At 68.2% G+C, this 165599-nt stretch carries 154 protein-coding genes and 2 pseudogenes (1 of these 156 only partly in view); 93 read left to right on the top strand and 63 right to left on the bottom strand.

The window, feature by feature from the left end:
- Positions 1–313 precede the first annotated feature (313 nt).
- The 3 genes from AC07PZ_RS05075 to AC07PZ_RS05065 all read right to left on the bottom strand — a co-directional run bounded on the left by AC07PZ_RS05075 (position 314) and on the right by AC07PZ_RS05065 (position 5256).
- Positions 314–2947 (bottom strand): DEAD/DEAH box helicase, encoded by a 2634-nt coding sequence (locus tag AC07PZ_RS05075; protein WP_495293924.1) that lies wholly within the window; start codon positions 2945–2947, stop codon positions 314–316.
- Positions 2944–3948 (bottom strand): HamA C-terminal domain-containing protein, encoded by a 1005-nt coding sequence (locus AC07PZ_RS05070; RefSeq protein WP_495293923.1) that lies wholly within the window; start codon positions 3946–3948, stop codon positions 2944–2946. Before AC07PZ_RS05070 ends, AC07PZ_RS05075 begins: the two co-directional genes overlap by 4 nt.
- Before the next feature lie 396 nt (positions 3949–4344).
- On the bottom strand, positions 4345–5256 hold the full coding sequence (locus AC07PZ_RS05065; RefSeq protein ID WP_495293922.1) for a LysR substrate-binding domain-containing protein: 912 nt from the start codon (positions 5254–5256) through the stop codon (positions 4345–4347).
- A 109-nt stretch (positions 5257–5365) separates the two neighbouring features.
- Between AC07PZ_RS05065 and AC07PZ_RS05060 the strand changes: the two genes are divergently transcribed.
- Together AC07PZ_RS05060 and AC07PZ_RS05055 are read left to right on the top strand one after the other, a co-directional pair.
- Entirely contained in the window at positions 5366–6439 is a 1074-nt protein-coding gene (locus AC07PZ_RS05060; RefSeq protein WP_495293921.1) for a tartrate dehydrogenase, read from the top strand.
- A gap of 86 nt (positions 6440–6525) precedes the next feature.
- A complete protein-coding gene (locus AC07PZ_RS05055) occupies positions 6526–7518 on the top strand; it encodes a Bug family tripartite tricarboxylate transporter substrate binding protein (RefSeq protein WP_495293920.1) in 993 nt (330 codons plus the stop codon).
- 9 nt (positions 7519–7527) lie between these two features.
- On the opposite strand, the gene AC07PZ_RS05050 is transcribed toward AC07PZ_RS05055, so the two are convergent.
- Positions 7528–8418 (bottom strand): LysR family transcriptional regulator, encoded by an 891-nt coding sequence (locus AC07PZ_RS05050; RefSeq protein WP_495293919.1) that lies wholly within the window; start codon positions 8416–8418, stop codon positions 7528–7530.
- 175 nt (positions 8419–8593) lie between these two features.
- Between AC07PZ_RS05050 and AC07PZ_RS05045 the strand changes: the two genes are divergently transcribed.
- The 3 genes from AC07PZ_RS05045 to AC07PZ_RS05035 are packed head-to-tail and all read left to right on the top strand — an operon-like array spanning position 8594 to position 12349.
- Positions 8594–9586, top strand: a complete 993-nt coding sequence (locus AC07PZ_RS05045; protein WP_495293918.1) for a tripartite tricarboxylate transporter substrate binding protein — start codon at positions 8594–8596, stop codon at positions 9584–9586.
- Between the two features lie 55 nt (positions 9587–9641).
- Entirely contained in the window at positions 9642–11063 is a 1422-nt protein-coding gene (locus tag AC07PZ_RS05040; RefSeq protein ID WP_495293917.1) for an FAD-dependent oxidoreductase, read from the top strand.
- Positions 11064–11077: 14 nt separating this feature from the next.
- Positions 11078–12349 (top strand): pyridoxal-phosphate-dependent aminotransferase family protein, encoded by a 1272-nt coding sequence (locus tag AC07PZ_RS05035; protein ID WP_495293916.1) that lies wholly within the window; start codon positions 11078–11080, stop codon positions 12347–12349.
- On the opposite strand, the gene AC07PZ_RS05030 is transcribed toward AC07PZ_RS05035, so the two are convergent.
- Positions 12264–14030: an ATP-binding response regulator gene (locus AC07PZ_RS05030; RefSeq protein WP_495293915.1), complete on the bottom strand. Its 1767-nt coding sequence runs from the start codon at positions 14028–14030 to the stop codon at positions 12264–12266. The two genes, AC07PZ_RS05035 and AC07PZ_RS05030, sit on opposite strands and share 86 nt — an antisense overlap.
- A 267-nt stretch (positions 14031–14297) precedes the next feature.
- On the opposite strand from AC07PZ_RS05030, the gene AC07PZ_RS05025 reads away from it, so the two are divergent.
- On the top strand, positions 14298–14570 hold the full coding sequence (locus tag AC07PZ_RS05025; protein WP_495293914.1) for a type II toxin-antitoxin system Y4mF family antitoxin: 273 nt from the start codon (positions 14298–14300) through the stop codon (positions 14568–14570).
- The gene (locus AC07PZ_RS05020; protein ID WP_495293913.1) at positions 14570–15823 is read left to right on the top strand and encodes a type II toxin-antitoxin system HipA family toxin; all 1254 of its coding nucleotides are present in this window, start codon (positions 14570–14572) and stop codon (positions 15821–15823) included. The genes AC07PZ_RS05025 and AC07PZ_RS05020 overlap by 1 nt, the downstream gene beginning before the upstream one ends.
- Before the next feature lie 13 nt (positions 15824–15836).
- On the opposite strand, the gene AC07PZ_RS05015 is transcribed toward AC07PZ_RS05020, so the two are convergent.
- Positions 15837–17066, bottom strand: a complete 1230-nt coding sequence (locus AC07PZ_RS05015) for an acyl-CoA dehydrogenase family protein (protein WP_495293912.1) — start codon at positions 17064–17066, stop codon at positions 15837–15839.
- A 220-nt stretch (positions 17067–17286) separates the two neighbouring features.
- Between AC07PZ_RS05015 and AC07PZ_RS05010 the strand changes: the two genes are divergently transcribed.
- The 10 genes from AC07PZ_RS05010 (at position 17287) to AC07PZ_RS04965 (ending at position 27350) form a co-directional block, all read left to right on the top strand.
- Positions 17287–18033: a tetratricopeptide repeat protein gene (locus tag AC07PZ_RS05010; RefSeq protein WP_495293911.1), complete on the top strand. Its 747-nt coding sequence runs from the start codon at positions 17287–17289 to the stop codon at positions 18031–18033.
- A gap of 63 nt (positions 18034–18096) precedes the next feature.
- Entirely contained in the window at positions 18097–18729 is a 633-nt protein-coding gene (locus AC07PZ_RS05005; protein WP_495293910.1) for a GntR family transcriptional regulator, read from the top strand.
- Positions 18730–18783: 54 nt separating this feature from the next.
- Positions 18784–19329 (top strand): DUF4256 domain-containing protein, encoded by a 546-nt coding sequence (locus AC07PZ_RS05000; protein ID WP_495293909.1) that lies wholly within the window; start codon positions 18784–18786, stop codon positions 19327–19329.
- A gap of 295 nt (positions 19330–19624) precedes the next feature.
- On the top strand, positions 19625–20845 hold the full coding sequence (locus AC07PZ_RS04995; RefSeq protein WP_495293908.1) for an FAS1-like dehydratase domain-containing protein: 1221 nt from the start codon (positions 19625–19627) through the stop codon (positions 20843–20845).
- A gap of 53 nt (positions 20846–20898) precedes the next feature.
- Positions 20899–22092 (top strand): CaiB/BaiF CoA transferase family protein, encoded by a 1194-nt coding sequence (locus tag AC07PZ_RS04990; protein ID WP_495293907.1) that lies wholly within the window; start codon positions 20899–20901, stop codon positions 22090–22092.
- Positions 22089–23315 carry a CaiB/BaiF CoA transferase family protein gene (locus tag AC07PZ_RS04985; protein ID WP_495293906.1) on the top strand — a complete coding sequence of 409 codons (1227 nt, stop codon included), beginning with the start codon at positions 22089–22091 and terminating at the stop codon, positions 23313–23315. Before AC07PZ_RS04990 ends, AC07PZ_RS04985 begins: the two co-directional genes overlap by 4 nt.
- Before the next feature lie 49 nt (positions 23316–23364).
- Positions 23365–24663, top strand: coding sequence for a CaiB/BaiF CoA transferase family protein (locus tag AC07PZ_RS04980; RefSeq protein WP_495293905.1), 1299 nt, complete (start codon positions 23365–23367; stop codon positions 24661–24663).
- Positions 24664–24742: 79 nt separating this feature from the next.
- On the top strand, positions 24743–25714 hold the full coding sequence (locus AC07PZ_RS04975) for a tripartite tricarboxylate transporter substrate binding protein (RefSeq protein WP_495293904.1): 972 nt from the start codon (positions 24743–24745) through the stop codon (positions 25712–25714).
- Positions 25715–25773: 59 nt separating this feature from the next.
- Positions 25774–26736, top strand: coding sequence for a Bug family tripartite tricarboxylate transporter substrate binding protein (locus tag AC07PZ_RS04970; RefSeq protein ID WP_495293903.1), 963 nt, complete (start codon positions 25774–25776; stop codon positions 26734–26736).
- Positions 26737–26762: 26 nt separating this feature from the next.
- The gene (locus AC07PZ_RS04965) at positions 26763–27350 is read left to right on the top strand and encodes a cysteine hydrolase family protein (protein ID WP_495293902.1); all 588 of its coding nucleotides are present in this window, start codon (positions 26763–26765) and stop codon (positions 27348–27350) included.
- A 120-nt stretch (positions 27351–27470) separates the two neighbouring features.
- Here the strand turns inward: AC07PZ_RS04965 and AC07PZ_RS04960 are convergent, their stop codons facing one another.
- On the bottom strand, positions 27471–29135 hold the full coding sequence (locus AC07PZ_RS04960) for a flavin-containing monooxygenase (protein ID WP_495293901.1): 1665 nt from the start codon (positions 29133–29135) through the stop codon (positions 27471–27473).
- Between AC07PZ_RS04960 and AC07PZ_RS04955 the strand changes: the two genes are divergently transcribed.
- Entirely contained in the window at positions 29134–29346 is a 213-nt protein-coding gene (locus AC07PZ_RS04955) for a hypothetical protein (RefSeq protein WP_495293900.1), read from the top strand. The genes AC07PZ_RS04960 and AC07PZ_RS04955 overlap by 2 nt on opposite strands.
- Positions 29346–30635 carry an MFS transporter gene (locus tag AC07PZ_RS04950; RefSeq protein ID WP_495293899.1) on the top strand — a complete coding sequence of 430 codons (1290 nt, stop codon included), beginning with the start codon at positions 29346–29348 and terminating at the stop codon, positions 30633–30635. Before AC07PZ_RS04955 ends, AC07PZ_RS04950 begins: the two co-directional genes overlap by 1 nt.
- On the opposite strand, the gene AC07PZ_RS04945 is transcribed toward AC07PZ_RS04950, so the two are convergent.
- Together AC07PZ_RS04945 and AC07PZ_RS04940 are read right to left on the bottom strand one after the other, a co-directional pair.
- A complete protein-coding gene (locus tag AC07PZ_RS04945; protein WP_495293898.1) occupies positions 30628–31191 on the bottom strand; it encodes a YdeI/OmpD-associated family protein in 564 nt (187 codons plus the stop codon). The two genes, AC07PZ_RS04950 and AC07PZ_RS04945, sit on opposite strands and share 8 nt — an antisense overlap.
- Positions 31188–32108, bottom strand: a complete 921-nt coding sequence (locus tag AC07PZ_RS04940; protein ID WP_495293897.1) for a LysR family transcriptional regulator — start codon at positions 32106–32108, stop codon at positions 31188–31190. Before AC07PZ_RS04940 ends, AC07PZ_RS04945 begins: the two co-directional genes overlap by 4 nt.
- A gap of 101 nt (positions 32109–32209) precedes the next feature.
- On the opposite strand from AC07PZ_RS04940, the gene AC07PZ_RS04935 reads away from it, so the two are divergent.
- Positions 32210–33214, top strand: coding sequence for a zinc-dependent alcohol dehydrogenase family protein (locus tag AC07PZ_RS04935; RefSeq protein WP_495293896.1), 1005 nt, complete (start codon positions 32210–32212; stop codon positions 33212–33214).
- A 234-nt stretch (positions 33215–33448) separates the two neighbouring features.
- On the top strand, positions 33449–35569 hold the full coding sequence (locus AC07PZ_RS04930) for a YadA family autotransporter adhesin (RefSeq protein WP_495293895.1): 2121 nt from the start codon (positions 33449–33451) through the stop codon (positions 35567–35569).
- 26 nt (positions 35570–35595) lie between these two features.
- Here the strand turns inward: AC07PZ_RS04930 and AC07PZ_RS04925 are convergent, their stop codons facing one another.
- The 16 genes from AC07PZ_RS04925 to AC07PZ_RS04850 all read right to left on the bottom strand — a co-directional run bounded on the left by AC07PZ_RS04925 (position 35596) and on the right by AC07PZ_RS04850 (position 50872).
- Positions 35596–36522, bottom strand: a complete 927-nt coding sequence (locus AC07PZ_RS04925; RefSeq protein ID WP_495293894.1) for an SMP-30/gluconolactonase/LRE family protein — start codon at positions 36520–36522, stop codon at positions 35596–35598.
- Between the two features lie 24 nt (positions 36523–36546).
- Positions 36547–37299 carry an ABC transporter ATP-binding protein gene (locus AC07PZ_RS04920; RefSeq protein ID WP_495293893.1) on the bottom strand — a complete coding sequence of 251 codons (753 nt, stop codon included), beginning with the start codon at positions 37297–37299 and terminating at the stop codon, positions 36547–36549.
- A complete protein-coding gene (locus AC07PZ_RS04915) occupies positions 37292–38089 on the bottom strand; it encodes an ABC transporter ATP-binding protein (protein ID WP_495293892.1) in 798 nt (265 codons plus the stop codon). Before AC07PZ_RS04915 ends, AC07PZ_RS04920 begins: the two co-directional genes overlap by 8 nt.
- Positions 38086–39078: a branched-chain amino acid ABC transporter permease gene (locus AC07PZ_RS04910; RefSeq protein WP_495293891.1), complete on the bottom strand. Its 993-nt coding sequence runs from the start codon at positions 39076–39078 to the stop codon at positions 38086–38088. Before AC07PZ_RS04910 ends, AC07PZ_RS04915 begins: the two co-directional genes overlap by 4 nt.
- The gene (locus AC07PZ_RS04905; protein WP_495293890.1) at positions 39071–39967 is read right to left on the bottom strand and encodes a branched-chain amino acid ABC transporter permease; all 897 of its coding nucleotides are present in this window, start codon (positions 39965–39967) and stop codon (positions 39071–39073) included. The genes AC07PZ_RS04910 and AC07PZ_RS04905 overlap by 8 nt, the downstream gene beginning before the upstream one ends.
- Positions 39968–39969: 2 nt before the next feature.
- On the bottom strand, positions 39970–40863 hold the full coding sequence (locus AC07PZ_RS04900) for an NAD(P)-dependent oxidoreductase (protein WP_495293889.1): 894 nt from the start codon (positions 40861–40863) through the stop codon (positions 39970–39972).
- Position 40864: 1 nt separating this feature from the next.
- A complete protein-coding gene (locus tag AC07PZ_RS04895) occupies positions 40865–41614 on the bottom strand; it encodes an SDR family NAD(P)-dependent oxidoreductase (protein WP_495293888.1) in 750 nt (249 codons plus the stop codon).
- A gap of 53 nt (positions 41615–41667) precedes the next feature.
- Positions 41668–42492: an HpcH/HpaI aldolase/citrate lyase family protein gene (locus AC07PZ_RS04890; protein WP_495293887.1), complete on the bottom strand. Its 825-nt coding sequence runs from the start codon at positions 42490–42492 to the stop codon at positions 41668–41670.
- A gap of 2 nt (positions 42493–42494) precedes the next feature.
- Positions 42495–43373 (bottom strand): HTD2 family dehydratase, encoded by an 879-nt coding sequence (locus AC07PZ_RS04885; RefSeq protein WP_495293886.1) that lies wholly within the window; start codon positions 43371–43373, stop codon positions 42495–42497.
- Positions 43373–44599, bottom strand: coding sequence for an ABC transporter substrate-binding protein (locus tag AC07PZ_RS04880; protein ID WP_495293885.1), 1227 nt, complete (start codon positions 44597–44599; stop codon positions 43373–43375). Before AC07PZ_RS04880 ends, AC07PZ_RS04885 begins: the two co-directional genes overlap by 1 nt.
- A 257-nt stretch (positions 44600–44856) precedes the next feature.
- Positions 44857–45687, bottom strand: coding sequence for an enoyl-CoA hydratase/isomerase family protein (locus AC07PZ_RS04875; protein WP_495293884.1), 831 nt, complete (start codon positions 45685–45687; stop codon positions 44857–44859).
- 9 nt (positions 45688–45696) lie between these two features.
- Positions 45697–46926: a CaiB/BaiF CoA transferase family protein gene (locus AC07PZ_RS04870; protein ID WP_495293883.1), complete on the bottom strand. Its 1230-nt coding sequence runs from the start codon at positions 46924–46926 to the stop codon at positions 45697–45699.
- On the bottom strand, positions 46923–47882 hold the full coding sequence (locus AC07PZ_RS04865) for an acyl-CoA dehydrogenase family protein (protein WP_495293882.1): 960 nt from the start codon (positions 47880–47882) through the stop codon (positions 46923–46925). The genes AC07PZ_RS04870 and AC07PZ_RS04865 overlap by 4 nt, the downstream gene beginning before the upstream one ends.
- Positions 47879–49030: an acyl-CoA dehydrogenase family protein gene (locus tag AC07PZ_RS04860; RefSeq protein ID WP_495293881.1), complete on the bottom strand. Its 1152-nt coding sequence runs from the start codon at positions 49028–49030 to the stop codon at positions 47879–47881. The genes AC07PZ_RS04865 and AC07PZ_RS04860 overlap by 4 nt, the downstream gene beginning before the upstream one ends.
- 4 nt (positions 49031–49034) lie before the next feature.
- Positions 49035–49874 carry an SDR family NAD(P)-dependent oxidoreductase gene (locus AC07PZ_RS04855; RefSeq protein ID WP_495293880.1) on the bottom strand — a complete coding sequence of 280 codons (840 nt, stop codon included), beginning with the start codon at positions 49872–49874 and terminating at the stop codon, positions 49035–49037.
- On the bottom strand, positions 49871–50872 hold the full coding sequence (locus AC07PZ_RS04850; protein ID WP_495293879.1) for a Bug family tripartite tricarboxylate transporter substrate binding protein: 1002 nt from the start codon (positions 50870–50872) through the stop codon (positions 49871–49873). The genes AC07PZ_RS04855 and AC07PZ_RS04850 overlap by 4 nt, the downstream gene beginning before the upstream one ends.
- 180 nt (positions 50873–51052) lie before the next feature.
- Between AC07PZ_RS04850 and AC07PZ_RS04845 the strand changes: the two genes are divergently transcribed.
- The 4 genes from AC07PZ_RS04845 (at position 51053) to AC07PZ_RS04830 (ending at position 54900) form a co-directional block, all read left to right on the top strand.
- A complete protein-coding gene (locus AC07PZ_RS04845; protein ID WP_495293878.1) occupies positions 51053–51853 on the top strand; it encodes an IclR family transcriptional regulator in 801 nt (266 codons plus the stop codon).
- A gap of 152 nt (positions 51854–52005) precedes the next feature.
- A complete protein-coding gene (locus tag AC07PZ_RS04840) occupies positions 52006–52884 on the top strand; it encodes an amidohydrolase family protein (protein WP_495293877.1) in 879 nt (292 codons plus the stop codon).
- Between the two features lie 82 nt (positions 52885–52966).
- Complete coding sequence (locus tag AC07PZ_RS04835; RefSeq protein ID WP_495293876.1) at positions 52967–53800, top strand: IclR family transcriptional regulator; 834 nt, start codon at positions 52967–52969, stop codon at positions 53798–53800.
- Positions 53801–53847: 47 nt separating this feature from the next.
- Positions 53848–54900, top strand: a complete 1053-nt coding sequence (locus AC07PZ_RS04830) for a ketopantoate reductase family protein (protein WP_495293875.1) — start codon at positions 53848–53850, stop codon at positions 54898–54900.
- An 89-nt stretch (positions 54901–54989) separates the two neighbouring features.
- On the opposite strand, the gene AC07PZ_RS04825 is transcribed toward AC07PZ_RS04830, so the two are convergent.
- Entirely contained in the window at positions 54990–55979 is a 990-nt protein-coding gene (locus AC07PZ_RS04825; RefSeq protein ID WP_495293874.1) for a Bug family tripartite tricarboxylate transporter substrate binding protein, read from the bottom strand.
- Positions 55980–56456: 477 nt separating this feature from the next.
- Between AC07PZ_RS04825 and AC07PZ_RS04820 the strand changes: the two genes are divergently transcribed.
- From AC07PZ_RS04820 to AC07PZ_RS04700, 25 genes are all read left to right on the top strand, one after another.
- A complete protein-coding gene (locus AC07PZ_RS04820) occupies positions 56457–56672 on the top strand; it encodes an RHS repeat domain-containing protein (protein WP_495293873.1) in 216 nt (71 codons plus the stop codon).
- A 37-nt stretch (positions 56673–56709) separates the two neighbouring features.
- Positions 56710–57843, top strand: a complete 1134-nt coding sequence (locus AC07PZ_RS04815; RefSeq protein WP_495293872.1) for a transglutaminase domain-containing protein — start codon at positions 56710–56712, stop codon at positions 57841–57843.
- A 105-nt stretch (positions 57844–57948) separates the two neighbouring features.
- Positions 57949–63009 (top strand): RHS repeat-associated core domain-containing protein, encoded by a 5061-nt coding sequence (locus AC07PZ_RS04810; protein ID WP_495293871.1) that lies wholly within the window; start codon positions 57949–57951, stop codon positions 63007–63009.
- The gene (locus AC07PZ_RS04805) at positions 62987–63520 is read left to right on the top strand and encodes a hypothetical protein (protein ID WP_495293870.1); all 534 of its coding nucleotides are present in this window, start codon (positions 62987–62989) and stop codon (positions 63518–63520) included. Before AC07PZ_RS04810 ends, AC07PZ_RS04805 begins: the two co-directional genes overlap by 23 nt.
- A gap of 580 nt (positions 63521–64100) precedes the next feature.
- Positions 64101–64394: a hypothetical protein gene (locus tag AC07PZ_RS04800; protein ID WP_495293869.1), complete on the top strand. Its 294-nt coding sequence runs from the start codon at positions 64101–64103 to the stop codon at positions 64392–64394.
- A 274-nt stretch (positions 64395–64668) separates the two neighbouring features.
- Positions 64669–65115 carry a type II secretion system major pseudopilin GspG gene (gene gspG / locus AC07PZ_RS04795; RefSeq protein ID WP_495293868.1) on the top strand — a complete coding sequence of 149 codons (447 nt, stop codon included), beginning with the start codon at positions 64669–64671 and terminating at the stop codon, positions 65113–65115.
- Between the two features lie 35 nt (positions 65116–65150).
- Entirely contained in the window at positions 65151–66353 is a 1203-nt protein-coding gene (locus AC07PZ_RS04790; RefSeq protein WP_495293867.1) for a type II secretion system F family protein, read from the top strand.
- Positions 66354–66358: 5 nt separating this feature from the next.
- Complete coding sequence (locus AC07PZ_RS04785) at positions 66359–68002, top strand: GspE/PulE family protein (RefSeq protein ID WP_495293866.1); 1644 nt, start codon at positions 66359–66361, stop codon at positions 68000–68002.
- 4 nt (positions 68003–68006) lie between these two features.
- Positions 68007–68774: a hypothetical protein gene (locus AC07PZ_RS04780; protein WP_495293865.1), complete on the top strand. Its 768-nt coding sequence runs from the start codon at positions 68007–68009 to the stop codon at positions 68772–68774.
- A 56-nt stretch (positions 68775–68830) separates the two neighbouring features.
- The gene (locus AC07PZ_RS04775; protein ID WP_495293864.1) at positions 68831–69307 is read left to right on the top strand and encodes a hypothetical protein; all 477 of its coding nucleotides are present in this window, start codon (positions 68831–68833) and stop codon (positions 69305–69307) included.
- Complete coding sequence (locus AC07PZ_RS04770; RefSeq protein ID WP_495293863.1) at positions 69304–69921, top strand: hypothetical protein; 618 nt, start codon at positions 69304–69306, stop codon at positions 69919–69921. The genes AC07PZ_RS04775 and AC07PZ_RS04770 overlap by 4 nt, the downstream gene beginning before the upstream one ends.
- Complete coding sequence (locus tag AC07PZ_RS04765) at positions 69918–70439, top strand: hypothetical protein (RefSeq protein WP_495293862.1); 522 nt, start codon at positions 69918–69920, stop codon at positions 70437–70439. The genes AC07PZ_RS04770 and AC07PZ_RS04765 overlap by 4 nt, the downstream gene beginning before the upstream one ends.
- Before the next feature lie 13 nt (positions 70440–70452).
- The gene (locus AC07PZ_RS04760; protein WP_495293861.1) at positions 70453–72180 is read left to right on the top strand and encodes a secretin GspD/PilQ domain-containing protein; all 1728 of its coding nucleotides are present in this window, start codon (positions 70453–70455) and stop codon (positions 72178–72180) included.
- On the top strand, positions 72177–72650 hold the full coding sequence (locus AC07PZ_RS04755) for a type II secretion system protein (RefSeq protein ID WP_495293860.1): 474 nt from the start codon (positions 72177–72179) through the stop codon (positions 72648–72650). The genes AC07PZ_RS04760 and AC07PZ_RS04755 overlap by 4 nt, the downstream gene beginning before the upstream one ends.
- A gap of 5 nt (positions 72651–72655) precedes the next feature.
- The gene (locus AC07PZ_RS04750; RefSeq protein ID WP_495293859.1) at positions 72656–73033 is read left to right on the top strand and encodes a type II secretion system protein; all 378 of its coding nucleotides are present in this window, start codon (positions 72656–72658) and stop codon (positions 73031–73033) included.
- 52 nt (positions 73034–73085) lie between these two features.
- Entirely contained in the window at positions 73086–73505 is a 420-nt protein-coding gene (locus AC07PZ_RS04745; protein ID WP_495293858.1) for a type II secretion system protein, read from the top strand.
- A 180-nt stretch (positions 73506–73685) separates the two neighbouring features.
- Positions 73686–74543 carry an IclR family transcriptional regulator gene (locus tag AC07PZ_RS04740; RefSeq protein ID WP_495293857.1) on the top strand — a complete coding sequence of 286 codons (858 nt, stop codon included), beginning with the start codon at positions 73686–73688 and terminating at the stop codon, positions 74541–74543.
- A gap of 84 nt (positions 74544–74627) precedes the next feature.
- Positions 74628–75896, top strand: coding sequence for an alpha-hydroxy acid oxidase (locus AC07PZ_RS04735; RefSeq protein WP_495293856.1), 1269 nt, complete (start codon positions 74628–74630; stop codon positions 75894–75896).
- 10 nt (positions 75897–75906) lie between these two features.
- Positions 75907–76875 (top strand): Bug family tripartite tricarboxylate transporter substrate binding protein, encoded by a 969-nt coding sequence (locus AC07PZ_RS04730; protein ID WP_495293855.1) that lies wholly within the window; start codon positions 75907–75909, stop codon positions 76873–76875.
- Positions 76876–76945: 70 nt separating this feature from the next.
- A complete protein-coding gene (locus tag AC07PZ_RS04725; protein ID WP_495293854.1) occupies positions 76946–77839 on the top strand; it encodes a TauD/TfdA dioxygenase family protein in 894 nt (297 codons plus the stop codon).
- Positions 77840–77861: 22 nt separating this feature from the next.
- Positions 77862–78569 (top strand): 4-carboxy-4-hydroxy-2-oxoadipate aldolase/oxaloacetate decarboxylase, encoded by a 708-nt coding sequence (locus AC07PZ_RS04720; RefSeq protein WP_495293853.1) that lies wholly within the window; start codon positions 77862–77864, stop codon positions 78567–78569.
- 57 nt (positions 78570–78626) lie between these two features.
- The gene (gene dctP / locus AC07PZ_RS04715) at positions 78627–79631 is read left to right on the top strand and encodes a TRAP transporter substrate-binding protein DctP (protein WP_495293852.1); all 1005 of its coding nucleotides are present in this window, start codon (positions 78627–78629) and stop codon (positions 79629–79631) included.
- A 2-nt stretch (positions 79632–79633) separates the two neighbouring features.
- A complete protein-coding gene (locus AC07PZ_RS04710) occupies positions 79634–80212 on the top strand; it encodes a TRAP transporter small permease (protein WP_495293851.1) in 579 nt (192 codons plus the stop codon).
- Entirely contained in the window at positions 80209–81510 is a 1302-nt protein-coding gene (locus AC07PZ_RS04705) for a TRAP transporter large permease (protein ID WP_495293850.1), read from the top strand. Before AC07PZ_RS04710 ends, AC07PZ_RS04705 begins: the two co-directional genes overlap by 4 nt.
- 23 nt (positions 81511–81533) lie before the next feature.
- Complete coding sequence (locus tag AC07PZ_RS04700) at positions 81534–82454, top strand: SMP-30/gluconolactonase/LRE family protein (protein ID WP_495293849.1); 921 nt, start codon at positions 81534–81536, stop codon at positions 82452–82454.
- Positions 82455–82467: 13 nt separating this feature from the next.
- Here the strand turns inward: AC07PZ_RS04700 and AC07PZ_RS04695 are convergent, their stop codons facing one another.
- Positions 82468–83766: a solute carrier family 23 protein gene (locus AC07PZ_RS04695; RefSeq protein WP_495293848.1), complete on the bottom strand. Its 1299-nt coding sequence runs from the start codon at positions 83764–83766 to the stop codon at positions 82468–82470.
- Positions 83767–83894: 128 nt separating this feature from the next.
- On the opposite strand from AC07PZ_RS04695, the gene AC07PZ_RS04690 reads away from it, so the two are divergent.
- Together AC07PZ_RS04690 and AC07PZ_RS04685 are read left to right on the top strand one after the other, a co-directional pair.
- Entirely contained in the window at positions 83895–85040 is a 1146-nt protein-coding gene (locus AC07PZ_RS04690) for an acyl-CoA dehydrogenase family protein (RefSeq protein ID WP_495293847.1), read from the top strand.
- Positions 85041–85084: 44 nt separating this feature from the next.
- The gene (locus AC07PZ_RS04685) at positions 85085–85312 is read left to right on the top strand and encodes a DUF7661 family protein (protein WP_495293953.1); all 228 of its coding nucleotides are present in this window, start codon (positions 85085–85087) and stop codon (positions 85310–85312) included.
- 16 nt (positions 85313–85328) lie between these two features.
- On the opposite strand, the gene AC07PZ_RS04680 is transcribed toward AC07PZ_RS04685, so the two are convergent.
- The gene (locus AC07PZ_RS04680) at positions 85329–86246 is read right to left on the bottom strand and encodes a LysR family transcriptional regulator (protein WP_495293846.1); all 918 of its coding nucleotides are present in this window, start codon (positions 86244–86246) and stop codon (positions 85329–85331) included.
- Positions 86247–86405: 159 nt separating this feature from the next.
- Here AC07PZ_RS04680 and AC07PZ_RS04675 point away from each other — a divergent pair, with 159 nt between their 5' ends.
- Positions 86406–87284, top strand: coding sequence for an aldo/keto reductase family oxidoreductase (locus AC07PZ_RS04675; RefSeq protein WP_495293845.1), 879 nt, complete (start codon positions 86406–86408; stop codon positions 87282–87284).
- 63 nt (positions 87285–87347) lie between these two features.
- Here the strand turns inward: AC07PZ_RS04675 and AC07PZ_RS04670 are convergent, their stop codons facing one another.
- From AC07PZ_RS04670 to AC07PZ_RS04645, 6 genes are all read right to left on the bottom strand, one after another.
- Entirely contained in the window at positions 87348–88361 is a 1014-nt protein-coding gene (locus tag AC07PZ_RS04670) for an HpcH/HpaI aldolase/citrate lyase family protein (RefSeq protein ID WP_495293844.1), read from the bottom strand.
- 13 nt (positions 88362–88374) lie between these two features.
- Positions 88375–89628 carry a CaiB/BaiF CoA transferase family protein gene (locus AC07PZ_RS04665; RefSeq protein ID WP_495293843.1) on the bottom strand — a complete coding sequence of 418 codons (1254 nt, stop codon included), beginning with the start codon at positions 89626–89628 and terminating at the stop codon, positions 88375–88377.
- On the bottom strand, positions 89625–90614 hold the full coding sequence (locus AC07PZ_RS04660) for an HpcH/HpaI aldolase/citrate lyase family protein (protein WP_495293842.1): 990 nt from the start codon (positions 90612–90614) through the stop codon (positions 89625–89627). The genes AC07PZ_RS04665 and AC07PZ_RS04660 overlap by 4 nt, the downstream gene beginning before the upstream one ends.
- Before the next feature lie 67 nt (positions 90615–90681).
- Positions 90682–91668 (bottom strand): Bug family tripartite tricarboxylate transporter substrate binding protein, encoded by a 987-nt coding sequence (locus AC07PZ_RS04655; protein WP_495293841.1) that lies wholly within the window; start codon positions 91666–91668, stop codon positions 90682–90684.
- An 80-nt stretch (positions 91669–91748) separates the two neighbouring features.
- Positions 91749–92255 (bottom strand): flavin reductase family protein, encoded by a 507-nt coding sequence (locus AC07PZ_RS04650; RefSeq protein WP_495293840.1) that lies wholly within the window; start codon positions 92253–92255, stop codon positions 91749–91751.
- Between the two features lie 14 nt (positions 92256–92269).
- Positions 92270–93634 (bottom strand): LLM class flavin-dependent oxidoreductase, encoded by a 1365-nt coding sequence (locus tag AC07PZ_RS04645; RefSeq protein ID WP_495293839.1) that lies wholly within the window; start codon positions 93632–93634, stop codon positions 92270–92272.
- 177 nt (positions 93635–93811) lie between these two features.
- Here AC07PZ_RS04645 and AC07PZ_RS04640 point away from each other — a divergent pair, with 177 nt between their 5' ends.
- A complete protein-coding gene (locus AC07PZ_RS04640) occupies positions 93812–94699 on the top strand; it encodes a LysR family transcriptional regulator (RefSeq protein WP_495293838.1) in 888 nt (295 codons plus the stop codon).
- A gap of 65 nt (positions 94700–94764) precedes the next feature.
- On the opposite strand, the gene AC07PZ_RS04635 is transcribed toward AC07PZ_RS04640, so the two are convergent.
- Positions 94765–95067 carry a hypothetical protein gene (locus AC07PZ_RS04635; protein WP_495293837.1) on the bottom strand — a complete coding sequence of 101 codons (303 nt, stop codon included), beginning with the start codon at positions 95065–95067 and terminating at the stop codon, positions 94765–94767.
- Positions 95068–95351: 284 nt separating this feature from the next.
- On the opposite strand from AC07PZ_RS04635, the gene AC07PZ_RS04630 reads away from it, so the two are divergent.
- Positions 95352–95717 (top strand): RcnB family protein, encoded by a 366-nt coding sequence (locus AC07PZ_RS04630; protein WP_495293836.1) that lies wholly within the window; start codon positions 95352–95354, stop codon positions 95715–95717.
- A gap of 546 nt (positions 95718–96263) precedes the next feature.
- Positions 96264–99833 (top strand): indolepyruvate ferredoxin oxidoreductase family protein, encoded by a 3570-nt coding sequence (locus AC07PZ_RS04625; RefSeq protein ID WP_495293835.1) that lies wholly within the window; start codon positions 96264–96266, stop codon positions 99831–99833.
- Positions 99834–99842: 9 nt separating this feature from the next.
- On the opposite strand, the gene AC07PZ_RS04620 is transcribed toward AC07PZ_RS04625, so the two are convergent.
- The 4 genes from AC07PZ_RS04620 to AC07PZ_RS04605 are packed head-to-tail and all read right to left on the bottom strand — an operon-like array spanning position 99843 to position 103981.
- The gene (locus AC07PZ_RS04620; protein WP_495293834.1) at positions 99843–100547 is read right to left on the bottom strand and encodes a DUF2894 domain-containing protein; all 705 of its coding nucleotides are present in this window, start codon (positions 100545–100547) and stop codon (positions 99843–99845) included.
- On the bottom strand, positions 100540–101187 hold the full coding sequence (locus AC07PZ_RS04615; RefSeq protein WP_495293833.1) for an OmpA family protein: 648 nt from the start codon (positions 101185–101187) through the stop codon (positions 100540–100542). Before AC07PZ_RS04615 ends, AC07PZ_RS04620 begins: the two co-directional genes overlap by 8 nt.
- Entirely contained in the window at positions 101187–103277 is a 2091-nt protein-coding gene (locus AC07PZ_RS04610) for a DUF802 domain-containing protein (RefSeq protein WP_495293832.1), read from the bottom strand. Before AC07PZ_RS04610 ends, AC07PZ_RS04615 begins: the two co-directional genes overlap by 1 nt.
- A complete protein-coding gene (locus tag AC07PZ_RS04605; RefSeq protein ID WP_495293831.1) occupies positions 103274–103981 on the bottom strand; it encodes a DUF3348 domain-containing protein in 708 nt (235 codons plus the stop codon). Before AC07PZ_RS04605 ends, AC07PZ_RS04610 begins: the two co-directional genes overlap by 4 nt.
- A gap of 161 nt (positions 103982–104142) precedes the next feature.
- Here AC07PZ_RS04605 and AC07PZ_RS04600 point away from each other — a divergent pair, with 161 nt between their 5' ends.
- A complete protein-coding gene (locus AC07PZ_RS04600) occupies positions 104143–104580 on the top strand; it encodes a PaaI family thioesterase (protein ID WP_495293830.1) in 438 nt (145 codons plus the stop codon).
- 30 nt (positions 104581–104610) lie between these two features.
- Here AC07PZ_RS04600 and AC07PZ_RS04595 read toward each other — a convergent pair whose 3' ends face one another.
- Positions 104611–105972, bottom strand: a complete 1362-nt coding sequence (locus AC07PZ_RS04595) for an NUDIX hydrolase (protein ID WP_495293829.1) — start codon at positions 105970–105972, stop codon at positions 104611–104613.
- Positions 105973–106081: 109 nt separating this feature from the next.
- Here AC07PZ_RS04595 and AC07PZ_RS04590 point away from each other — a divergent pair, with 109 nt between their 5' ends.
- Positions 106082–106546: a CYTH domain-containing protein gene (locus AC07PZ_RS04590; RefSeq protein ID WP_495293828.1), complete on the top strand. Its 465-nt coding sequence runs from the start codon at positions 106082–106084 to the stop codon at positions 106544–106546.
- Here the strand turns inward: AC07PZ_RS04590 and AC07PZ_RS04585 are convergent.
- From AC07PZ_RS04585 to AC07PZ_RS04575, 3 genes are all read right to left on the bottom strand, one after another.
- Positions 106498–106707 carry a hypothetical protein gene (locus AC07PZ_RS04585; RefSeq protein WP_495293827.1) on the bottom strand — a complete coding sequence of 70 codons (210 nt, stop codon included), beginning with the start codon at positions 106705–106707 and terminating at the stop codon, positions 106498–106500. The genes AC07PZ_RS04590 and AC07PZ_RS04585 overlap by 49 nt on opposite strands.
- A gap of 141 nt (positions 106708–106848) precedes the next feature.
- Positions 106849–108129: a phospholipase D-like domain-containing protein gene (locus tag AC07PZ_RS04580; protein ID WP_495293826.1), complete on the bottom strand. Its 1281-nt coding sequence runs from the start codon at positions 108127–108129 to the stop codon at positions 106849–106851.
- A 93-nt stretch (positions 108130–108222) separates the two neighbouring features.
- Positions 108223–108414: a hypothetical protein gene (locus tag AC07PZ_RS04575; RefSeq protein WP_495293825.1), complete on the bottom strand. Its 192-nt coding sequence runs from the start codon at positions 108412–108414 to the stop codon at positions 108223–108225.
- Here AC07PZ_RS04575 and AC07PZ_RS04570 point away from each other — a divergent pair.
- The 6 genes from AC07PZ_RS04570 to AC07PZ_RS04545 are packed head-to-tail and all read left to right on the top strand — an operon-like array spanning position 108407 to position 113932.
- Entirely contained in the window at positions 108407–109252 is an 846-nt protein-coding gene (locus tag AC07PZ_RS04570; protein WP_495293824.1) for an STAS domain-containing protein, read from the top strand. The genes AC07PZ_RS04575 and AC07PZ_RS04570 overlap by 8 nt on opposite strands.
- Positions 109253–109256: 4 nt before the next feature.
- Positions 109257–109631, top strand: coding sequence for an STAS domain-containing protein (locus AC07PZ_RS04565; protein ID WP_495293823.1), 375 nt, complete (start codon positions 109257–109259; stop codon positions 109629–109631).
- Positions 109621–110025: an anti-sigma regulatory factor gene (locus tag AC07PZ_RS04560; RefSeq protein WP_495293822.1), complete on the top strand. Its 405-nt coding sequence runs from the start codon at positions 109621–109623 to the stop codon at positions 110023–110025. The genes AC07PZ_RS04565 and AC07PZ_RS04560 overlap by 11 nt, the downstream gene beginning before the upstream one ends.
- Positions 110016–111035 carry an ATP-binding protein gene (locus AC07PZ_RS04555; RefSeq protein WP_495293821.1) on the top strand — a complete coding sequence of 340 codons (1020 nt, stop codon included), beginning with the start codon at positions 110016–110018 and terminating at the stop codon, positions 111033–111035. Before AC07PZ_RS04560 ends, AC07PZ_RS04555 begins: the two co-directional genes overlap by 10 nt.
- A gap of 3 nt (positions 111036–111038) precedes the next feature.
- Positions 111039–111953, top strand: coding sequence for a sensor histidine kinase (locus AC07PZ_RS04550; RefSeq protein ID WP_495293820.1), 915 nt, complete (start codon positions 111039–111041; stop codon positions 111951–111953).
- Between the two features lie 2 nt (positions 111954–111955).
- Positions 111956–113932: a hybrid sensor histidine kinase/response regulator gene (locus tag AC07PZ_RS04545; protein WP_495293819.1), complete on the top strand. Its 1977-nt coding sequence runs from the start codon at positions 111956–111958 to the stop codon at positions 113930–113932.
- Here the strand turns inward: AC07PZ_RS04545 and AC07PZ_RS04540 are convergent.
- Positions 113910–116714, bottom strand: a complete 2805-nt coding sequence (locus AC07PZ_RS04540; RefSeq protein WP_495293818.1) for an ATP-binding protein — start codon at positions 116712–116714, stop codon at positions 113910–113912. The genes AC07PZ_RS04545 and AC07PZ_RS04540 overlap by 23 nt on opposite strands.
- Positions 116715–116856: 142 nt before the next feature.
- On the bottom strand, positions 116857–118755 hold the full coding sequence (locus AC07PZ_RS04535) for a sigma-54-dependent Fis family transcriptional regulator (protein WP_495293817.1): 1899 nt from the start codon (positions 118753–118755) through the stop codon (positions 116857–116859).
- 227 nt (positions 118756–118982) lie between these two features.
- Between AC07PZ_RS04535 and adh the strand changes: the two genes are divergently transcribed.
- Positions 118983–120503 (top strand): aldehyde dehydrogenase, encoded by a 1521-nt coding sequence (adh, locus tag AC07PZ_RS04530; protein ID WP_495293816.1) that lies wholly within the window; start codon positions 118983–118985, stop codon positions 120501–120503.
- Positions 120504–120508: 5 nt separating this feature from the next.
- Positions 120509–120883: a DUF779 domain-containing protein gene (locus AC07PZ_RS04525; protein WP_495293815.1), complete on the top strand. Its 375-nt coding sequence runs from the start codon at positions 120509–120511 to the stop codon at positions 120881–120883.
- Here the strand turns inward: AC07PZ_RS04525 and AC07PZ_RS04520 are convergent.
- Both AC07PZ_RS04520 and AC07PZ_RS04515 read right to left on the bottom strand, forming a co-directional pair.
- Positions 120880–123285, bottom strand: coding sequence for an LPS-assembly protein LptD (locus AC07PZ_RS04520; protein WP_495293814.1), 2406 nt, complete (start codon positions 123283–123285; stop codon positions 120880–120882). The genes AC07PZ_RS04525 and AC07PZ_RS04520 overlap by 4 nt on opposite strands.
- A gap of 59 nt (positions 123286–123344) precedes the next feature.
- The gene (locus AC07PZ_RS04515; protein WP_495293813.1) at positions 123345–124412 is read right to left on the bottom strand and encodes a LacI family DNA-binding transcriptional regulator; all 1068 of its coding nucleotides are present in this window, start codon (positions 124410–124412) and stop codon (positions 123345–123347) included.
- 70 nt (positions 124413–124482) lie between these two features.
- Between AC07PZ_RS04515 and AC07PZ_RS04510 the strand changes: the two genes are divergently transcribed.
- From AC07PZ_RS04510 to tsaC, 7 genes and pseudogenes are all read left to right on the top strand, one after another.
- A complete protein-coding gene (locus tag AC07PZ_RS04510) occupies positions 124483–125313 on the top strand; it encodes an SDR family NAD(P)-dependent oxidoreductase (protein WP_495293812.1) in 831 nt (276 codons plus the stop codon).
- Positions 125314–125397: 84 nt separating this feature from the next.
- The gene (locus tag AC07PZ_RS04505) at positions 125398–126381 is read left to right on the top strand and encodes a Bug family tripartite tricarboxylate transporter substrate binding protein (protein WP_495293811.1); all 984 of its coding nucleotides are present in this window, start codon (positions 125398–125400) and stop codon (positions 126379–126381) included.
- Positions 126382–126406: 25 nt separating this feature from the next.
- Complete coding sequence (locus tag AC07PZ_RS04500) at positions 126407–127939, top strand: class I adenylate-forming enzyme family protein (protein WP_495293810.1); 1533 nt, start codon at positions 126407–126409, stop codon at positions 127937–127939.
- Positions 127936–128673 carry an SDR family oxidoreductase gene (locus tag AC07PZ_RS04495; RefSeq protein WP_495293809.1) on the top strand — a complete coding sequence of 246 codons (738 nt, stop codon included), beginning with the start codon at positions 127936–127938 and terminating at the stop codon, positions 128671–128673. Before AC07PZ_RS04500 ends, AC07PZ_RS04495 begins: the two co-directional genes overlap by 4 nt.
- Positions 128674–128683: 10 nt before the next feature.
- A complete protein-coding gene (locus AC07PZ_RS04490; RefSeq protein ID WP_495293808.1) occupies positions 128684–129469 on the top strand; it encodes a citryl-CoA lyase in 786 nt (261 codons plus the stop codon).
- A 55-nt stretch (positions 129470–129524) separates the two neighbouring features.
- Positions 129525–129878: pseudogene (gene arsC, locus AC07PZ_RS04485) on the top strand (arsenate reductase (glutaredoxin)); the annotation flags it as partial.
- A 48-nt stretch (positions 129879–129926) separates the two neighbouring features.
- Complete coding sequence (gene tsaC / locus AC07PZ_RS04480; RefSeq protein WP_495293807.1) at positions 129927–130484, top strand: L-threonylcarbamoyladenylate synthase type 1 TsaC; 558 nt, start codon at positions 129927–129929, stop codon at positions 130482–130484.
- A gap of 32 nt (positions 130485–130516) precedes the next feature.
- Here tsaC and AC07PZ_RS04475 read toward each other — a convergent pair whose 3' ends face one another.
- The 8 genes from AC07PZ_RS04475 to AC07PZ_RS04440 form a co-directional block, all read right to left on the bottom strand.
- The gene (locus tag AC07PZ_RS04475) at positions 130517–132022 is read right to left on the bottom strand and encodes an amidohydrolase family protein (protein ID WP_495293806.1); all 1506 of its coding nucleotides are present in this window, start codon (positions 132020–132022) and stop codon (positions 130517–130519) included.
- Positions 132019–132657, bottom strand: a complete 639-nt coding sequence (locus tag AC07PZ_RS04470) for an aspartate/glutamate racemase family protein (RefSeq protein ID WP_495293805.1) — start codon at positions 132655–132657, stop codon at positions 132019–132021. The genes AC07PZ_RS04475 and AC07PZ_RS04470 overlap by 4 nt, the downstream gene beginning before the upstream one ends.
- The gene (locus tag AC07PZ_RS04465; RefSeq protein ID WP_495293804.1) at positions 132654–133376 is read right to left on the bottom strand and encodes a GntR family transcriptional regulator; all 723 of its coding nucleotides are present in this window, start codon (positions 133374–133376) and stop codon (positions 132654–132656) included. The genes AC07PZ_RS04470 and AC07PZ_RS04465 overlap by 4 nt, the downstream gene beginning before the upstream one ends.
- Before the next feature lie 18 nt (positions 133377–133394).
- Entirely contained in the window at positions 133395–134324 is a 930-nt protein-coding gene (locus tag AC07PZ_RS04460; protein ID WP_495293803.1) for a polysaccharide deacetylase family protein, read from the bottom strand.
- 5 nt (positions 134325–134329) lie between these two features.
- Positions 134330–135130, bottom strand: coding sequence for an ABC transporter permease (locus AC07PZ_RS04455; RefSeq protein WP_495293802.1), 801 nt, complete (start codon positions 135128–135130; stop codon positions 134330–134332).
- A gap of 61 nt (positions 135131–135191) precedes the next feature.
- Entirely contained in the window at positions 135192–136082 is an 891-nt protein-coding gene (locus AC07PZ_RS04450; protein WP_495293801.1) for an ABC transporter permease, read from the bottom strand.
- A gap of 33 nt (positions 136083–136115) precedes the next feature.
- Positions 136116–137228: an ABC transporter ATP-binding protein gene (locus tag AC07PZ_RS04445; RefSeq protein ID WP_495293800.1), complete on the bottom strand. Its 1113-nt coding sequence runs from the start codon at positions 137226–137228 to the stop codon at positions 136116–136118.
- Positions 137225–138277 carry an extracellular solute-binding protein gene (locus tag AC07PZ_RS04440; protein ID WP_495293799.1) on the bottom strand — a complete coding sequence of 351 codons (1053 nt, stop codon included), beginning with the start codon at positions 138275–138277 and terminating at the stop codon, positions 137225–137227. Before AC07PZ_RS04440 ends, AC07PZ_RS04445 begins: the two co-directional genes overlap by 4 nt.
- Positions 138278–138547: 270 nt before the next feature.
- On the opposite strand from AC07PZ_RS04440, the gene AC07PZ_RS04435 reads away from it, so the two are divergent.
- On the top strand, positions 138548–139261 hold the full coding sequence (locus tag AC07PZ_RS04435; RefSeq protein ID WP_495293798.1) for a nitroreductase: 714 nt from the start codon (positions 138548–138550) through the stop codon (positions 139259–139261).
- A 51-nt stretch (positions 139262–139312) separates the two neighbouring features.
- Here AC07PZ_RS04435 and AC07PZ_RS04430 read toward each other — a convergent pair whose 3' ends face one another.
- The 6 genes from AC07PZ_RS04430 to AC07PZ_RS04405 all read right to left on the bottom strand — a co-directional run bounded on the left by AC07PZ_RS04430 (position 139313) and on the right by AC07PZ_RS04405 (position 146769).
- Positions 139313–139639 (bottom strand): hypothetical protein, encoded by a 327-nt coding sequence (locus AC07PZ_RS04430; RefSeq protein WP_495293797.1) that lies wholly within the window; start codon positions 139637–139639, stop codon positions 139313–139315.
- Positions 139640–139798: 159 nt separating this feature from the next.
- Complete coding sequence (locus tag AC07PZ_RS04425; protein WP_495293796.1) at positions 139799–140590, bottom strand: ABC transporter permease; 792 nt, start codon at positions 140588–140590, stop codon at positions 139799–139801.
- Positions 140587–141204 carry an ABC transporter ATP-binding protein gene (locus AC07PZ_RS04420; protein ID WP_495293795.1) on the bottom strand — a complete coding sequence of 206 codons (618 nt, stop codon included), beginning with the start codon at positions 141202–141204 and terminating at the stop codon, positions 140587–140589. Before AC07PZ_RS04420 ends, AC07PZ_RS04425 begins: the two co-directional genes overlap by 4 nt.
- Positions 141201–144278, bottom strand: coding sequence for an efflux RND transporter permease subunit (locus AC07PZ_RS04415; protein ID WP_495293794.1), 3078 nt, complete (start codon positions 144276–144278; stop codon positions 141201–141203). The genes AC07PZ_RS04420 and AC07PZ_RS04415 overlap by 4 nt, the downstream gene beginning before the upstream one ends.
- Complete coding sequence (locus AC07PZ_RS04410) at positions 144275–145384, bottom strand: efflux RND transporter periplasmic adaptor subunit (protein ID WP_495293793.1); 1110 nt, start codon at positions 145382–145384, stop codon at positions 144275–144277. The genes AC07PZ_RS04415 and AC07PZ_RS04410 overlap by 4 nt, the downstream gene beginning before the upstream one ends.
- Positions 145381–146769: a TolC family protein gene (locus AC07PZ_RS04405; RefSeq protein ID WP_495293792.1), complete on the bottom strand. Its 1389-nt coding sequence runs from the start codon at positions 146767–146769 to the stop codon at positions 145381–145383. The genes AC07PZ_RS04410 and AC07PZ_RS04405 overlap by 4 nt, the downstream gene beginning before the upstream one ends.
- 117 nt (positions 146770–146886) lie before the next feature.
- Here AC07PZ_RS04405 and AC07PZ_RS04400 point away from each other — a divergent pair, with 117 nt between their 5' ends.
- Genes AC07PZ_RS04400 through AC07PZ_RS04390 form a run of 3 tightly spaced genes read left to right on the top strand, consistent with a single transcriptional unit; the run spans position 146887 to position 149510 of the window.
- Positions 146887–147477 carry a phosphatase PAP2 family protein gene (locus AC07PZ_RS04400; protein ID WP_495293791.1) on the top strand — a complete coding sequence of 197 codons (591 nt, stop codon included), beginning with the start codon at positions 146887–146889 and terminating at the stop codon, positions 147475–147477.
- Between the two features lie 12 nt (positions 147478–147489).
- A complete protein-coding gene (locus AC07PZ_RS04395) occupies positions 147490–148146 on the top strand; it encodes a response regulator (RefSeq protein WP_495293790.1) in 657 nt (218 codons plus the stop codon).
- A gap of 2 nt (positions 148147–148148) precedes the next feature.
- Entirely contained in the window at positions 148149–149510 is a 1362-nt protein-coding gene (locus AC07PZ_RS04390) for a sensor histidine kinase (protein ID WP_495293789.1), read from the top strand.
- 10 nt (positions 149511–149520) lie between these two features.
- Here the strand turns inward: AC07PZ_RS04390 and AC07PZ_RS04385 are convergent, their stop codons facing one another.
- Positions 149521–150135, bottom strand: a complete 615-nt coding sequence (locus AC07PZ_RS04385) for a TetR/AcrR family transcriptional regulator (protein WP_495293788.1) — start codon at positions 150133–150135, stop codon at positions 149521–149523.
- A 242-nt stretch (positions 150136–150377) separates the two neighbouring features.
- Between AC07PZ_RS04385 and AC07PZ_RS04380 the strand changes: the two genes are divergently transcribed.
- The 10 genes and pseudogenes from AC07PZ_RS04380 (at position 150378) to AC07PZ_RS04335 (ending at position 159795) form a co-directional block, all read left to right on the top strand.
- A complete protein-coding gene (locus AC07PZ_RS04380; RefSeq protein ID WP_495293787.1) occupies positions 150378–151595 on the top strand; it encodes an acyl-CoA dehydrogenase family protein in 1218 nt (405 codons plus the stop codon).
- Positions 151592–152665 (top strand): acyl-CoA dehydrogenase family protein, encoded by a 1074-nt coding sequence (locus AC07PZ_RS04375; RefSeq protein ID WP_495293786.1) that lies wholly within the window; start codon positions 151592–151594, stop codon positions 152663–152665. The genes AC07PZ_RS04380 and AC07PZ_RS04375 overlap by 4 nt, the downstream gene beginning before the upstream one ends.
- Before the next feature lie 10 nt (positions 152666–152675).
- The gene (locus AC07PZ_RS04370; RefSeq protein ID WP_495293785.1) at positions 152676–153470 is read left to right on the top strand and encodes an enoyl-CoA hydratase/isomerase family protein; all 795 of its coding nucleotides are present in this window, start codon (positions 152676–152678) and stop codon (positions 153468–153470) included.
- A 55-nt stretch (positions 153471–153525) separates the two neighbouring features.
- Entirely contained in the window at positions 153526–154779 is a 1254-nt protein-coding gene (locus AC07PZ_RS04365; RefSeq protein ID WP_495293784.1) for an ABC transporter substrate-binding protein, read from the top strand.
- Between the two features lie 19 nt (positions 154780–154798).
- A complete protein-coding gene (locus AC07PZ_RS04360; RefSeq protein WP_495293783.1) occupies positions 154799–155686 on the top strand; it encodes a branched-chain amino acid ABC transporter permease in 888 nt (295 codons plus the stop codon).
- Complete coding sequence (locus AC07PZ_RS04355; RefSeq protein ID WP_495293782.1) at positions 155686–156663, top strand: branched-chain amino acid ABC transporter permease; 978 nt, start codon at positions 155686–155688, stop codon at positions 156661–156663. The genes AC07PZ_RS04360 and AC07PZ_RS04355 overlap by 1 nt, the downstream gene beginning before the upstream one ends.
- A gap of 68 nt (positions 156664–156731) precedes the next feature.
- Positions 156732–157181: pseudogene (locus AC07PZ_RS04350) on the top strand (ATP-binding cassette domain-containing protein); the annotation flags it as partial.
- 15 nt (positions 157182–157196) lie between these two features.
- Positions 157197–157427: an ABC transporter ATP-binding protein C-terminal domain-containing protein gene (locus AC07PZ_RS04345; protein ID WP_495293952.1), complete on the top strand. Its 231-nt coding sequence runs from the start codon at positions 157197–157199 to the stop codon at positions 157425–157427.
- Positions 157420–158124, top strand: a complete 705-nt coding sequence (locus AC07PZ_RS04340) for an ABC transporter ATP-binding protein (protein ID WP_495293781.1) — start codon at positions 157420–157422, stop codon at positions 158122–158124. Before AC07PZ_RS04345 ends, AC07PZ_RS04340 begins: the two co-directional genes overlap by 8 nt.
- A gap of 24 nt (positions 158125–158148) precedes the next feature.
- Positions 158149–159795: an AMP-binding protein gene (locus tag AC07PZ_RS04335; protein ID WP_495293780.1), complete on the top strand. Its 1647-nt coding sequence runs from the start codon at positions 158149–158151 to the stop codon at positions 159793–159795.
- 25 nt (positions 159796–159820) lie between these two features.
- Here the strand turns inward: AC07PZ_RS04335 and AC07PZ_RS04330 are convergent, their stop codons facing one another.
- Positions 159821–160636, bottom strand: coding sequence for an AraC family transcriptional regulator (locus AC07PZ_RS04330; RefSeq protein WP_495293779.1), 816 nt, complete (start codon positions 160634–160636; stop codon positions 159821–159823).
- A gap of 218 nt (positions 160637–160854) precedes the next feature.
- Between AC07PZ_RS04330 and AC07PZ_RS04325 the strand changes: the two genes are divergently transcribed.
- The 6 genes from AC07PZ_RS04325 to AC07PZ_RS04300 all read left to right on the top strand — a co-directional run.
- The gene (locus AC07PZ_RS04325; RefSeq protein ID WP_495293778.1) at positions 160855–161607 is read left to right on the top strand and encodes an SDR family NAD(P)-dependent oxidoreductase; all 753 of its coding nucleotides are present in this window, start codon (positions 160855–160857) and stop codon (positions 161605–161607) included.
- A gap of 16 nt (positions 161608–161623) precedes the next feature.
- Positions 161624–162031, top strand: coding sequence for a VOC family protein (locus tag AC07PZ_RS04320; RefSeq protein ID WP_495293777.1), 408 nt, complete (start codon positions 161624–161626; stop codon positions 162029–162031).
- 174 nt (positions 162032–162205) lie between these two features.
- Positions 162206–163228, top strand: a complete 1023-nt coding sequence (locus tag AC07PZ_RS04315; protein WP_495293776.1) for an LLM class flavin-dependent oxidoreductase — start codon at positions 162206–162208, stop codon at positions 163226–163228.
- A gap of 210 nt (positions 163229–163438) precedes the next feature.
- Positions 163439–164737, top strand: a complete 1299-nt coding sequence (locus AC07PZ_RS04310; protein ID WP_495293775.1) for a lytic murein transglycosylase — start codon at positions 163439–163441, stop codon at positions 164735–164737.
- Positions 164738–164754: 17 nt separating this feature from the next.
- The gene (locus tag AC07PZ_RS04305) at positions 164755–165282 is read left to right on the top strand and encodes an MOSC domain-containing protein (RefSeq protein WP_495293774.1); all 528 of its coding nucleotides are present in this window, start codon (positions 164755–164757) and stop codon (positions 165280–165282) included.
- Positions 165283–165381: 99 nt separating this feature from the next.
- Positions 165382–165599, top strand: partial view of a GntR family transcriptional regulator gene (locus AC07PZ_RS04300; protein WP_495293773.1) — the start only. 505 nt of this gene lie beyond the right edge of the window; 218 of the gene's 723 nt are visible here — the first part of the coding sequence; it begins with the start codon at positions 165382–165384; its stop codon lies off the right edge, out of view.

Below are 165599 nucleotides of genomic sequence, written 5' to 3'. Positions count from 1 at the left end.
GTGTCCGGTATTTCATCTGCAACACTCCTTCTGCCTAAGCAGTGGTTAGTGTGTTGCATCGACCGGTTGAATCCGCCACTGATTGCAGTCGATCATTCCATATCGGGGACTGTCGAAAGAAAGCTGACTTTGGCCTGCCGCGTAGTCGGGCATCTACAGGCCTGCAAGTGCAGCTTTGCTTCGCATGAGATTGGTGGAAGACGGGCACGCCTAACGCAGATGTGGAGGCACTTTGGCTGTAGCGCGGCCTTCCTTTTACGGCAGGGCATTGTTACGGCGTAAGAAAACGGTTCCGGGGCAATTGACGGCTGAATCAGGGCTCCGTTGCCGGCGCGAACTTCGTCTCATCCACAAGGCCGAGCCGGCGCAACTCGGCCAGGATGACAGGGCCTAGCGTAGTTTTTGTAGGGTCGATTTCAGTCAGTAACTGCCTTGCGCCGGCCGCGGTCAGGGTTTCGCCGTGTTGCGCAAGAGCCTCAAGTGCTGCGGCTGCGATTCGCGAAAGCCCCAGCTCCACGTAGGCGGTCCCAGCTTCAGTGGACACTCCCAGTTCAAGAGCAATTGCAAACGGATAGACGTTCGCCACCAGGGCCTCGTTTCCCGTGACGCGCAGCGCAAGGAGCAAGACGTCCCGATAAGCCTTGCCGAGCTGCACAAATTGAAATCGCACGACATCCTCAATGAGCGAGAACGCTTCGTAGATATGTTGGTTGATGTTCTTAGGCTTTGGCGCTTCCTTCCCTTCAGCTTTGGCTGCAGTCGCCTTTCGCTCTTCTGTCCTTGTGCGGCGCTCGGCCCACAGTTTCAGCATCACGGGATAGGGCATGCCTTTCATCCACCAGAGTGCCAATGGAGCGGCGAGCATTCCGAACTTCATCGACTTGCCAGTCACCTGCTCGACCATACGACCGAGAATTTTCTCGTAGTGCCCGTTGGGTGCATCGGCCGGCGGTACGGGGATTAGCTCCAGGACAGCGCCCTCACTAATTTTGGTTATCAGAAAGTCGTACAGTTTGCGCAGCCCGAACGGGTCAATTGTCCAGTTCTCCGCCAAAATGTCGTCCGGCAGACCGATGCTCGCATAGGCGCGTTCCGCAGCGTCCACCAATTCATCGACAACCGCGCCGTCTGATGTCGGCAGCACGCGGGCGAGGTAGGGCTTAAGGTCCCTGCGTGCAGCATGTGCCACCAGCAGACCGGCACAGGCGCGAATGCGAAACGTCTCTGGTTTGCTGACTTGCTCTGCTGGCAGCACACCTTCGCGCAACGCCTGAGCAACAATCGCTCCATGGTTGACAAGAGTCTCAGCGAGGGCTGGCTTAACTCGGAACGGCACGAACTGGTCCATCGGCTTTGTGTCCCACTCCTCATAGTTGAGGAGGAACACGTTGCCGACGATGTCGTTATTGAGCCTGCCGGCCCGGCCGGCGAAGTTCCAGAGCAATGCTGGATCCAATGGCTTGCCTGCACCCCGAGTAGGTGTGTCGATGAAAACGTTGCGGGCAGGGAGGTTGACCCCTTGAGCAAGAGTCGTGGTGCAGACTAAGTACTTGACGCCGCCTTGGTCTCGCTTGAATGAGGTCTCTATCGCTTCGCGCAGCAGGCTCGGCATGCGCCCGTAGTGGTATGCGACGCCGTGCCGCACCATGTCTGCTAATTGGTACTCAGGATGGACGTGCTCTTGGATAAACACTGACAATTCTTCCAGCGACCCATCTTTCAGCTCGCCGTTTTTGGATTTCAGAAGGGTTGCGAGCAGCGCCGCAGTCTTTTCGGCCTCCCGGGCGCCGGTCTCGTAGAGGAGTGACCCTCCATTGCCGCTCATTTCGACAGCTACGTTGGCGAGACGGCTGGCTTTGTTTGCAAGGGACCGCTCGACCCGTACGTTGCCCATCGGCATCCGAATGCCGTCTCGCCCCATTAAGGCAATGTTCAACTCAAAGTGCTTGCGCCTGACCTTGCTGAGAACAATGCGGTTCTGCTGAACCGGCGACAGCCTAGTTGAAAGGGGTACCAGGTCAGTGACGCCAAAAGACCGCGCTAAGGCCGGCATCCCTTCAGCGCCAGGTGCTAGCAAGATGACCTTGGTTGTCGATGAGCGCTGCGCGATCCTTTCCAGGCAATCCTGAAGAATCATTCCTCGCGTGTCGTCAGCGATGTTCTGAGCCTCGTCGACGACCACGATGTCGAAAGACATTTTGTCCGGCGCCACTGAGAGAAGACTGCTCAGTCGTTCTTGGGTAAGCACGAAGATTTGCTTTGGCCGCTCGAGCTGGTCAATAGATGGAACCGCTGAAATCCTGATATTGGACTGCCCGCTGAATCGGGCGTGGAGCTTGTTCTGGACTTCTGACAGCAAGGCGCGCGTCGGCGTTAAGTACACCGCCGTGAAGTATTCGCTGCTCTCGGCCTGTCGGCAAATGTGTTCGAGCACCAGAAAGGATTTGCCAGCCGACGTCGGCGCGGTGATGACTTGGGCAGCCTTTGCTGGCAGGCTCTGCCAGACCCTGCGCTGATATGCAGTAAGTGCGCGAGTCTCCGTTCCAATCTGGACACTGCTGGCTCGCTCGGAAATCCGTCGATTGACAAGCCCAAGCAAGGTCTCATCGCCCTTGCCGATGTGCTGCTCAGCGAACTTCAGGCTAGGAAAATTTCCCAGCTCGCCCAGTAGGCCAAGCGCGCGCTCACGCGCCTTTCCATCCTCGGTGACCAGCAGCGACTGGATGGCAATTTCTTGAGCTTGACGGTGCAGGGTTTCTTCTTCTGTTTGAACGAAAACTTCGGCACAGTACAAAAGCTTAGCGAGGTCGTCGGCGCTTACATCCTTGGTCTCAGGAGCCTTCTCTAGCGTCTTGGCAACGCCTGCCGCCTGCAGACCGGCCAGCAGTGTCCAGTACTTGTCATTGCTTGTGAAACGCTGTGACAGCTCAAGGGCAAACGAGCTCATGGCTGGCCCTTCTTGGGCACATACCCCATGGCGCCGTAGAACAGCTCACGCACTTCATCCGCGTCAGGGACGACGACGAAGTAGACAAGGCATTTATTAGGGTCAGCACCGTGGTCGGTGAGGTGCTTCAAGGTAGCTTTCTGGTGATGTTCAAGTTCCTGCTTATAAATAGCGGAAAGCTCCTTCTCATGAAAACCAGGTTGCTGCTGGTTGTTCACTGGCGGAAGACCCTTGAACAGCTTGTCGTCCGAGTAAAGCACCACACCCACGTAGCGCTCGCGTTTGGGAACATCGTCGGCCGACGCCATGACGTCGAAGTAACGCAAAGCGACCTTGCGGCTCTCCTCATCCAGTGTGTCTAGGTTGCCCAAGTCCCTGACGATGGAATACTCGCGGCGATATTGCTTTTTGTTGGATGTGAATTCCGCAACCGACTCCGCGAAGTCTGCGGCACCACCGTTGGCGGTTTTGCTTAGCTTCGACTCCAAGAAATAGATCACCAGCCAGCCGCTCTCGACGGTTGCATGAATGCCGTCGAGGCCATGCACAGGCATGTTGTTATTGGTCTTCAAGGACATCTTGGCGGCAAGCTGTGCCGCGCCAAGCTGCTCAATGGCGATGCAGTAGGCAAGGACCTCGCCCACCTCGCTTGAGCGGTGGGGGTACTTTTCGTTGAATTCAAGGAAAGCATCGCGTGTCGCATCCGCGATTGAGAGCGAAACGCTCATGTCGCCATGTGGAAGGGCGGCCTGCTCAGCGTCGAACTCAAGCCGTCGCTTTCGAGATAGGGCGTAGTTTGCCGTTCGGCTCCAGAGGTATCTAACGAAGCTTTGTACGTTCGCCAAATTCTCTTGAAGCCGCACGTGCATGAGGCTGGTCGCGGGTTGCGATGGATCTACGGAGGCAGTCGCTAAGGCGACATGCTTAGAAAGCTGGACATCATCTTTGAGCGTGACTAGTTGTCGTTCGAGCTTTTCCAACCCTACTTTGGACTGTCCCATCCCGTGATCCCTTTCCTTATGACGAGGCTTCTTCCTTGACACGGATTGTTACGCAGAACTCTCCGCAGGTGGTCGTTGCGTTTGGCCGGCGCCGATGTCCGCCTTATCAGGGCGTTACATCAAAGGGCCAGGCTAACCGGGTCATGGTCCGCCGCCCGCGGGCAGGCGGGCGGGCGTGACCTCCCTCACCACGGCTGAGTGTCGGCTTGATGCCGCCTAACTTAAGTTCGCCGTAATGCCGCGGCCGACTGCAACCGCTGCAAAGCAGACATGGATATCTCCTGGATCGCCCGCAAACAAGCAGTGACCGTAGCGCGTTCATAGGCTACAGAAAAACGTCTTATTCGCCATAGCACATTGATGGTATTCGGAGGAGTTCTCCCCCTGCATTCAGCCCTACCTCACCCCCAACACTCCAGCCGCAAACTCCACAAACCCCCTGACCCGCGTAGCCCCCTGATGCCTCTGCGGATAAACCGCATAAATATCCGCATCCGGCGTCTGAAACTGCGGCATCACCTGCACCAGCCGCCCGTTGCGCAAGTACCGCTCGATGTCCCACTCAGCGCGCATCAGAATCCCGTGCCCCTCCAACGCCCAATTCACCGCAATCTCCCCATCGTTGGTCGTCAGGTTCCCGCGCGTCTTCACCGTCAACGTCTCGGTCTTCGCCCCGCGCCCGCTGGTGAGTCGCCACACGCCATAAGCCTCTTCCCCCTGACGAATCCCGATGCAGTTGTGCCGCACCAATTCACCCGGCGCTTTCGGTACGCCGAACTTCGCCAGATAAGCCGGTGACGCGCACAGCAGCCGTCGATTCGCCGCCAACCGCCGCGCGACGGCCCGCGAGTCCGGTGGCGCGCCGAAGCGGATGCAGACGTCGTACGCGTCGTCCGTCATCGGCGGCGGATTCACCGACAACTGCAGTTGCACTTCCACCTCCGGGTACTTGCGCACGAACTTCGACAGCATCGGCGCGACGTGGCTGCGGCCAAACCCCAGCGTCGCGTTAACGCGCAGCAAGCCCTTCGGCACCGCCTTGCCCGCACCAAGCACCTCTGCCATGCCGTCGATCTCGGCCAGGATGCGGCGGGCGTGTTCCAGGTACAGCTCGCCTTCGGGCGTGAGGCCCATGCGCCGCGTCGTGCGGGTGACGAGCACCACGCCCAGCCGCGACTCCATCAGCGCCAGCCGCTTGCTGACCGCGGGCGTGGTCACACCCAGTTCACGCGCTGCTGCGCTCAGGCTGCCGGCGCTTGCGAGCGCGGAGAAAAAGCCGAGATCGGCCGGTTGGATTCCGTGGACCATCGCATCCTCACTGTTGAAATGAAGTGAACAATGGCTTCACTCTAGCGCCGATTCCAAGCCCGGATGGTTTCTAAAGTGGTGGCATTCCCGACCACCGACTGAGACCTTCATGAAGACATACAAGATCGCGACCATCCCCGGCGACGGCATCGGCAAGGAAGTGATTCCCGCAGGTCGCGAGTTGCTGGAAGCATTGGCCGCGACCAGCAATTCCTTCTGCTTCGCGTTCGAAGACTTCGACTGGGGCGGCGACTACTACCGCGCCCACGGCGTGATGATGCCGAACGACGGCCTGGACGCATTGCGCGACAAGGACGCGATCTTGTTCGGCTCCGCAGGCGACCCGCACATCCCCGACCACGTCACGTTGTGGGGCCTGCGGCTGAAGATTTGCCAGGGCTTCGACCAGTACGCCAACGTGCGCCCGACGCGCATCCTGCCGGGCATCGACGCGCCGCTGAAGCGCTGTGGCCCGAAGGATCTCGACTGGGTCATCGTCCGCGAGAACTCCGAAGGCGAATACGCGGGCGTTGGCGGCCGCGTGCACCAGGGCCATCCGATCGAAGCAGCGACCGACGTGTCGATGATGACCCGCGCGGGCGTGGAGCGGATCATGCGTTTCGCGTTCAAGCTCGCCGCGTCGCGGCCCCGCAAGCTGCTGACCGTCGTGACCAAGAGCAATGCGCAGCGCCACGCGATGGTGATGTGGGACGAGATCGCGGTGCAGATCAGCAAGGAGTTTCCGGCGGTGACCTGGGACAAGGAACTGGTCGACGCAGCCACCGCGCGCATGGTCAACCGTCCGGCGACGCTCGACACCATCGTCGCGACCAACCTGCATGCCGACATCCTCAGCGACCTGGCCGCAGCGCTCGCGGGCAGCCTGGGCATCGCACCCACCGGCAACATCGATCCGGAGCGCCGCTACCCGTCGATGTTCGAACCGATCCATGGCTCGGCCTTCGACATCATGGGCAAGGGGCTGGCCAACCCGGTCGGCACTTTCTGGTCGGTGGTGATGCTGCTCGAGCACCTCGGCGAGCACGAAGCCGCCGCACGCGTGATGCAGGCCATCGAGACCGTGACGGCCGACCCGTCGCTGCACACGCGCGACTTGGGCGGCAAGGCTGGTACCGCGGACGTGACGAAGGCCGTGTGCGGCCAGCTCACGTCGGCCGCGTAGCGCCAGACCAGCCCGCGACAAGCCAACCGGGCGCCAGACCCGGCCATCGCACCCGACAGAGATACCAACAACAGCAGGAGACATTCATGAAGCATCACTTCGGCATCGCCACCCGGACGGTCGTCGCGCTGGGCATCGGCGTCGCGTCGTCGCTCGCGTTCACGCTGGCCGCCGCCGACACGTGGCCGAGCCGGCCGATCAGCCTGGTCGTGCCGTTCCCCGCGGGTGGCACGACCGACGTGCTCGCTCGTGCGCTGGCCGACGATCTGTCGAAGAGCCTGGGCCAACCGGTGATCGTCGAGAGCAAGCCGGGTGCCGGCGCGACGCTGGGCGCGGACTATGTCGTCAAGGCGAAGGGCGATGGCTACACGCTGCTGATGGGTGCGGTGCATCACACCATCGCCACCAGCGTCTACAAGAAGCTGCCTTACGACTTCCAGAAGGACCTGGCGCCGATCACGACCGTGGCGATGGTCCCCAACGTGCTGGTCGTCAACCCGGCGCGCACGCCGGCCCGGTCGGTGGCCGAGCTCGTGGCGTTCGCCAGGTCCTCATCGGTCGAGCTGGCCTATGGCTCGAACGGCAACGGCACCGCGCAGCATTTGATCGGCACCCAGTTCCAGGCCAGCACCGGCGTGCGGCTGCTGCATGTGCCGTACAAGGGCAGCGGCCCGTTGACCACCGACCTGCTCGGCGGACAGGTCGCGATGTCCTTCGACACCGTCACGCCGGTGCTGCAGCACATCAAGGGCGGCAAGCTGCGCGCGCTGGCGGTGACCACGGCGCGCCGGTCGTCGGCCCTGCCCGACGTGCCGACGCTGCAGGAGGCCGGGCTCAAGGGCTTCGACATCGGCACCTGGTTCGGCGTGCTCGCGCCCGCGTCGACACCGAAGGAAGTCATCGCGCGCCTCAGCAGCGAGATGACCCGCATCATCCGGTCGCCCGAGTTCGCGCAGCGCATGAGCGCGATCGGCGCCGACCCGATCGGCGACAGCCCGGCCGAGATGGCGGCGCGCATCCAGGACGAGACGCTCAAGTTCGCGAAGCTGGTGAAGGACGGCGGCGTGACGGTCGACTGAGCCTGGGCTTCAGCCCAGCGCCTCCCGCCATACCGAATCGAAGGCCCGGCAGAAGGCCTCGTGGATGACCGACATCGGCCGGTACCGGTCGCGGATGATCCGCACCTCCAGCCGTTCGCTGCTGCGGAATGGGCGTATCGCGAGTCCGCTGAACGATTGCCCCGCAACGGCCGCCTGGTCGACCACCGCGACCCCGGTGCCGGCCTGCGCGAACCAGCAGGCGGTCGTGGCGGAGCGGACCTCGATGTCGAGGTCCAGGCCCGCGCCCCACCGGCCATAGGCGCGCTGCAGGCTGCCGCCGTAGGGCGTGCTGGCCGGTGAGGTGATCACGCGGTGGCCGATCAGGTCGGCCGGCCGCAGAGAGGCCTTGGCCGCGAGCGGATGGTCGTCGCGCATCGCGCAGGCGAGGGCGCACTGGTAGCTCTTGACCGTGACCAGGTTCGGATGGTCGTTCGGCAGCAGGCCGACCGCGAGGTCGATCGATCGCTCGAGCAGCGCGTCGACCATGATCGGCGCGACCAGCACCTCGACGCGGCTCTTCAGGTGCGGATACGTCTCGTACAGCTGCGCGAGTGCGCGGGGTGCGAGCCAGGGCGCGATGCTGGCCGACACCGCCAGGCGCAGCGTGCCGGTCTCCGGCTGCGCCAGGCTGCGCGTCACGTCGCGCACGCGGTCGACGCCGCGCCACAGCGCCTCGATCTCCTGATAGAGCTGCTGCGCCTCGGGCGTGGGCACCAGCCGGCCCTTCACGCGCTCGAACAGCGTCAGCCCGGTCTGCCGTGCCGCATGAGCCAGCAGCTTGCTGACGGCGGGTTGCGACACGTGCAGCAGCTCGGCCGCGCCGTTGACGCCGCCGGTGAGCATGACTGCCCGAAACACTTCCATGTGGCGCAGGTTCATCGCCGGTTCCTTCAGGTGGTGTGGATGGCATGGCAGCGCGTGCCGGGGACGCGTGCCAGGGACATAACCAAAGGTTAAATGATGCCCGTGTCTTTTCATTTGCCGCGAGGGCGGCGCGCCAGAACAATGGCCGCAGAGACGCAAGAGCCGTCCACCCGCATCACGGAGACAAGACATGAGCATTCCAACATCCCAGGGCCTGACGCGCCGTTGCGTCCTCCAGGCGGCGACGGCAGCAGCGGCCATCGCCGCCACGCCGGTGCTGCGCGCGCAGGGCTTTCCGTCGCGGCCGGTGCGGCTGATCGTGCCGCAGTCGGCCGGTGGCGCCGCCGACCGGCTGGCGCGCACCATCGCGCAGCGGCTCGAAGCGATGTGGAAGCAACCCGTGACGGTGGAGAACAAACCCGGCGGCGGCGTCGTGATCGGCACCCTTGCCACGGCGCGCGCCGTGCCCGACGGCTACACCGTCGGCCTGCTCGGCAGCTCGCTCAGCATCAATGCCGTGCAGCGCAAGGACCTGCCCTACGACACGCTGAAAGACCTGCAGCCGATCGCGCGCATCGGCTACTACACGATGGCGCTGATGGCCAGCGCCAACTTTCCGGCCAGCGACATGCGCGAGCTGATCGCGCTGGCGAAGAAGCAGCCGGGCGCGATCTCGTTCGCATCGAACGGCATCGGCACCTCGGCGCAGCTGGCGGGCGAGCTGCTCAACCACATGGCGGGCATCGAGCTGCAGCATGTGCCCTACAACGGCGCGGCCAAGATGTACACCGACATGGTCGGCAAGCAGGTGCCGATCGGCTTCTCGGTCGCGAGTTCGGCAGAGACCTTCATCAGGTCGGGCCAGCTCAAGGTGCTGGGCGTGACGAGCAAGGAGCGCAGCGCGCTGCATCGCGACTGGCCTGCGATTGCAGAGACCGTGCCCGGCTTCGACGTCGTCAACTGGGCCGGCTTCATGGCACCGGCCGGCCTGCCGCCGGACATTGCCGGAAAGCTGTCGACCGACATCCTGAGCTCGCTGTCCGCCCCCGAGGTCGCGAAGGCCATGGCCGAGATGGGCATCGATGTCCTGCCCCAGGGCCCCGATGCGTTCAAGGCCTTCATCCAGAGCGAGATCACGCGCTTCGCCACGGTGACGAAGCCGCTCGGCGCGCCGGTCAACTGAGTCCCCGCACCGCAACCCCGGCGCCATCGCAACCTCCTTTCATCCTGGCAACCTCATGACCGACATCGACACTTCTTCCAGCTACGCCTATGCCAAACGCATCCCGGTGGACGACACCTACGACCTGGTGGTCGCAGGTGGCGGGCCGGCCGGCACGGCGGCTGCCGTCTGCGCCGCGCGCCTGGGCCTGCGCACCTTGCTGGTCGAAGCCACGGGCTGCCTTGGCGGCATGGGCACCTCGGGCCTGGTAGCGTCGTTCGGGCCGGTGTCCGACGGCGAGCGCATGCTGGTGGGCGGCTTCATGAAGGAGCTGCTCGGCACCATGTGGGCGCAGAAGGCCTTCGGCCCGCCGGTGGTGCCGGAGTTCCTGAATTCGCAGCTCAACCGCTGGGTGCCTTTCAAGCCCGAGCACCTGAAGCGCATCCTGGACGACTTCGCGGTCGCGGCCGGCGTGGAGCTGCGCTTCTTCACCCGCGTGATCGACGTCGAGGTGCGTGACGGCCGCATCGACGGCGTGGTGCTGAGCAACGTCGAGGGCCTGCGCTACGTGAAGGCCAAGACCTTCGTCGATGCGACGGGCGACGCCGCGCTGGCGGCGCTGGCCGGTGCCGAATGCAAGGTCGTGCTGCGCGATACCGACACGGTGGCACCCAGCACGCTGTGCTCGCTGTACGGCGGCATGGACTGGAACGACCCGGCCTATGGCAACGACTGGCGCGGACTCGATGCGGTCAAGCAGCGCACCAAGACCACGCTGCTGGCGCAGGCCATCGACGACGGCCACTTCACGCAGGAAGACCGCTTCATGCCCGGCATGAACAAGATCGGCGATGCCACGGCCACGCTGAACGGCGGCCATGTGTTCAACCTCGATCCGCTGTCGATCCGCAGCCTGTCCGACGGCATGGTGTTCGGCCGCAAGCTGGCGGTCGAATACCTGGAGTTCTATCGGAAGTACGTGCCCGGCTGCGCCGACCTGGAGCTGGTGACGACCGCGCCCGTGATGGGCGTGCGCGATTCGCGCCGCATCGTCGGCGAGTTCGAGCTGGGCATCGAGGACTTCCGCAACCGGCGGCAGTTCGCGGACCAGATCGCGGTCTACAACCGGCCGACCGACGTGCATCCGACGAACACGTCGCGCGAGGAATACGAGCGCTTCCTGCGGGACTTCGACGGCAAGGACAACCTCGGCCACGGCGGCTGCGTCGGCATTCCTTACAGCATCCTGGTGCCGCGTGGGTCGCAGAACCTCTGGGTCGCCGGCCGCTGCCATTCGAGCGACACCAAGGTGCATGGCTCGATCCGGGCGCAATCGGCGGCCTACATGATGGGCGAGGCTGTCGGTACGGCGGCGGCGCAGTCGGTGGCGACCGGGCAGCCGGCCTGCGATCTCGACACCCAGGTGCTGGTCGAGCGCCTGCGCGAGGCCGGCGCCTACTTGCCGCAGCAGACCTTGTCGCGCACGATGACGCGCTGACCGGAGCCGCTTGCATGCCAACACTAAACCAACACACCTCGGGCCGTCACTTCCTGCAGATTCCGGGGCCGAGCCCGGTGCCCGACCGCATCCTGCGCGCCATCAGCTATCCGACCATCGACCATCGCGGCCCCGAATTCGGTGTGCTGGGGCTCAAGGTGCTGCGGGGCCTGGGCGAGGTCTTTCGAACCCGCCATCCGGTCGTGGTCTATCCGGCTTCCGGCACCGGCGCGTGGGAGGCGGCGCTGTGCAACACGCTGAGCCCCGGCGACCACGTGCTGATGTACGAGACCGGCCATTTCGCGTCGCTCTGGCAGAAGCTCGCCGCCCGGCTCGGGCTCGAGACCGAGGTCATCGGCTGGAAGGGCACCGACGCGCAGCTGCCGCAGGCGGCCGGCTGGCGGCATGGCGTCGATGCCGCGCTGATCGAGGCGCGCCTGCGGCAGGACGGCGCCCATCGCATCCGTGCCGTGTGCGTGGTCCACAACGAGACCTCCACCGGCGTCACGTCGGACATCGCCGCCGTGCGGCGCGCGATCGATGCGGCCGGCCATCCGGCCTTGCTGCTGGTCGACAGCATCTCCGGGCTCGCGAGCGCGGACTATCGGCATGACGAATGGGGTGTCGACGTGACGGTCAGCGGGTCGCAGAAAGGCCTGATGCTGCCGCCGGGCCTGAGCTTCAACGCGGTGTCGCCGAAGGCGCTCGAGGCGTCGAAGCGCGCCCGGCTGCCGCGCGCCTTCTGGGCCTGGGACGAGATCATCCCGATGAACCAGTCCGGCTATTGGCCCTACACGCCGAGCACCAACCTGCTGTATGGCCTGAGCGAGTCGCTCGACATGCTGCTCGGCGAAGGGCTGAACAAGGTGTTCGCGCGCCACCAGCGCTGGGCGGCGGGCGTGCGTGCCGCTGCCGATGCGTGGGGCCTGCCGATCCAGTGCGCAGACCCGGCGGTGTATTCGCCGGTACTGACGGGTGTCATCACGCCCGAAGGCGTCGATGCGGATGCGTTGCGGCAGCTGATCCACACGCGCTTCGACCTGTCGCTCGGCACCGGCCTGGGCAAGCTCAAGGGCCGCATGTTCCGGATGGGCCACCTCGGCGACAGCAACGACCTGACGCTGGTGGCCATGGTGGCCGGCGTGGAGATGGGGCTCGGGCTGGCAGGCATTGCAACGGCGGGCAGCGGCGTCGCGGCGATCATGGCGCACTTCGCGCAACCTGCGGCGCAGCCTGCACCAGCCGCAGCAGTTCCTCCCGCAGCAGCGAGGGCGACAACGGCTTGATGGCCACGGCGATCCCGCGTTCGGTGGCCTGGGTTCTGACGTCCATCCGCATGTCGCCGGTCATCAGCAGCGCGGGCAGCGCTGGTCGGTCGAAGCGGATCCGGACGGCGTCGATGGCCTCGATGCCATTCGCCCTGGCCTGCAGGTGCATGTCGGAAATGACGGCGTCCGGCACGGCCGTGGCGTCGAGGCGGCCCAGGGCCTCGTCGGCCGTGCGCCCGCCGACGGCCCGGAAGCCCCAGATGTTCACCAGCGTCTCCAGCGCATGCAGCACCTGGGCGTCGTCTTCGATCAGCAGCACGATGCGGTCGGTCGTCGACGGATGCAGTGCCGATCTGGCGGGCGACGCTGCATCGCTGGCTGCTTCGTGTAGCGAGTGCGGTGCGCGCTGCATCGCGATTTCGAAGGTCGACCCCGCGCCTTGTCTGGACCGCACCGTCAGCACGTGGCCCAGGCGTTCCGCGGCGCGGCGCACGATCGACAGCCCGAGTCCGGCGCTGCCACTGTCGGGCTCCACCGGGTCGGACAGCCTGACGTAGGCGCCGAAGATGAGGTCGAGCTCGTCGTCGGAGATGCCGATGCCCGTGTCGTGGACGGTGACGACCAGCTCGTCTCCACGCACTTCGCTCGTGACCGTGACACCGCCTTCCGCCGTGTAGCGAATGGCGTTGGAGATCAGGTTGAGCAGGATGCGCCGCAGCAGCTTCGCGTCCGAATGGACGCTGAACGGCGCCTGCGCAGGCATCGACAGGAACAACCCCTTGCGGATGGCGATGGGTTGCAGGCTCCTGTCCAGCTGGTCGAGCAGCGGCTGCAGGGGCACCACCTCCGGCACCGCGACATAGTCGCTGCGGTCGAGGGTGTTGAGGTCCATCAGCTCGTGCAGCATCTCGCTCAGCATGGTGGAGATGTCCTCCAGCCGGTCGAAGCGTTCGCGCAGCAACGACGGAGCGTCGAACTCGTCGAGTTGCGCGACCGTCAGGCCGAGTGCGTGAACGGGCTGGCGCAGGTCGTGACTCGCCGTGGCGAACAGCCAGCTCCGCGCCGTCGCGCTTTCCTGCAGCGTCAGGTTCTTCTGCTGGAGTTCGCGCGCCAGTGCCTCGTTGCTTGCGAGCAGTTCCCAGCCGCGATGCAGAAGGGTGTGGTGGTTCCAGCACAGGAAGCAGTTGAGGGCCCAGGCCACGAACAGGATGGTGGTGCGCCACGGGTCGCCGGAGAACCACCACCAGGCGGCGACGAAGGGAAGAATGGCAAGGCTGATGAGCAGCAGCAGAGGCTTCAGCAAGGCCGCCACATAGGTCGATGAAGCGGCGCAGATGAAGAAGACCAGCCCGGTCAGGCCGATGCGCGCGTCGGGCGTGAGGTTGGGAAACGCCAGGACGGCGAGGCTCCCCATGATCAGCCCGTGGCCCACCGCGGACCCGGTCACGAAGCCGTTCCAGAAGCGCAGGTTGCGGGTGCGGTCGTCCTCGGTGCCCTGGTGGTAGAGCTTCGTTGCGACCGTTCGCACGGTGATGTGCAGGAGGTAGATGCAGACCCACGCGATCAGCGTGAGGCGCGGCATGGCTCGCCAGATCAGCAAGGTGAATGCGGCCACCAGGATCAGATAGCTCGGGACGAAGCGCTTTCCGCTGGTCATGACCGCGGCGACTTCCAGGGCGCGGGTCCGGTTTGTCTTCAAGGGTGTGGCTTCTTCGGTGGTTAGCATGGATTGCTGTCCCGGATGCTCTGCCGGAATTATTGTTCAGCATCCGTGTTTTGGGTGATGGCATGCGCGCCCTAGTTCATCCGGATTCGACACAGACCGTGCTTTCAGGTGAAATTACCGAACGGTAATGTGTTGGCCAGCTTCGTCCATGATCCTGAAGAAATTACTGAACGGTAATTTGGCGTTGACCTTCGCGTCCCTGGAGTGATAAATTACCTTTCGGTAACTTGAAAGGTTGACATGGCTGCATCCGCATCGTCGCGCCAGATCGGCGACGGGGACCTTCCCCTGGTGATTCGCTCCGCGGTGGAAATGGGCGCGGTCGTGCGTGCGCAGCGCCAGGCTTCGGGGCTGCGCCAGGTCGATCTGGCAGGCATCGGCAACACGGGCAATCGCCTGATCGTCGACATCGAGAAAGGCAAGCCGACCGTGCAACTGCAGAAGGTGCTCGACGTGCTGGACCTGCTGGGGCTCGAGCTGGTGGCCCGGCACAAGGCGTCGACCGCGCTGTGATGCAGCGCGCGACGGCACTGGACGTCTTCTATGGCGCCGAACGCATCGGCACGGTTCACGACACCTCGCCGCTGAGCTTCGTCTACGCGCAGGCCTGGCTGGAACGCCGGGACGCGTTCTCCCTTTCCGTGATCGACCTTCGTGGCGGGCCGATCGAATCCCCGGAGGTGCACGCGTTCTTCGAGAACCTGCTGCCGGAAGGCGACCTGCGCATCTATCTGTCCGAACAGCGCAAGGCCTCCACGCTGTTCTCGCTGCTGCTCGAGGTGGCGGGCGACACCGCCGGCGCCTTCACCCTGCTGCCGCAAGGCCAGCTGCCCGAGCCTCCTGCGTATGAGCCGACGACATGGGCGCTGCTCGCCCGAACCATCCGGACCCGGTCGGCCGCCGCGATCCAGATCGGCGGGGACAACACCCGGATCTCTCTCGCAGGTGCGCAGGACAAGGCCTCCGTGGCCATCTTCGACGGCATCACGCCGCTGCTGCCGAAAGGGTCGGCGCCATCCACCCACATCCTCAAGCCGGACATCCGCCGCCTGGACAAGGTGCGCGAGTCGGCGGCCAACGAGGCCATCGTCATGCGGGCGGCGGCCCGTTGCGGGCTGCCGACCGCCGAGGTCTTCTACGAACCCCTGACCGGCGCCTGCATCGTCAAGCGCTTCGATCGGCTGCTGCGCGACGACGGCACGCTGGATCGCCTGGTCCAGTACGACTTCTGCCAGATCGCGGGACTCGGGTCCGAGCGCAAGTACGAGAAGGAAGGCGGCCCCGGCGTGGCGCAGTGCGCGCAGATCATCCGCCGCTACAGCGCCCGGTCGGCGCTCGACCTGCAGGCCTTCGCGCAGTGGATCTTCTTCAACATCTACGTGGGCAACAACGACAGCCACGCGAAGAACCTCTCGATCTACCAGCGCGCGGGTGAAGGAGTTCGGCTCACGCCGTTCTACGACCTGATGTGCACCCGCATCTATCCCGGCCTGTCGCGGGAGTTCGCCTTCGACATCGGCGGCCGGGTTCTGCCTGGCGAGATCGGCGCGGAACAGGTGCGGGGCCTGGCCGTGCAACTGGGCATGGGCGCCAGGTACCTGCAGTCCGTGGCGCTGTCGCTCGCCGCGCGCGTCCCGGACGCGATCGACCAGGCCACGCGCGAGATCTACCCCGAACTCGGCAAGAGCGGCCAGAGCTTTGCCGACAAGCTGGCCATGAAGGTGAAGTCGATGACCCGGCAGGCGGCGCGCCGCATCGAGGGTTAGCCCTTCGGCGTCGCTACGCTTCGCCGACCGACCAGTAGAACGTCGGCTCCTTCCCGTTCAGCGCATGCTCGCCGACCACGCGCGCCTTGTAGATCGTCGGGTTGTGCGACGCCAGCGTGCGCGCGTTGCGCCAGTGGCGGTCGAGCCGCAGATCTTCCTGCAGCGCCGATGCGCCGCCGACGTCGAACAGCCGGGTCGCAGCGCCCAGCACCGCGTCCGGAACGCCGACCTGCGCCCTCATCATCCGCAGCTCGACGTCGACCAGCAGTGCGTTCGGCACCGGTTCGCCGCGCACGCGCAGGCGGTCGATGTCGCCGAGCCCGCGTGCGACCGCCTGCACGGCCGATGCGCCGATGAAGGCCGCGCTGGCCAGCTGGCCGATGACCTGCTGCACCAGCGGATCTTCGCGCGGCGACGTGCCGCTGCCGAAGCTGTAGACGCGCTTGCGCTTCTGCACGAAGGCGACCGCGTCGCGTTCGATCGCACGCGCAATGCCGGCCAGCGTCGCCAGATGCACGAGCTGGAAGAAGGCGGTCATCGAGGTCGGGCCGGCGCGGCCGCTGGAAAGAACCTGGTCGTCGTGCACCTGCACGTTGCGAAAGCGCGTGGTGCCCGACGCGCTCAGCCGCTGGCCGAAGCCGCGCCAGTCGTCGAGCCGTTCCACGCCGGCCGCATCGGTGGGCACGAGCACCAGGACGCGTTCGCTGGTGCCGGAACTGCCCGGCAGCTCGCGTTCGGCGGCAACGCCGACCCAGTCGGCGTACAGCGTGCCGGTGCTGTAGAACTTGTCGCCTTCCAGCACCCAGCCGTCGCCTTCACGGTACAGCCGGGTCTTGAGCTTGCCGATCGCGACGTCGCCGATCTCGGTGGTGGCGTTGCCGTAGATCACGCCGTCGGCGGCGAGCTTGAGCCAGCGATGGTGCTGCGTGCCGTCGACCTCGCTGAACAGCCGCTCGATGAAGCCGAAGTGGGAGCGCAGGATCTGCGGCAGGTTCGAATCGGCCTCGGCCAGCTCGACCAGCAGATCGAAGAACTGCTCGAACGATGCGCCGAGTCCGCCGAGAGACGTCGGCACGCGCACTGCGCCGAAGCCGGATTCGCTGAGCCAGCGCACGGGATCGTGGGCGAGTTCGCGGTGCTGCTCGCGATGGACCGCGGTGTCGGCGATGCGCTGGAAGACGGGACGGAAGCGCTCGGCGAGCTGCGCGTCGGTGGGGGAGGGAGTGGGGGTCGGATCTGGCATGTCGCTTCAGGGGAAGGCGCGCGTCGTCCGGGTGCCGGATCGGGCCGCGCAGGCGATCGTCGATCGCGGGTCTGCGATTGTGCGAAGGGCCTTGCCGAAAGCGAACGACCGTTTGGTTGCTACCAAATAAGCGGAATATCTATGGAGCGCCCCGAGCGGGCGAGCCGGCGCTTTCGCGGTCCCGGTCGGCCGGCTGGCGGGCGACCTATCATCCCGCCCCATGCAGCCCACCCTCAAAGACACCGCCCTCGCCATTTCCGCCATGACCCGCCAGGAGTGGGACGACATCCTGACCGGCGATCCGGCCGTTGCGGCCCGATGGCTCGAATCCGCCGCATCGCTGGACGTGCCGGACGCGCAGGCGGTGCTGGCGCAGTGGTATCTCGAAGGCCGTGGCGTGGCGGTCGACCAGGTCGCCGCCTTCAAGTGGTTCGAACGGGCCGCGCGCCATGTGCATCCGATGGCGATGAACATGCTGGGGCGCTGCCACGAGCACGGCTGGGGCGTGGCCCCCGACGCGGCGGAAGCGGCACGCTGGTTCACGCGGGCTGCCGAGGCCGGGCAGGCGTGGGGCATGTACAACCTCGCGAACCTGCTGGCCACCGGCCGTGGCGTGGCGCAAGACCACGCGCAGGCGCTGGCCTGGTACCGCCATGCCGCCGACCGCGGGCATGCACGCTCGATGAACATGGTCGGGCGCTATCTGGAAGACGGCCTGACGGTCGAGCGCGATCCGGCGGCTGCGCTGGCGTTGTATCGGCAATCGGCCGAAGCCGGCGACTTTCGCGGCCAGTTCAGCTATGCCACGCGGCTGGCCGAGGCCGGCGAGGTCGAAGCGTCGATCGCGTGGTTCCGCCGGATCCCGCAGACCGCGACACCGGCGTTCCTGCAGCGCGTGGTCGACGCGCTCGCCGCCTCGTCGCTGCCCGCGTTGCGCCAGCTCGCGGGTGAACTCGGCGCCCCTTAGGCAAAAGAACGCATCGTGCACAGTATGCTCGGCGCTACGACAGCCCCCGAGAGCACGAGAAGCATGGACCACCGAACCAAGGAAGAGAAGGTCGCCGACCTTCTGCGCGAAGGCATCATTTCCGGCAAGTACCCGCGGGGCTCGCGGCTGAAGCAGGCCGAGATCGCGCAGCAGATGAACCTGAGCATCACGCCGGTCCGGGAGGCGCTCAAGCTGCTGGCGGCCGAAGGCTACGTCACCGGCGAGTCGCACCGCGGCTCGCGCGTCGTGCCCTTCGACCCGGAGGCGTCGAGCGAAATCCTGAGCCTGCGCATGACGCTGGAGGCCCAGTTGGTGCGCGGCGCGATGGAGAAGGTCACGTCGGACGACATCGCCGAACTGCGCACGCTGGCCAACGAGTTCGAGGCCGCCATCAAGGCCGGCGACCGTGGCGCGGCGCGCGGCCTCAACTACCGGCTGCACCGGCGCATGTACGACATCGCCAACCTGCCGCAGACGCTGCACTTCGTGCAGATCCTCTGGGCACGCTATCCCTTCGACCTGATCAACGCAATCGACGGCCGAGGCCAGGAGGCCGCGGAAGAGCACACCGAGATCCTCGCCGCGCTGATCGAGGGCGACCTGTCGTCGGCCATGCTGTCGATGCGCAAGCACATCGAGTCGGGCTGGCGCGCGCTGAACGCCGATCTCAAATAATCCAAGCTACACGGCGCCGATGTCCGGCGTCGAGACGAAGACGGGGTACCTGTCATGAATACGACCGTGCACGAAGGCTTCATCGATACGTTGAAGCTGCGATTCGCCCAGAACATGCACCGGCACGAAGAGGCCGAGTGGCGCGCCGTCCACGAGCGCTTGCGGGGCAGCCCCGACAAGTTGAAGTCGCTCTTCGACATGGAGCGGACGGGTGGGGAGCCCGACGTGATCGATGCGGCGGACGACAGCGGCGCCTACCTTTTCTGCGACTGTGTCGCGGAGAGCCCCCAGGGGCGCCGAAGCCTGTGCTACGACGCGGAGGCCTTGCGTGCACGCAAGGAGAACAAGCCCACGGGCAGCGCCATCGACATGGCCGCGGCCATGGGCGTCTCGCTGTTGACGGAAGCGCAATACCGCCGGCTCCAGCAGTTCGGGACGTTCGACGCGAAGACGTCGAGCTGGCTGGCGACGCCTTCCGACATCAGGGCGCTCGGCGGTGCCCTGTTTGGCGACAGGCGTTACGACAAGGTCTTCGTCTATCACAACGGAGTCCAGTCCTACTACGCGGCACGCGGCTTCAGGGGCTCGCTCCGCGTTTGAGCTCGCGCGGAGGCGTGGACGCGCCTCATCCGCTGCCCGACGCGCCCGGGCATTCCCTCAAACAATGCATCATTTGTCGGATCAGCGCCACGATCCGAGGCGCTGAGGCGCGCCGAAAACCTGCCATCTCATAGGGAAGCGTGCCCGGCTCAGGGTAAACCATCGGATTGACTTCATCGAATGGATAATGCATTGTGCATACCTGTCGCGTGAACACACGGCCAGGTGCTTCCAGAACACCGCCGAAAGCTGCGCGTCCGTATCCATTGAAGCAGTGCCAACCACAGGAGTCCGCATGAGTACCGTTACCGAGATCGAGAAAGAAGTCGCCCAGGAGGGATACCGCCCCGCCGAAGGCACGATCACCGATGAGGCGATCGCCGACGCGAAGGCCATGATCGGCCTGCAGCTCCGCCCCGAAGGCCCGTACCTGCAGGACGCCACGTCCGACACGCTGCGCAACTGGTGCAACGGCATCGGCGACCTGAACCCGCTGTACCGCGATCCGGGCTATGCCGGCAAGACGCGCTTCGGTTCGCAGGTCGGCCACCCGATGTTCCCGATGGCCTTCGGCTGGCTGGGCCGCACCCGCTGGGGCCTGCCGGGCGTGCATGGCTTCTATGCCGGCAACGACTGGGAGCTGTTCCGCCATGTGCGTCCGGGCGACCGCATCAGCGCCGTCGAACGCGTGGTCGGCGTCGAGGTGAAGGAGAGCAAGTTCTCCGGCCGCCTGGTGCTGCAGTACGTCGAGGCCTGCTACTACAACCAGCGCAGCGAACTCGTCGCGCGCGGCCTGGGCACCTGCACCCGGCACGAGCGCAAGCAGGCCCGCGAGACCGGCAAGTACAAGGACATCTCGCAGCACGAATACAGCAGCGAGGAGCACGACCGCATCGACCGCGCGGTGCTCGACGAGCCGAACAACATCCGCGGTGCCAACGTGCGCTACTGGGAAGACGTGGAGATCGGCGAGGAACTGCCGCCGATCGCGCGCGGCCCGCTGTCGCTGATGGACACGATGGGCTTCCTGGTCGGCTGCGGCCGCGGCCACACGCATGGCGTGGTGCTGCAGGCGGCGGTCAAGCACCCGGGCCATTTCTTCCGCAACCCGGAAGCGGGTGGCGGCGTGGAATACACCGGCATCGGTCACCACCGCGAATCGGTCGCCAAGGAAGTCGGCGTGCCCGGCACCTACGACTACGGCCCGCAGCGTTCGTCGTGGATGTGCACGCTGGTCACCAACTGGATGGGCGACGCCGGCTTCCTGAAGCGCGTGCGCACCGAGATGCGCCGCTTCAACATCGTCGGCGACACCACCTGGTGCAAGGGCAAGGTCGTGCGCAAGTACGTGAAGGACGGCTACGCGCTGGTCGACATCGAACTCGGCGCCGAGAACCAGCGCGGCGAAGTGACGACGCCCGGCATCGCGACCGTGGCGCTGCCGTCGCGCAACGTGCAACTGCCGGCTTTCGTCGACGGTGCCGCGCTGGACCTCGAACTGCCGGTCGTGCGCTGAGCGGCGCGATCCGACCACCTGACGATCCAAGACCAGAAGAGGGCCTCGCGCACATGTCACCAGCCGCAGCCAATGCCCCGCTTGCCGGCATCCGCGTCCTCGAGCGTTCGCGCGGGGTGGCGGGCGCCTATGCGGGGCGACTTCTCTCGACGCTCGGCGCCGAGACGATCCTGCTCGAGGACCACGACGGCTCGCCGCTGCGGCGCGAGCCGCCGATGCTGCAGGCCGGACGGGGCATCAGCGCCGTCTTCGCCTACCTGGCCGCGGGCAAGCGCAGCCTGCGCTGCGACCCGCGGCATGCGGCGGACCGGCGCCTGCTCGACCGGCAGCTGGCGCAGGCCGACATCCTGATCGACGACACGCCGCTGGCCGAACGCGCGGCCTGCGGGCTCGACGCGGACATGCTGGCGGCGCGCCATCCGCGACTCATCCATGCCTCGGTGCTGCCCTTCGGGGCCAGCGGCGCCAAGGCCGGATGGAAGGGCGAGGAAGTCAACCTGCAACATGCCGGCGGCGAGGGCTACCTGCTGCCGAACGGGCTGTCGAACGAGCTCTTCCCCGAGCGTCCGCCACTGAAGATCTACGGCCACTTCGCGGCCTACCAGGGCGGCGTCGCGACCGCGCTGTCGGCGCTCACGGCGTTGTGGGCACGCGAGGCCGCGGGCGGCCAGTGCGTCGACGTCGGCGTGCAGGACGCGCTGGCGGCGGTCGGTGCCTTCGCACTGCAGCGGCTCGGCGACGGATCGCTGGAGCACCGGACCACCCGGCGCTTCCGCTACGGCGGCGTGTTCGAGGCAAGCGACGGCTTCGTCGAGTTCCTGATGCTGGAAGACCGGCAGTGGGACGCCTTCGTCGAACTGCTGGGCCGGCCGGCCTGGGCACTGGTGCCCGCACTGTCGGACCCGCTGGAGCGCAGCCGGCGCGGCGACGACATCAACACGCAGATCCGCGCCTGGGCCCGGACCCAGGCGGTGGACGACATGGTGGCGCGGGCGCAGTCGCTCGGCGTGCCCGCCGCCAAATACCGCGACCCGGCCGAGGTGCTGCATGGCGCGCACGAACGCGCCCGGGAGCTGTTCACGCGCGTCGCGTTGCCGGACGGCACCGATGCCGAAGTGCTGGTGGCGCCGTTCCAGTTCCGCTGCACGCCACTGCAGGTCGGTTCGGGCGTGCCCGCGCTGGGCGAATACAACGAGGAAGACGACGGCGCGCCGGTGGCGACCGCCGTGGTGGAGGAGAGCCTGTGAGCGACGCACGACCGCCTTCGGAGCGCCCCGCCAGTCCGCTGGCCGGCGTCCGCATCGCGGACTTCACGATCCATGCGGCCGGGCCGTTCTGCACCCACATGCTCAGCCAGCTGGGCGCCGAGTGCATCAAGATCGAAAGCCGTTCGCGGCCCGACGCCTTCCGCAAACCGCATGCGGTGTACGGCCGGATGGAGGCCGCGACCTTCGACCAGGTGTCGTCCAACAAGCTGTCGGTGCGGCTGAACCTGAAAGACGCCGAAGGCGTGGCGCTCGCGCGCCGCATCGTCGCGCAGTCCGACGTGGCGGCCGAGAGCTTCCGGCCCGGCGTGATGCGCCGGCTCGGCCTGGACTTCGACGCGCTCTGCGCGGTCAAGCCCGACATCGTGATGCTGTCGCTGTCCGCGTCCGGCCAGACCGGGCCCGACTCGCACTTCGCGGGCTATGCGCCGCTGTTCGGTGCCTGGGGCGGCCTGGGCTGGATGACCGGCTACAGCGACGGCCCGCCGGTCGAGATGCGGCACGTCATGGACCACACCGCGGGCCTGCATGCTGCGCTGGCCGTGGTGGCCGCGCTGCATCAACGGCGGCGCACCGGCCGGCCGCAGCACGTCGACCTGGCGGCGCGCGAAGTCGCTTCGGCGATGGTGGGCGACGCGCTGGTGCAGGCCTCGCTCGGCGAGCAGCCGGCGCGGCCGGGCAACGGCCATGCGGGCATGTCGCCGCACGGCGTCTTCGCGACCGCCGAGCCCGACCGCTGGCTCACGCTGGCGGTGCGCACCGATGCCGAATGGCAGGCGCTGGCCACGCTGCTCGGCCATCCGGCGCATGCGACCGATCCGCGCTTCGCGCAGGCGGCCGATCGGCTGGCGCGCTGGCAGGAGGTCGACGCGCTGGTCGGCGGCTGGCTGGCGTCGGTCGATGCCGACGACATCAGCGTGCGGCTGCAGGCCGAAGGGGTGGCGGCGCATGTGTCGTGGACCATCGCGGACCTGGCGGCGGACGGCCACCTGCGTGCGCGCGGCGCGGTCACGCAGGTCGAGGCGGCCGGCATTCCGTCGCGTGCGGCCGTCGGTGCGCTGGCGCGCTTCTCGGCCACGCCCGACGTCGGCATCCGGCGCCTCACGCCGGCCCTCGGACAGGACGAGGACTACGTGTTCGGCGAACTGCTGGGCATGTCGTCGAGCACGCGGCGCGCGCTGGAGGCGCGCGAGGTCATCTACTGAGGCGGCGGCACCCACGCCGACGCCCGTTCGTTCATCAGGAGACAACGTCTTGCAAACCAGTTCACTCGCGGGCTGCCGCGTCATCGAGCTCGGCACCATGCTGGCCGCGCCCTTTGCGGCCCACATCCTCGGGCAGCTCGGCGCCGAGGTCATCAAGGTCGAGCCGCCGGCCGGCGACCCGACGCGCAGCCTGGTGCGCGGCGGCCCGAGCGGCACCTTCATCGCCTACAGCTTCGGCAAGAAGAGCGTCTGCATCGACCTCTACAGCGCCGAGGGCTACGAGGCCTTCCGCGCGCTGCTGGCCACCGCCGACGTGCTGATCCACAACCTGTCGCCGGGCTCGGCGCGCCGCCTGAAGGTGACGCGCGAGGAATGCCAGGCGATCCGGCCCGGTCTCGTGTATTGCCACATCCGCGGCTACGGTCCCGGCCCGCTGGAGAACGAGCTCGCGTCGAACCCGGTGGCGGAAGCGTCCACCGGTGTGATGGAGGCCAACGTGGTCAACGGCCGGCCGAGCCGGCTCGGCCCGTCGTACCACGACCAGTTCGCGGGCGCCTATGCGGCGATCGGCATCCTGTCGTCGCTGATGCAGCAGCGCACGCAGACGGCGAAGACCGCGAAGACGGCGCAGCAGCCTGGCGAAACGCCGGCCGCGAGCGACTACGTCGAGATCGGCCTGTACGAGACCGGCTTGCACGTGGCCGCGCGCGACCTGGCCGGTGTGCAGCTGAAGACGCAGATCTTCGGCCGGCCCGAGCGCGAGCCCAACGGCGAGTTCAGCATGCCGGGCTACGGCGCCTACCGCACCGCGGACGGCCGCTGGATCTACCTGCTGATGCTCAACGACGGCCATTGGGCGAAGTTCTGCGACGTGCTCGCGCTGCCGCAGGCGGCGGACGATTCGCTCAAGACCCTGCGGCTGCGCAAGAAGCGCTTCGGCGAGGTCGAGTCGATCGTGAAGGGCGCGATCGGCGCGCTGCCGTACGCGCAGCTCGCCGATCGCTTCGGCCAGGCCGGCTTCGGTTTCACCGAGGTCATGCCGATCGAGACGGTGCTGACCAACCCGCAGGCCCAGGTGCCCGGCAAGCTGGCGAGCTTCGGGCTCGACGGGCTGAGCTTCGACGTGCCGGTGTTTCCGCACGACCTGACAGAGCCGCCGGCGCCGTCCGAGCCGCCACCGCGCCTGGGCGAACACACCGCCGCCGTGCTCGGCGCAACCGGCATCGCGCCGGCCCGCTATGCCCAGTTGCTGGCGGCTGGCGCGGTGCAGGAAGACACGCGCACCGGCCCGTTGTGGGCGCCTGCCGTGGCCGAGACGCGGCCACTGGCGGCCCAGGCGCCGGCCTGAACGCCCGCGCCTTCGACGGGGTCTGCCGCGGGCCCGGGACGTTCACGCGGCATGGACGACAACAAGAATGGAGACAGGCATGAACAGACTCGTGAAGGGGCTTGCCGCGCTGGCATGGCTCGGGGCGGCCGCCTGCGCCGCGGCGGCGGGCTTTCCCGAGCGCCCGATCCGGCTGATCGTCGGCTTCACGCCGGGCGGCGGCGCCGACTATGTGGCGCGCCAGGTCGCCAAGGAACTGGGGGATGCGTTCGGCCAGGGCGTGGTGGTCGACAACAAGCCGGGCGCCAACGGCATCATCGCGGCCAGCGAAGTGGCGCGCGCGCCGGCCGATGGCTACACGCTGCTGCTGGGCGTCACGGCCACGCAGTCGATCAATCCGAACCTCTATCCGAAGCTGCCCTACGACCCGTTGCGCGACTTCACGCCGGTGACCGACGTCGGCTTCACGCCGCTGGTGCTGGTGGTCAATCCGAAGCTGCCCACGAAGTCGGTGCCCGAGTTCATCGACTACGTGAAGCAGCACAACGGGCCGGTGAGCTACGCGTCGGCCGGCAACGGCAACATCACGCACATGGCGGCCGAGCTGTTCGTGCAGTCCAGTGGCGCCAGCCAGCTGTCGCACGTGCCGTACAAGGGCAGCAGCCAGGCCATCACCGACCTGCTGGGCGGGCAGGTGGCGGCGTACTTCGACACGCTGCCCTCGTCGATGCCTTTCATCCAGAGCGGCCAGCTCCGTGCCCTGGGCCTGACCAGCGCCACGCGCTCCAGCGCGCTGCCGCAACTGCCGACGATCCAGGAGTCGGGCGTGCCGGGCTACGAAGCGACCGCCTGGTTCGGCCTGTTCGGCCCCGCGAAGATGCCGCCCGATGTCACGCGCAAGCTTTACGAGGCGCTGCGCACGGCATTCAATCGGCCCGAGGCGCGCAGCGCCATGGCCGGCCGCGGCATCGAACTGGTGGTGGACGAACCAGCCCACTTCGGCGAGATGCTGCGCGAGGACGTGGAGCGCTGGAAGCGCGTGACGACCAACGCCGGCATCTCGCTGCAATAGGCGGGCGGCGCGCCTCGGACATCCGCAAGAACGGCAAGAACGACAGGAGACACAGAACCATGCAAAGAATCCGACGGCTGCTGCTCGCAGCCTGCCTGGGTGCGGCCAGCCTGACCGGCTGGGCGCAGGACTATCCACAGCGGCCGGTGCGCATCATCGTGGCCTACCCGGCGGGGCAGGCGGTCGATGTGCTGACCCGCTATGTCGCCGAAGAGCTCAACCGGTCCACCGGCGGCAACTTCTTCATCGACAACCGCGTCGGCGCCGGCGGCAACATCGGCACCGCCGATGCGGCGCGCGCCCAGCCCGACGGCTACACGCTGGTGATGGGCTCCAACGGCACGCATGCGATGAACCCGTTCCTGTATGCGTCGACCGGCTTCGACGCCGCGAAGGACTTCGAGCCGATCATCCTGGTCGGCACCTTCCCGATGGTGCTGGTGGCGCCCGCGTCGTCGCCGCTGCAGGACCTGCGCGCCGTGCTGGCCGCCGTCAAGCAGAACCCCAAGGCCGCCGACGTGGCGCTGCCCAGCACCACTGCGCGGCTGGTGCTCGAGCTGATGCGCAGCGGCACGCAGTCGGAACTCTTCGGGGTGCCCTACAAGGGCTCGGCCGCGGCGGCCACCGACGTGATCGGCGGCCAGCTGCCCTTGCTGATCGACACGGTGAGCGCGGTGCGTCCCTTCATCGCGACCGGCAAGCTGCGCCCCCTGGCCGTCAGTTCGGCCAAGGAGTCGACGCTGCTGCCCGGCGTCCCCAGCATGCGCGAGCAAGGCATCGCGGGCGTGGACGTGGTGGCGTGGGACGGCCTCTACGCACCGCGCGGCACGCCCGCCACGGTCATCCGCAAGCTCAACGAGACCGTGGCCCGGATCCTCGCCAAACCCGAGGCGCGCCGCAAGCTGGCCGAGATGGGCTTCGAGGCCGGCGGCGGCACGCCCGAACAGTTCGGCGCCTTCACCCTGGCCGAGCAGAAGCGCTGGGGGCCGCTGATCGCCCAGGCCGGGCTGCGCGCCGAATGAGACCGACTTTTTCTTCTGGAGATGCAATGACCGACAGCCACGCGATCTATCTGGTCCTGGACATGGAGAACGACCTGGTCCATGCCGACGGCCCCAACGGCCAGGGCGCCTACGGCGAGCAGGTGCGCCAGCGCGACATCCTCGCGAACACGCGCCGCGCGCTCGACAAGGCACGTGCGGCGGGCCTGCGCGTGGGCTATGTGCGCGTGGGCTTCTCCCCGGACTATGCCGAGTGCCCGCCGAACTCGCCGATCTTCGGCGGCGCCAAGGCCAAGGGCATCTTCAAGCTCGGCACCTGGGGCACCGAGGTGCATCCGGACATCGCGCCGCAGCCGGGCGACTTCGACATCGTGAAGCACCGCGTGAGCCCGTTCTACAGCACGCAGCTCGAGGCGATCCTGCGCGGGCGCGACGTGCGCCGCATCTATTGCTCGGGCATCTCGACCAACGCGGTGGTGCAGGCCGCGGTGCGCGACGGGCACGACCGCGACTTCGAGATGGTGGTGCTGGAGGACTGCTGCTGCGCGCTGAGCGCGGAAGAGCACGCGGCAGCGATGTCGAACCTGCAGCGCTTCTGCCGCGTGACCACGTCGCGCGACGTTCGCTTCGACTGACGGCCGGGGCGACAGGCATGTGCCGCATGGGACGACGGCTCTCGCGACGCCTGCGGGTGTTCCTCAAGCGGTACGCGAACCTGGTCGGGCAACTGCAGTTGCCCACCCTCTGACTCCGACCTACGCCGCGACGGCTTCCTTCGCGTGCTCGAACGCGAAGCTCTGGTAGCCGTTCTGGATGGCCGCCGCGGCGTGTTCGCGGTAGCGCATGAAGCCGCCCGTGAAGAGCGTCAGCCCCTGCGGCTTGTCCTTCACGTTGGCGCCGACGTACCAGGTCTTGGCCTTCAGCAGCAGCGAGCGCTGCGACAGCGTGTAGACCAGGTCCATCCAGTCCTGCTCGGCCTTCGCGGTCGGCTCGATGGTCGCGAGGCCGTTCTTCTCCATGTGCACCATGGCGGCCGCGATCCAGTCGACGTCGTGCTCGCTGATGCGGATGATGTTGGCGAGCGCGGCCGGGCCGTTCGGGCCGGTCGTCATGAACAGGTTGGGGAAGCCTTCCATCATCAGGCCCAGGTGGGAGCGCGCGCCTTCCTTCCACTTGTCGTTGACCGTGCGGCCACCGCGGCCGATTACGTCGAAGGCCAGCAGCGCGCCGGTCAGCCCGTCGTAGCCGGTGGCGAGGATCAGCATGTCGAGTTCGATCTCGCCCGACTGCGTGCGCACGCCCTTCTCGGTGATCTCGAGGATCGGATCGGTCGTGCAGTCGACCAGGTGGACGTTCGGCCGGTTGTAGGTCTCGTAGTAGCTCGAATCGAGGCAGGGCCGGCGCGCGAAGATCGGGTAGCCGCGCGGCTTCAGCTTCTCGGCGGTCGCCGGGTCGTTCACGACCTCGTCGATCTTGCCGCGCACGAATTCGGCGACGTGCTCGTTGGCCTCCTCGTTGACCAGCAGGTCCGAGAAGGTGCCGAGCATCGCGATGCCGCCGTTCTTCCAGGAGTCTTCGAGCAACTGGCGGCGCTGCTTCGGCGTCACGCTGTAGAAGGCACGGGTCGACTGCGGGCGCACGCCGCCGACCGCGCTGTTGCGGGCCGCCTCGCGGATGCCGGGGTAGTGGCGCTTGACCTCGGCCACGTACTCCGGCTCCAACGCCTCGTTGCGCATCGGCATCGTGAAGCTCGGCGTGCGCTGGTAGACGAACAGCTCGCCGGCTTCCTTGCCGACTTCCTGCACGATCTGGATGCCGGTCGACCCGGTGCCGATCACGCCCACGCGCTGGCCTTCGAAGCTCACGGATTCATGCGGCCAGCGGGCCGCGCGCAGCAGCCGGCCCTTGTAGCGTTCGAGGCCGGGGATCTCCGGGTCCTTCGGCACCGACAGCGGGCCGGTGGCCATGACGCAGTAGGTCGCCTCGTAGCGGTCGCCCTTGTCGGTCGTCACGGTCCACAGCTGGCGCTCCTCGTCCCAGACGGCGCTGGTCACGCGGGTGTTGAACTGGATGCTCCTGCGCAGGTCGAGCCGGTCGGCCACGAAGTTGATGTAGCGCAGCAGCTCGGGCTGCGCCGCGTACTGTTCCGACCAGGTCCATTCCTGCTCGATCTCGGGAGAGAACGAGAAGCTGTAGTCGATGCTCGGCAGGTCGACGCGGGCGCCCGGATAGCGGTTCCAGTACCAGACGCCGCCGACGTTGCTGCCGGCCTCGAACCCCTGGATCTTCAGTCCCATCTCGCGGAACTTGTAGACCGCGTACATGCCGCCGAAGCCGGCACCGACGATGACCACGTCCAGCCGCGTGACGCCTGCGTCCGACGCACGGGCGGGATGGTCCTTGAGAATCTCTGCTGTCATGTTTGTCTCCTTGCTTGATCTGTCCGCGCTGTCCGGACCCGCACCGCCGGTCATCGATCGTGCCGTGCGCCGTCCCCATCAGGCGGGGCTTCGTGATTTGAATAATGCCTGCCGGCCGGTAAGTCATCAAGAAATGCCCATGCGTGATGGCCAACATCACATCCATGATTTCCGCCGGCTTGCCGGGACTTCCACCACTCGGGCTTCGTGATGCCGCATCCCTTCGTCGATCTGCTGCGCGAACGCCGCATCGCTTTCCTCTGGGCCGGCCTGGCCCTGTCGGGTGTCGGCAGCGAGCTGAGCCGCATCGCCGTGCTGTGGCTGGCCATCGGCATCGCGGGCCCGGGCGCGAGCCTGTTGCCAATGGCGCAGAGCGCGGTGGTGCTGGCGGTCAGCCTGGGTGCCGGGCTGTTCGCCGACCGCTTCTCGCCGCGCAAGGTGATGATCGGCAGCGACGTGCTGTCGGCGCTGGTCGCCATCCTGCCGGTCGTCCTGGCCGGCGTGTTCGGGCTCACCTTCGCCAGCCTCGTCGTCGCCGCCATGTGCCTCGCGGCATTGAGCGCGCTGTTCCAGCCGGCATTGCTGTCCAGCATTCCGGAGGTCGCGGGCACGCGCGAACGCATCCAGGGCCTGAACGCGCTGTTCGATGCGACGACCCGCCTGTCGCGGCTGGCCGGCCCTTTCGTGGCGGGCCTGCTCGCGACGGTGCTGCCCGTGCTGCATTTCCTGAGCGTGAATGCGGTGGGCTTTCTCGCGTCCGCATCGGCGATCGTCGCGATGGGCGCCTGGGGCCAGCGGCGGCCGACGTCCGTGCAGGCGTCGCATGCAGCGTCGGTCCTGCAGCGGTTGACGCGCGGCTTCGGCGTCATGCAGACACATCGCGACGTCCGGCTGCTGCTGCTGGCCAACACCGCCGTGCTGGGCGCATGGACGGTCGGCGTCAGCCTCGGCCTGCCCTTCCTCGTCGCAGAGGTCGGGCTGTCGGGATTCGGCTTGAGCGGGCTCGGTGCGGTCGCGGCGCTGGTCGCGGCCTACGGTGCCGGCGACTTCCTGTCCAACTTCGGAGTGGCGGGCCATCGGCCGGCGCGGCTCGGCCGCTTCATGTTCAACGGCTATGTGCTGCTGGGCGCCGGGCTGGCCCTGGTGCCGGTGCCGCTCTGGCTGCTGCCGCAGGCGGGCTGGCTGCCATCGATGATGGCCATGGCCTTCGCGTCCGGGCTGGGCGGGCCGATGTTCTTCATCCCGATGATGACCTTCCTGCAGACCCGGCTCGACGGCGTCGATCTCGTCAGCGTGATCCGGCTCCGGCTGGCCCTGACGGCTGCGGCCATGATGCTCGGGGCAGGGTTGGCGTCATGGCTGTTCGGCCGGTTCGGCGCGCCGTGCACGGTCGTGATGGCCGGTGTGGCGATCGCGGGCGTCGGCGTGTGGGGCAGCCTGCGCTGCGCAGACCTCGGCCCGGATGCCGGCCCGGCGTCCGATGGCGCGCGATCTACCTGAGCCGCTGGCCCGCGGCGCAGGCTTCGAGCAGCTTGTCGAGCCGTGCGGCGCGCGTTTCGGGCTTCTTCGCGCCGTTCACCCAGTGCTGCATCACCTTCCGGTAGCCAGGCGGCGTGCCGAGAAAGAACGTCCAGGCCGCCTTGTGGCGCTTGAAGGTGCGCAGGTCGGCCGGGGAGAATTCGGCGGCTTCCGCCTGCTCGTGCGAATACACCGCCGAGCGGGCCGCCGTGCGTTTGGCGAACGCGCTGGCGCCCGTCGGCGTCATGCGCCCTTGCGCCTGCAGCCGCGCGACCTTGGCGATGTTGATGGCGCTCCAGATGGACGTCGGCTTGCGCGGCGTGAAGCGGATCGAATAGGTGTCGTCGTCGATCCGCTTGCGGACGCCGTCGATCCAGCCGAAGCACAGCGCCTCGTCGACCGATTCCGACCAGGACATGCTCGGCTGTCCGGAGCCGACCTTGTGGAAGCCGACGAGCAGTTCCGTGGCGTCGCCGGCGTGGGCTTCGAGCCACTGGCGGAACGCCTCGGCGTTGGCGAAGAAGGTCGGACGGGTCATGCGAGAAGCAGCGGCAGCCGCTCGGCCAGCAGATCGATGACCACGCGCGTCTTCAGCGGAAGCGCACGCGCCTGCGGCCACACGGCGCTCAGCGCGTAGCCGAAGGGCTGCGGTTCCTCGAACACGCGCACCAGGCTGCCGGACGCCACGGCGTCGGCGACCAGCCAGGTCGGCAGACGCGCCATGCCCATCCCGCGGCTGGCCGCCATGGCCGACACCTCGAGGCTGTCGCAGCTGAATTCGAAGCGTGTGTGCGCCACGAAATCGACGGTCTGCCCGGCCGCACCGTTGAAGCGCCAGGGTTGCGGATCGTTCTCGCGCGCATAGCCGACGAACCGGTGCGCCGAGGCTTCGTCGCGCAACGCGTCGACGTTCTCGATCCGGCCATGCACCGCCAGATAGTCCGGCGACGCATAGACGCCCATCCACTGGTGGCCGAGTGGCCGTGCCGCCAGCGCCGCGCTGTCGCCGAGCGCGCCGCTGCGCACGGCCAGGTCGATGCCTTCGTCCACGATGTCGATGCGCCGGTCGCTGAGGGACACGTCGAACCGGAGCTGCGGATGCCGCTGCGCCAGGTCCAGCAACAGCGGCGCGACGCAGGCCCGGCCGATCAGCACGGGCATGGTGATGCGCACGCGTCCGGTTGGCGTCTGGCGGCCGGCCTCGACCGCCGCATCGGCCGCGTCGAGTTCGGCCAGCGCACGGCGGCAGCGCTCGTAATAGGCATGGCCGTCTTCCGTGAGGCTCTGGCTGCGGGTGGTGCGATGGAACAGCCGCGTGCCCAGTCGCTCCTCCAGCCGCGCCACGCTCTTGCCGACGGCCGAGCGCGTGAGCCGCAGCCGCTGCGCCGCCAGCGCGAAATTGCCGGATTCGACAGCCGCGACGAAGGCTTCGATGCCGTTGAGTCGTTCACTCATTGGTGCGTTTGGGGCGCCATTTCAGCGAATGAAAGGCGCCACTGCGGTCGTGAAGGAATCAATAGCATGGCGTATCTCTTTCTTCTACGCAAGGACACGACATGACCGACATTCTTCGCCGCTGGCAGATCAGCGATTTCGGCCGCCAGCATCTGCAACAGGTCGAACTGCCCGTGCCGCAACCCGGACCGGGCCAGATCCTGGTGCGCGTCGAGGCGGCCTCGCTGAACTATCGCGATCTCATGCTGACCGACAACCGCTATGGCTGGACACCGCAATTTCCCTTCGTGCCGGGCTCCGACCTGGCCGGCACCGTGGCCGCGGTCGGCGCCGGCGTCACGCGCTGGAAGGGCGGCGAGCGGGTGATCAGCACCTTCGTCGCCGGCTGGCTCGACGGCGCAGCGCCACCCGAGGCGATGGCGTTGGGCGGCCCGGGGCCGGGCGCGCTCGCATCGCATGTGCTGCTCGACGCGCAATGGGCGGTGGCTGCGCCCACCACGTTGAATGCCGCGCAGGCGAGCACGCTGCCGTGCGCCGCGCTCACCGCGTGGTTCTCGCTCGTCGAGACGGGCGGGCTGCACGCGGGCCAGACCGTGCTGATCCACGGCACCGGCGGCGTTGCGCTGTTCGGGCTGCAGTTCGCGCGGCTGCACGGCGCCCAGGCGATCGTGGTGTCGGGCGGTGCGGACAAGCGCGAGCGCGCACTGGCGCTCGGCGCCGCGCATGTGCTCGCGCGCGATTCCGACTGGCCGGCCGAAGTACGCCGCCTCACCGGCGGGCGCGGCGCGGAACGGATCCTGGAGACGGTCGGCGGCCCCAACCTCGGCCGTTCGCTGGAGGCGCTGGCACAGGGCGGGCATCTGGCGGTGATCGGCGTGATCGAAGGCCGGGAGATGAGCGGCTCGGCCTTCCATGCGATCCGCAGCCGCGGGACGGTCCAGGGCATCAGCGTCGGCCATCGGCGCGCACTCGACGAGATGGTGCGTGCCATCGACATGAATGCGCTGCAGCCCGTGATCGCGGCGGAGTATGGCGCCGACGCGGTGCCCGCCGCCTTCGCACATCTGGAGCGCGGCGCCTTCGGCAAGGTCGTGGTGCGGTTTTGAAGGGCAGTCGGGCCCGACGAAATTGTGGGATGAATTAATTAGCTCACGATGAGGGGAATTCAATTGAAAGTGAATTGAAAGGAATTTGTACTTTAATGAAAAGGTACCCACCGTCAATAAACAATTCAAGAAAGAATCGCGAATTGATCGAGTTCTGTAAACAATAGGACAAACCCGGTCAATGGGCAGGCCGTATTTGCCAAGAATGATTATTCAATCATTCATGCCTATTCCATGACTCAAATCTCCACGACGACCCGGCGTTTTGCCCGGCAGTTTCCTTTTTCTCTTCGTCGCAATGCGGTCGCCGTGGGGGCCGCGTTGCTCCTGGCGGGCGCTGCGCCCTCCTTTGCGCAGGGCGTCGCGCTGGGCAACGGCGGAGACGGCGGCAGCTATCCGGGCTTCGGTAGCATCGGTGGTGTTGGCGGCACGCCGGGCAATTCGGGCGGTGCGTCCACCGGCTATGCCCCCGGCTACGTGGGTGGCGCACCAGGCCAAGGCGCGCCGGGCGGTTATCTCGCTTCGGGCGGTGGCGGCGGTACCGTGATCGGCCCGAACGGATCGATCGGCATCGGCAGCGGTGCGGATGGCGGCTACATCTCCGGCTACTCCACCGGTGGTGGCGGTGGCGGCGCCGCAGCGCTCGTGCCTGGCGCGACAGCCATCGGCGGCGGCGGTGGTGGCGGGCCGGGCCAGACGCCAGGCGGCGCCGGCGCGACCGCCACCCAATCGGGTGCGACGGCCATCGGCAGCGGAGGCTCCGGTATATGGGTGAATGCATACGCAGCAGGCGGCAACGGTGCCGCCGCCACCGGACTGGCCAGCACGGCCATCGGTGCCGGTGCCGATGGAACGGCGGTCCATCCCGGCGGTTCCGACGGTGCGGCGGCATCAGGTAACTACTCGACCGCGATCGGCGGTTCGAATGCCCTCGGCATCAGTGCCCAGGCCAAGGGCACGAACACCGTGTCGCTGGGCAATGGCGCCTACACCGGTGCCGACAGCGGCAGCGCGTCGAACGGCACGGCGCTCGGCGCCAACAGCCGGGTCGAGGACTACGCCACCAACGCCGTGGCCCTCGGGCAGGGCTCGATCGCCAATGCGGCCAACACCGTGTCGGTCGGCTCGGTCGGTGCGACGCGGACCATCGTCAACCTCGGCGCCGGCAACGTGGCGGCGGGCAGCACCGACGCCGTCAACGGCGACCAGCTCAACACGACCAACCTCGCGGTTTCGGCGGCCCAGCAATCGGCCAACACCGCCGACCAGAAGGCCGTGGCGGCGCAGAGCACGGCCAATACGGCAAGGACCGAAGCCGCCGCGGCGCAGCGCACCGCGAACACGGCAAGAAGGGCGGCCGCTGCGGCCCAGGGCACGGCCAACACGGCGAGGACGGAGGCCGCCACTGCCCAAGGTACGGCGAACACCGCGCTCGCCCTGGGCCAGAACTCGGCACAGTATTCGCCGGACGGCCAGACGCTCGTCCTCAACGCCAACAGCGGCACCGGCACCACCATCGCCAATGTCGCCGACGGCCAGTCGGCCACGGATGCCGCGAACGTCGGGCAGGTGCGCACGGCGCAGACCACCGCCATCGGCACCTCCAATGCGTTCACCGTGCAGCAGGTGGCCAGCCTCCAGGCGATCATGAACCAGGCGTTCGAGACCGGTCTTTGCCGTGCGAACAGCACCGGCGGCGTGGCCTGTGGTGGCGCCGCGGCAAACGGCAACGGCTCCACGGCCATCGGTACCAACGCCCAGGCGTCCGGCGACAATACGACCGCGCTCGGCAACGGCGCCGAAGCGACGTACGCCGGCTCGGTCGCCATCGGTGCAGGCGCCAAGGCGCTGGCCGACCCGACCACGGCCATCGGCAACAACGCCGTCGCGACCGGCAACAACGCGGTGGCACTCGGTGCCAACACGCTCGCGAGCGGTTCGAATTCCGTCGCGCTGGGGCAGGGGTCCGTCGCGTCCCGCGACAACAGCGTGTCGGTGGGCGACGCCGCCACGGGCCTGACGCGCAGCATCACCAACGTCGCGCCGGGCACGCTCGGCACCGACGCCGTCAACCTGAACCAGCTCCAGCAGGCCGTGAACACGCTTTCGTCCGAGTCGCGCACCTTCGCCGCCAAGGGCGTGGCCGCGGCGATGGCGATTCCGTCGATGCCCGCGCTCGCACCCGGCCAGAAGTGGGCCGGCGCCGCCGTCGGCAACTACGCCGGCGAATCAGCCATCGGCCTCGCCTTCGGCTATCAGCTCAACCCGAACCTGAACCTCGGCGTGGGCGTGTCCGCCGCCGCGGGCAGCGGCAGCAAGGTCGGTACGCGCGTCCAGGCCGGCTACGCGTGGTGATGGCCGATGGCGGCCTGACGGCCTGATCAGAACGCCAGCGCTAATCCTGGCCGTGGCCAGTCCACGGCCAGCAGGTTGCCGTAGCCGGACAGCGTGATGTACGCCGTCCGGCGTTCCGGCCCGCCGAAGCAGATGTTGGTGCAGTAGCCCTCGGGCGCGGCGCGGAACTCCAGCCATTCGCCGGCTGGCGAGAACACGCTGATGCCGCCGCGCACCAGCGTCGCGACACAGACGTTGCCGCCTTCCTCCAGCGCCATCGAATCGAAGCGCTGGAAGCCCTGCATGCCGTGCACCAGCCGGCCGCCGTTGGGCGACGGCCAGGGCTCCATGCCCAGCTTGCCGGGACCGAGGATCGGGTAGGACCACAGGCGGCTCGTCTCGGTCTCGCTCACGTACAGCGTGCCGCCGTCCGGCGAGATGCCGACGCCGTTCGGCGTGATGACGGGGAAGGCCGCCTGCACGATGGCGCTGCCATCGGCACGCGCATGGAACACGGCGCCGCGGTCCATGTTGCGGTCGCGCGTCTTGCCATGGTCGGTGAACCAGAAATCGCCCTGGGCGTCGAACACGATGTCGTTCGGCCCGCGCAGCTGGATGTCGCCGCAATGCGTGTAGAGCGTGGTTACCGCGCCGGTGCGCAGGTCGACCTTCTGGATCGAGCCGCCCTGGTAGTCGAGCGCCGCGCCGGTCGGCCGCGAGAAGCCGTCGTCGGTGCGCCAGGCGAAGCCGCCGTTGTTGCAGACGTAGCAGCAGCCGTCCGGTCCCATGGCCGCGCCGTTCGGTCCGCCGCCGAGTTCGGCGACCACCTCGACCGCGCCGTCCGGCGCGATGCGCTTGAGCCGGCCGCCGGCGATCTCCACCACCAGCACGCTGCCGTCGGGCAGCGCGATCGGGCCTTCGGGAAAGGCGAGTCCGGACGCGACGATGCGTCCCTGCAGTTGCATGCTCTTCATGGTCTGGATGTCTCCTCGTGTCGGTCAGGCGATGGCCGCGGCCTGTGGTGCCGCATGCGCGCCCAGGTAGGCGCTGGTGGCGCGTTCGCGGGCACCGCCGCTGCGCATCTCGTCGCCGGTGAATTCGCCCGTGATCTCGCCGTGCCGCATGAACCACGCATGGTCGGCCAGCCGCGCCGCCATCGGGAAGCTCTGCTCCACCAGCAGCGCCGACAGCGACTGCTCGCGCTGGATGGCGGCGAGCCGCTCGAACACGCGCACCACCAGTTGCGGCGCCAGGCCCAGGGACGGCTCGTCGAGCAGCAGCAGCCGCGGGCCCGACATCAGCGCGCGGCCGATGGCCAGCATCTGCTGCTCGCCGCCGCTCATCAGCCCAGCCGGGCTGTGCAGGCGGCTCGCGATCTCGGGGAAGAAGGCCAGCACCATGTCGCGCCGCGTCGTGCGTTCGCGGCCGCTGGCGAAGTAGCCGCCGAGCAGCAGGTTCTCGGCGACGCTCAGGTCGGGCACGATCTCGCGGCCTTCGGGCACGTAGACGATGCCGGCGCGGTAGCGGCGCCGGTTGTCCCAGCGGCTGATGTCCTGGCCGTCGAAACGGATCGCGCCGCCGGCCGGCGCCAGCCCGGCGATCGCCTTCAGCGTGCTCGACTTGCCTGCGCCGTTGGCACCCAGCAGCGCCGACACGCCGGCGCGTGCAACGGAAAGATCGGCGCCGTGCAGCGCCACGGTCGCGCCGTAGCGCACCGACAGGCCCTGGGTGGACAGCAGTGCGTCAAACATCCTCGTCTCCCAGATAGACGCGCACGACCTCGGGGTTGGCGCGGATGTCGGCCGGCGTGCCGTGCGCCAGCATGCGGCCGGCGCTCAGCACGTGGATGGTGTCGCAGATGCCCATGATCAGGTCCATGTCGTGTTCCACCACCAGCAGCACCAGGTCGGGCTGGCGCAGCCGCAACAGCACCGCCGCAAGCTCGGCGGTCTCGGCGGAATTCAAGCCGGCGGCGGGTTCGTCCAGCAGCAGCACCTGCGGCTTGCCGACGATGGCACGCGCGATCTCCACCAGCCGCAGCATGCCGGGCGGCAGTTCGGCCGGCAGCGCGTCGGCCGCCTTGCCGGCGCCCACCCGGTCCAGGGCCTGGCGCGCGAGTTCGCGATGTGCCTCGCGCTCGGCGCCGGCGGCCGGAAATGGCAGGAAGGCCGACAGCCAGCCGGCGCGCGCATGGCGCTGCATGCCGGCCATCACGTTCTCCACGCAACTGAGTTCCGGGCACAGCGCGACGTGCTGGAAGCTGCGCGCAAAGCCGAGCATCGCGCGCCGGTTGGGCGGCAGGTGGCCGACGGCGGTACCGCCCAGGCGGATGCGCCCTTCCTGCGGCAGGTAGAGGCCGGTCAGGCAGTTGAAGAAGCTCGTCTTGCCCGCGCCGTTGGGCCCGATCAGCCCGGTGATGCGGCCGGGCTCGAAGGTCGCGTTCAGCCCCTCGAGTACGTGGATGCCGCCGAAGCGCAGCGACAGGCCTTCGACATGCAGCGGTGCCGGCGTCGGCACCGCGGTGGCCACCGCGGCGCTCATGGCTTGCCCCGCCCGAGCCAGCCCGGCAGCACGTTGGCCGCGAGCACGGTCAGCAGCAGCGCCGCGCCGTAGAGGATCGGCACCCAGGCGCCGGCACTCGCGAAGACCAGCGGCACCGCGGTGAGGAAGAGCGCACCGACCAGCCCGGCGAAGGCGGTGAGCACATAGAGGCTGACCACCGATCCGACGAGCAGGAAGATCGAGGTCCAGAGCGTGAAGCTGCTCGGGCCGACCGTCGAGGTGCTGAAGGCCAGCATCGCACCGGCGATGCCGGCGATACCGCCGCTGGCGGCCATGGCGCAGACGCGGGCGCTGCTGCGCGACAGGCCGAACGATTCGGCCGCATGCACCGACGTGCGCATCAGCAGCAGGCCGATGCCCTGGCGCGAACGCCGGAACAGGTGCAGCGCCGCGCCGACGCCGCACAGCACGGCCAGCGGCACGTAATAGCGCTGCAGTCCGGCGGGCATGGCCGGCAGCGTGTCGAGCTTCACGTTCAGGCCCTCGAAGCCGCCGGTCCAGGCCGAGAAGTGCAGCAGCACTTCGGGCAGCGCGAGCGCCAGCGCCATCGTGACCACCGCCAGGTAGATGCCCGACAGCCGGCGCGAGGGCCAGGCGAAGGCCGCCGCCAGCGCCGCGCCCACCAGCGCCGCCAGGGGCAGGCTGGCCAGCACCGGCCAGTGCAGGTGCCGTTCGAGCAGGGCGGCGGTGTAGGCGCCGGCCGCGACGAACACGCCATGGCCGAGCGACACCTCGCCCGAATAGCGCACCAGGAAGCTCACCGACAGCACGGCGATCGCATTGGCGAAGCACACGCCCAGCGCATAGGTCCAGAAGCCACCGGTGAGCGCGGGCACGACCAGCAGCACGAGCAGCGCCAGCACGTTGGCCGCGCGCTGCCAGGGGATCTGGCGCGCGGGCTTCTCGGCGGCCCGTGGCGCCTCGTTGGCGGCTGCGCGGGGCAGCGAGAGGGATGTGGTTTCAGGCACGGCTGATGGCACTCCGGGACAAGAGGCCCTGCGGACGCAGGATGAGCAGGGCGAGCATCGACACCAGCAGGAAGCTGTTGTTGAATTCCGCCGCGACGTAGAAGGACAGCAGGTTGGTCAGGATGCCGATGAAGATGCCGCCCAGCACGGCACCCGGCAGGCTGGTGAAGCCGCCGATCACCGCCGCCGCGAAGGCCTGCAGCATGAAGGAGCTCACGGTGGTGGACGACAGGAAGGTCGTCGGCACGATCAGCAGCGCGCTGACCACGCCCAGCAGCGCCGCCGCGGCCCACGACATCGCGTGCAGCTGGCGCAGGCTCAGTCCGCACACGCGCGACGCGAACGGGTTGGCGGCCACCGCGCGGAACGCCACGCCGACGCGCGTGCGGTCGATCACCAGGTAGAGCGTGCCGATCAGCAGCGCGGTCGCGCCGAGCACGCACACGTCGTAGGCGGTCACGCGCACCGGTCCCCACTGCGCCGACCAGCGCGGCAGCGGCAAATCGAGGTTGACCACGTCGGAGCCGAAGACCAGCTGCGTCGCGCCCTGAATGATCAGCCCGACGCCCAGCGTCGCGATCGTGCTGGTCAGGTCGGAGCGGAACACCAGCGGCGCGATCAGCACATAGGCGACCAGCGCCAGCAGCGCGAGCAGCCCGAGCGAGCACAGCACGGCCACGCCCCAGGGCAGCTGCGCCAGCCCGCCGCCGGCCAGGCCGAACACCAGGAAGGCCGACAGGCCCGCCATGTTGCCGTGCGCGAAGTTTACGACGCGCGAGCTCTTGTAGATGAGCACGATGCCCATCGCGCCCAGCGCATACAGGCAGCCGCTGACGGTGCCTGTCCACAGCAGGGCCAGCAGGTCGGAGAGCCAGGAGGTGGTCTGCATGGTCAGTCTGGGATGCCGATGCCCTGATCGATCAGGTCGATCACCACCGGGAAGTAGCGACCCGAGAAGCCTCGCGTCGACGCGGCCTCGTAGTAGCGCTTGGCGAGCTCCGCCACGCGCGCGGGCACGCGCATCTCGTCGGCCAGCGCGAGCACGTACGAGATGTCCTTGACCATGTACTCCGGCGGAAAGGCGCGGTCCGGGAACTCGCGCGGCAGCATGGCCTTGCGGCCGTGGTTGCGCAGCACGAAGCTGTCGCCGGAGCCCTTGGACACCGCGTCGAGCAGCACCGCCGGCTTCACGCCCGCGCGTTCGCTGACCACCATCATCTCGGCCAGCGCGACCACGTGTTCGGCGACCAGTGCGTTGTTGACCAGCTTCACGACCTGGCCGCAGCCGACCTCGCCGCAGTGCGTGACGTCGGTGCCCATGTAGCGCAGTACAGGCTCGATGCGCGCGAACAGCGCCGCGTCGGCGCCGACCATGATGCTGAGCTCGCCGCGCTGTGCGGCCTCGCGGGTGCGCGCCACCGGCGCATCGGCGAAGGCGATGTCGTGCGCGGCCAGCTCGGCGGCGATGGCGCGCGCGCCGGCCACCGACGTGGTGCTGAGATCGACGATGACCTGCGGCCGGCGCGGCTGCACGGCCAGGCCGTTGTCGCCGCAGCAGACCTGCCGCACCTGCGCGTCGCCGGGCAGCGAGAGGCAGACGATGTCGGCGCGGGCCGCGACCTCGGCCACCGAGGCCGCGAGCACGGCGGGCGTGCCTTCGAGGAAGGACGCGGCGGCGGGGTTGGCGTCGTAGGCGATCACCGGGCCGTCGTGTTTCAGCGCGATGTTGCGGCACATGCCGCTGCCCATGACGCCCAGGCCGATGAATCCAATGGTCGTGCTCATCTCAATCCATCCACATGCCGCCGCTGACATCCAGCGAGGTACCCGTGATCCAGTTCGATGCGGGCGAGCACAGGAACAGCGCCGCCTGCGCGATGTCGTCGGCATTGCCCCAGCGGCCCAGCGGCACGCCGGTCGCGGCCGAGGCGGCCGGTGCCTGGTTGTTGGTGACCTTCGCCCACATGGCGGTCTCGACCGGCCCGGGTGCGAGGGTGTTGGCATACACGCCGTGCGGCGCGCCGGCCTTGGCGATCCAGCGCATCAGGCCGTGCACCGCCGACTTGGCCGACACGTAGGCCGGTCCCGAGGCGACGCCGCCGTTCTTCGCCGCGATCGAGCCGCAGGCCAGGATCTTGCCGAAGCCGCGCTCCACCATCTGCGGAAACAGCTTGCGCGTCGGGTTGACCACGCCGCGCACGTTCACGTCGAAGATGCTGTCCCATTCCTCGTCGGTGCTGTCGCCCAGCGGCGTGCGCGAGATGGTGCCGGCGCACAGCACCAGGATGTCGATCGGGCCATGCGTGTGCGTCACCTGCTCGACCACCGCATCGGTCTCGTCGCGCGAGGTCACGTCGTAGCGCAGATAGGCGACGCCGGGGCCGACGTCGGCGTGCTCGGCGATGTCGGTCGCCACCACGCGCGCGCCCGCGGCTGCGAAATTGGTGGCGATGGCGCGGCCCATGCCGCCGGTGCCACCGGTGATGAGGACGGTGCGCCCTTCCAGTGTGGACGGACCGCTCAGATGCAATGCCATGGTGTGTCTCCTTGATAGGTTGAAAAGGGTGGTGCGGAGGCCGTGCGCGAGCGCTAGCCGGCCTCGGCCAGAATGCGGCGCGCCCGTTCGATCACGGGGCGGTCGATCATCTTTCCGTCGAGCGCGACGGCGGCGCCTGCGCTGGCGGCGGCGGCGTCGAGCACGCGGCGCGCCCAGTCGCAGTCCTGCGGCGAGGGGCGGAAGGCGAGGTTCACGGCGTCGACCTGCCGCGGGTGGATGCAGAGCTTGCCGCCGAAGCCCCAGCGCTTCGATTGCTGCGCGTGGCGCGCGATGACTTCGGCGTCGGTCAGCTCCAGGCTCACGCCGTCGATGGGTGCGGGCTTGCCGGCCAGGCGCGACTCCAGCACCAGCGCGGCGCGCACTGCGGCGAGCGTGTCGTCGCCATCGGCCAGGCCCGAGTCGAGCGCGAAATCGATGTTGCCGAACGCCAGGCGCACGGTCGGGCCGGTCGCGAGGATCTGGCGCGCGCTCGCCCAGCCGGCGACGGTCTCGACCAAAGCCACCAGCTCGGCACGCGGCACTTCGGCCACGACGGCGGCCATCACATCGGCATCGGCCTTCGGCACCATCAGGCCGGCGGCGGCGAAGTCCTCGAGCATGCGCAGGTCGTCCTGGAACCAGGGCGTGTCGCAGCCGTTGATGCGGACCATCGCGGGTGCGCCGCTCTGCAGCCATGCCAGCGCCGCGGCGCGCGCCGCCGGCTTGTTGTCCGGTGCGACGGCGTCCTCGAGGTCGATGATGATGCGATCGGCACCGCTGGCCGCGGCCTTGGCGAAGCGCTCGGGCCGGTCGCCCGGCACGAAGAGATAGCTCTTGCCCACGCGGGCCTGCGTGGATCCGGCGGAGGTGCTGGACATGCTCATGCCAGTGTCGCGTTCGCCGTCATCGCCAGGCCGCCCGCGGGGCTGCGCGCCCACAGCTTGAGCGTGCCGTCGGCCTGCGTGCCGGCCTGCAGCGTGAAGGGCGCGTCGACGTGCAGCGGCATCGCGCCGCGGAAGTCGAAGGCCGCCAGCCGGCTGCCGGGTCGGCAGCTCAGTGCGAAGTCCTGCAGCAGCGTCGCGGTCAGCGGGCCATGTACCACGAGTGCCGGGTAGCCTTCCACCTCGCGCGCATAGGGCGCGTCGTAGTGGATGCGATGGCCGTTGAAGGTCAGCGCCGAATAGCGGAACAGCAGTGTGGTGTCGGGCGCGATCTCGCGCTGCCATTCGGCGTCTGCGGGAGCGGGCTCGGGCGTCGGTGCCGCGCTGCCCGGCGCGGGCGCCTCGCGGTAGACGATGTCCTGCTCTTCCACGATGCAGTCGCGGCCGTCGCAACGCACCGTGTGACCGACCGTCACGAACCACAGCTGGCCGCGCCGGCCGGTCTTGTTCTCGACCTTGAGGATGCGGCTGGTGCGCGTGGCCGTCGCGCCGACCGGCACGTCCGCGAGATAGCGCAGCCGGCTGCCGGCCCACATGCGGCGCGGTAGCGCGATCGGCGGCAGGAAGCCGCCGCGCTTCGGATGGCCGTCATCGCCCAGCCCGCTGCGGCGCACAACCGGATTGAAGAAGAGCCACTGCCAGCCCGGCGGCAGCGCGTCGCCTTCGGCGGGCGACTGCGCCAGGTCCAGCGTCGCGGCCATGGCGGCAACGTGCGCGGCGTCGATGCGCTGCGTGTGCTGCTCTTCCCGGCCGATCCAGGCTGAAAAGTCCTCGGCGCCGGCAACGGCCGGCACAGTGGTGGAGTCGATGACGCTCATCAGGTGAGCGCCGCGTTGAAGACCGAGGCCGGGTACGGCCGGAAGTCCTGCACCAGCTTGAAGCCGTCGCCGCTGGCCTGCAGGATCGCCTCCTGCCGCGCGCCGCGGTGGTCGCCCGACTTGAAGCTCACCTGCTTGGCGCCGCCGACGGTGGCGTTGTTCATGGTCTCCATCACCGCCACCAGGTTCTCGCGGGTGAGCGGCTTGCCGCTGGCCAGCAGCATGCGGAAGCCCGCGACGAACAGCGCCGCGTTGCTCCAGCCGTTGAGGCCGAAGACGCCGATCGGGTCGTTCGGGTAGTACTTCGCCACGGCCGTGCGGTAGGCGGCCACGTCGGGCTCGTCGGAGCTCACCGGCAGCAGCCACGACGAGAAGTAGGTGCCTTCCAGCAACGGCCCCGCGAGCTTCTGCGTGATCGGGTCGGCCGTGAAGAAGGGCGCCATCCACTTGGCCTGCACGCCCAGCCGCTCGGCCGACTTGAGCGCCGCGGCCAGGTTGGCGTTGGAGCCGAACACCACCACCACCTGCGCGCGCGCATTGCCGATGCGGCGCATGTGCGCCGAGAAGTCGGTGCTGCGCACCTCGAACGGAATCGACTCGACCGCGCTCAGCCCGACGGACTTCATGTACGTGTCGAAGCCGCGCAGGGCCGAGCGGCCGAGCTCGTCGTTCTCCCACAGCAGCGCGATGCGGTCGTGCTTGAGCACGTTGCGCGCAAAGTCGACGTTGGATGCGGCCGACCAGCCGTAGTCGGGCAGCAGCGGGAACACCAGCTTCTCGCCGAACAGCGCGGGCGAGCCGCCGATCGGGCCGAGCATCGGCAGGCCGACTTCACGGGCATAGGGAATGACCGCCACGTTCTGCGCCGTGCCGACCGACGCCACCAGCGAGAACACCTTGTCTTCCTCGACCAGGCGGCGGGTGACGGCCACGCTGCGGGCTGGCTCGTAGCCGTCGTCGTAGGTGACGAAGCGGATCTTCCAGCCGTCCATGGCGCCGGTCTCGGACACATGGCGCAGGCAGGCATCGGCCGCGTGCGTCAGCGTGGCGTAGAACGGCACCGGGCCGGTGACGGGCGTGAAGGCGCCGACGGTGACCGTGCGGCTGGCGCGGTCGATGCCGGGTTCAGCGGCTTGGGCAGGCTGGGCGTGGAGGTGGAAGCTGGCGACGCTGGTCGCCGCAGCGGCGCCGGCGGCTTTCAGCAGGATTCTTCGGGTGGTTGGCATGGTCGATGTCCTTTACCGTTGGTGCGAATCTCGAATTAAGAATGCATCATGCATCTCGTGATTCGCACGTGAAACTCGGGACAACCCTAGATGAAGGGTCTTCCATGGCCGAGGAGGCGCAATCTCAAAGCGTGAAACAGCGCATGGAATGCATAAAAGAATGCATTGTTTGAGAAACCCAACCGCTTGACGGCCGTCCACTGTCCCTTCGGAGGGGGCTGCGCCGGCCCCGGCCTCCCGGCCACCCGATCCGATGTCTATGGAGACTCGCGCCGCGGCCAGGCAAAGGCCGGCGTCACCTTGGCCGCGATGCGGGCCGATGCATTCCGCACGTATTCGCTCGACAGCGCGATGCCCTGCGCCGACGCCTCGAGTTCCAGCATGGTCTGCAGGTCGCTCTGCAGCGATGCGTTCAGCGCCCGCTTGGTGGCCGACAGCGCGAGCGGCGACGCGCCGCCGAAGCTCAGCGCCACGCGCCGTGCGCGCTCGTGCAGCGCCGATGGCGGCAGCACCTCCATCGCGATGCCCATCGCGAGCGCTTCGTCGGCACCGATCTCGCGGCCCGACAGCATCAGTTCCTTGGCGCGCTGCAAGCCGACGATCCGCGGCAAGGTGAAGAGGGCGCCGCAGTCCGGCACCAGCCCGACCCGCTGGAAGGCCATGCACAGGCGCGCGCGCGTGCTGAGCAGCACGATGTCGGCCAGCAGCAGCAGGCTGAAGCCGGCGCCGTAGGCCACGCCGTCGACCGCGGCGACCAGCGGCCGGTCGAGCTGATGCAGCTCGGTCGTCAGCCGGCGGAAGCGCTCCAGCGTGCTGCGCCCCTGTTCGGCCGTGCGCGGGCCGGCCGACGCCGTCACGCGCACGTCGCCGCCGGCGCAGAAGGCTTCGCCGGCGCCGCGCAGCAGCACGGCGCGCACCGACGCATCGGCGCGGATGCGGCCGAGCGCATCGACGATGTCATCCACCAGGCCGGCGTCGAGCGCGTTCAGCGATTTCGGCCGGTTCAGCACCAGCGTCGCCACGCCGTCCTCCACCGAGAAGAGCAGGCTCCGATCGCTGTGCGCTGCGGGTGTGGACGGCGCGTCCATGGTCCGGCCTTAGACGATCCCGCGTTCCCGCAGCGCGCGGATGGCGGACGCATCGCGCCCGAGCACGCCACCCAGCACCTCGTCGGTGTGCTGCCCCAGCAGCGGCGGCGCTGCCGGCTCGGGCGGCGCGATGCCGGTGAAGCGGATCGGACTCGCGCACAAGGTCACGGTGCCGGCGGTCGGGTGCGGCATCTCGATCGCCATGCCGCGGTGCTGCACCTGCGGGTTCGCGAAGACCTCGGGGTAGGTGTTGATCGGGCCGGACGGAATGCCGGCCGCCTCCAGCGCGGCGAGCAGCTCGGCCGCCTGCCACTGCGCGGTCAGCGCGTTGAAGACGGCGGTCAGTTCGCCGCGATGTTCGAGGCGCCGCGCGTTGGTGACGAAGCGCGGGTCGTCGCCGAGTTCGGGGTGGCGCAACACCTCGCAGAAGGTGCGGTACTGCGCTTCGGTGCCGCAGATCACGATGATCCCGCGGTCGGCGCAGGCGAAGGCCTGCGAGGGCAGGCCGCCGTTGCCCTGCGTGCCGCGGCGCGGTGGCACCGAACCGGTCGCGAGGTAGGTGGTCACGTAGTGCGACTGCGCGGCGATGGTGCAGTCCAGCAGCGCGATGTCGATGTGCTGGCCTTCGCCCGACGAGGTGTCGCGCTCGTACAGCGCGGCCACGATGGCCGACACCGCGTACTGGCCGGCCATGAAGTCCGCCAGGCTCGGACCGGTCTTCATCGGGCCGCCGCCGGGCTCGCCGTCGGGCAGGCCGGTCACGCTCATCATTCCGCTCATCGCCTGGAACACGGTGTCGTAGCCGGGCAGCTTGCTGTACGGGCCGTCCTGGCCGAAGCCGGTGACCGAGCAGTACACCAGGCGCGGATTGAGCTCGCGCAGCGACGCGTAGTCGAGGCCGTAGCGCTTCAGGTCGCCGACCTTGAAGTTCTCGATCAGCACGTCGGCGCGCGCGGCCAGTTCGCGGATCAGCGCCTGCCCTTCCGCGTTCGCCATGTCGATGGTGATGGAGCGCTTGTTGCGGTTGGCGCAGAGGTACATCGGCGACTCGCGCGTGTCCTGGCCGTCGAGATCCTTCAGGAAGGGCGGGCCCCAGCGGCGCGCTTCGTCGCCGCGTCCCGGCCGCTCGACCTTGATGACGTCGGCGCCGAGGTCGGCCAGCGATTGGGCCGCGAGCGGCGCGGCCAGGATGCGGCCGAGGTCGAGCACCTGGATGCCCTGCAGTGGAAGTCGTTTCATTGCGGCAGCTCCGCTTGGGTGTCTTCTGTGTGAATGGGCCATGCAGCGTCGGCGAGCTGCGAGAAATGCGCGGCGGCGCCGTCGGGTTCGGTGCGCAGCAGCTTGCTGCGGTAGGTCCAGCGGTGCAGCGGATGCTCCAGCGTGAGCCCCATCGCGCCCATGAACTGGTGCAGGTCGTAGGCCACCTTCGTCGCGATGTCCTGCGCGAAGCCGGCGGCCATGGCGGCGTCGGCTTCGGTGGCGGTGCTGGCGGCGCGGTAGACCAGCCAGCGGGCGCTCTCGACCGATGCGGCGCAGGCCGCGAGCCGGTGCTGCACGGCCTGGAAGGCGCCGAGGGGGCGGCCGAACTGGCGGCGGTCCTTCACATGGTCGAGCACGCTGTCGAGGCCGGCAGACAGGCAGCCGACCAGTTCGGCCGCGTTGCCCAGGCGCCAGAGGCGCTGCAGGGTCGCGGCGTCCGCATCGGCCGTACTGGCCACCGAGGTCCATGCCAGCGCGGACGGATCGCGCAGCAGGCCCATCGGATAGGCGAACACGCTGTCGATCGGCACCACGGCGCCGGCGTCGAGCGGCGCCACGTCCACGCGGCCCGCGCGCAGGCGGATCAGCGTGCGGGCGACGGGCGCGAAGCGGATCGGCCGGTCGAGCCGCTCGCCGGCCAGCGCGAACGGGCCGGGCCGGCCGGGGCAGGCCAGCGGCGCGATGAAGGTCGACGCGACCATCTCCAGGCACAGCGGCAGCCGGCACAGTTCCATCACCATCGCGGCCGCCGCGACGGGGCCGAGCTCGTCGATCGCCAGGCAGTCGAAGAAGCCGGCGTCGGCGATCTGCTGCTGCAGGGCGGTGGCGTACTCGAAGCGGACGGGTGCGGTGGGCAGGCGCGTGAGCTCGCGCGCCACCATCTTGCGCACGGCGTCGAGCAGCGCCTCGTGGTCTTCGGTGGGCTGGAAGTTCATGCGCGGGGCTCCCGGGGCAGTCCGAGGTAGTCGGTGGCGACCAGGTTCAGCTGAATCTCGGCCGCGCCCGAGGCGATGCCGGCGGCGATCGCGCGCTCGTGGTGCGACAGGTGCAGCGGGAAGGCGTGGCCGGTGAAGGTGTCGCCGAGAAAGTCGAGGCCGAAGTCGGCGACCGCGTGGTCGGCGGCGACCACGGCCACGCGCGCCAGGCTCGCGTCGGCACTCGGCGGCAGCCCGCGCGAGCGCTGGTCGACCACGCGGTAGACCAGCATGCGCGCCGCCTCGCAGGCCGCCAGCGCGGCGCCGGCGCGCGAGCGCACGACCGGGCTGTCGAACTCGCCCAGCGCCTGCAGCCGCCGCACCATCTGGTCGAGCACGCGGCGCGAGAACGCATAGCGCGCGATGCCCACGCGCTCGTTGGCCAGCGCGTAGCCGATGATCGGCCAGGCCTGCCCTTCCTCGCCGAGCCGCGTGCTACGCGGCACCCGCACGTTGTCGAAGAACACCTCGTGGATGTCGCCGTCGCCGATCAGCGAGGGGATCGATCGCACGTGGATGCCGGGCGTGTCCATCGGCACCAGCAGGATCGCGATGCCGCCCTTGCCGGGGCCACCGGTGCGCGCCAGCAGGAAGCAGTGCTGCGCCAGGCCTGCATAGGAAGTCCAGACCTTGGAGCCGTTGATGACGTAGTCGTCGCCCACGGTCTCGGCGCGCGTGCGCAGCGAGGCCAGGTCCGATCCGGCCGATGGCTCCGAGAAGCCCTGGCACCAGACCATGCGGCCCGCGGCCATCTCGGGCAGATAGCGCTGCTGCTGCTCGGGCGTGCCGAAGCGGATGATCGTCATGCCGATGAAGTTGACGTTCATGTACTGCGGGCCGCGCGGCTCGCCGGCCGCCCACAGTTCCTCGCCGATGATGAAGTGCTCCCACGGCGGCGCGGCCCGTCCGCCGTGCGCCACCGGCCAGTGCGGCACCAGCAGGCCCTGCGCCGCGAGCTTCGGGCAGAAGTCGAGCGAGAACGCGGTCTGCTCCTTCGATCCGGGGCCGTGGCGGCACAGGTCTTCCCAGTCCGGAGGCAGTTCGTCGCGCAGCAGCGTGCGCACCCTGGCCCGCAGCGCATCCTGCTCGGGCGACCATTCGAAATTCACGTGTTCACTCCTGGCGCTGTGCGTCCATGGGGCCGATGTGCCGGTTGACCTGCCGCATGTAGCTGACGTAGCCCATCGGCACCGGGCTGCCGCCGTGCACCGCGATCACGGCGCCGCTGGTCCAGGCCGAGGCGTCCGACACCAGGTACGCGCACAGCGGGCCGACGTCGTCGGGCTGGCCGATGCGCTGCAGCGGCACCAGTTCGGTCTGGTGGCGGATGCGCGCCTCGGTGTTGAGCGTGGTGGCGAGTTCGTCCGTCATCACCACGCCCGGTGCCACGGCGTTCACGCGGATGCCGAGATGGCCCCATTCGGCCGCCATGGTCAGCGTGAGGTTCTCCACGCCGGCCTTGGCCGCGCCGTAGTGGCCGGTGCGCGGGTTGGCATGCGACGCGCTGCGCGACGTGATGTTGACGATGGCGCCGCCGCCCTTCATCGCGCGGGCCGCGGCCTGCGCCGCGAAGAAGGTCCACTTGAGGTTCAGGTCGACCACGCGGTCCCACTGGTCCTCGCGGATGTCGATCAGCGCGCCGACGTCCCCGGCGCGCGCACTGCCCGCGTTGTTGACCCAGCCGTCGATGCGGCCGAAGCGTGCGAGCGCCTGCTCGACCACGCGCGCCGTGTCTTCGCTGCGCGTCAGGTCGGCCTGCACGGCCAGCACCTGTGCGCCTTCCGCCGCGAGCTGCGTCCGGGCCTGGTCCAGCGCGTCGGCCGAGCGGCCGGTGATCACCACCTGCGCACCGCAGCGTGCCATCGCCAGGCTGATGCCCAGGCCGATGCCCTTGGCGCCGCCCGTGACGACGACGGTCTTGCCCGCGAGCGAGAACATGCCGGCCGCGTTCATTCGGGCTTGTAGCCGATCTGGCGGGCCGAGCGCGCCCACATGTCCTGTTCCATGCGGATCTGCTCGGACTGCCCGGACGGCGGCCCGCCCACCGGCACCACCGACGCCTGCACCAGGCGCCCGCGGATGTCGGCGTCCTTCAGCACTTCGTTGTAGGCCGCGTTGAGCTTGGCGACGATCGGGTCGGGCGTGCCGGCCGGCACCCAGATGCCGTAGGACACCGCGAAGATCAGGTCGTTGATGCCCATGTCGGACAGCGTCGGCACCTCGGGCAGCGAGGGCGAGTGCTCCTGGCCGCCATGCAGCAGCGGCCGGACCTTGCCGTCCTTGATCATCGGCAGGTAGTTGAACGGCACGTCGATCGTCATCTGGATCTCGTTGCTGATCAGCGCCGTGAGCACCTGGCCGGCGCCCTTGTACGGCACCGCCGTCGCGTCGAAGCCCAGCTTGGACTTGAGCATCTCGTTGCTCAGCACCATGCTGCCGGCGGTGTACGAGTAGTTCAGCTTGCCGGGGTTCTGCTTGGCGTACTTGACGAACTCGTCCATGTTCTTCGCGGGCACGCTGCTGTTGACCATGAAGGTCATGCCGCCGCGCGCCAGGCAGATCACCGGCTTGAGCTGTCTCTGGATGTCGAACTTCAGGTCCTTCAGCAGCACCGGCGTGAGGCTGCCGCCGCCCAGGAAGATCATGGTGTAGCCGTCGGGTGCGGCGGCGGCGGTGTATTCGGCGCCGATCAGCGCGGCGGCGCCGGGGCGGTTTTCCACGAACACCGGCTGCTTGAGCACCGCGCCCAGCTTTTCCGCGAAGGAACGCGCCATCGCATCGGAGCCGCCGGCGCCGAAGGGCACGACCATCTTGATCGGGCGGTTGGGGAAGTCGTTGGCCTGCGCGAAGGCCGGCTGCACGCCCGCCGCGGCCAGCGCCAGCGCCGTGGCGGCGAAGCGGGCCAGCCAGGTGCGGCGCCGTGCGGGCGCCTGGAATCGGTCGATGTCCATGTCTCTCTTCTCCTTGTCGGAAGTCTTGTCGATCAGTCCAATATATGGACTGGTGTTTGTCTCTGTTCGGAATGACTGTGCGCACTGTAGAGTCCCCCGGTCGCCCTGTCTTCGCCGCTAGGGGAAAGCACAGGCCGACCATTCCAGAATGTGGTCAAACGGGCAACAGGGGAACAAGAGATGGTGAAGACTTCGTCGCCGGCCGCCACGCCGGCCGGCCCGCGCGCGGGTGACGGCACGCAGGTGCTGCGCCGGGCCGCGGCCATCCTGCGCAGCGTGGCGCAGGCGGGTGCGTCGGGCGCGTCGCTGGCCGACCTGGCACGCGCGCATGCGCTGGCCCGGCCGACGGCGCACCGCATCCTCCAGTGCCTGGTGGCCGAAACGATCCTCGCGCAGCAGGAGGCCGACAAGCGCTACCGCGTCGGCCCGCTGCTGCATGAACTGGGCATGGCGCCCGGCGCCAGCGCGGCGGAGATCGCGCGCTGGCGGCCGGTGGTCGAGGCGGTGGCGCGGCGCAGCGGTGTCACGGCCTACCTGATGCGCCGCAGCGGCGTCGAGGCCGTCTGCCTGGTCAAGGCCGATGGCCATGGCCCGATCCGCTTCGTGCCGGTGGAGGTCGGCCAGCGGCGCCTGCTGGGCGTGGGCGCGGGTGCGACGGCATTGTTGGCGGCGCTCGAACCCGAGGGTGTCGAAGACGTCATCCATGCGGTCGAGCAGGGGCTGCGGAACTACCCCCGCATCAATGCGGACAGCCTGCGCGAGGCGGTCGCGCTCACGCGCAGCAGCGGCTTCGCGATGAGCCAGGGCACGGTCGCGGCCCAGGGCTTCGGCATGGGCCTGGCCATTCCCGATGCGCGCGGCGCATCGCAACTCGCGTTGAGCATTGCCGCGCACGCGTCGGTGGTCACCGAATCGAGCATCGCCGACTGGAAGAAGATCATGCGCGAGGAGCTCGCCGAGGGCCTGCGGCCGTCGTCCTGAAGATCTCGCCATGAAAGCCTCGCCATGACATCCAGCGGAATTTCAATCGATGAAATTCGGGCGCCGCGGCGACTGCCTCGCGCGATGGCCCGGAGTATCTTTGTCCTCGACACAGCTCGCGGCCCTGCGCCGCAACGACACGCCGCATGACGATGCCCCACAGACCTTCACCGCAGCTCCCGCCCGGTTCCTGCGACTGCCACACCCACGTCTTCCTGGACGCGCGCGAATATCCGCTGGCGGCATCGCGCCGCTACACGCCGCCACCGGCCTCGATCGAGGACCTGGCCGCACTGCACGATGCGCTCGGCATCGCGCGCGTCGTGATCGTCCAGCCCAGCGTGTACGCGCTCGACAACGCCGCCACATTGCAGGCATTGCGCGAGCTCGGTCCGCAGCGCGCCCGTGGCGTCGCGGTGATCGACGACGCCACGTCCGACGCGGCGCTCGACGCCATGCACGCGGCCGGCGTGCGCGGCGTGCGCGTCAATCTCGAGATCGATGCGGAACACGACGCGGTCAAGGCCACGGCCTGGATGCGCAGCGTCGCCGACCGCATCGGGCCGCGCGGCTGGCACATGCAGGTCTTCGCGAACCTGCCCTTGCTGGGTGCGTGCAGCGCGATGCTCGGCACGCTCGGCCTGCCGCTGGTGTTCGACCATTACGCCGGCGCCCAGGCCCGGCTCGGCCTGAAGCAGGAGGGGCTGGCCGAGGTGCTGCGGCTGGTCGAGGACGGCAAGGCCTACGTCAAGCTCTCCGCGCTCTATCGCTGTTCCGACCAAGCGGATTACGCCGACATGGAAGCGCTGACCCGCCTCTTCATCGGCTGCAACGCCGAGCGGATGCTGTGGGGCAGCGACTGGCCGCATCCACGCCCCGGCGTGAGGCCGCGGCCGGAAGACGTGTGCCCGCCCTACGACGTCGACCTCGCCGCGGCGATCGATGCCCTGCAGCGCTGGGCATCGGACGGCGCGACCGTGCAGAAGATCTTCGTCGCCAATCCGCAGCGGCTGTACGGCTTCGATCCCTGAGCGCCCGGAGCGCCCTGCGCGCCGCCCGCCCCAAGACCCTGGAACAAGCCGCATCGACGGCCCTGAAAAAGGAGACAAGTCCATGGACCTCGAACATCTCGACAGCCTCGCGGCACGCGCCGCCGATGCCACTGCCGACGCCGCAGGCGAGCGGCCCGGCACGCGCAGCCTCGGCCGGCTCATCAAGCTGATGCGCACGGTCGCCGCGCGGCCGCAGTTCGGCTGGCGCCTGTCGGACCTCGCGACCGCCTGCCATCTCGACCGCGCCACCGTGCACCGGATGCTGGCCTGCCTGGTCGAAGAGCGCCTGGTGATCCAGCGCGCGAGCGACCGCCATTACCTGCCGGGCCCGCTGATGTTCGAGCTCGGGCTCGCGCTGCCCGACCACCGCCAGTTCCAGGCCAGCGCCGAGGCCGCCGTGGCCGCCTTCGCGCGCCGCATGAACAGCGTCGCGGTGCTGCTGCTGCGCAGCGGCAACGAGTACGTCTGCAGCGTGCGTGCCGGTGCGGTGGCGCTGTCCGGTTCGGTGCTCTACCCGGGCACGCGCCGGCCGCTGTTCACCTCGGCCGGCGGCATCGCGATCCTGCAGACGCTGGCGCCCGACGCGGTGCGCGCCGTGCTGCTGGACAACGTCGCGCAGGAGATCGCGCGCTGCGGCACCGGCCGGCTGGCGGCGCTGCAGCGCATGCGCGAGCGCTCCGACCGGCACGGCTTCGGCGTCAACCTGGGCGACGTCGTGCCGGGCGTGTACGCGTTCGCGGTGCCGGTGCGCGGCAGCCAGGGCGACGCCTTCGCGTCGCTGTGCCTGCTGGAGACACCGTCGCCGCACGGCGCCGAACGCCTGGCGGCCGTGCACGCCGAGCTGTGCGCCGCGGCCGACATCCTGGGTGCGGAAGCACGCAGGCTCCATCTGTGAAGCGGGCGGCCCCTGCCGCCTGCGCAGTCCCATCCAAGGAGAAGTGAATGACTCGGGTATGCATCATCGGGGCCGGCGCCGTGGGCGGCTACATCGGCGCACACATGACACAGGCGGGCATCGACGCCACGCTGGTCGACGCCTGGCCGGCGCACGTCGAGGCGATGCGCGCCAACGGCCTGAGCGTGACCGGCATGAACGGCGCGGGCTCGGTCCGCACGCCGGTGCGGGCGCTGCACATCGGCGACGTGTCGCAGTTCGTGCGCGAGAAGCCGTTCGACGTGGCCTTCATCGCCGTCAAGTCGTACGACACCACCTGGGCGACGCAACTCGTGCTGCCCTATCTCGCGCCGACCGGCTGTGTCGTGTCGATGCAGAACGGCATCAACGAAGAGACGATCGCCGCGGTCGCCGGCTGGGGCCGCACGCTGGGCTGCTCGGTGAGCGCGCTGGCCGCGGAGCTGGTCGAGCCCGGCCGGATCGTGCGGAACTCGCCGCTCGGCGACGACAAGAAGGCGGGGCTGCGCATCGGCGAACTGCATGGCCAGCTGACGCCGCGGGCGCAGCGCCTGGCCGAGCTGCTGGCGCACGGCGACACCTGCAAGGTGACGTCGAACCTGTGGGGCGAGCGCTGGTCCAAGCTCACCATCAACGCGATGCGCAACGGCGTCTGCGCGCTGACCGGCATGACCGGCAAGCAGCGCGACACGAACGACCTGTCGCGTGAACTGACCATCCGGCTCGGCAGCTCGTGCATCCGCGTCGGGCGTGCGCTGGGTCTGTCGCTGGAGCCGGTCGGCGGGCTCGACCTCGACCTGCTGGCGCGTGCGGACGACGACGCCGACGCGCACGAAGCCATCACGCGGATGATCATGGAGGTCGCGAACTCGCGCAGCGATGCACAGCGCCCGTCGATGGGCCAGGACATCCTCAAGGGCCGCCGCACCGAGACGGAATTCATCAACGGCCTGGTCGCGCGGCGCGGCGAGGAAGTCGGTGTGGACGTGCGCTTTCACCGGCGCGTCAATGCGGTCATCCAGCGCATCGAGAAGGGTGAGCTGGCACCGAGCCCTTCGCTGCTTCAGGACATCTGCGCCTGAAACGGATTCGCCGGCGCCGCATTGCGACGGCCCGGCGAATGGATGAAAGAGGCCTCGTTTGCGTGAACAGCGGGGCCGTGCAGCCGAACTCACTCCAACTGGATATCGGCCTTCTTCACCAGCGCATCCCACCGCGCCTCTTCTTCCACGATGCGCGCCCCGACCTGCGCCGGCGTGGCGGGCTGCGACATCTCGATGCCGCCCAGCGTCTTGACCTTGGTGTAGAAGCCCTCGCTCGCGATCACCTGGTTGGCCGCACCGTTGAGCTTGGCCACCACCTCGGCCGGCGTGCGCTTCGGCGCCACCAGCACGAACTTCACGACGGCCTTGAAGCCGGGGAGTCCGGCCTCGTTCATGGTCGGCAGTTCCGGGTAGGCCGGGTCGCGCTTGTCCGACGCGAAGCCGAAGCCCTTGAGCTTGCCGCTGCGCACGAAGTCCATCGAGTTCGTCGGCAGGAAGGCGTAGGTGATGCGGTCGCTGATCAGGTCCATCTGCACCTGGTTGCCGCCTTTGTAAGGCACGTGCAGCGTCTTGATGCCGAGCTCCTTGTTGAACATCTCGGCCATCAGGTGGATCGGTGTCGAGATGCCGGACGAGCCGTATGAGTACTTGCCCGGGTCCGCCTTCAACAGCGCGATGAATTCCTTCAGGTTGGTGGCCGGCACGCTGGGCGCGGTCACCAGCATGAAGCCCAGCGTGAGGATCTCCGACACCGGCGCGAAGTCGCGCAGGCCGTGGTAGGGCAACTGCGCCTGCAGCGATGGTGCGACGACCGCCGGCAGGTTGGCGAAGAACAGCGTGTAGCCGTCGGCCGGCGCGCGCGTCACGTAGGCGCCCGCGATGGTCTGGTTGGCGCCGGGCCGGTTGTCGATCACGACCGGCGTGTTGAGCGCCAGGCCGAAGTCGTTGGCGAAGGAGCGCGCCGCGACGTCGGTCGGGCTGCCGGCCACGAAGGGCACCACGATGGTGATGGGCCGGCTCGGAAAGCCTTGCGCCAGCGCCGTGGTGGACGCGGCAAGGCAGGCGAGCGCGCCCAGGCTGATGGCGCGCAGCGTTCTGCGGCGGGTGGGGAATTGCATGTCGTCTCCAGGTTTAGTTCTTCGAATGTCGAATGCACGTGCCTCAGGAAGCGTATCGGCCGCGCCATCGGCTGCCCATCGGGCCGGGCGGCGGAGTTCCATCCGTTGAACTTTTCGATGGGCCGGGATGGCCGTCCTTGCCGCAAAAGGAGATGGCGTAGGGGAAGGCCGCCTAAACCGTGTGGTCAATTTCTTCGCATTTTTGTGCAATTCGGCGGCGAATGCACGAAAGGAACCAAGTTCGAAAGCAGCACCGCAACGCAGATGCGTGGTCGTCAGAATCCGCGACAAATAGCTAATTCTTCTATTCGGGTTTTTAAATTCGAATCATCAATATCGATTCCCTTTGCACCTGACTACAGTCGCCAACTCGACAGAGAGTCCGCGGCAATAGACCCTTCCGAATTAATTAAGTAATCGTTCGGACAGTGCAGTCCATTTCGCATTGCAATTAGAAGATTTTCAGGGACGGGGATCATGAACGACTCGATTTTTGGATGGGTGCGACTGTGCGCATTGGCGCTGGCGGCACTTGGCGCATTCACGGCCAATGCCGGCTCTGTGAACTACAGCTATGACGCATTGGGCCGGCTGGCCCAGGTCGTCTACAGCAACGGCACCACGACCACCACGATCAGCTACAGCTATGACGCTGCGGGCAATCGGACTTCGGTGGCGACTACCTCGCCGTAATCCGCATGTCGCGAAAAGAAATACCAGGGAAGAACGCATGTTCAAGATGACGCGAACGTTGGCAACAGGGCTTTACGCCGGCTTGCTGGCCGCAAGTGGAATAGCGGCTGCCCCGATCCAGAGCGGTGTGGGAACGTCGGCGGCAGTCTCGCCCGATGCCTCCGGCATCAGAATGGGCAAGTCTCTTGTGGGCGCGGTTAAGACCAGTCGTGCATTGGCAATGTCGGCTCCGAGCGACGGCGGGCGAGGCAACGTCACGTTTACCCGTGGGCAGCCTGCTGTGACCTACCCGGCCACGGACCTCGCTACGACGGCACGCGAGCAGATCTCCGCTGCAGCCTCTGGTCGTCGTCCAGGCGACGTCACCGCCGGCATGTTGGGCCCGCAGTCCAGAGCGGAAGAGTTCGCGCCTGCCCCCGGCGCGGCGCGCGCCATCATGCCGGTGGTGACTTCAGAGGAGATGGCGCAGGCGCTCAAGACGCGCGTCTTTCCCGTGAACCTCAACCAGGGTGCCAGCACGGCGACATCGACCGTCAATCCGCGGGCGAAGTCCAATTCGCCCAACCTGCAGATGATGCGTGTCGGCGGCGACGTGAATCCGCTGGGTCCGGCCTCGATCACGGAGCTCGCGCGGTCGCTGCGCTACCACCCCGACCTGATCTTTCAGTTCGTCCGCAACAACATCGAGTTCTATCCGACATGGGGCGTGCAGAAGGGGGCCTTCGGCGCCATCCTGGACAACCAGGGAAATCCCTTCGACCAGTCGGCGCTGATGGTGGCGCTGCTGCGGGCTTCCGGGTTCGAGGCGAATTACGTTCGGGGCGTCGTCCGTCTTTCGGCGCAGAACGTCAAGGACTGGTACGGACTGGAAACGTCCGATGCCTGCGCAGTCGCAAACGTGCTGGGACAAGGGCAGATACCGATCTACGCATTGAATGCAACTTCCGCCGGTCCCTGCCCGGGCGCGGCGCCGAGAGCGTTGACCAACATTGCGGTCGAGCACATCTGGGTCAAGGTCAAGATCGACGGCGCCTGGTATTCATTCGACCCGAGCTACAAGCCGCATTCATTCAAGACCGGAATCGACCTCGGAAGCCAGAGCATCACCGGCTACAGCCCCGCCAGCCATCTCTCGTCAGCCTTGTCCGGTGCCACCGTCACGGGCGACTAAGTTCAGAACGTCAACCGGACGAACATCCGCAACAACCTGACGACGTACGCCGGCAATCTCGCCGGCTATCTGCGCGCCAACCTGCCTGCGGCGACGCTCGACGACGTGATCGGGGGGCAGCAGATCATTCCCTACTACGGAGCCATCCCTCGCCAGGCCACCATCCCGACGCAGGACGCTGGTTGGGGCACTGAGGAGTTCGCGGAGATTCCGAATGGCTACAGGCCGACGCTCCGCATCCAGTACTCGGGCATTGACCAGACGTACACCTCCGATGCGGTCTACGGCAAGCTGCTGACGATCACGTACAACGCGGCCAACCAGCCCATGCTGAGACTGGACGGCGTGGTAGTGGGAAGCCCTGGCACCGCAACCACGCCAGGCACCAATACCTTCGTCAACTTCACCGTCAAGCACAACGGCTATCCGTCCGCCAACGGCGATCACAACTTCAGCCAGCGCCTCGTGGCCGGCGGCGGCAACACTTACGTGATTGCGAATGGATGGGGTCCGACCGGGCGCGGGCTGATTCAGTTCTATGCGGACAAGCTCGAAAGCCTGCGCGCATCCGGTGCGGCGGAAAGCTCCGAACAGGTTCTGGGCTCTTCGCTGTCCATTCTCGGCGCGCAGTGGCTGACCCAGTTCGGCCATGCCAGCTACATCTCGGGTCGGCTGTCGCAGACGGCGTTCATCTCTCACCACCAGGTGGGCATCGTCGGCTATACCACTGCGGCCTATGTCGATCTGGCGGGCGTCATCGTCTCCAATGCCAGCGCGGTTGCAAATACCGACAACGAGCGAACGGCTTTTCTCAATGGCGTCCTTCACTCGAGCATCCTGGAATCGACCGCGGTGCGGCAGACGACGGGCGTCGAGGCCGTCTCCACCGTCAAGCTGATCGACATTGCGTCGGCTGCAGGGCAACGCATCTACAACGCGAACGCGGCCAACTATGCCGGCGCCGTGCAGCCCAATCTCGTGAACTGCAGTGCGCACTACGCAAACTTCACCACGTACCTGACTGCGGGGATGCGGCTGATACTTCCGGCACGCTGCGACATCCAGGAAGGCGGATGGAAGGGGGCCGGCTACTACTCGTTGAAGACCGGTGCGCCCATGGCACTGGGTGCCAACATCTCGGGTGGACTCTCGGGTGGGAATCCGATCTACGCCGTGTCGCCAGGGAACCTGAATCCCTATGCGCAGACCGTCGGCCAGAACTCGCCAGGCTCGCAGACGCAATTGGCGTCCGATAACTTCGGACGGGCCAATTACTGGGGAGACCCGGTCGACATGGTCCGGGGGAACTTCCTCTACGACCATGCTGACCTGAGTGTGGGCGTTGGCAGCTCACCATCGAGCCTGACGTTCACGCGCCAGTACAGCTCGGGTATGCGGAACAAGTCGGGCCCTTTGGGGCGAGGCTGGACTCACAGCTTTGTGGCCGGTGCGTCCGTCTCTTCCGATGGCCTCCAGGGCATGGGCGAAGACTCGGCCCTGGATGCGGTGGGCACCTTGATCGAGCAGAAGGTGTCTTCGGACCTTCTCAAGGACGCGAATGCGCCGATCGAGAAACTCGTGATCGCAACCTTGGGCCAGCGCTGGTTCGGTGAGCAGCTGGTCGACAACACCGTGGTGGTCAATCAGGGGCTCAATGGAGAGATCTTCGTCAAGCTTCCCGACGGCACCTACAACCCGCCGCCTGGCAAGTCGATCAAGCTGACCAGAGGCTCGGACGGCGCGTTCACCTATCAGACCGTTAACAAGGCGGTGCTGAAGTTCAATGCGGCGGGCAAGGCGGAGACCCTTACCGATCCGAGCGGCCTGCAGCTCAAGTACGCCTATACCGGAGCCGACCTCACCAGCGTCCAGAACAGCCTGGGACGGTCGCTGACGTTCAACGTTTCGGCGGGGAAGATCACGCAGGTGACCGACGGTGTTCGAACGGTCAGGTATGCCTACGACGCCAGCGCCAACCTGGCCAGCTTCTCCGACAGCCTGAGCCAGAGCACCGCCTATCAGTACGGCGCGCCTGGCCAGATGACGCAGCTCTTCTACCCGAGCTTTCCGACGGTCGCCGCGTTCACCAACGTCTACGACAGCCTGGGCCGCGTCAAGACGCAGACCAGTGCGCGCGGCAAGCTCTACGAGTACTACTTCGCAGGCACACGAACCGAAGAAGTGAGCCCGGGGAACATCGCCCGCACCGCCTATCTCGATGCCGCCGGCAATGTGATCCAGCAGGGCACGCCGACGGGTCATTGGACGCTCAATACCTACGACGGACAGTCCCGGTTGATCGACAAGCTGCTGCCAGAAGGCAATTACACCCGGTACGCATACGACGATGCGACCTGTGCAGGTGCAGACAAGCGTTGCACGCACAACCTCAAGACGCTCACCAGCTTCCCCAAGCCAGGCTCGGCCCTGGCGAACCGGGTTCAGAGCTTCACCTATGAAAGTGCTTTCAACAAGGTCGCTACAGCCACCGATGCACGCGGCAGGGTCACGAGCTACACGTACACCGCGCAGGGCCTGCCGCTGAGCGTCACGTCGCCGGTGGACGCCGCGGGCGTCGCACCACAGACCACTTTCACCTACCTCGCCTACACGCCCAGCGGATTCCTGACCTTTTATCTGCCGGCCACGCAGACGGTGAAGACCACGTCCACGAACCTGTTGGTAACGGCCACCACCTACAACGCAGCCAACAGATACGTGCCTGCCACCAGCGTGCTCGACGCGGGTGCCGGCAAACTCAATCTCACGACTGCGTTCACCTACGACGTGACCGGCAACCTGACCTCGGCCGACGGGCCGCGCACGGATGTCATCGACACCGTCGCCATGGTCTACGACAGCGAGCGCAGGCTTGTGCAGGTCACAGATGCCGCGGGCAAGCTGAGCCGGACCGCCTACGACAAGGACGGCCGCGCCACCATTGCCGCAGCGCAAATCGGCACCCAATGGCTGGTGAGCTGCAATCGGTACAGCGAGACGGGCAAGGCCACCCGCGCCTGGGGTCCGGGCTTGACGACTTCCGCCGCGACCTGCCCGACCGAAGCCGCGCCGGTGCCGATCACCGATACCGCGTACGACGACCTGGACCGCGCTTTCCGCACCACCCAGTTCTTGCCGGCAGCCGATGGCGGCAACCGAGTGACCGAGACCGTCTACGACAACGACGACCGCGTTGTCGCCGTCAACAAGGCCGTCGGCACCGCCGTGGCGCAGAACTACAGCGGCTACAGCTATACCGGCAACGGCAACCTCGACGCCAGCCGCGACGCCAAGAACAACCTGACCGTCTACCAGTACGACGGCTTCGACCGGCTGACGCGCACCTATTACCCGATGCCGGCCAGCGCTGGCTGGGCCAACGGCGGCGATTACGAGGAGAACACCTACGACGCCAACGGCAACGTCACGGCGATCCGCAAGCGCAGCGCCCAGACCGTCACGCAGACCTGGGACAACCTCAACCGCCTGACGGCGCGCACCTATCCCACGGCTGCGGACAACGTGCAGTACGCGTACGACCTGCGTGGCCTGCGGACCACCGCACAGTTCGCCAATGGCAGCCACGCCATCACCTATGCCTGGGACAACGCCGGTCGCCTCTCCAGCACCACCGCCAGCGGCAAGACCATCGCCTACCAGGTCGATGCCGCCGGCAACCGCGTGCGCACCACCTGGCCCGACTCCTTCTTCACCACGACCAGCTACGACGCGCTGAACCGTGTGGGCGTCATCAAGGAAAACGGCAGCGCGAACCTGGCCACGTACGCCTACGACGACCTGAGCCGTCGCACCACCGTGACGCTGGGCAACAGCACCACCGTCCAGCGCACCTATGACAACCAGGGGGCGATGGCGACGCTGAAGAACTTCCTGTCTTCCACGGCGCAGGAAGTCCAGTACACCTACGTGCGCAACCAGCTGCGCGAGCTGAAGAGCGTGACCTGGAGCAACAACCTCTATCAGTGGGCCGGCGCTACCGTCGGCATCAAGGGCTACGCCGTCAACGGGTTGAACCAATACACGGCCGCGGCGGGCGCAGCACAGGTCTACGACACCAATGGCAATCTGAAGACCGACGGCCCTTGGACCTACGCCTACGACCTCGACAACCGGCTGAAGACGGCCAGCAAGGCGGGCACGGCGGCAACGTTGAGCTACGACGCGGAAGGCCGCATGCGCCAGAGCGTCATCGGCGCGGCCACGACCAACCTGCTGTACGACGGGCAGAACCTGGTCGCCGAATACGACGCGGCCAACACGGCCGTCATGCGGAGGTACGTGCACGGCCCGGGGACGGACGAGCCGATCGTCTGGTACGAGGGCAGCGGTACTGCGGCCAAGAACTGGCTGTACGCGGACCATCTGGGCAGCGTCGTGGCGACGGCGAACGGTACGGGCGCGAGTACCGGCACTTACAGCTATGGGCCGTTCGGGGAGCCCAATGTGACGACGGGACCGAGGTTCAGGTACACGGGGCAGCAGCTGATCGGGGAGCTTGGCCTCTACTATTACAAGGCGCGGTTCTATTCGTCGACGCTGGGCAGATTCCTTCAAACTGATCCCATTGGGTATCGGGACGATCAGAATCTTTATGCGTATGTGGGGAACAATGCGGTTAATCGGACCGATCCGACGGGGTTGTCGGGGGTGGTGCAAGGCGTAATGGGTCCGGCGACCAATTACTTTGCTGCGGTGAATTCGCAGCAGGGCGTTCAAGTTGCGCAAGTGCTTCCGATACCGCTCTATATGAATCCGTGGACTGTAGGGCCGGCGATAATCGCAACTGGCTGTCTTATGTCAAGTGGTTGCCGAGGGATGTTCAGTGAATGGGCAAACAATGCACCGGCGCTTCCAGACGTTCTCGTCGGGGACCAAAGCGATCCTCGAGCCGGTCCAAACAAGGGCGGGACGAGACATACGAGCGGACCGCTGACACCGGCGAATGGCGGAACGGGCGATTTTCAAGCTGATCTCGACAAGTTGACCAGTGGAGTTCGTCCAGCGCAGCCCGGCGACAAGGCTCCCCCGGGAAGTCTTGTGGGCGCAAATGGGATCTTTGGGCGCCCCGAGAACCGCGGTGGTGGCCAGAGCATCGATATACCAGCCAATGGAAGCAGACCCCATGAAACCCTTCATTACCCCTGAAATCTCTGTGACTGGAAAAAATGTGCTCGCCTTCCAATGCGAAGGCATTGAGCCAAACGCTCTTTGGAGCGCACTGAATGGTCAGCAAATCGTTGCCTACGCGATGCCATCTGAGCATTCGTTTCAGGCCGCTTGGTTGTTTTGGCTGATCCTTGGTAGTGGCGAAATGCTCGAATTCTCATCCGCTTGCACCCAGATTGTGGATTGGCAGGAAGTCGGGACTCTCAACATTCGATTCATCGGTCGCGCTAGCGATGCATCGGCCGATTCGCATCTGCATATGGCAACAGTTGCTGTTCCTACTGTGCGCCTTCAAGCGCTTGAGAAGTTGGTATACGAAGATGCCGACGTGGTGTCTGAATGCGCTCTCATACTTCGCGGCGAGGGCGGCAAAGAGATCGTGGTTGCCGCTGGAATTCCTCCAGGCTCTGTGTCGGTCAGTGCGTCATTCAACAATGGGGCCTTTGAACCACAGTTTGAAATTTCGGCGTGTCGACGTGAGCGACTGTAGGCATTTGGAACAGATAGTGGCGATAAAGACCCGAGCACGCCAGTTTGACAGCGAGGCAGTCCTCTCGATGTCAAGCCGAGCACGAACGAGCCAACGACTATTGGTGATCGTGATTACACCGGCCATGGGCTAGACCGAATGCAAGGCCGTGGCGTCCCACCTTCTGCAATCGAAGATGCAATCCGGAATGGCAACTCATCACCAGGCAATCAAGCCGGCACGACAATTCATAGAGGTTCTAACGGTGTAACGTCGTCACTGGCGGCGGTGGAAAAGTGATCACGGTTAATCCAAAATAAAAGGGCGCAGAATGGATGAATTTTTTATTCGGCAGGCTGTAATGTTGCTCCGATTTATCAATGACTATCGTGAGGGGGCATTCGACTTGAATGCGCTCATTCGGCGCATTGAGGGAATCAGTGACGTACTTGGGATTGACGCTTGGAAGGACGCGGCTTTTGTGTATCGGGATGATCTGAATCGATGTAGCTAGAAAATAGAGATTTGAATAAATTTGCATTATTTCTCCCGAAAGGCTTGTGTGAATGGAAGTCCATTGGGGCAGCTAATTGGTGGGCTAATGATCGAACTTGTTGTGTATGAGTTTGGGTCAACGTCTACTTTTGAAGGGGGTATTAAGTTGGCAATTTACAACCCATTCGAAATAAAGAAGGCTGACGGTACTAAGACGGAATTAATCAGGCCTGTTGTCGTTTCTTCGATTTCGGAATGCAACGAATGGGTAAAAATTGGTTTTTCAGGCGATGAGATTTTTTTGGAAGTTGATATGTCGGAGATGGCTTATTCTGGCTCCGAAGCGTTGCTTTTAGAGATTCCCGGCCAGCCTATGGTTGTGTGGCGCCTGGGTGAATGAAATGGAGTTTGAGAATAATGTGGTGAAGCGCTGAAGGCGTTGGCGTTTCTCCAGGAAGTAGCTTCAGTGGCACTGTCGAAATTCCCTGACGGATTCGAATTGCCTAAGCGAGATTGACTGTTTTTCTCATCGTCTTTGTATGGACTGCCTCAATTTCCAGATGCCCAACATGTTTTTTAAGATTTGGAGGCAGTTCGTTGCAAAGGGAAGAAATTTCTGATGTCGCTGGAGTTCGAATTACTTGGCGCCAAGGAGAGTAGCGGTGACTCGTTGCATGAAATTCAGCCTGACGTCTTTTGATAAAGCAATTCATCCGATAAATCGAGGCTTCACCCTCCTCGAACTCCTGGTCGTCCTCGTCATCATTGGGCTGCTCGCCGGCATCGTCGGGCCGCGCTTGTTCGGCAACGTCAACAAATCCGAGGTCACCACGGCCAAGGCCCAGATCGACATCCTGGGCAAGGCGCTCGATCAATTCCGCCTCGATGTCGGCCGCTATCCCACCAACCAGGAAGGCCTGGCGGCGCTGGTGACGGCGGTACCCGGCGAGTCGCGCTGGCACGGGCCTTACTTGCGCAAGGATGTCCCGCCCGATCCTTGGGGTCAGCCCTACCAATACAAGTACCCCGGCGCCAGGCAGCCCGACGACTTCGATCTGTATTCGTTCGGAGCCGACAAGGTGCCGGGCGGCAGCGGCGACGGCGCGGACATCGGGCGCTGAGCAGCGTTCAAGCGCGCTCGGCCACTTCACTTCCCATGACCACCTTCAACGTACGCGGCTTGACCGCGCAGGGTGCGCTGCGGCTGTTGCGCATCAGCGCCGTCAGCCGCAGCGACGCGGAACATGCCGCACGCGAGGCCGGCCTGCGCGTGCTCGACATTCAGGGCGCGGGGTTCTCGCGTCCCGCGCTGTTCGGGTCGTCCACCGGCAGTGGTTTCGATCTCGCCCTGTTTGCGCACGAGCTCGTCGCGTTGCTCAGCGCGGGCCTGTCCCTCATCGAGACGCTCGAAACCCTGGCCGAGCGCCAGGAGGGCGCGGCGCGTGGGGGCTCCGTGCTGGGCCAGCTCGTGCGCCGCATGCAGGAAGGCCAGGCTTTCTCGAGTGCGCTTCGGACTTTTCCGGCGATCTTTCCGGAGCTGTTCGTCGCATCGATCGCCGCGAGCGAACACACCGGCGAGATGGTGCCCGCGCTCCAGCGCTACCTGCGCTATCACGAGCAACTGGGCGTCATCCGCCAGAAGATCATCAGCGCGTCGCTGTACCCGGCCATGCTCTGCGCGGTCGGTGCGGCCGTTGCGCTGTTCCTGTTGTGCTTCCTGGTGCCGCGCTTCAGCCGGGTCTACGAAGGCATGGAAGACAAGTTGCCGGTGGCGTCGCGCTGGCTCATGCAGTGGGGTCTGTTTGCCAGCGCGCACTGGATGCTGATCGCGGGCCTGTTGATCGCCGGGGCCGTCGCACTGCCTTTCGCGCTGACCCGCCCGGGCGCCCGCGCCCGGATGGGCGACGCGTTGCAGGCGAGCCGCTGGATCGGCGGGCGCATCCGGTTGATGCAGTTGTCGCGCTTCTATCGATCGCTCGGCCTGTTGCTGGGCGGCGGCATCCCGGTCGTCAAGGCGCTGAACATGGCGCAGGGCCTGCTGCCCTTGCGCCTGCAACCGGCGGCGCTGTCGGCAACGCGCGATGTCACGCAGGGCCGCAGCCTCGGCGACAGCCTGCAGAGCGCCGCACTGACCACGCCGGTGGCGCTGCGCCTGCTGCGCGCCGGCGAGCGCAACGGGCAGATGGCCGAGATGCTGGAGCAGGCCGCGGCCTTCCACGACAAGGAGATTGCACACTGGATCGACCGTTTCGCGCGGCTCTTCGAGCCCGTGCTGATGCTCGTCATCGGCCTGGCCATCGGCGGCATCGTGATCATGTTGTACCTGCCGATCTTCGAACTGGCGGGGAGTCTCGGATGAACCGGATGAGTTCCCCGAGCCTCGCCGACATCGCCGCTGCAGAACACCGGCGCAACGGCCTGCGGGCGCTGACCTTGTCCGAGCTCGCGGCGATGGCGCCGGATTTCTCCGAGGTGAGCTACGGCGAATGCCTGGAGCGCGAATGCCTCGTGACGGTCGATTCGCTCGGCATGCGCTATTTCGTGAGCGGCGACCCGCTCGACGACACGCTTCCTACGTGGGCCGCCCATCGGATCGACGGCTACTTCTGCCTGGCCTTCTCTGATCCGCTTGAACTCAAGGCCATGCTCGCGCGCCTGGAGGCGCAGCAGCAGGCCTTCCCGCAGATGGAATCCGAGACGGCCGACCTCGATCCATCGGCTGCGAGACGCGGCGCCGGCATCGGTATCGGCACCGGCTCAGGCGGCGGCGGCGAGCGCGCGGAAATCTCCCTGCGCTCGATTGCGCGCGATGAGAGCCAGGTCGTCCGGCAGGTCAACTCGACGCTGTACGACGCCCACAAGGCCGGTGCCAGCGACATCCATTTCGAGAACACGCCGACGGGCCTGGTCATCAAGTACCGCATCGACGGCGTGCTGGGCTCGGCGCGGCAACTGCCCCCTGCGCAACGCGCCGACGCCAGCCTGGCCGAGCAGGTGATCTCTCGCGTGAAGGTCATGGCGGAACTCGACATCGGCGAGAAGCGCATTCCGCAGGACGGTCGCTTTTCAGTGCACATCGGTGGGCGCGAGATCGACTTCCGAGTGTCCGTGATGCCTGGCCTGTTCGGCGAGGACGCGGTGCTCCGGATCCTCGACAAGCAGTCGCTGACCGCCGAACTCGCGCAGCTCAGCCTCGACCTGCTGGGCATCGAGGCGCGCGCGCAGGCGACCATCCGCCGGCTCGCGACACAGCCCTACGGGATGCTGCTGGTCACCGGCCCGACCGGCTCGGGCAAGACGACCACGCTCTACGCGACGCTCACCGAAATCAACCATGGCGACGACAAGATCATCACCATCGAAGAGCCGGTGGAATACCAACTGCCCGGCGTGCTGCAGATTCCGGTCAATGAACGCAAGGGGCTGACTTTCGCCAAGGGCCTGCGCTCCATCCTTCGGCACGACCCCGACCGCATCCTGGTCGGCGAGATTCGCGACCGCGAGACCGCCGAGATCGCGGTGCAGGCGGCGCTTACCGGGCATCTGGTCTTCACCACCGTGCACGCCAACAACGTCTTCGACGTGCTGAGCCGCTTCCGGCACATGGGTGTCGATGCCTACAGCTTCATCACGGCGTTGAACGGCGTGGTGGCCCAGCGTCTGGTGCGAATCAACTGCCCGCATTGCCTGGAGCCGCACGTGCCTGACGATGACCTGCTGCAGCTGTCCGGCGTGGCGCGCTCCGCATTGGCGGGCTGCTCACTGAAGCAGGGCCGTGGCTGCGCCCACTGCCGCGGCACCGGCTACAAGGGCCGCAGGGCATTGACCGAGGTGCTTGTCATGAACGATGCGCTGCGGGAACTGATCCTGCAGCAGGCGCCCATCTCACGGCTCAAGGAGGTCGCGCGATCGCACGGCATGGCTTCGATGCGCGAAGAGGCGCTGGCCGCGGTGAAGGAGGGTCAGACCACACTGCAGGAGATCAACCGTGTCACCTTCGTGGCGTAGTCCGTTGTTCCGCGTGCACCTGGCGGCCGACTCGCTGATGGCCTGCGAGGTGCATGCGCGGCGTGGCGGTCGGCATGTCGTGCGCAAGGTGTGCCTGCCCTTTGTCAAGGGCGAGCGAACGATCGCGATGCAGTCCCTGGCGGCGTGGATGGCGGAAGGGAATGAAGGCGCCACGCCGCGCCGTGCATCGCAGGAATGGGTGCTGGGCATCGCCGAAGTGCGTCATTTGCTTCTCCCGTGGAATGCCGATCTGGCCGATGACGCCCTGCGGTCGGGCTTCGCGGCGGCCTTGTTCGAACAACGGTTCGGGGAGGACCCAGGCGTCTACCGTGTCTGCTTCGCGAGGCCGGCCTACGGGCAGGCGCAGCTTGCGGCCTTCGTCGCACAGTCGCTGATTGCCGAGATCGATGCGCATGTGCACGCATCCGGCATCCGCCTGGAAAGCCTGGCGCCGGCCCTCGCCTCGGTCTGGAATCGCTTTCATGCCGTGCTCCAGAAGGAATGCGGGGTGGTGCACCTGGTCGACGGTGACCGGCAGCTCGTCGTCCGCCATGCACACGGCCGGATGCATGACGTCTTGCTGCGTCCTTTCGATGCCGGGCACGGCGAGCGACTGCCGTCGACACCGGACGCCGACGTCCGGCAGCGTTTCTTCTCCACGATCCCAATGCCCGAAGGCGCTTCGGAAGCCGCGCTCTCGCTGGTGGACGGGACAGGGTTTTCGGCCGCACAGGACGTGGCCTATGCGTTCGCTTTGTGCGGAGTTCATTGATGCGAAGCGCGCCAGGAATGGGATTGGATTTCGCTCCGAGGTCGCCATGGCGACGGATGACCCTGGCACTCTTCACAGTGGGCGTGGCTGGCAGCATCTTTGCGCTGTGGCAGCGGCACAGCCTGCTGGCCCAGCGTGAGATCGCCATGGCTTCGATCGATGCGCAGCAGCGTTCGGCGCCCCGCGCACAGCTGTCGCGCCAGACCGTCGCCCGGCCGGAAGCGGTGGACGAGGCCGACCGCCTGATTGCCGAGCTGCAGCGGCCCTGGGAACCGATGCTGAACGCATTGCAGACCGCCGTGCGGCCCGATGTCATCGTGCTGCGTATGCAGCCGGACACGGACCCGTTCAGGTTGCGCATCTCGGGGCAGGCCGACAGCGGCCAGGCCTTTGTCGAGTTCATGCAGCGGCTGCAAGGCGATGCCTCATGGCGCGCGGTGGAACCCGTGTCCGAAGCCGGGCAACCCACCGGTGCAGTGCCTGACGGCAAGCCCTTGTCGTTCCAGCTCGCAGCGGAATGGAAGCGCTCATGAAGGCGCAGCGCATGCGCTGGCGCGATGGGGTCGCGCGCCTGCATTGGACTGCACGCGTGGTGTGGGCACGCTGGGCCTGGCCGGAGTTCATCGCCATCGCCGCGATCGGCTTTGCGCTCGGGCTGCTTCTTTGGGTGAACAGTCCGCTGCAGCTTGAAGTGCGGCGCCTGCAGACGCGGGCGACGAATGAGGCGCTACGGGCGCCCGTCGCAGAGTCTGCGCCGCAAGCTCATCAGCCGGCAGGTGACAGCCCCGATTTCGTGGCCGCATTCATGGCCTTCCTGCCAATGGTGGACATGCGGGAGCAGCAGTTGCAGACCTTGCATGCGCTGGCTGGCCAGAGCGGGGTGGCGCTCTCGCGCGTCGCGTACAGCCACGCGGATCTGGCGCATCTGTCGGGGCGCCGGACCGCGATGCAGCTCACGATAAGGGCCGACTACGCCGCCCATCGCCGCTTCCTGCACGACCTGCTCGTCGCCATGCCGAACCTGGCCATCGACCGTGTGACGACGGAGCGGGTGCCGGGCCAGGCCGTGGAAATGACGGGCGCACTCGATGTCCGGATCGATGCAAGCCTGTATTACCGCAGCGTGGCTGTTGGCGGCATGCCATGAAGGCGCAATCGCTGCCCAAGCCGTTGCAGGCGGCATTGGTGACGACGGCCGTGTTGACGGCCATCGCGCTCTTGAAGCCGGACGCGGTCGACGCGCCCCTGACCGTCGCGTCCGATGCGCTCACCGCGCCGAGTCTGCGGCACGACACGCGCTCAGCGCGCCACGTCGGAACGCCATGGATTCGCAGCGCCGGAGAGCCTTGGAAAGCACCCGACGTCGACCCGCAGAAATCGGCCGATGCCGAGCCGCCGCCTTCGCTCGTTCCGCTGCCGGCGCCTGTCATCGATACCCCGAAACCCACCGCCCCTGATCCGACGCTGATCTATCTCGGCCAGCTCGAGCAGGACGGCCGGCGCTATGTCTTCCTGGGCCGTGGCGCCGATCCTCAAGTGGTCGAAATCGGCGGGCTCGTCGATGCCCAGTGGAAGGTCGAACAAGTCACCGCGACCGCGGTCCGACTGCGTTACCTGCCCCTGAATGAAGTCCGCTCGATCCCCGTCGCGGCTGCCATGCAATGACAAGGAAGAATCCGTGCCGCGTTCTGTGACGAATCTCATGGCGTCGTGTCTGCTGCTCGGACTTCTGTCCGGCTGCGCCGCACCACAGGAAGAAAAGCGGGCTGAACAACTGCTCGCCAACGGCGACACCGACGCCGCGCTGCTTCTGCTGGCGCCACTGGCAAAGAGCGACCCGACCGGCTACCGGTTGAAGTACCTGCAGGTCCGTGACAGTCATCTGCGCGACCTGCTGCAGAAGGCGAGACGCAGCGCAGCCGAAGGAAGCCACGAGGGCGCGGCCGCCGCCACGGAGAGCTACCGCGCCATGCTGCGCCTGGACCCGCAGAACGAGACGGCGCTCGCGGGCCTCATAGCACTCGATCGCGAGGCTCAGCGGCAGCGGCAAGGCGTCGAGCTCGAACGCAACCGGGGCCTGGCTGCCGAGCCGGTGCTGTCCGAATCGCTGAAGAAGCCTGTCACGCTGGCGTTGCGCGACGTGAGCATCCAGATGGTGTTCGAGATTCTTTCGCGCACAGCCAACATCAATTTCGTGCTCGACAAGGACGTCAAGGCCGACATCAGGACCACGATCTTTGCGAAGAACACGTCGATCGAAGATGCGCTGAACCTGGTGTTGCGGACCAGCCAGCTCAGCCGGAAGATCCTCAACGAAACGACGCTGCTGATCTACCCCGATTCCGACGAGAAGAAGAGGCGCTACGAAGACCTGGTGATGCGCACCTTCTATCTGAAGAACGCAGACCCGAAGAAGATGCAGGAGATGGTCAAGACGCTGATCGCGCCGAAGTCGATGTACGTCGACGACCGGTTCAAGATGATGGTGGTCCGCGACAACCTCGACGTCATCGCAGCGGTCGAGCGGCTGGTGGCGAGCTACGACATCGCCGATCCCGAAGTATTGCTGGAAGTCGAGATCCTGGAGGTCAATGCCAACGGCTTGCTCAATGCCGGTATCCAGTACCCGGACCGCCTGTCGGTCAGTGTTCATGGCGGCGCCGGGCCGGCCGGGCAACTGACGATCGACGAGCTTCGCAACCTCAACCGAAACAGTTTCGACCTGTTCCTGCCCGATCCGTTGCTGGCACTGAACCTGAAGCAGACCAGCAGCGACGCCAAGACGCTGGCCAACCCGCGCATCCGTGTCACCAACCGGCAGAAGGCCAAGATCCTGATCGGCGACAAGGTGCCGGTGATCACCACCACGACCAACCAGACCTCCAGCGCGTCGATGGAGTCGGTCAACTACCTGGACGTGGGGTTGAAGCTGGAGGTCACGCCGGAGATCCATGTGAACGGCGAAGTGACGATCGCGATCGACCTCGAAGTCAGCAATGTGGTCAAGGAGATCCGTTCGACCACCGGACTGCTGGCCTATCAGATCGGAACCCGCAATGCCAGCACCGTGCTTCGCTTGCGCGATGGCGAGACGCAGGCTCTCGCGGGTCTTTTGAAGGACGAGCAGAACACGAATGCAGCTGGTATTCCGGGGCTGGGCACGCTGCCTGGCATCGGGCGGCTGTTCTCGAACCAGACCCACACCAGCGGGCGTTCGGAGGTCGTGCTGCTGATCACGCCGCGCATCGTTCGATCGATGCCGACGCCGCCTGCCGACGTCGTGGAGTTCCCGTCCGGTACTGCGGACAGCCCGTCCGTGCGGCCCATGCGCCTGACGCCCGCTGCGCAGTACAGCGGCAGCGACGCGCAGTTGGCCCAGCCGACACCCGACGGGGCACAGCCATGAAGTCCTCGCGTGGCTTCACGCTGATCGAGATGATGGTCACGGTGGTCCTCGTCGGCATCCTCGCTTCCGTGGTCGTGCCGCTGACGCAGATGTCGATACAGCGTGGGCGCGAACAGGATCTCCGGGTTGCGCTGCGCGAGATCCGTACCGCGATCGACGCCTACAAGCGGGCCGGTGACGAAGGACGCATCCATCGTTCGGCCACGACGACAGGCTATCCCGCCGCACTGGACGTTCTGGTCACGGGCGAGCCCGATCTGCAGGACGTGGCGAAGCGCAGGATCCACTTTCTGCGCCGTGTGCCGCGCGATCCGATGAACCCCGACATGAAGCTCTCGCCGGCGGACACGTGGGCGAAGCGGTCCTATGCAAGCGAGGCGGATCAGCCACAGGCGGGCGACGACGTGTACGACGTCCGTTCGACCAGCACGCGCTTGGGGCTGAACGGCTTGCCGTATGCCCGATGGTGAGCGACATGAGGCGGCGCACCGGCTTCACGCTGATCGAGTTGCTCGTCGTGATGGCGATCGTCTCGGCGTTGTTGAGCATCGTGGCGCCGCGCTACATGCGAAAGATCGACGTGGCCAAGGAGGCCGCGTTGCGGGAGAACCTGAATGGCTTGCGCATTGCGCTAGACCAGTTCGACAGCGACAAGGGAAGCTATCCCGAGAAGCTGTCCGATCTGGTCGGCCAACGTTATCTGCGGGCCTTGCCGATGGACCCGCTGACCGAGCGCAGGGACTCGTGGGTCGCCTCGGTTCGCGAAGAGGAGGGTGGCAGGCGCGTGGTCAGCGACGTGCACAGCGGTGCGCCTGGAAATGGGCTCGATGGAACACCGTATGGGTCTTGGTAGTCGCGATGCGCCGCGTGGAGGGCATCCGCAGCACGGCGTCGGATATCTCTTCATGTTGCTCATCGTCTTCCTCCTGTCGCTCGGCCTCGGCAAGGCCGTGGAGGTCTACGCGAACAGCGTGCAGAGGTCGCGTGAAGAAGAGCTGGTCCATGTGGCGTCCCTGTACCGCGAGGCCATCAAGGACTACTACCTGAGCGCACCGGACGGCCAGCACCGCTATCCCGATCGCGTCGAGGATCTGCTGAAGGATTCCCGGCATCTGGTCACGCGGCGCTATCTGCGTCAGCTCTACCCGGACCCGATGACGGCGCAGGCGTTCACGTTGCTGCTGGCGCCGCAGGGCGGCATTCGGGGCGTGGCGAGTGGCTCGATCGCGCAGCCGATACGGGCGAAAGCGCCGCGGGATGTGGTCATGCCCGCATCGGGCGATATCAGGTACAGCGACTGGCAGTTCGTCTACGACGGCGTGTAGCGGTTCGGGGAGCCGTCGTCGCTGCCGGCCCTGCCGGCGGGCGCCATCGGCCAAGTTAGCGCTTCTACTGCTGCGGTGCGCGGCAGGCCGGCGCATGATGAATTCACCTCGTCCGAGGCATCCAATTCATCCACGCGCGTGCAGGCGATGCACGCGCGGCCTTGTCGGAACCCCGTCCCCGTGAAGACCCAAAAGAACACGCCCGCCTCCGAGCGCAACGGAACCCAGAGCATCGAACGCGCGCTGCGCGTGCTGCGCGAACTCGCTGCGCGCGGCGAATTCGGCTGGCGCCTGTCCGATCTGGCCACGCGTTGCGACGTCGACAAGGGCACGGTGCACCGCGTGCTGGCCTGCCTGGTGCGAGAGCGCTTCGTCCAGCAGCGCGCGGCCGACAAGCATTACTTTCCCGGGCCGATGCTGTACGAACTCGGCCTGTCGCTGACCGGCTATGCGGCCTTTCAGCAAGCCTGCGAACGTCGCCTCGCGAAGTTCGCGGCCGAGACCGAAGCGATCGCCTGGCTGATGCTGCGCAGCGGCAACGAGTACGTGTGCAACGTGCGCAAAGGCGACCTCGAACTTCGCGGGCTGATGGTGCACGTCGGCACGCGGCGCCCGCTGTTCACCTCCGTCGGCGGCGTCGCCATCCTGCAGACGCTGCCGCATCTCGAAGCCGAGAACATCCTGGCCGACAACGTGCAGCAGGAGATCCTGCAGCGCGGCGAAGGGCGGCTCGATGCACTGCGCAAGATGCGCGAGCGCTCGCAGCGCCACGGCTTCGGCGTCAACCTGGGCGACGTGGCGCCGGGCGTGCACGCGTTCGCGGTGCCGGTCTGCGGTGCCGATGGGCGTGGCGTGGCCGCGGTCTGCCTGACCGGCCTGCCGGAGCAACTCGGCGAGGCGCGCGTCGATGCCGTGCGCGACGCATTGGACGAGGTCGCGGCGGACGTGCAGGCCGATGCGCGCCAGTTCCTCGGCGTGTTGATGCAAGTGCCTGGCATCGGCACGCTCGACCCGGCTGCGATCGACAAGTTCAAATAGTGAAACTCCGAGTTGCGGCCCTATGGGCAGCAAAAAGTACCGTCGATATTCTCGAAAGGAGAGACAACTCCACAACGAGAAGCGATGAACGTGAAGACCGCGGTCAACCTCGAAGACCTGCGCCAGATGGCGCGCCGCAAGCTGCCCCGCATTGCCTTTGATTTCATCGACGGCGGCGTCGACGACGAGGACTGCATGCGCCGCAACCGCGAGGCCTTCCGGCGTTTTCAACTGGTGCCGCGCTACCTGGTCGACGTGTCCCGGCGCGACCAGTCGACCGAGCTGCTGGGCCGCCGCTACGCGAGCCCCTTCGGCATCTCGCCGACCGGACTGGCGGGCCTCTTCCATCCGGGTGCCGACGAACTGCTGGCCGCTGCGGCCAAGGCGGCGGACGTCCCTTTTCTCCTGTCGAGCGCGAGCAACGCGGCGGTCGAGAAGGTCGCGAAGATCGCGCCCGACCATGTCTGGTTCCAGATCTACGGCACCCGCGACGAACGCATCAACACCGACCTGGTGAAGCGCGCGCGCGATGCCGGCGTGCACACGCTGGTGGTGTCGGTCGACGTGCCCGTCAACTCCAACCGCGAGCGCAATCGCCGCAACGGCTTCTCGCGGCCCTTCCGCATGACGCCGGCCGTCGTGTTCGAGGCACTGGGCCATCCGGCCTGGGTGCTGCGCTACCTGCGCAGCGGCGGCATTCCGATGATGAGCAACTGGGCGCCGTACGGGCCCGAAGGCGCATCGGCTTCGGAAGTGGCCGATCTCTACGGCACGCTGACACCGGCGCCGATGATCCGGTGGCAGACGCTCGAACGCATCCGCGCGGACTGGCGCGGCCCGCTGGTGGTGAAGGGCCTGCTGCATCCCGACGATGCGCGGCAGGCCGCATCGATCGGCGTGAACGGGATCATCGTGTCCAACCACGGCGGCCGCCAGCTCGACGTCGCGCCGACGCCGATCGAGATGCTGCCCGCCATCCGCGCGGCGGTCGGCGACCAGGTCGAGCTGATGGTCGACAGCGGCGTGCGGCGCGGCTCCGACATCGTGATCGCGCGCTGCCTGGGCGCGCGCTTCGCCTTCTTCGGCCGGCCCACGTTGTTCGGTGCTGCGGCCGGTGGCGCCGACGGCATCGCACGCGCGCTGCAGATCGTGCGCAACGAGATCGACGTGGTCATGGCGCAGATCGGATGCAGCGCCTTCGATGCGCTCGATGCGCGCTACCTGCGGACCGAAGGGCAGGGCATGCCGGCCCTGCAGACCCCGGCGACGGCGCCCGCAGCCACTGCCGCGGGTGCGGTGGCCGCGGTCGACAACAGGACGAGGCCTGCCATGGACCTGTCCATCCAACCATAAGGAGACGACGATGACTTCCATTTCCCGGTCCCTGCGCTGGCTGGCCGCCGTGCCGCTGGCGCTCATGCTCGCCGCGGGCGCGGCAGCGCAGAACTATCCGAACCGGCCCATCCGGATCATCGTGGCCTATCCGCCAGGTCAGAGCACCGACATCGCCACGCGCTACTTCGCGTCGAAGCTGTCGGCGGCTTTCAACGAAGGCGTCGTGGTGGAGAACCGTCCCGGCGCCTTCGGCAACATCGGCACCGCCTATGCGGCGCGCGCCACGCCCGACGGCTACACGCTGATCATGGGCGCGTCCGGCACGCATGCGATGAACCCCGCGCTGTACGACAACATCGGCTTCGACGCCGAGAAGGACTTCGAGCCGATCATCGCCACGGCCTTCATCCCGATGGTCATCTCGGCGCATCCGTCGCTCAACGTCAACTCGCTGGCCGAGCTCATCCAGATGGCGAGGACACGGCCCGACAAGATCGACGTGGGTCTGCCCAGCGTCACCGCGCAACTGGTCTTCGAGATGATCAAGCGGCAGAACGTGCCGCTGTTCGCCATCAAGTACAAGGGCTCGGGCGAGGCGATGACGGCACTGCTGGGCAACCAGGTGCCGGTGCTGATCGACACGGTGGCCGCCTCGCGCGCCCAGTTCGGCAAGATCAAGCCGCTCGCCGTGACCTCGTCGAAGTCGATGGCCGCGCTGCCCGACATCAAGTCGGTGGCCGAGCAGGGGCTCGAAGGCTTCAGCGTGGTCGCATGGAACGCATTGATGGCGCCGCGCGGCACGCCGCCCGAGATCCGCGACCGCCTGGCCGCCGAGATGCGCAAGATCCTCGCGCTGCCGGAAACGGCCAAGGCGCTGTACGACCTGGGCTTCGAACCGGCACCGCCGATGGACCACCGCCAGCTGGTCGCATGGCTGCGGTCCGAACGCCAGACCGATGCGGAAATCATCCGCAGCGCCAACATGAAAGCCGACTGAGTCGATCGATTCAGCCGCTTCCCATTCGTCCGCCAGAGACCTGACTCACCACCCCCAAAGGAGACCTTCCATGTCCGCCATCCTGCAAGAAATCAAGCACCGCAAGCTCCACTCGGATTTCGTGATCGAGATCGAGGAGCAGATCTCCGAACTCCTCGACCAGCCCGACGCCATCGAGCAGATCCGCGAGCTGTGGCGGACCTCGCCGGTGATCATCTTCCGCCGCCAGTCGCTGGAGGAAGAAGAGCAGGTGCGCTTCAGCCAGCTGTTCGGCCACTGCGAGAGCGCCAACCGCAAGGACATCCAGTCGCCGTACCGCGACGAGATCATCTACTTCAGCACGCTGCGCTATGCCGATGGCCGCTTCGTCGGCGGCTTCGCGGGCGGCGACGACGTGGACTGGCACTCGGACCAGACCTTCGTGGTGCGCCCGGCCACCGGCGCGATGCTGTACGGCGTCGAAGTGCCGAAGGGCGGCGGCGACATCTACTGGGCCAACCAGTACGGCGCCTGGGACCGGCTGCCGGCCGACATCCAGAAGCTGGTGGACGGCCGCACCGGCACCTACCGCTATGCGAAGCGCATGGCGATCATGAACACGCTCGAACTCAAGGACAAGGAAAGCCCGCAGGCCAAGAAGATGGCGAGCCTGCCCGACGCGTTCCATCCGGTCGTGCTGACGCATCCTGTCATCGGCCGCAAGGCGCTGTATGCCGATCCGACCACGCTGGTGTCGATCGAGGGGTTGAGCGAGGCCGAGAACGCGCGCGTCCTGCCGATCCTGTTCGAGGCGGGCGGCAGCCCGGAGCTGGTGTATCGCCACAAGGTGCACAACGGCGACCTGATGATGTGGGACAACGGCTGCACGATGCACCGCCGCGACGAGATGCAGCTGAACCAGCCGCGGCTGATGAAGCGCACGACCTTCCGCCTGGCCGCCGACGCGTACTGCGTGCCGCACTGAACCGGCCGCCAGGAGAACCGCCTTGAACAAATCCAAAGTCTTTCTTCGCGTCAACCGCGTGGACGCCGAACTCTGTGCGCAGGCGCGCGAGGTCACGGTGTCGGACCTGCATGAAGCGGCCGCGCCGGGCGGCCGCGGCGGACTGATGTCGAGCCGCATGCGGCCGATCCAGAAGGGCGCGCGCATCGCCGGGCCGGCGGTCACCGCCTTCTGCGCGCCCGGCGACAACCTCATGATGCATCGCGCGCTCTACCTGGCCCAGCCCGGCGACGTGCTGGTGGTGGTGTGCGACGCCGAGACCTCCGGCGCGCAGTGGGGCGACATGGCCGCGCGCTACGCGATGCGCAAGGGCCTGGCGGGCGTGGTCGTGCAGGGCTGCGTGCGCGACACCGACACGGTCGAGGCGCTGGGCTGCCCGGTCTGGTCGACGCACGTCCTGTCGATCCACCCCGACAAGAGCGGGCACGGCTTCGTCAACACGCCGGTCGTCTGCGACGGCGTGCTGGTGCGGCCGGGCGACCTGATCGTGGCCGACGGCGACGGCGTGATCTGCGTGCCGCGGCACGAAGCCGCCGAAACCGTGCAGGCGGCGCTCGCCCGCATGCGCAAGGAAGAAGACATGGCGCAAGCCGTGGCGCGCGGCGAGTCGGTCTGGGACCTCGGCGGCTCGGCGGCGAGCTATGCCCGCATGGACATCGAAGAGATCGACGCTGCATTCGACGACGCCTGAACGCGCGTCCACGGTCCGGCGCACCGGGCCCGTGCTCATCACAACCAGGAGACAAGAATGAGAATTTCGAACAGGGCCGGCACGCGCGCGGCCGCGATGGCGCTTGCCGCCGTCATGGCATGGGCCGCCGTCGGCGTAGCGCAGGCCGCCGATTTCTGGCGCGCCTACACCTACAACGCCGTTGCCACGGTCACCGCGGTCAAGGGCCTGAACGCCATGTTCGATGCGATCAAGAAGGAGACCGGCGGTCAGCTCACCGTGCGCCTGAACCTGGGCGGCACGCTGCCGATCGCGGCGACCAACATCACGCAGGCGGTGGCCGACAACGTGGTGCAGCTCGGCGACGACGCCTTCTTCGTCGGCAGCGCGCCGGTCGGTGCCGTCGTGCGCCTGCCGTTGCTGATCCGCTCGATGGGCGAGTTCGAGAAGGCCTGGGACATCGAGGCGCCGTACCTGCGTGCCGAGTATGCGAAGAAGGACGTGGTCATCCTCGGCCGCTACATCTTTCCGAACAACGTGCTCTGGTCGCGCAAGAAGCTGACCTCGCTGGCGGACATCGAAGGCCAGAAGATCCGGGTGATCGCACCCGAGCAGGCCGACTTCATCAAGATGCTCGGCGGCATTCCGGTCACGCTCGGCACGGCCGAGGTGGCCGCGGCGATCGACCGCGGCGTGATCGACGGCGCGATCACCGCGAGCTCGGGCTACGGCTACGTGTGGCGCGACCTGCTCAAGTACAGCTACCGGCTCAACATCAGCTTCATCGATTCGCTGGTGCTGGTGAACAAGGGCGCCTGGGACAAGCTGTCGCCGGACACCCGCAAGACCGTGCAGGCGGTCGTGGACGCGCACACGCGCCGCATCACCGACGCCATGGCCGCGGAAGAGGACGAAGTCACCCGCAAGCTCGCGGCCGAGGGCATGGTCGTCACCGAGCCGAGCAAGGCCGACATCGCCACCGCGGAAGCCAAGATGGCGCCCTATTGGAAGAGCTGGGCGGGCACGCGCTCGGGCGCCGCGCAGGAAGCCATGCAGAAGATCCTGCCGGTGATCGGGCGCTGAGCATGGCGCCGATTGCAGTGGACATCCCGGCCGCCGCGCCGGAAGACGCCGACGCGTTCAGCCCTTCCATCAGCCTGCTGGAGCGCGTGACCTGTGGCGCGACCGAGATCGCCGTCGTGGTCCTCGTGGTGATGATGGGCGTCGAGATGATCGTGCGCTCCGCCTTCGGCTGGTCGCTCCAGTTCACCAACGAGCTCGGCGGCTACGCGCTGGTCGCGATCACCTTTCTCGGCCTTGCCGCGGGGCAGGCCGAGCATGCGTTCCATCGGGTGCATTTGCTCGATTCCCGACTCACGCCCGCGGGCCGTGCCGGCCTGCGGCTGGTGTTCGACCTGGCGACGACCATCGTCACGGCCGTGCTGTTCTTCGAGTTCACGCGTTTCGCATGGATCACCTGGGCATCGGGCGACGTCGCCGCGACCAGCCTGATGACGCCGCTGTGGATACCGCGGCTGGCCATGCCGCTCGGCACGCTCGCGCTCACGTTGACGCTGCTGCGCACCGTGGCCGCCGACGTGAGGCGGCTTCGTGCCGCCCGGCAGGCGCCGGCCGTGGCCGCGGCTTCGGGGGGCGCACGGTGAGCCCCGAGTACCAGATCATCCTGATCTTCATCCTGTTCCTGGGCCTGCTCGCGGCCGGGATGACCGTGCCCTTCGCGATCCTGCTGCCGGGCGTCGTCTACCTGTACCTGCAGGGCGGGGTCGGCGCGCTGCACGGGCTCGGGCTGGTGAGCTGGGGCAGCATGGACAGCTACACGCTCACGTCCATTCCGCTGTTCGTGCTGATGGCCGAGTTCCTGCAGGGGAGCGGCATCGGGCTGCGCGTGTATGGCGGGCTCTCGAAGCTGGTGCGCAAGGTGCCTGGCGGGCTGCTGCAGACCAACATCGCCGGCTGCGCGATGTTCGCCGCCGTGAGCGGTTCGAGCATCGCGACTGCCGCGGCGATCGGCAAGGTGGCGCTGCCGCAGCTGGAGGCACGCAACTACGACCGGCGCTTTGCCACCGGCACGCTCGCGGCGGGCGGCACGCTGGGCATCCTGGTGCCGCCGAGCATCGCGATGATCGTGTACGGCACCTTCACCGAGACCTCGGTCGCGAAGCTGTTCATGGCGGGCATCGTGCCCGGCGTCATCCTGACGCTGCTGTTCATGATCTACGTCGCGATCGCCGCGCTCATGCGCCCGGAGATCGCACCCAAGGAAACCGGCAGCCTGCCGTGGCGCGTGATCCTGAAGGCCTTGCTCGACGTCGTGCCCTTCGTCGTGCTGATCGTCGCGATCATGGGAACGATCTACAGCGGCGTGGCCACGCCGACCGAAGCGGCCGGTGCCGGCTGCCTGTTCAGCCTCGTGATCTCGCGCATCTGGGGAAGGCTCTCCTGGAAGGAGTTCGTCGAATGCCTGCGGCGCTCGTCGCTGGTGGTCGCGAACATCCTGTTCATCACCTACGCGGCCTTCGTGTTCTCGTACGCGATGAGCTATGCGGGCGTGGGCGAGCAGGTGACGGAATTCATCGTCGGGCTGAAGCTCAACAAGTTCGAGTTCTTCCTCGCGCTGCTGGTGCTCTTCACCGCGCTCGGCGCCTTCGTCGAGAGCCTGGGGATGATCGTCATCACGGTGCCGCTGCTCTATCCGCTGCTGGCGAGCTACGGCATCGATCCGGTCTGGTTCGGCATCGTCGTGGTGGTCTTCATCGAGATGGGGCAGATCACGCCGCCGATCGGCATCAACCTGTTCGTGATCCAGAGCATCTCGCGCGGCAGCCTGACCGACGTGGTGCTCGGCACGGTGCCTTTTCACCTGCTCATGTTCGTGCTGCTGGGCATGCTCGTGATCTGGCCGGAGATTGCGCTCTGGCTGCCGGGCAGCGTGTCCCGCTGACCGCTCTTTCCAAGGAACTCCCGATGTTTGCGCCACCCGTTCGAATCCAGCCCGAAGTCTTCGCGCGCGTGCCCGACGCGTTCATGGTGCGCGAGCGCCGCTCGGCCTGGGCCCACACGCAACTGCACGGCGCGCCCGCGCCGGTCTTCCTGGAAGGGCCGTCGTTCGACCGCGACGGCAATCTCTGGGTGGTCGACATTCCGTGGGGGCGGATCTTCCGGATCGATCCGCAGGGCCGCTTCGCGCTGGCGGCGGAATACGACGGCGAGCCGAACGGGCTGAAGTTCCATCCGGACGGCCGCGCCTTCATCGCCGACTACCGTCGCGGCATCATGGTGCTCGACCCGGCGACGGGCCAGGTCGAGCCATACCTCGAGCGCGCGCGGCTGGAGGGCTTCAAGGGCTGCAACGACCTGTTCTTCGCATCGAACGGCGACCTGTACTTCACCGACCAGGGCCAGACCGGCCTGCAGGACCCGAGCGGCCGGCTGTTCCGCCTGCGTCCCTCGGGCCAGCTGGACTGCGTGCTGTCCGGCATCCCGAGCCCGAACGGCCTGGTGCTCAACCTCGACGAGACCGCCATGCTGCTGGCGGTGACGCGCGACAACGCGATCTGGCGCGTGCCGTTGATGAGCGACGGCACGGCCACCAAGGTGGGCGTGTACATCCAGATGTCCGGCGGCGGCGGACCCGACGGCATTGCGCTGGACAGCAGCGGCGGGCTGGCCGTGTGCCATGTCGGTTTCGGCGCGACCTGGATCTTCAGCCCGAAGGGCGAGCCGCTGTACCGCATCGATTCGCCGGAAGGCCTGTACACGACGAACTGCGCCTACGGTGGCCCCGAGGGCAAGGACCTCTACATCGTCGAATCGCGCTCCGGCACGATCCTCAAGGCGACGCTGCCGGTGGCGGGGCGGGCGATGTATTCGCATGCGGCCGTCTAGCCGCGGCGTCTGATCAGGCGTTCTTCGCCCGCCCCAGCAACGCCCACAGCAAAATCGCCCCGAAGGTCGCCGTCCCGATACCGCCCAGTGCGAACTGGCCGAACTTCAGCGTGAAGTCGCCGGTGCCGATGATCAGCGTGATGGCCGCGACGATCAGGTTGCGGTTCTGCGAGAAGTCGACCTTGTTGTCGACCCAGATCTTGGCGCCGGCCACCGCGATCAGGCCGAACACGACGATGCTCACGCCGCCCATCACCGGCAGCGGGATCGCCTGGATCAGCGCGCCGAACTTGGGGCTGAAGCCCAGCACCAGCGCGATCAGCGCGGCCACCACGAACACCGCGGTCGAGTAGATGCGGGTGGCGGCCATCACGCCGATGTTCTCGGCATAGGTGGTCACGCCGGTGCCGCCGGCCATGCCGCTCACCACGGTCGCCACGCCGTCGCCGATGAAAGCCCGGCCGGTCAGGCGGTCGAGGTTGCGGCCCGTCATGGCGGTCACGGCCTTCAGGTGGCCCAGGTTCTCAGCCACCAGGATGATCGCCACGGGCGCGATCAACAGCATGGCGTTGGCCGTGAACACCGGCGCGGTGAAGGCCGGTGCGCCGAACCAGGCCGCCGCGGCAATGCCGCTCAGGTCGACCGGCTTGCCCAGGCCGAGGCCGTTGGTCAGCACCGCGTACAGCAGGGTGGCGAGGATCAGCCCGACCAGGATCAGCAGGCGCTGCAGCATGCCGCGTGCGAACACGGCCACCAGCCCGACGCACAGAAAGGTCGCGGCCTGCATCCAGGCGTCGAAGTTGCCGGCGGCCATGTTCTTGATGGGCACGCTCGCCAGGTTGAGGCCGATGACGGCCACCACGGCGCCGGTCACCACCGGCGGCATGAAGCGCTCGATCCAGCCGGTGCCCAGCGCCTGCACGATCGCCCCGATGGCGATGTACAGCACGCCGCAGGCGACGATGCCGCCCAGCGCGACCGCGATGTTGGCGTTGGGCCCGCTGCCCGCATAGCCGCTGGCTGCGATCACCACGCCGATGAACGCGAAGCTCGAGCCCAGGTAGCTCGGCACGCGGCCGCCGGTGATGAAGAAGAAGATCAGCGTGCCGACACCGCTCATCAGGATGGCGAGGTTGGGGCTGAAGCCCATGAGGATCGGCGCCAGCACGGTGGCGCCGAACATGGCGATCACGTGCTGCATGCCCATGAGCAGGGTCTGCGGCCAGGGCAGGCGCTCGTCGGGCGCGACCACGGCGCCTTCGGTGGCGCGGACTTCGCGCCAGCCGGCGCGGATCGGATTGCTGGAGTGCATCGGATGTCTCTTTCTTTGTTGTTCGTCGGAACGGGGAGGGAGGCGGGGCCGAACTATAGCGAGCCCGCTGAGCCCGCCGAGCCTGCGAAGGGCTCGGCGCTGCAAGGTGCGCTCCTATGATCGCCCGCATGTCCGTCACCTCTCCCGTCGCTACCCCGGTCATCACCCGCCCGCCGCGCGCGCCCGGCCCCGTCTCGTTTGAACTCGCCGACCATGACCGGCGGCGCCTGCAAGGCGCGGCAGCCGCGGCCGATGCCGCCGGTGCGTTGCAGCCGGCCCAGCAGGCCCTGATGCATCGCCGCGGCTGGATGCGCATGCTCGCGCCGCGCGCCGTCGGTGGCGCCGAGATGCCGCTGCCCGACGCGGTGCGCCTGGAAGAAGCGATCGCCGCCGTGGATGGCAGTTGCGGCTGGGTCGTCACGCTGTGCGCAGGCGCGGGCTGGTTCGCGGGCTTCCTGCCGCCGGACCTGGCGCGCGAGATCGTGGCCACGCATCGCCTTTGCGTGGCGGGCAGCGGCGCACCGGCCGGCGTGGCCGAGCGCGACGGCGCGGGTTGGCGGCTCAGCGGGCACTGGGACTTCGCGAGCGGCGCACCCATGGCGACCCACTTCACCATGAATGCGCTGCTGCGCGAAGCCGGCCAGCCGTTGCGCGATGCCGACGGTGCGCCCCGCGTGCGCGCCTTCATCGTGCCGGCGGGCCAGGTGACCGTCGTGCCCAGCTGGCGCAGCATCGGCTTGCGCGCGACGGGCACGCACGCCTTCAGGCTCGATGCGGTCCGGGTGCCGGCGCGGCAAGGCTTCGACATCCGTCCCGATGCCGCCGTGGCCGACGGTCCGCTGTACCGCTTTCCGTTCCTGCCGCTCGCCTGGGTGACGCTCGCGGCCAACCTGGCCGGCATGGCGCGGCACTTCATCGACCTGGCGGGTGCGCACGTGGCACAGCGCTGGCCGCTGGACGGCCCGGTGCCCGCGCGGCCCGGCCCGCATCGGCTGCTGCAGCAGGCAAGGCACGACCTGGCCGCCGCGCGCGAGGTCTTCCATGCGCGGCTCGACGGTGCATGGGCCGGCGTCTGCGCGGGCCTGCCGCTTCCGGACGCCGATGTGCAGGCATTGCTGGCCGCGTCGCAGGCACTCGTGCAGACGGCACGCCGCAGCGTGGACGAGCTCTATCCCTGCTGCGGATTGCAGGCGGCGCACGAGGCCAGCGCGCTCAACCGCGTCTGGCGCGACCTGCACACCGCCACCCAGCACGCGCTGCTGACACCGCAGTGAACCGCCATGAAGAAGCTGAAGAAGATGAAGAGGAGACCTGCCTGATGCACTACGTCTTCAACGTGTTCGGCCGAATCATGGCCATTGAAAGAGACGGCGATCGCTGGAACTGCTACCTGTCGGGGTCCGACGGCAAGCGCCGCAAGGCCGAGCTGGCGATCCCCCACGACGTCACCCGCGAAGAACTCGCGCAGTATCTGTACGACATCTATCACGAGAGCGCGACACCCACCAACGGCGATGTCGTGGAGGTCGTGCCCGGGCACGGCTAGCGTTGCGGCCGGCCCGTCATCGCTGTGGATCGGACGTGGAGCTGCCCTGAATGAAATCCACGAATGCGCGCAGCGGCGCCGGCAGCAGGCGGCGGCCGGGGTAATACAGGAACGGGCCGGAGAAGCGAGGCCACCAGGCTTCCAGGATGGGTTCGAGCGCGCCGCTGTCGATGTGCGGCCGCAGCCAGTCTTCGAACAGGTAGATCGCGCCGGAGCCCGCCAGGGCGGCATCCACCGCCAGATCGACCGTGCCGCCCAGCTGCACGATCAGCTGCCCCGTCACGTCGATGCGCAGCTTCTCGCCGTCGCGCTCGAAGTCCCAGGGTGGCATCGTGCCGCTGGCGAACCGGCCGCGCAGGCAGGCATGGCCGAGCAGGTCGCGCGGATGCTCCGGCCGGCCGCGGCGATCGAGATAGGCCGGTGCCGCCGCGACGGCGAAACGCTGGACGCGCGGACCGATCGGCACGGCGACCATGTCCTGCTCGAGCCGTTCGTCATAGCGGATGCCGGCGTCGCAGCCGGCGGCCAGCACGTCGACGAAGCCGTCCTCGGCGATCACTTCGAGCGAGATGTCGGGATACCTGGCAAGGAAGCCCGGCACGATCGACGGCAGCACGAGCCGCGCGGCGCTGATCGGCACGTTCAGCTTGAGCGTGCCGGCCGGCCGGTCGCGAAAGCCATTCACCACGTCGAGCGCGGCCTCGACCTCGGTCAGCGCGGGCCGCAGCCTTTCGAGCAGGCGCTGCCCGGCTTCCGTCGGCAGCACGCTGCGTGTCGTGCGGTGCAGCAGCCGCACGCCGAGCTGGGCTTCCAGGCGGCGCACCGCTTCGCTCAGGCCCGACGCGCTGGCGCCGCTCAGGCGCGCGCCGTCGCGAAAGCCCTTCGCCCCCGCCACGGCGACGAATGCGTTCAGATCTCCGAGGTCCACTTTCATTGTCTTGAATTCCGCACAGCCTGTGCCGATTGTGACGGGTTATCAAACAGCGGCCGTGTGCCTAGACTGCGTCGCAGGGGTCCGAACACAGCACGCCCGGCCGATGCGCCAGCGTTGCGCGACCTCGCTTCATCCCCAGGCACACAAGGAAAGACCCGCATGTCCAACACGCCAACCCACAGCACCTTCAACCTCGGCGATCGCGCCGTCAACCGCCTCGGCTATGGCGCCATGCAGCTCGCCGGCCCCGGCGTGTTCGGGCCGCCGAAGGACCGCGAGGCGGCGCTGGCCGTGCTGCGCGAGGCGGTCGCCAGCGGCGTCGACCACATCGACACCAGCGACTTCTATGGCCCGCACGTCACCAACCAGATCATCCGCGAGGCGCTGGCGCCCTACGCGAAGGACCTGGTCATCGTCACCAAGATCGGCGCCAGGCGCTCCGACACCGGCGCGTGGCTGCCGGCGTTCTCGCCCGACGAGCTGAAGCAGGCGGTGCACGACAACCTGCGCAACCTCGGTCTGGACGTGCTGGACGTCGTCAACCTGCGCATCATGTTCGACACGCACGGCCCGGCCGAAGGGTCGATCGAGGCACCGCTGACGGCGCTGGCCGAACTGCAGCGCCAGGGCCTCGTGCGCCATGTCGGCCTGAGCAACGTGACGCCCGCGCAGATCGCCGAGGGGCGCGGCGTCTGCCCGATCGTGTGCGTGCAGAACCAGTACAACCTGGTGCACCGCCACGACGACGCGCTGATCGATGCGCTGGCACGCGACGGCATTCCCTACGTCCCGTTCTTCCCGCTCGGCGGCTTCACGCCGCTGCAGTCGTCGGCGCTGTCCGATGTCGCGCAGCGCCTCGGAGCGACGCCGATGCAGGTCGCGCTGGCCTGGCTGCTGCGCCGGTCGCCCAACATCCTGCTGATCCCGGGTACTTCGTCGGTCGGGCATCTGCGCGAGAACCTCGCCGCGGCAAGGCTGGAACTGCCGGCCGACGCGATCGATGCGCTGGACCGCATCGCCGCAGCCGACGCGGCGTGAGCGCCTGCGCAGGACCCGCGCACCAATGCACGTGCTGATCCACGTGTTGACCCACGTGCCGATTCAGGCGCCGCCGAAGAAGCGCGCCTCGACCGCCGCCGGCAGCGCCACGCCGCCGGCCTTCGCCGCCTGCAGCACGCTCCAGAAATAGCGGTAGGTCGCGCGGTCGTGCAGCTCGCCTTCGTGGCTGATCGGACCCCATTGGGCAGAGCTCGCGGCCAGCAGGATGTCGCCGGCCTGCGTGACCTCGCCGGGTTCGGGTGACATCGCCTCGACGATCGGCCGGATCTGCGCCGGATGCACGCTCCACATCCGCAGGAAGCCGAACTCGCGCCGGGCGCGCTGGGCGTCATTGCCGGTCGCGGCCGGGTCGCGCAGCGACAACGACACGTTGTGCGAGGGCACCACGCCGTTGGCGAGCGCCGCGGCCACGATGCGGGTCTTGGCGCGCACCAGCAGCGGATGCGTGAACTGCCCGGGGCTGCGCATCGCCCGGAAGCCGATGGCGCGCTGGTGGGCGCTCACGAAGTCCATCAGGCCGAAGTCCAGCACCTCGACCTGCGGCAGGGCGGCGAGCTCGAAGGCGTCGCGCAGCGCACCATGCGTTTCGACCAGCACATGGATCGGCAGCGCGCGCCCGAGCCCCGCGACCGCGCTGCGCGCCGCGATGTAGTCGATCATGGTGGCGGCGTCGCCGGTGCAGGTTGCCTTGGGCAGCGTCAGGTAGGCGATGCGGTCGCCCGCCTCGCCGACGAGCGTGTCGACGTCGTTGCGCCATGCGGGCGACGAGGCATCGTGGATGCGCGCGCCCACGCGGCCATGGCGGTTGGCGTCGGACGCGATGGCGTGCGCCGCCATGCGTGCATGCGCAGCCTCCTGGCCGGCCGCGGCGCCGTCCTCGCAATCGCAGGTCACGTCGAACACCGGGCCCATCTCGGCCTGCAGTTCGAAGGCCTTGGCGATCAGCTTCTCGCTGCCGGCGTAGTGCTCGCAAGGCGGCAGCACGGGCAGGGGTTTCTCTCCGTCGAACAGGGCTTCGCGCGGGTGGACGTAGGGGGCGGATGCAGCTTGCGTCATGGTGGGGTGTCGTTCAGATCGCGCGAAGGCCGCGCAGCGTGTCGAGATCGGAGGCGCCGATCCCGAGCAGTTCGGCCAGCACGGCCGCGGTGTCGGCACCGAGCGCGCCGCCGAGGTGGCGCAACACCGGCGGCGTGGCGGACATCCGCGGCTGGGCGGACGGCACGACCATCTCGCCGACGCGCGGATCGTCGATGCGCTGCAGGTTGCCGCGCGCGGCGTACTGCGGGTCGCGGAAGATGTCGTCGATCGACATGATCGGGCCGCAGGGCACGCCGGCCGCGTCGCAGCGCGCGACGGCCTCGGCCATCGGCAGCTTGCCGATCCATCCGGCGATGGCCGCGTTGATTTCCGCGCGGCCGGCCAGGCGCTGCGCATTGGTGGCGAAGCGATCGGGCGCCGCGAGTTCGGGGCGTTCCATCAGTTGCGCCATGCGCTCGAAGATCTTGTCGCTGGAGCAGGCCAGCGCCACCCATTTGCCTTCGGCGGTCTGCCAATGCCCATGCGGCACCACGTGGGGCACGTCGGCGCCCAGCCGGTGGCGGACTTCGTCGAATTTCGCGTAGGCCGGCACCAGTTCGTCGAGCAGCCGGAAGATCGATTCGTACAGCGACACGTCGATCACCTGGCCCCGGCCGGTGCGCTCCGCCACGCGCAGCGCCATCAGCACGCCGAGCGCGCCCCACATGCCGGAGATGTAGTCGGCCAGCGAGGTCGAGCCGGGCACCACCGGCGGGCCGTCGGCCATGCCCGCCAGGTGCGACAGCCCGCCGAAGCCATGGGCCACGCGCGCGAAGCCGGGCTTCTCGCGGTAGGGGCCGGTCTGGCCGTACGCACTCACGCGCAGCATCACGATGCGCGGGTTGGCCGCGGCCAGCACGTCGTAGCCCAGGCCCCACTTCTCCATCGTGCCGGGGCGGAAGTTCTCCAGCACCACGTCCGATTCGGCCACCAGCTTCAGGAACAGCGCGCGCCCCGCCGGCACGCGCAGGTCGAGCGTGACGAAGCGCTTGTTGCGCGCTTCGCTGAGCCAGACGAGCGTGTCGCCGCATTCGGTCGGTGTGCCGAACTTGCGCAACGGATCGCCGCCGCCGGGCTGCTCGATCTTGATGACGTCGGCGCCGAAGTCCGCGAGGATCGTGCCGCTGAAGGGCGCCGCGACGAAGGTCGCGACGTCGAGCACGCGCACGCCGGCGAGTGCCGTCGGCGCGGCGGATGCCACGGCATCGGGTGCGGCGTCGGGTGCGCTGTCGGCCGTGCCGCTCATCGCTTGCCTGCCATGTGCGCGTCGATGGCGGCCTGCCGCTGCTGGATCGAGCGCGCCAGCTTGGCATGCGCGAGGTCGATCAGCACGCCTTTCTCGCCGACCGCGCCATTGCCCGCGGCGTCTGCCGCTTCGAGCGTTCGAAGCACCTGGGCGACCCAGTCCAGCTGGTCGGGCGACGGCGAGTAGACCTCGTTGGCGATCGCGATCTGCGACGGATGGATCGCCCACTTGCCTTCGAAGCCGAGCGACGCGGAGCGCACCGCCGAGGCGCGGTAGCCCTCGCTGTCGCCGAAATCGGTGAACGGGCCGTCGATGGCGCGCACACCGCAGGCGCGGCAGGCGTTGACGATGCGCGCCAGCGCGAAATGCCACTGGTCGTTCCAGTGCCGGTGCCGCACGCCCTGCGCGTCGGGCGCGGTCAGCACCGCGTAGCGCGCGCTCGGCGTGCCGAAGACGAAGTCGTGGGTCCGCATGTCGACCGTGTAGTCGCCGACGCCGAAGATCATGGCTTCGAGCCGGCTGGACGATGCGGCGATTTCCTCCGCATGGGCCACGCCCTGCGAGGTCTCGATCAGCACCTCGATGCCGACCTGCTTGTCGCGCCCCTTCTCGCGTTCGATGCCGACCAGCACCTGTTCGACGAACTGCACGTCGAAGGCGGTGCCGGCCTTGGGCAGCAGCACCATGTCGAGCCGCGGACATTCGCTGACCACGTCGATCAGGTCGCGCAGCGCCCAGGGCGTGTCGAGGCCGTTGATGCGCACGGCCACCGCCTTGTTGCGCCAGTCGATGTGCTTGAGGGCCTCGATCGCCTTGCCGCGCGCCTCGTTCTTGAAGCGGTCCGCCACGGCGTCTTCCAGGTCGAGGAAGACCACGTCGGCGTCGCCTTCGCTGGCGCGCGCGAAGAAGCGCTCGGAGGTGGCCGGCACGGCGAGTTCGGAGCGCTGCAGGCGCTGGCGGCGGGGCTGGATGATGGTTGCGGACACGGGGACTCCGTTGACTTGGGGATGGGGAAAGACAAGACGCGATCGGCCTGCGCGGCCCGACCGTGGATCAGGGGTCGACCTTGATGTTGTTGGCGACGATGAGCTCGGTCCACTTCGGCACCTCGGCCTTCACGAAGGCGCCCCATTCGGCGGCGCCGCGCAGGTCGGGCAGGGCGCCGCGCTCGGTGAAGGCGCTCTGCATGGCGCGGTCCGCGATCACGCGGTGGATGTCGCGCTCCAGCACGGCGACGACGGCCGGCGGCGTGCTCGCGGGCACCAGGAAGCCGGCCCAGCCGACCGCTTCGAGATCGGGCTTGCCGTGCTCCGCGACGGTCGGCACGTCCGGCAGTTGCGGCACGCGCCGGGCGGATGTCACGGCGAGCGGCTTCAGCTGGCCGCTCTTGATGTAGCCGAAGGCGGCGGACACCGTGTCGACGCCCATCGCCACCTGGCCGCCCAGCAGGTCGTTCATCATCGGACCGCTGCCGCGGTAGGGCACGGCGACGATGTCGAGCCCGAGCCGCGACTTGATGAGCTCGCCGGCCAGGTGCGGCGAACTGCCCAGTCCCGCGACACCCCATTTCTGCTGGCCCGGTGCGCGCCGGGCCGCGTCGATCAGTTGCTGGAAGCTGCCGATGCCCGCCGCGGGGTTCGCCACCACGATGAGCGGCGACAGGAACAGGCCGTGCACGGGCACGAAGTCGGTGATCGAGTCGTAGGGCAGCCTGGCGCCATACAGGCCGGGGTTGATGCCCAGCGGGCCGCTGCCGCCGACCGTGACCGTGTAGCCGTCCGCCGCCGCGTTGCGGCCGGCCAGCATGCCGGGAATGCTGGCGCCGCCGCCCTTGTTGTCGATGAAGACCTGCTGCGGCCAGACCTTGCCGAGTTCGACCGACACCATGCGGGTGAACAGGTCGGCCGACTGCCCCGTGGTGTAGGGCACCAGCATCCGGACCGGTCTCGATGGAAAGCCGGTATCGGCCGCTGCAGATAGACGGGCAGCCAGGGGCAGCGCCGTCGCCAGGCCCGCTTTCAACCATGTTCTTCGTTGCATGTCTTGTCTCCTTCGTTGTGTTGTCGGCGGGCGCCGCCCGCTGCTCCGGCCGATCCGGCCTCTGGGGCCGACCGATCCGTTCAGGCCGTGCAGGCGGATTCCGCCGGCGCGCCGAGGCGGTTGAAGCCACCCCGGAAATAGATCAGCGGATCGGACGTCTCGTCGCTGCGCACGGCGTGGACGAGGCCGATGAACACGGTGTGCGTGCCGTGGTCGTGCGCCTGCAGCAACTCGCAGTCGAGACTGGCCAGCGCGTGGCGCATGACCGGTGCGCCGGTCTCCTGGATGCTCCAGTCGTCCTCGCGAAAGCGCTGCTCGCCCTTCAGGCCCGTCTGCCCGGCGAAGCAGGCGGCCACCGCGGTCTGGTCGTTGCGCAGCACGTTCACCGAGAACGAGCGCGTCTGGGCGATCACGGGGTGGGCGCTGGCGCCCTTGTTGACGCACACCAGGACCGTGGGCGGCGAGTCGGACAGCGAGCAGAACGCCGTGGCGGTCAGGCCCGTGCGCGCGCCGGGCTCGCCGCAGGCGATGATCACCGCCGCGCCCGCGTGGTGCTTCATGAGTTGCTTGTAGGTGCTGGCTTCCATGGCGGTCTCCTTGTTCAGCGGTAGAGGTGCTTCCAGTCGCCCGCGTTCGGGCGCGCAAGGCCGAGGTTGTCGCGCAGCGTCGCGCCTTCGTAGTCGCGGTGGAACACGCCACGGCGCTGCAGCTCCGGCACCACCAGGTTCACGAACTCCTCGTAGCTGCCCGGCATGCTGGTGGCGGCCAGCACGAAGCCGTCGCAGGCGCCGCTCTTGAACCAGTCCTCCATCTGATCGGCCACGTCGGTCTTGCTGCCGATGAAGGTCATCAGCTCCCGCGTGGTGCCGCGGCCGCTGTAATGGAGGAAGTCCGCCAGCGTCGGGCGCGCCTTGCCGCTCTGCGTGATGACACGGTCGAGGATGGCGCGCAGCCCGCTGATCGACTGCAGCTCGTCGTCGGTGAAGGGGTCGTCCGGCTTCTTGGTCGCGAAGTCGAAGTTGAGCACTTCCGACAGCAGCGCGAGGCCATCGACCGGCTTGACCAGGGCGTCGATGGCGGCCTTCTTGTCCTCGGCTTCCGCGCGGCTTTCGCCGGCCACCACATAGACCGCGGGCGCCACCTTGACCTGGCGCGGATCGCGCCCATGGGCTGCGACCTTGGCCTTGAACTCCGCGTACGACTTGCGTGCGACCTGGACGTTCGGATAGATCACGAACACCAGCTCGCCCCAGCGCGCCGCGAACTCGCTGCCGCGCCCGCTCTGTCCGGCCTGGACGAGCACCGGGTGGCCCTGGGCGGAACGCGGCACGGTGAAGGGCCCGCGCGAACGGAACCACTTGCCTTCGTGATCGAGCCGCTTGACCTTGCTGCCATCGGCAAAGCGCCCGGTCGCGCGGTCCTCGATCAGCGCGCCTTCCTGCCAGGTGTCCCAGTGGCCCTGCACCACCTCGAGGAACTCGTCGGCGCGCTCGTAGCGCAGGTCGTGCGCCAGGTGTTCCTGCGCGCCGAAGTTCGCGGCCTCGGAGTTGTTGAGCGAGGTGACGACGTTCCAGGCCACGCGGCCCTGCGTGAGCAGGTCGAGCGTCGCGAAGACGCGTGCCACGTGGAAGGGTTCGTAATAGGTCGTGGAATAGGTCGCGCCGAGGCCGAGCCGTTCGGTGGCGAGCCCCATCGCGGTCAGCACGGAGATGGGGTCGAGCTTCACGGCGCGCACGCCGTTCTCGACGGTCTCGACATGGTCGTCGCCGTAGCGGTCGGGCATGGCGAGCCGGTCGTCGAAGAAGGCCATCTGGAACTTGCCGCGCTCCAGCGTCTTCGCGATGTGCTGGTAATAGGCCGGCGTGCCATAGCCGGGCTGGGTGTCGGGATGGCGCCAGGAGGCCACGAGGTTGGAGCAGTTCTGCGCCTGCAGAAAGGCCACGAGCGTCATCTGGGGGGGCGTCATCGCATCCATCTTTGTTGGGTCCGTTGGAGTGGTATGGACGGATGCTAGGGTCGACGCCCTGCAGAGACAAATCAAATAAACTTAGTCATTGTTCAGATTTTGTTTGCAGTAAGTTTCAAGCGAGACCTGCAATGCCGGGTCTGGATCCGGGCCCGAATCGATCTCGAGGACCATGCGATGAACGTCAATCTCAAGCTGCTTGCGACCTTCCTGTCGGTTGCCGAGAACGGCAGCTTCCGCAAGGCTGCCGAAGAGACGCACCGCTCCCTGCCCGCGGTGAGCATGCAGATCAAGCAGCTGGAAGAGCAGCTCGGCCTGGCGCTCTTCCACCGCACCACGCGCAAGGTCGAACTCACCGTCCAGGGCGAGCAGCTCATGATCAGCGCGCGCAAGGCGCTGGCCGAACTGGCGTCCGGGCTGGCCGAGATCCAGCAGGCGGCCGACGTGCAGCACGGGCACCTGTCCTTCGCCTGCGTGCCGACCGTCGCAAGCACCCGTCTGCCGGCCATCCTCACCGCCTTCGCGAAGAAGCATCCGGGCATCACCGTGCACGTGCGCGAACTGGCCAACCAGGACCTGCTGGAAGCCGTGCGGCGGCGCGAGGTCGACTTCGCGATCGGGCCGATGCCCGAGCGGCACGGCGAACTGGATTTCACGCCGATCTTCTCGGACGAGTACTGCGCCCTGCTGCCCAAGGGCTACCGCGATGCCGGCCGCGCCAGCATCTCGTTGAAGGAACTGTCGAAGATGCCGCTGCTCAAGCTGTCGAGCTCGACGGCGTTCCGCGACCACATCGATGCAGCCCTGCGTGCGAACGACCTGCTGGTGGAAAGCAGCTACGAGTTCATGCACGTGAACACGCTGGTGGCCATGGCCGAAGCGGGGCTGGGCATCGCGCTGCTGCCACGCGTGGCGATCCCGCGGCGCACCACGTTGAAGGCCGTGCGCATCACCGGCCCCGCGCTGAGCCGGACCATCGCCATCATCACGATCCGGGGGCACTCGATGTCGCCGGCGGCTTCAAGGCTGGTCGAACTCTGCAACCAGTTGATTTCGCCGGCATAGCCTCGCCGATGTCCGTCCCGCCGTCCCGCCGTTCCGGCCGGACGTCGCGCGTTCAGAGTTCTCGCTCAGTTCCGGGCGTTGCCCGGCAGTGTCTGCACCTCGAAGTAGGCTTCGATCGGGCAACGGAGATCGCGCAACGCGGCCGACTTGGCGCTTTCATAGGCATTCAGCCATGCCACGGCTGCAGCGAATTGCTGTCGGGACACCCTGGCCTCGTCGAGGCTCATCATCGCGATGAAGGCGTCCTGGCAGGCCCGGATGTTGTGGCCCAGCGCGCGCTGGAGGTTCTGGATGAACACGTTCTCTGCTTCGTCCGACTGCATGCGCGATGCATACCGGCAGCAGCGGAGGATGGCTCTGTACAACATGATGAACCTCCTTGAAGAGATGGCGCAGTGCGAGGACTGCCAAGGCTTCAGGCTCCGCGCGATCCGTTGCGTGCGCATAGGCGATCGGGCTGACATCGCGTCAGCCGAAGCGCAACTCCGCTGTCGATCGCGCGGTGTGTCTGCCGCGTGCTGTACGCGGCGGTGCTGGTGGTGGCCGCAGTGATCCGTGCCGAATGTGAACCTGGGGTAAAGCGGCCTGTGGACTACGGTCGACGGCCTGCTTTGGCGGGAGTATCGAGGCTTCTGTTTCAAGGAGCGAAAGCATGAATTTCCGTCAAACCTCTTCCTTCGTGTTGGCCACCCTGATGGCCGCGTCCGGCGTTGCTGCCGTTGCCCAGGACCGCGGGCCAGGTCGCGACGACGACCGCGGCCGCCCAGGCCATGCGCAGCCGGCCCCACGTGGCCCGCAGCACGGACCCGAGGAACGCGGCGCGGGCCCGGACCACAACTTCCGCAAGGGCGGCCGTCTGCCCAACGAGTACCGCAACAAGCAGTACGTGGTGAACGACTGGCGCTCGCATCGCCTCAGCGCGCCGCCGCGTGGCTATCAGTGGGTGCAGACCGGTGGCGATTACGTGCTGGTGGCGATTGCCACGGGTCTGATTGCGCAGATTTTGTTGAACCACTGAGTCCGCCGGTAGTGCGCCAGGTCCGCGAGAGGCCTGCACACTGCCAGTCCAGGGCGCGCAGGCCGGGCACGATCACGGCTTGCGACGCCACGGCGATCCACCAGCGCAAGGCCTGGCGGATCGTCGGCGCCACGTGAGCATTTTCCGTGGCGTGGCGAGTTGGCGCCCATGTCGACTCCGGAATGCACAGCGCGTGCTGTCCAACCCATCGTGTCATACATCGCCTGAAGCGCGTTGCTTCGGGCTGGTCATTCCATGTCGAATGGTTTTCGGGGCAGAGTGGATCTGACCGAATTCTTTTATTCGAGGGATGGAATTTGCGCCAAACAAAGAAGAATATTCGGCGCCATTTCCAGAAGAATCGACACAAGCGCCAAGCCATCGCCAGCGCCTGAAACAGGAGGAGGAGACAACCCCTCGGAACAGACCGCATTTCCATCAAGAAGGTCCCCGCCGTGCCGCTTACCCGCGGCCCGGCGTTCGCGCCCGACGCCATCTACCCGTGGCCGAGAGCGCTGCCAGAGAGTCCTACCGGAGTCCCACGACATGTTCACCACCGAAGAACTCGCCAGCGTCTCGCTGGACGACAAGTACCAGGCCACGTCCGGCCGCATCTACCTCAGCGGCATCCAGGCGCTCGTCCGCCTGATGCTCGTGCAACGCTGGCGCGACCAGGCCGCCGGCCTGAACACGGCAGGCTTCGTGTCCGGCTACCGCGGCTCGCCGCTCGGCGGGCTCGACGAGGCGCTCTGGCACGCGCAGGCGCGGCTCGATGCCGGCGGCATCAAGTTCCTGCCCGGCGTCAACGAAGAACTCGCTGCCACCGCGGTCTGGGGCACGCAGCAGGTTCACCTGACCGGCGAGAGCAAGGTCGACGGCGTCTTCGCGATGTGGTACGGCAAGGGGCCGGGCGTCGATCGCTGCGGCGACGTCTTCAAGCACATGGCCCATGCGGGCACGTCGCCGAACGGCGGCGTGCTGCTGGTGGCCGGCGACGACCACGGCGCCTATTCGTCCACGCTGCCGAACCAGAGCGACCACATCTTCGCGGCGTCGATGATCCCGATGCTGTATCCGCAAAGCGTGGAGGAGTACATCGAGCTCGGCCTGCACGGCTTCGCGATGTCGCGCTTCGCCGGACTGCCGGTCGGTTTCAAGGCTTTGGCGGACACGGTCGAATCTTCAGGTTCCATCGCCGCCGATGCGCTGCACGTCGAGACACGGCTGCCCGCGGACTTCGTCTTCCCGCCCGGCGGCGTGCATGCGCGGCTGTCGACCGACACGCTCGGCGTGCAGGCCCGCAAGCAGGAGGCGCTGATGCAGGACACCAAGATCTACGCCGCCATCGCCTATGCGCGCGCCAACCGGCTCAACCGCATCACCATCGATTCGCCTTCCGCGCGGCTGGGCATTGTGGCTTCGGGCAAGTCCTACCGCGACGTGCTCGAGGCGCTGGAAGAACTCGGCATCGATGCGGCGGAGGCTTCGCGCATCGGCATCCGCGTGTTCAAGGTGGCGATGCCCTGGCCCCTCGAGCCTGACTCGATCCGTGAATTCGCGGACGGGCTCGACGAGATCCTGGTGGTCGAAGAGAAGCGGCAGATCGTCGAATACCAGCTCAAGGAGCATCTCTACAACTGGCGCGAGGACGTGCGCCCGCGCGTCATCGGCAAGTTCGACGAGGCCGGCGAATGGGCACATCCGCGCGGACGCTGGCTGCTGCCGGCGACGGCCGATTTCTCGGTGGCGCAGATCGCGCGCGTGATCGCGGGGCGTGTCGCGCGCTTCCACACCAGCGACATGATCCGCATGCGGCTCGCGATCCTCGACGCCAAGGACGTGGTGCTGGGCAAGGCCGTCGCCACGCCGTCGCGGCCGGCCTGGTACTGCTCGGGCTGCCCGCACAACACGTCGACCAAGGTGCCCGAAGGCAGCCTCGCGCTGGCCGGCATCGGCTGCCACGTGATGGCGACCGCGATCTACCCCGAGCACAACAGGACCACCACGCACATGGGCGGCGAAGGCGCGCCCTGGCTCGGCCAGGCCTGGTTCTCGAAGCGGCCGCACGTGTTCGCGAACCTGGGCGACGGCACCTACTACCACTCGGGCTCGATGGCGATCCGCGCGGCCGTGGCTGCGGGCGTCAACATCACCTACAAGATCCTCTACAACGACGCGGTCGCGATGACCGGCGGCCAGCCGGTCGACGGCCCGATCAGCGTGCCGCGCATCGCGCAGCAGGTGGCGGCCGAGGGCGTGAAGCGCATTGCGCTGGTGGCGGAAGACCCGTCGCGCTGGAACGATCGTTCCGCATTGCCGGTCGACCGGCCCGGCCTGCACTTCACCGTGCATCACCGCGACACCCTGGACGACGTGCAGCGCGAGCTGCGCGAATTCGAGGGCGTGTCGGTGCTGATCTACGACCAGGTCTGCGCGGCCGAGAAGCGGCGCCGCCGCAAGAAGGGCGAGTTCCCGAAGGCGACGCAGCGTGTCTTCATCAACGAGATGGTGTGCGAGGGCTGCGGCGACTGCGGCGAGCAGTCCAACTGCACGTCGCTGCTGCCGCAGCCGACCGAGCACGGCCTGAAGCGCCGTGTCGACCAGAGCTCGTGCAATGCCGACTACTCCTGCATCAAGGGCTTCTGCCCGAGCTTCGTGAGCGTCGAAGGCGTGGAGCCCCACAAGACCCGGCCGGTCGCGGTGAAAGCCGAGACGAGCCCCTCGGCCGCGTTGCCCGAGCCCGCAACCGCCATGCCCGACGGCATGCACAACATCCTGATCACCGGCATCGGCGGCACCGGCGTGATCACGATCGGCGCGTTGATCGGCATGGCCGCGCATCTGGAAGGCAAGGGCATCAGCGTGCTCGACATGACCGGCATGTCGCAGAAGAACGGTTCGGTCACCTCGCACGTGCGCATCGCACGCGACGCCGCGCAGTTGAAGGCGCAGCGCATCCCGACCGGCGAAGCCGACCTGATCCTCGGCTGCGACATGCTGACTGCGGGTGCGCCCGATGCCATCTCCAAGATGCGGCCCGGCCGCACCTATGCGCTGGTCAACACCTTCGAGCAGCCGACCGGCCATTTCGCACAGGACCCGGACTGGGCCTTCCCGGCCGACCAGGTCCGTGCGCTGATCGATGAATCGGTGGAAGGGCGCGCCGACTTCATCGACGCCACCGGACTCGCCACGCGGCTGATGGGCGACGCGATCGCGGCCAACCTGTTCCTGCTGGGCTTCGCGTTCCAGAAGGGCGCGGTGCCGCTGTCGTCCGCGGCGCTGCTGAAGGCGATCGAGATCAACGGCGTGGCCGTCAAGGCCAACCAGGCAGCCTTCGGCTGGGGCCGGCAGGCGGCAGTCGATCTGCCGGCGGTGACCCGTGCGGCCTCACCCGTGCAGGTGGTTGCCGTGCAGCGGCCACAGACGCTGAAGGCTTTGGTGGCCGAACGCAGCGCCACGCTCGCCGACTACCAGGACGCGGCCTATGCGAAGCGCTACACCGATGTCGTCGAGCGCGTGCAACAGGCCGAGCAGCGGCATGGCGGGCGCGACGCGCTGACGCGTGCGGTCGCGGCGAACCTCTTCAAGTTGATGGCCTACAAGGACGAGTACGAGGTGGCGCGTCTCTACACCGATGGCCGCTTCCGCGAAAAGCTCGCACAGCAGTTCGACGGCAAGCCGGTGCTGCGCTTTCACATGGCACCGCCGATCTTCGGCCGGCGCGACGCGCAGGGCCGGCCGGTCAAGCAGACCTTCGGCCCCTGGATGCTGCCTGCCTTGCGCGTGCTGGCGGCCTTGCGCCGGCTGCGCGGCACACCGCTCGACCCGTTCGGCCGTACGGCCGAACGCCGGACCGAACGGCAACTGATCGCGGACTACCTCGGGTTGATCGACGGGCTACTCGATCGGCTGACGCAGGCACCGTTCGACGCGGTGATCGACACGGCCGTTGCCATGGCCCGCGTGCCGGAACAGATCCGCGGTTACGGACACGTGAAGGACGAGAGCATCGTGCAGGCGCGCGTGCGGTGGGCCGCGCTGTCCGAGACGCTGCAGCGCAAGGCCGACGCGCCATCCGCTTCGGGGGAGGCCCGCGAGCCGCTGGCCGCCTGACGGGCGGCGTCAGCCCGCCTTGCCGCGGCCGGACTTCTTCGTTCCTTCGGAACGCGATGCCGTGCCGCCTGGCGTGCTGCCCGCCGTCGCCTGCTCCAGCGACGACAGCGTGTCGACATACGACATGAAGCGGTTCAGGTAGGCCGGCGACACGTCGCGCATCAGCGTCAGTGCCCGGTGGACCAGCTGGTGCGAGTTCAGCGGCCCCGCGTTCTCGGGCAGCTTGACCAGCGATTGCTTCAGCCGCCGGTCCGCGCTGAGCTTCGACCAGGTGCCGCTGAAGTAGCGCAGTGTCTTCAACTGGTCGGGCGCGGCGGGCGCGCCTGCGGTGTTGGTGGACGGCGCCATGCCGTTCCCGTCGAGTGCGGCGGAGGCGTGCTGCGCGAGCCGGTCGACCAGCTCCGCGACGGGGCTGCGCGGAGGTGGAGCGTCCGGCGACGCGCCGCCGGCCTTGTCTTCCGGCGCGTTCTTACTGCCGTCTTCGAGGTCGGCACGGTAGGCCGACAGCAGCTCGGCCAGGCGCCGATCCAGCAGGCGTCCCGCCTCGCCATCATGCGACGCCGAGCGCCGCGCCATGGCCTCGATCAGGCGAAAGCGCACGGGTGCGAAACGGTGTTCGCCCCGTTCACGTGCCATGCGCACCTGCGCTGCGGGCGAGGCCGCTCCGGCGTTGTCCGACGCAGGCGGTTCGCGGTCGGGCGCGCTGCTACTCACGGGGTTTCGCAAGACTGCCGGAAGGCCGCGGTGTCGGCGCCATCTCGACGCGGCGGTTCTTCGCACGCCCCTCGGCATCAGCGTTCGACGCCACCGCCTGCTCTGCGCCGAAAGCCGCGGCGAAGACGGCGTTCGATGGCACGCCGTCTTCGATCAGCGTCCGGGTCACGGCCAGCGCGCGCTGCGCCGACAGCTCCCAGTTGTCCGCGAAGCGCCGTGCGCCGTCGCGCATCTGCCGGTCGTCGGTGAAGCCGCTCACCATCAGGATCTCGTCGCGGCCGCGCAGGTAGGCGCCGATCGGCGCGGCCAGGCTCTTCAGCAACTGCCGGCCTTCGGGCTGCAGGTCGGCGGAATTGAAGGCGAACAGCACGCTGCCGCTGATGCCGATGCGGCCGTTGTTCAGCGTGACGCGGCCGGCCGCCAGCGGGCCGGCCAGCGCCTGTTCGAGCGCCTGGCGCCGCTGGGTCTCGACCTGCCGGTGCTTCACTTCGGCCTCGAGCTTCGTCGCCAGGTCCAGCTGCATGCCGATCGCGTACAGGAAGATCAGCACGAAGGCACCGAGCAGCCCCGTCATCAGGTCGCCGAAGACCGCCCAGATCGGAACACCCGGCTCGGCGCCGGCGTCGATGTCGTCCTGCATCACGCGTCGCTGCCGGCGAGTGCCTGGCGGCTGGCGATCTGCTGCAGGTCTTCCACCACCTGCTTCTGCGACATGATGCTGAGGTCGATCACCTCGCGCGCCTGCGCGACGTAGTAGGCGAGCTGTTCGTCGCTGCGCGCGAGCGACTTGCCCAGCGCGCCTTCGATGCGCTCCAGGTGGCCGACCAGCTTGTCGTTCGACGCGCTGAACAACTGCACCGCAAAGCCGAAAGCCTCGCCCAGGCTCGCGACCTCGACGGCGCTGCCCGTGACCTGCGCGGCCACCGCGGCCAGCTTGCCGGTTTCGGCTTCGACCGTGTCGGTGAAACGGCCACCGACGCGCTCGAGCACGTCGGCCGATGCGGCCACCAGCGCATCGACCGCCACGCGTTGCTCGGTCGAGGCGTGGTTCACCGCATCGAGCAGCGTGGAGAGCGTCTCCAGGATGCGGCTGCGTTCTTCCAGCATCGCGTTGTCGCGCGCCATGCTGTCCGACAGCTTCTGGCGCAGCTCGGCCACCACCTCGGCCGCAGCGCGCGGTGCCTCCGCGGCGGTCTGCAGCAGCTGCGCGATCTCGGCGATGGTGCTTTGCGCATGCGCCTCGGTCGTGGCCGACATGTCGCGCGCGGTCTGCGCCAGCGTGTCGAGCAATCGCTGCTGGGCCTGCGCGGCCTGCGTGCCGGCTTGCTGCCATTCGTGCTGCAGCGATGCCGCCATCGACGCCAGCGAGCTCGTCCAGGCCGACAGGCGCTGTTCGTCGCGCGACTGCATGTCGACCTGCAACGCGGCGTGCGCCTGGTCGACCGTGCGCAGCAGCGACGCCGCGTTCTGCTCGAAGGTGCCCGCGGCGCTGGTCAGCGCCTGGCGCGTGTCGGCGGACAACGTGTCGCTGGTGCGTGCGTGCTGCGCCAGCGCGTCGCGCCAGGCGTCGGAAACACGGTCGACCGCGCCTTCGAGCCGGACCGACACGCCGTCGACCAGCGCCGCCGAGCGCTGCGTGAAGGACTCGGCCATGCGCTCGTGCGCGTCGCGCAGGTCGTGCGACAGCGCCTCGGTCGTGCGCTGGTGCGCGGCGAGTGCGGTCTGCCAACTGCCCGCGACCTGGCCGGTGGTGACGTCGAAGCGGCTCGACAGGCCGTCGAGCTGCAGCTGGACCGTGCGGGAAATGCCTTCGTGCAGCGAGGCCGTCTCGCGCGCGATGCCGGCCATCGTCGCCTCGACCACCGGCTGGATGGCGGCACTGGCGACGCGGGCACTGTCGAGCAGGCTCTGCTTCAGCGTCTGGTCGACGGAAGACGCAAGCCCTGCGTAGGCGGTCTCGGCCTGGTCGTGAAAGCGGTCCTGGCTGCCGATCAAACGCTCGTTCAGCGCCTGGCTCTGGCGTTCCATCGCGGTCATCATGGCCTGCAGCCGGTCGACCAGCGCGGGCATGCCATGCGCCTGCTGCTGCAGCAGCTTGAAGGATTCATCGCGCTGATGGGCCACCGAGTAGGCACGCAGCGTGGTGGCTGCGCGCGTGTCGAGCATCTGGCCGGCCTGCAGGCGTTCGCGCCGGCACAGGGCGGATGCCAGGCCCAGCATGGCGGAAGCCGCAACGCCCGCCACCGAGGTGCCGAAGGCCAGCCCCAGGCCTTTCACCGGAGCCGACAGCGACGCCCGGATGGCGTCCAGATCGGTCGCGCCAGCCAGCGCCGAGCCGGTGCCGTTGAGGGTGACGACCATGCCGAGAAAGGTGCCCAGCATGCCGAGCAGCACCAGCAGTCCGGCCAGGTAGGGCGTCATCGCCGGTCCGGGAAGGCCGACGCGTTCGCCCTCAATGCGCAGGCGCACCGCGTTGTGCAGCGAAGGATGGAACTGGTCCAGCCAGGCGCCGAGGCCGGCCGGCGGCGACGTGAGGCTGCCCAATGCGCGCGACAGCGAAAGCGTCGCCTGCTGGAAGCGGTGGAGCTCCTGCAGGCCCATCACGTAGAAGGCGCCGATCAGTGCCGTGATGGCCAGCGCGAGCGGGCTTGCGCCGATGTAGCCGACGCCGATCCAGCACACCACGGCCAGGCCAGCGGTCGCTGCGGCGTAGTAAAGAAATCTGTTCATGGTTCCCTGGTTGTCTCTTGTCTCATTCGAAGGGTCTCGAGCAGCCCTTCGACCGGTTGAAATCGAAAGTCCAGTTCGGCTTGCAGCACGTCCTGGAAGTCCTGGTGGAAGACGTCCAGCCATGCGGCATGGCCGACATCGGGCCGTGCTGCGGCCGACGTCTGCATGGCCTCTTCCGCCGCGGGCTGGTCGGCCCGGCGCAGACGCGCGAAGTGTTTTTCGAGCAGGGCGGGCACGCTCGCGAGCAGGTTGTGTTCGCGGGCGCCCAGCGCCTGTTCCATCACGACATCCACGGCCGCGAGCCGCGCCATCTCGGGCGAGCTTGCCGCCAGCATGGCCCGCAGGCGTGCGCGCAACGGACCGATGCCGGATTCCATCGCCTGCTGCCGCGCCATGTAGCGCCGGCGGTACGACGCGAAGTCCGTGGCACGCGCCACGTCGTCGCCGATCGAGGCTGCCAGTTCGGTGCGTACCCGGGCGCAATCGCGCTCCTCGGCATGCGCCGAGGGCCGGCTCGCATGGTGTGCAATGGCCGGGCCGCCGTTCAAGGCTGCGGACAGCGAGATGGCGTCGGTCCAGCCAAGCCATTGGCTCCATCGATCCGCCGTCGCCGGTGGGGCGTCCCGGGGTTCGGTGTCGGCCAGTCGGGCAAGCAGTCGAAGGAGCGCCGAGCCGGTCAAACCTGTGCGCTGTGACACTTGCATATCGCCAGTTCGAAAAACCCGGCAGTCTACACCGCAGGCTTTGGGGCCTTTTGCAACTTGCGGTAACGCTTCGGCACGGCAGCGAATCCCGGATTTCCGGTTCGAATCGGCCGTCGGCGCCGTGGCAGGATGGCCGTTGATTCACCTCTTCCGGGATTTCAATGAGCGACCTTCACAAGCGAATCGCATCCAGCTTCGATGCGCAGGGGCTGATGGCCACCTTCGGCGCGCGGCTGATGCATGTCGAGGACGGCGAAGTGCACATCGCGCTGCCTTTCTCGGCGAGCCTGTCACAGCAGCACGGCTATCTGCACGCCGGTGCGACCACCAGCATCGTGGACAGCGCCTGCGGCTACGCGGCGTTGACGAAGGCGCCCCCGGGCTTCGAGGTCGTGACCGCGGAGTTCAAGCTCAACCTGATGCGGCCGGCCCTCGGCCAGCGTTTCCTGGCCATCGGACGGGTCGTGAGTTCCGGCAAGCTCCTGACCGTCTGCACCGGCGAGGTGAGAGCGTTTGCAGACGCCGCGGGCGCGGACTACAAGGTCGTCGCGCTGATGCAGGCGACCATCGTCAAGGTGAGCACGGCGGCCGCGCGCTGACGTTGCTGGCAGCCGTGCTGTCGCGACGACTCATCCGCCGGTGCGGCGGATGAACCCCCGCGACGGCGCACACCATCCGATGTCGCCCGTCGCCTGCGACGCATCGGACGCGCCGCTGAACAGCAACCTGTCCTCGCGCAACAGGAAGTGCCAGGTGCCCAGCGGCGAAGGCGGCGCCAGCGGCTGCAGGGTGGCGTCGCCCAGCGCGATCGGTGCGCCGGGCTCCGTCAGGTCGGGCGCGCCCTGCCATGCCGGCCCCAGGATGCGCCGCGCTTCGGCATCGTCGAGGTGGCCCGTGGTGGTCGAGAGCAGCCAGCGCACAGGTCCGGGTGCGGCTGCGCGCAGGCGGGCCCAGTGCGTCTCGTCGTCCGTGAGCGGATCGATCAGCGCCCAGGCATCGCCGCTGCCGACGAAGTAGCTGTGCAGTCCGGGCCGTTCGGGATCCGCACGGTCGACGGCCGTCACGCGCCAGACGCGGGGAGAGAGCCGCAGGACCTGCCCAGGTTCGAGCGCATGGCGCGCCCCGCCCGCGCCATCGGGATCGATGAAACCGACCTCGTCGTAGGCTGGTTCGTCGACGTTCACCGGCCGCCGCCCGTTCGGCCCGTCCGCCAGGCGGGGCATGACCATGCGGATCTCGCGCAGCGCGCGCGCATGCGCCAGGCAATCGGCCACGGTGGCGAAAGCCTGCAGGTCGGACAGGATCACGCGCGTGACGTTCATCAGCTTGAGCCCGGCGCGGGCGTCGATCGCAGCGGCGGGCCGCAGCCAGAGGTGCTCGACCGTCTCGCGGCCATCGGGCCGCACGTCCTGCCGGGCGGGCAGGGCCGAAACGAAGAAGCGGGTGTCGAATCGCCGCGGCATGCCCGGCGGCGTGAGCCAGTGGGTGTAGTAGACGAGCCGATCGACCGCCAGGTGCCAGCCGCGTGCATCGCAGATGGTCAGCAGCGCATCGGTGCCTTGATCCGCCGCTGCGCGCAGCCGGTCGAGTTCTTCGGCCGGCAGGTGGTCGAGCGCCACAGGCTGTCCCTGCGCGTCGGTGGCGAACAGCAGGCCGGCTTCTTCGAAACATTCGCGCACTGCCGCCACATGGAAGTCGAGTCCGCCGTCCGGCACGCCGAGTCGGGCGCTGGCTGCAACATCGTCGAGTCCGCGGCAGCATGCATGCAGTTGCGGGTCGGTTGCGTCGAGCACGCCGCCAGGGAAGACCGCGGCACCGCTGTTCTGGTCGTTGGCTTTCTCGGCCCGACGCAGCAGCAGCACTTCGAGGCCTTCTGCGCCATCGCGCAGCACGATGACGCTGGCAGCGCGCCGAATCGGCCGCACCGCCGGCGCGCCGGACGACGGCCCGGTCGGATGGGAAGACGCCGTGGGAGAAAGGGTTGGCTGCATCGCTTGTCTCTGCTCTGTTGTCCGTTCTTTGGTTCATCGTAGCGCGACCGCGAGAATGCGCGCTGCCGCGGTGCGGCCTTCAACGACAGACACGAGAGGACTTCTTTCCATGGCAACCGAAATCGAGCGCAAGTACCTCGTGCGCGACCCTTCCATCGTGCGCGGGCTGACCGGCACGCGCATGGCCCAGGGCTATGTGGCGGACAACGGCATGTGGGTGCGCGTACGCATCGCCGGCACGCAGGCCTTTCTGACGCTCAAGGGCAAGTCCTCGGGCCTGTCGCGTGCGGAATTCGAGTACGAGATACCGGTGCCGGACGCGGAAGACCTGCTGGCCCATCACTGCAGCCTCGGTCGGCTCGAGAAGGTTCGCTACCTTGTGCCGGTCGACGGTTTCGTGTTCGAAGTCGACGTGTTCGAAGGCGCGCTGGCGGGCCTCGTCCTGGCGGAGATCGAACTCGAGTCGGAAGACCTCGCATCGCCGACGCCCGCGTGGCTCGGGGCCGAGGTCAGCCTGGACTTCCGCTACAGCAATTCGTCGCTGGCCAAGGCCGGCGTCGTGCCCGTCGCCTGAGTTCGCAGCGGCGTGGCGTCGGCGACGTAGCCGCGCCTGCCGCGGCGGGCCTCGACGCCGTGGCTGCTGGCGAATCCGTCATACACGAGGCAGCCGACCACGAAGCTGAGCATCGCCAGGCAGCAACCGATGGCACAGAGAAGAAAGAGTTCGAGAAACATGCCGACTCCGGTGGTTCATTGCACTGCATGCAATGTCTTCGACCGGTGTTCGCGTGGGGTCGGCTGGGATGGTGCGACCCTGTGGGGCCGCGAATGCGCGTCGTGTCGGCGATGTCCTGCGCCGCTCGATCCGGCGGCGCGTCAAAGCTGGGTCGCGAGCAGCGTGGCGAAGCGCTCCATCGCCTTCTCATGCCACGGGCGCGCCTGCCAGGCTTCGTAGCTCAGCCGTTTCGACTGCTGCAAGTCGGCCTCGAACTGCGCCGTCTGCTCGGCCGCGAAAGCCGCGTCGTAGATGTTGAGGTTGGCCTCGTCGTTGAGGCGGAACGACCGGTTGTCGAAGTTCGTCGAACCGACCGACACCAGCAGGCCGTCGACCGTGAAGACCTTGCAGTGGAACATCGTCGGCTGGTATTCGCTGATCTCGGCGCCGGCCTGCAGCAGCGGTCCCCAGCTGGCGCGCGAGGCATGGCGCACCGTCTGCGAATCGATGATCGGTCCGGGCGTGATGATGCGCAGCCGCACGCCGCGCCGCATGGCCGCCACCAGCGCATCGACCGTGAGTTCGTCCGGCACGAAGTAGGCGCTGGACAGGTCGATCGTCTTCGTCGCGGCGGCGATCGACAGCAAATACATCAGGTGCATGCTTTCGCTGCCGCCGGATGGCGAACTGCTGAACACCTGAGCCCGGCCGCCGCCCGCTTCGGCCAGTGGCGGGAAATAGCGTTCGCCATGCAGCACCTCGCCGGACACCTTGACCCAGTTGTCCATGAAGACCGCCTGCATCTGCGCGACCACCGGGCCTTCGACGCGGTAATGGGAGTCGCGCCAGTGCTGTGCGTCCTGCGCGTTGCCCGTCCATTCGGGCGCAATGCCGACGCCGCCCGTGAAGCCGACGCGGCCGTCCACCACCAGCAGCTTGCGGTGCGTGCGGTTGTTCATCCGGCCGATGTCGTACCAGCTCGGCTTGTGGAACTTGCGGATCTGCACGCCGGCGGCCGTCATCTCGCGCAGGATGTCGGCGTCGACCTTGGCGCTGCCGACCCAGTCGAGCAGCACGTGGACCGCGACGCCGGCACGTGCCCGTTCCGACAGCGCGTCGGCGAAGGCGCGACCGATGTCACCGGACCAGTAGATGTAGGTCTCGAAGGTGATGCTGTGCTGCGCGCTGCGGATCGCCGCCAGCATCGGCGGGAAGATGCGGTCGCCGTTCTGCAGCGCCTCGAAGCGGTTGCCGCCCGTGATCGGCGGGCCGAGCATCACGCCCAGCGCGCGCTGGTACTGGGCGTCCTGCAGCGCATATTCGTGCCGCACCTGATCGTCGATCTTCTTTTCGCTCCCCGTGACATTGAGCACCAGCAGCGTGCCGGCCAAGGTCAGGACGAAGGTCAGGGCAATGGCTTTCCAGGGGCGTGATGGCTTCATTGCGGCCACGATGCCACAGCGCATCCGGCCGATTGCGGGCTGCAAGGGCGTCGCGCGCTCGTCCTGCATGAAGACGGGAAATCGACGAAAGCGTCAAAAGACATGGCGCACTTTCTTCTCTTGTGGCAGGAATCCGTTCGCGTAGGAATCGGCTGACGTCAGCAAGCGCTGGCGCCCGATCGAAAACTCGGGCGTGTACCCCGTTGGCGGGATAGCATCGATGCGCTCGTCGCGCCCGCGGTTGCGGCAGCACATCACCCAAGAGAAGAGGAATGGAATGAACACCGAATACGAAGCGGTTCTCGCAGCGCTGCGCGAGGAAGAAACCGACGTCATCGACGTCTGGCTGACCGAAGCCCAGGCCAACGATCCGGGCCTGCGTCGCACCGCACTCGCCGAATCGACCGAAATCCTCCGTCTGCTGCGCGATGCCCTGCAGGCCGGCGGTGATCCGTCGCACTTCGAGTCGCCCGAATGGACGGGTCTGCGCGCCGCGCTGGCCGCGTTGTCGACCTCGCGTGCGGCAAAGGGGCAGTCGGTCGGCGACACCAGCCGCTTCGTGCTGGCGCTGAAGAAGCCGCTGTTCACCTCGGTCCAGCGGCGGTTGGCCGGCGATCCGGCCGGCATGGGTGACGCGCTGTGGGCGCTGTCCACGCTGGTCGACAAGATGGCGCAGTACACCGCCGCCACCTACCAGCAGGCGCGCGAGGACATCATCCGGCGCCAGCAGGAAGAACTGCTGGAGCTCTCGACGCCCGTCGTGAAGCTGTGGGACGGCGTGCTCGCCGTGCCGATGATCGGCGTGCTGGACAGCAGCCGCACCCAGATCGTGATGGAAGCGCTGCTGCAGAAGATCGTCGAGACCGGCTCCGAGCTGGCCATCATCGACATCACCGGCGTGCCGACCGTCGACACGCTGGTGGCGCAGCATCTGCTGAAGACCGTCACCGCGATCCGCCTCATGGGCGCCGACTGCATCATCAGCGGCATCCGTCCGCAGATCGCGCAGACCATCGTCCATCTGGGCATCGACCTGCAGGGCGTCAGCACCAAGGCGACGCTCGCCGACGCGCTGGCGCTTGCGCTGCGCCAGAACGGCTGGCGCGTCGTCCGCGAGCAGTAACGCCATGGACCGCATCCCGATCCTGCGCATGGGCAGTACCCTGCTGGTGACCATCCAGGTCGACATGCAGGACCAGATCGCATTGGCGCTGCAGGACGACCTGGCCAACCGCATCGCGGCGACCGGCGCGTCCGGCGTGATGATCGACATCTCGGCACTGGAGATCGTCGACTCCTTCGTCGGCCGCATGCTGACCAGCATTTCGGGCATCGCCCGCATCCTGTCGGCCACCACCGTGGTGGTGGGCATGCAGCCGGCCGTGGCGATCACGCTGGTCGAGCTGGGCCTGTCCCTGGACGGCGTGAAGACCGCACTCGACGTGGAGCGCGGCATGGCGCTCCTGCAGCGATCGCAGCGGGAGAACGCTCTTGGCCGTTGAACTCACGGGCACGCTGCCGATCCAGTCCGAGCAGAACATCGTCGCCAGCCGGCAGATGGTGCGCGCGCTCTGCCAGGACCTGAAGCTGTCGCTGGTCGACCAGACCAAGATGATCACCGCCGCCAGCGAGCTGTCGCGCAACACGCTGATCCACGGCAAGGGCGGCCGCATGCGCTGGGAGTTCGTCGAGCGCAACGGCCGGCGCGGACTGCAACTGCACTTCGAAGACGAAGGCCCCGGCATTGCCGATCTCGCGCTCGCGCTGACCGACGGCTGGACCAGCGGCAGCGGCATGGGCCTCGGGCTGCCCGGCAGCAAGCGGCTGGTCAACGATTTCGATCTCCATTCCGTGCCCGGCCAGGGCACACGCGTGAGCATCACCAAGTGGAAATAGTCGCAGGCTGGGTTCACAAGGCATTCCCCATCGACGACGCCAGCCGCGTGGGGGAGGCGCGGCGCTTTGCGGCACAGGCCGCCGCCGCGATGGAATGGGCCGAACTGGAGTCCGGCCGGCTGGCACTGGTGGTCACTGAGCTCGGCACCAACCTGCTGCGCCATGCGCAGAAAGGTCGGCTGCTGATCGCGTCGCGGCCGGAAGCGCGCGAGATCGAGGTGGTCTGCATCGACGAAGGTCCCGGCATCCCCGACCTGGCGCAGTCCATGCGGGACGGCTACTCGTCCGGCAGCACACCCGGCACCGGCCTGGGTGCCGTGCGGCGCCTGGCCAGCGATTTCGACATCCATTCGGTCGTGCCCGACGGCACGGTGTGCGTCGCGCGCGTCCGTCCGGCGGGCGCTGCGCATGCAGCGCACACGGACGCACAGGTCGACATCGGCGCGCTGTGCCTGCCCGCGCCGGGCGAGAGCGAATGCGGCGACGCCTGGGCGGCCGCGCTGGATGGCGACCGGATGGCGGTCCTGGTGGCCGACGGCCTGGGCCACGGCCCCGATGCCGCGCGGGCATCGCACGAGGCGCAGGCGGTCTTCGCGCGCGAGCCTTTCGCCGAGCTCGGCACGCAGCTGCAGCAGTCGCACCAGGCCTTGCAGACCACGCGCGGCGCGGCCGTCTGCCTGGCCCGCCTGGACGTCGGCACCGCCGCGCTCCAGTGGAGCGGCGCCGGCAACGTGATGGGCCGCGTGCTGTCCGGCCTGTTCGACAAGACGATCGTCACGCAGCACGGCACGGTCGGCATGCAGATACGCAAGCCGGAAACCAGTTCGATGGCGCTGCCCGACCATGCGCTCGTCGTCCTGCACAGCGACGGCATCGAGTCGCGCTGGCCGGCCGATCGCCTGCGCCCGCTGCTCCAGCGCGATCCCACGCTCGTGGCCGCCACACTCCTGCGCGACCACACGCGGCATCGCGACGACGCCACCATCGTCGTGATCCGCCGAAAGGAATAGTTGATGAACTCCCACAACCCCCAAGGCCTCGATACCCCCGAGGCGAACGGCGCGACCGAGACGGCGGACGACTGCCGCGCCGCGCTCGCCGCCAGCCGCCAGGAAGCGGACGAGCTGCGCGCCGAACTCGAAGAGACCAACCGCGGCGTCGTGGCGCTGTATGCCGAACTCGATGCCCAGGCCGAGCAGCTTCAGAAGGCGACCGAGCTCAAGAGCCGCTTCCTGGCCTACATGAGCCATGAATTCCGCACGCCGATCAACGGGATCCGCAGCATCACGCGCCTGCTGAACGACCGCGTCGACGGACCCTTGACGCCCGAGCAGGAAAAGCAGGTCGGCTTCGTCGACACGACGGCCGCGGAGCTGGCGGAGATGGTCGACGACCTGCTCGATCTCGCGAAGATCGAGGCCGGCCGCGTCGACATCTCGCCGGCCTGGTTCGAGATGGTCGACCTGTTCTCCGCGCTGCGCGGCATGTTCCGCCCGGTGCTGGTGAACCCGTCCACCGTGCTGATCTTCGAGGAGCCCGAGGGGCTGCCCAAGATCTATACCGACGACCGCAAGCTGTCGCAGATCCTGCGCAACTTCATCTCCAACGCGCTGAAGTTCACGCCCAGCGGCGAGGTCCGCGTGACTGCCGTGCGCCTGGGCGCGGAGTCCGTGAAGTTCTCGGTGACCGACACCGGCATCGGGATCGCGCCCGAGCATCACGCGGCAGTCTTCGACGATTACTCGCAGGTCGATTCGCCCGTGCAGAAGCGCCTGCGCGGCACGGGGCTCGGGCTGTCGCTGAGCAAGCAGCTGGCGCACCTGCTCGGCGGCCAGGTCGAGGTGCAGAGCGAGCTGGGCAAGGGCTCGATCTTCTCCGTGGTGGTGCCGGTCGAACTCGGCAGCACCGCCGCTGCGCGGGAGGCTTGAGCATGGCCGCCCAGCCGCTCATCAACACCACCATCGACCGCGGGCGCCACACGGTGCTGGTGGTCGACGACAACCCGACGACACGCTACGCCACGGCCCGCGTGATCCGTGCGGCGGGTTTCCAGACGCAGGAGGCCGGCACCGGCCGCGAGGCGCTCGACATCGCACGCCAGCGGGTTTCCGCGGTGGTGCTCGACGTGCACCTGCCCGACATCGACGGCTTCGAGGTCTGCCGCGAACTGCGGGTGCAGCAGGCCACGGCGACGCTGCCGGTCGTGCACCTGTCGGCGGCCTTCGTGCGCAACGAGGACAAGGTCGCGGGGCTCGATGCGGGTGCCGACGCCTACCTCGTCCATCCGGTCGAACCGGCCGTGCTGATCGCCACGCTGCAGGCGCTCATCCGTGCGCGCATGGCCGAAGACAAGCTGCGCAGCAGCGAAGTCCGCTTTCGCGCGATCTACGACCAGGCACCGACCGGCATGGCGCTGATCGACGGCGATGGCCGTTTCGCAGACGTCAATCCCGCGATGGTCCAACTGCTCGGGCGCGACCGCGAGGCGCTGATCGGGCAACCCGTGAGCGCCTTTGCGCCGGAGGAGTGGATCGACATCGTCCAGGCCCGCACGCGCAGCGGCACGAACGATGCGCCCTGGCAGGGCGAATTCCCGCTGCTGCGGCAGGACGGCAGCTGGATCCGCTTCGAATGGACGATTTCGGCGCACATCGAGCCCGAGCTGCGCTTCGGCATTGCGCTCGACGTGTCGGAGCGCTTCGAGCTGGAACGGCAGCGGCGCGAAGTGCTGGAGCGCGAACAGGCGGCGCGCACCGCGGCCGAACGTCTGAGCCGGACCAAGGACGACTTCGTCGCCGTGCTGTCGCACGAACTGCGCAATCCGCTCAATGCGATCGGCGGCTGGGTGCATCTGCTGAAGTCGGGCGCTCGCACCCCCGAGCAGATGGAAAAGGGCCTCGCTGCGATCGATCGCAGCGTGAAGGCGCAGGCACGGCTGATCGCCGACATCCTCGACGTGTCGCGCATCAGCTCCGGCAAGCTGCATCTGCATCGCGAATGGACCGAGCCCGGCGCGCTGGTGACGGTGTCGATCGACGCGTTGAATGCGGCCGCGGCGACCAAGAAGCTGCGCATCGAGCTGGCGCAGCAGGGCAACGAGCAACCGGCCTGGCTCGACGCCACGCGCTTCCAGCAGATCGTGTGGAACCTGCTGTCGAACGCCATCAAGTTCTCGAGCGAAGGCGGGCGCATCCGCATCGAGCTGGCACGCGACGGCGACCTGCTGCGGCTGTCGGTCCAGGACGCGGGCCGCGGCATCGCGCCCGACTTCGTCGCGCATCTGTTCGAACGCTTCACCCAGAGCGATTCGCCCGACAACCGGCGCCACGACGGGCTGGGGCTGGGGCTGTCGATCGTCAAGAACCTGGCGGAACTCCATGGCGGCAGCGTGTCGGCGGAGAGCGGTGGCGAGGGTCATGGCGCGACCTTCCGCGTGACGCTGGGCGTGGTGCCTGCCGGACATTCGCCGATCGTCCTGGTCGGCGCGCAGGCGCCGCCGCCGGCACCCGTGGCCGATCACCACATGTTCGGCGGGCTCGACATCCTGCTGGTCGAAGACAACGCGGATGCCAGCGAGGTGCTGACGGTCGTGCTGTCCGACGCGGGCGGGCAGGTGCGCCATGCGGCGGACTGCGAAAGCGCGCTCGACCAGATCCAGCAGAAATGGCCCGATGTGCTGGTCAGCGACATCGGCCTGCCGGGACGCGACGGCTACGACCTGATTCGTGAAGTGCGGCGGCTGGAAGCCGAGCAGGGCAGGGCGCGCACGCCGGCGATCGCCCACACCGCCTTCACCCGGCCGATGGACCACGACAAGGCGACGGAGGCCGGCTTCGACGCCCACCTCGGCAAGCCGCTGCAGCCGCACGCGCTGCTCGGCATCATCAGTGCGCAGTTGACGAAGTAGTGTCCGGCCGCTGAAAGGCCTGCTGCAGCTGTGCCTGCATCAGCTGCAGGTCGACCGGCTTCGAGAAGTGCGCGTCGAAGCCCGCGGCAAGGGCCTGTTCCCGGTCGCTTGCCTGTCCATAGCCGGTGAGTGCGAACAACACCATGTGCCGGTGGCGCGGCGTGCCGCGCATCGCCTGCGCCAGCTCGTAGCCGCTCATGCCGGGCAGGCCGATGTCGAAGATGCCGGCTTCGGGGTCCTGGGTCTGCAGCAGCGCCAGCGCCTCTTCGGCGCTGCCCGCGGTCAGCACCTCGTGGCCTTCCAGCACGAGGCATTCGGCCAGCGCGTCGAGTGCGTCGCGGTTGTCGTCGACGATCAGCACCTTCAGTAGCCGGTTGTGGGTCGGCGCGGCGGTAACGGCCGCTGCATGTTGCGGCGCGGCGGCCTGCACCAGCGGCAGGCGCACCGTGAAGATGCTGCCCTGGCCCGCGCCTTCGCTGAACGCGTCGATCGATCCGCCGTGCAGCGTGGCGAGGCTGCGCGCAATGGCCAGCCCCAGCCCGAGGCCGCCCTTGGCGCGATGCAGCTGCTGCGCGCCCTGCACGAAGCGCTCGAACACCCGCGGCAGCAGATCGTCCGAAATGCCGATGCCGGCGTCATGCACTTCCAGCACGGCGTCGCCTCGGTCGACGCGCAGCAGCACGTCGACACGTGTGTCGGGTTCGGAGAACTTCGCCGCGTTGTTCAGCAGATTGCCGATGATCTGCGCGAGCCGCAGCGGGTCGCCGCGCACCGGCACGGCCTCGGCCGGCAGCGAGAGCTGCGGCAGCAGGGCGCGCGTCTGGAAGGCCGGCAGCGTGAGTTCGACCGCCTTCGCGACGATGTCGCGCAGATCGACCTGCTGCGGCTCGAGCGCGATCTTGCCCGACACGATCCGCGAGATGTCCAGCAGGTCGTTCACCAGCATCGACAGGTGCTTGACCTGGCGCTCGATGATCTGGCGCTCGCGCGGGAAGGCGCCGGGGTCGCGCCGTGCGATCAGCGTGAGCGCCAGCGAGATGGGCGCGAGCGGATTGCGCAGCTCGTGGCCGAGCATGGCGAGGAATTCGTCCTTGGTCTGGTTCGCGACTTCGGCGTGGGCCTGTGCATGCCGTGCCCGCGCCAGGAGCCGCACGTTGTCGAGCGCGAGTGCGGAGCGCTGCGCGAGCTCGGCGATCAGCACGGCGTCTTCCGGGCTGAAGCGGCGCTTCGACTGGTCCTGCAGGATCGCCATGGCGCCGATGGTGCGGCCCCGCGCGATGAGCGGCACGACGCAGCCGGCCGTGATGCCCAGCATGTCCACGAATTCGCGCACGGTCGGCGCCAGCGCATCGGGGCCTTGCGTGTTCTCCAGGTTCTGGAAGAAGGTCTTGCCGGTGGCGATCGCCCAGGGGAACGAACCCGGCGCATCGACCGAGCTGGCATGGGTGCTGACGAACTCCGCGATCGCCGCGCCGCGTGCCGGGTCGACGTGGTGCGTGAGCTTGCGCTGCAGCACGTCGTTCTCGTCGAGCAGGTCGATGCGGCACAGGTCGGCCACGCCGGGCACGATCACGTCGGCGATCGCCTGCAGGGTCGAATCCTCCTCGAGCGACCGCGACAGCACGGCGCTCACGCTCAGCAGGCGTTCGAGCCGCAGTTGCGCCGCCTGGGCCGCCGCGCGCGCGTTGCGCTCCGCCGCCAGGAGCCCATCGCGCTCGGCTTCGTTGCGCAGCCGCTGCGCCACGGCACCGGCCACCGCACTGCCGACCGCGTCGACTTCGGCGATGCCGGAGGCCTCGATCGGGACGGACTCGCCGCGGCCCATGGCCTCGGCGCTCAGCGCGAGCCGGCGCATCGGCCGCGTCACGGAGCGCGAGATCCACCAGGCCGCCAGAACCCCCGCGAGCAGCGAGACCAGCAGCCCGCCGCCGTAGGCCGACAGCGTGCGCCACATCGCGCTGTCCGCGACCGAGCGTGGCGCGCCGAGCGCCACGAACCACGGCGCGAAGTCGAGCCGCGCCACCGCGCTCTGCAGCGGCGTGCCGTCGATGTTGTCGCTCTGGCCCATGTATTCCTTGCGGTCGCCCATGGCGGCCAGCATGTCGCGCAAGGACTCGCTCGGCGGCAGTCCGACGAACTGCCCCTCGCCGACCGAGCGCGCCACGCGGCGTGCGTTGGAATCGAAGATCGACACGGTCCAGCCGTCCGGAACCCGCTGGCGCTGCAGCACGGCCGCCATCGCCTCGGGCCGCACGACGGCATTCAGCACATAGCGCACCGCGCCGTCGCGGACGACCGGCACGCGCACCGCAAAGGCCAGGTTGCCGTTCGGTCCCGAGACGAGCGGCCCGATGGCCGGCGCGGCCGTGCGCACCGCCTCGATCAGGCTGCGCGGCTCGATCACCTGCTCCCGCAGCGGAACGGTCGGGCCTTCGGTGCTGAAGATGATCTGGCCGGTCGTCGTGGACAGCAGCACGCCCCGCCATTCCGGGTGCGAGGCGCGCAGCGACTTGGCCAGCAGCAGCGCGTCCATCAGGCCGCGCTCTTCGGTGTCGCCGAGCGGATCGGTCAGCGCCAGTGCCTGCAGGGCCGCGACGGTCAGCCGCAGCTCGCTGTCGACGGCCGTTGCCAGGGCGCGCGCAACGCCGAGCGTGGAGGAGCGGGTCTGTTCGCGCTGTTCCTTCAGCAGTTCGTGCAGTGCGATGCCGCAGACGACAGCCAATGGCAGCAATGCAATCGAGGCGACCAGCAACAGCCGGGTGGGCAACTTGGCAACGCGCATGGATGTCGGCGGATGGATCTGGGTGGCTTCGGGGCCGCATCCTTCTCAGGCTGTCTGATGGGCAGTCGATCCATCGAGGGCGGCGGATGGCATTGTGAACGATACCGCGTGCCCGAAGGCCTTCCGTCGCGGCGGCATTCGCTCAGCGTCCGGCGCCGCTTCTCTGTCTGGCGAGGTGGCGATACACGGTGCTGCGGTGGATGCCGAGCTGCCGTGCGGCCTCGGCGATGTCGTTGCCGGCGGCCTCGACCGCCCGATCGATCGCATGGCGTGTGACCGCCGCCAGCGCACCGCCCGAAGCGGCGTCGCGCCGGCCGGGAACCGGGTCGGCATGCGCGAATGCCGCGGCGGCGGTGTCGATGGGTGCCTCCGCTGCGCGCAGATGTGCCGGCAGCGCATGCGCACCGATGCGCTCGCCCTGCTCCGCCAGCGCCGCCAGGGTGCGCATCGCGCTGCGGAGCTCGCGCACGTTGCCCGGCCATGCATGCGCCGCCAGTGCGTCGAGCGCGGCTTCTTCCAGCACGAGGCGCTTGTCGGCCCCGCCGGACTGCGCGAACACGTCGGCGATCAGCGTGCGGCGGTCGCGGCGGGCGCGCAGCGGCGGCAGCGCGGCCCGATAGCCCGCCACCCGGTACATGAGGTCGGACCGGAAGCGCCCGGCCGTGACCAGCGATTGCAGGTCCGCGTTCGTTGCGCACACGAGGTCGAAGTCGACCGCCACGTCCGCACCGCCGCCCAGCGGCGTGACGACATGTTCTTCGAGCACCCGCAACAGGCGCGTCTGCAGGCCGAGCGGCATGTCGCCGATCTCGTCGAGGAACAGCACGCCGCCTTCGGCCTCGCGGATGCGGCCGGGCATGCCGCGGCGGCGTGCGCCGGTGAAGGCGCCGTCCTGGTAGCCGAAGAGCTCGGCTTCGATGAGCGTCTCGGGCAGCGACGCGCAATTGATCGCCACGAAAGGGCCGGCCCTGCGGCGGCTGGACGCATGCAGCCGGCGTGCGAAGACCTCCTTGCCGCTGCCGGTCTCGCCCGTCACCAGCACCGACACGCCGGCGTCCAGTACGCGCACCGCCGGTTTCAGCAGCGGCTCGATGTCATCGGGCGGCGTGACGTCCTGCGGCTGCGTGGCCGCGGGGCGGCGGGTGGCTGTGCGTTGCGTGCCGGTCGACGCACGTTCCATCAGCGCTGCGATCTGTTGCCCGTCGGGCAGGGTCAGCAGGCCGCGCTGTCGCTCCAGCCGGGCCCAGTCCGGCCCGAGCAGGGCGGCGATGTCGCTGTCGAGCATGTCGTCCCAGCTGCGGCCGAACATCTCGAGCGCCGCGGGGTTCACTGCGGCGATCCGGCCGTCCTCGATCAGCAGCAGGCCTTCGCGCGAGGAGCCGAGCAGTTGCGGACGCCGATGGAAGCGCAGCAGATGGCCGGACGCACCCGACACCATCATGCGGTGCTCGACCTGCTGCGCCGCCATCCGGACCAGTCCGAGCGCGTGCGGGTTGAAGCGCGTCGCCTCGCCGGACATGTCGATCACGCCGGCGATCGTGCCGCGGCCGGTGAAGATCGGCGCCGCCGCGCAGCCCAGCGCGCCGTTGCGCGAAAGATAGTGTTCGCCGCCCAGCACCATCAGCGCCTGCCGTTCCGCGAGCGCGGTACCGATGGCGTTGGTGCCCTGTTCGCTTTCCGACCAGTCGACACCGGGCGTCAGTGCAAAGCGTTCCGCCTTCGGCAGGAACTCGGGGCTGCCGACCTCCTCGAGGATCAGCCCGCTCGCGTCCGACAGCACCACCACGCAGCCGTTGCCGGTGGCATGTTCGGCCAGGCTGTCGAGTTCGGGCTGCGAACAGGCGACCAGTTGCAGCGACTGTTCCCGCCGGTCGAGCAAGGTGGCGCGGGTGAGCGGCGCGGGCTCCCTGAACTCGCAATGCCGGCTGCGCTGCCACGAGCGGGAGATGTGCGACGCGATCGACGCGCCGGGATCGACGCCCTGCGCAAAGAAGAGTTCACGTGCCAGCGCTGTCGGCGGCAACGGGTTCGCGTCGGTCATGTGTGTCTCCGGCTGGTTGTCGCGATTCGCAGCTTGCGACAGGTTTTTCGCAATATTCGCACGGATATGTCGCGGATTGCGAGCCCGAATGGCGCGCGGGCCTGCATTTCACGGGGGATTGGCACTCAGGGAATGTCCCCGGTCGCACGGGTATGGCGCTTGCGGAATCAAGCGGGAGGCGACGCGCGGTGCGGCGCCTCACCCTCAATCCCGAACGGAGACAAGACATGGACATGCTCGAGCCAGGCAAATTCGGTACCACGGTGCCCTTCAAGAAGCGCTATGGCAACTACATCGGCGGCGAATGGGTCGCGCCCGTCGACAACCAGTACTTCGAGAACATCACGCCGGTCACGGGCAAGGTCTTCTGCGAAATACCGCGTTCCACCGCCGCCGACATCGACCGCGCACTGGACGCCGCCCACAAGGCGAAGGCGGCCTGGGGCCGCACGTCGCCGACCGAGCGTGCGACCGTGCTCAACAAGATCGCCGACCGCATGCAGGACAACCTGCCGATGCTCGCCGCCGCCGAGACCTGGGACAACGGCAAGCCGATCCGCGAGACGATGGCGGCCGACCTGCCGCTGGCGGTCGACCACTTCCGCTACTTCGCGTCGTGCATCCGCGCGCAGGAAGGCGGCATCAGCGAGATCGACCACGAGACCTATGCCTACCATTTCCACGAGCCGCTCGGCGTCGTGGGCCAGATCATTCCGTGGAACTTCCCGATCCTGATGGCCGTATGGAAGCTGGCGCCCGCGCTGGCGGCCGGCAACTGCGTGGTGCTGAAGCCCGCCGAGCAGACGCCGGTGTCGATCCTGGTGCTGATGGAGCTGATCGGCGACCTGCTGCCGCCGGGCGTGCTGAACGTGGTCAACGGCTTCGGCGTCGAGGCCGGCAAGCCGCTGGCGTCGAGCAACCGCATCGCCAAGATCGCGTTCACGGGCGAAACGACCACCGGCCGGCTGATCTCGCAGTACGCGAGCCAAAACCTGATCCCGGTCACGCTGGAACTCGGCGGCAAGTCGCCGAACGTGTTCTTCGCGGACGTGATGGACAAGGACGACGGTTTCTTCGACAAGGCGCTCGAAGGCTTCGCGATGTTCGCGCTGAACCAGGGCGAGGTCTGCACCTGCCCGTCGCGCGCGCTGGTGCAGGAATCGATCTACGAGCGCTTCATCGAACGCGCGATGAAGCGCGTCGCGGCCATCAGGCAGGGCAGCCCGCTCGACCCGGAAACCATGATCGGTGCACAGGCCTCGAGCGAACAGCTGGAGAAGATCCTGTCGTACCTCGACATCGGCCGCCAGGAAGGCGCGCAGGTGCTGATCGGCGGCGAGCGCAACGTGCTGGCCGGCGACCTGGCCGAGGGCTACTACGTGAAGCCGACGGTCTTCAAGGGCCACAACAAGATGCGCATTTTCCAGGAGGAGATCTTCGGCCCGGTGCTGTCGGTCACGACCTTCAAGGACGAGGAAGAAGCGCTGGCCATCGCCAACGACACGCTGTACGGGCTGGGCGCCGGCGTGTGGAGCCGCGACGCCAACCGCGCCTTCCGGATGGGCCGCGGCATCCAGGCCGGCCGCGTGTGGACCAACTGCTACCACCAGTATCCGGCGCACGCGGCCTTCGGTGGCTACAAGCAGTCGGGCATCGGCCGCGAGAACCACAAGATGATGCTCGACCACTACCAGCAGACCAAGAACCTACTGGTGAGCTACAGCGAGAGCAAGCTCGGCTTCTTCTGATCTCCATGGCGCAGCAAGTCCACCGTGTACTCGCGACGGCGCCTGCCGTCGCGTTGATCGAGAAGCTGCGCGCCAGGCACGGTCCGCTGATGTTCCATCAGTCGGGCGGCTGCTGCGACGGCAGCGCGCCGATGTGCTATCCGCAAGGCGACTTCATCGTCGGCGACTACGACCGGCTGCTCGGCGAGATCGGCGGTGCGCCGTTCTACATCAGCGGGCCGCAGTTCGAGTATTGGCAGCACACGCAGCTGATCATCGACGTGGTGCCGGGCCGTGGCGGCATGTTCTCGCTGGAAGGGCCCGAGGGCCTGCGCTTTCTCACGCGCTCGCGGCTGTTCACCGACGACGAGTGGGCGACGTTGCAGGCATCGCCCGGCTAGTCGTAGTTCGAGAACCTGCTGGCGCTCGTCGTGGACGAACCGAGCGGCTGATAGCCCTGGATGTTCTTCGAGAAGGTGTCGCTGGGGCTCGATCCGACGCTCGCCAGTCCGTTGAACTGGAGCTGGAACATCAGGCGCGTCGAGGGCGTGGTCACGCCGGTGACCTGGCGCTCGAGCACGACGCGCCCGATCCAGCAGCAGGCGTCGTACTCGAAGCCGAGGAGGCCGACGCCGAGTTCGCGGTCGCGCAGGCTGTAGTTGAGGCGTCCCACCGCGTACCAGCGTCCGGGCTCGTGCGCCTTGGCGCCGTGCCCGGACGTCTCGCTGGCGGGCCAGAGTTCGTCCAGCGGCCATTGCCAGCCGAAATCGATGGTGCGCGTGCCGTCGTCGGCCGTGGACGTCGTATCGGCCTGGTAGCGGTAGGCCATGTTGAACACGTGGTGCGGGGAGGGCGTGTAGCGCAGGCTGAAGGCATCGCGCGTGGAGCGCTGGTCGTCCAGGTTGTACTGCAGCAGCGCGTCGGTGCTCCATTGCGGTGTCCAGTTGACGCTGCCGCCGAGCAGCAGGTCGCTGAGGCGATCGGTCACCGGCGTGCCCGCGGGCAGCGTGACGTTCTGGTCGGCGAAGCGGAAGCGCTGCGCGAAGCCGAAGCGCGCCGCCTCGGCCCCGGTGTCGGGGTCGATCAGGCGCGTGGTGAGGCCGGTCGTGAGCATGTCCGTGTCCGACACGCGATCGTTGCCGGAGAAGGCGTTTTCCGTGTAGATGGTCGCGAAGCTGAAGTCGTTCGCGGCCGTGTCGTAGATCGGGATCTGGCTCTGGTCCCGGTATGGCGTGTGGACGTAGAAGAGCCGCGGCTCGAGCGTTTGGCGGAATGCGCGGCCGAAGTAGCTGGCATCGCGCTCGAACACCAGCCCGCCGTCGAGGCTCAGGGTCGGCACCGTGCTCGTGATGGCGCTGGCACCACTGGCGAGCGGGCTGTCGAACTGGTAGGCGGCCGTGTGCAGCAACAGCTTCGGGATCAGGTAGCCCTGCGGCGTGACCCAGGGCCGGCTGATCTGGAAATTGCCCACCATGCGCTCGCCGTTGGGCTGGGTGATGCCGTTGAGCGTGGGCGCATAGGCCGAGTCGACGGTGAAGCGTGTGTAGTCGAGGTTGATCGACATGTCGAAGCCATGCCAGTCGTAGGTGTTGTCGTTGGCCGTGAGTTGCGGCGTCCGGTTGTACGGCGGCGTGATCGGCGACAGGCTGTACTGAAGCGTCTGGTAGGTCAGCACGCGTGCCTGCCCGCTCCAGTCGCCCCGGCTCCAGTCGAGCGCCGCATCGTTCGCGAGAAGGCGCGTGGTCAGCGAGGGCGTGCGCGAGAAGTCCCGCCAATAGTCGTCGTCGCTCACGCGGTTGATGTTCAGGTTCAGGTTGAGCGCGTCCAGGCCGAATGGCTTCGGATCGAAGCTCTCGGTGTGCTTGGCCCAGATGCCCCAGCGCTCCCGGTCGCGCAGCGTGTCGGTCGGCATGTAGTCGAGCCGGATCTGGCCGCTGTAGCGGTCTTCCAGATAACGGAACTCGCTGCCCACGTCGATGCCGCGCTTGCTCATCAGCGTCGGGTAGAAGGTCGCGTCGCGATTGGGTGCGATGTTCCAGTAATAGGGCTGCTCCAGCTCCAGGCCGTTCGTGCTGTCGATGCCGAAGACCGGCGGCAGCAGGCCGCTCTTGCGGGTGTTGCCGAGCGGAAAGCTGAGCGACGGCAATGCCGGCGTGGTCAAGCCCATGAAGCTGAGCCGTGCGTCCTTGGCGACGCCTTCGTCCGCTGCGGTGTCGGTGGTCAGCGTGCTAGCGCTCAGCAGCCAGGCCGGCATCCAGCCGGGATAGTCTTCGCGCCGGCAGGTGGTGTAGGTGGCCTGCCGAGCCACCGAAACGCTGGCATCGATGAAGTCGATGCGCTGCGCGTCGCCGTGGCCGCCGGTTGCGAGGAGGCTGTAGCGCACGTGGTTGAAGAAGCCCTCGAAGGTCTCGACCTTCAACTGCAGCTCGGGGCCGTCGTAGGTGTTGCCGGCCTGGTTCACATGCACGTTGCCATCGGCCTTGGCCAGATCGTCGGCCTGGTCGTAGGTCAGGCGGTCGGCATGGATGACGGTGTCGCCGCGGCGCAGCAGCGCGTTTCCTTCGGCGGTCGTTTCGAGATTCGGGCGGCCATGCAGGCGGTCGCCGTCGATCACGCTCGGCCGATCGCCACGCTCCGCGCGCGGGATGGCTTCCGTGAGCTCCGGCGTTCGCCGCAGGACCATCGGCGCGTCGATCCAGGTGGCGTCCTGCTGGGCCAGGGCTGGCGGTGCGTGGAGCAGTGCCAATGCCAGCAGGCCCAGCGCCGGCACCGGGCCGACGCGGCGCCGGACCCTACGCGTCATGCGGGAAGGTCGGCAATGGAAGGATGAACGGACGTGGCGTTCGGATGTCGTGGGTCGAATCAGGCACGGCGCGAAGGATGGCCGGCAACTTGGGAAAGATTTGAGTGATCCATTCCCGGCGCCGGCACGCATGACGCGCCCAGCACCAGGTCCATCCCGACATTCACCATGCGCGCACCGGCCGCGGCCTTGCCTTGCAGCCTGTCGAGCATCAGATGCGCCGCCGCCTCGGCCGCGCGGTCGATGTCGAAGCGCAGCGTGGTCAGCGTCGGGTGCATCAGCGCGAAGGCGTCTTCGGTGCCGATGCCGATCACCGAGAGATCTTCCGGAATCCGCCGGCCCGTTGCGCGCACGCTGCGCAATGCACCGGAGAGCAGACGCGTGCCGAGCGCGATCACGGCCGTGGGCGGCGACGGCAGCGCGAGCATCTGCGCCATCGGTGCCTCGGCCGAATCCACCGCCGAGCTGCGCATGCAGACCAGCGCGTCGTCGCTGGCGATGCCGCCGCGCGCCAGGCCATCGCGGTAGCCGAGCAGCTTTTCGCGGCCGGGGCGGATGGACACGCTCGGCCCGAACAGCGCGATGCGCCGATGCCCGAGCGACACCAGGTAGTCGACCGCCTGGCCGACGCCCTTGCGGTGGTCCTGGTAGACGACGTCGCCGCCGAAATCGATCTGCCGGTCGATCACCACCAGCGGCAGCTTGCATCGTGCGAACGGGTTGCGCTCGCGCGGCACGTCTTCCAGGCTGGGGAAGGCGATGACGCCTTCGAGGCGCCGGTTCTCGAACAGCGTGAGCAGCTCGGCTTCGCGGTTCGGCTGGTCGTAGGTGCTCGCGACCAGCAGCGAGAAGCCGGCCGCCTGCATGCGCACCTCGACCGCGGCGAAGAAGGCCGAGAGAAAAGGGTTGGCCATGTTCGACACCATGAAGCCGACCGCCTTGCTGCGGCCAGAGCGCAGGTGCTTGGCGTTGAAGTTGGGCTGGTAGCCGGTCGACGCCACGGCTCGCTCGACGCGTTGGCGCACGTCGGCGCTGACGTAGCCGCTGTTGTTGAGCACGCGCGACACGCTGGCGATCGACACCTGCGCCGCTGCCGCGACGTCTCGCACCGAAACCGATTCACTCATTGTTTTCCCTTATGAAAACGTTCCATGCATTGCGGGCGTCGATAGCCCGCTGGTAGCCTTGGCTTCAGATATGGAAACGTTTACAGATATTAGCCGTTCGACGGCCTCCGGCGGGAACCGTTTCGACGGCCGAACCATCCTCGTCATCGGCGGCGGACAGGCCTCCAGCGCCGATCCCTCGCTGGTCGGCAACGGCCGTGCCATCTGCCTGAGCCTGGCCGCGCGCGGTGCGCACGTGGTCTGCGTCGACCGCAGCGGCCCGGCGGCCGAGCAGACCGTGGCCGACATCGCCGCCCAAGGCGGGCGCGCATCGGCGCTGACCGTCGACATCGCGAATCCGCGCGATGTGCAGGCGCTGTTCGACGCGTTGCCCGCCATCTCGCCGGCGTTCGACGGCATGGTGCTCAACGCCGGCATCAGCGACCGCCGCCCGCTGGCCGACATCACACCGGACAGCTGGGACGCGATCTTCGACGTCAACCTGCGCGGCCACATGCTGTGCGCGCAGGCGGCGCTGCCGCGCATGCAGCCGGGCGGGGCGATCGTGTTCGTGTCCTCGCTCGCCGCGCTGCTGCCGGCCGGGCGCAACCCGGCCTACGAGGCGTCGAAGGCCGCGCTGTCGGCGCTGTGCCGTGCGGTCGCGCTGGACGGGCATGCGCGCGACATCCGCGCGAACGTGGTCCGTGCGGGGCTGATCGACACGCCGATGGGCCGCGCTGCGAGCGCCGCCCGTCCCGGTCGCGCGACGGGCGCTTTGCCCTTCGGCCGGCAGGGCACGGCCTGGGACATCGCCCATGCGACGTGCTTCCTGCTGTCGGCGGAAGCGGCCTACGTCAATGCGATCGAACTGCCGGTCGATGGCGGCCTGGCCCACGGCATCGCCCGGCCGCCGGCGGGCTGACGGCCGCGCCTTTCCCGCGCCTTTCCCGCGCTTTCATCGGGCGCCGCGCAGTGGCGGCCCGTATCACTTCCAAGGAGACAAGACATGTTGAACAAGAGAAATTTCGTGGTCGCGGCACTCGCCTGCTGCGCATCGTTCGCCTTCGCGCAAGCGCCGTCCACCGTGCCCGCATGGCCGACCAAGCCGATCCGCCTCGTCGCGCCCTTCCCGCCAGGCGGTGCGGCCGACCTGTTCGCACGCATGGTCGGCGCCGAACTCGCGCAGGCGCTGGGCCAGCCGGTGATCATCGACAACCGGCCGGGAGCCGGCGGCAACATCGGCGCGCGCGAGGTCGCGAGCGCGGCGCCGGACGGCTACACGCTGCTGCTCGGCACGGTGGGCACGAACGCCATCAACCCGACGCTCTACGGCAACCTGCCGTACGACACGCGCAAGGCCTTCACGGCGGTGGCGATGATCGGCTCGGTGCCGAACGTGCTGGTGGTCAATCCGTCGGTGCCGGCCAGGAACGTGAAGGAACTGACCGCACTCGCCAAGAGCAAGCCGGGCAAGCTCAACATGGGTTCGTCGGGCAACGGCAGCAGCATTCATTTGTCCGGCGAGCTCTACAAGCACCTGGCGCAGGTCAGCATCCTGCACGTGCCCTACCGCGGCGGCGCGGCCGCGCTCACCGACCTGATGGGTGGCCAGCTCGACCTGATGTTCGACAACCTGCCGACCTCGCTGCCGCACATCGCCAAGGGCTCGCTGCGCCCGCTGGCCGTGACCGGCCCGCGCCGCTCGCCGCTGCTGCCGGACGTGCCGACGATGGTCGAGGCCGGCGTGCCGGGCTACGAGTCGACCGCGTGGTCGGGCATCTTCGTCCCGGCGGGCACGCCGGCGCCTGTGGTGCAGCGCCTGCATGACGAAGTGGAAAAGGCGCTGCAGAACGAGAAGGTCAAGACGCGCTACCACGACCTCGGCGCCGACGCGCCCGTGATGAGCCAGCCCGCCTTCGACGCCTTCGTGCGCAAGGAATACGACAAGTGGTCCGAGATCGTGAAGGTCTCGGGCGCCAAGGCCGAGTAACCCCCAAGTCCTCTTCAACGACACCATGCGTCCCATCGACTTCCTGCTGCGCAGCGCGCAGCGCTTTCCCGACAAGATCGCCGTTTCCGGCCCCGAAGGCGCGATCGACTATGCCGAACTGCTCGCGCGCACCCAGGCGCTGGCGGCTGCCTTCCAGGCGCGCGTGCCCGACCCGCGCGGGCGCATCGCGATCTGCGCGGGCAACCACATCGCGCACGTGGTGGCGCTGTTCGCCACGCTGCTGGCCGGCCGCATCTGGGTGCCGCTGAACCCGCGCGCGGGCCAGCACGAGCTCGGCCGCATCGTCGACTTCACCGAAGCCGCGCTGGTCGTGGTCGAGGCCGGACTCGAACACAAGCTCGCCGGCGCGTCGGTGCCGCAACTGCGTTATGTGCCGAAGGACGGCCATGCGCACGGCGACACGGCCTGCGAGCTCGATGCGCTGATCGCCGAGTACCGCGGCCGGCAGCCGACGGTGGTGTGGCACGACTTGGCCGAGACGCAGGCCATCAAGTTCACCGGTGGCACTACTGGCGCACCCAAGGGCGTGATGCAGAGCTACCGCGCGTGGAACACGACCATCGTCTCGATCATCCATGCGATGAAGCTGGACGAGAACGAGCGCTACCTCGCCGTGGCCTCGATCACGCACGGCACGTCGACCTTCCTGCTGCCGGTGCTGGGCTGCGGCGGCACGGTGCTGCTGCCGACATCGACCAAGCCGCGCGAGGTGCTCGAGCTGCTGGAGCGCGAGCGCGTCACGGCCGTCTTCATGCCGCCGACGCTGATCTACAGCCTGCTGGAAGACGAGACCGCCCGCACGCGCGACTGGCGTGCGCTGCGTCACTTCGTCTACGCCGCCGCGCCGATGCGCAGCGACAAGATCGTCGAGGCGCAGCAGGTGTTCGGCCATGTCGAGACCGGCTACGGCCAGACCGAGGCACCGGCCATCATCTCGTACATGCCGGTCGACGAGGCGCTCGATCCGCGCAATCTGCAGTCGGTCGGCCGGGCCGCGCTGATGACCGAGATCGGCATCATGAACGGCGCCGGCGAGCTGCTGCCGCCGGGCGAAACGGGTGAGGTCGTGGTGCGCGGCGACCTGCTGATGTCGGGCTACTGGAAGCAGCCGGAGAAAACGGCCGAAGCCTTCCGCGACGGCTGGCTGCGCACCGGCGACGGCGGCTACCTGGACGAGCGCGGCTACCTGTTCCTGAAGGACCGCGTGCGCGACATGATCATCACCGGCGGTTTCAACGTCTACCCGACCGACGTCGAGGACGCGCTCGGCAAGCACCCGGCCGTGTACGACTGCGCGGTGGTCGGCGTCGACGACGACAAGTGGGGCGAGGCCGTGCACGCGGCCGTGCAGCTTCGCCCCGGCCTGCGCGCGGGCGAGGCCGAACTCATCGCGTGGGTGCGCGGCCTGCTCGATCCGGTGAAGACGCCGAAGGCGATCCACTTCTTCGACCCGCTGCCGCGCACCGCGAACGGCAAGGTGTCGAAAAAGGACGCGCGCCAGACCATCCTCGAACGCATGCAAGGAGAAACCGCATGAACGCGCTTGCCAACATCGCCGAGCGCCATGTGCTCGTGACCGGCGGCTCGTCGGGCATCGGGCTGGCCATCTGCCGAACGCTCGCCGCCTCGGGCTGGCGCGTGTTGAACTTCGACATCCAGCCGCCGCCCGACGGTGCGCCGGGTGAATTCCGCCGCGTCGACATGGGCGACACGGCGGAGCTTGCCGCCGCACTGGCCGATGCCTGCGCGCAGCGGCCGCTGCTCGGGCTGGTCAACAACGTGGCGGCGATCCGGCCCGCGCCGATCGAGGGCACCCGGCTCGAGGACTTCGACCTGCAGATGAACGTGACCACGCGCGCCGCGCTGCAGTGCGCGCAGGCCGTGCTGCCGGCGATGCGCGCGGCCGGCGCCGGCCGCATCGTCAACATCACCAGCCGCGCGGCGCTCGGCAAGGAACTGCGCAGCGGCTATGCGGCCGCGAAGGGTGCGCTGAATGCGTTGACACGCACCTGGGCGCTCGAACTCGCGCCGCAGGGGATCACGGTGAACGCCGTGGCGCCCGGGCCGATCGCGACCGAGGCTTTCAAGGCCGCGAACCCGGCCGACAGCCCGCGCACCCAGCGCATCGCGCAGGGCATTCCGGTGCAGCGCTTTGGCGAGCCGGCCGAGGTGGCGCACGCCGTCGACTGCTTCATGCATCCGATGGCATCGTTCATCACCGGGCAGGTGCTGTATGTGTGCGGCGGCATCACCGTCGGCCTGGCGGGCTGAGGACGACGCGATGCCCATCCAGACCGACATCGGCTACACCACGCCCGACGCCATCTATGTGCGCGGCCGCAATCTGTCGACCGAGATCCTCGGCAAGTTCGACTTCGTCGACATGCTGTGGTTCGTCACCTTCGGCCGCCAGCCGGAATTGCGCGAGAAGAACATGGTCAACCTGCTGCTCGTCACCGCGGCCGACCATGGGCTGACGCCGAGCGCGATCACCGCGCGGCTGACCTGGCTCGGCGCGCCCGAGTCGCTGCAGGGTGCGGTCGCCGCCGGGCTGCTCGGTGCGGGCAACAATTTCCTCGGCACGGTGCAGAACGTGAGCGAGATCCTGATCCGCGAAGCCGCGCCGCTCGCCGAAGATGCGGACGATGCCTCGGTGCGGGCGCGCGCCGCCGAGATGGTGCGCGACTTCCGCGCGCGCAAGCAGACCATTCCGGGCATCGGCCATCCGATCCATGTCGACGGCGACCCGCGCGTGCCGACGTTGATGGCGGTGTCGAAGGACAACGGCTACTTCGGCAAGCACTGGCGACTGGCGCTGGCCATCACCGACGTGCTGCGCGAGGACCATGGCCGCCATCTGCCGCTGAACGCGGCCGGTGCCAATGGCGCCGTGCTGGCGGACATGGGCCTCGACCCGCTGCTGGGCCGCGGCCTGGCGCTCGTCGGCCGGGCCGCCGGCCTGGTCGCACATGTCGTCGAAGAGCGCACGGCTCCCGCGGGTCAGCAGATCTGGGACCTGGTGCTGCGGCAGGACGCGCGCAATACCTTGCCGACCCGGACGGGCTAGCTGGGTCAGAATCGGTCGGGTCTGCACACACGGCAGCCCCACCGATTACGACCCAATGAACGCCATCACCATCTATCACAACCCCGCCTGCGGTACCTCCCGGAACGTGCTCGCGCTGATCCGCGACGCGGGTGAGGAACCTGCGGTCATCGAATATCTGAAGACACCGCCCGACCGCGCCACGCTGACGCGGCTGATCGCTGCGATGGGTGTGCCCGTGCGCGAGGTGCTGCGCCAGAAAGGCACGCCGTACGCCGAACTGGGCCTCGATGATCCGGCCTGGACCGACGCGCAGTTGATCGACTTCATGCTGGCGCACCCGATCCTGATCCAGCGGCCGATCGTCGTCACGCCGACTGCCACGCGTCTCTGCCGACCGTCGGAGGCGGTGCTCGACCTCCTGCCGCGTCGATAGCAGTCGCACGCAGTCCGCAAGCCTTCCACTTCATCCTTCACCATGACCTTGCCCTACACCTCGATCGCCGAACAGATCCGCCGCGGCGGCGTAGTCGGTTACCCGACCGAGTCCGTCTTCGGCCTCGGCTGCGACCCGCACGATGCCGCCGCCGTCGCGCGCATATTCGAACTCAAGCAACGCGATCCCGGCCAAGGCTTTCTGTTGATCGGCGCAGACCTCGCGCAGGTGGCGCGCTACATCGATGCGGCCCGTGTGCCGGCCGAAGTGCGAGCCCGCATCGAGAGCGGATGGCCCGGCCCGTCGACCTGGATCTTTCCGGCCTCGCGCGAGGTGCCGGCCTGGATCAGCGGGCGCCATGCGGGTATCGCGGTGCGCGTCACGGCGCACGAGCCCGCGGCTGCGTTGTGCCGGGCCTTCGGCGGTGCGCTGGTGTCGACCAGCGCCAATCCGCATGGCCTGCCGCCGGCCCGTACGGCAGCCGAGGTCGAGGCCTATTTCTCCGGCCAGCTCGCCGCCGTGCTGGACGCGCCGGTCGGCACGCTCGCCCAGCCGACCACCATCCGCGACGCGTTGACGGGCGACGTGGTGCGCGCCTGAACGGCAAGCGGGCACCGTGCCCGCGGGGGCGCTCAGGCGCCTTGAAGGTAGCCGTCGTAGAACGCCCGTACGTGCGGCATCACGGCTTCGGCCAGGTGACGGCGTCGGCGCTCCGCATCGCTCGGCGGACGCGACAGCATCTGCGCGATCTCTGCCAGTACCGCGTCACGGTCGACATACTTGAAGCGCCCCTTGGCATAGATGGGGTCGCCATCGACGAACACCGTGTCCACGTGTTGCGGCCTGGCGCGCTGCAGCAGCGCGTCGAGCGGCGCGACCTGGTCATCCTGGTAGGGCCAGGTCGCGGCATCGGCGTCGATGGCCACCGCGTCGAAGCGCAGGCCGGGCGCGAGCTTGCCGATCTGGCCGCGGAAGCCGGTCGTCGCGGCGCCGTGCTCGGTGGCCATGCGCAGCACCTGGGCGCAGGTCGGCACATCGGCCGCGTCGAGGCCGGGCTGGCGATGCACGCGCAGGGCCAGGCGCATTTCCTGCAGCATGTCGCGGTCGTCGTTGAGCCCGGCTTCGTCGATGCCCAGCGCCGTGACGATGCCATGCCGGGCCATCGCATTGACCGGTGCGGTGCCGCTGCGCAGCCGCAGGTTGGAGCTGCAGTTGTGGCACACGCAGGTGCCTGTGTGGGCCAGCAGCTCGATGTCGCCTTCGTCGACCCACACCGCATGGCCCAGCGTCATCAGCGGCCCGAGTGCGCCGAGCTTGTGCAGGTGCCGGACGGCGGTGGTGCCGGTGCGGCGACGCGCGTACTCGCGCTGGAACGGTGTTTCCAGCACGTGCATGTGCAGCGGCACGTTGTCGGCGCCGGCCTGCTCGACCATCGCCATCAGTCCGTCGTCGGTGACCCAGTGCAGGTTGGCAGGCGCGAGCTGGATGCGAGTTCGTGGTGAGCCCGCATGCGCGTCGCGCAGCGCCGAATAGATCGACATCTGGTCGTTGAAGGACAGCGCGAAGCGCCGCAGGTGGGCCAGCGTCTCCGCACCCAGATCGCAGGGGAGCGTGGCGCAGAAGGCGGCGTCGTCGCCGTAGACCAGCCGGTTCTGCTCGCGCACCGAATACGCGAAGGATGCGCGCATGCCGATGCGGTCGTACGCACCGAGCACCTTCATGCAGCCCGCGACCACCGCCTCGGCTGGCCCGGCCACGCGCGGGTGCAGGTGCTGCACGCAGGTCACGCCCGAGGCGACCATCTCGAAGGCGCCGTAGAGCGTGTCGAGCACCGGGTCGATGTCGCGCGCCGACAGCCGGCTGGCGAACCACAGCTCCAGTGGATGGTCGGGCGAACCCAGCTGCAGCGGCGTGAGGCCGACATGGTGGTGCGCGTTGACGAAACCGGGCAGCAGCATGTGGCGCGGGAAGTGTTGCACCGGTGCGTCCGGGTATCGAGCCTGCAACGTGGCGAAGCGGTCGATGGCGACGATCTGCCCGGCGTCGTGCGCCACGGCCGCGTCGTCCAGCACCTCGGCGGTGAAGCGGTCGCGCACGCCCGTCACGACCTGTCGTGCGCGAACGAGTTCGATCGTCATGGCGTCGACAGCGCGGCGAATTCGGCGGCCACGGCGTCCATCGTGTCGATGCGGGCGAGCCGCGGGTCGATCTCGAAGTCGAGCCCCGCGAAGGCGGCGCCCCCGAGTGTCAGCGCGGTCGCGCCGTCGTCGGCCGCCTGGCGCGACAGCGCGGCCACGCCCGCGCGGAAGGCCGCCGGCGAGATCCGCAATTCGGCGCCGTTGCCCGGCAGTGCGTAGACACCGGTCAGCGCCAGTCGAGGCACCAGCGCGTGCACGGCCTCGCTCAGCAGCGGCACCCACGCCGCACCCGCCGTCACGATGGCCAGCCGATGGCCGGCCCGTTGTGCCGCGCGCGCCGTGGCCTCGGCCATGCCGATCACCGGCACGCCGGCACGGTGACGCAAGCCGATCAGGCCGGGGTCGCCGAAGCAGGCGAGCAGGATGGCGTCGGCATCGGCCGGCACGTCGTCGAGCATCCAGAGCGCCGTGGCTGCCCCGACCGCGAAGCGCTCGGCCGAGTCGATCACCGACACGCCTTTCGAGGCCGTCATGCCCGCGAGCGCGGCCGTCGGCGGCAGCCGCATGCGCAGCGCCTCGACCACCGCGTCGGTCATCGCCGCACTGGTGTTCGGATTGAGCACGGCGAGCTTCATGCGTCGCCGTCCGAGACAAACGCCGTCGCCGTGCTTTCCATGCGCTTCGCCCACAGGGCGCGCAGCGTGCCGACGGCGTCGGTCGACGGCGCCACCACGCCGGGCCGCAGCCGGGTCTCGACCAGCGACAGATGCACGCTCATCGCGCGCGTGGCGCTCGGGCCGTCGCCTCGCAGCAGCGCCGTGAAGATGTCGCGATGCTCCTCGCAGCCACACTGGCTGGCCGAAGCCGATTCGTACATCGCCACCATCAACGAGGTGCGGCTGACCAGCTCCTGCATCTGCTGCATGACGAAAGTGTTGCCGGTGGCCTCCGCCAGGATCGTGTGGAAATAAGCGGACAGCCGAACCGACTCGGCGCGGTTGTTGTCGGCGAAGGCCTGCTCCTCGTGCGCCATGTGTGTCTTCAGGCGCTCGGCCTGCGCCGCGCTGAGCGTGGGCGCCAGGTGCGCGACGATGCCGCCTTCGAGCACGCGGCGCGCCTCGTACACCTCGCGCGCCTGCTCCAGCGAAGGGGCGCCGACGAAGGCGCCGCGATTGGGCACCATCTCGATGAGCCGGTTGGTGTGCAGGCGCAGCAGGATCTTGCGCAGGCGCTCGCGGCTGATGCCGAACACCTCGGCCAGCGCGTTCTCGCGCAACGGCGTGCCGGGCGACAGCCGGCCGCCCAGCAGGCAGCCCGACAGCGTGTCGTAGATCGCGTCTTCGGTTTCTTTCATGCGGTTCTGGTGGATCTCTCAGGTCGTGGCCGCGAGCCAGTGGCGCGCGATCTGCTCGCGCGTCGCCACCCAGGCGCCGCCGCGTTCATTCAGGTGCGCCAGGATACGTTCGAGCGCGCCGATGCGGCCGGGCCGGCCGATCATGCGCAGGTGCAGGCCGACCGACAGCATGCGCGGTCGGTCGGCGCCCTCGCGCCAGAGCCAGTCGTAGGCGTCGCCCACGTATTCCGCGAAGGCCCGGCCGGTGTCGAAGCGCTGGGTGTTCTGGAACTGCATGTCGTTGGTGTCGAAGGCATAGGGCAGCACCAGGTGCGGCCGGCCGTCGACCGGCACCGTGTAGGGCGTGTCGTCGTTGTAGGCGTCGCTGTCGTACAGGAAGCCGTGCTCGGCGAGCAGGGCGCGGGTGTGCTGCGTCGCGCTCGACCGCGTGTGCCAGCCGACAGGTGCCCGGCCCGTCACCGCGGCGATCGTGTCGCGCGTGCGGCGGATCGCTTCGCGCTCCTGCGCGGCATCGAGCGCGATGCCTTTCTGCCAGCGCCAGCCGTGCGCCGACACCTCGTGGCCGGCCGCCACCGCGTGCTGCGCGAGCCACGGCGAGCGCTCCACCGCGCGGCCGCAGGCGCTCAGCGTGAAGGGCACGCCATGCGCGGCGAACAGCTCGGCGATGCGCCAGTAGCCGACGCGCGTGCCGTACTCGAAATGGCTGTCGATGCAGGGGTCCGGCCGCGGCTGCGGATCGACCACCTCGTACACCGATTCGTTGTGCGCGTCGCCGTCGCGCATCGAGAACTCGCCGCCCTCCTCGAAGTTGACGACGAAGGACACGGCCACGCGGGCATTGCCGGGCCATCGCACGGCGGGCAGCTGGCGGCCGTAGCCGACGAAGTCGCGCAGCACGGGCGCGGCGCTTCCGGTGGGTGAGGATGTGGAGTCGATGGCTTCTGTCATGGTCGTCAGAACTGGGCGAGCCGCCGCATGCCGACCATGCGTTCGGCGACGAAGAGCACCACGATCGCCAGCAGGATGAGGCAGGACGAGATGGCGGCGATGGTCGGGTCGGGCGACTCCTCCAGGAAGTGGAGGATCTCGATCGGCAGCGTCTTGCTGCGCGCGTCGGTCAGGAAGATGGAGATCGGGTAGTTGTCCATCGATGCGAGAAAGGCGAACAGGCCCGAGGTGAGGAAGGCTGGCGCGAGCGACGGCACCATCACCTGCATCAGCGCGCGCGACCGCGACAGCCCGAGCGTCTGCGCCGCGTCGATCAGCCGCATGTCGAACAGCGCCAGGCTGGCGTGCACGGTGCGGGTGACGTAGGGCAGCGTGATGACGATGTGGCCGATGAGCAGCGCCGAGAACACGTCGCGCAGGCCGATCTCGCGCAGTACCTGCAGCAGCGCCACGCCGAGCACCAGGCCGGGCATCAGCAACGGCGACACCAGGAAGGCCAGCAGCGCCTCGCGGCCGCGAAAACGGCCCTGCTCGATCGCGATGGCGCACAGCGTGCCCAGCACCAGCGCGACCAGCGTCGACAGGAAGGCCACGCCGACCGAGAGCCACAGCGTGGCACCCAACCCTTCGCGGTGCGCCATCGCCTGGTACCAGCGCAGCGACAGGCTGCTGGCGTCCGGCAGGTTGAACACGGCCGACGTGCCGAAGGACACCAGCACCACCACGACGAGCGGTGCCAGCATGAAGACGGCCGTGGCGGCCAGCAGCGTGCCGCGGGCCCAGGCCATTGCGCGATTGGCGTTCATTGACATACCTCCGTGCTGCGCACTGCGGTGCGAACTTGCTTGAGGCGGCTCGGCGCGGCGTTCATTCTTTCGCTCCGGTCGCATGGCGCGCCTGCAGGCTGCGTGTGAGGGCGGTGCTGCCGACCACGATCGCGACCGCGATCAGCAGAAGCACCACCGCCAGCACCGAGCCGGCCTGCCGGTCGCGCATGAAGAGGTAGGCGCGTGCCATCAGTGCGGGCAGCGTCTGGTAGCGGTCGCCGATCAGCAGCGCCGGGATCACGTACATCGACACCGCCATCGAGAACACGAAGGCGCAGCCGGTGACCACGCCGGGCAGCGACAGCGGCCATACCACCGCGCGGAAGGTGAGCAGCGGTGCCGCGCCGAGCGTGGCCGCGGCCTCGGGCAGGCGCGAGTCGATCTGGCGCGCCACCGTGAAGATCGGCAGCACCATGAAGGGCAGGAACACGTGCACCGCGGCGATCACCAGCCCGCGCTCGTTGAACAGCAGCTTGACCGGGTCGTCGACCACGCCGAGCCCCATCAGCAGCTGGTTCACCAGTCCGTTGCTGCGCAGCAGGATGGTCCATGCGAAGGCCTTGACGATCACGCCGACCGACAGCGGCAGGATCAGCGCGAGGAACATCAGCCCCTGCACCGCGACCGACGCACGTGCCATCGCGAACGCCACCGGGTAGCCGATGAGCAGGCACAGCCCGGTCACGGCGACCGCGATCTTCAGCGTGTTCCAGACCACGACGGCGCTGTAGCCATCGCTCAGGAAGGTGGCGTAGCCGCTGAGCGTGAACGCGCCGTCCTCGCTGCGCAGGCTGGTCGACAGCAGCAGGACGAGCGGCAGCGCGAAGGCGATCAGCAGGTACCCCGCGCCCGGCAGCGCGAGCCAGGCGACGCGCGAACGCGGCGCGCGGGGCGCGGCCGGCGTCGGCAGGGCGGCAACGGTGGTGGTCATGGCGTTCCTTGCGTGCGTGGTGGTCGGTGGTCGTCAGTGGCGGGCGGCGTCGGCCGGGAACACCAGCGTGTCGCCGATCGCCCAGGACAGCGTCAGCGCGTCGCCCGGGGCGGGCGCGGCGGCGGCGTGGGCGGGTGTCTCGGCCAGCACGATGCCGCCGGACTCGGGCACGTCGAAGTACACGAGCCGGTTGGTGCCGCGGTAGACCACGTCGCTCACGGTCAGCCGCAGCTGGTTCAGGCCCGCGGCGGACGCGCCGGCCATGCCGTTGTCGGCGCTGGCGTGGATGCGCTCGGGCCGCACGCCGATCAGCACGTCGCGCCCCGGCGTCATCGGCAGCACCCCGGCGCCGCCCGGCACCACGATGTCGCCGCTCGCCGTGCGCACGGTGGCACCGTCCGCGGAGAGCGACTCGACACGGCCGCGCCATTGCGCAGACAGGCCGACGAAGTTGAGCGTGAACTCGGTGCGCGGCCGCGCGTAGATCGCGTCCGGCACGTCGAGCTGCTCGATGCGCCCGCGGTTCATCACCGCGATGCGGTCGGACATGACCAACGCCTCTTCCTGGTCGTGCGTGACGAAGATGGCGGTCATGCCGGCGTCGCGCAGCATGCGGCGCAGTTCGACCTGCATGGTCTCGCGCAGCTTGCGGTCGAGCGCCGACAGCGGCTCGTCGAGCAGCAGCAGGCGCGGCTTGGTGGCGATCGCGCGGGCCACCGCGACGCGCTGCTGCTGGCCGCCGGAGAGCGCCGAGATCGGCCGGTCGGCTAGCGCCGACAGCTGCACCGCCTGCAATGCGGCCTGCACCGCGGCGGCGGTGTCGGCCTTCGAGCTTCCGCGTGCGCGCAGGCCGAAGGCGATGTTCTCGCCGACCGTCAGGTGCGGAAACAGCGCATAGCTCTGGAACACCACGCCGACATTGCGCTTGTGCGCCGGCAGGGCGGTCACGTCCTGGTCGCCGATGCGCACCGTGCCGGCGTCGGCTTCCGCCAGTCCCGCAATGATGCGCAGCAGCGTCGTCTTGCCGCAGCCCGAGGGTCCGAGCAGCGAGACGAACTCGCCGGATTCGACCGCAAGGTCGAGCCCATCCACCACGGCGGTCGCGCCGTAGTGCTTGGCGATTCCGGTCAGGCGCAGTGCGCTCACAGTGCCATCTCCCGGTCCCAGCGCTCGACCCAGGCCTTGCGGTTGTCGGCGATGTAGCCCCAGTCGGGGATGAACACGTCGCCCTTCGGCAGGCCGGCCGGCACCGCGACGGAGGTGTTCGTCGGCAGCGCGGCGGACACTTCCGTCACCTGCTTCTGCCAGGTGCTCAGCATGGCTTCGATGAAGGCGTTGGCCAGTGCCGGCGCCGGTGCGCCCTTGACCTTGGCGATGCCGCTTGGCATGACCATGCCGCCTTCCTTGGGCAACAGGAACTCGACCGGCGCGCCCTTGGCCTTCCGGTCCACCGCGTTCGAGCCGATCATCCCTGCGATCGCGCTGGCCTCGCCCTGCTCCAGCAGGTTGAGCGCCTGCGGCAGCTGCGTGTAGACCGTCAGCAGGTTCGGCTTGAGCGCCTTGAGCTTGCGGAAGCCGGCATCGGGCTGGTACTGCGCTTCCTTCATCGGCTTGCCGGTCTCGAGTGCCGCCGCGATGAGCAGCATCGACAGGCCTTCGGTGTTCTGCAGCGACGGGATGACGACCTTGCCCTTGTACGCCGGCTCCCAGAGCGCCTGGTACGACGCCATGCTCTTCACCTTGCCGGTGTTGACGGCGACGCCGGTCATCGTCTGCATGTAGTTGACCCACATGCCGTCCATGTGCACGGTGCCCGGCTTGAGCTTGGCGATGCTGGGGATGTCGGCGACGGTGAGTTTCTCGAGCACGCCTTCCTTCACGGCCGGGATCAGCACCGGGTCGTCCATCAGCACGACGGACATGTACTGGCGGCCCTTGTTGTTGACCATCTTCTCGAGGTTCACCAGCGACCGGGTGCCTTCGAAGATCACCTTGCAGCCGGTCTGCTTCTCGAACACCGGGATCAGCGAGTCCAGGAAGGCCTTGTGGCCGCCCGCGCCGCCGATCACGATCTCCTTTTCGCTGCCCTGGGCGCGCACCCAGCCGGGCATGGCCAGCGTGCTGGCTGCGGCGACGCCGCTGCTGACGAACAGACGCCGGCTCAGGCCCTGGCGCTTCGATCCGATGACTTCCATGACGCGATCCTTCGGCCCTCCACGGGCCCCATGTTGGTGAGCAGCGCCATCGAGCGGAATCGATTTGGCGCCAGTATTGTGCACAATTCAGTTTGTTTAGTGCACATAAGAAGACTGAAGCAGGAAGCGGGCCAGCGGCCGAGATACATCGGCTCAGGGCAGGTGACAGCCCTCGTCGCCCAGGCTCGCTAAGATCGTTTCGAGGCCGCAGCCTTGATCCAGGCGACCCAAGGCCGGGACTTGTGACCCTTCAACGAGACATTCAGCCGCATGACATCCTCCCTCGACTCCCCCACCACCGGCGCCTCGCCGGACGCCGTGCTCGACCGGCTGGCCGCCGAGCGCCATTCCTGCCGTGCGTTCCTGCCGGCACCCCTGCCGCGCGCGACGATCGAACGGATGCTGGCCATCGCGCAGCGCTCGCCCTCGTGGTGCAACACGCAGCCCTGGCATGTCCATCTGGTGTCGGGAGAGGCGCTGGATCGGTTCCGCGAGGCGTACGTGCCGATTGCCCGCGGCGGCGGCGGCGCACCGGACTTCGAGTTCCCGCTGGCCTATCGCGGCCGCTACCAGGCACGCCGGAAGGAATGCGGACTGGCGCTGTATGCGAGCCTGGGCATCGGGCGCGAAGACCGCACGGCTGCCGCCGAACAGGCGTTGGAGAACTTCCGTTTCTTTGGCGCGCCGCACCTGGCGGTGATTTCGACCGAGCGTGATCTGGGCGACTACGGTGCCATCGATTGCGGCGGTTACCTGGGGCTGCTTCTGCTGGCGGCGCAGAGCCTGGGCATCGCCGCGGTGCCGCAGGCCGCGATCGCGACGCACTCAGGCTTCGTACGGGAGTTTCTGGACCTGCCGGAGGGTCGTCAGGTGGTGGCCGGCGTCGCCTTCGGATGGCGGGACGACGCGCATCCGATCAACGGCTTTCGCACGACACGTGCGACGCTGGAGGATGCGGTGACCTGGATCGATGCGCCGGGTTGAATCCCGGGAATCCCGGCGTGGCGCTGGTGCAGCGCCAATTGCTGCGGCGGCTCAGGGGCCGCGGCGGCTGTCTTCGTAGTGCGTGTCCATCCGGGCCAGGTCGTACTGGGAGCCCAGATTGCGCAGGTGGCACCACATGGCGTCATACCGCCCATGAAGGGCGTAGTTGGCTTGGACGAGCCAGGTGTCGGGCCCACGCTCGGCGGCGGGCCATTGGCTGGTGGCCTCCAGGCTGCTGGCCGGGCCGAGCTGCTGCGAAACATACTGCCCGCATGCGACCCGCGCATCGGATATCTGCTTCTCGTGGCGCAATGAAACCCACGAGGTCGATATCAGGAATGCGACGACGGCAAACAACAGAATTCTTGTTTTCAGCATGCTCCTTCTCCGGTCGGTAGCGGCCGGTATCGTCCCGGCCCGAGATTGGCTCCGCATTTTAGCGGACAGACGGACAAAGGGTTTACCTTGAGTTACGAATGCGGCGAATCCACCGGGTCGCCTTTGATGTAGCGATCCGCTCGCGCGATGTCGCCGCAGCTACCGCAGGTGATCCGTCCGAAGTCGCTGCCGGGTGTCCGAGACGGCGCGCGCGGCGAGATACACGGCACCGGCGCTGGCGATGCCGCTGGCACCTGTCAGCAGGAAGAGCAGCAGGATCTGGTACTTCACCGCTTCGAGCGGATCCATCCCCGCAAGGATCTGGCCGGTCATGATGCCGGGCAGCGTGATCAGGCCGGCGGCCGACATCTGGTTGACGATCGGGATCATGCCGCGGCGGATCGACGTTCGAACCAGCGAGGACGTTGCCTCGCCGATGGTCGCGCCCAGCGCAAGCCGGGCCTCGATGGCTGCGCGCTGCGACACCACGCTGTCCAGGAAGTTGTCGAGTCCGATGCTGGCGGAATTGAGGACCGTGCCGAGCACGATGCCCATCAGCGAAATCGCGTAACGCGGGTCATACCAGGGCTGCGGACGGATGGCGGTCAGCAGCGCGAGCATCACCGTGGTGAGGCTGGCGATCGCCACGATGACCGCGCCGATGCGGTAGTTGCCGCCGGCCGCCAGCCGTTGCGCCGGCCGCGTCGCGACCTCACGGGCGGCGGCCGCGATCATCAGGACGACCACGATCAGGGTGCCGATGGGCGATGTGGCGCCGAACACCCAGCGCAGGACCAGGCCGACGAGCAGCAACTGGACCACCATCCGAAGCGCGGACCAGAGAACCTGCCAGTGCAGGTTGAGCCGCAGCAGGATGGAAGCGACAGCCTGCAGGAGCACCAGCACCGACGCGATGCCCAGGTCGGATGCGGTGAGATGAATCGTGTTCATAGCGGGCGGAGCTTTCGGTCGGCCATCTCGAAAATCCGGCCGCTCATGCGGGCGGCCTGTTCGCGCGAATGCGTGACCATCAGGATCGACAGGCCGGTCCCCATGGCGTCATGCAATACCGCTTCCATCAGGGCCGTGGATTCGGTGTCGAGCGACGCGGATGGCTCGTCGAGCAGCAGCACCTCGGGTTGGCGTGACAGCGACCGGACGAGCGCGAAGCGCTGGCGCTCGCCGGTCGACAGCCGTGCAACGTCCGCGTCGAACAACCGGGGGGCGAGAGCGAGCCTGTCCATCAGTGCCGTGGCCGTGGCATGTTCCTGCGGCGGGATGTGGTCCGACACCTTGATGGCCCACCAGGCCGGCTCGGCCGCCTGGTACAGCACCCGCCTGCGCCATTCGGGCCCCGTCCAGCTGTCGCGGCTGCGGCCTCTCAGGTGGACGTGCCCGGTGCCTGGATCCAGATCGGCGAGCAGTCGCAGCAGAACGCTCTTGCCGGCGCCCGAGCGCCCGACGATGGCGATGCATTCGCCCTGCTCGATGCTGAGATCGAACGGCCCGCCGTGGCTGGAGCCGAGCTGGTGAATCGTGAAGAAAGGGTGGGCCATGGCGTTCATCCGAAGCGCGAGATCATGCCGCCGGAGGGCGCCCGGCGCGACGCCCGGGCCTTTTCGATCCAGGCGTAGGCGGTCGGCATGAAGAACAGCACCAGCGGCAACTGCACGATCAACCCCGAGATGATCGCGATGGCCAGCGGTTGCTGCATCTCCGAGCCGGCACCGAAAGCCAGTGCCAGGGGCAGCAGCGTCAGGATCGCCGCCAGCGTCGTCATGGCGATCGGTCTGGCGCGGAACTGCCCGGCCCCGATCAGGCTCCGCCGCAGGTTGGCGCCCTGGCGCGTGCGCAGCTGCTGCTCCGAGAAAAAGAAGATCGCCACCTCGGTCACGATGCCGATGATCATCGTCATGCCCATCATGGCCGAGATGTTCAGCTCCACGTGCGTGAGCCAGAGCCCGATGAACACCGCCGACACTGACAGCAGCGAGGTGCCCACGATGACCAGCGCGATCGCATAGCTCTCGTAGAGGAACAGCAGCAGCAGGAACACCAATGCGACAGCAGCGCCGAAGACCGTGGCCAGGCCCTTGAATGCGATCTGCTGCTGCTGATACAGGCCGCCGAGCTCGAAATACACGCCTTGCGGCAGCGCGCCATTCGCAGCCAGCGCCTGCTTGACGTCCTGCACCACCGACCCGAGGTCGCGCCCCTCGATGCGCCCGGTCACGGCAATCATCGGCTTGAGGTTCTCGCGCGTGATCTGCGGTTGGCCGCTCAGCGTCTCGAAGCTGGCCAGCCTGCGCAGCGGCACCAGATGGCCGTCCGGCGCGCGCAGCGGAATATCGCCGAGCTGGTCGAGCGTCGCGCGCGCGCTGGCGGCGGTCCAGACGCGCACGCCGATGGTCTTGGTGTCTTGCGCGAAGGTGGTCGCGACCGAGCCGCCCAGCGCCGTCTGCAGCGCGCGGCTCACCTGGTCGGGATCGAGTCCTTCGGCCGCCGCGGCGATCCGGTCCACGTGGATCGCGACCGCGTCGCCCGCCGGATTGATGCCCGAGCGCACCTCCACCAGGCCAGGGATCTTCGCGATGCGCTGCGCCACCTGCGCGGCCGCGCCGGGCAACACGGCCGGATCGCCGGAGAAGAGCTTGACCTCCACCGGCTGCGGCACGGCCGTGAGGTCGCCGATCAGGTCTTCCATCAGTTGCGCCAGCTCGATGTTGACGCCCGGCACGTCGTGCTCGACGCGTGCGCGCACGTCCTGCATGACCGCGTCGACCGGCCGCCGCGGGCCGGACTTCAGGCGGATGAAGAAGTCGCCCTGGTTCGTCTCGCTCAGCCCGCCGCCGAGGCCGGTGCCGGTCCGGCGCGAATAGGTTTCGACCTCCGGCGTCTGGCGCACGATCTGCTCGACCTGCTGCAGCAGGCGGTCGGTTTCCGACAGCGCCGTACCGGGCGGCGTGCGGTAGTCGAGGATGAAGCCTCCTTCGTCCATGGCCGGCATGAAGCCGCTGCCGACCTGCCGGAATGCAAAGGCACCCACGCCGAGCAGCAGGCCCACGCAGACCAGCAGCGCCCAGGGGCGTGCGATGCAGCGCAGCAGCCAATGGCGGTAGCGCGCCTGGAACCATTTCGTGGCGCGATCCTCGGCCGCCGGACGGTGATGGCGCAGCAGCCGCCGCGCGAGCAGCGGCACGGCCAGCCATGTCACCGTGAACGAGATGGCGAGCGCCGACGCCATGGTGAGCGACAGCGCCTTGAAGAACGCGCCCGTCACGCCCGACAGAAAAGCCAGCGGCACGAAGATGACCAGCGTCGCCGCGCTGGAACCCGCGAGCGGGCGCAGGAACTCCATCGCGGCGTGCACGACATCGGCGTGCTCGCCGGCCGGTCCTTCCGCCAGGCGGCGCTCGATGTGTTCGATCATCACGATCGCATCGTCGATCACCAAGCCGACGGCGGCGGCCATGCCGCCCAGGGTCATGATGTTGAAGCTCATGCCCAGCAACTGCAGGACGATGATCGTGATCGCGAGCACTGCCGGAACGACCACCACCGCGATCGCGGTCACCTTCAGGTTGCGCAGGAACACGATCAGCACCAGGGCGGCGAGTCCGATGCCGATCAGGATCGCGTCCCTCACGCTCGATGCCGCGGCGGTGACCAGCTCGCTCTGGTCGTACCAGTTCGCCAGGTGCACGTCGCGCGGCAGCTGCGGTGCATATCCGTCGAGCGCTGCCTTCACATCGGCGGCGATCTGGACGCTGTTGCTGCCCGGTTGCTGGCGGATGGACAGCAGCACGGCATCGCGGCCGTCGGCGGTCACGCGCAGCCATTCCGGTTGCGTCGATCGTTCGACCGTCGCCACATCGCGGATGCGCACGACGCCGTTGGCGCCCTGGGCCACCACGGTCTGCCGCACGTCCTCGACACCGGCGAGGCGCGTGTCGGCCAGCACCAGGTAGAGCTTGTAGTGGTCCTCGATCCGGCCCGCGGCCGCCAGCGAATTCCCTGCGGCCAACGTCCTGGACAGGTCGTCCATCGACAGTCCGTGCGCCTGGAGCCGCTGTGCGTCCGCGGTGACCCTGATCTCCTCCTGCGCGCCGCCCTGCACCTGCACGGCACTCACGCCGCCGATGCCCGACAGCAGCGGGCGCAGCTGGTAGCTCGCGAGATCGCGCAGCGCCGTCGGGGACAGCGTCTTCGACGTCAGGCTGTAGGCGAGGATGGGGAACACCGTCGGGTCCATGCGCCGCGTGCTCACGCGGGTGCCTGTCGGCAGCTGCGACTGGATCTGCGCCAGCGCCGCGTTGATCTGCAGCGCGGCCGACACCATGTCGACGCCCCAGTCGAAGCTCACCGAGACCTCGGCGCTGCCGCGGCTGGTGGTCGAGCGCACATTGGTCACGCCCGCGACGCTTCGAACGGCTTCTTCCACCGGGCGCGTGACCTGCAGCGCCATCTGGCTCGCGGGCTGGTCTCCGGCTTCGAGCGACAGCGACACCCGCGGAAACTGGACCGTCGGAAACAGCGACACCGGGAGCTTGTACGCCGCCAGCGCGCCGATCAGCGCGAGCAGCGCGATCAGGAAGGACACCGAGCGGCTGTGGGCGGACAGGTAGGTCGCCATCCTCACTTCGAAGCCTCCTTGACCTTCATGCCGTCGGCGAGCTCGTAGTTGCCGGCCGTGACCAGCGGCAAGGCCGTGTCGATGGCGCCCTCGACCGCCACCTGGCCCTGCGCGTGTGCGACCTGCCGCACGCGCACGCGGTGCGCGATGTCGCCGTCGATCTGGTAGACGTAGTCGCCTTGCGGATCGCTCAGTACGGCCAGCGCCGGCACCAGCCAGCCTTCGGCATGGCCGATCGCGATGGAGGCTTCCACGCGCATGCCGGGCACGAGTCCCGTCGCGGCCGTTGCGGGCACCTGTGCCACTGCGCTGACCAGTTGTGTCTTCGGGTCGACCAGGTACTGCAGGTCCGTGATGCGGCCCTGCATGGTGTGCGCCGGCGCAGCGCTGCCGCCCGACGGATCGAGCTGCAAGGGCTTCAGGCTTGCCATGTCGCCGAGATGGACCCGGGTGCGCTGCGACGGCTCGATGCCCAGGTTGACGCGCAGCGTGTCCACGCGCCCCAGTTGCAGGATGGGTGCGTTGGCGGCGAGCCGGTCACCGCGCACGGCGGAGAGCGCCATCACCACGCCGTCGAACGGCGCCGTCACCGTGAGCTCCCCTGCGCCTGCGCCGGTCTTGCGTTGTGCGTCGAGCGCCGACTGGGCGTCGTCGACCGCCTTCTTCGCGGCTTCCACTTGCGAGACGGTGGCCAGCTGCAATGCGAACAACGCCTGCACGCGCCGGCTCTCGCCTTGCGCGAGCGTCAGGGCATTGCGGGCGCTCTGATAGCTGGCGTCGGTGGCCGGGTCGGCCGCCACGCGGGCCAGCACGGCGCCCTTGCTCACACGCTGTCCGATCACGACCGGCAACGCAAGCACCTGGCCTGCGCGCGGCAGGCTCAACGAGTCGGCCTGGGATGGCGCGACGTCGCCCCAGGCCATCACCGTCAGTGGCACGGCGCCGCGAAACGCCGGCGCGGTCGTGACGGTGGCGACCTGCTCCGCGGCGCGTGCAGCCGTTGCCGGGCCGTCGGCGTTCCTGAGCAGCAGGACCGTGCCTGTCGCCAGCAGTGCGAGGCCGCCGAGGGATGCTGCGATCGTGGCAGCGAGGGGAATGTGCATGTGCTTCATGAGTGTTCTTTCGTTGCGTCGGCGTAGCCGCCCGTGAGCGTCAGGAGGCCGACGCGCTGTTCCTGGATCGCCTGCACGACGTCGATGCGTTCGCCCTGCTTCGCCAGCAGAGCGGCCTCGGCGGCGGCGAGTGCGAGCGCGTCGACGTTGCCGGCCCGCCATCCCTCGCGCAGGCGTTCGGTGGCGGCTTGCTGCAGCCGCAGCGCCGAGTCGACCGCCGCGAGCTGGCGCAGACCGATCGCCTGCTCGGCTGCGATGCGCTCGATGTCGCCCATGCCGGTGTTCAGCCGTTGCTGGTATTCGGCGCGCAGCTTCTCGCGTGTGGCGTCCTGGATCGCGATCTCGCCACGGTTGCGGTTGAAGATGGGCAGGCTCAGCGACAGGCTGAAGCCGCGCGTGTAGGCGTTGCTGGTGTCGCGCCCGCGCTGGACGCCCAGGTTGAAGGCCGGGAACTGGCCGAGCAGTGCCGCGCGGTAGCGCGCATCCTGCGCGTCGTAGCCGGCGCGCAGCGCTGCGATGTCCGGCCGCGCATTCAGCCGGCCGATCGCGTGTGCGCGCACATCGCCGGTCTGGAATGCAGGCAGCGCTGCCGTGCCTTGCAGTCGAAGGGCCGTGTCGGGCGCCACGCCCAGCAGCGCACGCAGATCGGACATCGCCTGGTGGGTCTGCCGCTCGAGGTCGAAGAGCTGCCGCGTCGCATCCTGCAGCGCTGCCAGATGAGGCGCCACCGCGTCCGCGCCGAGCAGGCCGCTCTCGAGCGCGGTGTTCGTTCGCCGGTAGCGGTCGGCCATCAGCGTCTGCGTGCGTTCGAGCAACGCGCGACGCTGCTGGGCCGCATCGATGCGGACGAACAGCAGGCGGGCCTGTGCGATGACCTGCCATTCCTGCCAAAGCAGGTTGGCATCGGCCTGGCGCACATCGGCATCGGCCGCATCGGATAACGCCGCATGCGTGATCAGGCTGTTGATGGCATAGCTGGCACCCGCCATGAACGCGCTGCTGCCGCCCGCGACGGCAGCGACCGGAAAGTCATGGGTGAAGCTCAATTGGGGATCGGGCAGCAGCTTCGCCGCAAAGGATTGCGCGGCCGTGACGCCCAGCGTTTGCCGCGCGATGCGCAGGTCGGGGTTGTTGACGACGGCGAGCGTGGCGATCTCGTCGATGTCGAGCCCGTCGTTGGCGTCGAACGGGTGCCGCTGCAGCGCCGGCAGCGATGGGCCCGGGCGCGATAGCGACGCCTGCGGCACGCCGACGGGAAACTCGGGCGCGACGGGCAAGGGCGCGGCGCGGTAGGTGGCACAGGCGGTCAGCATGGCGCAGGCCATGGCAATGGACGCCGGCCGGAGCGTGCGCCAGGGGGGAAGTTGGAATGCGTGGAGCGTCATGGCGATTCGGAGTGCATGAAGCGTCGCCGCGCACGACTTATCGCAGCCTTAAGCAGGGTGGCCGGGCCGGGTCTTAAGGCGGTCTTAAGCCGCTGGCCCGGAGCATGCCGGCCCTGCATGAACCTCAGCAACACCCATCTCTTCGAACTCGTTAACGCCGGCGCGCAGGCCTCGCCGCTCGCGTTGACCCTGGCACGCCTCGTGGCGCAGTGGATCGTTCCGCTCGTTCCCGTGGTCTGGCTCGCGCTCTGGCTGCGCGGCGGGCGCGCCGCGCGTTTCGACCTCGTGCATGTGGCCGTCGCGGTGCTCATGGCGCTGGGCCTGGCGCAACTGGTCGGGCTGGCATGGCCGCTGCCCCGGCCGTTCGCCCTGCACATCGGCCATCAGTACATGGCGCACGTCGACGATCCCGGCCTTCCGAGCGATCACGTGACCCTGCTGTGGAGCCTGGCCCTGGCCACGCTCGCGACCGCGCGTGCGTCCTGGCTCGTCTTCCCGTTGCTCGCGCTCGGGTTGCTGGTGGGGTGGGCGCGGGTCTACCTGGGTGTCCACTTTCCCGGCGACGTGATCGGCGCATTGCCGGTTGCGGCTGCCGCAGCGGCATTGGCGCTGGCGGTCCGGCGGCCGCTCTGGACGTGGATCGAGCCTCTGTTGGCACGCTACGATCGCTGGGAGCGCGTCGTGCGCCGCTTCCTGCATCGCGATTGAGGGTCACCTGCCATGCGTCTGCTTCTCATCGAGGACGATCCCATGATCGGCAAGGCCGTGCGGCAGGGGCTCGTCCATGCCGGCTTCGCCGTCGACTGGGTGCATGACGGCGCGGCTGCCGAGCTCGCCTTGCGCGGCCAGGCCTACGACCTGGCCATCCTGGACCTCGGCCTGCCGGTGAAAGACGGCATGCACGTTCTGCAGAACCTGCGACGCCAGGGCAACCACCTGCCCGTGCTGGTGGCGACCGCGCGCGATGCGGTGTCGTCGCGGATTGCCGGCCTCAACGCCGGTGCCGACGATTACCTGGTCAAGCCCTTCGACATGGATGAACTCGTCGCACGCGTGCGGGCCCTGATCCGCAGGCATGGCGGCAGCGGATCGTCGCTGCTCGTCGCGGGCGAGCTGGCGCTCGACACGTTGCGCAAGACGCTCACGCAGGCCGGCGAACCCGTGGCGCTGTCGGCACGCGAGTTCTCGCTGCTCGAGGCGCTCATGCAGCGCCCGGGCGCCGTGCTGTCGCGCGAGAAGCTCGAGGAATCGGTGTACGGATGGGGCGAGGAGATCGGCAGCAACGCGGTCGAGGTCCACCTGCACCACCTGCGCAAGAAGCTCGGCCCCGAAGTCATCCTCAACGTGCGCGGCGTGGGCTACCGCGTCGCGGACTGATCTTGCGTTCGCTGCGCCGCGGCCTGACCTTGTGGACGCTGGGCGCGCTCGCGTTCGGCTCGATCGTGCTGGTGCTCGTGGCCTATGTGTTCATGCTCGACGAGATGAACGAGGTGCTCGACGACAACCTCCGCGAGGTCGCGACGTCCGTTGCGCGCTTCCACGCGAACGGCCAGTTCATCTCGGTCGCGCCCGAGGCCGGCGGCGCGTCCGCACGCGCCGCGCCCGACCAGGGCGACCTGGTGACGCGGGTCTGGCGACGTGACGGGCGCCCGCTCGACGGACCCGACAGCAACCTCGCTTTCGCCTTCTCGCCGACGCCGGGCTCCCGCCGCGTCGTCATCGACGGCGTGGAATGGCGGACCTACACCGTGGTTGACGCGGTGTCCGTCGTCACCGCGGCCCAGCGGACGGCCGCGCGGCAGGAAATGGCGGTGGAAGCCGCATCCAAGCTGCTGATCCCGCTGGTGCTGCTGGCACTCATGATCGCGGCGTTGCTGGCTTTCGCGCTGCGGCGTGGCCTGCATCCGCTGAACGAGGCCACGGCGGAGATCGCGCAGCGCACGGCACTCACGCTCGAACCGATCGAGGCCAGCGAAATGCCGGCAGAACTGCAACCCCTGGTCGGCGCGTTCAACGGCCTGATGGCGCGGCTGGGCGCCGCCTTCGCGACGCAGCAGCAGTTCGTCGCCGACGCCGCCCATGAACTGCGCTCGCCCGTGACCGCGTTGCGCCTGCAGATCGGACTGCTGGAGCATGCGCAGGAAACCGATGAGCGCCGGGCCGCCTTCGACGATGTGCGGGAGGGCATCGACCGGCTGCAACGCCTGGTGGAGCAACTGCTTCAGTTGTCGCGCGCGGCGCCCGGCGAGCGCGAACCCGCCAAATACCCTGTCGAGCTCGGTGCGCTGGTACGCGACACGGTCGTGGCGCACGCCCGCACCGCGGCGCGCAGGCACATCGACCTGGGCGCCGACATCCACGAGAGCGCCACGGTTCCGGCCGACCCGCACGAGCTGCGCGTGCTGCTCAACAACCTCGTGCGCAATGCGCTGCACTACGCGCCCGCCGGCAGCAAGGTCGACGTGAGCGTCGCCATCGACCGCGGCGCGCCGATGCTGTGCGTGATCGACAACGGCCCCGGCATCGATGCGGCCGACCGTGAGCGCGTCTTCGATCGCTTCTTCCGCGGCGACGGCGAGCATGTGCGCGACGGCGATCCCGCCGGCAGTGGCCTGGGGCTGGCGATCGTCAAGGCCATCGCGCAGCGTCATGGCGCTTCGGTGTCGCTGCACGACGCGCCGGGCGGTCGCGGGCTGGACGTCCGCATACGGTTTGCGCCGGCAGTCGCGCCGGCGCCCTGACGCGTTCAGGTCATGGCCGCGCGGCGAGGCCGTTGCGCACGAAATTCATGTAGGTCTTGATCACCGAATCCGGCATGCCCGGGCTGTTCTCGGCCTTGGCCAGGTGGCTGATGTAGAGATAGTCGCGCGCGGCGATCAGCAGGTAGGCGAGGGTGTCGAGCTCGCTCTCCGCATAGGCGCCGAGTTCGCCCTGGTCGCGCGCACGGGTCAGGAAGCGCATGTAGCGGCGCCGCACTTCGGCATGGTGCGCGAGCCAGGCGACCGGCGCCTGCGTCTCGGCCTCGTTCAGCACGCGCCAGAACCATGTGTTGTCGCGCAGGTAATCGAACACCGCACGCACGCCGATCTCCTCGACTTCGAAGAAGCCCTTGGCACCGTGCGCGCGTTCGCGCACGTACTCGAGCATGTGCAGGCCGAAGTAGGGAAGCAGTTCGTCGAACAGCGCCTGGCGGGAGGAGAAGTACAGGTAGAAGGTGCCCTGCGCCATGCCGGCGTGGGCCGTGATGCGCTGGATCGACGCATCGCGATAGCCGAACTCGCCGACGACCCGGCCGGCTGAAATCAGCAACTGCTCGCGCGTGCGTGCGGCGCGTTCTTCGCGGGTGCTCAGCACGCTGGCGGACACCTTGCGCGTTCTTCGGGTTGGGGTTGCTGCGCTCGTCAAATGAGTCCTTTCCGGCCCCGCTGCGCCGGGCAAAAGCTGCGCGGGACCCCTTCGTTTTCAGTCTAACGGATCGCTTCCGCGCAGCGTGTCTGCGCGTTTTCACCTAGCGCATTGTGTTCGAAAAAGATAGAAACTGATCAATGAATCACCGCTCAGTGTTAACAAACATCCCGGCTTTCCAAAGCCCGAACCAAGCAAAGCCCATGGATCTCACGCCTGACAACGCCACCGCTGCGGCGGACGCCCGCGCGGCCGAGAACGACTTCCGGCAACAGGTGCGCGACTACTGCGAGCGCGAGCTTCCGCGCGACGTGCGGGAGAAGGTGCTCGGCAACCTGTTCCTCACCAAGGAGGACAACCTCGCCTTCCTGCGCTCGCTCGCCGGTCGTGGCTGGGTGGCCGGCCACTGGCCGCGCCAGTACGGCGGCGCCGAATGGACGCCGCTGCAGCGCTTCGTTTTCGAGGAAGAAAGCATGCGCTGCGGCGCGCCGTGGCTGATTCCCTTCGGCGTCAACTACGTCGGCCCGGTGATCTACACCTTCGGGTCCGAGGCGCAGAAGGCGCGCTTCCTGCCGCCGATCCTGACCTCGGAAGAGTGGTGGGCACAGGGCTATTCAGAACCCGGTGCCGGTTCCGACCTGGCCGGCCTGAAGACCCGCGCGATCCGCCAGGGCGCGCACTACGTCGTGACCGGCCAGAAGATCTGGACCAGCTACGTGCAGTGGGCCGACTGGATGTTCTGCCTGGTGCGCACCAGCGAGGAATCGCGTCCGCAGCAGGGCATCAGCTTTCTGCTGATCGACATGCGCACGCCCGGCGTGACGGTCCGCCCGATCAAGACCATGGACGGCTGCCATCACGTCAACGAGGTGTTCCTCGACGAAGTGAAGGTGCCGGTCGAGAACCTCGTGGGTGAGGAGGGCAAGGGCTGGAGCTATGCCAAGTTCCTGCTGAGCAACGAGCGCATCCTGTCGGCCGAGACCGGCCGCTCGATGCGCCAGCTCGGCCATCTGAAGGCGCTGGTCGCCGGCACGCCGAGCGACGGCGTGGTCGACCGCGCGGCCTTCGACCGCCGCATCGCGCAGATGGAACTCAAGCTGCATGCATTGCGCGCTTTCTGCCTGGCCTATGCACGCAGCATGGACCCGAGCCAGCCGCCCGGCGTCGAGGCCTCGATCATGAAGATCCGCGGCTCGGAGCTGCAGCAGCAGATCTCCGAAGCCACGCTCGACTGGCTCGGCAGCAGCGCGATCGCCTACGACCCGGCCGACGTGCACGGCGCGCACGCGACGTCGCCGGTCGGCCCGGCGGACGCGAGCGGTGCGGTGCGCGAGTACCTGCATGGCCGTGCATCGACCATCTACGGCGGCTCGAACGAAATCCAACGCAACATCATCAGCAAAGCGGAGCTCGGCCTGTGAAGCACAAGATCTGGCTCGACGAAACCGACGCGGCACTCGACGACGCCGCGCGCCGATACACCGCGGAGCGCTACCGCTTCGAATCCCGCCAGCGCCTGCCGGCGGACGAGCGCCGCTTCAGTCCCGCGGTCTGGAAGGATCTGGGCGACATGGGCTGGCTCGCGGTCTCCACGCCGGAAGCGCAGGGCGGGCTCGGCCTGCGCGTCGCGTCGGCCTGCCTGCTGGCCGAGGCCGCCGGCCGTGCGTTGGTCAACGAGCCCTTCGTCGGCTCGGGCGTGCTCGCGCCATACCTGATCGCCCGGCATGCTGGCGACGAACAGCGCGACGCCTTGCTGCCCGGCCTGCTCGCGGGAAGCGACCGCGTCGCCTGCCTGCTCGACGAGAACGCGGTCCAGCTGAAGGACGGCCGCCTGCACGGCTCGCAGGCCGTGGTGGTCGACGCGGACATCGCCGGCCATCTGCTGGTGCGCGCGGGCGATGCGCTCTGGTGGCTGGCGGCCGACGCGGCGGGCGTTGCGCGCAAGCCCTTCCCGCTGCTCGACGGCCGTGGCGCGGCCACCGTCGTGTTCGACGGCGCCGCGGCCACGCGGCTCGGTGACGGCGCATCGGCTGCAGCGGGCATTCGATTCGCGCTGCAGCTCGCCGCATTGGCGACCGCATCCGACGCGCACGGCGCGATGTCGGCCGCCTTCGAACTCACGCTCGACTACCTGAAGACGCGGCGCCAGTTCGGCACGCCGCTGGGCGCCTACCAGGCGCTGCAGCATCGCGCGGTCGACATGTACGTGGCGCTCGGCGAGAGCCGCGCGGTGCTCGACCAGGCGATCGAGTCGCTGCAGGCTGGCGCGCCACAGGCCGCGCGCGACGTGCATGCGGCCAAGAGCTTCGTCTGCGAGAGCGCGCGGCGCGTCACGCAGGAAGCCGTGCAGCTGCATGGCGGCATCGGCATCACCGAGGAATACGCGGCCAGCCATTACCTGCGCCGGGCGCGTGTCGACGAACAACTCTGGGGCTCGGCGGAGCGGCACTTCATGGCCTTCGCCGCGGCCGAACCCGCTCCCATCCATTGAGGACACACGCATGGACTTCGCTTCCTACCAGTGCATCGAATTCAGCCGCAGCGGCCGCATCCTGACGGTGTCGCTCAACCGGCCGGCCCAGCGCAATGCAGTCAATGCGCGGCTGCACCACGAGCTGTCGCGCGTCTTCACCGATGCGCAGCGCGATCCCGATTCCGACGTGGTCGTGCTGACCGGCAACGGCGCGGCCTTCTGTGCCGGAGGCGACATCGACTGGATGCAGCTGTCGGTCGACGAGCCGAGCGAGTTCGAGCGCACCGCGCGCGAGGCGAAAGACATCGTCTATTCGCAGCTCGATCTCGAGAAGCCGCTGATCTGCAGGCTCAACGGCCACGCGACCGGCCTGGGCGCGAGCCTCGCCCTGCTGTGCGACATCGTGATCGCGTCGGACGAGGCCAAGATCGGCGACCCGCACGTCAGCGTCGGCCTGGTGGCAGGCGATGGTGGCGCACTGATCTGGCCGCAGCTGTGCGGCTATGCCAAGGCGAAGAAATACCTGCTGACGGGCGAACTGATGTCGGCGGCCGAGGCCGAGCGCATCGGCCTGCTGACCGACGTGGTGCCACGCGCCGAACTCGACGCCGCCGTCGACGCGATGGCGCAGCGTCTCGTGAGCGGCGCGACCAAGGCGATCCGGTGGAGCAAGGTCACGACCAACCTGCCGCTGCGCCAGCTGTTCCACAGCTACTTCGATGCCGGCGTCGCCTACGAGTGCCTGTCGAACCTCACCGCCGACCACGCCGAGGCCGTTGCCGCCTTCCGCGAACGCCGCAAGCCGGTGTTCACCGGCCGCTAGTTTCCCGTTCCGTGTCCGTTCCAGGCAGATTCCAAGAACCATCAGGAGACAAACCATGAACCGTATCGATCGCAGAAGCATCCTCAAGTACTCCGCGGCCGCCGCCGCGGTCGTCGGCCTGCCAGGCCTCGTGCGCGCGCAGGGCGGGCCGTTCAAGATCGGGCTGATCACGCCGCTGAGCGGGCCGCAGGAATTCATCGGCTCCTACGTGAAGAACGGCGCCGAGATCGCCATCGACCAGATCAACAAGGCGGGCGGCATCATGGGCCGGCAAGTGGCGCTCGAGATCCGCGACGACAAGGCCAATCCGGCCGCTGCACTGGCCGCGGCACGCGAGCTGCTGGGCGCCGGCGTCAACCTGCACATCGGCGGCATCTCCAGCGCGGTGGTGCTGGCGCTCGGTCCGGTCATGCAGCAGGAGAACGGCGTGTTCTTCACCTGCGGTGCCGGCACCGAGAAGATGAACCACGAGAACTACTCGCCGAACCTGTTCCGCCCCGGCGATTCGCCCGATGCGCGCACCCGCGCGCAAGCCAAGCTGATGGCGCAGAAGTACCCCGACATCACGCGCTGGACCGGCCTGGTGCCCGACCATGAATACGGCCGCACGACCTGGGGCATCTTCGTGGACGGCCTGCTCGAGTACTACCCGTCGATCGCCAAGAAGAAGCCCGAGATCCTCGAGCCGATCCTGATGCCCTACGGCGTGGCCGACTACCGCAACTCGATCACGCAGGCGCTGCGCCAGCAGGCCGACGGCGTCTTCAACTGCACCTACGGCGGTGACGCGATCACGATGTTCCAGCAGGCGCGCGGCTTCGGCCTGATGAACCGCTACAAGGTCATCTGCGACGCGGCCAACGAATTCCTGGTCGCCCGCGGGCTGAAGCAGCAGTTCCCCGCGCAATGGACCGGCATGCACTACTACGCCGAGGCCAACAAGGGCAATCCGCTGAGCGAACGCTTCGTGGCCGACTACCTGGCCAAGACCAAGGACCCGGAACCGCTCGGCTGGGCAGCCGAGTCGCACGCCAGCATCTACGCGCTGAAGCAGGCCGTCGAGAAGGCCAGGTCGACCGACACGGCCGCCGTCATCGCCAGCCTGAAGGGCATGACCTGGGACACCGTGACCGGCCCGCGCACCATGCGTGCCGAGGACAACCAGGCGATCAAGGACGTGGAACTGGTCTACATCGAGCCGGCCACGACGGACAAGGGCTACAAGGTCTCGCAGTACGTCAAGGTCGACGGCAAGTCGGTGATCTTCCCGCCCGCGCCCGGCAAGAAGCTCACGCTTCGCACGGCCTGAGCGGAAGGCGCACGTTCCGATGCAAGCTGCCGATATCGCGACGCTGCTGGTCAACAGCCTGACATGGGCAATGGCGACCTTCCTGGTCGCCGCCGGTCTCACGCTGGTGTTCGGCACCTTGCACATCCTCAACTTCTCCCACGGCGGCTTCTTCATGATCGGCGCCTACATGGCCTATTCGCTGGCCAACGCGATCGGCGGTGCGCCGTCGATCGCGCTCTACCTGTTCGGCTCGCTCGTGGCCGGGGTGCTGGTGGCGTTGCTCGGGCTGGTGGTCGATCGGCTGGTGCTGCGGCGGCTCGCCGGCGTGGAAGACGCCTACGTACTGATCGCCACCTATGCGCTGCTGCTGGTGTGCGAGGGCTCGACCAAGCTGGTCTGGGGCCTCAACTACCACAGCGTGATGCCGCCCGCCACGCTCGACGGCGCCTGGCTGCTGGGCAACGCGGTGCTGCCGAAGCTGTCGATGTTCATCATCGGCGCGGGCGTCGTGGTGTTCGTGGCGCTCGAATACTTCCTGAACCGGACCAATCCCGGCCGGCTGGTGAAGGCCATCGCGGCCGACCCGTGGATGGCGCGGCTGCTGGGCGTCAACGTGCGGCTGGTCTACACCGCGACGGTCGCGCTCGGCTTCGCGCTGGCGGGCCTCGCGGGCGGCCTGCTGGTGTCGAACCAGACGCTGTCGCCCACGCTGGCCAGCGCCTTCGTGATCCAGGCCTTCGGCGTGATCATCATCGGCGGCATGGGCAGCATCAGCGGCGCGTTCTTCGGCTCGATCCTGCTCGGCATCATCGATGCGTTCGGGCAATGGGTGCTGCCGGGCCTGCCCGGGCTGCCCTTCTTCGTCGCGATGACGCTGATCCTGCTGCTGCGTCCCCAAGGCCTCATGGGCAAGGCGAAACACTGATGCGTACGACGAGCTTCATCGGTGGCGGCCTGCGCCGCGACGTCCTGATCCTGCTGGCCGTGATGGCCGTGGCGCTGTGTGCGCCGGGCGTGCTGAACCGCGGGCTGGTGTTCATCGCCGGCATGATCTGGATCAACGCGGTGTTCGGCCTGTCCTTCAACCTGCTGTTCGGCCTGTCGGGCGTGCTGAGCTTCGGCCAGGCGATGTTCTTCGCCGCCGGCGCCTACGCGACCGCCGTGTTGACGCAGCAACTCGCGCTGCCTTTCCTGGCGGCCTTCGTGCTGTCGGCGCTGATCGGTGCCGCGCTGGCGGCGCTGGTCGGCGTGGTCGCGCTGCGCCGCAGCGAGGGCGTGTACTTCGCGATCCTCACGCTGGCCTTCGCCGAACTGATCCACCTGCTGATCGCCAACACGGCCCTGCTGGGGCGCAACGACGGCCTGGCCGGGCTGGCGCGGCCGCGGCTCGGCATCGGCGGCTGGCAGGTCGACCTGGCGGCGGGCGACAACTTCTATTACTTCATCGTCGCCATCTGCGCGCTGCTGATCCTGTTCATCCGCTGGGTCGTCGGCACGTCGTTCGGGCGTGCGCTGCAGGCGGTCAAGCAGGACCCGGAGCGCGCCGAGTTCCTCGGCATCCCGGTGCGCATGCATCGGCTCGTGATCTTCGTGCTGGCCGGTGGCACCACCGCCGCGGCCGGTGCGCTGGTCGCGCCCTGGGCGCAGATCGTGACGCCGGACCTCGCGCACTGGTCGAACTCGACCAATCCGATCCTCTACACGCTGCTGGGCGGCAGCGCCTATTTCTGGGGGCCGGTGCTGGGCGCGGTGGTGCTGTCGGCGGTGTTCTATCTCACGCGCACGCTGGTCGGCATGTCCGACATGGTCACCGGCCTGCTGCTGCTGATCGTGGTGGTGTCGCTGCCGGGCGGCATCCTGGGGCTGCTGTCGCGCTGGACCGGCGGGAGGGGCAAGCCATGACCACCGCATTGCTCGAAGCGAGCGCGCTCGACAAATCCTACGGCCGCATCCGCGTGCTGCGCGACGTCAGCCTGACCATCGGCGCAGGCGAATCGCATGTGGTGATCGGCCCGAACGGTGCCGGCAAGACCACGCTCTTCAAGGTGCTGACCGGCGAGCTCTATCCCGATCGTGGTGCGGTGCGCTTCACCGGCAGCGACGTCACGCGCATGCCCGCGCACCGGCGCGTGCACCTGGGCTTCGGTCGCACCTTCCAGGTCGCGAAGGTGTTCCCCAAGCTCAGCGTGCAGGACAACCTGCTGGTCGCGCTCGAGGCGCGCGTGCGGCAGCGCAATCCGCTGGGCCGCGTGCCGAAGGCGCAGGCTGCGGGCTTCCCCGAAGCGATCGAAACACTGCTGGCCGACACCGGCTTCGGCGCGCAGCGCGACGCCGTCTCCGGCACCTTGGCCTATGGCGACCGCAAGCGCCTCGAGATGGCGATGGTGCTGGCGCTGGAGCCGGCCGTGCTGTTTCTGGACGAGCCGACCGCGGGCATGTCGGCCGCCGAGCGGCAGGCGACGGTGCGGCTGCTGCAGTCGGTCAAGGCCAGGCGTCGGCTGTCGATGCTGATGACCGAGCACGACATGGACGTGGTGTTCGGCCTGGCCGACCGCATCTCGGTGCTGCACTACGGCCAGTTGATCGCCTCGGGCACGCCGCAGGAGATCCGCGCGAACGAGCGCGTCAAGGAGGTCTACCTCGGTGACGGAGACGAACATGCTTGAGGTCCGCAACCTGCACGCGCGCTACGGCGACAGCCAGGCGCTGTTCGGCATCGACATCGACGTGCCTGCGCAGGGCGGCGTCGCATTGCTCGGACGCAACGGCGCGGGCAAGTCGACGCTGTTGAAGTCGCTGCTCGACGCCGGGCCGCAGTCGACCGGCGAGATCCGGCTCGACGGCCAGTCGCTCGCCGGCCTGCAGACCGAGGCGCGCGCGCGGCTCGGCCTGGCGCTGGTGCCGGAGGACCGGCGCATCTTCACCACGCTCACGGTGCGCCAGAACCTCGAACTGGCCTGGCATGCCGGCCGGCGCGGCCAGGCGCCACTGAGCGTCGACCACGTCTGCACGCTGTTCCCCTTGCTGCGCGACCTGCTCGACCGGCTCGGCTACCAGCTCTCGGGCGGCCAGCAGCAACTGGTTGCCGTGGCGCGCGGGATGATGGCGTCGCCGCGCGTGCTGCTGCTCGACGAGCCGGCCGAAGGGCTGGCACCCAAGGTCGCGCACGATCTCGCGGTGCAGGTGGGCGAGGCGCGTGCCAAGCTCGGCCTGACCGTGCTGGTCGCGGAACAGAGCGTTGCCTATGCGCGCCGCTGCACCGAATTCGTCTACCTGCTCGACAGCGGCACGCTGGTGTTCCAGGGCGACTGGGCCAGCTTCGACGCGCGGCCCGAACTCAAATCACGCTACCTGGCGGTCTGACCGCGGGACACGAGGAGAAGACTCTTGAGACACGACATCAGCGGCTGGAACATCCAGTGGGACGACACGCGCGCCGCGCAGTGGGTGCGCGAGGGACGGTGGCTGAACCGCACGCTGGCCGACGCGGCCCGCGAGATGGCAGAGAGCGAGCCGCAGCGCGTGACCCAGGTCTGCGGCGGCCGCGACGTGACCGCTGGCGAAGTCTGGAACGGCGCCGCCCGGCTGGCCGCTGCGCTGTGGCAGCGCGGCTTCCGGGCCGGCGACGTGCTGGCCTTCCAGATGCCCAACTGGCACGAGGCGGCCTTCATCGACCTGGCCGCCTGCCTGCTCGGCCTCGTCGTGTGCCCGATCGTCACGATCTACCGCGACCGCGAGGTCGAACTGATCCTGTCGGACAGCCGGGCCAAGGGCATCTTCGTGGCGCAGACCTTCCGCGGCCACGACTTCGCGGCGATGCTCGCGCGGCTGCGGCCGTCGTTGCCGAACCTGGCCCATGTCTGGACCGTGCGCGGCAACGGCGCCACGTCGGAAACCGACCTGCGCGACCTGATCGCCGATGCGCCGCCACTGCCGGCCTTGCCGGCGGTGTCGCCCGACGCCGTCAAGCTCGTGCTCTACACCTCGGGCACCACCGGTCGGCCGAAGGCGGTGCTGCATTCGCACAACTCGCTGATCCGCGCCACGCTGATGTGCGCGGACCACTGGGGCATCGCGCCCGGCGACACCACGCTGATGCCGTCGCCCGTGACACACGTCACCGGCTTCAGCCACGGGCTGGAGATGCCGTTCTACCGGGGCACGCGCTGCGTGCTGATGGAGAAGTGGGATGCGGCCCAGGCGGCCGACATCATCGAGCGCGAGAAGGTGTCCTTCACGATCGGCGCCACGCCCTTCCTGCAGGAGCTGATGGACGTGGCCGAGGCGTCCGGCCGCACCCTGCCGTCGCTGCGCCTGTTTCCGTGCGGCGGTGCGGCCGTGGCGCCCGAGATCATCTACCGCGTGGCCCGCGTGCTGCCCAACTGCCGGTCCTTCCGCGTCTACGGTTCGAGCGAGGCGCCGATGATCACGATGGGCTTCTGCGCGCCCGGGCAGGAACGGCTCGCGGCCGAGACCGACGGCGAGATCGTCGACTACGACGTGCGCGTGGTCGATCTCGAAGGCCACACGCTGCCGATCGGCCAGGAGGGCGAGATCTGCGCGCGTGGCCCGTCGCTGTTTCTCGGCTATGCCGACCCGGTGCATTCGGCCGAGGCCTTTGACGCGGACGGCTTCTTCCGCACGGGGGACATCGGCTATGTGACGGCCGAGAACGCGGTGGTCTTCACCGGCCGCATCAAGGACCTGATCAACCGTGGCGGCGAGAAGATCAGCGCCAAGGAGGTCGAGGACCTGCTGCACCAGCATCCGTGCGTGATGAACGCGGCCGTGGTCGCGATGCCGCACGCCAGGCTGGGTGAGACGGTCTGTGCCTACGTGATCGCCAAGCCGGGCACGAGCGTCACGACGGCCGACATCACCGCGCTGCTCGACGCTGCGGGCGTGGCGAAGCAGAAGTACCCGGAGCGCTTCATCTTCGTCGACGACTTCCCGAAGACGGCATCGGGCAAGGTCAAGAAGGACCTGCTGCGCGCCGACGTGCGGGAGCGGCTGCGGGACGGCACGGCGGTGTGACGCACGTCTTGCGCTCTGCGTTCCCTCAAGACCTCCCAGGCGCGTACTTGGCAAGTATCTGTTCCGAGTCGCGCCCCGGCGGCAGTCCGAATGCACGGGCGTACTCCCGGCTGAATTGCGTCGGGCTTTCGTAGCCGACTTCGAAGGCCGCCGAGGTGACGTTCCGTCCTTCGGCCACCAGCAGGGTGCGAGCGCGCAGCAAGCGCACACGCTTCTGGTACTGCAAGGGGCTCAGGGCGGTGACCGCCTTGAAATGCCGATGGAATGCAGATTCGCTCATGGCCGCCACCCGCGCCAGGGTCTCGACCCGCAGCGGTTCGGCGAAGTCGCGGCGAATGCGCTGGATCGCCAGCATGACGCGCGCGATGGCGCTGTCGGGTGAGGCGATGTCCCGCAGCATGGCGCCGTGCGGGCCCTGCAGGACCCGGTAGAGGATCTCGCGCTCGTACACCGGCGCCAGTGCCGGGATGTCGGCCGGGCGCTCCATCAGCCGCAGCATCCGGACCCATGCATCCATCAGTTCCGGGGTGACCGACGCCACCGAGAAGCCGGCGCGCGCCTTTTCGGCACAGGCAAATTCAGGCAAGTCGGCCATCAGGGCACCGACCGTCGCCGGCTGCAGCGTCAGGGCGACGGCCAGATAGGGTTCACCGGTTGCCGCCGGTCGCACCGTGCCGGCCGCCGGCAGGTCGACGGACATGACGAAATAGCTGGCCGGCGAATAGTGAAGCGTCTTGCTTCCCACGGTCATCGACTTGCTGCCCTGCAGGATCAGGTTGACCATCGGGTCGTACACGGCATTCAGCTCGTGCTCCGGAATCCGGCCCTGCACCATGGCCACGCGCGGGATGCCCGATTCGGTCATCCGGTTCCGGGCCTTCGCCGCGGCCAGCCGCCGAAGCTCTTCGAGTTGATCTTCCATGGCTTGCATCAAACCGCAGATGAATGCGCGCCGCAAGCGCGAAAGCAGGAACAGGCAGGTTTGAGGCAGGAAAGGGCAGCTTCGCGCAGAGGCCCGCGCCTATCGTTCAGGCATCGCTTTCCACACGGAGAAAACACATGAGCATCGTCATCATCACCGGCGCGAGCCGAGGCCTTGGCGCCAGCGCCGCCATCCACGCCGCGAGGCGCGGCATGGGCGTCATCCTGACTTACAACCACCACGCGGCCGGCGCCGAGCAGCTCGTTCGGCAGATCGAATCCGAAGGCGGAAAGGCCGTGGCCCTGGCGCTGGACGTGAGCAAGGTCGCGTCGTTCGCGGCCTTCCGGGACAAGGTCGCCGCAACGCTCGACGCCACCTGGGGCCGCGACCGCTTCGACGCGCTGGTCAACAACGCCGGCTATGGCGCCTTCAACCCGATCGAGACCGTCTCCGAAGCCGAGTTCGACGGCCTGTTGAACGTGCATCTGAAGGGCCCGTTCTTCCTGACCCAGGCATTGCTGCCGTTGATGGCCGACGGCGGCCAGATCATCAACATGACCAGCGCGACCACCCGTGTGGCAACGCCCGGCACGGCGCCCTATGCGGCCTTCAAGGGCGGGCTGGAAGTGCTCACGCGCTGCATGGCCAAGGAGTTCGGGCCGCGCCGCATCCGGGCGAACTCGATCTCTCCGGGCGCGATCCGCACCGACATGACCAGCGAAGCGCTGGACCAGAGCCCTGCATTCGTCGAGATGCTCGCCGGACAGACGGCGCTGGGCCGCATCGGTGCGCCCGACGACGTCGGTCGCGTGGTCGCCAGCCTGCTGTCCGCGGACAACGCGTGGGTCAACGCGCAGAACATCGAAGTCGCCGGTGGCTACAGCATCTGACGCAAAGGAACAGCCCATGCTCGATCACATCTTCCTGACGGTCAGCGACGTCGCGCGATCCGTCGCGTTCTACACCGCGGCCCTTGCGCCGCTCGGCATCGGCCACCAGCACGACTACGACGGCAAGGACGGCCCGCCGGGCCATCCCGACCTCAAGGGTTTCGGCGCGAACGGGCGTGTCTTCTTCTGGCTGCGGCAAGGCAGCGCCGACGGGCGGGCGGTTCATGTCGGCTTTGTCGGCGCGGGCACGTCGCAGGTCGATGCGGCCTACGCCGCGGCCCTGGCCGCCGGCGCCACCGGCAACGGCGCACCGGGCGCACGGCTGCATTACGACCCGCGCTACTACGCGGCCAACGTGCTCGACCCCGACGGGTACAGCCTGGAGTTCGTCTACAAGAGTTGGCAGCATCCCCTGCGGCCATGAACGCGTTGCGCATCGGCTGCGCCGCGGGCTGCATGGGCCTCGGCGGCGCAAAGGTCTTCCGGAATTGGGCATAGTGGCCTGGTTCCAGCCGCCGGCCGCCGGCCGGATGCTTTCCGGCATCGGGGCGGGTCGGGGCGGCATGGGTTCATGCCTCACTCCTCTTAAGCGCATCACATGAAGAAGATCGGATTTCTCTCGTTCGGCCACTGGACGCCGTCCACGCAATCGCAGACGCGTTCGGCCGCCGACGCACTCCTGCAGTCCATCGAGCTGGCCGTGGCCGCCGAGGAACTGGGGGCGGATGGCGCCTATTTCAGGGTGCACCATTTCGCCCGCCAGCTCAGCGCACCCTTCCCGCTGCTGGCCGCCGTCGGCGCGCGGACACGCCGCATCGAGATCGGCACCGGCGTGATCGACATGCGCTACGAGAACCCGCTCAACATGGCCGAGGAGGCGGGTGCTGCCGACCTCATCGCGGGCGGGCGCCTGCAGCTCGGCATCAGCCGTGGATCGCCCGAGCAGGTGATCGATGGGTGGCGCTATTTCGGCTACGGGCCGGCCGAGGGCCAGACGGAGGCCGACATGGCCCGGCAGCACACCGAAACCTTCCTGGATGTGCTGCAGGGCGAAGGGTTCGCGCAGCCCAATCCGCGTCCGATGTTTCCGAACCCGCCCGGGCTGCTGCGTGTCGAGCCGCATTCCGAAGGCCTGCGCGAACGCATCTGGTGGGGATCGAGTTCGAACGCGACTGCGGTCTGGGCCGCGAAACTCGGCATGAACCTGCAGAGCTCGACCCTCAAGAACGACGAGACGGGCGAGCCGTTCCATGTCCAGCAGGCCCAGCAGATCCGGATGTACCGACAGGCCTGGAAGGAGGCGGGCCACACGCGCGCGCCGCGGGTGTCGGTGAGCCGCAGCATCTTCGCCCTGGTGAACGATCGGGACCGCATGTACTTCGGGCGCAGCGGCCAGGACGACGACACGGTCGGATTCATCGACGACAAGACCCAGGCGATCTTCGGTCGCAGCTATGCGGCGGAACCGGATGTGCTGGTCCGGCAACTGGCGCAGGACGAGGCCATCGCCGAGGCCGACACCCTGTTGCTGACCGTGCCGAACCAGCTGGGCGTCGACTACAACGCGCATGTGATCGAGGCGATCCTGACCCACGTGGCGCCGGCGCTGGGCTGGCGCTGACGCTGACGCGGCGAATGGCCGCCGCGGCCGCCGCGGCCGCCGCGGCCGCCGCGAGGCCGTGCGCCGGAGGCTCCGGCCGCGCGACGCAGGGTGGCCGCTGTCTCCGCCGCTTCCCCGGTCTTGGCTGACGCCCGGCCCGCCGGCGTGCGGGCGAGAATCTTCACGATGCATTGCACTGTCACCACAGCCCCCACAGCCTCTGGCTCCCGCATGACCGTTGCCGCGCCGCGCTGGGGACTCGCGTGCGTCGCGATGGCCGTCGTCGTGCTCGCGGGTTGCGCCGCGGTTCCTGCGCCGCCACCACCTCCGGCGCAGTCGTCCCGACCGCCGCTGCCACAGCCTTCGGTCCCGGCGGTAGCGCCTGCCGACGCACCGCCCCAGCAACAGCAGCAGCAACAGCGGCTGATGCAGTGGCTGGCCGGCGTGCGCACGAGCGCGCTGGCGATGGGCATCCGGGCGTCGACCCTCACGGCGCTGGACGACGTCGAATACCTGCCGCGCGTCGTCGAACTGGACCGCGCCCAGCCGGAGTTCACGCGGCCCGTCTGGACCTACCTCGACAACGCGGTCAGCCCCGCGCGAATCGCAACCGGCCAGGACAAGCTGGCGCAGGTGCAGCGCGAAACGGCGGCGGCGTCGGCGCGCTACGGCGTCCCGGCGGAGATCCTGGTGGCCATCTGGGGCATGGAGAGCAACTACGGCGGCAACTACGGCAGCACGCGGACCATCGACGCGCTGGCCACGCTCGGGGTCGACGGCCGCCGCGAGGACTGGGCGCGCCGTGAGCTGCTGGCCGCGCTGAAGATTCTCGACAACGGCGACATCGATCGCATCCACATGGTCGGCTCCTGGGCCGGCGCGATGGGGCAGACGCAGTTCATGCCGTCCAACTTCCTGGCCTTCGCGGTCGATGCCGACGGTGATGGCCGACGCGACATCTGGGGCAGCATGGCCGACGTGATGGCCTCGACCGGCAACTTCCTCGCGCGTGCCGGCTGGCAGGCCGGCAGCCCCTGGGGCGCCGAAGTGCGCCTGCCCGCAGGCTTCGACTACGCGCGGGCCGACGGCAGCGTGCGGCAGGCGGCTGCGCAATGGGCGGCCGAAGGTGTGCAGTCGATGGATGGCGGACCGCTGCCCGCACTGGCGGACGGCGAGGTTCTTCTGCCGGCCGGTGCGCGCGGCCCGGCCTTCCTGGTGGGGCCGAACTTCCGCACGATCCTGCGCTACAACAACTCGACCAGCTATGCGCTCGCCGTCGGTTTGCTGGCCCGGCAACTGGCCGGTGGGTCCGGCGTGATCGCAGGCTGGCCGCGCGACCTGCAGCCCTTGAGCCGAAGCCAGGTCAGCACCTTGCAGACCGTGCTGAACCAACGCGGCTTTGCTGCCGGCAACCCCGACGGGGTGATGGGTCCGTCGACGCGTCGCGGCGTCCGTGGCTACCAGCAGAGCGTCGGTTTGCCGGCGGACGGCTTCCCGACGACCGAGCTGCTCCTGCGCCTGCAGCAGTGAAGAACGATCTGCGCGCCATGACGCGCCGCTTCGCGCAGGCCGGCCGCCTGCAGGCGATCCTGCTGCGCCCGGCGCGTGGCGTGGCGGTGCAGGCGGTCGAAGAGGCCACGGCCATCGCGGAGCGCGGACTGGCCGGCGACCGCAGTAGCGCGGCGCGGCCGGGCGGAAGGCGCCAGGTCACGCTGATCCAGCAGGAACATCTGCCGGTGATCGCCGCGCTCGCGGGCGGCGTGGGCGTGACGCCGGCGCTGCTGCGCCGCAACCTGGTGGTGTCCGGACTCAACCTGCTGGCCGCGCGCACGCTGTTCCGCGACCAGCCGCTGCATCTGCACATCGGCGACCAGGTCGTGCTGGAGATCACCGGCCCTTGCGAGCCCTGCTCGCGCATGGAAGAGGCGCTCGGGCCGGGCGGCTACAACGCGGTGCGTGGCCACGGCGGTGTCACGGCCCGGGTGATGCAAGGCGGCACCCTGCGGGTGGGCGACGGCATCGAATGCCGCGTGGCGGGAGCGCCGGCGGCCGGCCAGCAATCGTTGTGGGCCTAGCGGCGGGCGGCCTGGCATCGACGCGAGGCCGGGCGAGCGGGTCTGCGGGTGTCGCGGACGGCGAGGGTGGCACGACGACGTGTCCGCCGTGAAAGTTTTATGCATAAAATTCCGGGCATGTACAAAACCGAGCAACCCGTCCGCACGCCGCCGCTGGTCGACCAGGCATTCGCGCGCTTGCGGCGGGACGTGCTCTCGGGCACCTACGGCGCCGGCGCCAAGCTCAAGCTCGATGAGCTGCAGACGGCCTACGGCTTCTCCAGCAGCCCGTTGCGCGAAGCGCTGAGCCGCCTTGCGCAGGAGGGGCTGATCCGTGC

The organism is Variovorax sp. GW821-FHT10B04 (assembly GCF_059415645.1).
This window is presented reverse-complemented; position numbering and strand designations above follow the sequence as displayed.

Excerpts from the sequence above, each read along its gene's own strand:
- AC07PZ_RS05075 (WP_495293924.1), bottom strand. The coding sequence starts at position 2,947 with ATGAGCTCGTTTGCCCTTGAGCTGTCACAGCGTTTCACAAGCAATGAC.
- AC07PZ_RS04955 (WP_495293900.1), top strand. The coding sequence starts at position 29,134 with ATGTTTGTCTCCTTGCTTGATCTGTCCGCGCTGTCCGGACCCGCACCG.
- AC07PZ_RS04750 (WP_495293859.1), top strand. The coding sequence starts at position 72,656 with ATGAGGCGGCGCACCGGCTTCACGCTGATCGAGTTGCTCGTCGTGATG.
- AC07PZ_RS04745 (WP_495293858.1), top strand. The coding sequence starts at position 73,086 with ATGTTGCTCATCGTCTTCCTCCTGTCGCTCGGCCTCGGCAAGGCCGTG.
- AC07PZ_RS04470 (WP_495293805.1), bottom strand. The coding sequence starts at position 132,657 with ATGAAGCTCGCCGTGCTCAATCCGAACACCAGTGCGGCGATGACCGAC.
- dctP (WP_495293852.1), top strand. The coding sequence starts at position 78,627 with ATGAGAATTTCGAACAGGGCCGGCACGCGCGCGGCCGCGATGGCGCTT.
- AC07PZ_RS04645 (WP_495293839.1), bottom strand. The coding sequence starts at position 93,634 with ATGACGCCCCCCCAGATGACGCTCGTGGCCTTTCTGCAGGCGCAGAAC.
- AC07PZ_RS04605 (WP_495293831.1), bottom strand. The coding sequence starts at position 103,981 with ATGCAAGTGTCACAGCGCACAGGTTTGACCGGCTCGGCGCTCCTTCGA.
- AC07PZ_RS04460 (WP_495293803.1), bottom strand. The coding sequence starts at position 134,324 with ATGACAGAAGCCATCGACTCCACATCCTCACCCACCGGAAGCGCCGCG.
- AC07PZ_RS05020 (WP_495293913.1), top strand. The coding sequence starts at position 14,570 with ATGCAGCGCGCGACGGCACTGGACGTCTTCTATGGCGCCGAACGCATC.
- AC07PZ_RS04875 (WP_495293884.1), bottom strand. The coding sequence starts at position 45,687 with ATGGACGCGCCGTCCACACCCGCAGCGCACAGCGATCGGAGCCTGCTC.
- AC07PZ_RS04540 (WP_495293818.1), bottom strand. The coding sequence starts at position 116,714 with ATGCGCGTTGCCAAGTTGCCCACCCGGCTGTTGCTGGTCGCCTCGATT.
- AC07PZ_RS04920 (WP_495293893.1), bottom strand. The coding sequence starts at position 37,299 with ATGTTTGACGCACTGCTGTCCACCCAGGGCCTGTCGGTGCGCTACGGC.
- AC07PZ_RS04960 (WP_495293901.1), bottom strand. The coding sequence starts at position 29,135 with ATGACAGCAGAGATTCTCAAGGACCATCCCGCCCGTGCGTCGGACGCA.
- AC07PZ_RS04650 (WP_495293840.1), bottom strand. The coding sequence starts at position 92,255 with ATGGAAGCCAGCACCTACAAGCAACTCATGAAGCACCACGCGGGCGCG.
- AC07PZ_RS04770 (WP_495293863.1), top strand. The coding sequence starts at position 69,304 with ATGAAGGCGCAGCGCATGCGCTGGCGCGATGGGGTCGCGCGCCTGCAT.
- AC07PZ_RS05060 (WP_495293921.1), top strand. The coding sequence starts at position 5,366 with ATGAAGACATACAAGATCGCGACCATCCCCGGCGACGGCATCGGCAAG.
- AC07PZ_RS04465 (WP_495293804.1), bottom strand. The coding sequence starts at position 133,376 with ATGAAAGAAACCGAAGACGCGATCTACGACACGCTGTCGGGCTGCCTG.
- AC07PZ_RS04565 (WP_495293823.1), top strand. The coding sequence starts at position 109,257 with ATGGACCGCATCCCGATCCTGCGCATGGGCAGTACCCTGCTGGTGACC.
- AC07PZ_RS04965 (WP_495293902.1), top strand. The coding sequence starts at position 26,763 with ATGACCGACAGCCACGCGATCTATCTGGTCCTGGACATGGAGAACGAC.
- AC07PZ_RS04425 (WP_495293796.1), bottom strand. The coding sequence starts at position 140,590 with ATGAACACGATTCATCTCACCGCATCCGACCTGGGCATCGCGTCGGTG.
- AC07PZ_RS04735 (WP_495293856.1), top strand. The coding sequence starts at position 74,628 with ATGAACGTGAAGACCGCGGTCAACCTCGAAGACCTGCGCCAGATGGCG.
- AC07PZ_RS05015 (WP_495293912.1), bottom strand. The coding sequence starts at position 17,066 with ATGCCAGATCCGACCCCCACTCCCTCCCCCACCGACGCGCAGCTCGCC.
- AC07PZ_RS04510 (WP_495293812.1), top strand. The coding sequence starts at position 124,483 with ATGGAAACGTTTACAGATATTAGCCGTTCGACGGCCTCCGGCGGGAAC.
- AC07PZ_RS04365 (WP_495293784.1), top strand. The coding sequence starts at position 153,526 with ATGAACCGTATCGATCGCAGAAGCATCCTCAAGTACTCCGCGGCCGCC.
- AC07PZ_RS04525 (WP_495293815.1), top strand. The coding sequence starts at position 120,509 with ATGGCGCAGCAAGTCCACCGTGTACTCGCGACGGCGCCTGCCGTCGCG.
- AC07PZ_RS04490 (WP_495293808.1), top strand. The coding sequence starts at position 128,684 with ATGCCCATCCAGACCGACATCGGCTACACCACGCCCGACGCCATCTAT.
- AC07PZ_RS04305 (WP_495293774.1), top strand. The coding sequence starts at position 164,755 with ATGACGCGCCGCTTCGCGCAGGCCGGCCGCCTGCAGGCGATCCTGCTG.
- AC07PZ_RS04700 (WP_495293849.1), top strand. The coding sequence starts at position 81,534 with ATGTTTGCGCCACCCGTTCGAATCCAGCCCGAAGTCTTCGCGCGCGTG.
- AC07PZ_RS04730 (WP_495293855.1), top strand. The coding sequence starts at position 75,907 with ATGACTTCCATTTCCCGGTCCCTGCGCTGGCTGGCCGCCGTGCCGCTG.
- AC07PZ_RS04855 (WP_495293880.1), bottom strand. The coding sequence starts at position 49,874 with ATGAACGCGGCCGGCATGTTCTCGCTCGCGGGCAAGACCGTCGTCGTC.
- AC07PZ_RS04695 (WP_495293848.1), bottom strand. The coding sequence starts at position 83,766 with ATGCACTCCAGCAATCCGATCCGCGCCGGCTGGCGCGAAGTCCGCGCC.
- AC07PZ_RS04845 (WP_495293878.1), top strand. The coding sequence starts at position 51,053 with ATGGTGAAGACTTCGTCGCCGGCCGCCACGCCGGCCGGCCCGCGCGCG.
- AC07PZ_RS04830 (WP_495293875.1), top strand. The coding sequence starts at position 53,848 with ATGACTCGGGTATGCATCATCGGGGCCGGCGCCGTGGGCGGCTACATC.
- AC07PZ_RS04320 (WP_495293777.1), top strand. The coding sequence starts at position 161,624 with ATGCTCGATCACATCTTCCTGACGGTCAGCGACGTCGCGCGATCCGTC.
- AC07PZ_RS04405 (WP_495293792.1), bottom strand. The coding sequence starts at position 146,769 with ATGACGCTCCACGCATTCCAACTTCCCCCCTGGCGCACGCTCCGGCCG.
- AC07PZ_RS04675 (WP_495293845.1), top strand. The coding sequence starts at position 86,406 with ATGTCCAACACGCCAACCCACAGCACCTTCAACCTCGGCGATCGCGCC.
- AC07PZ_RS05045 (WP_495293918.1), top strand. The coding sequence starts at position 8,594 with ATGAGCATTCCAACATCCCAGGGCCTGACGCGCCGTTGCGTCCTCCAG.
- AC07PZ_RS04885 (WP_495293886.1), bottom strand. The coding sequence starts at position 43,373 with ATGAGCGTCATCGACTCCACCACTGTGCCGGCCGTTGCCGGCGCCGAG.
- AC07PZ_RS05035 (WP_495293916.1), top strand. The coding sequence starts at position 11,078 with ATGCCAACACTAAACCAACACACCTCGGGCCGTCACTTCCTGCAGATT.
- AC07PZ_RS04710 (WP_495293851.1), top strand. The coding sequence starts at position 79,634 with ATGGCGCCGATTGCAGTGGACATCCCGGCCGCCGCGCCGGAAGACGCC.
- AC07PZ_RS05070 (WP_495293923.1), bottom strand. The coding sequence starts at position 3,948 with ATGGGACAGTCCAAAGTAGGGTTGGAAAAGCTCGAACGACAACTAGTC.
- AC07PZ_RS04850 (WP_495293879.1), bottom strand. The coding sequence starts at position 50,872 with ATGGACATCGACCGATTCCAGGCGCCCGCACGGCGCCGCACCTGGCTG.
- adh (WP_495293816.1), top strand. The coding sequence starts at position 118,983 with ATGGACATGCTCGAGCCAGGCAAATTCGGTACCACGGTGCCCTTCAAG.
- AC07PZ_RS04545 (WP_495293819.1), top strand. The coding sequence starts at position 111,956 with ATGGCCGCCCAGCCGCTCATCAACACCACCATCGACCGCGGGCGCCAC.
- AC07PZ_RS04420 (WP_495293795.1), bottom strand. The coding sequence starts at position 141,204 with ATGAACGCCATGGCCCACCCTTTCTTCACGATTCACCAGCTCGGCTCC.
- AC07PZ_RS04325 (WP_495293778.1), top strand. The coding sequence starts at position 160,855 with ATGAGCATCGTCATCATCACCGGCGCGAGCCGAGGCCTTGGCGCCAGC.
- AC07PZ_RS04755 (WP_495293860.1), top strand. The coding sequence starts at position 72,177 with ATGAAGTCCTCGCGTGGCTTCACGCTGATCGAGATGATGGTCACGGTG.
- AC07PZ_RS04790 (WP_495293867.1), top strand. The coding sequence starts at position 65,151 with ATGACCACCTTCAACGTACGCGGCTTGACCGCGCAGGGTGCGCTGCGG.
- AC07PZ_RS04865 (WP_495293882.1), bottom strand. The coding sequence starts at position 47,882 with ATGAACTTCCAGCCCACCGAAGACCACGAGGCGCTGCTCGACGCCGTG.
- AC07PZ_RS04800 (WP_495293869.1), top strand. The coding sequence starts at position 64,101 with ATGATCGAACTTGTTGTGTATGAGTTTGGGTCAACGTCTACTTTTGAA.
- AC07PZ_RS04370 (WP_495293785.1), top strand. The coding sequence starts at position 152,676 with ATGGACTTCGCTTCCTACCAGTGCATCGAATTCAGCCGCAGCGGCCGC.
- AC07PZ_RS05065 (WP_495293922.1), bottom strand. The coding sequence starts at position 5,256 with ATGGTCCACGGAATCCAACCGGCCGATCTCGGCTTTTTCTCCGCGCTC.
- AC07PZ_RS04870 (WP_495293883.1), bottom strand. The coding sequence starts at position 46,926 with ATGAAACGACTTCCACTGCAGGGCATCCAGGTGCTCGACCTCGGCCGC.
- AC07PZ_RS04590 (WP_495293828.1), top strand. The coding sequence starts at position 106,082 with ATGGCAACCGAAATCGAGCGCAAGTACCTCGTGCGCGACCCTTCCATC.
- AC07PZ_RS04625 (WP_495293835.1), top strand. The coding sequence starts at position 96,264 with ATGTTCACCACCGAAGAACTCGCCAGCGTCTCGCTGGACGACAAGTAC.
- AC07PZ_RS04805 (WP_495293870.1), top strand. The coding sequence starts at position 62,987 with ATGAAACCCTTCATTACCCCTGAAATCTCTGTGACTGGAAAAAATGTG.
- AC07PZ_RS04595 (WP_495293829.1), bottom strand. The coding sequence starts at position 105,972 with ATGCAGCCAACCCTTTCTCCCACGGCGTCTTCCCATCCGACCGGGCCG.
- AC07PZ_RS04655 (WP_495293841.1), bottom strand. The coding sequence starts at position 91,668 with ATGCAACGAAGAACATGGTTGAAAGCGGGCCTGGCGACGGCGCTGCCC.
- AC07PZ_RS04500 (WP_495293810.1), top strand. The coding sequence starts at position 126,407 with ATGCGTCCCATCGACTTCCTGCTGCGCAGCGCGCAGCGCTTTCCCGAC.
- AC07PZ_RS05040 (WP_495293917.1), top strand. The coding sequence starts at position 9,642 with ATGACCGACATCGACACTTCTTCCAGCTACGCCTATGCCAAACGCATC.
- AC07PZ_RS04450 (WP_495293801.1), bottom strand. The coding sequence starts at position 136,082 with ATGACCACCACCGTTGCCGCCCTGCCGACGCCGGCCGCGCCCCGCGCG.
- AC07PZ_RS04825 (WP_495293874.1), bottom strand. The coding sequence starts at position 55,979 with ATGCAATTCCCCACCCGCCGCAGAACGCTGCGCGCCATCAGCCTGGGC.
- AC07PZ_RS04670 (WP_495293844.1), bottom strand. The coding sequence starts at position 88,361 with ATGACGCAAGCTGCATCCGCCCCCTACGTCCACCCGCGCGAAGCCCTG.
- AC07PZ_RS04430 (WP_495293797.1), bottom strand. The coding sequence starts at position 139,639 with ATGCTGAAAACAAGAATTCTGTTGTTTGCCGTCGTCGCATTCCTGATA.
- AC07PZ_RS04970 (WP_495293903.1), top strand. The coding sequence starts at position 25,774 with ATGCAAAGAATCCGACGGCTGCTGCTCGCAGCCTGCCTGGGTGCGGCC.
- AC07PZ_RS04585 (WP_495293827.1), bottom strand. The coding sequence starts at position 106,707 with ATGTTTCTCGAACTCTTTCTTCTCTGTGCCATCGGTTGCTGCCTGGCG.
- AC07PZ_RS04505 (WP_495293811.1), top strand. The coding sequence starts at position 125,398 with ATGTTGAACAAGAGAAATTTCGTGGTCGCGGCACTCGCCTGCTGCGCA.
- AC07PZ_RS05005 (WP_495293910.1), top strand. The coding sequence starts at position 18,097 with ATGGACCACCGAACCAAGGAAGAGAAGGTCGCCGACCTTCTGCGCGAA.
- AC07PZ_RS04840 (WP_495293877.1), top strand. The coding sequence starts at position 52,006 with ATGCCCCACAGACCTTCACCGCAGCTCCCGCCCGGTTCCTGCGACTGC.
- AC07PZ_RS04395 (WP_495293790.1), top strand. The coding sequence starts at position 147,490 with ATGCGTCTGCTTCTCATCGAGGACGATCCCATGATCGGCAAGGCCGTG.
- AC07PZ_RS04900 (WP_495293889.1), bottom strand. The coding sequence starts at position 40,863 with ATGAGCACGACCATTGGATTCATCGGCCTGGGCGTCATGGGCAGCGGC.
- AC07PZ_RS04820 (WP_495293873.1), top strand. The coding sequence starts at position 56,457 with ATGAACGACTCGATTTTTGGATGGGTGCGACTGTGCGCATTGGCGCTG.
- AC07PZ_RS04600 (WP_495293830.1), top strand. The coding sequence starts at position 104,143 with ATGAGCGACCTTCACAAGCGAATCGCATCCAGCTTCGATGCGCAGGGG.
- AC07PZ_RS04880 (WP_495293885.1), bottom strand. The coding sequence starts at position 44,599 with ATGCCAACCACCCGAAGAATCCTGCTGAAAGCCGCCGGCGCCGCTGCG.
- AC07PZ_RS04580 (WP_495293826.1), bottom strand. The coding sequence starts at position 108,129 with ATGAAGCCATCACGCCCCTGGAAAGCCATTGCCCTGACCTTCGTCCTG.
- AC07PZ_RS04310 (WP_495293775.1), top strand. The coding sequence starts at position 163,439 with ATGACCGTTGCCGCGCCGCGCTGGGGACTCGCGTGCGTCGCGATGGCC.
- tsaC (WP_495293807.1), top strand. The coding sequence starts at position 129,927 with ATGACCTTGCCCTACACCTCGATCGCCGAACAGATCCGCCGCGGCGGC.
- AC07PZ_RS04535 (WP_495293817.1), bottom strand. The coding sequence starts at position 118,755 with ATGACCGACGCGAACCCGTTGCCGCCGACAGCGCTGGCACGTGAACTC.
- AC07PZ_RS05010 (WP_495293911.1), top strand. The coding sequence starts at position 17,287 with ATGCAGCCCACCCTCAAAGACACCGCCCTCGCCATTTCCGCCATGACC.
- AC07PZ_RS04935 (WP_495293896.1), top strand. The coding sequence starts at position 32,210 with ATGACCGACATTCTTCGCCGCTGGCAGATCAGCGATTTCGGCCGCCAG.
- AC07PZ_RS05050 (WP_495293919.1), bottom strand. The coding sequence starts at position 8,418 with ATGAACCTGCGCCACATGGAAGTGTTTCGGGCAGTCATGCTCACCGGC.
- AC07PZ_RS04495 (WP_495293809.1), top strand. The coding sequence starts at position 127,936 with ATGAACGCGCTTGCCAACATCGCCGAGCGCCATGTGCTCGTGACCGGC.
- AC07PZ_RS04950 (WP_495293899.1), top strand. The coding sequence starts at position 29,346 with ATGCCGCATCCCTTCGTCGATCTGCTGCGCGAACGCCGCATCGCTTTC.
- AC07PZ_RS04345 (WP_495293952.1), top strand. The coding sequence starts at position 157,197 with ATGTCGGCCGCCGAGCGGCAGGCGACGGTGCGGCTGCTGCAGTCGGTC.
- gspG (WP_495293868.1), top strand. The coding sequence starts at position 64,669 with ATGAAATTCAGCCTGACGTCTTTTGATAAAGCAATTCATCCGATAAAT.
- AC07PZ_RS04440 (WP_495293799.1), bottom strand. The coding sequence starts at position 138,277 with ATGGAAGTCATCGGATCGAAGCGCCAGGGCCTGAGCCGGCGTCTGTTC.
- AC07PZ_RS04360 (WP_495293783.1), top strand. The coding sequence starts at position 154,799 with ATGCAAGCTGCCGATATCGCGACGCTGCTGGTCAACAGCCTGACATGG.
- AC07PZ_RS05025 (WP_495293914.1), top strand. The coding sequence starts at position 14,298 with ATGGCTGCATCCGCATCGTCGCGCCAGATCGGCGACGGGGACCTTCCC.
- AC07PZ_RS04895 (WP_495293888.1), bottom strand. The coding sequence starts at position 41,614 with ATGGCATTGCATCTGAGCGGTCCGTCCACACTGGAAGGGCGCACCGTC.
- AC07PZ_RS04835 (WP_495293876.1), top strand. The coding sequence starts at position 52,967 with ATGGACCTCGAACATCTCGACAGCCTCGCGGCACGCGCCGCCGATGCC.
- AC07PZ_RS04640 (WP_495293838.1), top strand. The coding sequence starts at position 93,812 with ATGAACGTCAATCTCAAGCTGCTTGCGACCTTCCTGTCGGTTGCCGAG.
- AC07PZ_RS04725 (WP_495293854.1), top strand. The coding sequence starts at position 76,946 with ATGTCCGCCATCCTGCAAGAAATCAAGCACCGCAAGCTCCACTCGGAT.
- AC07PZ_RS04815 (WP_495293872.1), top strand. The coding sequence starts at position 56,710 with ATGTTCAAGATGACGCGAACGTTGGCAACAGGGCTTTACGCCGGCTTG.
- AC07PZ_RS04925 (WP_495293894.1), bottom strand. The coding sequence starts at position 36,522 with ATGAAGAGCATGCAACTGCAGGGACGCATCGTCGCGTCCGGACTCGCC.
- AC07PZ_RS04680 (WP_495293846.1), bottom strand. The coding sequence starts at position 86,246 with ATGAAAGTGGACCTCGGAGATCTGAACGCATTCGTCGCCGTGGCGGGG.
- AC07PZ_RS04665 (WP_495293843.1), bottom strand. The coding sequence starts at position 89,628 with ATGAGCGGCACGGCCGACAGCGCACCCGACGCCGCACCCGATGCCGTG.
- AC07PZ_RS04400 (WP_495293791.1), top strand. The coding sequence starts at position 146,887 with ATGAACCTCAGCAACACCCATCTCTTCGAACTCGTTAACGCCGGCGCG.
- AC07PZ_RS04520 (WP_495293814.1), bottom strand. The coding sequence starts at position 123,285 with ATGACGCGTAGGGTCCGGCGCCGCGTCGGCCCGGTGCCGGCGCTGGGC.
- AC07PZ_RS04315 (WP_495293776.1), top strand. The coding sequence starts at position 162,206 with ATGAAGAAGATCGGATTTCTCTCGTTCGGCCACTGGACGCCGTCCACG.
- AC07PZ_RS04410 (WP_495293793.1), bottom strand. The coding sequence starts at position 145,384 with ATGAAGCACATGCACATTCCCCTCGCTGCCACGATCGCAGCATCCCTC.
- AC07PZ_RS04690 (WP_495293847.1), top strand. The coding sequence starts at position 83,895 with ATGTCCGTCACCTCTCCCGTCGCTACCCCGGTCATCACCCGCCCGCCG.
- AC07PZ_RS04475 (WP_495293806.1), bottom strand. The coding sequence starts at position 132,022 with ATGACGATCGAACTCGTTCGCGCACGACAGGTCGTGACGGGCGTGCGC.
- AC07PZ_RS04945 (WP_495293898.1), bottom strand. The coding sequence starts at position 31,191 with ATGACCCGTCCGACCTTCTTCGCCAACGCCGAGGCGTTCCGCCAGTGG.
- AC07PZ_RS04455 (WP_495293802.1), bottom strand. The coding sequence starts at position 135,130 with ATGAACGCCAATCGCGCAATGGCCTGGGCCCGCGGCACGCTGCTGGCC.
- AC07PZ_RS04340 (WP_495293781.1), top strand. The coding sequence starts at position 157,420 with ATGCTTGAGGTCCGCAACCTGCACGCGCGCTACGGCGACAGCCAGGCG.
- AC07PZ_RS04940 (WP_495293897.1), bottom strand. The coding sequence starts at position 32,108 with ATGAGTGAACGACTCAACGGCATCGAAGCCTTCGTCGCGGCTGTCGAA.
- AC07PZ_RS04435 (WP_495293798.1), top strand. The coding sequence starts at position 138,548 with ATGACATCCTCCCTCGACTCCCCCACCACCGGCGCCTCGCCGGACGCC.
- AC07PZ_RS04615 (WP_495293833.1), bottom strand. The coding sequence starts at position 101,187 with ATGCAGGACGACATCGACGCCGGCGCCGAGCCGGGTGTTCCGATCTGG.
- AC07PZ_RS04380 (WP_495293787.1), top strand. The coding sequence starts at position 150,378 with ATGGATCTCACGCCTGACAACGCCACCGCTGCGGCGGACGCCCGCGCG.
- AC07PZ_RS05055 (WP_495293920.1), top strand. The coding sequence starts at position 6,526 with ATGAAGCATCACTTCGGCATCGCCACCCGGACGGTCGTCGCGCTGGGC.
- AC07PZ_RS04905 (WP_495293890.1), bottom strand. The coding sequence starts at position 39,967 with ATGCAGACCACCTCCTGGCTCTCCGACCTGCTGGCCCTGCTGTGGACA.
- AC07PZ_RS04355 (WP_495293782.1), top strand. The coding sequence starts at position 155,686 with ATGCGTACGACGAGCTTCATCGGTGGCGGCCTGCGCCGCGACGTCCTG.
- AC07PZ_RS04570 (WP_495293824.1), top strand. The coding sequence starts at position 108,407 with ATGAACACCGAATACGAAGCGGTTCTCGCAGCGCTGCGCGAGGAAGAA.
- AC07PZ_RS04515 (WP_495293813.1), bottom strand. The coding sequence starts at position 124,412 with ATGAGTGAATCGGTTTCGGTGCGAGACGTCGCGGCAGCGGCGCAGGTG.
- AC07PZ_RS04635 (WP_495293837.1), bottom strand. The coding sequence starts at position 95,067 with ATGTTGTACAGAGCCATCCTCCGCTGCTGCCGGTATGCATCGCGCATG.
- AC07PZ_RS04930 (WP_495293895.1), top strand. The coding sequence starts at position 33,449 with ATGACTCAAATCTCCACGACGACCCGGCGTTTTGCCCGGCAGTTTCCT.
- AC07PZ_RS04975 (WP_495293904.1), top strand. The coding sequence starts at position 24,743 with ATGAACAGACTCGTGAAGGGGCTTGCCGCGCTGGCATGGCTCGGGGCG.
- AC07PZ_RS04890 (WP_495293887.1), bottom strand. The coding sequence starts at position 42,492 with ATGTCCAGCACCTCCGCCGGATCCACGCAGGCCCGCGTGGGCAAGAGC.
- AC07PZ_RS05000 (WP_495293909.1), top strand. The coding sequence starts at position 18,784 with ATGAATACGACCGTGCACGAAGGCTTCATCGATACGTTGAAGCTGCGA.
- AC07PZ_RS04610 (WP_495293832.1), bottom strand. The coding sequence starts at position 103,277 with ATGAACAGATTTCTTTACTACGCCGCAGCGACCGCTGGCCTGGCCGTG.
- AC07PZ_RS04915 (WP_495293892.1), bottom strand. The coding sequence starts at position 38,089 with ATGAGCGCCGCGGTGGCCACCGCGGTGCCGACGCCGGCACCGCTGCAT.
- AC07PZ_RS04775 (WP_495293864.1), top strand. The coding sequence starts at position 68,831 with ATGACCCTGGCACTCTTCACAGTGGGCGTGGCTGGCAGCATCTTTGCG.
- AC07PZ_RS04785 (WP_495293866.1), top strand. The coding sequence starts at position 66,359 with ATGAGTTCCCCGAGCCTCGCCGACATCGCCGCTGCAGAACACCGGCGC.
- AC07PZ_RS04765 (WP_495293862.1), top strand. The coding sequence starts at position 69,918 with ATGAAGGCGCAATCGCTGCCCAAGCCGTTGCAGGCGGCATTGGTGACG.
- AC07PZ_RS04685 (WP_495293953.1), top strand. The coding sequence starts at position 85,085 with ATGCACTACGTCTTCAACGTGTTCGGCCGAATCATGGCCATTGAAAGA.
- AC07PZ_RS04995 (WP_495293908.1), top strand. The coding sequence starts at position 19,625 with ATGAGTACCGTTACCGAGATCGAGAAAGAAGTCGCCCAGGAGGGATAC.
- AC07PZ_RS04630 (WP_495293836.1), top strand. The coding sequence starts at position 95,352 with ATGAATTTCCGTCAAACCTCTTCCTTCGTGTTGGCCACCCTGATGGCC.
- AC07PZ_RS04990 (WP_495293907.1), top strand. The coding sequence starts at position 20,899 with ATGTCACCAGCCGCAGCCAATGCCCCGCTTGCCGGCATCCGCGTCCTC.
- AC07PZ_RS04550 (WP_495293820.1), top strand. The coding sequence starts at position 111,039 with ATGAACTCCCACAACCCCCAAGGCCTCGATACCCCCGAGGCGAACGGC.